This is a genomic window from Pseudoalteromonas obscura, from assembly GCF_030135505.1.
Classification (GTDB): domain Bacteria; phylum Pseudomonadota; class Gammaproteobacteria; order Enterobacterales; family Alteromonadaceae; genus Pseudoalteromonas; species Pseudoalteromonas obscura.
Map to the genome: position 1 here is coordinate 57,672 of NZ_JASJUT010000010.1, position 209,501 is coordinate 267,172.

Consider the following 209,501-nt stretch of genomic DNA (forward strand, 5'->3'; position numbering starts at 1 on the left):
GTGGGGCCGCAGTTCTGGGTTCTGTGCAACCTCAACCCTTGGAAAATCTGCCCAATGGAGAAATCTGTTTAGAGAAGGTTGTTGCGGCGATTAAACCAAACGATTTCCACTTTGCGAGAACTAAAATGTTGAGTTTGGAAAACACCATTGGCGGTAAGGTGTTGAGTTTAGCATACTTAAGTGAAGCTCGTTCTTTGACTAAAAAGTATGGGCTTCAGCATCATTTAGACGGGGCGCGCGTGTACAATGCTGCTGTTGCTTTGGGTGTTGATATCAAAGAGATCAGCCAACACTTTGACTCAATGACTGTGTGCTTGTCTAAAGGTTTGGGAGCGCCTGTTGGCTCGTTACTAATGGGCAGCTTCGAATTCATCGAAAAGGCGAGGCGGCTTAGGAAAATGCTTGGTGGCGGCATGCGTCAAGCGGGTATTCTCGCCGCAGGTGGTTTGTACGCACTTAAGAATAATGTTGAACGGTTGGAGCAAGACCATGAGCATGCTCGCTATTTGGCCAGCAGGATTAATGAACTACCAGGGTTTGATAGCACGCCATATGAAGTGCAAACCAACTTGGTGTTTTTGAATGTCGATAGCAGCATTGATATACAAGCATTTACCAAAGCTATGTATGACAAAGGCATAAATATGACGCCAGGATATCAGGGAATGCGGTTAGTGACGCATTCAGGTATTGATAAAAGTGATATTGACAATTTTATTGATGTTGCAAAAGCAAATTTAGCTTAATTGAAAAGCCATTATTTTTTGATTGAAAAGGCATTGCCTAGGGTAATTGAGGGCCGTGTATCTAATACAAGGCCCATTTTCTATAAACCAAGCTGTGTGTTAGCATATTTCCTTTTATTCCAAGCTTGAGCAACTCACATTACAGTTTAAACCTGCCAAGCTCTTCGGTGAGTTGATGGCTATCTTTGTTTACTGTTTCTAACATGCGTATGACTTTGTCCAATTCCGCAATTGAGTCGCCTGCCAAGTCTCGAAGTCGTATGATATTTGAGTCCATCTCTAACGAAGCGTCAGACTGCTGGACCATAGCTTGAGCAATATTATCGACCGCTGCGTTTGCATCGTGCTCCAGTTCCATAGCCTTGTTTAATTGCTCTGATACATCTCTGATTTCATCTCGGGTTTCATCGGTCAACTTATTGCCATTTTCGACTTTTTCGACTGCTTCACTACCGATACGTTGTAGCGCATTAACTGTCCCTTGAATTTGGTCTATGGACTGTTGAGTTCTGTGAGCCAAAGCCCTTACTTCGTCAGCTACAACAGCAAAGCCTCTGCCTTGTTCACCGGCCCTTGCAGCCTCAATTGCTGCATTTAACGCCAAAAGATTAGTTTGTTCGGCGATTGATTTAATCACGTCTAATACGACCCCTATTTCCTTACTCTCTGAACTTAGGCTTGTAATAACACTGACTAGTTCTGACATCTCACTTGATAAAGAGTCAATGTTTTCTACTGAGTGCCGCATTTGCTCACTGGCAGATACCAAATTTTTATCCGTTTCATTGGTACTTTGTGCAGCATGATCTGCATTGCTAGAAATGTCTTTGATACTGACAGTAACTTGATTTATGGCCGAAGCAATCGACTGCGTTTGTAGCTCCTGCTCTTGTATTTTTGAATGTATATTGCTTGTCGCGTTTCTAACATTATTGACAGACACTTCAAGGTGATTTGCTGTTTGCACGATAGACTCAATCAAGGACTTAAACTTCCCTTGAAAGTGATTAAATTGAATGGCAACACTGCCGATCTCATCGTCATCATCAACTTCTATAAATTTGGTTAAATCACTTTGACCAGATGCCAAGTTGGCAAGTGAATCTTCTAGCTTTTTGGTTCGACGCAGTACAAATCGCTCAAACATCATAACCAAAGTGACGATGAGCAGTATTAAAACCAAAAGGGAACCCAACAAAATATAATTTCGAATATTCGAAGTTAGAGCAGTTACATTTTCCAATGGTTTGGTTACTTCGAGGGCGCCTCTCACATCTCCTTGTTTCCAGCCAACTTTTGGTGTCAAAGGGTGCGTATTGTGGCAATTTACGCAGGCTTGTGCTTGCATGGTGTCCGCCACAGCAATCCGTAAGTATTGATTGTTATTTGACTCAATTATTTTTGAATAAACTTCTTTAGGGTTGGAGGTAAGGTAGTTCCATGCCTCTTTTTGAAACTCGTCAAGTTGCCTGTGTTTACGATTTGGAAATGGGTATTCACTATAAAGCTGTATTTTGGTGCCTGACCGAGATAGGAGCTCACTCAACTCATGGATGAGCGTTGCAGGCAGCGGAATCGCATTATTGTCATTGCGGTGTTCAAAATGTGGTGACATACCAAATGCTTTTGCTTTTGAGATCACATTTTTGGTGTAATAACCTCTTAGAGTTTTAAACTGATTAACAGTTACAATTGCGTCGTCCGAGGTGATCTGTAACATGGTTGATTTTATAATAGCGGGGAGTGTAGTTGCGACTAGGATGGCGACAGCGACCATCATTAACCCGAGCGGGAGAACAAACCGTCGTGTCATGGACTGACTGCTCATGGCTATGTTCACTTCCTTTAAAAATACTTTGTTTAAGCATAGTACAAATGACGTAAATGCAAGGCCTTAAGGCGTGTATATTTTGATTGCACAGTCCCTGATGCACTCTGTTGTTTCACGCGACATTAAAATGCAACTTTTCGGTTTAAACCATGCTGATGTATGCAAATGTACATTTGTTTAGGCGAGTACAATCAAATAACATTTATTGCGGCCTAAGTGTGCTTTAAGGGCTGACTTCCTTGCTCGGTGAAACAGACATAACCAGTCGTACATCACTCTTTTGCGTGCTTTGTTCATGTTACAAGGTACACAACTTTCTGACACAGAAAAATCATATTTCCTTGATACTTAAAGTTATTATTTTTTTCACTCAAAGTCTTGCGTGTTATTTTCACTTATTACTGTAAATGGATGTAAACATGTGGTCCGGATTTTACTCATATTTGACTGATATTTACTATGTCATTGAACACATTCATACGGATTTAGCTTAACCCTGTCACTAGTATTATCTGCATGACATTCTTGGAGGTACTTTTGATGAAAAAACAACTATTAACGGCCGCATTGGCCTTATGTGCAACGCAAGCGCAAGCTGCTAATTTAAGTAAATCTTACTTAGAGATTGGGTATTCAACAACAGAATTCACAGATAATACTTACTTTGACAACAAAACAGATTTGGATTTGATTGGCCATCAAATGAGCTTAAGTTATGAGTTTGAAAATGGCTTTTATAGTGGTTTACATATTAAACGACATAGGGATACATTCATAATATATTTAATTGATCAAGATGTTGATTATGATGAAAACCTCTTTGAATTAGGGTATGTCCTAAATCAAACTGAAAAGGGGCGGCTTTCTATAGGTGCTTATATCGGTGAAATGGAAATCGCTGTTAAAGATAATAATAGTGATGCAAATATATATCGATTGTACACTGAGTATGACCATGGCTTTAATAAATACTTTTCTGCTTTTGCGAAGGCCGGATACGAGTCTATCGACGGAGATAACTCAACGAAAGAGGATGGCTTTTGGGCGCAAGCCGGTATTCGTTTGCATTTGGGATCATCTAGCTTTTCGTGGCGGATTTCTAGAGGGGAAGTGGCGGAACAATTAGCATTTGCATATCGATACTCCTTTTAAGACCTAATCAACTCGCAGGTCAACCTTTGGACCTGCGTTTTTTCTGCTACTCCCTTTTTACTTTAAAAATTAAGTTACCTCGCCAATCAAACCAGAAATACAATAAAAGTAACTAGTATTTGCTACCACTAGATAAAGATTGCTGCATATTGAGACACTTTGATACAGACCTCTTTTTTTGACTCATGTACCATTTTTTCATCAGTTAAATTAAAGGTTTAAGAAATGAAAAACAAAATGCTTTTTATCGTATTAACGGCGATTGGCTTTAATGTGCAAGCGACAGATTTAAATAAAACATATTTTGAGTTTGGCTATTCACAAAGTGATATGGGAAATAGAAATAGCCCGCAGCCAAGTGGTATTCAGTTTGGCTTTGGGTACGAGTTTGAAAATGGGCTTTATGCTGGATTTAATGCCAAAAGACAAGGAGATACTATAGAGCGACCCAATTATCAACTAGATGTGGATTTGGACGAAAACATGTTGGAGCTCGGTTATATTGCCTATGAAACACAAAACGGGCGATTTTCTGTTGGTGGCGCCTTGGGAGAAATGAGCTTCACCCTTGAAGACCGAACAAGAGATGGTGAGTTTTATCGGTTCTACACCGAGTATGAACATAGTTTCAATCAATACTTTTCTGCATTTGCTAGGCTTGGTTATGAATATTTTGACCCAGAGCAGGCTAAAAATGATGATGGAGCTTGGGCTGAGCTGGGTTTAACGGCGCATTTGGGCGTATCGAGTTTGACATGGAAATACCATAATGGACAAGGTATCGACCGCTTAGGCTTAGTTTACCGTTATCACTTTTAAAGTCGTATTTGAAGAAAACAGATTATGATTGGGCTTGAGCCATGAAAATACTTGAGCCCTAGTACCAATAGTACAAAGTTTAGGCTCTTTACGCTGATAAATCTGATGGAGCTATAAAGTAATAGGCTTTGGAATATCGTATTTTTAGTTATACATAGCCATTTACTTTTGTTTCTCATCTTCGGAACATTGGGTGCTTAGCCATCATACCGCTTAATGTAGTTCATTCATGTGTAGTGTAGAAAGTTTAAATCAAGATGTATTGATGCGTATTACTATACCGTGACGTGTATAAATTATGATTGTAGTGATTTGGTTTTAATCCAACGGTGCATTAGTGAATCGACAGTTTTTGCTTGTCTAATATCTAGTTAAAATAATCGCATATCATCCCAATATTTATTATGGTATTACTACTTTTGTCGGTTATCAGAACAGTATTAATAGTGTCGTACTAAGGAATCAAATATGAAAACGATAGGTCTACTTGGTGGAATGAGTTGGGAGTCTACTGCAAATTACTATAAGCATATTAATCAGGGGGTTAAGGATTGTTTAGGTGGGTTGCACTCAGCAAAAATCATGATGAAAAGTATAGATTTTGCTCCTATTGCCCAACTTCAAAAGGCGCAACAATGGGAGACTATGGCTCAAATGCTCTGCCAAGATCTCAAAGATATTGAACGAGCTGGTGCTGATTTTATTCTGATTTGCACCAACACCATGCATTTGGTGTTTGATGAAGTGCAAGCTGCGGTAAACGTGCCTTTAATCCATATTGCCGACCCGACTGGTGAGCAAATCGTTAAAGATGGAAAAAAGAAAGTTGGCTTGCTGGGTACTCAATTCACTATGGCAGAGTCATTTTATAAAGATAGGCTTAAAAATAAATTTGATATTGACGTAATTGTACCCGATGAAAATGCTCAGAAAGTGGTCCACGACATTATTTATAATGAATTGTGTTTAGGTCAAATAAAAAGGGAGTCAAAGCAAGCCTACCTAAACATTATCGAGCAGTTGCAAGCAAAAGGTGCCGAAGCGATAATTTTGGGCTGTACTGAAATTGCCTTGTTGGTAAATGAAGATGATTCATCGGTTGCACTTTATGACACCGCAATTTTGCACGCAAAAAGCGCCGTAACTGCCTCAGTAAATAACTGATTAAAGAGTTCCAACTTGGTAATTCGAGGGAATGCTTTATGTTATTATTTTGACTTAAAGTAATAAAAAATTCATAAAATAGAGCTTTTATTTTAATTTTGTGTAAAAATTTACTCGTTTTAAAAGGAGTAATTATGAAATTAAAATATCTTTCATGTGTTGTAGCTGCAGTGGTTACAAGTTCATCAGCAATGGCATTTACGCAATTAGGCGGGGCTGGTGTAATGCCAATTGGTCATGAGTGGCTTACACGAACGGCAGCGCTTGAGCTAATGGGGCAAGATACTCGGGTCAGTGATCCACAAGATCCAAGACTTACTTGGCAAAATGGCCTAGCGAAGTCCACAGAACTCAATGTAGCTCAACACGAAGTGGAAAGGATCTTATCAAAAGCAAACGAAGATGGGACCTATTGGTCAGAATATGACGCAGTCTTTGCAGCCATTGTTGGTGAAAGGTGGGTGGATATTGCCGGGTTCAATGTCACTTCGGCGAGCACCGATCCGACAGGTCCTAACTGTTTCAATGCTGTGGCGCAGGAGCCAGCAGATTTGCAGCAAGATCACTTTATGCGTCGCTATGATGATATTGGTGGAATAGGAGGTGTGAATGCTGCAAAACGCGCACAACAGCGCTTCATTTCTCACTTTGTAAACGCTGCCATTGCAGAGTCAAAAAAGATCAAAGTTTGGGATGGGGGAGGGTATGCCAAAGCGGTTGAGGTCGATCACAACTATTTTTTATTTGGTAGGGCCGTTCACTTATTTCAAGATTCATTCAGCCCAGAACATACTGTGCGCCTAGCTGCCGACAACTACGAAAAAATCTGGCAGGTAAAAGCGTATTTATGTTCAGAAGGTGCAGAGCAACATACGCATGATACAAAAGAAGCCATTAACTTCCAAAGTGGAGATGTAATTTGGAAGCCCGAGTCTCGGGGACAAAGTGGCTGGCAAGCCTACAAACCGAGCAATATAAAACCTGTTGCATTAGTTTCTCTCGAAGCCAGTAAAGATCTGTGGGCTGCTTTTATTCGCACCATGGCTTTGCCTGTAGAGGAGCGTAAATTGAAAGCGGAGCAGGAGGCAAGGCAATTGGTTGATAATTGGTTGTCTTTTGATGAGCAAGCTATGCTGAGCTGGTACAACGACGAAGAAAAACGTGATCATACCTATGTATTGGCCCCAGGGGAGCGTGGAAAAGGAAAATCATTATTGCAATGCATGGCTGAGTTAAATGTCGGTACAACCGATCAGCTTGAGCGAGTTGCACAATTAGAAGAAGAGCGCCGGCATTGTTTGTACAATATCGAAGCAGAAACAGGGTATAGCGATGTAAATGATCCCCTTATCAATATGCCATACAACTGGAAGTGGAAGTCATTAACATGGAAAACACCACCAGAACAGTGGCAGCCGCAGCAACGTGATGCGGACACAGGAGAGGCTGTTCATATTCATAATGTGGCGACTGGTAAGGCGCTAGGCGCTCAATCTGGCGAAGAAAAAAATGCATTGTTAAATGCCAATGGCGTCAAAGCTGTTGAGTTTTTATTAATCAATGGCGGTGGCGAAGAGGTTTATTTTAGAACCAGAAATAACGCGGAGCTGTTCTTAAGCTATAAAAACAACTTTACTGGAGACGCTATGTTGTGGTCAACGCCAGACAAAGCGTCATTTAACATCGAGCCATACGGCACAAATTTCAATCTCAAAAACAGCTATTGGCAACAATATGTTTGGGCCGATGTTAGCACGGGACAAGTGCATTTATCTCGAAAAGGCGAAGCACATAACAAAAATGCGCAGTGGCAGATAATCAAGCCGTAAGAGTGAATAAGCCCAAAGCATGTAGTTGCTTTGGGCGCTAGCTAGTAATAGAGAAATGAGTCACAGTGACATTGTGGATCTGCTTTAAGTAAGTCTGCATGTAAATCTATCTTCCGTTGACTTTTTTCGTCCCAAACTGTGACAACTTGATTGCGTCTATCTACGATTAAAACCTCAACTGGATGGTCTTGGTATTCAAGCCATTCGCCTTTTTGAATTTCTTCAATGTTCATTATTTCACTCCAGCACCTGCGCAGCTTACGTATTCAGCAACTTTGTATTATCGCTAACAAGTGAAAAGTCATTAATATTTGCAAAGAGTATCATTCGAAACGACTCACCAGCTTTGTTACATTTTAAAAAGCGAGATTATGTAAAAAAGATGATGAAGTCCTTTTAAAGTGTAGAAGGACACAGAAAAAAGCCCAACATATAAGGTGATCCTCGTTGGGCTTTGGTCGTTAGTTTTCATGATGCCCAAAATGTGTGGGCTAAATTTGGGATTAGAAGCTATATGCCACGCTAAATTTAACGCTTCGAGGCAAGATATAGCGTCCGTTGGCTGCTGCTGGGTTACGTGGGTCGCCTTCTGTTAAACCTTGCTCATCTGTTAGATTGTCAATGGCAATTTGCAATTGTACTTGCTCAGAAGGCTCCAAAGTGAGGCCAATATCAACTTTTTCGTAGCCATCAAGCACCGCACTCGGGGTGTTTTGAATGTCGCTGAAACGAGAATCTACCGCAGAGAAAGTACCGTAGACTGTTGCGAACATATCACCTAACTCAAATTCATAGCTTGGTGTGATACGTAGCTGCCAGTCTGGGATACGTTGTGATTTATTACCAGTTAAGCTGGCATCAGGGCTTTGAGCCACTTCACTGTTTTGTAATGTACCGTTGAGGTTCACACTAAAACCTGATTCGTGGTTGTAGTTGAAATCAACCTCAATACCCTGTGCTTCGGTTGTGAAACGCTGAGCAGGTAAATCAGGGCGAACAGAGAATGATTCACCTTTTACTTCGTTGGCAAAAATGGTTGCGAAAAAGTCCATGTTTTCTCCCATGAACTTGTAACCAACTTCGCTTTGAGCCACTTCCTTAATTAACTGATCTCCCGCCGAATATGCATCAAAGTTATCTCTAAAATCGTCAAAGTAAGGCATTTTAAAGCCTTTGTTAAAGCGCACAAATACGCCGCTTTGTTGATCTAGTTTATAATCTGCACCTAGGGTCCAAGAAGTTTTACGAGCGCTAAAATCGACGGATTTAGTGATGATACCATCGAGTCCCTCATCGACTGAGTAGTCAACTTCATGACGTTCACTACGAAGGCCTAAATCTAACGTCAGGCTGTCAGTTGCTTGGTAACTGTGAGTGGTGTAAAACGCAAGTGTTGTGGCGTCACCGTTGCTATTAATATCATAGTTAAAGCCGCAGCCCTCAATTGAATCATTACATGCGATACCGGTCAGCATTTCACCGCCTTGAGCTAAAACGTGATATGCGGTATTCCCTAAGCTCCACCAATCTTTAGCAGATGTCGTTGCTGTATAAACACCAAATGCGCTGTTGATAGTGCCAAAGTCTTTACTGACAGCGAGATCATTCGTAAATGCTTCAATATCTTTGTGTACAACCCAACGGCCATAATCCTGTACACGTGTATCGGCATCATACTCTTTTCCAGTAACTGCACCTGTTGCACTAATGCCATTGTCCGCTACTTCTGACAAATTAACGGCATTGCCAGCAGGTACCAAGCCATATGTGTTTGCGTTACCCTGAGTTAAGCTAAAACGATCGATAAAGTGCCATCCATTAGCCAGTTCTAATGAGATACTTCCCCCTGAGACATGGCCATCCCAGCCGCGCCCTTCTGCTAGGTCAATATCAACTTTACCGTTACCTGCATGTATGGTTGCTTGGCGGTTTAAAGTACCTAGTTGCGTAAACTCAGCATCTACACCGGTCTCATTGAGTGGTGTAGGTAAATACCAAGCGCCAGTGTCATCTGTTTGGCGTGTATAAACATTGATTTCGCCATTTTCCAGTTCTTTGGTCAACTTAATCGTAAATTGATGACCTTTTTCAGATGTAAAACCAGCATCTCGGATCCCTGATGAACGTTTAATATACCCGCCCACCATGTAATAGAGGTCTTCACTGAGCTCACCGCTTAAGACGCCATCTACACGCTGCAGGCCGTAGTCTGAAGTCGTATATTTGAATGTGCCTTCAGTGTCTTCTTGGCCTCTTTTTAATCTAAAGTTGGTTGTCAGCCCAGGCTGGCCATTAGACAACACTGGGTTAGGGCCGCCTCTAAGGCCTTCCATCATTGAGATGGTTTCATCAAGGCGAAAAATTGACGAGTTTTCTAAAAATGAGAGTGTAGGAGCTGGGTAGACTGGTGAACCATCTAGGCTGACGGTTAAAAATGGTGCGTCGCCACTTGATGTAAACCCTCTAACATTGATATTGGCGCCAGATTCGCCCCCTGAGCTTTCTACCCAAACTCCAGGAATGGCCTTGAATAAGTCGGCTGTGCTTTTAGGTGCGAGTCGTTCAATTAAGGATTCGTCAACATTTGTAACGGCATAGGCGGCATCCACTTTTCGGATCCCCATACCGCCTGGAGTACCAGAAATTACAATGGTTTCTAGTTTTTCTTTGGCGTTATTTTTTTGCTCAGCATTGGCCACGTTAGAATAAGTTATCGCGGTCATAACCGCTGCTGCAAGTGCAGAATACTTCTTGCCTAAGTTCACAGGAGCTGCTCCCTTGGTTGTGTCATATGTGTTGTCATAATGACCGACTTGCACGTCGGCATCGCTTATCGCCTCAACTCTGAGTTATTTTAATTTGCTAACTCTGCATAATTTTAGTTGGATTGCACTGGGCGTTATTTTAAAATAGAACTTTATGCAAACGTTTGCAATAGGCGTTTGCGATATTTTTTTACTTTGGATTTACCTATTACGGCAAGTGCATGCTTTTTGATAACTTAGCTTGTGGTATGGGAATAATAAAAACAAAGAGTTAATAAAGTAGCGCTTAATTGGCATTACAAAGGTATAGAGGGTAATTCAGTGTGGATGAATTATCTTGAGTAGTTTAATCTAGTGGCTCAAATTTAGGGGGAGTGTAACCCTTTGAGTGATGCCCAAACATCATAGATGTTTTCTGATGCAGTGAATGAGCAATGCCACATAAAAAATTGAAATTGGCAGATTTAGCCAAATTGGCGGGCGTATCAACATCGACAGCTTCTCGAGCTTTGAATGATAACCCATTGATAAAGAAAGAAACTCGAGAGCGAGTTCAAAAGTTAGCTAAAGAACATAACTTTAGCCTCAATGCTGCCGCGAGCCGTTTGCGTTTGCAGAAAACCAAAGTAATAGCGGTGCTCATTAATCTTGACTCAGAAACAGAGCAGTCTATTGATGATCCATTTTTACTGAAAGTTGTCAGCGATATTAACCTTGCTGTGAATCGGCAAGGTTATGAGTTACTGCTATCCAACTCTTTTATGGCTGGAACTGATTGGTATGGATACTTTATCGATGGACGCCGAGCTGATGGTGTGATTGTAGTGGGTCAAGGTAAGCAACAAGCGCTGATAGATAAAGCCGCAAAAGCAGGCATGCCTCTTGTAGTTTGGGGCGATCCAAAGACCGATGCCGATTACGTCGTGGTTGGAAGTGATAATTTCTTAGGTGGTGAACTCGCAGCAGAGCACCTGATTGATAAAGGGTCTAAAAACCCTATGTTTTTGGGAGATCCTGCGCATGCTGAACTCTCAGAGCGCTATGGTGGGTTTTGTGCTGGCGCTGAGCGAGCAGGCGTAACTGCGACACAGCTTTTAAAAATTGATATTACAAGCCAAGCTGCTTACGACGCGATCAATCACAAGTTACGTAACGATGGCCTCGATTTTGATGGTATTTTTGCGTGTAGTGATATGGTCGCACTCGGCGCAATGAAGGCGTTAAAAGAACGTTATGTCAGTATTCCGAACGATGTTCACGTGGTTGGATTCGACGATATTGCAATGGCCGATATCAGCTTCCCTTCGTTGACTACAATAAGGCAAGATACTAGACAGGCGGGAGAATTGCTGGTGAAAAAGCTCTTGGCTCAACTCAGTGGTCAAAAAGTATCGTCTAGCCAACTAGAGATTGCCTTAATTGAGCGCCAATCGAGCTAATAGAGGAGGTAGCAGCAGCTACCAATTCTGAATGATGTAGCTATAGCCGATAGCCGTGTTAATGTCTGTTATTAAAATCTTAAATGCAAACGTTTGCAAAATTAACTTTGGAGCGCTAGACTGAATTACACTTACAGTATTTACGAGTCTTTCAATGCACAATATGCGAACCATTTTGGCCATGGGGGCCTGTTACTTTTTATTTGCCATATTGCTCAATAGTGTTGGTACAGTTATTTTGCAAGCGATCAATACATTTGGTGTTTCTAAAGCGCAAGCGGCAAGTCTAGAGGGGTTTAAAGATATACCCATTGCTATAGTTTCTTTCTTGGTCGCCACTTTCATTCCTAGAATAGGATACAAAATTGCCTTACTTGGTGGCCTTTCCTTAGTCACTATTATGTGCCTAGTCACTCCATTGGTCGGCAATTTTTGGGCCCTCAAAGCACTTTTTGCTGCGGTTGGTTGTGCGTTTGCAATTGTTAAAGTCTCAGTTTATGCCCTCATAGGTCAAGTTACGGATTCAACGAAATCTCACTCTAGTTTATTGAACACTATTGAAGGGATATTTATGGTTGGGGTATTGAGTGGCTACTGGGTGTTTTCTGCATTTTTAAGTGAGGATATTTCGTCAAATAACTGGCTAAACGTCTATTACTTATTGGCTGGGTTCTCCGTGGTTACGCTGTTTTTAGTTTGGTTTGCGAAAATCGAAAAAAGCACGTCAACAACGCCGAGCTCAAATAGTGCCAGCGGCGATTTTATTGCTATGCTGCGTTTAACCTATCAACCATTAGTACTGGTGTTTATTATCAGTGCATTTTTATATGTTCTCATTGAACAAGGCGTTGGTACGTGGCTGCCGACGTTTAATAATCAGGTGCTCAATTTACCCGTCGATGTCAGTGTTCAGCTCAGCAGTATTTTTGCAGCGAGCTTGGCGCTTGGCAGATTGGCAGCAGGGCAAATTCTCAAAAAAGTCGACTGGTATATATTCTTAAATGTCTGCCTTTTCGGTATGGCTATTTTGGTTTTACTCACTCTCCCGATGACTAAAAATATACCCCAAAACGCGGTAACTAGCGTATTCAATGCACCATTGGCTGCCTATTTGATGCCATTGATTGGGTTACTTATGGCACCAATTTATCCAGTAATTAATTCGATTATGTTAAGTAGCTTGGAGAAGCACCGCCACGCGGCAATGACAGGACTTATTGTTGTCTTTTCTGCTTTAGGTGGAACAACAGGATCTTTGATCACAGGATTTGTATTTGAGTATATGAGCGGCCAACACGCATTTTATATGTCACTGGTCCCGATGGGGGTTATCGTAGTTACCTTATTTCTATTTAAAAAGCGTGCTCAACAAGTAGCGTGCTCGTCAGCAGTATAAGTCGAGGATTAATAATGAAGTTTGAGCACAGTCGCTTATTTAAGGATGTTCAGTTGTCAGGGATGTTCTCTGATAGCAAAGTTTTTTCTGATGCTATTCCAAAACAGTCGTGGCCAGTAGCATGCGCCGAATATGACAAAACACAACCGGCCGACTTAGAAACCTTTGTTGCAACACATTTCGAATTTGCAGAAGCCCCTGAATTACAAGCGCTGAATGATGTCAGAACTGTTCCTGATTACATCGAACGACTTTGGGATCGGCTGGCAAGGCAAGGAAGTGAGCAAAACACCAGCTCTTTATTAGCATTGCCTAAGCCATACATTGTCCCAGGCGGTAGATTTAATGAGATTTATTATTGGGATAGTTATTTTACGGCGCTAGGTTTGATGGACTCAGGTCGTGGAAAGCTCGTGGAAGACATGTTAGAAAACTTTTGTAGTCTAATTGAGTCGCTAGGACATGTGCCTAATGGAAATCGAAGCTATTATGCAACGCGTTCCCAACCCCCAGTTACTGCAATGATGGTCGACTTGCTTTGGGAAACAAAAAAAGATGATGAAAATTGGCTTACAAGAGTTACATCATCATTGCAAAGAGAGTACGACTTTTGGATGAAAGGCAGCGACAAGCTTAGCTCTGATCTTTTACACTTTGACCGTGTGGTAATGATGCCCTGTGGCGGTATATTAAATCGATATTGGGATAACGACCCGTCGCCTAGACCTGAGTCTTATAAAGAAGATATTGAAGATGCAGAACATTTCACTAACGATGAGAAAGCGCATTTTTACAGAAACATTCGTGCAGCATGCGAATCTGGCTGGGATTTTAGTAGCCGCTGGCTGCAAGAACCGGATAATTTAAAAACTATTATGACAACGCATATAGCGCCAGTTGATTTAAATGCGCTACTTTATTTTTTGGAAACCCAGTTGTCTCGCTGCTACCAAGCTACCAGTAACAGCAAAGAGTCACATAGAATGGAAAGGGCCGCAAAACGACGCGCAGCTTTGATCAATCAATATATGTGGGACGAACAAGCCAATTGGTATGTCGATTTTGACATTGAACTCAACTGCAAACGCAATATCGTAACTATGGCAGGGGCAACGGCGTTGTTTTTCAACTTAGTGGAAGATTGTGCTCGTGCACATCAGGTGTCACAAAAAATGATGTCCGATTTTTGTAAAGCGGGTGGGCTTGTAACCACACTGGCAGCAACCCCCCAGCAATGGGATAGTCCTAACGGCTGGGCCCCTTTACAGTGGTTTGGTGTTAAAGGTTTATTGAACTATGGCTTTACGCAAGAAGCTAAAGAGGTCGCAAGCAAATGGTTAAAAACACTTGAATCTAGCTTTGAGGTCAACCAGTGCCTTTTGGAGAAATACAATGTCATTGAGCCAAATAAAAAGGCCGAGGGTGGTGAGTATATTGTGCAGCAAGGGTTTGGTTGGACAAATGGTGTGGCAAGTCGCTTTTATACTTTGTTTGGCAAAAGTGAGTAAACTGGGGTAGTAAAAATGAAAAAAGTGCCTTAAAAAAGGCACTTTGGCTCACAATCAAGAGACATACACGTGATACCCGGGAGTATTAATGTGCGTGTTCGCCTCCTTTTTCAATACCTAACCAAACTAGTCTGTCTGGTGTGAAATCTAGTTCAATTTCAACCTTTACTTCAGCGGTTTCAAGGTCATAACCCAATACGTGTTTTGCGTCCGAGTCTGTAACGTAGACGATGTTTTCTGCACCAGAGAAGGCGAGCCTAAAAGTAACATTTTCAGGCAAAGCAGTTAGTTCATGGTCATGAACTTTCACAGTGTGTGCGACTTCCCAGTGATGCTCATCACCTTCGGCATGTTGTTCAAAGATGGTTAGAACACCAGCTGAGTCTAATACAGCAGCGTGAGAGCCATCATAGTTAAAGTCACCACCTGCAATGCTATGGTCTTTTGTGATGGTCCACTCAATTTTTTCAATTTCGTCGTGCTCAGCGTCCACTACAACCAGTTCAGTGCCGGCAATACCGATGAATTGGTGGCTATTTTCGTGACCTCTTAACACGCCGATACGTTGCTTTTCAGCAAAGCTTTCTGGATTTGCGATTTTCTTCGCTGTGAATTCACCGTTTTCTTCTGTGATGATCACAACACCATCACCACATGCAAAAGAAATGTGCTCATGGTTTTGAGCGCTTCCGTGAAGGGCTGGACAGCTCTGTTCAAACACTTTGTCTTGGTCAAAGTGGTCACCATGTTTATGGAACAACCCGATTTGAGTAGGTAATGTAGAAGCCGTCTCAGGGTCGCGAATGGTACTTAAAGTGTATTCACCACGAGATTGTGCTGCACCGTGCATGTTGGTGTCATAGTGGATCTCTGCTAGTTTGTCTTTTTCGCCACCAAGGTAAGCTTCAGAGAAAACGGCCACTTGAGCATTGATTGCATCTTCACCGTTGCCATCAAAGAAGATCGCTGTGTTATTCTCGCCATTTGTAACGTGCGCTGGTTTTACATGGTCAAAAGAAACGTCACTTAATTTTGGCGTCTCTTGATAAGGGTGCATATGATCGCCATGATCTTCTTGCCAAATGCCACCATCAACAAACTCTACTCGCCCGTTGTCAGATTGAACAAGTACGGCATAACGGCTGTGCTCAGTTGCATATACTCTACTCGCATAGTTACTTGAAGCCAGCTCTGCGGCAACTTCTTTATGTTCAATGTCTAATAGGTGGATTGAGTTAGACTCAGGAGAAGTCACCAATAGACGACCAGCTTCACTCACCGAACCATGGTCATGATCATGCTCGTCATGTCCATCTTCCTTTTTAACAGGCTCAACGACTGGTGCATGTTCAACAATGGTAGTTTTAGTATCACCACAAGCCGTTAGTAATGCTGTTGCAACTGCAACGGAGAGTAATTTGTATGCGTGTTTCATATTTCTTTCAATTATTAGAGTAATAAATATGCAGGTGTAATTCCGAAGACACCTTGCATTTGAGATGTTATAAAATAACAATTTGAAAATATGTTATACTATAACGTGTCCGTGGTGCAAGCAGCAATTTAAACAATTATGCAATTTTGTACCCCAAGGGGGTCATGACGTTGTTCACATGGGATTGGACAGAAAAGTCTCAGTTGAGCCAATTTTTAACAGTTGACTGTTAGTGGCTTGGGTCGGTGAGCAATGGTGCTCTTAGTATGCTGAAGGAAAGCCGGAAATGACTAACGTTTTACTCGGATAAAAATATAACTCTAATTGCAATAGCTGCGAAGACGATGAGGAGTAGAATCACTTCGACCCTGTGTACAAGAGATTTTGTTTTTTTGTGTTTTTTTTGGTCCTTAAAAGGCATTTTAAACTCCTCATTTGGATGGCGCTTTTCATAAGCTGCATTGGCTTTTTTAGCAAATGCAGAACGTTTTTCCGGACTTAAATTTTGATTCATCGAATCATGATAATCGACGACTTTTCCTTTCGCTGCTCTTGCTTTAGGTGCGCTACACATTACAACCTCTAACTACAAGTCACTAAAAAGAACGAATAACTCCGCTTAACCGACGCAAATCCCATGCTTTTGCTAAGTGTTTTACGCCCGCTACTATGCGAATATTATAGTACTTTAAGGTTGAGTTGTCGTTTAATTTTCTAAATAAATAAGATTATTATCCGATAAAGTAAGGGTGTAGAATAAAAAACAAACAAAACGTGAATTGTCGAGGTTAATGCAAAAAGGAGTGCGGTATTCGGAGAGCATCAAATGTGTAGATACGTGATTAAATTATTGACGAGCTGCTTGTTCGCGTTGACTATAACCAGTTGCGGGGATGTGGCTAAAAACCCACAGACTGCGTTTTATCGGCTGAGTAAAACACCCATTGAGTTTGGCGTATTTTCCTCTGACGCAACGCTGGCAACATTCTTATCGCAGGGAATGCTAACCGTAAGCAAAGCTGATGGCACCGGTATTCTTCACCAATTTGAAATCGGTGGCAGTAAGGTTACGGGCCTTGCAATTTCACAAGACAGTACGCTACTTGCGGTTAGTTTTGAAAAGTTCATTGTAGTGTGGAATTTAATTAGCGGCGCAGAGTTAGGCAAGTTTAACGTGGTTGGCAGTTCTGAATTCGCGAAGATTTCACACATTGCGCTTTATGCAAAACCTCTTAAGTTATTGGTTGGCATGACTGATGGTACGTTGAACCTACTGGATTTTGAAAATAGTTTGACTAAGCAAGTTAAGTATCATGACGCACGAATAAGTTTTCTTGCACTTGGTTCACATCGACAGCTCATTATAAGTGCCGGTCACGATGGGTTGGTTAGTTTGCATGATGCCAATACATTGGCATCGACCTATCAGTATCGCATGTCAAAAAGGGTAACCAGCCTAGCGCATAATTTTCAGCACAATGTGTTGTTTATATCTGATGCATTAAATGATCAGATTTTGATAAATCCGTTTGCCGCTGAGCTAGCAGTAACAAAGTTAAAATATAAAGAGCGCTTCAGATGGTTTCGGGCCGCAGCAATCAGTCCTGACGGTCAGTATCTAGCGACGGGCTCTAGTAAATTTTGGTGGACATTGTGGCATGCCAGCAATGGGCAAGAAATTGGCGCTTTTGCCATAAAAGCGGCAAGTACAACGGCGTTAATTTTGGATATGCATATAAACAAGCAAAATATATTGACTACTTTGAATAGCGACGGAATTGTTGAACATTGGGATATCAACGCCTTATTAAAAATGAACCGCTAATGGCGCAAACTTTGCTTATTTTGCGTACTTACGGTGCAGTAGGTGGGGCTGCATCAATAACAGGTAATAATGCGCTGTACAAAACGTTAAAAGACTATACTATGTGCATCGCTTATTTATTGCCCTTTAATTTAGAGATCTTGAATCATGTTGTACAGACTATTTCCAATTATTATCGTGCTGATTTTAGCTGGCTGTGAAGACGATATCTCGTTGAGCAATGGCACGGTTACTCAATTGGGCGACAAGGGCATTCTGATAGGTCATTTTTCACAAGATGGCACTAAGCTGGTCACTGTAGATAGTTCAAATTCTCTCTCTGTATGGAATAGTGATACACGGGCACCAGAATTTACTGTGCCTCAAGATAAAATGCCAGATATGGTTAGAGAGGTTGTACTGTCTAAAGACAACAATATGTTAATAGTTGTCGGTGATAATCAACTCAGGTTTTGGTCATTAACAAGCAAAAAACTGGTAACTAAAGTCAATTTTACTGGAGTCAGTGGATACGGATATATTTCTTCCGTGGCGTTATCTCCGGCGATGGACAAGATTGTTGTCGCTATGTCGGACGGTACAGTGAATATGGCGCATTTGCATACTCAAGTGAACAACCAGTTTGCGCCGCATAGCAGACCTGTTATGCACGTTGAGTGGGATGACAAGGGGGAGCTTTTTCTAACTGCGGCGCAAGATGGGAAGCTGGCGTTATGGCGATTTGGCTCGCCAGAGCCTGTATTCACAAAAGAGTTTAATCATAGAGTGACAAGTTTGGCGGTCAGAAACGATTTTTCAGAGTTTTTTGTATCTGATGCGCTTGATAACCAGGTTATCGCTTCACTTATAGATGGTGCAGATAAAAGTGAGCTTAAATATATGGCGCGTTTCAAAGTGTTTAGAAAAGCGCTGTTTATTGAGCAAAGTAGATTGTTGGCTACGTCTTCATCTAAATCTCAGTTGACTATATGGGATACCAAAAGTGGCAATGAGCTAGGTACTTGGCAAATTAATACGGTGAATTCAGGTGCAACCATAGTTGATATGTATGCGCCAAGCAAAGAAAAGCTAGTAACGCTAAGTAGTGATGGGCTACTAGAAGAGTGGGCATTAAATATGTTGGCCAATCGACGGTAACGCAGTGGTGTACCTAGCCAGCAGATTAATAAGGTTATAGGTAATGTACAATGAACAGATGGATTTTGTTTTTACTCCTTTTTGTGGGCACAAGCTCGGCTGAATCAGTGCAGCTCGACGTGTATCAATGTGATAGGTACGCGGCCGAATTGGTCTTTTTGCAGCAAAACACTGAGATGAAGCGATCGGATCAAGCTCGTATAACACGCTTGATTGAACGAATAGAGCACTATTGCGAATCTCCAACGGTGGCAAGAAAGCCCCCAGTTGAAGCACGTGAACGGCAAAGTGTTTTTGGCCATGCGCACTATAGTGACCCTGAAATTTACGCTCAGTGGCAAGCTTTTTTCCAAAAACCTGCAATCTGCCACCATGGAGAGCAAAACTTTCAAAGCGCAGTAAAGTGTGCAGAAATGGTTGCAAAACAAAGACAAGCATTCGAAAGCCGCCTTGATGAACAAAAAGAAGCCAAGGAACGCAATAGGCGTTCTGAGCTAGAGCGTATAAGCATTGAGACATCTAAAGAAACAACGACTGCTTCTAGTGTCTCGCCTGAGCGAGATGATACGTCTTTTCAATTCAATACCGACATTGCCCTAAAGAAAAGCGATGGCCACTTTTCTCGATTTGGTTTTTGGTTGGGCATTGTACTGTGTGGCTATCTCTTCATAGAACTTGTCAAGCGTATGAGTCGCAGTAACAGTACAGTAAACGATAATAAAAGAAGCTTTAAAGCAGCATATCATGCATTGACCAGCAAATTGGACAACAAAAAGTATATTGTTGTGCATCGCAGTATGAGCCCGCTGCTTGAAGAGCTTGATATTGATGGCGTTGCATTGTCTCCTTTTGGGTTATTCGTTTTTGTCTCGTGTCCTTATACTGGAGAGATTGAAGCAAACTTGGATAGTGAAATGTGGCATGTAACACGCGAAGGCGGCGCTCAGTATTTTTTAAACCCATTAAATGCCGTGAAAATACGAGCGAGTAAGCTTGCCGAGTGTGTTGGAGCGAAAAGTGGCGTCAAATACCTTGTCACATTTAATAACGGATGCCAATTTTATCCAGGCAAGCCCGTCAACTGCTTTGAAATTGAACAAGTAGCGTTTGAAGTTATGCGGTACACACAGTTTATTTTTAGCTATGAGCAGTTACGCTACTTCGAGCAGCGATTGTACTCGCAAAGTCATGCACTAGAGGCATCTCATCAAATTGCGAGTTAAGAGTTCCTAAGGCGTGGGCAAAAGATTCTATTTATTTGCTAAATATTGTTATTTTTGATGCGTCTGAAATGAAATAAGGTTACAATCACCGTCCTTTATCACAAGGCACCCTCTAATTTATAGTTACAAAGGTTTCTCAAGTTTCGAATGACCGATCTTACAACTCATGAGGCTTCTCGGAAGCGCTTACTCATTGCGCTTGCATTAACGTGCACGTTTATGGTTATACAGGTTATTGGCGCTTACTTTGCCAATTCTTTAGCTGTACTAGCCGACGCAGGGCATTTATTTGTTCACAATAGCTCTTTGCTCATCGCTCTAATCGCTTCAACTATTGCAGTCAAATTAGCGAATAGCTTTAATGAAGGTTATAAGAAAGCCGAATATACAGGTGGATTGATCAATGGTGTTTTATACGTTTCTATCGCAATTGTTATTTTACTAGAAGCCACCGAGCGGATTGAACTGCACTCTCAGGGGCATACTCATGAAGTGAATACATTTGTGATGTCAACGATTGCTGGAGTTGGCTTTTTGTTTCACGGCGTTGCGGCCTGGGTGTTGTATAAAGGACGAAAAGATAGCATTAATGTTTATGCGGTATTTCTGCATTCGTTTTTTGATCTTCTATCAACGATTTCAACGTTCATTGCAGGTGTCCTGATCCACTTAACGGGCTGGAATATCATTGATGTACTGTCAAGTATGCTGATTTCAAGCTTTGTTTTGTTTACCGGTTTTAAGGTCATTAAAACGTGTTTATCAGGCTTGCTTGATAAAGGGCTTTCTTTGCCTGATGTGGAGGGCGTTGAGCAAGCAATAATCGCAACAGAGCATGTTGAAAGTGTTCACAATGTCACTGTGTCAAATTCGGATAATATCTTGATTGTTGGCGCGCACATTGTGCTAAAGCACCATTGTACAATTGAAATGCATGATGATGCCTGTCGATTCCAAGTCGAAGCGCGACTAAAACAGCTTTTTTCCGTCGAAAAGTGTGTTCTACAAATAGAAAGTCACGATTGTCCCCACCATTAAACTTGGCAAATTACCAGCTTTCCTTTATTTTTTAATAGAATATAAAGAGGAGCTGGTGTTGCTAAATCAATTCGTTAAATTACCCAAAGTAATTATTGCACTTTTTTTAGGCGTGGTTGGCGGGATAGCGAACTTACTCCCTATTTGGTTCTTGGACAGTTCTGAATTCTTGTTTGGGCAGCTGTTTGTGATTTTATGTCTGCTCGCGTTAGGCTGGCGATATGCGATTATCGCGGTTGGTGTTGGTGCGCTGTTTTTACTTTACCGCTGGGGTCATTGTTGGGCTTCACTGGTATTTTTGTTTGAGATCCTCTGGCTGCAATTGTTCTGTATTCGGGCCAACAAACCTCTATTCATAAGAGGACTCGGGTTTTGGGTGTTATTCGGCGTTCCCATTTTGTTTATCGTTGGAAAATTTGTACTTGGCTTAACTTTGCTGGTTATCTTTACTGCATTGGCTAAGTATATGATTAATGCAGCGGTATACTTAGCAATTGTTGATTTGATTTCTCTGTTTTTGTTCAAGCGGGTGTGGCAAGCAAAGTCACTTTATCAAATACTGAATTACATGATTAGCCAGTTGATTATTCTGGTTGTATTGATCACAACTATTGTATTAACAAATAGTCATTACAAGCGCATTGAATACGAGGTAACGGCACAATTACAAGATGCATCAAATAGCGCTCTCAAGCAAATAGATGACTTTCTGCAAAGCTATCGAAGGGCTATTATGGTCGCAGCCCAAGACATTCAATCAGGTGTGAAAAAGCAACAGGTAATTAAACGCCTTGTCGAAACTTACCCAAACTTCCGCACGTCAATAGTGGCAGATCAGGGTGCGTTGGTTACGCATTATTACCCAAAAGCTCTCAAAGTGAGTTTAATTGGTGAAGTTCCCTCCGTGGCTGATCGCGAATATTTCATTCAAGCGCCATATTATCCTAACGGTTACGTGTCGGGTATTTTTCAAGGAAGAGGGTTTGGAAATGACCCAGTTGTGGCTATTTCGGCCCCTCTATACGATGATGGTGAGTTTAAAGGCATTGTGGAGAGCTCCCTATTTTTCGAATCGTTTGAGCAATTTATTCCAAAAGTATTGGCTCAAAAAGGGCATTTGTTGATTTTAGATCATGAGAACAACATTGTTTATAGCTCTCTCAAGTCCGATTTTAATATTTTGGATAATGTTGCCGATCTGCAGTTGAAAGAGCTCACAGAGTCAACCGATCAAATTTATATTAGTAATAACCGTGATGTTTATTACAAACAGAGTGTACAGTCAGATATATTTCAGTGGCGTGTTATCAGTTTAATTGAACGTAAACATGTCAATTTGGCCGTAGCCTCCGCTTGGATCCAGTCATTTATATTGGCACTGTTTATCATTGCAATTAGTAGCTTCTTGGTTAATAGAATGACAAGAGTGTTCACTAAGCCAATTGTCGACCTGAGTCATAGCATTAACTCTTTTGATCCGAGCAAAAAAATGTCAGAAGTGAACAACACCACGGAAGGCAGTTGTTTGGAAGTGATCATTCTACAACAGCAGTTTTCTCAATTGGCATTCAAATTATCAATGAGTTTCACCAAGCTAAATACTGCAAATGATGAAAATGAACAACTCAATCGAAAACTACAAGACTTCAATAAAACCTTAGAGTTAGAAGTTCGGCAAAAAACGGAAGAGCTGATAGGTGCACTTGAAAGTGCCAACAGAGCAAGCTCCGCTAAAAGTCAGTTTTTGGCAAATATGAGTCATGAAATTCGAACACCGTTGAACGGTATCATAGGGATGTCTGAAGCGCTTATTCAGGCTGAACCAGACATTAAAACCAAGGAGCAACTAGATATTATTTATCAATCAGCCCATAAACTGTTGCTGATTTTGAATGATATTTTGGATTACTCTAAAATCGAAGCTGGCGCCTTGCAACTTTCAGTTCAAGACACGGATGTTAAGAAATTCGTGATATCGCTGTCGAGGGCGTTTGAAAAGTCGATCCAAAAGCCAGCGGTGAATTTTACATTTAATCTTGCAGACGATGTCCCTGAAGTGCTGGAGTTAGATGATCTAAGGGTAGGACAAGTTATAAATAACTTGTTGAGCAATGCAGGAAAGTTCACAGAACGGGGAGAAATACAATTTGATATCTATTATCAAAATGAGCAACTAAAGTTCGTAATAAAAGATACCGGAGTGGGTATATCAGAGCTCGCGCAAAAGGACTTATTTGATGAATTTACTCAAGCCGATTTATCAACAACACGAAAATTCGGCGGTACAGGTTTAGGTCTCACAATTTGTAAGAGGTTGGTATCTTTGATGGAAGGGGAGCTTACATTCACGTCTCAAGAGCATGTTGGCAGCGAGTTCGTGGTTAAAATCCCTGCGAAGGTTGGCGGTCGAGTTGTGGTGCCCCAAGCGCGTGTTGGTATTCCAAATTTGCAGCACTGTAAGCTACTTCTGGTAGAAGATAACCCAATAAATCAAATTGTAGCAATGCAGATATTAGCTAAAACAGGTGGAGAAATAAGTAAAGCTAATGATGGATTACAGGCGCTAGATGCGCTGAAGACACAGCAATATGATATCGTTCTAATGGATTGTCAGATGCCTAATATGGATGGCTTTGAATGCACTAGGTCGATTAGGCGCCACCCGGAAGAATATGGGCGACCATATATAATGGCGATCACCGCCAATGCCTTTAGTGAAGATCGTGCTAAATGTCTCCAAGCAGGAATGGACGACTTTATCGCAAAACCCATAGAGTCCGCAGAGTTGTTTGAACGTTTAACACGATGGCATGAGTTGCACTTTGCGCAACAGAATGGAAAAACAAAGTAGGTAAAGTCATTTATAAGGTGAATGGGAGCGAGTACCCAAAAAATAAAATTCTTTATCTATCAATGTTATTAGTAACTATTCGCATTTTTATGTGTAAGTTAGTTGATAACTATTTTTGTTTAGATTAAACTACTCTCAGTTGATGTAATTGAGATTGGTTTTCATTCATGTATATTTGTATCTGCCATGGAATAACAGATAAAAAAATAGCGCAGACGATAGATGACGGTGCAAGATCTATGAGAGATCTAAGTAAAGAGCTGGGTGTAGGCACTCAATGCGGTAAATGCTGTAACTGCACCAAAAAAATATTAAACGAAAAGCTAATCGACATCGTTGATGTGACTGAACAAGTTGCATAGCTAATCAAGGTTTGTAAAAAAGGGCGTCTTATAAACGCCCTTTTTTAATGGATGAAATCACATCTGTGATTGAAGATAGTTTTCTTGACCCATGGTTTTGAGCAACTGCTGCTGAGTTTCTAGCCAGTCAATTTGTTCTTCTTGCTCGTTTTGGATGTTATCAAGCGCCTCACGGCTAATGTAATCTTGTTTTTGCTCGCATAAAGCAATTGCGTTTTGTAGATCTTGCAATGATGTTTGCTCGAATGTCATATTTGCGGCAATCATTTCAGCTACGTTTTCACCTATGTTTAAACGACCTAGATCTTGTAAGTTTGGCAGCCCTTCTAAAAATAAAATGCGCTCGATAAGCCTGTCCGCGTTCTTCATTTTTTGAATAGACACTTTATAATCTGCTTTATCTAGTTTCATAAAACCAAAATCCTTGAACATGCGAGCATGCAAAAAATACTGGTTTATCCCAACTAGCTCGTTAGCAAGTACCTTATTCAAGGCTACGATAACTTCTCTATTACCTTTCATATGCTTCTAATCCTATGCCAGTTGCGATTGTAGATAGTTTTGAATACCAATCTTTTCAATAAGACCAATTTGTTGCTCTAACCAATAAACGTGATCTTCTTCTGTATCGAACAATAACTTTTCTAATACTGCACGAGATTGGTAGTCCTGCTCTTCTTCACAGGCTTTGATTGCGTCTTTTACGCATGCAACAACTTCAAGCTCTAATGTCAGGTCATTTTCCATCATTGATTTCACATCTTGACCGATCAGCAGGTCACGACGTTTGGTCATATTCGGCACGCCTTCTAGGAATAAAATGCGTTTAATAAGCCAATCTGCATGGGTCGTTTCTTCTTCCATTTCATGGTTGAGACGCTCATATAGCTTTGTTAAACCCATGTCTTCATACATGCGAGAGTGGATGAAATACTGATCGATTGCAGCAAGTTCATTTGCCAGCAGCGCATTAAATGCATCAATGATTTTTTGTTTACCTTTCATAGGAGGTTCCTCAAACTCTGACTTTAGAAGGTATTCTATCTTTAGGAAAAAGATTGTCAATAAAAATCCTTTAAAATCAGTGGTTTAACAATTGATTCTTATTCTCATTATCGTTGTCTTTTATGCTTTTAGCACTGCTTGAATTTTGTTCTCTATGTTCTACTGAGCAATTCAAGATTGGGATTTCATATGTAATCCATAGTAATAATTACAATAATGCAAATAAAAACAATTTGCATTAAGGTGTTTGTTTTGTTTATAGTTGTCGGGTGTAAAGCAATCTAAGGGGAGCGTAATGGCCCTAGTAGAACAACCGGAAACTTCAGTGGATACTCCTTTAGAGTACGCCCTAGCACCATGGCAATACGCAATAAAAACAGGTAATCATGCATTTCAGAGTGGTAAGTTTGATTCAGCCCGTGACAAGTATCAAAGTGCATTAAATTTAGCAGGTCATTTGTTAGAGCAATTTGTAAAAAGCAAACCTTGCGATGAACAGCTAACAGCAATTGAGCATTGCTGTCCTGCTTTGGTGGTTGCTGCGCACAATTTGGCTGATTGTTTTCTTGCTTTGTCTAACCCTGAGCGTGCTTGTAGGCAGTTAATAGAAGTGCATTTGGTTATTCTTAACTTGGTCGAAAACGCATCTATTGAAATTGTGGAGATTGCTTGTCACCACTTACACAAAACGAGGCAGGAGTTGATTAATTTTGCTTCATGCCACCCCCATCTTCCTGAGCTGATAGAGAAAGTCAACGCCGCGATGGAGGGGGGATTTACCCGTCCACATATCGTCCATTAAAGTAAATGAGGAAAGACCATGGCTTTTACATTGCCACAACTACCGTACGCTTATGATGCTCTAGAGCCACATATTGATACTAGAACAATGGAGATCCACCATACTCTTCACCACCAAACATATGTTAGTAAGGCAAATGCTGCGCTAGAGGGAACTGAGTTTGCAGATCGCGGTGTCGAAGAGCTACTTGCAAATATTGAGTCACTACCAGATAGTCTTAAAGGCGCGGTTAGAGATCACGTAGGTGGCCACCACAATCACAGTCTGTTTTGGACTATCATGTCGTCTGACGGTGGTAATCTACATGACGGTGAGCTTGCAAAAGCAATTACTAATACTTTTGGCAGCTTTGACGCTTTCAAAGAGCAGTTTACCGCAGCGGCAGTTAGTCGTTTCGGAAGTGGCTGGGCTTGGCTAGTGGTTGATGCTGAAGGCGAGTTGAAAGTAACAAGCTCGTTAAATCAAGACAGCCCTTTGATGAATAACCAAACACCAATTCTAGGATTAGATGTTTGGGAGCACGCGTATTATCTTAAATATCAAAACCGTCGTCCTGAATATATTGCTGCATTTTATAACGTAATCAACTGGACTGAGGTTGAACGACGTTATCTAGAAGCAAAATAACCTTAATCTAGGTTTAAGTACCTTATATACTTATGAGGTACTTTAGGTACCAAAAGCACCAAAATCGTCTCTCTTTCAGTAATACCCCGTAAAAACTCGTTTCCAAGGACATTCGTTCAGCTGTAAGCTATAGTATATTTATAGCCAAGCATTTAACATCAATGCGCACTCTTAATCTTGTTGTGAACTATATGCGTCTATTAGCATTTTTACTGATAATATTGTGGTCATCCATGGCCTGTGCCACCACTTATATGACTTTGTGCTATGAAGACAAAAATATTCCGCCATTTTTTCTCGGAAATGGCTTCGAAGTACCTGATAAGCGCCCTGGTGCGACAATCGAAATTTTACGTAAGCTACAAAGTAATGTACGTACGGTACGGTTTAAATTTGTTCGCAAGCCTTGGCAGAGGTGTTTAAACGATATTCAAAAAAACAAGGTTGACGCAGTCATCGCTTCATACCGTTCTGAAAGAGATAAGTTTTTAAACTTTCCAAGAAATGCTCAAGGGAGTGTCGATGAAAGTTTAGCAATTAGTATGCTAGGGACATGCTTAGTTGGGCAACAAGGGTTAGGGCAAGACGTTGCAAATAACAACTACCCATTAAGCTTGGCCATCCCAAGGGGATACTCTGTTTTACATGTGCTTCAACAAGACTTATACCGTGTCATTCAAACTGATTCGCAAGATGATGCTTACCAACTCGTGTTGAAGGGGTTAGTTGATGGCTCACTTGGTTTGTGCCAAGTGTACGATGAGCAAGTTGCGGGGTTTCCATATAGTGAAACGCTCGATCCTATTTTCCCCCCGATAGATATAAGCTATGGTTATTTGGCCTTATCAGAGGCTTTTTTGCAGCAAAATCCTGAAGTAGCACAAACTTTGTGGCGAGGGTTGGGTTCTATGCCATTGCATGAATATTACTTAGATTACATCAAAAACCCTGTTGAACATAAAATTCCCAGATATTGAATATGGTCAGTATGCAGAAGTTTCTGTAGACTAGCGTGCACTCTAGAATATCCTATCGTTATTATGGCACAACTTTATTTTTACTATTCGGCGATGAACGCTGGTAAATCCACGACCTTACTTCAGTCCGCGTTTAATTATCGAGAACGAGGTATGACCCCATTTATTTTAACCGCTGCTATAGATAACCGCTCAGGTGTTGGCAAAGTTGCGTCACGAATAGGTCTCGAGGCCGATGCGAGTACGTTTGAACCTACAACCAATGTGTTTCAATTGGTTCAGGATGAACATAATCGACACAAGTTAGATTGTATTTTAGTGGATGAAAGTCAATTTTTATCAAAGGATCAAGTTTCTCAATTAACGGATGTTGTCGATTCACTCGGTATTCCCGTTTTGTGTTATGGCCTTAGAACAGACTTTAGAGGCGAGTTGTTTGAGGGGGCGCAATACCTACTGGCATGGGCCGACAAACTGATTGAATTGAAAACAGTTTGCCATTGTGGTCGTAAAGCCAACCATGTCTTGAGATTGGATGAGCAGGGTAATGCCATCGCCGATGGCGATCAAGTGGAAATCGGTGGTAATGACCGCTACGTTTCAGTATGCAGAAAACACTATAAAACAGAACTTAATAGGTTGTAATTTTAACATTTTTTGCCATGCTTAAGGCTATCATTAGACAAATTTGGTAGCCATGCCTAACTCACCTTTTTCTTTTCTTGCAAGTGAATCTTCACAAAATGTGGAGAAGCCGAAGTTGTCTCCATGGAAGGTTTTAATTGTGGATGATGAGCCTGAGATTCACAATGTCACCAAAATGGCGTTATCTAGGTTTGCCTATGAAGATAGGGAGCTGTCATTCATTCATGCCTACTCGAAATCAGAAGCTATTAAATACATGCTTGATGAGCAAGATATTTGTGTTGTGTTACTCGATGTTATTATGGAAACAGATAATGCTGGGTTGGAGTGCGTTCATCAAATACGACAAGAACTCAAAAACCATGATGTGAGGATTATTTTAAGAACAGGGCAACCGAGTACGATCCCAGAACATGAAGTCATGTTGAAGTACGATATCAATGACTATAAAAACAAAGTTGATCTAACTAAATCGAAGTTATACATCACCATGACAAGTGCGTTAAGGGCATATTGTGATATTAAAAAGCAGTCTAAGCTGGCCTCAGAGTTGAAGGATCTCAACGACAATCTTGAAGCCAAAGTTGCACTAAGGACCGCCGAGTTAACACAGCTGAATCAATCTCTTATTGCTGCAAATGAAAAAATCTTAGAGCAGCAAAATTCACTACTTCAATCGGAGAAAATGGCATCTGTTGGTTATTTGGCGTCGGGTATGGCGCATGAAATTAATAACCCGCTGGGTGCAATGAAATGTAACTTTACGGTCCTAAAGGATTATATTAAAGGTCTCAGCCACCATATTAGTGTGCTAAACAATGAGTCACTTAACGGTGATTTAATAGATATATTTGAGCTGCTTGAAGACAATGAAATTGACTTAAATAGAATTGAGCAAATAGTAGCTGCATTGTCCGTATTTAATGGAGTATCAGATGAACGGGCGCAGTTGCATAATTTAACAGAAATATTCACATGTTTTGTCAGTAATCTTAGTACACAAATCGTTTTTGATCATGAGCCTAATAGTGACATCACGCTACTTTGCTGTAGAGAGCAGCTTTTAAAAGTCTTTGATATTTTACATACCAATGCAATTGAATCTGGCGCTCTGCCACGTGATATTTCAGTAAAAGTACGCTTGGGTAGGGGAAACGTGTCTATCTCTTTTAAAGATCAAGGGATTGGTATAGAGCCTACAAAATTGAGCCACATTTTCGATCCCTTTTATTCAAGTAAGCCCGTGGGGCAGAACGTTGGCTTAGGACTTACCATTGCCTTGATGCTAATTAAAAATCATCATGGAGAGTTAATCGCGACGTCTGAGTTGGGTAAAGGGAGTTGTTTTGAAATCCGTATTCCAGTAAAAACAAGCTGAAAAGCTCTTAATAAATCATTGATTCGAAGCTAACTCTCTGCATTACTGGGCGTTTTTCAATTGGCCTCGAGCCATTTTTATTTCATTGCGGAAGATCATATTCTATATTCAATTAGGCAAGCTAAAATGGTTAACTCTGTTGAGCACAGGAAGTCATAATGTCACAAAACAGCAGCACCGACTTAGAAAGCGAAAATAAGAAATTAAAATTAGCGCTTGAAAAGGTCACATCTGAAAGAGACAAATACAAAAACCTCTTTGATGCATCGGGGGATGCATTATCCATTATCGATCTAAAGTCCGGAAAGTTTATCGAATGCAATGCGGCAGCAGTTGAAATGCACGGTGTTCAGAATAAGGACAAGTTCTTACAGCTTGGTCCTGCAGATATTTCGCCTAAGTATCAACCTTGTGGCCAGCTATCAGAATCCTTGGCTAAAGGGTTTATTACAAAAGCGCGTGATGAAGGAGCGCAGCTATTTCAATGGACACATAATCGCCTCGATGGGTCGACTTTTCCTTGTTTAGTGTCACTTACGGCGATTCAATCGCATGGCGAGGATTTGATCTTGGCAATAGGCCGAGATATCACCGAAATTGTCAGAACTCAGAAGCAGCTAGATGAAGCCCACTCAGATTTGAAACGCTATAAAAAAGCATATCAAAGGGAAAAAGAAAAGTTTGAGCATTTTGTTAATCTAGCGCCAGTGGGAATAGCTATTAATTATATGAAGGACGGCAGCTTTCAATACGTTAATCATGAGTTTAGCAATATGACAGGGTATTCAGTAGAAGAGCTGAATAATATGGATTATTGGCAGCTAACTCCGCGTAAATATGAAGAGCAAGAGCACAAGCAACTGGATGACTTAAAACAACAAGGCCGATATGGTCCGTACGCCAAAGAGTACATACATAAAGCGGGGAGTACTTTTCCCGTTTTACTGTCAGGAATAAAAATCACAGACAGTGATGGCGAGGACTTTATATGGTCCGTGGTACAAGACACGACACAACAAAAAGCGATTGAAGCACAAATACAAAAAGCAAAAGAAGCTGCGGATTCTTTTGCGATTCGTATGCAATTAGCGAATGACTCTGCGGAGATCGGTGTATGGGAGTGGGATCTTGTTTCAAATGAGTTAATTTGGGATGACTGGATGTTTAAGCTGTATGGCGTAACTAAAGGTCAATTCTCTGGTGTCTATGAAGCATGGGTTAATAGCGTTCACCCTGATGACATTGGTTTCGCGAGTGCGAAGTTGGAAGCAGCTGTGAAAGGAGAGGGCGTGTACGAACCTGAATTTAGAGTTGTGCACCCTAATGGCGTGGTTCGGACAATGAAAGCAAGTGCCGAAGTTATAAAAGATGAAATAGGTAGAGCAATCAAGGTTATCGGGGTTAACTATGATGTTACTGATAAAGTCAATGTGATAGAAAAGCTGGCCGCGGCAAAAACTGAAGCAGAGAATTCTGCCAAAGCCAAAAGCGATTTTGTCGCAAATATGAGCCACGAAATACGCACCCCTATGAATGCCATATTGGGCGGACTACAGTTGCTTGAAACCGCTGAATTAAGTAAAGATTTTAGACAAATACTGTCAAACGCATCTTTTTCCGCGCAAAGTTTACTCACAATCATTAATGATATTTTGGATTATTCCAAAATAGAGTCAAATAAACTGGAGCTAGAAAAAGCGCCACTATCTTTCAAAGAAATAATAGAGTCTGTTAAGTATGACTTAGACTCAGTCATTAGTAATAAAGGAATTGGGTTTATTGTCACGATAGAGGACAGCTTCGACGACAGGTGGCTTGGTGATTTAGTTAGAGTAAAGCAGATCTTATTAAACCTTACCTCAAATGCGGTAAAGTTTACCGACAAAGGCTCAGTAAAAATAACGGTCAGATCTGGTAATTTTTTTGAAAAAGAAGCTGTTAATTTACAGATTACAGACACTGGTATAGGTATGAGTGAAGAGGCTCAAAAGTGTATATTCGACCGGTTTTCCCAAGCTGACACTTCAACTACCAGAAAATATGGAGGTACAGGCTTAGGTATGTCTATTACGGCAAGTTTAGTGCAGCTAATGAAAGGGAAAATTGAACTAACGAGCCAACAAGGGAAAGGTACAAGCATCGACCTTTGGCTACCATTGGATAAGTCATCTCAAGAATCTAATCTCAAACAGTGCAGATCTTTATCACCACCAAATCTAGCAGGGAAAAAAATACTGATTGCGGAAGATAATAAAATAAATCAAATTTTGATAAAAACAATGCTCAAAGATACTTATGCTGAGTTGACGCTCGTAGAAAATGGCGTAGAAGCTGTTAAAGCTTGTCAAAATGATCTTTATGACTTGGTTTTAATGGATATTCATATGCCAGAAATGGATGGCATAGAAGCGCAAAAAAGAATCAACAAACATTATGCAAGTATGCCAGTTATTGCGCTGACTGCCAATGTCATGACAGGTGACGTGAAAAAGTATTTAGCTCAGGGGTTTGTCGCTCATATCGGCAAACCCGTAGATTTGAGAAATTTATATGGTGTGTTAAAAAACTACGCAGATTAGCTCAATAGCAGGTTGATTAGTCAAAGCGCCAAGCAATAAAGCGGCTTTGTTTGTTGCCCTGTAACATTTTTACGACCTTATGTTGCTTAACACCGATTTTCGATAGGCATTTGGTCAAAGCCGGCAAATTATCTTTTTTGGAGACTAAGCTTGTAAACCAGCCTACTTGGTCTCTAAATTGTGCACTTTCATTAATCATGCCCCGAATAAATGCCAGCTCGCCGCCTTTACACCAAAGTTCGGGCGCGTGGCCGCCAAAATTAAGGTGCTGTGATGTTTTGGCAACACCTAGGTTTTTCCACTTTCTGTCAGTGCCTTTTTTTGCTTCTTGCTCACTTGCGTGGAATGGCGGATTACACATGGTGATATCAAAATAGTCGCTTTTACCAATGATCCCTGTAAAAAATGCATCGCTATTAGGTTGATGCTTTACTTTTATAGGCAGCTTATTCGCTTTGACGATACTTTGACTAACTTTTACTGCAATTGGGTTTATATCACTCCCTACAAACTGCCATTTGTATTCAGATTGACCTATGATCGGGTAAATCAAATTGGCGCCTGTGCCAATATCTAGGCACTTTACCTTTTTACCTGTAGGTACAATGTCATTGTGTTCTTCGGCAAGTAGGTCGGCAAGTGCATGAATGTAATCAGCTCTGCCGGGAACTGGGGGACACAAAAATTGGTCAGGCAAATCCCAAAAAGCAATACCGTAATGTTTAAAAAGTAATGCTTTGTTAAGGAGTATCACCGCCTTAGGATCAGAGAAGTCGACAGTATCTTCACCGTTTTGTTTTGTAACTAGATAATTTGCAAGTTCAGGAACTACTTTTGTTAGTCCAGGAAGATCATAACCTGAGGCGTGTTTGTTTCTAGGGTGCATGTTTGAAATTGTGTCTCACAGAATGACTAGTAAGAATTATACCCTAAATTCAATGTCTTCACTATTGGGGTTACTTTTTTAACTCGCAACTGGTACGATGAGTAAAAAGCCTTGGATATACAATGATAAATCAAGAATCAATGCAAGTGCCGTTATCTGATGCAGGAACATCTTTGCACTTGAGGTATATACACAACACCGAGAAGACGGGACCGATTGTTTTGCTTCTACATGGTGCGGTGGAGAATGGTAAGATTTTTTATACTCACAATAATAAGGGGCTGGCGCCATTTTTAGCGACTCATGGCTACAGGTGCTTTGTATTAGACTTACGTGGAAGAGGGGAAAGCGTACCGCCAATCTCCAGAGGCCATGATTATGGTCAAACTGAGTCCATTGTTGAAGATGTGCCTACTGCCGTAGAGTTTATTTCAAATCAGCTCGGTGAGCGCCCCCAATTCTGGGTTGCACACTCGTGGGGGGGCGTAATTATGAATAGTGTATTTGCGCGTTTTCCGGAAGAAATAAAATACGTTGATGCATGTGCATACTTTGGCTCAAAACGCAGTCTATACAACAATCATCCGGAAAAGCTGCTAAAGGCTAATGTAATGTGGTATCGGCTTGCGTACTACTACACAAAAAAGCATGGTTATTTACCAGCTAAAAAGCTGCGTTGGGGTTCCGATAGTGAAACCGCAAAATCACATAGGCAAAGCGCTGAGTGGGCAAAAATAAGCCCTTGGGTAGATAGTGATGATGCTTTTGATTACGCCTATGAATTAAGTGACAAAAAGCTGCCGCCGACTTTACACATTGCAGGAGTGAACGATAAAGCTCTGGCCCAACCAATTGATATAAAAATGTTTATGAAAGAATCTGGTATAGGCACTCAAGCGCTAAATATATATGGTAAAAAGTATGGCCATACACATAATTATGGCCATATTGATATGTTAACGCACCCAAACGCGGTAACAGAGCAATTCCAAGACGTGCTAAATTGGTTTCGGGATCATCAACGCTGATTTAATAACGTTAATTTTTCTTGGGGGTGAGTTGCCCCAACTCTTTTTCAATGTATGTTTCAAAAGCTTGCCAGCGTGTTAGGGAACGGCTGTGGATAGGTTGCCGCACTTGAGTTTTACTCAACGTGGAAACTTTGCTTCGGCTTTTGTAAAAGTCCATGCATTCAGGTTCATATTTCAAATAAATAAAGTTTAAAAGCTTTTGGATTGTACGCTCTGGGTCATCGATCAAGGTCTCATAACTAACATGAAAAATGCTTTTGTTAAGATGAGAAGAAAAATGCTCCATAACTTGCTGCTCAATGTCTGCATAGAGCTGGAATTCAGTTAACGAACAAAAGTAAGGTTCATTTTCTGCGAAATGATTGCTGTACACAGACCACGCATTAGCTCTAAAGTCGCGTGTTAAGTGTATGAATCGCGCATTTGGGAATATTTTGTATATTAGCCCTATATTTTGAAAATTGGCTGGTAGCTTGTTTATTACTGCCTCTTCTTGCACTCTGTTTTTTTTCACTTCATCTACATATACACTGCGACAATAGTCCAGCATAGATGTTGTTGTTTCATATATACATTCAGGAAAATCACGCTCAGTTCGCATTTCAAGGTAGGGGACTATCTTGTCGCTGATTATGATACTTTCTCCTATTGAGCCTACTTGAGAGTGCTGTGTAAGTATTTGTTCAAGTAGTGTTGACCCCGTCCTAGGCAGTCCAACGATGAAGACAGGCGTAAACGTCGATTTCACTTTGTCTATTGGCTTGTCAAAAAAGTCGCTGTTACAAGTTTCAAGTAGACGATTGAAAAAAGGCACCATATCTGCTGTTTTAAATTCACACTGTTCGAGTTGCAGTTTGTTAGCCTTATCGTAAAACTCAAATGCTTCTTTATATTCTCCCAACGCTTGGTGTGCGGTGGCAAAAGCATGATAAGCGATAATTTGAAATTTAGGGTGTTCGTATTTTCCCTCAAATTCAGTTAGCTTTTCCATTAATGCTGGGATTTCGTTGGTTGGTGCCAACTGCATCAGCTCGAATATAATGAATATAGAAACCCCAGAAGAAGGGCATTCTAATCCTTTTTGAAAAACCTGATACGCATTGTCGATAAAGCCATGGTCTAAATAAAATTGTCCTAAGTGGTAATGAATTTGCGCATTGTGTCTGGCTACGCTGAGCGCATATTCTAATACAGTCTTGGCATCTACTGGGGAGCCTACAGCAATAAAAGCATCAGCCAAAGCATACAGTGGGTCGAGCATTTTTGGCAGGTGTTCACATGCTCTTTTTAAGTAATATATGGCATTGTCGTACTGCTCTAAGCGCATACATATGCGCCCTAAGCCAAATAAAGCTTTGCCATTTTTAGGGTTTTGTTTAAGCACTTGCTTGAACATAAACTCAGCTTCTCTAAGCCTATTTTCTAAGAGTAGCTCTGTGGCGCGGTCTAAAAGTAACATGGTATTAAGCTGTTTATTTTCATGATAAAAATAAAAAGAGGAAAAAGCCATCGCTAATTCCTCTTTTGCTTCTGGGTTACAGATAAAGTTTAGAACGTATATGTTGCTTTGACGTAGTAGAATCCACCATTAATACCAAATGGCGATGTCTCATAATATACCCCGCCCCAATTGTTAGAAGGCGTTAACTCTGTTGCACCGTCTTCAGCAAAGTTGATAACTTTTTCAGCATCTTGGTCGAAGATGTTGTTAGCGCCCGCTGTGAGACTGATATTTTCAGTCGCATAGTAGGTTAGCTCGGCATCAATTGTGAATGTTGGGTCAGCCATGATTGCAGTAGCATCATAGTCGACGTGCACACCTTGATACTCTCCGAAGTAGTTGTAGCGGATAAAGCCTGAGAAGTCTTCCCACTGTTGAGTCCAAGTGTAAGTTGCGCGATGTTGAGGTAAATCATTTTCTAAACGTTTTACCTTAAATTCGCCAGTGATTGCAGAGAACTTATCAACTTCGGTCTCATTCCAGTTGTATGCCATGCTAAACGTGGCAAATCCACCAAGTAAATCCATTGAGTAGTTTGCAACTACATCCACACCTTGTGTTGTGGTATCAAAGTCATTGGTAAAGAACGACACTTGAGCAATGCTATCCACATTAGGCACACCATCAGCTTTGAGAGCTTCTTTTTGTGCTGGTGTCAGATTGATTTTTTCAGATTGACTAAGTCTGTCTTCTACTTGGATGTTGTAGTAGTCGATCGTTAAGAATAAATCTCCGGTCTGATAAACAAAACCTAATGTGTAACTTTCTGATTCTTCAGGCTGTAATTCTGTACCACCAAGTATTTCTGAAACTGGGTTTGTCGGTGGTAATAATGCCGAGTCAACTAGTACGCCACTACTTAAGTTTGTTTGAACATTACTCACATTTGCTTGACCAACTGTTGGAGCTCTGAAACCTGTACTGACAGAGCCTCGCACTGATAAGTCGTCGGTCAGTTGATATTGACCCATAATCTTAAAGTTGGTTGTAGAACCAAATGAGTCATAATCCTCAAACCTAAGTGCCCAACCCATTAAAAAATCATCGGTGAATGGCGTCTCGATATCAATGTATGCAGCGTAGTTACGACGAGAATATTCACCTGCGGCTGAAGGTTGGAAACCTGGGAAGCCATTAGAGCCAATACCAAAGCCTTGTTGAGTCAATGGACCTGCAATAAAGGAGGCTTCGTCACCGGCTATAACTTCAAATGTTTCTTCATGCCATTCAAGGCCTGTAGCAACGTTCACATCGTATGCGAGGCCAAAATCGAATCCTTTAGAAACATCTAAGTTAAAGTTTTTCTCTAATTGAATGTATTTACCAGGACTAAACTCCATTGGTGTTTCAGCACCAAGTGATGCGTTCACTGTGTTAGTGATGAAGTAGCGTGATTCGTTACGTCCTACAGAGCCACTGATGTCATAAAAACCGCCTTCCATGAAGCCTTCAGTGAAGTCACCTCTGGTACCTATGGTTAAAGACGTGTCAGTGATATTGCCGCCAAAGTTGGGAGTAAAACCACCTGGCAGTATCTCGTTAAAGGCAAAACAGTTACGGCCTAGTTCCGTATCCGCTGCAATTTGTTGATATGCAGCAATGGTTGCAACATTTTGAATGCGATTGCCATCAGAGTCTTTAAGGTTAATAGTTGGACAGCCTATGCCTGTACCTACGCCATCTAAGTCAGCTACAAGCAGCGTATTACCGCCGTCATTGGAATAAACTTGAGGACGAGTTTGAGGGTTACGATAATAGAAACCACCCTTTACATCTCTTTCTGAGTAGTTACCAAACATGTAAAACTCAGAACTATTGCTGAGCTCAAGGCCGACATTACCAAACAGCGTAATGTCGTCTTTAATTTCTGGAGCACCCCAAATTTGTGCAGGGTCTCTAATACCTTCTACATTGGCATCTGCATATGCTTGAGCATCTGGTCGTTGGACACTTCTACTAGTGGCATCTGCTTCTTTGTATTGGAAACTTAAATTAGCAAACCCTTGATCGGTAAATGGTAAACCAACATTACCTTCAAAGGTGGTGGTATCACCATCACCTTCGTAATACTCACCCTGTTTGACAGAGAAGCTTCCGCCTTCTGACGCGTCTTTCAATACAAAGTTCAAAACACCAGCAATGGCGTCAGAACCATATTGCGCTGCTGCACCGTCACGAAGTACTTCTACCTGTTTTAATGCAACGCTTGGAATAACTGAAATATCGGGCCCTTGTGCACCATCGTTAATACCACCACCTAAAAACGCAATGACAGAAGAACGGTGTCTGCGCTTACCGTTGAGCAGTATTAAAGTTGAATCTGCTGGCAGACCCCTTAAGTTGGCTGGCCTAACTAAGCTAGCAGCATCACTGATAGGGTTTGCATGGACGTTGAGCGATGGCACAGAGCCTTTCAACAGCTCAAGCATATCGTCACCGCCAGCTTTGCTCAGTTCATCACCGCCAATGATATCAATCGGGACTGGTGATTCACCGACGGATCTCGGTGCGGCCCTAGAACCTACCACGGCTATTTTTTCAATGTCTTTGTTAGCTCCTTCTTCTCTGGCATCTGCTTGAACGCCAAATGCAAGTAAAGCTGTGGTTGCTGCAGTTGTAGAAATCGCAAATCGAATTGCATTTCTTAGTTTGCATCTCTGTAGTTTCATCCTGTTTCCCCAGTTTTTCTAAACTTTTTTTGTAAACTAAATTGCAATATGCAATAACGTGCTTTCTCAAGAACTTATTCAAATGATTAACACATTTATAAAAATAGCAGCCAATTTGCTAAGTTCAATCTTTTGTTTGATTTAATTGCATTTATTTCTGATTTGTGACGATTTTAGGTCTTTTTAGCCTGTAAATTGAGCGGTGTTGTTTCTTTGATGGGTATATTTTGTAATTTTTGTTAAATGTGAGGCGGGGAGGCTGTCTGAACATTCAATATAAATATTGATTATAGCGGGATTTTATAACACAAAAAGGCCGGAATATAATTAATTTGATAATGTAATGTAAATGGTTTTGTGGGGTATGTTTGAGCGGTATTTTGGACCAAATATCAACACGCTTTTTATATAGAACTTTGCTAGAATGACAAAAAATAAGTTAATTTCGGATATCGATGCGATTAATAAAAGTCGTTCACAAAGCGCCAATTCGAGTTGCACGGATTAGCAGAAGAAAGCAGAGGCTTAAAATAAGGCGTACGCTGATTGCTTTAAAAGAGGCGCTTGCTCAAGAGAAGCAAGAGACAGAGGAAATGCTTGATATCTATAAAAGGTACACGCTAGGGAATGCGTCTAAATCAGAGTTAAAAATTGCCAACAAGCAATTTGTAGATGTGCTCAAAGGTTTGGGTTTAGGGGTTTTTGCTATATTACCTTTTGCCCCTATTACGATCCCGCTAATTATCGCACTAGGTAACAAGTTTGGTGTTGAGGTTTTACCGAGTTCATTTACTGATAAAAAAGAGTCTCGAAAGAAATAGTACAACCCTTGCTTAGTCCCATTAAGTGCTTTGCTATCAGGCAGTTAATTTTTGACATTACGTTTACAAAAATACAGAAAAAACTTACCCTTATGACAGTGAATTGTGCGCGCGTTATTGTTATCCTTGAGGCAATACAACTTAGAACAAGAGGCACGTATGAGTACTTTACTCGTTCACTCCCAAGAAGGAACACCAATTCATTTAACCACTGAACCGCAACTAGATGGTTGGCTGTCGGAAAATGCACAAACAACGAAGAGCTTTGTGTTAGCGACACGCCAAGAAGGTCAAAATGTGTTGTTGATACCGGACTTGACCAGTGGAGCGCTATCAAGTGTTGTCTGTGTAGTTGATTCGCTTGATGATCAATGGCTAGCTGGTGATTTAGCCAAGCAGCTACCACAAGGAGTGTATCAATTTATCGGCGACGAAGCATTGATTGAAAGGGCTGCGACTAGTTATATCCTTGGCGCATATAAGTATAGCGCTTACAAAAAGACAGCGCCCATTCAAGCTAAATTAGCCATTTCTGCTCCAAAGTTATATAAAAAAGTTTCAGATATAACCGCTGGTATTTACCTAGTTCGAGACTTGGTAAATACGCCCGCGGCTGACATGATGCCGCAACATTTGGCGGAAACATTTATTGAACTTAGTGAACAGTTTGGTGGTGAGTTTAAGCAATTTATCGGTGATGAGTTACTTGAGCATAATTACCCGACGATCCATATGGTTGGACGAGCAAGTGACAATAAGCCTAGGCTGTTAGACCTAACTTGGGGTGATGAAAATGCGCCTAAATTAACATTGGTCGGTAAAGGTGTATGTTTCGATTCGGGCGGCTTGGACCTAAAACCAGCTGCTGGGATGCGTAATATGAAAAAAGACATGGGTGGTGCGGCACATGTGCTTGGTCTTGCGCATATGATCATGGCGGCAAATTTACCTGTTAGATTACGTGTATTGGTTCCGGCTGTTGAAAATGCGGTGTCAAAAAATGCCTTTAGACCTGGCGATGTGATTGTAACGCGCAAAGGTATTACAGTAGAAATCGACAACACTGATGCTGAAGGACGTTTAGTTTTATGTGATGCATTGGCCGAAGCTCAAGCAGAGCAGCCAGATTTATTGATTGACTTTGCAACCTTGACGGGTGCTTGTCGTATTGCACTAGGTACTGAATTGCCAGGTTTTTATAGTACTGACCAGCAAATTGCCAGTGACATCATTGCTGAAGGTCTCGAGCTCAATGACCCTGTTTGGCAATTACCATTGTTTGACCAGTACAAAGCGCTGTTTAAAAGCGATATTGCTGATATCGCAAATTGCGGTTCGACACCTTTTGGCGGTTCAATCACCGCAGCCTTGTATTTAAAAGAGTTTGTAGAACCAGAAACAACACCTTGGCTTCACTTTGATGTGATGGCTTGGAATGTTCGCCATTTGCCGGGCAGACCAGTAGGTGGTGAAGGCCTTGGATTGAGAGCAACCTTCTCTTACTTGCAAAAACGATTTGGATAACTAAAAGCAAAAAACGGCTCTTTTAGAGCCGTTTTTTAATGTATTATTCAGCAGCTTTTAACGGAATATTTGACAGCAAGGCTTTCATTTGCTGCCAATATAAGCCAACTGACTCGATGTGTACCTTTTCATCTGGGGAATGAGGGAACTTAATTGTTGGGCCGAATGAAATCATATCCATTTCTGGATAAGGCTCTTTGAATAATCCACATTCTAACCCCGCATGGATCACCATGATATCCGGTTTCTTGCCATAAATCCCTTCATACATGTCTCTGAAGATATGTATTAGTTCCGATTCTGGCTCAGGTTTCCAGCCCGGGTACGCACCTGAAAATTCAATTTTAGCGCCAGCTAGCTCAGCTAGAGATGCTAAAGTTCCTTCGACGTCTTTTCTTCCTGAATCTATCAATGAGCGGATCAAACAGAGAACTTCAACACTGTCTTTGTCAGTGGTGATCACGCCTAGATTCAACGATGTTTCAACGACACCTTTAATATCATCGCTCATGCGAACCACACCGTTCGGGCAGGCATTAAGGAGTGAGAGTAGCTGTTGAGTACATGCAGATGTCAAAGGTGAAAGGGGGTGTTGAATTTGTGTTGTTGTAAATGTGAGGCCCGTTTCAATCGCGGATAGCTCTTGGCGCATAAGAGTCTGCACATGCTCGATACACTCAGCGACTTTATTAACATCAGCATCATTAATTGCAATAGTGGTATACGCCTCACGAGGAATTGCATTTCTCAATGAACCGCCTCTAAATTCAACAATTTGAAAGTCAATGCCATTGAGGTGGTGTTTTAAAGTACGAGCAAGCAGTTTGTTGGCATTTGCTCGCCCAGTGTGAATATCTACACCAGAGTGTCCACCTTTTAAGCCTTTTAAAGAGATCTCTAAATATACTTGTTCAGCCAATGCAGGCTGCCTTTGAATGTCTAGTGTAAGGCTAGCATCGATACCACCAGCGCAGCCCATGTAAATCTCACCTTCTTGCTCTGAATCTGTATTTAGCAGGATTTCTCCTTCCAACCATCCAGCTTCCAAACCAAAGGCACCTGTCATGCCAGCTTCTTCATCGACAGTTAATATGACTTCAAGTGGCCCATGAGCCACATCATTTGAAGCCAACACAGCTAGACAAGATGCCATACCAATTCCGTTGTCCGCACCCAGCGTTGTACCGTCAGCGGTTACCCACTCGCCGTCAACATATGGTTTGATAGGATCGGTGACGAAGTCATGGTCAGTATCGTCATTTTTCTGTGGCACCATGTCAATATGTGCTTGCAGTACTACTGGCTTTCTGTTTTCCATGCCAGATGTCGCTGGTTTTTTGATAAATACGTTACCTGTTTTATCCCTGCGTACTGCTAGATTTTGGGATGTTGCCCAGTTAACGATAAATTGTGCTAACGCTTCTTCATGCTTTGATGGGTGTGGAATTGAACAAATTTGATCAAAAAATTGCCATACGACTTGTGGTTCAAGTTGGCTTATCTCTGAATGAGGTTTAAACACCATATTCCCCTAATTAACTCGTTTGTTGTCAGTAATTTAATGTTGGTAGCAAATATCAGTTGCTTTGTCACAGCTGTGATCTTGAATGAGTCAAATGCATTTTACAATTGTTAAGACGAGTACTCATCTTTAAAATTAGTTAGATAGGCATTATTTCTGATGGTTTTCAGAGATCTGTGACATGTTTTTAACGAACACACATTTTTGCTGTATTCGTTGTATTTTAACAGCTATTTAGGGGTATATCGAGCAGCAACCCAGGGTTGCTGCTTATTAGGCTTGGTTAATCAATATTTTGGCAAGCTAGCACTGCGTCTTTGACTAGCTCGAGGCCGGTTTTCTCGCAGTTTGGAAAGGTATAGTCAGATGTTGCGATTGGTGTGACTCGCTCACCCCAGCGAATATAGCTGGCAGCCCAAGTAAGTCCAGCCCCAAACGCCGCAGACATAATATTTGCGTGTGGTTTTATCATACCTTGTTCCACTGCTTCACACAGGGCTATAGCAATAGTGGCTGCTGAAGTATTACCGTAGTGATTGATATTGACCATGACCCTTTCATCTTCAATATCCAGCTTTTTTTGAATCGCCTGAATGATTCTTAAGTTAGCTTGGTGCGGAATAAGCACGTCAATATCGTCAAGATTTAAATTTGCCTTCAGCATTACATCATCACAGGCAATGCTCATACCAGTGACAGCACGCTTGAATATTTCTCTACCTTCGAATAGCAGATCGGAAGGGCCAACTGCTTCATACTTATTTAAGTCGGTACCATAGTTGGTAATATGTAAAATATCTCGATCTTCAGTGTCACAGCCTGTTTTAGTGCCCATTAGACCGCTTGGCTCATCGCTCGCTTCTAAAATTACTGCGCCTGCGCCGTCGCCAAATAAAACGGCACTGTCTCGTTTTGCCCAATTTACATACCAAGTCATGCGCTCTGCTGCAACTACAACAGCTTTTTTGATCATGCCGGCTTGTATCTGCGCGGTCGCATTTTGTAATGCATAAAGGAAACCTGAACATGCTGCGTTGGTATCACAGGCTGCGGCTCCAGAAGCGCCAATATTCTTTTGCACTAATGATGCAGTATTTGCCACCATGGTTGAGGGGGTGCAAGTAGCAAGTAATACTAAATCAATGTCTTTTCCATCGACACCAGCACAGGCTAGCGCTTGTTTACTGGCTATGGTCGCAAGCTCGGCTGTACTAACATGGCTAACGCGACGGGACTTTATACCTGTCCTTGTAGTGATCCATTCGTCATTGGTATCAACAATGTTACTGATTTCGTCATTGCTGATAGAAGCAGGTGGTATCGCTTTTCCCCAACCTGTAATTTTTGCATATATCATAGTGTCTCTTTATCAAATCCGACCACTTGGTGAGTTGCATATTTATAACAAACTATTGATTTACACACAAAGAATACCTTGTTGATTTAGTGCAATTGACTAGAATTAAGTGAGAAACAGGTCAGATATCAGCTGTTTATGATTCGAAAAATCACTCAGGAACTACTTGATGAACTTATCGCGTTGGAGCGACTGCTGCTCGAGCCGCATGTGAGAGAGTCAAAAGAAAGGCTATCTATGTTGTTGGATGACGATTTTTACGAAATATCGGCTAATGGCTTACTGTTTGATAAGCGGCATGTTCTGTCTCGATTGCCCAGTGAAAAGGTACCGCAATTCTATAATCAGGACTTCCGCGGACAAATGCTCAGTGACACATTAGCTCAGTTAACCTATCAAGCTGCCTATAGAAGAAACGCCTATAGTAATTTGCAATTCTCATTGCGGATGTCTCTTTGGCGGCAAAATGTTTCTGGTTGGCAGTTACTATTTCATCAAGGGACACCTAGCCCTGAATTCGTGCTGAAATACGACTAAACATTGATTGATGTAAACGTTCTTTCAGTTGGTTCATCTATAGGGTAAAGTACGCATCATTTGTAATTAGGCTGACTCAATGGTTTTAGCGTTTTCTCCCCAATCGGCACTCGGCCAACTGTTGTTATTGCGCTCTATTGCGATAGTTTTACAACTCATTTTGGTACTAATTTCGATAGTTTTACTGGATAAGAATATCCCGCACCAACCCGTATTTACAATTATTGCTTTAGAATCATTGTTTCAGCTGTTCAGTATTATAATGTACCGCCGCAACAGAGAAATATCTGAGCGAGCAATGACTCTCCAGTTGGTGGCCGATATTGTCTTCTTATCATTATTGCTCTCCTTTTTAGGGGGGGCGAGTAATGCGTTTGTCTCATTGTTACTCCTGCCTTGTATAATCGCTGCGGTCACAGTGTCTATAGGTTATGTGCTGTTTGTATCTAGTAGTGCTTTATTGGCATACGGATATTTGTATGTGGCAGTGACTATGCCAATGCATCACCATGGTATGCACATGGGAGAGCATTTACTGGGTATGTTTGTGAACTTTGTATTCATGGTTGTGGTAACCGTTGGTGTTGTCGCTATCTTGGTCAAAAGGATACGAGAGCGAGAGGCTTTACTTGCAAAAACAAGAGAAAAGCAATTACAACAAGAGCAACTATTGGCGCTGGGCAGCGCTGCCGCTCAAGTAACACACCAGTTAGCGACGCCAATCGCGCATTTGAACTTACTTTTGGAAGAGCTTCAGGAAGATTTCCCTGAACACCCAGCTGTCGCAGAAATGAATTCACCAATATCCCAATGTCGGGTGCAGTTAGAGGGCTTTAGGGCACAGACTGAGTTGCTCAAGTTAAAACGTCAAGAGCAGTCTCAGTCGTCAAGTTATGTTTTGGAGCAACTAGAGGAGTTGATGACGCTGCAATACCCGGAGCAGTCACTCACGATTTCTGAACAAACCTCGCCAGTTGTTGTCAATGGCGATCCTATGCTTGTACCAGCTTTACTCAATCTTATTGTAAATGCAGCTAAAGCGAATGAACGAGCTGGCAAATGCAAAATTGAGCTAACAGCATATGCCCAGCGAGGAAATTGGCATTTGATGATTAAAGATCAAGGCAAAGGGATAGCTCAGCAAAAATTGGAAAACTTGGGAAAATTCGTGGTCGAGAGTGATACCGGATTTGGTATGGCATTATTGTTGACAAATGCAACCCTTGAAAGAGTAGATGGAGAGCTGCAATTAGAGAACTTAGATGAGGGGGGCGTTTTGTCTACCGTTGTATTACCAATAATAGGTGAACTATGAAATTATTGATCATTGAGGATGATGTGGCATTTTCGAATACGCTCGCTCGCCGTATGTCTAAAATGGGGTTCGAATGTCAATGTGTTAATCAAGAGCAGTCTATATTGGACACATGCAATGCGTTTTCACCTCAGTATGTATTGCTAGATATGAAGCTGGAGCACTCTTCGGGGTTGCAGCACATCAAACAAATAAGAGCGGCTTTGCCTAATTGTAAACTCGTGTTATTGACAGGCTTTGCCAGTATCGCGACAGCCGTTGAAGCAATCAAGCTTGGCGCGGATGACTATTTAACCAAACCCGCCGATACCAAGTTGATAGCGAAAAAACTACGCGGTGAAGATGTGGAACTGGAAAACGCGTTTGAGTCGACAATGTCTCCAGAGCGATTGGAGTGGGAGCATATTCAACAAACGCTTCAAGCTAATGACGGCAACGTCTCAGAGACCGCTCGTCAGCTCAATATGCACAGAAGAACGCTACAGCGAAAGTTGCAAAAACGACCTGTCTCAAAGTAGCGGGTGGGGCTAGACATTGCTCTATTGATAGATTTTAACTAAATTGAAATTAGTGGAACAATGGGACAACAGCTAATGTATGTATTCGAAGTCAACATAGTGGCAGTAGTGTTAGCTGCATTAAGCTCCTTTTTATTAGGAGGGTTGTGGTACTCGCCTTTGATGTTTCAACAGGCTTGGTTAGAAGGTGCTGGGCTAACTGAGCTCGATTTAAAAAGTGCGAATCATAAAGTCATTTTTTTTGGATCTTTCCTGCTTTGTATTGTTGCTTCTATAGGGATGGCTGTAGTGGTTGGGAAAGGCCCATCCGTGCTGGATACCATGGTGCTTGGATTATCAATAGGGGTTATATTTGTTGCAACCTCTTTTGGTATTAGCTATTTGTTTGAGCAAAGACCGCTTAAATTATTTATGGTGAATGCAGGGTATCACACGTTACAATTTACGCTAATTGGGTTTGTTATTGGGAGTTTAAACTAGGTGGCTAAGCCAAATAAGAAAGGGCCTACCAGAACCGTAGATATTTTCTGTGCGAAGTGTAAAGCGAAATTGTTTAAGTATAGAAAAGGAGGCAAAGGCAGTCTGATAAAGTGTTTTGTAGAGCGAATTAGCGTAGACCACACAACTAATCAAACCCATTGCCCTCAATGTGAGCAAGAATTTTCCAGAAAAACACTCATCAGAGGCGCACCAGCACTTAAAATTGTTGGCAATAAAGTAACCTTTAAATAGCGACTGCCAAACTAAGGACAATTATCCTGTAACCGCAAGCATGTTTTTAAGATAATTACAGGGTTTGTGCTGTTTCAACGATTGAAAGTCACCCTACCCATGGAAAAGGGCCAGCGTGTTTGGGTGAGTATCCACAAAATATATGGACAAAAACATGATTGATATTTTATTTGACGTAATTGGTATGACAGGTACTTTTCTTGTAGTTGGTGCATTTTTCTTACTGCAATTAGAAAAAGTCACACCAGATGGCCTCAAATATAACCTCATGAACCTTTCTGGTGCAATATTGTTACTTATAAGTTTATGCTACAACTTTAACTTGGCGAGCTTTGTGATCGAGCTATTCTGGATAGCGGCTTCCATGATTGGATTGTATAAGTATTTCAAGGCAAAGAAGTTACAGGCGGCATAAAACTTAAGTAAAAACTTGCACAGTTACATTTCATGCGTATTATTTAGTTGTATGAACGGTAACTGTGTAAGCAATATTTGGTGAATTAGTTCACTTAAATTGAGCTTGTTGCGGTATCAGTAGTCAGGCTCAATATGAAAAAAACAGTCCCGCTTATTTTTATCTCGTTTTACAGTTTAAATGCAATCGCTTCGCAAGAAGAGCTGTTTGAACTGAGCTTTGAAGAGCTACTGGATGTAAATATCACTCTCGCCACTAAAACCGTAGAAACACCCAACACAGTTCCCTCTAGTACGACCGTTTTTAATCGCCAACATATTCAATTGCTCGGTGTGGCAAACGTGTATGAATTAATGAATTTTGTACCTGGAATGCAGTCTACCCGTGGTGATTGGGTTGGTGCTGTGCCAAAAGAGCATGCGAGAGGCATATATTTAGATAGTGGTAATGTATTGGTCATGCTCAACGGCCAGAGACTCAATGACGCATCATTTGGTAAGGCTTCTGTTTACGCACCGTTTATTCCAATTGAAGTCGTAGATAGAGTGGAGTTTATTCGAGGTCCTGGTTCTGCGCTTTATGGCAGTAATGCATTTTTGGGCGTGATGAACATAGTAACCAAAAAAAATGACAATCAATTGATGGCGGCTGTGGGCAATAACAGCATGTATCAAGCAGCGTTAAGTGCGCATCATGTCTTTGAAAATGGTTTAACTTTGCAGGCAAATACGTCATTGTATCGAGATGACGGACAAAAGTATTTTGACAGTGAAATTCGAGACCCAATTGATGGCCGGTTTGTTGAAGTAGAGCTCAATTGGCGAAATTGGCGACTAGCTGTGCATAATACTGAGACTCGGTTGAATGAGTTTATTAACCTATCCGGTGAATCTAGCGATAATGAACACACGAGCAGAAACTTAGGTGTACAGTTGGAAGTTCACTCAACCTGGCAAGACTCGATAAAAAATACAACTCGACTCGATTTTATTAAACACGATATTAAAAATGCAGGCCTTATAGCCAGTGCAGAAGAGTTGCAATTAGCGCATGATTTTTTTGTTGGTCCGCGATGGCAATCAAGGGATATCACTCTAAATAGTGAAACAATTTATGAGTACAACGAAGCGCTAAACATTATTATTGGCGCAGAGTATTCATGGGAAGAGCAATCTCGTGCGGACGTCTATACCAACTACTATAATCCTCAAACCGGAGAGGTATTCGTAGATGAACCATATTATCTAGGTGGATTCCAAGTAATAAACGATTATCAGCCATTTAAATCACTTGAGGCTGATTTTGATTCATATGCAGTGTACACCCAAGTAAAATATACTCTATCTGAATCTATCACTATGTTTACTGGGTTGAGGTATGATGATGTAATTGACATCGATCGCAAACTTTCACCAAGGCTCGCGGTTATATATCAATTCAACCCGGTTCACACTTTTAAGTTACAGTACGGCGAAGCGTTTAGAGTACCGGTCAGTAATGAGCTCAACTCTAATGATGAAGTGACCTTGGGTAACCCCGAGTTGAAAGCTGAGTACTTAAAAACAACTGAATTAGTATGGCATGCAAAAGATGACAACTGGCAATTTGACTTAGTTATTTTTGACAATGAATTAGAAGATTTCATCAACCTTATTCCTGTTGATGAGGCGCAATCACGCTTTACGTTTGATAATGTTTTTGAAACAAGTATGCAAGGCTATGAATTCAGTGGCACTTTGCATATCAGTGAAACCGCATGGCTGTCGACTACATTTACGCAGTATATTGATCTACCTTTTAACCCGAGTTACAAAAAGTTTGGCTCTGTTGTGTTTAACTATACTCGAGGTGACATGCAGTACTCTCTAAACGGCGTATGGAGAGATGGCGTTGTAGTGGTACCGGAAGTTCTGCCAGATGATCCCGAGTTTTCGTCGTACAATCAGCCAAGTCATTGGTTGTTAGGTGCGACTATTAGCTGGAAAGTAGATAGTGAGCAAGGCGTCGCTCTACAGGTACAAAATATCTTTGACAAGTCTACTGATGCGTTTGACCCAAGGAGGTATGACGGCAGGGTACCCCAAAGAGGAAGGCAAATAAGACTGAGATATACTTACGAATTCTAACTTAGCGTTGTGCATGTTTTCATAACCTTCGTGTTGTAGTACGGAGTAGGTGTATATTTTGATTGACCTTCCGCCCAGACCTTGGACTTATACCAATTAGAGATATGTTCGATTATTCGAAAGCGGATGCACAAGTCTTGTTTTGAAGATTGTTGAGTATATCTCACCAAATTAAGTTGAAATATACGGCTCTCACTAAATAAAGGCTGCGAGTCTGACTGATATTTCAGGTAAGAAATCAACTCGTCCACAAGCAAATCTAGGAATTTCAAACTCATTTTACCTAGTTAATATTGCCCCCCACTATGTTTAAACGCGCATGTAAAATTGTCATCAACATTACGTAGCATGAAATTGCGCTAAGTTTATTTCTGACTTATTCCCTTATTTAGTTGGTTTTACTTTTTCTTTCGAAGGCAATTTGTACTCTAAACACTCACAAGGTTAACAATAATTTACTCTATCTGTAGTAATTTGTTTACATTTGAGGTGTATTCAAGCCGTGTAGCTAAATTGATTTTTTATAACCACCTGAAACTTTTGATTAAAAATTGAGTTGGCGCAAAGGTTTAATATATGTAAATTAATAGTTTATTTTTTGTTCCATTTGGCTAGGCTCAATTGTGCACTCATGAAATGGTGCACATTCGGACTAGTTCCGAATACAAAACACACACAATCAAGGAGCATAAAGTGAAACTACCTAAAATAACTAAATTAACTCTCGCCACATTGGCTGTATTAAGCTGTACAGCAGGCGCTGCGCAAAAGCAGTATTTAAATATTCAGAACAATTTGAATGTTATGTTGCAATCGGGCTCACCGAGCGTGTTGTCAACACCTGCTGCTCAATTGATAGGGCTCTCGGCAACTGACTCTCTAAAAGTACTAAAAACGTTTAAACACAAAAATGGGGCTGTTACACATCGTTATCAGCAAATGTATCAAGGACTCCCAGTCATTGGTGATACTGTGAGCTTGACGTTTGATGAGCAGGGATTGTTCAAGCATGCTCACGGTGCAGCGGTATATGGTATTGAAGGAGATTTGTCTTCTGTTAAGCCAAGCTTACAGCTAGCGCAAGCAAAAACAATGCTACATGCGAATCAATCAAGTACACAAGAAGCACTGCAAAAGTTCCACGAAGCAGACCAACTCGGAGTTTGGATAGACAAGAACAATCAGGCTCGATTAGTGTATGAGGTGTCTTATGTAACTTATGGGGAATCGCCTTCTAGACCGTATCAGATCATTGATGCTAATACGGGGGAGTTATTGGTTAGCTATGATAATATTCAGCATGCAAATGCAACAGGCCCTGGTGGAAACCAAAAAACTGGGCGATACAACTATGGCACAGACTACGGTCATTTAGACGTCAGTCAATCAGGCAATACCTGTACAATGAACAATGCCAACGTTAAGACTATTCACCTTAACCATGGTAGCAGTGGTTCTAGTGCTCACTCCTTTACTTGCCCAGAAAATACTGTGAAAGAAATTAATGGTGCATATTCGCCGCTTAATGATGCGCACTATTTTGGTAACGTCGTCTTCAATATGTACAACGATTGGCTAGGCACTGCGCCACTCTCATTTCAACTACAAATGCGAGTGCATTATAGCAATAATTACGAAAACGCATTTTGGGATGGGCGTTCGATGACGTTTGGTGATGGCAAGGATAGATTTTATCCTTTAGTCAGCCTTGATGTGTCGGCGCATGAGGTCAGTCACGGGTTCACGGAGCAGAATTCAGGCCTTGTATACCGCAATAAGTCTGGTGGACTGAATGAAGCCTTTTCAGATATGGCCGGTGAGGCCGCTGAATTTTACATGAAAGGCACTAATGACTGGCTAGTTGGGCAAGATATTTTCAAAGCGACTGGTGCGCTTAGGTATATGAACGACCCGACGAAAGATGGCCGTTCAATTGATCATCAAAACAACTTTACTTCAGGTATGGATGTACACCATTCGTCAGGTGTTTTTAATAAAGCTTTCTATCACTTAGCTACCACAACGGGTTGGGATACAAAGAAAGCATTTCTTGTAATGGCTAAGGCAAATCAGATGTATTGGACGGCGAGCACCGACTGGGATCTGGCTGGTAATGGGGTAATGGATGCTGCATGTGATTTAGGTTACAACCCTGACGACGTTAAAGCTGCTTTGGCACAAGTCGGTGTAAATTCTCAACTGAGTTCAGGCAGCAATTGTGGCACTCCCCCAACGGACGAGGAAATAAGCAATGGCGTACCTCGCACCGGCATCAGTGGGGCTGCGAAGGCACAGCAATTTTTTGTGCTGAATGTACCAGCTGATGCGACCAACTTAAAATTCGAAACTGCTGGTGGCACCGGTGATGCTGACTTATACGTCAAGTTTGGTAGCAGACCTACATTACAAAGCTTCGACTGTAAGAGTACTTCGTCAACGAGTAACGAGACTTGTGCCATTAATACAATTCAAGCTGGTACTTACTATGTGATGGTGGAAGCGTGGAACCAAATCTCTGGTGTGACGCTGACAGGTAGTTATTCAACAGGCGGCGGGTCAACGCCTCCAATTGATAGAACTGAAAGTAATATATCAGTTTCTAGTGGTCAGTGGGCAAGGTATACCCAATCTTTGAATGCGGGTTATTCAAATCTTACCGTTACAATTTCTGGTGGCAGCGGAGATGCAGATTTGTATGTTAACTTTGGCTCAGCCTCTTCCACTTCAACATATCAATGTCGCCCATACAAAAATGGCAACAGTGAGTCATGTTCATTTACTAACCCCCAGGCAGGGACTTGGCACATAGATTTACGTGGTTATACAAGCGCAAGCGGTGTAACTCTAAATATCAAAGCCAACTAGTTAGTTCTTAATGATAGGCGACCTCGTGTCGCCTTTTCTCGAAGTCATGTAAAGGAGACATTATGCGTACAAAAGCATTTATGTGTTTGTTGGCGTGCCTCTCACAGCCTAGTTTCTCAAGCGAACCATCTGAAAAAAAATGGATAACGTTAGGCGCACCAGCAAGTCAGCATTACCAATTAGAAAACTCTATTAAAGGGCGAGTATACCCACAGTCCACCACGAATAATGCCGAGGTGAACTTATTGCTACTTGATGAAGCAGAGCATGTTAATGTCAGTCATTTTATGCACGAAAACTATCATCGATGTGGTGGTTTTGTCGCTCATGAAAGTGAGCAAGAAGCCAAATCATACTTGAGCGCTTTGGCACATGCTCACGCAAATCAGCCTGAGCTAGCTTATACCATAGACAACCCACAAACCGTGCAAGCCCTGATGAGTAAGGTTTCATCAACTGGGCTGGATAGCACTGTAAGTGCAATGACGGCCTTTTATAACCGATATTACACTCAGCAGTCAGGTGTCGATGCCTCCAACTGGGTCAAACAGCATTGGACTGATTTGGCTCGTTCAAGGGCTGATATCACCGTAGAATCCTACGGGCATTCGTGGGCTCAGCCATCTGTTATTGTCACTATCCCTGGGAGTGAGTTAATTGATGAAATCGTGGTTATTGGCGGGCATTTAGATTCTATCAATGGATCTAATCCGAGTGGGGGGCGCGCGCCTGGTGCAGATGATAATGCGTCTGGTATAGCTGTACTAAGTGAGGTGCTCAAAGCAATAGTAGAGACCAACTATAAACCCAAGCGAACCGTGCAAATTATGGGGTACGCTGCGGAAGAAGTGGGATTGAGGGGGTCAAAAGCAATTGCACAGGATTACAAGTCATCAGGGAAAAATGTCGTTGGCATGGCACAATTTGATATGTCTGGCCACAAAGGTGGCCAATATGACATTGTACTCATCACTGACTATACCAACAGTGCCCAAAATACATTTATGAGCCAGCTAATAGATACATACTTGAGCACCATTAGCTATGGCTATGATAGGTGTGGCTATGGTTGCTCAGATCATGCATCTTGGTATCAACAAGGGTTTCCTGCGTCATTTCCTTTTGAGTCTCGAATGAGAGAGTCAAATCGTTTGATCCACTCTTCAAATGATACGGAATACAATGCGGAGCACTCTTTAAATTTTGCCAAGTTGGCCAGTGCCTATGTTGCTGAGCTGGCAAAAACGGCAGGTAGTACACCTCCTCCACCTACAGATCCAACACCAATACAAAAAACATTTACCGATGTGAGTGTTGAGTCTGGGCAATGGTGGCGTACTAATTTACCAATCGGTAGTGGCTACAAAGAGCTCAAAGTGACCATTTCAGGCGGTTCCGGCGATGCCGATCTGTATGTGAACTTTGGTAGTCAATCAACGACATCCCAATATCGCTGTCGTCCATATCGTTATGGAAACAATGAAGTTTGCACATTGTCATTGCCTGAAGCGGGGACCTGGTACTTTGACTTGCGTGGTTATACGCAGGCATCTGGCGTAACGCTTAATATTACTGCCAACTAAAAATGTAAGCCTAGGCCGCTGTATTCATAGAGTACAGCGGTCTATTTTTGATTACTGGTATAACTATATAGTGAGCAAAAGCTTGCTTTTATGTTGCCTAAGGCTTTTGGTGTCTTGTAGATTACAGCTTGCTCATTCATACTGCCTCCTTAATTAGCATTCATAATTACAAAAAATTGATAAATGACGGATACAATGGTTAAAGGCAGTTCCCTATACAATAAGTTGTGGCTATTTTTAGGCCCTTTTCTTTTTCTACTAACATGCTTTACTCAAAGCCCTGAAGGTTTGTCAGAACAAGGTTGGCGTACTGCTGGTCTTGCCATGTGGCTGGCGGTTTGGTGGGTGAGCGAAACGGTGCCAATTCCAGTAACTTCACTAGTGCCTCTACTAGCAGTGCCTTTGGCGGGTATCAACGATATAAAAAGTACCTCATCAGCGTATGCTCACCCGCTTATATTTCTGTTCTTAGGTGGCTTTCTAATTTCCATTGCGATGGAAAAGTCTCAGTTACATAAACGAATTGCACTGCAAACCATGTTGAAAAGTGGTACAAATCCCAAGTATCAAGTGCTCGCAATGATGTTAGTCAGTGGTTTTTTGTCTATGTGGATCAATAACACTGCCACAACTTTGATGTTGTTACCCATTGCATTATCTGTTATTCACGTTTTACAAAAAAATGGTGCGCACTGTGATAACTACGCAAAAGCTTTGCTATTGGCTATTGCTTATAGTGCCAGCCTAGGTGGGGTTGGAACTATTATAGGCACTGCGCCCAATGCGTTAATGGTTGCGTATTTATGGGACAACCATCAAATACAAATTGGCTTTGGTCAATGGATGATTGTGGCTGTGCCATTTACATTTGGGATGATTATCTTATGTTGGTTATGGCTTACAAAGTTTGCATTTAAACTTGCACCACAGCAAAACAATACTGAAATGACTGAGATATTCTCTGCTCAGTTGAGCGATCAAGGGTCGATGTCAATCGCTGAAAAGAATGTCATGTATGTATTTTTGTTTGCAGTATTTGGTTGGTTGTTAAGACCCTACTTGCAAACTTGGACTGGTTTAAATATCACAGATACCGGGATTGCGGTTGCTGCCTCAATCCTGTTGTTTGTGTTGCCAGCTGACAAACAAGGTGAGCAAAAGGTAATGGATTGGCCAGCCGCAAAAGAAGTACCTTGGGGGATCTTATTACTCTTTGGTGGCGGTCTAACCTTAGCCAGTCAAATTAAGGGCTCAGGGCTGGCTGAGTATATTGCCAATTTGCTTGCGGGTGCCAGCGCAATTCCACTGGTATTAAGTGTTATTGCGGTCGCTGCTCTAATCACTTTTTTAACTGAATTAACCAGTAATACAGCAACCGCGGCAGGCTTTTTACCATTGCTTGGTCCTGTTGCAGAGCAGGTTACCGGTACGCCTTTAATATGGATAATCCCTGCTGCTATGGCGGCCAGTTGTGCCTTTATGATGCCAGTTGCTACACCGCCTAATGCGATTGTTTTTGGTTCTGGAGAGATCAAAATTAAAGATATGATCAAAGCTGGATTTGTAATGAACCTTATAGCAATAGCAATACTGAGCATTCTGACATTAACCGTTGCTCGTTGGGTGTTTGTATTCTAGTTAACTAAATCATGTGCCAAGCTGTTCAGTTTTGGGGAGCTTGGCGTTTCTATTTAAATCATAAAACCCTCCATGTCCTTTTCCCATTGCGAAATGCATCAGCGAAGATTACCTGTTACCTGCCATAATAAATACCAAATTGCTTAATGTATCTTGGTTTGTACGACAACATTTTTGGGCGCTGTTGATACAGGCAAAGTCGTTAATTATTAGTCGAGCTATTTAATTGCGATAACAACAGTTGATATAGATGGACGTGATGTGCTCGATCTGCAAACCATAGTGGTGTTTAAAAATGGGGCTTCGGTAATAAAGCTTTGATAAATATCTCGTGAATATGGGGTTAATGAGGCCTGCTGATATAATTCTTTGGTCACATAATGCTACGCACAAGGAGGTGCCAGTCACTTGTAAGAGAGTTGCCTAATCACTAGGCAGCGCGAGTGGGATTGAATGCGCTATAAAAGATGAAAACGAGTTACATCTGTCACGCGAATTGTTAGTAATGTGAGCGGGTTCAAGAAGCTTTATTAGAAGGAGTGTATTTTGGTTATCGGCTTATTCTCAATACCAGCACATCGTATGTATCGTCGTTAGACATCAGCACTGAAATTATTCTCAAAAAAAGGGCTTGGTTAACACCAAGCCCTTTTTAAATACTTCAAATTTATTGAATTGGTAACTCTAGAGTGCCTGTGACCACATCTTTACTGTCTTTCAGCTGGTAGCTGTAGTTAATAGTAACTGTGTTCTTAAAGCCTTCTTTGTCGTCGTTTAAATATAGAGCTGCGTTGTTAGTGGTTATTGAGTGATAACCACTGTCTACAGCACTACCCGTAACGAAATTACCACTCCAGTTTTCATTACGTGCTATTTTTGCAAAGAAATCTGTAGAATAGTTATTCCAAGTATCGCCAATAACTATTCTCGTATTAGGATCGTTGATCACAGTTTCTTCATTGTTACGCGTATATTTAACAATTTCGAAGCTGAACTTTTCAACCAAGTGCATGTGTTTTGGTAAAATGAAACTAATGTAACCATCATGATCCCATGCCCAAGTATCGTCGACGCCAGCTGAGTTTTTAGCGACAATTGGCTGACCATTTGTAGTATGGTTAAGGTTATCAGCTGTAATTTCATTGATATCAAAAACAGCGTTGCTAACTGGTAAGTTATACTCTTTGTTGAAGCTTAGCTGCTCAGTTTCACCTGAGATAGTATTGACAACCTCATCGATAGAAACTCGGTATCTATAGTTTGTTGTCACTTCTGCTTTTGGTGCGACGGTGATACGAGTGTTGTCCAAATCTAGCGTAATGTCATGTTCAACATTAGTCTCAACAGTGTTCAATGTTGTAAAGCCATCTTTTGACTCTAAAACGTGATTTACAGCTACTGCTTGAACGTTGGCTGCTGCCACTTCAACTGGTACGTTTAAGTATAACTGTACGTCATTGTCAACAGTGTCTTTTGCATCAACAGTCGCAATGGTTGTTACTGTTGATTCATCTATTTCATTACTATGTAGATGAACAACTAGGTTTAAAGTGTTATTTGATAGTTCAACTGACGCGTTAACATTGCCATTATATACCCAATACGAAGATAGCGCCTTATTGTAGCTGATCTGTAAGTTAGCACTGTCATAAACTAAGTTATCTCTTTCAAAGCCAGGGATCATGAGATTAAAGTTATTGAAAAAGTTAGCATTGAGCTCATACTGTTTTGTTTCTTCGTTGTAAGTCGCGTACTTCTCACCACGTTCATTGTTATTTGCATAAACGCGATTCACTTCTACAGCATTACCTTCTTCATCAAGTATGGTAAGTGCAACAGTGAATTCATGTGTGGTCATTGGTTTTACATAGATTACATCCACAGAATCTAAATCTTGAGGCGCTACTGTTATTACGTCATTATGAGAAATACCATGATTAATTTCCGTCATCTCATAATCGTTAGAGCCGTCACCGTTTACATCCAGCTTAAAGACTACGTCATACGATAAATCTTTAGGTAACTGAATCTCGTAAACGCTTTTTTCTTCGTTAAAGACTGCTTTTGAAGTAAACTCATCGCTCACGAATTGATCAAAGTTGTCAGCACCCCAGAAACCAGAGCCCATTTTCCCATCTCTATTCCAAATGGTTAAGTTCTTAACTGTTTCATTTGTTTCAGCGTCAAGGATGTTAAGTTCTTTCGTATAACCTTGAGATACTTCAAGTCTAAACAGATCGTCAGTTTGAACACCATTGGCTACGTAGCCAGACGTTCTGTGAGTAAAGTAACGAGTCATAAATGCGTCACTTTCACTTGCAACTTTTACAACAATATCGCGTCTACTGGGTAGGTTTCCAATATTGAATGAGCCATCTTCAGCAACTGCGACAGCTTCCGTCCATGCATTATCAACAAAAACGCTTACTTGTGCGTCAGCAGCAGAAACGCCTTCAGATACAGATACCACTGTACCTTTAATTGCTGCTGGTGCCTTAGCGTTTTCTTGTTGCTCTGTTAACAAGTTAACTTGTGTTTGTAATAGCTCATTTTGACTATTCAGCTGGTCTGAAATTTCTTTGTTACCATCATCTTCAACTTTTAAACAGCCTGTTAGAGCGAAACAAGTAGCTAAGCCAAGTGCGACTTTTGAATATTTAAACATTAATATCTTCCTGTATTAATTTTATCACTTTGTTATCGGGCGAAATTAAAACATAAAAGAATAGGAAAATATTCATATCGGGTAAAATAACTGCTTGGATTTTGTTTGTTTAATATCCAAATTGTTATTTTTTCCTAATATAACAATGATTAAGTTAAGTGTTTTTTTTGTAAATGATAGTAAACAGGTGAGTGCGTCCGCTCTAATTTTGAGTGAAATATAGGCATTTATATCAGTGTGTTATGGTTTTTACTGTTTTTTTGAAACATGATTTATTTGTTTTTTAAAACTAAGGTGGTGGGTTTTAAATTGTTTCTGTCAATGAGTGCTGTATGATTAATTTATTTTATAATGGCGATCTGAAAATTGATACTGTTGGCTATTTAATGTAAATGATGTGTTATAGTTAATCGAAGTTTGATATTAATTATATTCAAAAGTCGTGGTTGGGGTTTCGGCTTGGTGTTGTTTTTTTAATTTATTTTTAACTAGTGGTTAAAAATACGTATAATGTGGTAATGGTCATTGCGAATAGTTAAGGAAGCAAATGTGACAGAAGCGCTCAATAGCTCCATTAGAGATAAACTTGCTACACTCAAGGCTGCATATTTGGCGACGCCATATCCGTCTAACGAGTTACGAAAACAGCAACTTAAAAAATTGAGTTCAGCAATTATTGAAAATAAATCACGCCTTGTAGACGCGGCTAAGGCTGACTTCAGTATGCGTTCTGATTATGATTCCCTAGTGGCTGATATCATACCAACTATTAGTCATATCAAGTATTTATCTAAGCACCTTGACTCATGGATGAAACCTCACAGCAGATCAGCGGGCTGGCAATTCTTACCTTCTAAAGTGTGGATAGAGTACGTGCCAAAAGGCGTTATTGGTGTTATCGCTCCTTGGAATTATCCTATACAGCTAGCGCTTGTTCCGCTCGCCACGGCAATTGCAGCTGGTAATAAAGTAATGCTTAAACTCAGTGAACTTACGCCGACTATCAATCAAGTAATTAAAGAAGTGTTGGAACCGCTGGAAGGAAACTGTGTGGTTATAGAAGGAGACGCGTATGTCGCGTCTGAATTCAGCCAACAAGCTTTTGATCACTTATTTTTCACCGGCTCAACTCATATTGGCAAACAGGTTTACGCAGCGGCTGCAAAAAATTTGGTCCCTGTAACGTTAGAGCTAGGTGGCAAATCACCCATGGTGGTGTTAGATGATGCTAATCAAGACAAAGCGATATTAGATATTATACATGCGAAAACAATGAATGCGGGGCAGATCTGTGTGGCACCAGATTATGTGCTTGTTACTGAGTCTATATTTGATGAGTTTATTGAAAAGCTTAAAAATAAGGTACGAGAAAGTAGCCATTCAAAAGGTCACACGGGTATTGTGAACCAGCATCATGCTCACAGATTAATGTCGCTGATAAGTGATGCACAAGGTCAGGGGACTGAAGTGTATTCCTCTAAGCCTCTAGAAAGTTCGACGGCCAAAGAGTTTGGGATTCACATAATCATCGAGCCCTCACTGAAAGCTCGCGTAATGCAAGAAGAAGTATTTGGACCTATTGTTACTGTATTAAAGGTCCAAGACCTTGAACATGCCAAGCGTGTAGTGCAATCTCTTGGTACACCTTTAGCGTGTTATTTATATACAAACAGTGAAAAGTCTGAGGCCGTGCTTCGTCGTAGTTTGCAAGCAGGATCATTGTGTATCAACGATATGTTGTTACACGTTGCCGTAGTTGATTTACCCTTTGGTGGTTTGGGTAGTTCGGGGATGGGGCAGTATCATGCAAAAGAAGGCTTTATTGCATTGAGCCACGGCAAGTCTATTTTCAAATCTAGCGATAAAATATGGCGTAGTCAGCTGTTTGACCGTTATAGCCATATCATAAAACATGTTTTGACATGGCTATATTTACGTTAGATTTGCTCAGCTATTCGGCAAATCCACTACCTGCGATATAGGTTTTGGCTTGAATTTTATGATAGATCTCATTTGCTATGCGTTGTCCACGCTCTAATTGCGAGCGAGACAGGCTTTGCTCATCAAGTTGTCTGCTTTCTGCGGCTTGTGCGTAACCGTTAAATTCAGCGAGTAAGTTCCAAATATATGAGCGTTCAACATTCTTTTGTACACCTAAACCTTGGTAGTACAATAACGCCAAGTTGTACATCGCAAGTGTGTAATTATTGGCAGCGGCGCGCTCATACCAAAAGCGTGCTTGGGAGTAGTCTTGTACAACACCATCTCCATTTGCATGCATAACACCTAGATTAAATTGGGCTGCTGGAAGACTCTTTTTTGCCGCTTGAGTGAAAAGATCCACAGCTTTTTGTTTATCTAGTTTCACACCTCTGCCATCTTGGTACAAAACGGCAAGTGCGAACATAGCATCAGCACTACCTAATTTTACTGCGCGTTGCAATAATTCAGCTGCTTTTCTAGGGTTTTTCGGGACGCCGTATCCACCTTCATGCATTTTTGCAAGCTCGTACATACCTGGGGCGAAACCCATATCGACTAAGTATTGAAACTCCTTTAGAGCAACATCAAACTGGCCAGCATTCGCAGCCGCGATGCCTTCTTCCAATCCTGCGATAGAGGGAGTTGAGTATGCTATGAGGCCCGATAATAGAAGTATTTGAGTTATTTTCCGCATTATTATTTCTCCTTATGTTACAGGGGAGTGTGTTTAGCTTAATGCACCTAGTTTAATAACGCAGTTTAGACTATAAGTTTATGAAGGGAAATAAAAAAAGCCCTTTCGGGCTTTTTAATTTTCATATCTACCGTCACCGATATGAGCAATGTAGCAAGTAAATGAGTGTGTGAAATTACTGGGTCGAGTAGTAATTCACTATATGAAGCGAGCATTCATTGTGCGTATAATCAACTAGTTCGCTTCATTGAGAATAATTATCAATTACTGTGGTGTGATTGTCAACTGCAAATGATAATTAATTGCGTTTGTGGTGGCTTTATGTCAAAAATAGTTACTGTCTTGTTGTTAATATTATCCTTAACTGCTTGTATGTATGAGACAATTTATAAAAATGCAGACAGGCTTGTACTCAATAAACTTGAAGATTTTGTTACATTAACTCGTTCTCAAGAAGAAGTGTTTTTAAAAGGCTTTCATCAGCTGCAGTTGCGGCATCAAGCTCACTATTTACCAATGTACTCTAGCTGGCTTAAAACCATTGAAGCTGACTGGTTAACGATGGATAAAAAGCAGATTTTCAAGCTCAGTCAGCAAGTGAGGGGGCATTGGTATGACTTGATACAAGACGCTGGGCCCGTACTTGTTCCTTTATTGGTTTCACTTGACCAAAAACAAAGAAAACAGCTTATATCAAATATCAAAGGTGAAATGGGAAAGTACAAAAGTCGAAATGAGCGAATCGAGAATTCGCTTGAGCGATTTGAAGACGCTTTAGGGAAACTAAATATCCAGCAGAAAGCAATGATCAGTCGCCATTACGATAACGTTGCGTTTTACAGAGAAGTGCAGGTACTACACAATCAAAAACGGCTTTCGAAAATAGAAGCACTGCTCCAAAGAAGACTGCTCACTGAGGCAGAAATGGAAGAACTGACAAGGTATATTGTTAACTCTCCAAATGATTTACCAGCGCACATTGAACAGCAAAGAGTTCAACGCATTGTGAATCAAATTGATTTGTTGATAAGTCTGAGAAGTACACTCTCTACCGATCAACAAGCCGCGTTTGTCGATTATCTAAAAGACTTGGAATATATACTGGCAGAGTTTAACGGCGCCAAACTGTAAAACACCTCAGCACCGTTTTTATGAACATTGAAGTTATACTTTCACCTTGCAGTATATTTGACCATCACGCTTTTGTTGTTGCGGGCTTGTTTGGTTTAGCGTATTCAAGCCTCGCTATCTTGCTTGTCGTGTGATAGCAATCTAAACCGGAGACGGCAATGGTATCAAGTTGTTCCAAGTTGATAAACCCATCTTCTGCAACAGCATTGTCGTCAACCTCTACATGCACAATTTTGCCAATGACAAGTACGGTTTTATTCAACTCAATGGTTTGATGCTGGCATAATTCCAGGCCTATTTTTAGTTGGCTTTGTGCAACAAATGGGGCACCAAAATTATCATGGTAATAGGGCGTTAGGCCCGTTGCGTCAAACTCTGATTGATGTTCATCGTATCGCGCAGAAGTCTGGTGGGCTTCTTTCCAAATTAAAGAGTTAACGTGATTGATTGTGTATGTTTTTGTTTGCAGTATATTTTCTAATGTATCTCGCCTGACACTATGCGGTCTAAAAATGACACCCATTAACGGCGGATGTGCGCCTAAATGGAATACCGAACTCACAATTGATAAGTTCTCTTCGCCATTTGGACTTCGTGTGCCAACAAGGTTTGCGCTCTTATAGCCAGACAGGCTATTAATAAAATGTGCGCGATACCTATCTGGAAAGTTAAGTAAATCTTGAGTATTAAATATCATGAGATCACCATTCTATGCTTTCGCCTTGCCAATCGATATAGTCAACATCACCATCAAACACCCGATTAGTTTGAAGCTCGTGTAGTTGCTGTGCGACAAATTCTGGTTTGAATAACTTGTCTATTGGAACATTATTTTGAAAAGGTTTTGACAGTGCGGAGTCGGTAGTACCTGGGTGGAAAAGCATTAACTTAACATTGCATCGACGCCTTTGCAGTTCAATACTGGCTGTTTTAAATAGCATGTTGAGCGCTGCTTTGGATGCCCTGTAGCTATACCAGCCACCGAGCTGATTATCAGAAATACTGCCAACGCGGGCACTCAATGCGGTGAACACACACGGTGTCTTGGTTGAGAGCAGGTGAGGCATAAATGCTTGCAGCCATAAAAAAGGCGTCATTGCATTGGCTTGCAAAAGCGCACTGAAATAAGCCTCGTCAAATGTTTCGATTTTCTTTTCGGGCATATTGTTTTTGGTGTGTAAAAGACCATTACACACCGTAATATATGCGGTACCAGGATATATTCGCGCTATACGATTAGACAGGTCCTGTATGTTGTCTCTTGAGTAATCAGTTATAAATTTGTTCAACATGGGATGCGCCACGTTTAACTTAACTGAGCTTATTGCAACGACCTGATAGTTTAGGCGCAAGTACTGATTGACAAGTGCTTTACCGATCGCGCCATTGGCACCGATCACCACGGCTGTTTTTTGCACCATAAAGACTTTTTGCTGTGAAAATAATTTAGATATATACGACACTGAGCGGAGTTTGGATCACCTCAATTTAAGGACATTTTGCTTTAAAATGACAAAAATGGACGAGGCTAAGATTAAAAAAGTGTAACGAAATGGTCTTTTCATTTATGTATGTTTAACAGTATATTGGTTTGGATAAATTGTATTCAAAGGAAAGTGTATGGACCAGCAATATACAAATCTACGTCGCAACGTAAGTCTTTTAGGTGAGTGTTTGGGGGCAACCATCGAGCATGCACTGGGTTCAGACCTACTTGAAAAAGTAGAGCAGATCAGACATCTTGCCAAAGCCTCTAGAAGCGGAGATCATCAAGCGAGAGAGGCCCTAATTAATACGCTAAAGGCACTTAGCAACGAAGAACTTTTGCCTGTCTGTAGAGCGTTTAACCACTTTCTGAATTTGGCAAACGTTGCAGAGCAGTATCATACGACTTCCAAAGCAGGCTCACCAGAGGGAGCCTTCGAAACGATTGAAAACACCATCAAAGATCTCGCCGATCGCGTTGCAAAAGAAGAGTGCTCTCAAGAGGATGCAATACAGGCGCTGTCCACTTTGCAAATAGAATTAGTGCTCACGGCACACCCAACGGAAGTAACTCGCCGCACAATAATCAGCAAACACGTTGAATTAAGTGATTGCCTTAAAGAACTAGAGAGCCTTGAGTGCACAGGCGTAGAAAGAGATACCATTTTAGCCCGGATAGCACAGCTGATTTGTCAGGCTTGGCATACCAATGAAATTAGAGATAAGCGACCGACACCTTTAGAAGAAGCAAAATGGGGATTTGCCGTGGTGGAAAACAGCTTGTGGCACGCAATTCCACAATTTGTTGGTGAACTAGGCAAGATGGCACAGCAGTATCTGGGTATTCAGCTACCTCAGAGCTTTTCACCAGTGAAGCTTGCCTCATGGATGGGCGGAGATAGAGATGGTAATCCCAATGTAACCGCAACGGTAACACAAAGCGTGCTCGATCACGGTCGTTGGATGGCGCTTGACTTGTATTACCGAGACCTGGATAAGTTAAGTGCAGAGTTATCTATGAGTGGTGCAAATAAGGTGTTATTAGCGCAAACAGGTGAAACGAGTGAGCCATATCGTGCTTTATTGAAAAACCTCAAACTAGAAGTGCGTGAAACCATTGACTTTTTGGAGAGTAAAATCAAAGGGACACCAACGTCTTGCCGCGATAAAATTAAATTCACAGCACAGCTACGAGAGCCTCTGTTAGTTTGCTTCAATTCTCTCAATGAGCTGGGGATGGAAGTTGTTGCCAATGGTTTGCTGCTAGATGTGCTTCGCCGCTTGAATTGTTTTGGCGTGAATTTATGCCAATTAGATATTCGTCAAGATTCTGCCCGCCATACAGAGGTGCTATCTGAGCTTACTCGATATCTGGGCGTCGGCGACTACGCTCAGTGGTCTGAGCAAGACAAACAGGCATTTTTATTGTCTGAGCTAAGCTCAAGGAGGCCGATTATACCAAAGCACTGGCGTCCAAACGAATCAGTAAAAGAGGTGATTGATACATTTGATGTGATTGCACAACAGGATAGCGCGGCTTTGGGGATTTATATTATATCTATGGCGCAGTATGCATCTGATGTATTGGCTGTTCAACTGTTGCTCAAAGAAAGTGGCGTTGGTTTTAATTTCCCTGTCGCACCATTATTCGAAACGCTCGACGATTTAAATCGAGCAGATAAAGTGATGACTGAACTTTTCAGCTCAAGTTGGTACAAAGGCCACTTGTCACATCAACAGTATGTCATGATTGGCTATTCAGACTCGGCAAAAGATGCGGGAATGATGGCGGCTGGTTGGGCGCAATACCGAGCCATGGAGTCTCTGATTGAATTAGGAGATAAACACGGAATTAAAATGAAGCTATTTCATGGTCGAGGTGGGACCATTGGTCGCGGTGGCGCTCCAGCGCGTCAAGCATTACGTTCGCAACCACCAGGTTCGCTTAAACACGGTTTACGTGTGACGGAGCAAGGGGAGATGATCCGATTTAAATTTGGACTTTCTCCGGTCGCAATTCAAAGCCTTTCGTTATACGCCAGTGCGATCATCGAGAATAATTTGTTCCCACCCCCTAAACCAAAGTCACAATGGCGTGAGGCTATGGATATGCTCAGTGAAGCATCATGTGAACGATATCGCCAATACGTCCGCAATACGCCAGATTTTGTTTCATACTTTAGAAGTGCAACACCAGAAATAGAGTTAGCTAAGTTGCCACTCGGATCTCGTCCAGCTAAGCGTAATCCAAAAGGGGGTATTGAAAGCTTACGCGCAATACCATGGATATTTGCGTGGAGTCAAAATCGCTTGATGCTGCCTGCTTGGCTTGGAGCCAATGAGGGGATTAAAGCCGTACTCAACTTAGGTGGCGAATCACTAATTGAAGAAATGAGCGAGCTGTGGCCTTTTTTTAGAACTAGAATTGAAATGCTAGAAATGGTGTTTTGCAAAGCTGATTTATGGCTAACGGAGTATTATGACGAACGCCTAGTGCCTAAAGAGCTTCAGATTATTGGGGAAAAACTCAGATCTGAGCTGAAAGAGACTATGGATGAAGTATTGCGACTTGCACCCAAGGGGAGTTTATTGTCTGCACAGCCCTGGATAAAAGAGTCAATTGCGTTACGTAACCCCTATACTGATCCTCTGAACCTATTGCAAGTAGAGCTATTAAAACGTACCCGTGCTTCAGATGATCAAAATCTAGATAGTGCACTGATGATCACTATGATGGGGATCGCCGCAGGTTTACGTAATACTGGCTAATACTTATGTGCTAAAATGTAATTTGAAAATACATTTTTATAACGCGATGAAATAAAAAACCAACCATAAAGGGTTGGTTTTTTATTTTTTACTCATTTTTAAATCCTATTTTGTTGACAGCGCCACGCTTTAAACTAAAATCCTTGCCCTCTTTATTAATTTCTATGTCGGTATCTTTTTAGAGTTCTATATGTCAGTACTATCAACCAGTATTACTTATGACCAAACAACGTCTTTAATTTTAATGACAGTGCGTGGTAAAGCCGGAGCAGAAGATGTGGTCAATGCGTATAAAGCAGCCAAGGCGTATTCAGAGCAACACGGTAGTAAAAAAGTGCTCATTGACGTATCGGAGTTAGAGCATAAATTTGCTGCCATTGATATTGTCAATGTAATGCCTAAGGTTGCTCATTACCTGACTAATATGCAAATCGCTCGTGTCGTTGGTTTTGAAGGTTATATGCACGACTTATTTTTACAAAAAGTAAAAAGATTTGGTATTCATGCGGAAAACTTTGAATGTTTTAAAACTGCAAAGGAATGGTTGAGTAACGCGTGAAACCTGCGTAAACTGGCATGCCATATTCTATAATAATTAAATTATGGTAATAATAGACAGCAAAATAGAAGAATATATTTACGATGTCGCTAAGCAAACACATGGTGTACTTAAGGCGAATGTCGTATCTGAACTTATCAGTCAACTCAATTGTGACAAAGAGCAACTTCAGCAGGCTTTGTTACCAATTGCAGCAAAATTTGCTCAAGCTCCTATCTCTTCCTTTTATGTTGGTGCTGTGGTTTTTGATAAAATTACGGGCTGCATGTATTTGGGCGCTAATTTAGAGTTTAAACGTCAGGCACTATCTTTGGTAGTTCATGCAGAGCAAGCTGCAATTAATAACGCATGGATAAATGGTGCGCAAGAAATCACTTCGATTGCCATTAACGCAGCACCCTGTGGATTTTGTCGTCAGTTTATGAATGAGCTGAGCTCGGCTGGTACTTTGTCAATACTACTACCAAATGGAAGATTTACCTTAACAGAGTTGTTGCCCTGTGACTTTGGTCCAAGTGATTTGGGTAATGGTGCGTCACTGATGTCAAATGAAGCGGCCGATGTTGATGTTAACTTACCTATATCCGATGCACTGAAGCAACACCTGCGTCATGCTTATGTGCCCTATACAAGCAATTTGAGTGCGGCAGAGCTGGTTTTGAAAGATGGGCGAGCTTTTTATGGCAGATACGCAGAAAATGCAGCTTACAGTCCTAGCCTATCACCCATGAGCAGCGTTTTAAGTCAATTGGCGCTATCTGGTATTGAGTTAGAAGATGCCAGCGTAGAGCGCATTACATTGGTAGAGAAAGCGGGTTTTGAAAATCAAAAATCCGTGGCACAAGCTGTATTGACCAACTTACAAGGCGCTGCGCCTTTGGAGTACCACGTATTTTAATCTAAAGTAGGCGCAAGCCTACTTTGATTGAGTAATAAGGATTTCGGCGGCTTTAATTACCACTGATACGGCACGCTTCTCAACCAGCTGATGGTCAACATCAGGAATTTCTTGCCTTGTTCTATTTACTAACACGCCGGCTACACAAGCTGCTTTTAGGCCTAGAGCTGCACACATAGTGAATAGAGTCGCTGACTCCATTTCATAGTTCATGACATTAAGCTTTTGCCATTCTTCGCATGACCCTTGGAATGCTTTGGATACATAACCGGAGAAAGTGTCGTAACGCTCTTGTCCTGGGTAGAATGTGTCACTCGAAGCTGTAATACCTGTGTGATAAGGCACCTTCTCAAATTCACAAGCTTGCACCATAGCTTGAGTACTATGAAAGTCCGAAACCGCCGGATACGCTAAAGGAGCAAAATGCTGGCTTGCGCCATCTAGTCTCACTGATGCTGTACTGACTAGAATATCACCTTCATCAATATGTGGTTGAATAGCCCCTGTGGTTCCAATTCTTAGAAATGTTTTAATCCCGAGTTGAGCGAGCTCTTCTACAGCGATTGAAGTAGACGGGCCACCAATTCCTGTAGAGCATACAACCACTGGTTGCTCTTTAATTGTGGCTAGGTAAACATGAAACTCTCTCGTTTGTGCCAGACAAATCGCATTGTCTAACTGCTGGGCGATTCGTTTGGAGCGTTCGGGATCGCCTGGAACGATCGCTAGCTTAGCACCTTGAAGATCTGCTTGAGTTAATCCCAAGTGAAATACCTTTTCCATAAAAAACCTTTTTATGTTCTAAAACGTAATGGTTAAAGTTAAAGAGGTTTAAGTACAGGACACATGTCCTCTGAGCTAAACCAAGCTAACTGACTGGTTACTTATAAAACGAGCATGGTTTGATTACGGGTAAAGTTGTAACACAAAACCAATTTTTAACGAATTTGAAAACAAATATAACAGTGTACTATTGCAATGCTTGCATGTTAGGCCCAGCTCATCTAAACCTTAATATAGCAATGTAGAGAGGACACCTTTATGCCAACATCTCACTCGGTAGATAAAACCCCAGAATTCGCACGGTGCTTGGAAAGCAATCAAATTAGTGCACTAGCCCCTTTTCACTGGTTATCATTAGCTTGCAAAGACATTGTAAGGGCACCAATCCTGAGTCTAATATACGGGTTAGTATTTAGTATTATCCCCGCTTTTATTATGTGGCTTGTTTTTCAGTCTGGCACACACCTCGTTATTTTACCTGCTTCAGTAGCATTCGCTTTAATCGGTCCCGCGTTCGCAGCAGGCTTGTATGATGTTGCTTGGGAGTTAGAAAAAGGTCACAAGCCAACATTAATGCACAGTTTGAAGTCTATGTTTAGAAACCCCGCAGGAGAATGGGGGTTTGCCATTCTACTAATGGTTATCATGATAGTGTGGATGCGACTAGCGGCATTGATACATGCATTGTATCCGAATGTGCCAAACCCCAACTTTGAACAGCTATCAGCATTTCTAACCCTCGGCTCCATTGTTGGTGGTGTATTGATGATGGCTGTTTTTGCAATCTCTGCATTTACGCCTCAAATTATGATGGAACGAAGAGTCGATATTATGACAGCGGTAGTGTCATCGATTCACGCGGTTGGTACTAATGTACCAGCCATGATCGTGTGGGGGTTGACCATAGTCACCATGGTGATAATAGGGTTTTTGACAGGCGCTGCTGGTTTCATCATTATTATGCCGCTACTTGCTTATGCCAGTTGGCATGGATATATCGCGATCATCAAGACCAAAAAGCCCAGAGGATACGAATAACTAGACATCTTCTGTGAATATTCAGCCGCTGGTGTATTTATGTGATTAGCATCCAGCGGTTGACTTATATTCCTACCATGTTATATCAGCGTTATTCTAATTGTAATTTTCTCGTAGGTCATTTTTACAATCAATTAAGTTATTGATTAAGCTAATTTTTGTTTGTAAGGGTTTTATTGTAATCAAACTCAAATTGGTCAAAAGTGAGCTGATTTCATTAGCGGGTTACGTTTTTGAAGTAGAGTTAATTTAGCATGATTATGCAAATTATTGAGGAGCACGCTATGAGCAACAGCAAATCACAATACCTTGAAAAACTAGAAAATTGTCTGTGCCCACCAGGTGATGGTGTATTCACTGTGAATACAGCTAAGGAGCGCAAAGAAGCACTGAGACAAAAGCTATATGGTCAAACTGAAGGCGTCGATGTCCTTTGGAAAGATTCATTGCAAAATATTGAAAACAGCGAACATAAAGCTGCTATTTTAGGTATTAGCTCTGATTGTGGCGGTGGTATTTTACGTGGCGCAAACTGGGGCCCACTATTTTTACGTAGCACACTAATTGAACAGCAGCCACAAACAGCGGCGTTTGATTTAGGAGATGTGCGTGTTATTCCTCATTTACTACATGACAAGTATTTAAATGAAGGGACTATCTCTAATTGTCAGAAGGCCCTTTATCAAGACGAGAATAGCGAATATTTTGTAGCGCCTTTGTCGATCACCGAAGATGTGTGTGATGGCTTCTACAAGCATTACCCTGATAAAGGTGTGTTTGGTATTGGTGGTGACCACTCTATTAGCTACCCACTAACAAAGGCATATTTAAAAGCGAAAAGAGCACAAGGCAAGCGCACTGCGATTATTCACTTTGATGCCCACACAGATTTGTTGGTTGAAAGACTAGGTATTGACCTATGTTTTGGCTCTTGGTGCACACATATTCTTGAGTTTTTACCAGCTCCTCATCACTTAATCCAATTTGGGATCCGCTCAAGCGGTAAAGCAAAGGAGCATTGGGAAGGTACGTTTGGCGTTAAACAACACTGGGCCCATGAAATTCGAGAGCAAGGTGCTGATGCTATCGTTGCTGGCGTAATTGAGCAGCTTAAAGCGGACAATGTCGATGAGTTATATGTAAGCTTTGATATTGATGCGCTGGATGAAGAATTTGCTGCGGCAACAGGCACGCCTGAAACAGGTGGATTAACACCTGAAGAGGCTTTGACAATCCTAAAAGCTCTTGCAAAAGAGTTCCCGATCACTGGCGCGGATATGATGGAAATTGCGCCATTTACCGATAGCTCTCTTGCTGGTCAATCAAGCTCAGAAACCACCTTGAGAGAAGGTGCGAAGATTTCAGCGTTCTTAATTGATGCGATGAATAAAGCATAACTGAGATATTAAGAGGGGCTAATCAGCCCCTTTTCACTTTTTATTTTAATCCATTCTTACTTTACAAAATGCCTTATAGGCGCTGCTGATCAGCTCTTCGTGTTGTAATTTCACAGACCTGCAATTGTTACCTATAGTTTGTATTACTAAATGTGAAATGTTAGGAGATAAGTATTGTATCGATGGATGCTTGGATGCTGTTTATTAGTAACATTGAGTTTTGCTCATGCAAGTTATACCTTACATATTGTTACGGAGAACTTCCCACAATTTCAGTATATTAATGGAGAAGGGGAGCTAGTAGGTACTGCCGTGGACAAAGTAAAAGCAGTGTTGGATAAGTCAAAGATCAATTATCGGATCTCGGTAGAAACTTGGACTACAGCCTACAATACAGCTGCTCGAGATGAGAATACTTGTATCTTTTCTATGGCTAAAAATGAGCAACGAGGCGAAAAGTTCAATTGGGTGTTTCCCATTAGTAAGTTTATCACCTCTTTTTACGCTTTAAAGTCGTCTCAGATCTCGATTGATTCAATAGAAGAAGCCAAGCAATACAAAGTTGCCGTTATCAAAGATAACTACAGCCATCAGTTTTTAGTGAAAAATGGCTTTATCGAGGGATATAATCTCGTGCTTATCAACTCATTTGAGCGTGTTTTTGAGTTACTAGCAACACGACGTAAATTTGTTGACCTTGTGATATTAAGCGATGATCAGTTTGAGTTTAAAAGAAAACACGAGCCCGTAAGTGAATTGCTTGAACCTGTTTTGACGCTGCGTAACTTGGATATGGAATTATACTTTGCGTGCAACAAAGACTTGTCACCTCATGTGACAAAAAAAATAGTTAACAGTTATAAGCAACTGGGGTTTAAATAAAAAACAGCAAGAGGAGCTTTTCCCCTTACCTTAATTATTACTTCTTAGATTGAGGGTTGGATGGCCAGGCAAACCCGTGAAATGTATCTAGGTACAACTGCTCTACCTTTTCTCTAGCCCAAGGTGTTTTTCGCAAAAATTTTAGACTGGACTTTACGGAAGGGTCTTTCTTGAAGCAATTAATATTGACGATTTGCGCCATTTCTTCCCAACCAAGCTCAGATTCAAGCTTTTCAACAATGTCTTGTAATTTAACACCGTGCAGTGGATTATTTGGTTGTTGTGTACTCATATTTAAAACCTAATTTTCGCGACGCGCTAGTGTACTCGTATCTTACCTCTAAGATCTAGCCTTTTCGGTTCTCCACTCTCATCAAGCTTTAACCATACGAGCTGGCTTTGTGGCTGGTTACCATATTTATGGCTACATACATATATGTGATTAAACTGCTTTATCAAAGCGCCTTCGCTATACTGAGATGAATTAAACCAACAAACTCGCTGCGGAGAATCAATGAACACTCTTGGAGAGTTTTCTTTTGCATTAATCGGCAGACAACATAAAAAAATTATTAAAAATGATAAAAAATTGATCTTATACATGGCATTACTCATAGTCTGGGCTAATGTTTATTAGGTCGAAGTACGTTTATCGGCACTAAAGGTAGTGTTTACCTTAGCTAGCTTAAACGGCTGTTCTAAAGGATTGTCAGCGGCAATACCGTCTGACCAGTATATTTAAATGTAAGCACAAGTCATGCCCAATTGGTAGCTTGATTGTAATTAGGGGGAAGTATGGCATTTGACACTCAGTTGATGGCGGAGTTGGAACTATTGGCAAAATTTCCAAGGAGTAGTTTGCACCAAGGCCTTAAAATACACAGCAATGCGGATCAAAGTATTTTAGCTGCGGCAGAGCGGTTGTTTGCCAAAGGGGTGATAGATAGGCCCGATGGCGGTTATTTAACAGATTTGGGACACGATTTACTGGCTCATATTGACCAAGTTCATGGGGCATTAAAATAATACCCCATACATAAATACGTATTTAAGCTGCATCCGGTTGATTTTCGGGTGCCGCTTTAATAAAGGCCTCTAGAGTATTACAGTGCTCATAAACGGCTGCAATTTTAGGGAATTGTGACATATCCACTTTGAAGCGCAACGCGTTAAATACTTGCGGAACCAAACACAAATCTGCCAGTGTAGGTTGGTCACCAAAACAGAAAGGACCGTCTGTGAGTGTTGGCTCTAATTTTTTGAACCCTTCAATGATCCAATGTTGATACCAAGTTGTCTTCTGTTCGTCAGTAACATTTAGCTCACTGCTTAAGTATTTAAGAACACGTAAGTTATCAATAGGGTGAATATCACAGGCAATGGCATAACTAAAGTTACGAACTTGCGCTTTTTGCCATGGATCAGAAGGTAGAAGAGGTGTTTCTGGATGCGTTTCTTCCAACCATTCCAAAATAGCCAAAGACTGTGCCAAAGTACCTTGTTCTGTCTCCATTGCTGGCAACAAGCCCTGCGGGTTTTTAGCTGTATATGGCGTCTGTTGCTGTTCCGACTTTAATAGGTTAACGGCTTCAAGCTGATGATCAATGCCTTTTAAATTAAGGGCAATTCTCACGCGGTACGCAGCAGATGAGCGAAAGTATGTATAAAGTTTCATGTTAAATCCTTATTCACGACAAAGGCCACAATAAAGTGGCCAATATAAAATATGATTGCTTAATGCATGTTATGCAATTATGCGCCCTTGAAATACTTCTTAATGCCTTTCCAGCAATCCGAGTAGTTAGGTTGGCGCTCTTTGCCTTCAAGTGCATATTTAGTTGGTGAAATTACATAGCGTGATTCAAACATAAAGGCCAATGTATTTTCATAGCGCTGTGGTTCAAGCTCTGCATTTGAGGCTTTTTCAAATACGTCAGCTTCTGGGCCGTGCGGAGACATACAGTTGTGCAAGCTCATACCGCCAGGCACAAAGCCGTGTTCTTTTGCGTCATATACACCCTCAATAAGACCCATAAACTCGCTCATAATATTACGGTGGTAATATGGTGGGCGGAACGTGTCTTCAGCAACCATCCATCGAGGAGGGAAAATCACAAAGTCGACATTTGCAACACCTTCTTGGCCTGATGGAGACGTTAATACTGTGAAGATTGATGGATCAGGGTGATCGAAGCTCACTGTATTTATTACATTAAAACGAGACAAGTCATATTTATATGGTGCGCTGTTACCTGTCCAAGCAACTACGTCTAGTGGTGAATGTCCGATATCGCAGCGGAATAGGTTACCATTAAATTTAGCTACAAGCTCAAAGTCGCCTTCAAGGTCTTCAAAAGCAGCTACTGGATACTGAAAATCGCGCTCGTTGGTGTAGCCATTGGCGCCGACAGGGCCGCGCTCAGGTAAAATATATGGATGACCGTAGTTTTCACAAATATATCCACGAACTTGTTCGCTGATTAGTTCAACACGGAACTTCAAACCTCGAGGAATAACAGCGATTTCGCCTGGTTTAATAGCAAGCTTGCCACACTCTGTGTGCAGTACAAGTTCGCCTTGTTGTGGGACGAACAATAACTCGCCGTCAGCGTTGTAGAAATATCTACCTTCCATCGATGCGTTTGCGACGTATACGTGAATGCCGATACCAACTTGGCCATTAGCACTACCATTGGCAGCCATAGTCACAAGGCCATCAATAAAGTCAGTTTTTTCTGCGGGTATTTCTACTGGGTTCCAACGCAGCATTGACGGTGGCGTTGGTACTTCAGTAATAGGACCTGTTCTTACCAGACCATTGTCCATTGGTTGGTATTCACCTTGTAATACAGATGGGCGTATACGGTAGAACCAGTTTCTGCGGTTTTCAGCACGCGGTGCTGTAAATGCAGTGGTATTGTATTGCTCCGCATATAGGTCGTATTTCACTTTTTGAGGTGAAAATTGTCCAACTGGTAATGCGCCGGGCAGGGCTTCGGTTTCAAATTCGTTACCAAATCCTGTTAAATAGTCGAATTCTGTACTCATTTTACGTAGACTCCATTGATGTTTCCTGTAAGATACTCTCATGTGAGAGTAATTGCAAACATCCTGATAAAGATGTACTGTAAATAAATAATTACAAAAGTGAGAGGTACTTTGCACCGTGAGTAAACCAACTATTTTAGATATTAGCCAGTTTTTACCTTATCAGTTGGTATCTTTATCCGCACAAGTGAGCGAAGACTTTGCTCAAGTTTATAATCAGGAAGCGGGACTCACACAAGCCCAATGGCGCGTACTGTCTCATGTACTTAATATAGAGTTTGCAACGGCTAGGCAGATTTGTGAGCTGGCAAATATGGACAAATCAACCGTATCGCGCGCGATAAAACAGCTTGAAGAAAAAGGGTTAATCGGGTTGAACAAACATCCTGATGACAAACGCGCAACCGTTTTGCAGGCTACACCAAGTGGCATCAATTTATACGAGATGTTGACACCAAAGGCGAAGGAGTGGGAGCAGGCTTTATTGTCAAACTTTAGTGAGAGTGAAAAGGTTACCTTTAAAACCTTGATCGAAAAGCTTTCTCTGTCCGTTGAAAGAAAAGCGACAGGCAGATAACGTATTTGCTTTTACAATCATCGTAATTGCTTCGAGATAAAATGAAGCGCGTTTTTATGACTCATGTTCATAAACGACCTCCGCAAAACCTGTGTTGGTTTAAACTGCTTTGTCTACCCTTGATGCCACCTGTCTCTTGATAGCGATAGTAAAGTCATTGACCAGAGTTAAGGTTCTACTGCTTTTTTAACAAACCTAATTTATTTGCTGTGTATGAATAACGTGTCTACACGGCCTTTTATAAAGTTCGTTTACTGGACGATTAGCTAAATCAGCCAACACTTTAAATATCTCGATGTTAGACTGAAGTCACACTAAAAGATGCTGCCGTCTTACTATGTGAGGCCTTAAATAGAGTCTGTAGAAAAGGATGATTAATCAGTACGTAGTCAATAAAAAAGGCCAACATAAAGTTGGCCTTGACATCTAATTACATGTTTAAGTTAGATATTAGAATGTGTAACGAACACCGATTTTAGCGCGCCAAGCTGACTTGTTTTCATCGATTTCGTTGTAGTTACGTACATCCGCACCGTTAAAGCGGTTATCTAGAATCAATCTACCTTCGTCATCCAAGCCGCCAAAGTCATAAACAGATTGGTTAGGGAATTGAAGACGACGCTCCTGACCCCAATCGCTGTTTAGCAAGTTAGCGAAGTTTTCGATCATCACGTAAAGCTGCGCTTTATGGTCAGCGTAGAAGCCAGGGATTTCTTGTTTGAAGCTGACGTCCATTGATGTAACCCAAGGCTGCTTATATGTATTACGGTCTAGGATTTGACCTCGCTCTGAAATACCCGCTCTGTTAAGTAGCGTCTCAAGCTCGCTCCAGCTGATGCTTGATTCATCCCAGTTTACAGCTGTATCATCAGCGCCGCTTGGAATGTAAGCAAGATAAGCGCTGTTACTATAGAAGTCACGTGTATCACCGTAGGCTCCATCTCGGAAGAAGCCCATTACGTAGCTGAATGGACGACCAGAGCGACGCTCGAAGAATACGTTGAATTGTGAGTCATAACCATCGAAGAACTGAGTACTATAGCTTAAATTAACTTTAAAGCTGTGCTCTATTTCGTAGTAACCAGTAGATACGTGGTCCACGTTTCTACTCTGGGTTACCGCATGCTTATAGTTACTTTGCGCACGTGATGAAGAACCAGGAGCTACGTCTTCAATATCTTGATGCGTATAACTAGCTGAGACGTATAGACCGTTATCAAACTCTTTCGCTAGTGACGTCGTGAAGATGATGGAGCGAACGTCTTCGTCAGAATTGGTCATCATGATGTCAAAGTTTTCAGCAGCGTCACCCTCATAACGAGACGTATAGATCTGACGACCATCTTTCGATGTAGACAGTTGACCCTCAGGAGGTGTGACAAGTGCAGTGTTATACCAAACAGCTTCATTTTCTTTCTTGTGGTAAGAAAGTTCAGCAGACCATTTAAATCCATCACCTAGCATTTCTGAATCGAACTCGTAGTCAAAGCCGATTTGAGCACGGACGCTTGAAGGTAATTCAAAGTTCGGATCTGTATAGTTTGTACTACCTGCACCTTGTAATAGAGCACCTTGTACAGAAGCTGGTACGTTACCAAAACCTGCTGCTGTGATCTTGTTGCTGCTGCCTGCTGCTAGTGCATTGTTAGCTTCAACATACGCATCAAGTGCACTTTGTGGTGCTGATACGTAAGTAATACCGTCATTTTGGTATGGGTTGTTATACCAAACGTTAGGAATACCACCTTGGAATCGACCTATACCACCGTTGATAGTCAATGCTTCAGTAGCATAATACTTGAAGCCGATACGAGGTAGGATAATATCTAGGCCATCTAGGTTTTCTTGGTTCGAGAACTTGTAAGTGTTAACGAATGATTGGTTTAGCGTTGGTTTATCACTTGAAGACAAACGCTCATAACGTAAACCTACATTTAACTCTAAGTCGTCCGTAGGGTAGAACTTGTCTTCTACATAAATAGCGAACTGTTTACGCGTTGCATCATATGCTAAGTCGTCAGCGTTATTTGTGTATGCATTTCGGTAAGTAAACTCGTCAATAGTACCAGCGGCGAAATCTTCTAAGCTGTTAAATTTCCATGAACCCTTGGTGTTTGCCGCAAATAGGTTGTATAGGCGTAAGCTTTCTAAATGTGCACCAAAGTTGATTTCGTGGTCACCGTAAAAATAAGTACCATCAAACGTTAGAGCTGTGGTCTCTGTTTCAGATATATTTGCGTGACGGAATTCATCGCGACCAAATTCAAAACCAGGGCCTCGTCCACCTTCAACATTTACAGAAACAGTTCCTAAATCAGAATTGTTTGCACTTTCACTGCTTACGTCTTTATATGCAAGACCGATCTCAGTTGAAAAGCTGTCTGTCCAATCAGAGTAGATTTTTGTAGCGAAGTTATTGAATGTTTTTTCTTCAGTAAAGCGACGTGAGGCTAAACGAACTTCATCTTCGCCATCTGAATATTCTCGGTCTTGGTTGTCGTCTTGCCACTGGTAAGTAAAGTCAGCACGATGTGCGTCGCTGATGTTCCAACTTAACTTAACAAGAAGTGTATCGTTGGTGTTTTCTGGGTCGCCACCAAGATCGTCTGTAAGACCGTAAGTATCGCTAAGGATATTGATAAAACGATTGTACTCGTCAGCACTCACAGTATGTTCGTGAGTAGCATCAGAACCAGCCCAACCATAATTTAGCTCTTCTGTTTGTCTCCATGCATTATAGTTTACAAAGTAGAACAACTCGTCCTTAACGATTGCACCACCTGTGCTGAAGCCAAAACGTTTTTCATTTAAGATTGAAGCGTTAGTATCAGTGTCTATTTGCACGTGACCGTCTTTATCAAAGTCGCGTTCCGTTCTAACGCTACCGTCATCACGTTTGACCTCTTTCGTTCTATATGAAAGGCTATCTAAATCACCTGCTAAGCTCGGGTTAGAGAACTCGTAAAAGCCAGTGAATGTGTAGTCGTTTGAACCTGATTTTGTAACCGCGTTAATTTGGCCACCACCGAAGTTACCTTTTTTAGCAGAAAACGGTGCTGCGTCGACAGAAACTTGCTCAATTGCGTCTAGTGCAACAGGTGGCTGTTGAGTAGGGTAGCCACCAGAGCTTAGGCCGAAGTCATCATTTTGACCAATACCGTCAACAGTGAAGCTATTTGTTTTTGGGTTGTTACCAGCAATGGTCAATTCACCAGCGCCGTTTACAGAAGCTAGCGGGTTTAAACGAGCTACGTCTTTCAGGTCGTTGTTGAAACTAGGCATGTTTCTTAGTGTTTCTTCACCAAATACGCTTGAAGAACCACCGGCTTGCTGAACAATTTTGTAACCTGAAATTGAGATAGTCTCAATTTTTTTTGGTTCTAACTGAGAAGTTACACGGCGAGTTTGGCCTAAGTCTAAGTAAATGTTGTTTAGCTCAGAGTCGCGGTAAGCGTCAGAGTCAAGGATAACCTTGTATGGACCGCCTACACGAAGACCTTTAGCAATGAATGCACCAGAGTCGTTAGTAACAAACTGGCTAACAGTACCAGTTGGTTCGTGAATGACAGTTACTTTAACGTTTGCGGCGGCATTGCCTTCAGGAGTAGTTACTTTACCTCGCATCGATGAAGATGTTTCAGAAGCAAAAGCTGAAGCAGACACGCCTAGGGCTAAGACTAAAGCACCAGCTACTTTAGTTAAGCGAACGTTTTTCATTATGTTGTTTCCCGTGTTATTAGGTTTATCAGTTAGTTTAAATATCATTTTTCAAAGCTTTTATTTATTAGCAAGCGCATTAACTAAAGGCTTTGAGTTTTTGTCAAAAATTTGATTTAGCAAACCAGCCAATCTATATCCACCTTGTTGGAGGCGTATTTTAATTGTCGGTGTGTGTTTATATATATAACCCCAACTTATTTCAGTTTCATTGCTTTCGTATATGTCCTCAGCAATTTTATTGGATTCCAATAACCAATCAGAAGGTGTGCTGTTTAAATAGTTAGCGATTAACTGTTTGTCTGAGGTAGTAATGAAGCGAGTAAATTCTGTGAAAGATAACTTTTGGTATTCCACTAGCTCCGTGTCAAAAACTTTATGAAGATTAGTAGACTTTCCAAAAAATTCTACATCAATTTTATTTCCGCCTAAATCTTCGGCTCGTCCAGCATGAAAAGGTTGGTGTGCGTCTCCAACTAAATGTACAAGGAACTTTAAAGCAAATTGTTTGTCTTTTATATCTGAGGAAGAGTTTTTAAGTACATTGGTGGTGAAATTGATACCATCAAGAATGTGTTTTACTTCTTCTTTGTTTGAGATAGCTGGGTTGCTGTGGCGATGCATATGCTCAGGTTTATCAATATTGATGTAATGCCATTTACCTGATTGCTTTTTCCAAAAGTGTGCGGAGTCAGAGCGCATTTCATCTGGCCAAGTGGATACTTCAGCCAATGTGTCGTCACCAAGGATCAATTGAATATGGGATGAAGTAGCTGGCGTTAAATAACCCTGAGCTAACTCACCGATCACTCTGTGCCCATTTTGACCCCACGCAATAGTGGAACTACTCACCAAGCCAAGAGAGAGTGCAAAAACTTTAATTGAACCTCTAAACATCACTTACTCGCCTAAATGTAAATCAGATAATTACCAAGTATTCTAATGAGGTCAATTGTCCGGGTTTTTAGCGAAAATAAAAGGAGTCAAGAGTATTCATAATTTCCTATTAATAAAGCTTTAAAATCAATTGTTTACGGTCTATTGGTAAAATTACCTATTGCAATAAGTAAAGAAAGTTGATCTAATAAGCCTGTAGGAAATAAAAGAATCTAATTGATGTGAAATACAATCTTAAATTAAGCAATAATACAACCATTGTTACAGTTTTGTTTCTATCTGTTTTGGCATGTTTTTACTTGGCAAAGGCGCTCAATAGCCCTTCTGTGGTAGTGCTTCCCAATTTGCTTGAAAAACATATTCAATGTCAAACTCGCTCTGTATCAAATACACAGTCATTCAATGTGCATGTCCCGGTAAAAAAGTTAGCAGAAGCGCTAGCTCAAAAGCTATGCTCAGATCCTGTGCTAGCAAAACAGTTTGGTTTGGTTAATGTTTATTGGAGTGGCAACCTAGCGGAGCAAATAGATTTTATTGCCAAAGGCCTAGCAGACTTGACGTTATCAAAAGACAACGTGATGAAGGCTCTAATGGCAGAATCCACATACAGTTATAAGGCAGTTATTGGCTACCCCGAGTACACTTCGTTTTTTATATCTAATAGAGAAAAGCCTAAGCTGGAGAAAGCGTACTTTTTAGATAAAAAAATTGGGCTATTAGACTATCCGACTAGTCGTTCTGGCCATATTATGCCAAAGCAGACCTTCAAAGCTCTAGACATAGATATTGACGCGCTAAACATACAGTATGTGACTTCTCATAAAATTTTGCGCGATAAGCTTTCATCGGGAGAGTTAGATATTATAGCGACATATTGGAATGAAGACGACGAAGTCCATTTCTCAAAAAATTATATAACTCCAACAGGGAGTAATATCAGCGGTAGTAAATGGTATTTAAAAATGGTTAGTGACAACACTGAGCTTGCTTGTTCATTGCAAAGTCTATTGCATCATGTAGCCCAGGAGACTGGCTCAAGCTACTTTGATAGTGTTAATGAGTATTGGCAGTGTAATACGTTTCCTTATGAGTTTTTAGGAGAACGCGAATGAAGGAATTGAAAAAAGCGTTAGTGTTCTCTGTATATCTAATATTCTTTCTATTTGTTTTTATTACAATGTCCAAATATACAATTGATGATGTTGTATATCATGACCTGCAAGAGATTAAACTGAGAGTTTCGCTAGATAGGCACAAGCTACCATTAGCCGATCCTATGTTGAATTACTCAGGAGATCCAGAAGCACTCGAGGCATATATTGAGGGTGTGAACCACTATTTATTGCAGCAAAATAGCCGAGTAACGCTTGTTGCCATCTCGAATAAACCGATATCGCCAGCGAAAGGGGAGAGTGTTGAGCAGCTTGTAGCGCCTGGGAGTCGAACGTACTTATTATTAAAGGCGGACTACAGTCACAATTACGCTTTGCTTATCTTTCCGCTGATATTTGCAATGTTTAATTTTGCACTCCTAAAAAATATTTCGAGAATAAAGTATAAACAGCAGGTCCATGAAGATAAAAAGGTTATTTTACCTACTCTGGAAATTCTTAAAATTGATTTATACTCCAAAACATTACACCTTACCTCTAATACAGAACTAAAGGTGCAGTTAGCAAATAAACCCCTGTGCTTTTACCTAGCACTGCTCGAGTATTGTAAGACGTATCCTGAAGCGTCACTAAATCAAAACAAAGACTTGCCGGAAGAGTTATTGGACTTGGCAGACAAATATTTTCACCGTTTAGTTTCACTCGGACACACAATTAGAAAAAGACCTAACTTTTCGAATAGTCTCGAAAAAACGCTCAGTGAAATACGGGCTGCGCTTGATGAGCTGTTATCTGCAACTCCAGAATTAAAAGCTAAGTATTATCCACCTAAAGCACATGGTGAAGGGTCTCGCTCAAAACTCCATAGTTATGCTCTGACGAAAATAAATGAAGAAGACATAGAAATAATAGGTAAGTAAAGAGGGAGCATTCAGCTAGTCGCTTTATGCCCTCATCTTATATTCAAGTTTCAGGTTAAAGGTTACTTGTCTTTATTGGCGAATATTTTTCGATATAGGCTCTTAAGACTTGTGCGTCCGTACTGTCGGTATTTTGATAGCTTTCTTTTTCGGTAATAATCGGATAGCCATCGCCTCCTGCGGCATTGTAACTATTGATGCTCATTCTATAAATGCCATTGATATCAAATGGCTTACCATTAATTGTCTTAATATTGGCAAGGCCATTTTCAATACTAAAGTCGATTTTATGATACTGTAGGTAAGCACCTGCATCCGCTGGAAAGCTTCCTACGACACTAATGTAGTCCACTAATTCCGGCCCTTGCCAATCTATATATGCAACGCGATTTCTAAACGGGTGGACTTTTAAAATGTCTTTGTAGTTTACATCGCCTTTTTCTATGCTAGCGCGAATACCACCCCCACTGATGATGCCAAAGTCTGCTCCAACAGCTTCCGTTTGTGCATTGATGATAAGATCTGCCAACTTACTCTGGGTAAATCTAACTGTGTCTCTGCGGCCATCGAGGAAGTCATCTACATTACCGACCGCCCCTGCGAGTTTTTCTGCACCTTTTTCTTGGTAGGGAAGTAAGAAATTATATAGGCTTGTATCTTTTGTTATTTCGTTTGTGATGAAATTGCCTTGTTCATCTTTTAAGTTGACGGGAACTAGCTCGTAACTTAGTAGCTCTTTAATACCATTCTCAATCTTAAAGACTGCTTTTCCCACATATTTTCCCCACTCATGAGCTTGCATAATCCAAGTGCCATTTTGTCTGTCTGGCCAGCAAGCTTTACCTGGTGAAAATGAAGGATCTTGCTTACCAGTTTCATCTACGCAGATCGGTTCTTGAGAGTGACCACCAATAATCATATCTAAAGAGTTCGGGCTAAGATCCCTTGCCAAAGTAACGTCGCCTGGAGCATTTATTCCATGCTTGGCATCGTGGTAGTGGCCCATGTGCGTCACAGCAACGACTACATCAGGTTGATACGTTGATTTGATCATATCTACCAGAGGCTGTGTGGCGACTGCTGGCGTGATAAAATCCAAATGGCCGATATACTGTGGATTGGCGATTTTTGCGGTGTCGACTGTAGTCAACCCAATAACGGCTATTTTTAGTTGCCCTTTTTCGAGAATAGTGTACGCCTGATAAGCTGGCTTATTGGTTTCTTTGTCAATAATGTTGGCAGAGAGCAAAGGGAAATTAGACCACTTTATTTGCTTGTCTAGAACGCTCAATGGGTTGTCAAACTCGTGATTACCAATGGCCATTGCATCGTAACCAATAATACTCATCCCTTTAAAGTCGGGTTCAGCTACTTGTAAATCCGACTCGGGAACTCCCGTGTTTATATCCCCACCTGATAGCAAAATAACACTATGGCCTTGTTCTAAAGCGTCATTGCGTAATTGGTCGATAAGGGTTTTCCGTGCAGCCATACCATATTCACCATTCTCATTGTGCCAAAATCGACCATGGTTATCATTGGTATGTAGGACTGTTAAATATTGTGCATCGTCTTTTACTGACAGTAATTGGCATGCTGCTAAAAAACAAAGCAAAAACAAAGAAATAATTATGCGCATAAATTATTATAAAAATCTGAACTTATTTATGCGCGTAGTTTAAAGCAATTGCACGAAAATGACATTACAAAGTTGTGTGGTTTGCGGTATTGCGAGAACTTAGCACTGCCTCTTCTCTTCTGTTGAGTTCGTTTTTAGCAAAGCTCCGTTTTTTATGGTTAGTTTCAACCATCCAATTTAAAAAGCATGCGGGCAGTTTGCTATATGGTTCGCCTGCATGAATTCCAAAATCACAAATTTGCTCTTCATTCATTTTTTAGCCCCTGTTGATTTTTATATACTTGCCTTGTAACGCCAGTTTGAGAACTGAGCGATTTGCACGCAGTGTAGAATGTTTTTGACTTAAAAAAAACATTTTTAATCATAAAAATTAACTTTTCTGCTCATTGATTGGACTGGTTTTTTAAGTGGTGATAAAAAGATTCTTAGTTAAGAACTTTTGATAGCGTTACCTTGTCTATATTTAACAATCAGTTACACTTTTTTTTGGCTTGTGCTTGTACATATCGGACATTACTATCAGTATATGACAGTACATTCAAAGAGATAATCAAAGGCTATTTGCCTTGAGTATTGTTACTCGGCAAATACGCCCTTTATATTGGGAACTTTATGAAAAAACTAATGGCACTAGGCGCTATCTCGCTTGGCATTTTGACTGCGTGCTCGACGACGAGTTTCAACAACCAACCCGTACAACTTATTTCTGACCAGCTTGTGGTGAGTCCCAATGACGACCGCGCATACAAAGTACTGACCCTTGAAAATGGCATAGATGTTGTACTTGTTTCTGATCCTAGCGCTGAAAAATCAGCTGCTGCCCTTAGCGTTGGTGTTGGTTTGCTTCATGACCCTATGTCCCAGCAAGGAATGGCACACTACTTAGAGCATATGTTGTTTTTAGGTACTGAAAAATTTCCAGATCCAGATGGGTATGCGGAATTTGTGCAAAATAATGGCGGAGCCAATAACGCGTATACTTGGTTAGATGTGACCAACTATATGGTTAAAATAAATAATGATGCTTACGACGAGGCATTAGACCGTTTTTCAGACTTTTTTAAATCAGCAAAACTCTACCCTGAATATACCGACAAAGAGAAAAATGCTGTAAATGCAGAATGGTCGATGCGCAGAGAGATGGATTTTTTTGGGCAGTTCAAGTTGGCTAGGCAACTTTTAGGTGACCATCCGTCTAATCGGTTTTTGATAGGTAATTTGGAAACGCTCGGTGACAAGAAGGATAGTAATCTACATCAAGAAACAGTCGCTTTCTATAATAAATACTATTCATCGAACATTATGAAGCTTGCGATGGTTTCAAATATGCCATTGGCAGAGATGGAACAAAAAGCGATAAAGCATTTTAGTACAATCAAAAATAAAAATATCGCCGAACCAGAAGTAACTAAAACCATAGACTTTAGTGAAGTAGGCAAAAAACGTATTCATTATCGACCGAATCAAGATGTTAAAGCGCTTAATGTCGAGTTTATAATTGAAAATAATATGTCTGATTTTGCTGTCAAACCTAACTATTTTGTAAGCTACTTGCTGAGCAATGAGATGCAGGGTAGTCCAGCACAAGTGTTGAAAGAGCAAGGGTTAATTTCTTCGTTGACAGCAAACGCGTCGCCAAATCACTACGGTAATTACGGTGCATTGACAATTGATGTTCAATTAACTGATCAGGGTATGCAACAACGTGAAACCATAGTTGCAACAATTATGCAGTACATAAACCTCATTAAAGAGCAGGGGGTTGATAGTAAGTACTTCGAAGAGATAAGAACATCATTAAATAACCAATTTAGGTTCTTGGAGAAGAGTGATGAGTTCTCATATGTAAGTACATTGGCTGCTAATATGCAGGACTATCCATTAACACACGCTATTAATGCAAACTATCATTTTGCACAGTTTGACCCGAATGCAGTCGACAGAGTCCTACAACAGCTTAACTCGAATACAATGCGTGTTTGGTACATAAGTAAAGATGAACCTGTAGATAGCAACCTTCACTTTTATGATGGAAAATATAAGGTTGAGCCTATCGGAGCAAGTGAAATAGAGTCTTGGTCTAAGCCAAGTCAGTTTGCTTTATCGTTACCGAGTGTCAATCGACTGCTTCCGGAAAACTTTGAGCTAAAAAGCTCGGAATCTAAAGTGGTTGAAAAGGTATATGAAGGCAAGCGTATACATGCGTGGCTTAAACCGAGCAAGCGTTTTGGTGAGCAACCAAAAGGGAAGTTAGAAATAGTTTTAAACAGCGCGTTGCCACTTAACGACATCAATACGCAGGTCGCCGCTAATCTTTGGGCTGATCTCTATGAAATTGAAAAAGCGAAGTTGATCACTGAAGCACACGTTGCAGGAATGGGCTTGGAGCTTAGTTACGCTAATGGTTTGGTAATGTCTGTTTCTGGTTTTACGGACAAGCAGCCAGTGTTAATAGAAAAAGCGCTTGAAGGGTTAGCTGTAACTCCAAACGAAAAACAGCTAGAGCAAGCAATTGATCGATATGTTCGCACACTACAAAATAAAGCAAAACAGATCCCATATTATCAAGTTTTTGGCGCATATAGACAGGTTACTCGAGAGGGGAGTTTTGACTCAGAGGCCTTGATTAAAGCAGCTAAAAGCATGACTACCAATGACTTTAAAAAAGCGCAAGGTGAATTGCTCAGTAATAACTTAGTGCGTGTATTTGGATACGGTAACTACAATAAGCAAGACATAACTAATGTTGTATCTCGTTTAGAGACTCATATAGGAAGCGAGGCAAGCCAAGTAAATTATGTTAGGGCTGGCTTTTGGCAGCCAAAACAAGGCGAAGTGATTGTCTTACAAAAAGATACTGACGTAGCTGACGTTGCTGTTATTGATGTTGTGGTACACCCGGAGCCTGGGTATGCACAGAAAGCAGCCGCATTGATCTTGAAGTCGCACTTACGGCAAAAAGCTTTCAATATACTGCGTACTGAAGAGCAGTTGGCTTATGCTGTAGGAGCTATAGCGACCAGTATTGATGAACACTCAGCAATAGCACTATTTATTCAAACACCAGTCAAAGACGTGAAGTCTATGCAAGCACGTTTTGACGCATTTAAGTTGGAATATGCAAAAGAGCTGGAAAATTTAACCGCAGCAGAGTTTGAGCAAATCAAAGCGTCGGCACTTGCGAACCTAAGGGAAGAGCCAAAGAACTTGGCAGAGGAAGCGCAGCCTATTCTGACGGACTGGTATAAAAATGAATTGTCATTTGACTCAAAAGAGCAATTAATTGCTGCGGCTGAACGGATCACAATGCAAGATATTAAATCTTATCTACATCACACACTGTTAAATGAGAGCGCCCCTAGGTTAAATATTCAATTGAGAGGCAATAAGTTTTCCGATAAACCATTTGCAGACTTACCTAATCAAAAGAAGATTAGCTCTCTAGAAGACTTGTATAAAAAAGTCAGTTACGAGTAAGCTCCAGTATTTGCTACTACGACATCTTCGATGTTGTGGTAGCAAAATTAATATAAAGCTAGGGTCTACAACAGAGGTTACAGCTTTGCAATGGAATAACAATATGTGTCAGGGGAGTTTATGATGCCTGGAAATATAATTACAGTGTCTGAAAGGTGTGAAATTAGAAAAGCGACGCTTGATAATGCTGATTTTATAATAAAGTTGCTCAATCAACAGAGCTTTATTGAGTATATTGGTGATAAGAAAGTAAACAACCACCAGACTGCGATTGAATATATCGAACGCTCTTTTTTATCTCCTTATAAAGAAGGTCTCAGTGCCCCATATATTATTTATTTACAATCTGGGCAGGCCATTGGTGTTGCGGGGTTTTACCAGCGTCCTTATCTACAAGAGCCTGATTTAGGTTATGCGTTTTTAGATGAGTTTACAGGTCAAGGGTTAGCTTTTGAGACCTGTGAACAGCTTGTCGCTATGGCGCGCAAACATCTAAACATAACCAAGCTACATGCGATAACAGATGTCCAAAATCACAACAGCAAAAAGTTATTAAATAGGCTCGGCTTTGAAGGCAACGGAAAGATTTATAGCCAGTCACCTACCAAAGCTGATTGTCTGTTTACTTATTATTTTGCCTGAGTTGGCCAGTAAGTATTTGCTCAACATCATTTAACAGTAGTAGCCAGTTGCTTTTATGAGCTGCTACTAAAGCATCGAAACCATCGTCCTGCAGTTGGTTTTCAAATGAAAATCGTTTTGTTTGAACTAAATGTGTATTGCCGTTTTGCAACTGGTAAAAATACAGATTACCACTGAGAATAGCACCTTTTTCATAGTGGCCTGCGTACTCATCTACTACAAGTTTTAAACTGTAACGAGTTGTATTTAAATCGCCTGCTAACGTCCTAGGAATTACCGTCAAGCCTCGATTATTTAAATAACTAAGAGTTAGCTGTGTCAGCATGCTTTCTGGATGTTCTGCCCAGAAGTGGAAGCTCGCAATATTAACAGTATTTGGTTGAGTAAACTGTACAAATGCCTGCTGGTTAGAAACGCCTAAAATAGATACCTGATCTAAGTAAATAGGTGTTTCTGGCGCACGAATTTGTTTTTCTATTGCCTCTGTCTGATCAGAGAATTTATAGTATTTGTGGCCACTTGAGTTACTGCTGCAGCCCATTATTAGCATTGCTAAAAGGCAAATTTGCAATGACGATTTCATTAACGCTTCCTCGGCACAGGATCTTCGGACGCGTTTTTATCGAAAATCAGCATGTTAGGCTGCTCATTTAGCCCTTTAGTTACTGGCTTTAATGTGTTGGACAAGCTTTCTAGCTCACTCAGTGTATCGGTCAACTGATCCATCACGCCAGAGCCTTGCTGATAGGTTGACAGGGTTTTTTCAAATTGCTTTAAGCTTGATGTTAGCTGAGTCAACGTGCCCTGTAATTGAGTTAAATTCTTTTCCACTTTTTCTGGTACTTTTTTGTTGTTTAAATCTTTTATAAGCTGCTCAGTTTCAGCACCCAATTGCTTGTATGCAGTGAGCATGTCTGTGGCTTCAACTAAAGCTGCATCTAATGGCAAACCATTTAGTTTATTAAGCAGTGCCATAACCTGTTCAGATAAAGCCGTAAATCCACTCGGTACACTAGGTAATACAGGATAGACTGAGTGTTTGGCAATAGACTCCGGCTTGGCTGCACTATAAAAATCTAATTCTATATATACCGCACCGGTTAATAAATTACCACTTTTTAGCGATGCACGCAGCCCGTTTTCAATCCATTTTTCTATGTTTCCTTGCCAGTACTGTTTGGCCTGCTCATCTACTTCATAAATTCTGCCGTATTCTACCTTTATTAACACAGGAATCGATGTATTATTTTGCTGGAAGTATAAAGGTTGCCCATCTCGAACAAGCTGCGCAGGTACTTGCTCGACAGTGCCGATTCGCATTCCTCGATATTCGACAGGCGCGCCTGGCTTCAAGCCTTTAATGGATTGTTCAAATTCAACAAGGTAAAGATCAAATAAGTCAAATCGCCTTTCCAATGCAACAGCAAAGTTTTTATGTAATTTATACTGAGTGTACTGCTGTGCGATAGAGTCTGCGACAGAGTTGGGCGGGTAATCCACAGAGATCCCACCTTTGATCAATTTTGACAATGAACCAGTTGAAACTTTGATCCCTTCGGTGGACAAGTCGACTTCTACGCCTGAGTTAACCCAAAAAATCACATTGTTAGAGATGAGCTCGTCATAAGGGGAGTTAATAAAAACCCCGTAGTCCATTTCTAGTGTTTTTTCATTAAAACTGGCGGTTTCAACTTGCCCAATTTTGTAATTTCTAAAAAAGATGCCAGTACCAACGTCCAGCACTTCGGCGTTTGCCGCTTTTAATTTGTATCTAACACCTTCAATATCGGGGGCAATGAGTGCTGGCTGGTCTTGCATGGTAAAAAGATTAGCTAAGTTGCCTTGCTCACCAGGTAAAAGCTCTATGTAAACACCTGAAAGCAAAGTGTTTAATCCAGAGATCCCGGTTTCATCTACCCGTGGTTTTACGGTCCAAAATTTGGCGTCTTCAGTGAGCAAAGTATCATAGTCTTTAAATATGCGAATGGTCGCAATAACTGCGTTTTGCTCTATCTGTAATTTAAGAGACTCAACAATGCCAACTTGTACACTTCTGACTTTGACCTCAGTTTTTCCTGCAATGATGCCGTCGGCATTATCCATTTTTAGGAAAATAGTGTGGCCTTTATTAGATTGGTGTTGATAGAGCATCCATCCGGTTATTAAAACAGCGATAATAGGAACAATCCAAATGACAGAAAATTTAGGTTTGGATTCTATATAAGCTTTCTCATTCATGTTTATTTAAGTTATCCCACAATAGCCTAGGGTCGAAATGATTTACAGAGATTATTTGGCATAATACCATAGCGGTGAAAAACACAATACCTGATTGGGGTTCAACACTTAACACAGTACCAAGTTGTACCAGAGAAACCAATAAAATAACGACGAACACATCGATCATCGACCATTTTCCCATAAATTCAAGTGCTCTATACAGCTTGCTTGCCAATTTAGGCTGAGTGCATGCTTTTACTTGGTAAAGTAAATAAAAGAGGGCGATCCCTTTGATAATGGGAATACAAATACTGGCGACAAAGATAAGTATTGCAACAGGGTAGGAGCCAGCATGCCACATAACTTCAACACCACTGTAGATCGTTGCTTTGGTATGGAGTCCGAGGTTGATGGTGTCCATAATTGGAAGCGCCAAAGCAGGGATCAATAAAACCATGGCAGTTAACATCCATGCCGCGCTTTTTTCTAGCGAGTTGGTTTTGCGGAATTTTAACTTTGATGTGCATCGAGGGCAACGTGCCGCATTACTGAGTTGACCACAAACATGGCATTTCTTTAAGGACTGCTGTTGTGCTCTGGGCGCACAAGTTTGTTCATCTGGACAATAAGTTATTTGCTCTCTTTCCCAAAGCTGTTCTTTACTCAGCAAGGATAACGTTTCAATAAAGCATAAAACGAAGAGAATATAAGACCAAAAACCAAGCCCAACTTCTATTTCTGCAAACTCAGTCAATTTGAAAGCACTGATCAGCACAGCAACAAGAAAAATATCAGCAAGGTTAAGTGGCTTTAGTAGCATCAAAAGCCGTACTATGACGCGTGCATTGTGTGGGTTTAGGTGTTTCCATAGCGGAGAATGAGCCAACATAATAAGCACTAATGCAAGTAAAGGCATCAGCAAGATAGTAAAAGCGAGTAATCCGGCCAGTAGAGTACTAAAGTTGGTGGCGAGGAGTGAGATTGCTTCGATCAAGCTAATAGATTGTTTTAAACCATGTTGTGCATAAGAAATAAAATGAGGGTGCAAGCTCACTATCAAAAAAAGAATAGATGATAAACCAAACGCATTTATGCTCTGGTTATAGTTGACCTGACAGTGAGCCAAGGTGTTTCCACAATGCGGACATATGGCTCTTTGATGCTTGTCCATGTGTGCGATAGACACTAAATAATCACAATGTTGGCAAGCAGTTATCACAATATAAAATCACAATAGAGATATATACCTCTATTGTGTTCCAGCATTCAAAGAATATCAACTATCAAATACCGCGACAGTTTGCCGGCTCAGTGCAACTAGCTCTCCACTGCTGGAGAAAATTTTTGCATCTTCAATACCGTATCCGCTATTTGCTTGATGTGTAATTGCCTCATAACCGAACCAATCAGATAGGTTCAAATCTAAGGGTTGAAGAAACTCTACGTACCAAGAAACGCTACTTGCAGGAGACGGTTTATCGCATAGTTGCAATAAGGTCGGTGGCCATGCGTCTGCCAATGCTAAGATACTTAATTCAGGACACAAGTTCTTCGCAGGGTGTTTAAATTTCATCCAACCATGAATTTCTGTTGAGTCAGAACCACTAAAGGGCATTGCTCCGGCTTGAATATTGAGTTCGATATTTTGAATAAACGCAGGAAACAAACCTTCAACATATTTGAGAGTTTGACTGCTTTTTCGCTCTTGTTTAAGTATGCGGGGTTGCTGATTTGAATCTACTTGTATTTTAGATTGCCTTTGTGTGCCGAAACAGGCAAGAGCTATGAGGCATATAGTGTCATTTTGCGTAATTCGAGTTTCAATCTGAGTAACGTTTTTGCCATGCCTTAATATCGTGGTGTTAATCGTAAATGGAGTGTCAGTTATTAGTGGCGCGACGAAATTACAATTGAAAGAAAGCAGTTTTCTCGTGACGTCATCGAGTTTCAAATACATTTGCTTTAGCATCAGCGCAGCACTCAATCCACCAAAAACGGTTCGGCCTTGGCTCCAAGTGTTTGGGACGCTTAACGTGCTTTCTTGTGCCTGTAGTTGAGAAGACGAAATTAAGGTATCAAAGTCCATAGTGGGTCCATGTGTTATTTTTACCCAATTAGAATATATGCTCTAAATGGATAAATACAGATTTTTTGCCTGCTTTTTGCTCTGTTCATCCTAAAAATAAAAAAAATTGAAAAAAAATGAAATTTTTTTCCACTTTAAGGTTGAATTAGAATTTGCCGCCCCTATTTATCAAGTCATCTAACAGAACAACGAATTTTTTGAGGTCGGAGAAGATTCACATGGGTAAAATTATTGGAATCGATTTAGGTACTACTAACTCTTGTGTAGCAGTTTTAGATGGTGAGAATACGCGCGTTATTGAAAACGCTGAAGGCGATCGCACTACCCCGTCGATTATTGCATTTACAGAAGAAGGCGAAACGCTAGTAGGTCAACCGGCAAAGCGTCAGGCAGTTACTAACCCTACAAATACGCTATATGCAATTAAGCGACTAATTGGCCGTCGCTTTGAAGATGAAGAAGTACAACGTGATATCAGCATCATGCCATTCAACATTGTAAAAGCTGACAATGGTGACGCATGGGTTGAAGTACGCGGTGAAAAACGTGCTGCACCACAGATTTCTGCAGAAGTTCTTAAGAAAATGAAAAAGACAGCAGAAGACTTCCTAGGTGAAGAAGTTACTGAAGCGGTAATTACAGTTCCTGCATACTTTAACGATTCACAGCGTCAAGCAACTAAAGATGCGGGTCGTATCGCGGGTCTAGACGTTAAACGTATCATCAACGAGCCAACAGCAGCTGCACTTGCTTACGGTATGGACAAAAAACAAGGTGACAACGTTGTTGCGGTATATGACCTTGGTGGTGGTACATTTGATATTTCAATCATTGAAATTGACGAAGTAGACGGCGAGCACACATTTGAAGTACTAGCGACAAACGGTGACACGCACTTAGGTGGTGAAGACTTTGATAACCGTGTTATCAACTACCTAGTTGAAGAGTTCAAAAAAGAGCAAGGCATCGACCTAAAAGCAGATCCGCTAGCGATGCAACGTGTTAAAGAAGCGGCTGAAAAGGCGAAAATCGAACTTTCTTCTGCACAGCAAACAGAAGTTAACCTTCCATACGTAACTGCTGATGCAACTGGTCCTAAGCACATGAACGTTAAACTAACGCGTGCTAAGCTTGAGTCTTTGGTTGAAGACTTAGTAAATCAGTCAATTGAGCCGCTAAAGCGTGCACTTGCTGATGCAGACCTTTCTGTAAGCGACGTAAATGATATCATCCTAGTTGGTGGTCAAACACGTATGCCACTAGTTCAGTCTAAAGTTGCTGAATTCTTTGGTAAAGAAGCGCGTAAGGACGTTAACCCTGATGAAGCGGTAGCACTAGGTGCAGCTGTTCAAGGTGGTGTACTTTCTGGTGACGTTAAAGACGTACTTCTTCTAGACGTTATTCCATTATCTCTAGGTATTGAGACAATGGGCCAAGTAATGACGGCGCTTATCGAGAAAAACACAACTATCCCGACTAAGAAGTCACAGGTGTTCTCAACAGCTGAAGACAACCAGTCTGCGGTAACTATTCATGTACTGCAAGGTGAGCGTAAGCGTTCAACTGATAACAAATCACTTGGTCAGTTCAACCTTGAAGGTATTCGCCCAGCTCAACGTGGTGCACCACAAATCGAAGTTACTTTCGATGTTGATGCGGACGGTATCTTACACGTATCTGCTAAAGACAAGGATACGGGTAAAGAACAGAAAATCACTATCCAAGCTTCTTCTGGTCTAAGTGACGATGAAGTAGAAAAAATGGTACGTGATGCAGAAGCAAATGCGGAAGAAGACAAAAAGTTCGAAGAGCTAGTTGGCGCACGTAACCAAGCTGATGCACTTGTTCACGCTACTCGTAAGCAAGTTGAAGAAGCGGGTGACACACTTCCAGCTGAAGACAAGACTGCAATTGAAGGTGCTTTAACTGAACTTGAAGCAGCTATCAAAGGCGACAGCAAAGAAGACATCGATGCGAAGACTCAGGCGCTTGCAGAGAAATCTCAAAAGCTAATGGAAATCGCACAAGCAAATGCACAGGCACAGCAACCAGGTCCTGATGCAGGTGCACAACAAAGTTCAGCGAAAGCAGACGATGATGTTGTTGATGCTGAGTTTGAAGAAGTTAAAGACAACAAGTAATTGTTGACTGTTAAGGGCGCGCGGCGACTTCGCTTGACGCGCCCTTCGTGTTTTTAAATTTTGGCTCACAACCGAACGTAGGTTTCGGAGAGTTGTCTTGTAAGAGTAGTGTGATAACTATGTCCAAACGTGATTATTACGAAGTATTAGGTGTAACAAAAGACGCCGGTGAACGTGATATAAAAAAGGCCTATAAGCGCCTAGCAATGAAGTATCACCCAGATCGTACAGCGGGTGATGAAGCTTTAGAAGCTAAGTTCAAAGAAGTAAAAGAAGCGTACGAGGTCCTAACGGATAGTCAGAAACGCCAGATGTATGATCAATACGGCCATGCAGCGTTTGAACAAAACGGTGGTGGAGGCCATGGCGGATTCGGAGGCGGAGCCGACTTTGGCGATATTTTCGGGGACGTATTCGGTGATATTTTTGGTGGCGGTGGTGGCCGTCGTCAATCGAGACAGCAACGTGGAGCGGATTTACGCTACAGCTTAGACTTAACGCTTGAAGAGGCTGTTAAGGGTAAAGACGTAGAAATTAAAGTGCCTACTTGGGTAAGTTGTAAACCATGTGATGGCAGTGGTGCTAAAGCTGGTTCTAAACCTAAGACATGTTCGACATGTCACGGTGCGGGGCAAGTTCAAATGCGTCAAGGTTTCTTCGCTGTGCAGCAGACGTGTCCAACTTGTCAGGGTACAGGTCAGGTTATTTCTGACCCATGTGACAGCTGTCATGGTCAAGGTCGTGTAGAGAAGACCAAAACGCTGTCGGTTAAAATTCCGGCGGGTGTTGACACTGGCGATCGTATTCGATTATCTGGTGAAGGTGAAGCCGGTATGCATGGCGCGCCAGCAGGCGACTTGTATGTTCAGGTAACCGTGAGAGAACACCCAATCTTTGTTCGTGATGGTAACAATCTATACTGTGAAGTACCTATTAGTTTCACTACCGCGGCGCTAGGCGGCGAGATTGAAGTTCCGACTTTAGATGGCAGAGCAAATCTTAAAATCCCTTCAGAGAGCCAAACTGGAAAGATGTTCCGTATGCGCGGCAAAGGCGTGAAGTCAGTACGCAGTGGCTCTGTTGGCGATTTAATCTGTAAGGTTGTAATTGAAACGCCTGTTAATCTTAATGAGCGTCAAAAAGAGCTATTGAAAGAGCTTGAAGAAAGCATGAGCGGAGACAGTAAAAACCGTCCTAAAGCGCAAGGTTTCTTTGATGGCGTAAAGAAGTTTTTTGATGATTTGACCAAATAGTTTGGTTAACCTGTCAGAATAAATCAAAACGGCGCCAATGGCGCCGTTTTACTCTCAGTCTAATATTACGAGATAATCCATATCATCGTTGCACCGACAAACTAAATCCGGTCGGCTTTCTCCTGAAATCAGTGTTCCTGAATGACACCCTAATAGCTCGCACTTTTCATTACACGCTAGCTTGTCTGACCAAGCATTGTATTCACTGTGTAAAACAAAAATGACGGTCAAAATACTCAAAGTTACACCGATACCTTGCGCTAAGCTTGTATACATGCGACGCACCTACTAATAAATGGCACAACTCAACATCGCTGTTACAGCAAGTTTTCGCTTCTAACTACCAACGCAGATTGAATCTGCTGGTATATACTACTTTAGTCGACAATTCAGTATTGTCGAGCATAATTTAGTACAATTTATAGTAAAAATATCTTGGATAATAAATTGCGAATAACGTGTCGTTGTTTTAGTACTTAAGCTCTATTGAAAGCACGTTATTTTTTTTGTAAAGCCATAATTAGTAAGGATTTAATATGACACCTGCAATTAACTTATTGACCAAAAGTAAAGTCCAGTTTGAAGTCTTAAAGTTTAAGCATGATCCAAAATCGCCAAACTATGCACAAGAAGCTGCAAGCAAATTAAATCTTGAAGAGTGTAAAGTATTTAAAACCTTGGTGATTGAGGTAGATGGTGACTTATTTATTGGTATAACCCCAGCGACACAGCAGGTAGATCTGAAGTCTTTTGCGAAATCTGTGTCTGGTAAAAAAGCGCAAATGGCTGACAAAAACAGGGCGCAAAGTGCAACTGGGTATTTGCTTGGTGGGATCAGCCCATTTGCTCATAAGCGTAAAATCCCGGTTATATTGCATGAAAGTGCGAAGCAGCATCAGCAAATTTATGTCAGTGGTGGTAAAAGAGGACTAGAAATCTCGATTTGTCCCCAAACACTTATGACTATAACGCAGGCAAGTTTTGGCTCTTTTTAGTCTCGACATTTCTACATCTCAAATTTTATCTTCCTAGAGACAAAAAAAATTATTTCAGCGCACACGTGTAAGCTATTAATTATCAGTCGCTTTTAAGCAAAAAACTCTTTGGGCAGTAAAAATATCGTTAATTTTTTCATTTGAGCAATTGATCTAAATTGATTTTTATGACGTAATGTAGGTATATCTATCTGGTCGGATGAGTTAATTATGAGTTTAAGAACACAACTAAGAAAAATTTTGCCAAGCATTTCAGTTACAGAGCAAGAAGCTTTAGATGCGGGGGATGTATGGTTAGAAGGCTCTATCTATCAAGGAAAACCAGATTTTTCCGCTTTACGTGCTGTGACCGAAGCGAAATTGTCGGCTGACGAACAGGCGTTTTTAGACGGTCCTGTTAAAGAACTAATGGCGATGATTGATGAAAATCATATCCAAAATTCTAAGCACTTACCTGAACATATCTTAGAGTTTTTGAAGAAAGAGCGCTTTTTCTCTCTTATTATTCCAAAGCAGTATGGCGGCCTGGAGTTTAGCCCGTACGCCAACTCAACCATTGTTGGTACGATCGCAACCAAATCTTCTGCGGTCGCTGTGACAGTGATGGTACCAAATTCACTCGGTCCGGGTGAGTTGTTGCTGCACTATGGAACGGCTGAGCAGCAGGCGCATTATTTACCACGACTTGCCAATGGCCGTGACATTCCATGTTTTGCTTTGACTAGTCCAGAAGCAGGTTCTGATGCGGGTGGCATTCCTGATCAGGGTATTGTTACAAAGGGTATGTTTGAAGGCAAAGAGGTACTTGGTCTAGAAGTAACTTGGGACAAGCGATATATCACACTCGCGCCGATAGCTACGGTACTTGGTCTAGCCTTTAAAGTGTTTGATCCAAATGGCTTACTTGGAGGCAAGGAATCCTTGGGCATCACCTGTGCTTTAATCCCTAAATCTCACCCGGGTGTAGAGCTTGGCAATCGACACGATCCTATGGGTATTCGATTCTACAACGGTACAACGCGTGGTAACAAAGTATTTATTCCGATGGATTTCATCATTGGTGGACAAGAGAATATCGGCCGTGGTTGGCAAATGCTAGTAAGTTGTTTAGGAGCTGGTCGCGGTATTTCGTTGCCTGCACTAGGTGTCTCGACGAGCCAAGTGGCATTGAAGTCGGCATCTGAGTATGCTGCGGTACGTGAGCAATTCGGATTGGCAATTGGTCAGTTTGAAGGGATCCAAGAGAAGTTAGCAGATATTGCTGGTAAGGCTTTTTTACAAGAATCAATGCGAGTTTTAACAACTGAAGGCTTAGGCATGGGTCTAAAACCGTCTGTCGTAACAGCTATTGCCAAGTATCATATGACGGAGTTGGGTCGTGATGTGCTTGATTCTGCTATGGATATCCTTGCAGGTAAGGCAATTCAAACGGGACCACAAAATACTTTGGCAAGCGGTTATGTTGCACAGCCTATCGCGATTACAGTCGAAGGCGCGAACATTTTGACTCGTAACTTGATGATATTTGGCCAAGGTGTGATGCGGTGCCACCCTTATTTGCAAACAATGGTTGAGTCTATCCACAGTGAAGAGGCAAATGCAGACAAAGAATTCAATAAAATTTTAAGAAAAACGGTTGGCTACAGTATCGGCAATGGGTTTCGTGCATTCAAACTTGGCGCGTTTCCATTTATGGCGTCAGGTTCATCTTCTTTACCGGAAGTTGTTCAATATGAAAAAGCAGCACAGCAGTTGGCGTCCAAACTTGCTGTTTATGCAGATTTCTCGTTGCTCGTTCTAGGTGGTAAGTTAAAGCAAGCCGAATTACTATCAGCAAGACTTGGCGATGTGATGAGCTTTGTTTACGCTGCAATGGCTTCAATTCGATACTATGAGCAAAAAGTGTCACAGCAAGATAGGGCGCAAGCTGCACCTTATTTTCACTATGCGACACGGTATGCATTGATGGAAGCGGAAAAGGCACTTCATAAGTTCTTGGATAACTTCCCGAGCAAAGCTGCAAGACGTTTTATGCGTATTGCGACCATGAACTTTTCGCACCGTATGCCAAAAATTAGCGACGATATGATCAGAGAGCTAGCAAAAGCCGCACAATTAGACACTGATTTTAAACAGCAACTAACGCATTTGGTTAAGCCAACTGAAGGTGACGGACACGATATCAATGAACAGGCTTATAAAGCAAAGATGGGGTGTTTGGAGTCGCTAGCTAAAGTGAAGAAGTCACTTAAAAAACGTGAAATAAAGGCGGGTGTTAGTTTCGGTGATACATTAAACAATGCCTTTGTTGCGAATATTATCAATGAGCAAGAATATGTGAAGTTGGTAGATTATAATCGCAAGCGTGAAAAAGCGATTCGAGTGGATGAGTTTGATTTTGACTTAAATTTAATCCAAGACTCAAAGGAAGTAGACTCTGTTAAATCTGTCGTTAATCAATAAACGATAAGAACATACGCCCAAATTATTTATATAATTGGGCGTATCATATAAACTGCATAAAAAAGCGAACGGTTTTTTTATGCAGCATTCTCTTTACTCACACTACCTTAACTCTCTCCAAACACATGAACAAAGTGCTCAGGCCTTATGGAATGGCTGTGGATTCTTGGATAAATTCCAAATTGGTTCTTGTAAATATGCGGTTAAGCTGAGCAAGGTACCTGATGATCTCAAACATGTAAATATTCGACAGACTCCCTTTTCGTTGCAAAGAAAAGTACGGAGTTATGTTAAAGAGCAGTATTTTTACACGCATTATGTCGAAAGCTTGCCTATGACGTGTCACACACCGAAGGTAATTGAGCTACATGAATTTGATGGGACTTTTGTCACGATATTGGAAGATTTTGAGCAACGAGGTTTTCATAATAAGGCTGATGCAGATAGTGGTGATATTGAGCGTACTCTAAAATGGCTAGCGGGGTTTCATGCAAATTGGCTACGTGTTGGAGGAGGTGAGTCTTCATTTGGTTTATTGGGTTATGGTAATTACTGGCATTTAAAAACTCGACCTGACGAATTTGAAAAGATGCCAGCTTCGTCATTAAAGAGTGCGGCCCATGCAATCAATGAAAAGCTCGATGCGGTGACATTTAAAACGCTGATCCATGGCGACGCTAAACTGGCAAACTTTGCGTTCAATGATACGTCAGTGATCGGTTACGATTTTCAACATACAGGTATTGGATTAGGCCTCTCTGATGTGATGTTGTTATTTACAACTGTGTTAGATTCAGAGCAACTCAGCTCTTGTGCATCAAATCTTTTAGATATCTACTTTACAGAGTTAAGAGAGCAGATTAAAAATCAAAACGTGACAATTGAGGTTGATCTTTTGGAAAATGAGTGGCGAGAAAGTTGGTGTTTTATATGGGCCGATTTTCATCGTTTTTTGGCAGGTTGGAAGCCTGAACACCCTAAGATCAATCAATATATGAAAACCCAAACGCAACTCGCGCTTTGCAAATTATAAGTTAGTCACAAGTATGGAGTTTGCCCTATTAAGTGCCTTATGCTGGGTTGGATTTGACTATGTCAGAAAACGATTGTCCGCATTCTTTTCTGCTCCAGCAATGTCGGTTGTATTTAGCGCGACCGTGTTACCTGCATACCTTGTTTATTGGTTGTCTTTCAGCCGAACACTGCCACAGTTTGACTACTTCTATCCGGCAACAATCAGCGGTGTATTGGCTGGCGTGGGAAGTGTGTGTTTTATCCGGGCTTTGGCGCTAGGTAAGGTGGCTGTTATGCTACCTATGTTATGTTTGACGCCTGTGATCGCAGGCTCTGCGGCTTGGGTTTGGATGGGAGAAGCGTTAAGTCTAACAGAAACGGTTGCGGTCGCAGTATTGGTACTAGCGTCATTCATCTTGCAAGGAGGAAGGTTGTCGGTTCAAGAACCTGGCGCCGGATATATCTTGGTAACGTCGTTTTGTTGGGGCCTATGTATCGTTTTTGATAAGCAAGCTTTGCAACATAGCCCGGTGGATTTTCATATTCTCTATGTCACGTTTATCGTGTTAGTACTCAATTCTATTTTGTTTAGACCGTCATTGTCACTTGATAAACTTAGCAAGCACAAAGCAATGTGGGTATTAGCCGCTTTGTGTTTCTCATTAGCTGTTACATTGCAGTTCATTGCTTTGCAATCCATTCAACCTGGCATTTTAGAAGCGCTTAAAAGAGCAATTGGCATAATCGGGGCTGGTTTAATCGGAGTTTATGTATTCAAAGAAAAGCTAACCCCAACTCAGTGGACCTGTGTTGGGGTTATATTGTGTACGAGTGTTTTATTCTCGCAATAGGTTATGAATTAATTACATTTACCTACTTTGTTCCAAACATTGCTGAAGATGTCTGGTTGAGCACCACGTGACCACCAAGTTGACTTGTACTCATAACCTTTATACGACACTCGGTCACCGACACGGTAGAACGTTGATGCACTCCAAGCACTTAAGCCAGAACATCCTGGAGGTGTTACTGCATCTTCAACTGTTACTTGCTTAACAACTGTATCAAAGTCACCAGCAGAGTTAGTAACTTTAAGTGTTACGTCATACGAACCTGCTTGAGCATAAGTGTGGCTTAGTGAGCTCTGTGAGCTTGAATTGCCGTCACCAAATGTCCAGTTGTACGTGCCTGCGGTTGAGCCATTTGTGAATGTTGCAGTTAGGCCCGAAGTTGAGAATGTAAAGTTTGCAACAGGTGCAGGATCAACGCCACCACCACAGCTTTGTGCTAGATAATCATACGCAGCTTTTGCTTGAACGATACCGTGACCGTATGATGTATCACGACCTGCAGCGCCTTTGTCTTTAGCTGTTGCATTTAAAGCTGCACGAATTTGAGCGTTAGAACACTGTGGGAAGTTACTCCAAACGAGTGCTGCAACACCTGATACGTGTGGCGTAGCCATTGATGTACCACTAATGCTTCTGTAGCCACCATTGTTCCATGTTGAGTTTACGCCAACACCTGGGCCTGCGATTTCAACTTGGCTGTTATATTGCGAGAAAGACGCTTTGTTTTCTGAGCTGTCAACAGCTGCAACAGAAACCACGTTGTCATAGGACGCTGGGTAGCTCAGAGCACTGTTACCACCATTGCCTGCTGCTGCAATGTGTAGCATGCCGCGCTGGTAGCTTTGGTCAAACGCATTTCTTTCAGCCGTTGAGCTGCCGCTTCCGCCAAGGCTCATGCTTGTAACGTTGGCACCAGCTGCTTCACACTGATTAATTGCTTCAATGAGGTCTGAACCATAAGCCCAACGACCTGAATCATTGAAAACTTTAACAATATGTAGTTTTAGGTTGCCAGATGCATTCACACCTACAACACCAGTACCATTGCCGCCTAGTGCTGCAATAGTACCTGCAACGTGAGTACCGTGACCGTGTCCATCATTGTGCCAAAGGCCTGTATCATTTGAACCATAGCCGTCATCACCCGTCACACCAACACTGACAAGGTCTTCATGGTCACGGTGGTAACCTGTGTCCATGATACATACTTTACGGTTAGCTGCTGCAGCATCGCTGACTAATTGAGCTTGAACCATTGTAATACCGTAAGGTGTTGACTCAGCAAAAGGTGCAATGCTCGCGTCAATCGCTTCAGGAACGAAACGCTTAGGGTCAACTTCTACAGTGGCCACATTACCATCAGCCTCTAGTTGTTTAAGCTGTTCAGGAGTCAATTCCATAACAACAGCGTTGATGTTAGGTAGTGTTTTAATCGCTTGTGCATTGATGTCATTTGCGAAAAGTTCAAGAGACTGAGATTTAAAGTCAGCCATCTCAGCTTGTGATAACGCAACTGGTAGTGCGTTTGCCATCGATTCTTGTTTTAATGTGACAATCATACGTTCAGATGCTGCTGCATGTGCAGTTGTAGCACCAAGCGCAGACGCAACGCCAAGGGCAAGTAATGTGTGTTTCGTGCTTGTTAGAATGTTATGTTTCATTTTGTTTGTCCTAGTTACATGTTGTTAACCAATTTAACTAAAACAGGTATTTGGGAGGCTGTCAACAGTGCAAAAAATACGCTAAAAACAGAAGGGGTTAATAAATTTATAATAAAATCTTAATTTAGATTATGAATTTCATTTATTGCTTTGTGGTATTTAAATAATTCATTTTTTGGTTAAAAATCGGTCAAAAATTTAATTCTTTGTTTAAGGTCATAATAGTGTAACTTTTCTTTCCGTCAACGAATTGTGAAAAGTCTATTTGATTTAAGTTATCTTCATGTATAGCTTTGTAAACTGGTTCGAAAGTACTGCTATAGGGGCGAAATATAGCTACTTTTTGGGTACCGATGTACTTCACTAACCCACGCTGGTATTTTTTAAGCTCAATAAGCAGATAGCCTCCTAGGAAGACGTGACCACCAATGGATACATCTAATTTATTCTCGTGCCCACTGTCCCAATTGACTCCGCCAATTTTTATTTTATCCCTGACGCCAAGCTCAATTGCTGCTTGGTTAACACCAAACGCAATTGCATCATTCGCGCACCAAATAAGTTCCACATTCCTATGTCGCCGTAACAGCCCTCTGGCTAGTTGATGGGCTCTTTGCTTAGACCAATGGGCATCAACTTTATCTACAACCTTTACATTTGAAATACGATTTGTGTAACTCAGTAGTCCTTGCTCTCTCTCTAAGGCTGCGTTTGTTGCGATATCGCCGAGAAACGCCAGCATAGAAAACGACTCATCGGCTGATAAATCTGTTTGCACCTTTTTTACTAGCTCTCGTGCAAGTTCTTTTCCAGCTTGATAATTGTCAGGTAAGATGGCTGCTTTTATGCCAAAACCTTTTGCGCTCAGTCTGTTTATTTCGAGTTGATTAGGACTGTTCAATAAAAATAAAATATTTGGGTGGACTTTGGGTGAGTTGAGCAAGGCTTCTGTAATAACACGTTTTTCATCAACCAAAATAAGGTAATCAGCATCAGACTCTAGCGCTTGCTTAGTGAGCTCTTTCATCAAAATATGATTTCGCTCGGCGTATAAAATAGTGAGTTCAATATTGGTATCTTGTGCAACGGCATTCATTACTTTGGAGACGTTAAGCCAAAAGTTACCTGTCGGGTTTAAACCACTTGAGCCTGGGTTTACAAATGTCACTTTTAAGGGTAGTGAGTCTTGAGCCGCGACAGCACTGATTGGATTTAGGTAGCTTACGCAAAATAAAGTAATGAATACAAATACTTCTCGACAGCTTACAGTCAATTTTCCCATTACGTATATTTGGTCTTGTTTGCAAAGTTTATTTATATATACTAGCGCAAACTTTAAGGGGGCGTCATGAAGTTTGTTTTGGTTATAGCTGTGTTTTTGGGCTTTTCAGTATATGCAGAGTCGAGCGATCTCAACCAGATCATGAAAAAAATGGGTCACGAGTATAAACTGGCGATAAAGTCTGAGAATAGAGAACAAATGATTAGTCATTTGGAACGCTTTATTCTGTTGATCGAGCAGGCAAAAAACGCGGGGTTTCAAGCAGATAAAAAAGCCCAATCAATTGAAGGCCTGAATAAATCTATAGCTGTCGCTAAGAGCGCGATTGTGATGGCTAACAAAGGTCAATCAGAGCGAGCACGCAAAGCACTTAAAGAAATTAATTCACTTCGCGAGGAATACCATCAGTTACATGAGCCTCCGAGTGTTTGGGAACTGCTATTTGGTAAATAGAGTATATTGTCTGGTTATAAAACTCACAGAAACAGAAGTAATTCTCCCAGCTAGAGTGAGCCATTAAACTTGTGGTTCAGTCATCGCAGTATGTCAATGCTGCTATATCTTCATCTTCAAACTTTTGTTTTTTTTCACCTCTCTTAAAAAACTTTTTATGTTTAATGTGCGTTTGTTACTACACTCTAGTCGGATACCTATCTAAAAGAGAACGATGTTAAGTGTTGAGATAACAAAGCGTACTCTGCGCGTGCTAGGGTGAAGCGCTTGGTGCGTTGTCATTCAAATTGTCTGTAGTCATATTTAAGAAGTCTCGACTCCAAGGTTGATAGGCACTCTAAACATTAAAAAGTGAAAAGGGATAAACCAATGAGACTTCTCCACCCTGTGAGTATTGCTGTCGCCATTGCGCTTGGTGGTGCATCATACGTTGCGCTGCAAGATCAAGCTTTGACACCTTATGAGCGTAAAGCTGAGTTTTTAGAAAAGAAAGCACAGAAAAAGTCGCAATCGCCAAAGCGCTACGACAAACCGAAAGAGGCACAAGAATTTTACGTTCAACAAAGGCTGCCAGTAGGTGCCACCTCGCTGCCTGTTGAAAAGTATTCTGACGCATTAAAGCACATTAAACAGATGCCGCAGTTTTCAATAGCAAATAATGCATTGCTGTCAGAAATTCAGCCCAACTTAAATGCACCTGACGGGCAAAATCAAGAGCTTGGTCAGTGGCAGGAATTAGGTCCGGGAAATATTGGCGGTCGAACTCGGACTCTCATCATTCACCCTACAAATCACGATATTATGTATACAGCAGGTGTCGCTGGTGGGGTATGGAAAACAACCGATGCGGGTGCGTCGTGGCAGCCACTTAGCGATCTGGCGACAAACCTTGCAGTAACGACTTTAACGTTTGATCCAAGTAATGCAGATATTCTCTACGCTGGTACTGGTGAAGGCCTGTTTAATTTCGACGCATTGCGCGGTGACGGTTTATTTAAATCAGAAGATGCGGGGATGACTTGGACACAGATTTCGAGCACTGCAAGCAATGCTAATTTTCAATATGTAAATAAGATTAAGTTCAGTCAAAATGAGTCGAATACGATTTACGCCGCAACGAGAACGGGTGTGCATAAGTCGACAGATGGTGGTACTTCTTGGGAAACCAAATTTGTGCCTCAAGGTACCTCAGTAGGCTGTACTGATTTAACTGTGTTATCCCAGTCAGGTACGGATGTACTTTTGACGGCTTGTGGTTCTTTTAATGCTGGCGGAGTTCATCGCAGCTCTGATGCCGCAGAGACTTGGTCTCAAGTCATTGCTGGCACCGAACAAGGCCGAACTACTATTGCTGTTGCGCCATCAGATAACAATATTATTTATGCGCTGGCTGCCAATCGCAATGATCATGGGATGGACTCTGTTTACAAGTCCACAGATATGGGGGTGAATTGGACCCAAACAGTGACCAAAGATACTGCCGATTCGTTTACTCGCTTGTTGCTCAGCAATACGTATTTTGGATTGTTAGATCAATGTACCGGTGGTACGCCGCAGTTTTTCAATCAGGGTTGGTATGACAATATTATCGCGGTTGATCCTCTTAACCCAGACGTAGTGTGGACAGGTGGTATAGATGTCTTTCGCTCTGACGATGGTGCCCAAACATTCGTACCGACCAGTATTTGGTGGCTAAACCCCACAAGCCCACAGTATGCACATGCGGATCAACATGAAATTGTTTTTCATCCAGATTATAACGGTACAACGAATACCACCATGTTTGTTGCCAATGATGGCGGAATCCAAAAAACAGACAGTGCGTTGTCTGGTCGACTAACGGTAAGCGAAGTGTGCGGTAATTCAACGGCAGATCCAACACAAAGAGTAAGCTGGTCAACGCTTAACAATGGATATGCAGTTACTCAGTTTTATCATGGTACGGTCAAGCCCAATGGCACAAGTTACTTCGGCGGAACTCAAGATAACGGTACTTTGGTCGGAGTGGACAATGGTTTTAATGGCTGGGTAGAAATTCTTGGTGGTGATGGTGGATGGACGGCCATCGATCCGACCAATCCTGATATTATGTTTGGCGAATTTACGCGCCTATCATTAAGAAAGTCTACAGATGGCGGACAAAGCTTTACCAGTGCTGTCAATGGTATTACTGGTGATAATGGTTTTCCATTTATAACCCGTTTTGAAATGGCGCCATCAAACCCACAAGTCTTATGGATAGGCGGTAGTCAATTATGGAGAACAGATGACCAAGCAGCGAATTGGTCAGCTGCATCTGCGGCATTAGATGGCTCTGTATATTCAATTGGGATCGCACCAAATACAGAAACCGCGGTTGCAGCGGGAACAAATAATGGCGCTATCTACGTATCATATCAAGCAGATCAAGCTACAACAGCTTCGAATTGGACAACCGCAACCGTTCAGTCAGGGGTAACGATAAGCTCTGTTGCATTTGACCCTACAGACAATCAAATTATTTATGCAACCGTCTCCAATTTTGATGCGACACACGTATGGAAAACAACGGATGGTGGGCAAAACTGGCAAGCCAGTGACACCGGTCTTCCAAATATTCCTGCGATGACAATTGCAGTAGATCCGAACAATACCCAGAGGTTATTTGTCGGAACAGATCTCGGGGTGTTTGTATCAACTGACGGTGGCCAAAATTGGATGGCTGATGGTCTAGGGTTGGCGAATACAAATATCGCTAAGCTTGCGATTAAAGGGAACGAGCTGTTTGCCTTTACTCATGGGCGCAGTGCTTACAAAGTGGCAATTTCAACGCAATCAGACCGAGAATTTACTACTGACGAAGACATGAAAGTGGCAGTTGGTTCTGCCTTTGCAGACAATTTGTCTAATGCGTTTGATTCAGTTGAAATAATTCAGGTTCCAAACAATGGTATGTTGCTTAATGGTGAGAACACATTGGAGCAGGGGACTGAAGTATTAGCGCAAGACTTTGCAAATGTGATGTACATGCCAAACGAAAACTACGTTGGCGAAGATAACTTTGTATTCCAGGGCATGACTGATAGTCAAACAGCACCAAACAATGACCCACTGCCGGATGGGCAATTTGCTGTAACAATTACTATCAATGCAGTTAATGATGCGCCCGTGATTGCACCTATTGAAGACGTAGGGTTATTCATAGGTGAGCTGACTGTTTTAGACTTTAACGATAAGGTAGAAGATATTGAAGGAAGTGAACTTACCCTAAGTTTAGAGCCTTCGGTGCCGGGCATGTCGTTTATTGATGGCGTGCTATCAGGAAGGCCTTATACGTCATTTGATGACGAGATGACTTTGACAGTAAGTGATGGCGAACTTGAAAGTCAACAAATGTTTAATATGACTATTTCAGTTCCACCTGATAGAGATCCAGTGATTGATCAGGGCCAATCATTTGAAGTAATGGAAAATAATGAAGCTGGCGCGTCTATCGGGATGTTAATGTTTACTGATCCGGATCCGGATGTATCACCTGTGGAAAGCTTTATGATCTTAGATGAAGTGCCATTTATGATTAATCCTACAGGTGAAATTATTGTCACTACTGAGCTGGATTTTGAAATGCAAAGTGAATACAGCTTCTTTGTACGCGCAATGGACTCAATGGGCAATACATCTGATTATACTGAAGTAAATGTCGAGGTATTGGATGAGCTGGGTGATGACGATGTCGCACCTGTCATTAAAGACGAGCAGAGCTTTGAAGTTAGCGAAAACTCGGAAGTCGGTACGATTGTTGGCATGCTCGAGTTTGAAGACCCAGATCCGGATGAGTCTCCGGTAGAATCATTCACAATTTTGGGAGATGTTCCATTTGAGATTGATGCTGATGGCAGTATTAAGGTCACTGGCTTAGTCGATTACGAAGTTCATCAAGCGTTTGTTTTTGTCGTCAAAGCCGTTGATTCAGATGGGAATGAATCTAACTTTGTCGAAGTGAAAATTGATGTTGTGGATGACCCCAATGACGAAGATGTCCCTGACCGAACACCTAATATCCCCAGTGGTCAGATTTTTGAAGTGAGAGAGAATGCAGCGCTTGGAACCATAATTGGCCGCCTAGAATTTATGGACCCGGATGCTGATACTTCACCAGTTGACGCCTTTATGGTGATAGGTAGTGCGCCGTTCAGCATAGCTGGTAATGGCGATATTATTGTTCAAGGTGAGCTGGATTACGAGTTCCAAAATGTGATTCGATTTGGTGTACGGGCTCAGGATACATTCGGCAATGTCTCTGAATATACAGAGGTGAGAGTTAACCTCATTGATGTCAGGGGAGATGACGACGATGACCAAGATGGTGATTCAGGTTCATTTGGCTGGCTGACTTTACTGAGTGCACCGCTTGCACTCCTTAGAAGGCGTAAGCGCTAAAGTAAAATACAATTATAAAAAGCGGCGAGAGTCGCTTTTTTTATGCAACTGTGGCTCAATCAATTAAGTAATCGGGATTAGAGGGGGGTAAGAGGTGAAATAGTGATGAGTACTTTTCGCGCAAAGCACTCATAAATACTTTGTAGCGATTAACGCTTTTTCTTTTTGCCTTGAACAGCTTTAAATCTTGGGTTTGTTTTACAGATAACGTAAACACGTCCACGGCGCTTAACTACTTGACAACCAGGTCTATTCTTCGCGCTCTTTAATGAACTTAGAACTTTCAACTTATGCTCCTTAATATGTTTAAACACCTTTTGGGTGAGTTTACATCGCTACACAAAGTTGCGATGTAAACTAATAACCAATACTTACTTAGTTGTAGCAGAAAGGTTTTTGAAACGGCGGTTGAACTTAGCAACACGGCCATCGCTTGCAACGATTTTCTGCTTACCTGTATAGAATGGGTGAGATGCACTTGAAACATCAATTGGCACGTATGGGTACTCAACACCATCGATTTCAACGGTTCTGTCAGACTTGATTGTTGAGCCAACGATGAAGTATTTGTCTACTGCCGTGTCATGAAATGCAACAGCTTGATAATCCGGGTGGATATTTGCTTTCATAGTAAAATTAAACCTTACGAAATGTGATAACGTCACAAATACTATTCTATTTGAGAATGGTTTTCAATTGCTTGTCTGAAATTTTTTTACACTTTTGTCTAATGATTATACGAATAAGCAAATTGTTACTGGATCTTCAATATCAGACTGTTATAACTAGAGTCGAGATTGAGAAAGAGGACAACACTGTGAGCGAAGAATCACAACAATTAGACAACAGTGTCATTGCACAGCTGCAAAACGAGGATCATTCGTCGCTAGCTCAGCAGTTGGATGAGCTAACTTGCGAACACAGTGACATTGTAGAACTGCTGGCCCAATATCAGGTTTTAAGTGAGCAAGATGATGACGAAAAATTTGATTCTTGGTATGACGGCTTGTGCGAAGATAAACTAAGAGTGTTAAAAGGGTTTGAAATATTTAGAGCACATTTTGAACGGTTAGTATCTGCTGAAAATGGTGAAGTCAATTAGGCAAAACCCGTATTAAAAAACTCATTTCATAAAAGCCACTTAATGTGAATTTAGGTGGCTTTTATCTATCTGGGTAAATATTTAGCTGAGCAGCCTGTAAAAAATAGATTAGATACAATGAGGCTAGCGTGTGGATAAGTCATATTTTTGCATTACACTTTCGATGTATTGATACCTAAGCGAATTATGTTTCTCGTGAGATGCATTATGACTCAAAGCTCTATTCAATAATTTAAGTGCTTCATGTAACAAAGCTCTATCTTCAGGAGGCACACTGTTGCTCGTCCTATCTTCTGTTAGTGCATCTACCAAAGAGCGTCCGAGGTCTATATACACAACCTCTTCAACTGCGCCATTTTGACTTATTACGCCATATTTGCTGCATAAATACTGCTGCCAAACCTGTTGGATATGTTCAATTAAATCATCACCAAATTTATCATCATCACTTACAATGCCTCTGTCTGCACAGGCTTTTAAAGTAGTAATGTATTTATTTTGAAATAATTCATATGCATGACTAGAGTGCTGCACCTCATGTTTTATCAGCATTTGTCCCCAGTCTAGGGCAGCTCTGGGGTAATAATCTGTTACTTCAACACATTCATATAATCCAAGGTAAGAGCTGCACTTGATTAGGTTATCAATGCTGTAACTGGCGTTAGGGAAGATGCTACTTTCTTGCCACAGCTGTAGCTGCTCAAGTGAGATCTTCAGCAAACTACAAAGCTCATGGGCGTCATAAAAGTTAGATTTTAGATAATCAGTTAATCTCATTTTTGATACTGGTTATTTATACAGTTATTTTGAGTTTGTATGATTTTTGGTTTATAAGCAAGAAATTTTATAAAACTGAGCTTTTTACCCTCGGCATACAAGGTCAATTGTGTTAAAACATGTCGTATATAAACAACTAGCTAGAAATTGCATGCGAAGTATACAAACAATAAAACAAGCCAGCTTAATCACGGCGATCAAAACTCCATATCAAATGTCAGGTGAAATTGATCTTTTGGCATATGATGCTTTAGTAGAAACCCAAATCGCAGCAGGTGTTGATGGTATCATCGTTGGCGGCACAACGGGTGAAGGTCAGTTAATGACTTGGGAAGAGCATTTAATGTTGATCGCCCACAGCGTTAACAAATTTTCAGACAAGCTTATTATTGTTGGTAATACCGGAAGTAACAATACGAGGGAAGCTATCAAAGCGACTGAATATGGTTTCGCGTCAGGTATGGATGCTGCGCTACAGATCAACCCATATTATGGCCGTACATCGGATGCTGGTGTGGTCGAACACTTTGAACGTGTTTTAGAAATAGGACCTGCGTTTATTTACAATGTACCCGGTAGAACTGGGCAAGATATAACGCCAGATATTATGGAGCCTTTGGCTAAACATAAGCACTTTATCGGTGTTAAGGAATGTGCGGGTAATGAGCGCATAGCCCATTATGAAGCGCAGGGAATTGCCTGTTGGTCGGGAAATGATGATGAAGCTCATGACGGTCGCCATAAGTTTCAATCTCATGGAGTGATCTCTGTCACGTCAAACATAGTACCTCGACTGTTTAGACAGCTAATGGATAGTCCTAATGAATCGCTCAACAAAGAATTGCAACCGCTTATGAGTTGGCTGTTTTGCGAACCAAACCCAATTGCAATTAACACTGCACTTATTATGACAGGCGCAGTTAACCCCGTATTTAGGCTGCCTTATGTACCATTGACTAAAGCACAGCAAATTGAGGGGCAACAGCTAATTAATGCACTCGATGAGCAATATATTGTTGGTGGAAAAGCTAATTTAGTCGATGAGACACTACTTAAGCTTTGTTAATGCTGAGAATTGGCGTATAATCTGCGGCCCTTCAGTATTGGTCGCAGGTTTGTCGTTATGAATTTTAAATCTTTTAGTTTTCCAGAGCCGTTGTTAAAAGCCTTGGATGAGATTGGCTTTGAAGAGCTCACTCCGATCCAACAGGCGGCCATCCCTGTGATCAGAAAAGGTCATGATGTGCTGGCAACTGCACAAACTGGTACAGGAAAAACCGCAGCGTTTGCCTTGCCTGTTATACATAACCTGTTAAAAGGCACACCATCTAAATCACCTCGTGCTCTATTTCTAGCACCTACCAGAGAGCTTGCAGAGCAAATTGCTAACAATTGCGAGTCGTTTACAAAGCACACCGAGCTGCGCACTGTCGCTGTATTTGGTGGTGTAAATGTTGAAGGGCAATCGCAACGTTTATCCCAAGGCGCTGATATTATTGCCGCCACTCCTGGGAGATTACTTGATCTGGTCAGGCTGGGTAGTGTTGATTTAGCGAATATTGAACACCTGGTACTGGATGAAGCCGATCGTATGCTAGATATGGGCTTTATTGATGAGATGCAGCGTGTTATATCTCTCGCGAAGGAAGATAAACAGTTGTTGCTGTTCTCTGCTACTTTTCCATCGGCAGTAAAACAGTTCGCTAAAAAGGTTTTAAAAGAACCTAAACTTGTTCAAACCACACCTGAAAATACGACAGCAGAAACGGTTCGTCATGTTGTTTATCCGGTTGAACAACAGCGTAAAAAAGAGCTGTTATCAGAGTTGATAGGCAAGAAAAATTGGCAACAAGTCCTTGTATTTGTAAACATGAAAGATGACGCTGACACTATTGTCGAAGAGTTAGAGCTTGACGGTATTGCTGCGACTGTTTGTCATGGAGATAAAAAGCAAGGTGCAAGGCGTCGTGCTCTTCGAGAGTTTAAGGAAGGCAAAGTACGTGTGCTTGTTGCAACCGAAGTTGCTGCACGTGGTATTGATATCGAGGGGCTCCCTCGAGTTGTAAACTATGACCTGCCTTATTTACCAGAAGATTATGTTCATAGGATTGGTCGTACAGGCCGCGCTGGTAATACGGGCCAGGCAATATCGTTCGTAAGCCGAGAAGAAGAGCAGTTTTTACTGCATATCGAAGCGTTAATTGGTCAAAAGATTAAGCGTTACTATTTACCAGGTTACGAAGTTGCAAGTCGAGACAACTTGATTGATAACCTGAGTAAAAAACCAAGCCATCAAAGACGTAAAGCCCGTACCAATAGGCCTAGCAACCAAGCGAGCGGTGAAGCACGAGTAAAAAACCGCAGCAAAATTAGCTCAGTTAGAAGCCGCTTAAAAGGCGTTAAACTTAAGTTAGACAAGTAATTTCGAACTGACTGAGATATTTACCTTGAAGCGAGCTGATTAGCTCGCTTTTTGTTTTTAGAAGGCGTTTAAGCTTACGCCCAAATTTAAAACAGTTTCGTACCTTATTGAATGCTAAATTAATCTAGTGCATGCACAATTATGTTGTTTATCCAGCTTATCTGCGCAAGATAGTACCAGCAAACCAATTTTATAAATTACGCCCCTTAATTTGGTAGATTTGGTTTAGTGAAAGAGGCTGGGGGAGGATGCAAAAATCGTATTGCTGATACGATTGATCTAAAAAGCAGCCAACAGAAAACATGTGGCTGCTTGTTGGGAGAATAAGCAGGTAGTACTACTTAAAACTGAATAGTGTAATCAGCAAAGAGCGTTCTACCATATATGTTGTGGTTGGTGGTGTTAAATCCAACAAATCTTTCAAGCCTTACTTCAGGTACTCTGTCAAAGATATTACGCGCACCGATTGTGAAGCTACCGTAGCTGTCAGTTTGATAGTTAAAACCAAGGTCCACTTCTGTCGCCGAAGCGTAGTCGTCATACTCTCGGCCTGCCACTTCATCTTCATTGGTCACGCCTTTAAAACGGTCAAGATATCTGAGGGCAATATTTGCACTGAACTCGTCAAGAATATAGGTAACTTGAGAATTAACACGGTATTGTGCTCTACTGACATAGCCGACACGATCGTACTCTGGTTGATTTGGGTTAGCTCGGCTATCGTAGTTAAAGGTATAACTACCATCTAAGGTGTATCTGATCTCACCCATATCTTCGAAGTCGAAACGTGTATTGAATGCAATATCAATACCCGAAGTTTCTGCACCAACCATGTTGATGTAACCATAACCCACAGAGGTAAGTTTCCCATCTGCATCTCGATTCACATATATCTGCTCAGGGTTGTAACCATCGAGTGCATTAGCATGGCTTAAATCGATTACATCTTGTGGCTCAATTCTAGAAATCTGATCTGTGATTTCAATATTCCAATAGTCGACAGTGACCGCGGTATACTGAGCAATATTCCAGACTGCACCGACAGAAAATTGCTCTGAAGTCTCGGGTTTTAGGTTTGGCGTACCGATTGCTGTCGCTGGGATATTTTGTGTATCACATGTCGAGTCAGGACAGTCCGTCAAGTTATAATAACCAGTCGCTGCATCTCCGACCAAGCGGTTCAAACCCGCCACGCGGAAGCCTTGGCTGAAACCGCCACGTAAAACAAGATCGTCTGACGCTTCATAACGCACATTGATGCTGCTCGATAGCTCGCCTGCATCAGGTAAGCTATATTCATCATAACGGCTAGCGACTTTAACAACGAGTTCTTCAAGCACAGGTAATTCGACTTCGACATACGCAGCTTTATAGTCTCGTTCACCGATTACGTCACCACCAAATGAACTGACAACATTTCCATTTTCGAGGCCTGCGTTAGACTGGGCATCCATTTCATCAGCCAACTCGGTTTTTCTGTATTCGGCACCAATTGCATAGCCAATTTCACCACCAGCTAATTCCATGCCTGACAAGCCCGCCCAGCTAATAGATAGACCGTTTGACGTTGTTTCACCGCTGCGATAAGCAGTGTGACGAATGTTATCTAATGTTTGGCGTGTTGCATTGCCACCTGGAACTAACGGGTTGTATTCACCTTCATTTACCGCGTCCTGGAACCGGTCTTTGAAAGCGTAATGCTTTGTTACTTGGTGGAATTTTTCACGGCTTAGTCCAATGTTTACGGCCAATGCGCCAGCATCCGTTACCCATTCAAAACCGGTATTAAAGTCGATGAGTGTCGTATCAAATTGCACGGCACGGTCTGCATCACCAACCATGCGGTGTGTTACTTGGATATCTTTAGCATTACCAGTGCCAAAAGTAGGGTTGTTTGGGTTGTCTGCCGCCATGTCAGCAGTCATCCAAATTGAACTCGCTGCTGTGTCTGTGACATCACGTAAGATTAAAGATTGCGCGTACCATTCCAACTCATCAGAGATATTGTACGTAAAATTGGTAAAAATTGAGTCCTTTTTACGCTCTGGGTAATACAATTTGCCTTCGTAAAAGTCGAACGTACAGCGTTTTCCATCCCCGCCTTCATCTCTAATATTTTCTTGAGGGCATTCCTTCCCTGGATTCCATGGTCCAAACTCTCCATCAGCCTCATGGGTACGCCAGTTACCCCATGGGGTCGTTGTTGATATTCTTCTTGGGTTTACTTTTCCGTCAATATGGTCACGCTCACCACCTTTTAAACCTTCTTGATATTGGTGTTCGTATATAAGTGTGACGGAAGATTTGTCGGTCACTTGACCAAAGCTCATTGAAAAACCGTTTTCGCTACCACCACCACGCGAAGTATCAGCACCATGCAATTTAAACCCTAAACCATCGTAATCTTTTTTCAAGATGATATTCACGACCCCTGCGATTGCATTGGAACCATAAATTGCTGAAGCCCCATCGCGTAAGATCTCAATTCGCTCTACTGCTTCAATTGGGATCATATTTAAGTTTGTGCTACTTCCGTATAAAGCGGACGACGGTGCCACTTGACGGCCATTAATCAGGGTCAATGTTCTGTTGGCGCCAAGGCCACGTAACCCAGAGCCAGAGTGGTTTGCATCTGTTGAGTTACCTGTATTGATATTGCTACCCGCGCTATTGAAGACGCTTTGTCGCAAAACACCTGCGATATCATTTAAGCCTGTTTTGGCTATGTCGACAGAGGAGATAACAGTAACGGGAAGCGCGCTTTCCAAATCGGTACGTTGGATACGCGAACCTGTAATTTGAACGCGTTCAATCTCATCGGCTGACTCATCCGCCGCGATTGCAGCAGAAGGAACCAGTGGCAATACAGAGCTAACACTTAATGCAATGAATGATTTTTTAAACTGATTTAGTTTGAACTTAGAGAGGTCCATAGTTTTCCTTATTGATGCTGATTTATTGTTGTTTTTTCAATTAGCAATAGACACCTTAGGCGAGTTATCACCTCTATTTCAGACGGTGTGTCATCGATAATTCATGTATAACATATATTGTATACAATAGTTTGTCCATATTTTATCTACGGAACTTGATAAGATAGATAAAAATTGCTGTATTTATGGGTTGAAAGGGTTGCGACTGTAGCTTTTGTTAATGATTTAGTGTTGTATTTTATGTGGGTGACTTGAGGAGTGTGTAACCAAAACCCGCTTTTGGCAAAAAACTGTATTCGTTGCACCAATGAGGACTAATAGCCCGCTATCAAAAAGTAGATAGCGAAAGTGCGCAAAGTACCGTTGTCGCTGAACAGTCGCCTGGATTTAACAGCAAAGTTAGTTGTTTGATGGCAATTGCCATGATTGCATTTCAGCTAATCGACTTCGGGTACGCTCAAATTCGAAATCGAGTAGCTCTCCTGCATAAAGGGCATGCAATGAAAAGCTTGATGAAATAACGACCAACTTTCTTCGATCATAAAATTCATCTACGAGAGCGATAAAACGTCTCGCTTCGTCATCTAGGTTGCGAGATTCAAGTAGGGGTTTTGCTCTTATATAGCCTTCCTCGATACCCTGAGTAACGCTCTGAAGAACAGGAGAAGAGCCCATTTTAGGAATGTCCTGAACGAAAATTGCGTCATAGTCGGTGGCGAGCTCAATGTAGTCTGAAGTTGCTCTGGGTGAGGTACATAAAGACATAAAATCAATGAGCAATGCATTGCATGCTTGCCCCAGAATATTGACAGGCCTATTCAATATGTCTATTTCTGTGGGGTTGTAAGATCCGCCTAAAGTGTTAAACAGAGATTGAAAGCCTGCAATGTTATTTTCGAAGTAAAACTGGGCTGAAAATCCATTGCTAAATCTGTGATCGTGTTCGCCACACACACTTACAACATGGCAATTAGCCAACAGCAGCTCTATGGTTGGTTCGAAGCGGTTTCTTTGTAACCCATTTTTGTATAGCTCGGTTGGGTGAGAATTCGATGTTGTAACAAAAATAATACCTGCTTTAAAAAATGCATCTAAAAGACCCGCTAATATCATCGCATCACCAATGTCTTTTACGAAGAACTCGTCAAAACATAGCACCTTTGTATGTTTTGCCCACTGTTTTGCTATAACCTTTAATGGGTCTTTTTTTCCTTGAATATCAGCCAGCTGCTGGTGGATTTTGTGCATGAAATGATGAAAATGCAACCTTTGCTTTGTATCTATGGTGAGGGATTCGTAAAACATATCCATCAACATTGACTTACCACGGCCAACAGGGCCAAATAAGTAGATCCCTTTGGCTTTGCCACTTAAACGAATTTGCTCTGACAATCTATCCAACTCGCCAATGGCGTCTTGTTGTTTGGGGTCGTAGGATAAAGCGTTGCTTTTAATAAGCTGGTTATATTGTTCTAAAAGGTGATGCATAAAGGGGACGGTAGGTAAAGTTAGTGGATATAATACGGGTTGTTAGGTCAGAGATAAAGCGTGTTGCTTACAGAGCCATTGAATTATTCGTAAAGTTATGTCTTTCACATGCGTGGTATTTAAAGCCAATTACAAATAAACATATATTATGTAAAATTGGCTTTAGTATTGTATTGTCCCAATCTACTCTTACTTGAGTTTTAAAATTTAAACCTTATTTGTATGGGCTCAAGTCTGTTTGCTCGGCTTCGCAGACTTTTTTTATAACAGGGTGTTTTGCCATCCCGCGTAGGTATTTTGCTAAGTGTTCAAATTGTAATGGTGGTGTGTTTAATTCATCCGCCCATATACACAACATAAATAAGTAACAGTCACATATTGTAAATTGTTCATTGACGACATAGCTTTTTCCCGATAAATGACGGTTTACAATAGCAAACATGTCAGCTAAGCGAGTTTGTTGTGTTTTAATGATATCGTCATACATGAGTGCACTTTGGGTATGGCGCTCAGGATAGAAGTAAATCATTAACTCGGCCTGTATCGTCGTCGTGAAGTACATTAGCCATTGATAGAAAACACCTTTTTGAACTGGGTCCGATGGAATTAATTGCCCTTCAGGGTGCTTTTCAGCAAGGTAAAGACAAATAGCGCCACTTTCAAACAACACAAATTCGTCATCGACCAGTGTGGGGATCCTTCCAGTTGGGTTTAGACTTAAATATTGCGCTGATTTTTGTGCATTTTTCTTACGGTCGACAATTTCTAATTGATATGGAACTTTTAGTGCTTCTAAAACAAAATGTGGAGCGAGACTGGCATTGCGAGGGTAATAAAACAAAGTGTACATAACTGGCCTTATCATCAAGTTTTTTATTGGTGAGAAAGCTCCTTTTACGGTTATTCCTTTAGGACTTTAGGACAGCATTTGAATAATAACAAATAGCATGACGTATTTTTATTCAAAAATTTAAATTGTCTAAAGCAAGTTAACAGGATTAACCTTGGATTTCTCTGCCGTTAATGATTTTACCTTAATTAGGAAATGCAGTGCACGACTTTAAAAGCATTTTATAGAAATAATGAATAAAGTAATTAATGAGGTAGGTTTGAATTGATATAGAGAGGTGAGCATTTTTGACTAACAAAAATGCTCACAATTATTTTTTTAAGGCGTGTAATATATTGGAGAGTTCGGCCCTACAGGAAGACCAAAACCAAATACCCAAATATAAAACAGAGCAACCCAACCGACAAAGAAGAACATGCTGTAAGGCAACATAGTTGCGACTAAGGTACCTATACCCATATCTTTTTTGTATTTAGTTGCGACGGCCAAAATAAGGCCAAAGTAACTCATCATAGGCGTGATAAGGTTAGTGACTGAATCACCAATACGGTATGCTGCTTGGATTGTTTCCGGTGCATAGCCAACCAGCATAAGCATAGGTACGAATATAGGTGCGGTTACAGCCCATTGTGCAGACGAAGAACCAAGACATAGGTTAACCATTGCACACATCATGATGAACAGAATGAAAACTTCAGGTCCTGTTAAATTAAGCGCTTGCAATAGAGCGGCACCGTTGATCGCCAGAATAGTACCTAGGTTGGTCCATTTGAAGAAGGCAACAAATTGCGCAGCGAAAAATACAAGTACGATATACATACCCATAGAGCTCATGCTTTTGCTCATGGCATCAATCACATCGCGGTCTGATTTCATCGTACCAACAACGCGGCCGTATACAAAGCCTGGGATAGCAAAAGTAACGAAAATTAGAACAACAATGCCTTTTAGGAATGGAGATCCCGCAACAGCACCAGTCTCAGGGTGACGCAGAATACCGTCTTCAGGAACAATGGTTAAAGCTAAAATACTGCAAACCACAAGCAGTGACACACCCGCCCATTTTAAGCCTTTTTTCTCAAGCGCAGTTAAGTGCTCAATGTTGTTCTCAGATAGGTCAATACTTGCTTCATCTGGGTTGTATTTACCAAGTCTAGGTTCAACAATCTTTTCTGTAACGAGAGTACCAACAATGGCAATCAAGAAAACAGAAATCATCATGAAATACCAGTTTGCTTCAGGGCCAACGTGGTAGGTTGGATCGATCATTTGCGCAGCAGGTGTTGTGATACCAGCAAGTAGAGGGTCGATTGTCCCTAGTAATAGGTTGGCACTGTATCCGCCAGAAACCCCTGCAAACGCCGCTGCTAAACCTGCTAGCGGGTGTCTACCTAGGCTGTGGAAGATCATTGCAGCAAGCGGTATCAGTACAACATATCCCAGCTCTGAAGCAGTGTTTGACAGAATAGCTGCAAACACAACCATAAATGTCACTAGTCGTTTTGATGCACCCATGACCATTCCACGCATAGCAGCGGAAAGCATACCCGAGTGCTCGGCAACACTTACACCTAATAAGGCAACAAGTACCGTACCAAGAGGTGCGAATCCAGTGAAGTTAGTGACAAGGCCGGTCATGATTCTTTGTAAGCCTTCAGCGCTTAATAAGCTTACGACTTCAATGACACCATCAGCGTCACGCCCTTTAGCTCCCTCTGGACGAGGGTCAATTGCGCTCAAACCCATCCAATCAGCGATACCACTGAATACTACGATTACAATACATAGCATGGCAAAAAGAGTGATTGGGTGGGGAAGCATATTCCCTAAAAACTCAACCGTTGCCAAAAAGCGATTAAATAGGCCGCTTTGTTGTTCTGGCGATTGAGAGCTTTTATTCGCTTTAGTCTCTACTGCATTCGACATAGCAAGTTTTCTCGGTTCCAAAAAATGCGGCATACCATATCACTTTTTCATTCAGTGGTCATTTATAAAAGTTAACTCAAGGTGAAAATGAGATAAAATTACAAGTATTACTGATGAAGGACAATGTACGTATATATAGTTAGTAAGTACTTGGTTTTGGTTGCACAAATATCGAACTATTCATTTCTTAATGGGGATGACGAATGATTTATTTGTTTTTGCCAGTAAGAATTACACCTTTGAATAGTAAGGGGTATTGTCTAAATTTCATGCCAATATGGTCATCTGCCATAATTTGCTGACAAATACGCGTAATATCGTCATCAGCAGCGAGCACCCACTCCAGATGCTCTATCGCACGTTTCAGCCCTTTTTTTAAAAACTGTTGCTGTTGATAATAGTTGCAATTGGCCTTAACGATTTCGAGTAATGCGGGGTCTTGCAGCAGAGAGGTGACGACTTGCTCCATGTACTCTTGTGATGATTGGCTATTTATTCGTTTTCTAGTTCTAGTCATTAAGCATTGCCGCGATGTAATGTAACTTTTTCATAAAGTCGGCTTTTTGCGACTCTTTATCATAGTCAAACTGATAGGTATTGTGAAAGCCAAAGCGCAAGAGTACGCCGCTGCCTTGAAGATAAATAGTATAACCATCGGGATCTGAGAAAGCTGTGAGCCCCTCACATTGTTTTCCCTGCTCATAATCTTCTCCATGTTGTTGGATATACTCATATACTTTTAGGACAAGGTTACTACTTAGCTCATTTTTCATATCGCACCGAATTATTGGGTCTATTGCTTAATGTTACTCGCAGAACATACTAACGGATCAGTTTCGAAACTGCCTTAAACTGCGGGTGTTTTGCATCTTTCATGATATCAAATAGTAAGGTTTCTAAACTCATGATGACGGCGCCTTGATATCTGAGCTGCTCAATCGCCCACTGTTTGTGTTGTGTATTTCTTGAGCCTACTGCATCGGCGATAACAATAACCGGTTGGGCCAGCGTCAACAAATCACGTACTGTTTGGTATACGCAAACGTGTGACTCAAGTCCTATAACAACCTTAGTCACATTTGGGTCCATATTGATGGCTGGGTTAGGTGAAGAACTCCCAACGGCACTAAATGTCGTTTTTTCATATCGGTCTAAATTGAATTGCAGTAGTGAACTATCTGTATGGCCAAGTCCTTTTGGGTACTGTTCAAAAACAACAGCTGGAATTAACAACAGCTCAGCAGCGCTGAGTAATTTGTGCGCAGTATCAACAATATGTTGATACTGCGAGATATGAGGCTGAAAACTCTCTTGTATATCAACGACAAGAATTTGAAAAACGGGTTGTTCGGACATGGTTTATTCCTTTAGCTATTGTCTAACATCACTTAAACTAGTTGCTGTAGTATTTATCATTATGGATATTAGCTTGTTATGCAATTGGAGTTTTTGGGGACGTCTTCAGGCAGTCCGACTACGTATCGCAATGTTTCAGCTACGGCCGTCAAATTTGAGAAGTCAAAACAGTGGCTGCTCGTTGATTGTGGAGAGGGCACGCAGCATCAAATCTTGAGATCAAAGCTTACTCTTTATCAACTCGGTGTCATTTGTATTAGTCATGTGCACGGCGATCACTGCTATGGGTTACCTGGTTTACTCGCGTCTATGGCAATGTCAGGCAGGAGAGACGCTGTGTATTTGGTCGCACCCAAGAAAGTCATTGAATTTTTGCATGCAACATTTTCCTTAACCGATTTGACCTTACCGTTTGACTTTAAAACCATTGCGATAGAAGAAGCTTGCTCGGTGTTAAAATTCAGCTATTGCGAAATTGAGGTGATGGAATTGAAGCATCGAGTGCCGAGTTATGGGTTTAAAGTGACGGAAACACAGATCCCCAATAAGCTAAGAATCAAATTGCTGCAACAGCACGGGATCGCCACTGGCAAGCACTTCAATCAATTACAAAAAGGGCTTGACGTTGAATATCAGGGAAGGGTGTTACAGTCGCAGCGCTATGCATTTCCAAGTTGGCAGCCTCGGAAAATAATTGTATGTGGAGATAACGAAAAACCAAGCTTGTTGAAACCTTATGTCGAGGGGGTTGATGCGATTGTCCATGAAGCAACGTTCACGCACAAAGACTTAAAAAAAGTGGGCCATCATACCGGCCATAGCGATGCGAAACGGATAGCTGAATTTGCAGAGCACGTACAAATCCCATTACTTGTTTTGACTCATTTTAGTGTGCGCTACCATGGTCCTGGTTTACTTGAAAACCTAGAAAATGAAGCGCACTCCTATTACAAAGGCTCATTGGTCCTTGCGAATGATGGGCTGATATTAGATATCCCCAAACAGTTACTGTCTGAGTGATTTGAATAAACCCCAGTCTTGGTTAACTTGGTCGGCATACAGGTTTGCTTGTTCTATTAGCGCCTCAAGTAGATCAGGGAGTACTTCTACGCAACTCTGTTGAAAGCTGGTTGAGCGTCTATCGCCTCTCATATGTGCATAAGCCAGCACTTGTGCGCAGCTTTGTGCATATTGCGCAAAGCCGCCTTTGTGGGCAGCGCGCTTTCCTATAGTAATATGCTCAGGGTCAATGCCAACGCGAGCGTGATGACGAGATCTGACTAGCCAATGCAGACCCTGCCAAAGCGCATCATCGATAATTAAGTCTGGTCGACGCTGCATTTTTCTTTGGCAATTGACCGTCAAATGGGCGTGATTCAGGCGATTCACGGGGCTTAAATCTTTGAAGTAGTGTAAAGGCGCAGCTAAGGCTTGTTGTTTGACTTCGACAATATGATAAAGCTCGGGTTGATAAAGCTCGGGGGCTTGCTGGGTACTTGGCCCTACCAGTAAATAGTAACGTTTTAAATGGTTGCTACCTGTACCCGCATCTAATCTTTCAACACAGTCGATAATGTCGTCATCAACGTAAGGTCTAAACTGCGCAATCAGGTTGGTTTTGATATCAGTGTGAATCGCTTCAAACTTCATGGGATCGGGTTTAAATTGCAAAGGTGTTGAGGCCAAATCAACATCTTTTGCCAAACTGCTTTTCACATTGAAAGCGGAACCGCCAACAAGTCGTTGCAGTCCTTTTTGCCAGCGTTTGTGCAGGATATGGTCTTTATCGAACTCGGTTAACGCACTTTGACTATTGTTTTCGCCTCGCAGCGACGCTTCACATGTGGCAACATAGTGTTGTAAAAAGTCTAGTTGGGCTTGTGGCACCTCTTGTGCGGACACTGCCGGTTTTTGTTTTTCATTGAGCGAAACAGCCAATTCCTTTGTCGCAAAGCCAGCCTGTTGCGCCAAGTTTAGGCTCACCAAGTAACGAAATAGATCCCAAACAGCATGGCCGATACAAGCATCGTCAAAATCATTAGGTGTGAATACGAGTGTCTCCCCGTGGGAGCCTTCTTCGCTGAGAAAGCCAAAGTTACTTGTATGGCAATCTCCCATAATACTCGTAACGGGAACATCGTAAGCTGATTTTGGAAAAGTAATTGCTCCGTCAAAAATGTCGCTATACATCAGCGGGGCTGAACCTCGAAAAAAGTGAAAAGCACTGGTGGACATTTTTTCATGTTTGTTCAAGTCAATGGACGGTGCAGTACCGTCGTGGCGCTCAAAGTAGTTTATGAGCTGTTTTTCGCGATTCATTGTTATGTCCTCTGTTGCTTTATTCCGAGTTGTTGCTCAGCAAGCTGCGTAATTTTTGGGTTGAGCGCTGGTGGCTCAACCTGTACATTCGCGGTGAGTGCTGCAGTTATTTGTTTTAACACTTCTATCCGTGCGAACCATTTATGTTCACCAAGTACAAGTGACCATGGTGCGCATTGGGTATGTGTTTTGTTAAACATTTCTTCAATGGCTGTTTTATACTCACATCGTTTTTGTCTGTTTCTGATGTCTTCTTCGGTCAGTTTCCATTGTTTGTATGGATTGTTGAGTCGCTCAGAAAATCTTTTAAGTTGTTCATCACTACTTATATGTAAAAACAGTTTTATGACTTTAATATTATCGTCGCGTAAAAGTTGTTCAAATTCGTTAATTTCACGATATGCACGTTGCCATTGTTCAGTCGTAGCGAAACCCTCTATGCGCTCAACTAAAACTCTACCGTAATAGGAACGATCAAAAATGGTCAGTGTGCCGGGGCTGGGCAGTTTATTGAAAAAGCGATAGAGGTAATGCTTCCCTTGTTCATCTTCAGTAGGGGCGGCGATAGGATAAACTTGATAGCCTCTGGGGTCTAACTTTTCAGTCACCCTGCGGATTGCGCCCCCTTTTCCTGCTGCATCCCAACCTTCTAATACAATAACGGCTCTACGCCCCTGATGATAGTATGCTTGTTGAACGTGGAGGAGCTGCGTCTGCCAGTATTTTAATGCTTGTTTATAAATTTTTTTATCGTCAATGGCGGGGTATTCATGGATGCCTTGCAAAGAAGGAGGCGGGCTGATTTGCAGATTGTTGATGGAATTTGGTTTCAAATTCAGGTCCTCTTTCTGTACTGTTTAGGTGTTATATTCATAACTTTTTTAAATTGCCGAATGAAATGTGACTGGTCGGCATACTCAAGTTGATGTGCAATCTCGGTGAGAGGGGTCGATGGATTTGCCTTTATCAGATCTCTTGCCCGTGATACCTCTATCAGCGTTGCAAATTCTTTAGCGCTGATCCCCATTGTTTGGCTAAAAGCTCTCTCAACACGTCGACTGTTTATGTTTAGAGTGTCATAAAGCTCAGAGAGTTTTATTGATCTTGGTGACAAATTGATGTGTTTGTTCACTTTTAAAAACGCATCGGGAAGGTAATGCGTACCAGATTGTAATTGTGTCTCTAGCCATTGTAATAAGACCCTAATTTTGTCATTGATAGGACTGCTTTGGCTTATTAAATCGTGGATCACATGTTTACATGCTGGAACTGCGTCTTGGAGCTCAATGCATTGATTCTTTAGCTCATTTAGGGGGATTTTCGTGAAGTTTCTTGCGCCCAAAGGGGTTAACCTCACTCCGAGAAGGTACTGGCATTGTGATGAAAAATACCACCTTAAAGATTTTGTGTGTGGCCCAACTAGGTAGCCAGAGTTGCTCAGCGTCGTATTATCAATGGCGGAGTTACCAATGATGACAAACAAAATAGAGATACACCCGTCACTATGAAGCGTTTGAGTGCCCAAATTTTGTGAATAGGAATGCCAAAAATTAAGAACGTAGGGGGCCAGTGAAGGGGGTGGGGGGATAATTGTGTACACGTTTACCTCACTCCTTGTAGGCGTAACTGATGCCTGTTTATTCTTCAAATTTTGTTTGGACTTTGATGTTCAATTTATCTTCATTCTATACTTTGAGCAAGAAAAAAGCAGCGAAGAGCTGCTTTGGGTGTTTAAGTTAGTTTTACTTCTTTTAGTATCAACGCAAATAGGATTATCTTGCGTTAGTACTTTCGAAGATTTTATCTGCTGAAGCAGCGACGAATCCTGTATACAACTCACCATCCGGCTTGTTATAACGAAGCGCAAATTCATAGAAACAGCTAGGAATTTCAAACTTGCCGTCAGAAAACTCAACTGGGTGGTGATCTGCCAGTGTAGAAGATTGCTCCAACAATACTTCTGGAGAACCTTTTACTTCTCCGCCTGAAGTGTTAAGAGGGAAACCAGCATCTTTCAGCGCTTGATTTACTGCTTCAATCGTTTCAAAGTTAGCAAGGTAATTGATGCTCACTGTAAAGTGGTTTGCGCGATAGCCCCAAGCAGACATCCATGCGGCATATTCGCTTTCTTCAAGTAGCTTCTTGTATGTTTCATGGCTTACTTGCCAATGTGTACCAGAATATAAGAAGTTTTCAGCAGTAACTGCACTTTCATCGATTCCATCAATCATTTTTGCAACGATTGCTTGTAATTCCTCAGAACACTTTTCAAGTAATAGCTCAGAGATAAATACCTTCGGCTTACTTGGATCGCTGTGCTCATAGTGCTTTGCGTATAGTTTTTTCGCTTCGAAGTGGTATTCACCACACTCTTTATACCCAACTGCTTTAAAATGCGCAGCTAGTTTTTCGAGACCAATTTTTTCATGATTGAATGTACGTAGCGCGATATGATCATTGATGACATCATCTTGCTGCGTTGAACCCAATAGCTCGTGTACTTTTACAGCTGATGGAGTCACTTCTAAATAGTTGCTCCATAATTGTTCGAATAAGCTATCTACATTGTTGTGCATAATGGCAATTCCTTAATATAGCGGCTTGGCCGCGTGTTAATGTTACGACAAAGCACGACGTAATTAATTGTTATAAAACAAACCCACTGACTTTATCACCCTCTTTTAACTGCAGTGCATGTGCAGTTTTTGGGGCAACAGTGAATGTTTTTGATTGTTCATTCCATACTACTGATGTAGTAAAAGTGGCTCTAAATGCTTCTAAGCGTCCGTTTGACAGTGCCCAAGTGCTTTCTCCCTCAGTAACTTGCTCTGATATAATCAAAGTGCCATTTTGGGTTTCACGCACTGTACGAATATTTTCCAGTCGCGCTTCTACAGTGGGGCCTGCATCGAATAAGTCAACATAGCCTCTGTGTTCAAAGCCTTCTTTTTCAAGTAAGCGTAGCGCGGGTTTGGTTTTTTCGTGTACATGGCCAATAACAGCTTGCGCTTCGGGGCTGAGCAGATTAGCGTAAATCGGGTATTTAGGCATTAACTCTGAAATGAACACTTTGTCTCCTAGGCCGACTAAGTGGTCAGCTTGTGGAAATTCAATACTGAAAAAGTGTTCTTGCAGCCACTGCCAGAAAGGGCTGTGGCCATGTTCATCACTCACACCACGCATTTCAGCAATGATGCGATCGCTGAATCGTTCAGTATGCTCTGCCATAAATAAAAAGCGGATCCGAGACAAGAAACGGCCGGCGAGTCCTCTTCTGAATTGCTCCCGCAAAAATAGGGTGCATATCTCTGAACTACCAGTATAGTCATTGCACATTGATAAAATATCAACGGTATTGTATACCTTCAGAGTACTTGAGTGGTGGACTGTTTTACCTTGGTGGTAATGGTACAAAGGTACTTGCATTCCTACAGCAGCTTCAATCGCCGTAGTACCACTTATTTCACCTGTTTCAAGGTCTTCAAGAACAAAAAGGTAACCCTCATCAGATGGTGCACTCAATGTTTTATCGAAGCTTTCTTGAGAGCGCTGGATTTTACTCGCTAATAGCTCGTCATCAACGGGCAACGAGGTAAACCCGTGCCCAGATTCCACTGCGATGGTTTTTAAAGCAGCAAAGTCATTGCTGCTGATCGGTCTAAGTACTTGCATAAAAATATCTTCGAGGGCGACATGTCGCCCAAACGGTTAAGCGTTTACCACGTCTGCCACAGCAAGTTCAAAGCGTGCTAGTCCCGCTTTGATTTCTTCTTCAGTGATCACAAGTGAAGGTGTAAATCTCACCACGTTTGTACCAGCAACAAGTGTCATAAGACCGTGCTTCGCACTTGCCACTAAAAAGTCGCGCGCTTTGCCTTCGTAATCACCTTTTAACACGCCGCCTAGCAATAAGCCTTTACCGCGAACTTCACTGAATACATTGTATTTTTCGTTGATAGCATTCAATCCGTCACGGAACATTTGCTCTCTTTCTTTAACGCCGTTCAATACTTCAGGAGTATTTACTGTGTCAAAAGCTGCTTCTGCAACAGCACATGCCAACGGGTTACCGCCGTATGTAGAGCCGTGAGTACCAATTTTCAGATGTTTGGCAATTTCTGTTGTCGTGATCATAGCACCGATAGGGAAGCCGCCACCGAGCGCTTTTGCGGTTGTCAGGATATCAGGTGTTACATTTAAACCTTGGTAGGCGTATAAATCACCTGTACGACCCACACCTGTTTGAACTTCATCAAATATCAACAGTGCATTGTGCTTATCACACAGTTCTCTTACGCCCTGAACAAATTCAACAGTTGGAGAAATAATCCCGCCTTCACCTTGTAAAGGCTCCATCATAACTGCACAGGTTTTGTCAGAAATAACTTTTGCGAAAGTTTCTAAGTCGTTGTAGTCAATATGTGTAATATCTTGCGGCTTAGGACCGAAGCCATCAGAATAGGCTGCTTGTCCGCCTACTGTCACAGTGAAGAAGGTGCGACCATGGAAGCCTTTGTTGAAGGCAATGATTTGTGTCTTCTCTTCGTTGTAGTTATCCAATGCAAAACGACGCGCTAATTTCAAAGCAGCCTCATTTGCTTCCGCGCCTGAGTTTGCAAAATAAACCTTGTCAGCAAATGTTGCATCAGTCAGCTTTTTCGCTAAACGTAGTGCCGGTTCATTAGTCATGACATTTGACAAGTGCCAGATCTTTTCGCCTTGCTCTTTTAATGCACCAACAAGTGCAGGGTGACTGTGACCCAAGCAATTTACAGCAATACCGCCTGCGAAGTCGATGTATTCATCACCATTTTGGTCCCAAACTCGAGCACCCTTACCTTTAACAGGTATAACTGCTGATGGGTTGTAGTTAGGTACCATTACTTCATCAAATAATTCGCGATTCACTTGCATGACTTCGTCCTCTTATAACTTCAACTTCAAGTGCACATTTGACTGTGCCTATTTTTATTCTGACATTATTGCGTGATGTGATGACAATTTGCAGTGTAATTTTATTTAAAATGAGTAAAATGTTCGTCAAAATGACATGGGGTTTTGACAAAATGATAAGTAAACAAGATGAGAGACTGATTTCTGTACTACGCAGTAATGCACGGGCAAGTATTTCTGAGCTAGCAAGAATTCTAGACATGTCACGGACTACAGTTCAGTCAAGGCTACAAAAGCTAGAGCAAAGTGGTGTTATACAAGGCTACAAAGTGGACTTTGGGCAGGACTATTTAGGTAACCTTGTTTCTGCACATGTCTCCATTAAAGTAAAACAAAAATTGACAGCGAAAACTAACATTGCACTGAAACAACTTTCAAATATCGCAGCCTTATATGCAATCAGTGGCGAGTATGACATGATCGCAATCGTAGAGGCGCAGAGCCTAGAGCAGCTTAGTCAGCTACTCGATGAAATAGGCAATTTAGACGGGGTTGAGAGAACCAATTCTGCTGTAATTTTGGAAACTAAGTTCCAGCGATAGTGCCGTATCTAGTTTGCTTTTGGTAACCAAACACTGGTGCCAGTAGAGGCTATGTGGTTGACATTGCCTTTGAGCACTTTATCACCGACATTACGTGATGTTTCTGGGCGGCTAACTAGATAACCTTGCACACAGCAAATTCCCATATTCTTTACCAGCTCAAACTGGTCGAGTTGTTCTACGCCTTCTGCGACGATTTTTAGCCCGAGTTGTGCACCGAGTTCGCTGATTGAGTTGAGTATCTTGAAGTATTTCGGGTTATCTTTTGCCTGTGAGATAAATAGCTTATCTATTTTAATTACGTCAATCGGTAAATCAGCCAGAGTACTTAAGGAGCTAAAGCCGGTGCCAAAGTCGTCAATCGCAATCGTAATTCCTGCGCTTCTACAGCGTTCCAATTGTGCAATGATCTCATCACTGGCAGTGATAAGCGTCGACTCTGTGATTTCAATCATGAGCGAAGTAGCTGGCAGTCCAGACTTTTCTAACGCTTCTAGTATCCAATCGTAAACTGGTCGATGCTTGAGTTGGATCCCCGACACGTTGACGGATATTTTGACCTTTTTCATACCGGCGTTGTGCCATGCAGACATTTGTCGACAGGACTCTAAAAGGATCCAGTCACCAAGCTCTAAGATTAGATTAGACTCTTCAGCGATAGGGATAAACTCGGATGGTGGAATAACCCCCTCAATCGGATGGTGCCACCTTGTTAACGCTTCAAAATAGTCTATTGAACAATCTTCAACGTGCACAATTGGTTGAAAAGACAATTGAAAATTTTGAGAGGCTATAGCAAGTCTCAACTCTTCTAGCAGGTAGTGATAGCGCCTGATCTTATTGCCCATTTCCGGGGAGTATACTCGGAAAATACCGCGGCCATCTGTTTTTGCACGATACATAGCGACATCAGACATTTGCAAAAGTGCGTTCGGTGTTGAAGCACTATCAGGAAACACTGCGATACCGATACTTGCACTAATTTTGACAAGCTTGTTACCAAGCACAAAATCGCGCTCAACCTCGCTCAGTATCATCTGAGCTACTTCGGTGCAAAAGCTGGTGTCTCTTAAATTCGGGATAAAAATGGAAAACTCGTCACCGCCTAGTCGAGATAGATTCTGATCGAGCCCGTGAACCGGGTGTGCATCGTTAAGTTTAAATTGTCTGACCACTTGCTCTAAACGGCCTGAAACTTGAATTAATATTTCATCACCGAAGCTGTGCCCAAAAGAGTCATTGACTTGTTTAAAGCCATCTAAATCGATAAATAACAAGCCGCATTTAGATTTATTTTGGTCAGCGATAGTTAGTTGTTCACTGATATGTTCAATATAGGCATGTCTATCTATGAGCTTGGTTAATTTATCTTGGTAAACGTGACTGTCAGATTGGATTTTAATTCGCTGGAGGTTGTCACTGAGCGATTGAACGGCATAGCAAATTTGTGCAACAGGTCCACCAGAATGGAGTTCTTTATGCTTAATATCCAAACCTTTCAATAATGCATTTAGATCATTATTGATTGCTTTGAGCGCTTCATGTTGTACTTTTTCTCTGCGGTTGCCTTTTGCTTGGGCAATGACCAACAAAATGGCAAGTACTAGAATCATTAGTAAAGTCGGCGAGGACCACACCAATTTAAAGACGCGAGAGCTGGGTACTATTGTGTAATTGGCCTTTTGTTTTGCGATAACAACGAATGTCTGGCTTTCTAAATTAACAAACTCTTGGTCGTAGTAGATAAATTGATACCAAGGCGCGGTTGCTTCAATTTTATTGGCGTCAGTGATTTGCGTTTGTAGGGATAACAATCCAGATTGTGCATTCAGGACGTGTTTAGCAAAAGTCAGATTTGCAGCAATTCCCATTACTACAAAACCCACTACTGCATAAGCTAAATTTTTAAATACATTCTGCATGACTTAGACAATCCACAATTAACCGAAAAACGGATCCTTCATGTCCCTGTAGTATACATCAAATTGACGCCAGGGATGACAACCTTTTACACACTTTTGTTTACAAGTGCAATTATCAAAATTATTTCAATTTAATTTAGGGACAATAAGTTAACTTTCACTGAGTAAGATCAATTATCAATATATTTCACTTTACACGATAATGATTCTTATCTACTTTTTTAAGTCATTGGCCTAATCTTTGCTCAGTCCTATTGGGCAATAAAAAGAAACGGGCTTTCTGTCCAAAAATGTATTTTTCTGGTGCAAAAGTTTGCTGTATTGCACTGTTGTGAGGCGTACAAGATTATTTTATGTACTAAACTATTCTCACAAAATGTGTACGTGTAGCGATATATTATACGACATAGTTTTGTGGCAAGGAACACCAACCAAGTTAGGTTTTTGGAGCCAAAAATGTTAACAAAACGTTTTTTCAAAACGAAAAACGAAGCCGAAATCACATTTGAATTCTCTCACCCTGAAGCGAAAAAAGTTGAACTAGTTGCCGAATTTAACGATTGGCAACCTATTAGTATGAGGTTCAATAAGAAAGAGAAGCGCTTTAAACTCAAACACAGACTACCAACCGATCGAAAATATCATTTTAGATATTTGATAGACGGAAATTTATGGGACAACGATAACTGTGCTGATGGATATGCTGCCAACGGTTTTGGCAGTGAAAACAGCATCGTTGACACACAAAAATTGGCATAGATGTCAATGACGGGCTTACAACAGTTATATTACCTCCATGGAGTTGGTTTTGATTTCGTTAAATACGATGGTTCTTACGTAGTTTTTGATGAAGTAACAAGACAAACGGCCATAGAGTGCTGCGGCGTCGACCCGCAAAATCTTCACGAGGTCGAAAAAATCAACTTTGAATTGGATATTGCGCCATGGACTAGAGTCGTTGAAGAGGTGACGTTAGGCAATAGCGAACACGGAAAGTTTGTGATCAAAGTTCATGAGTCACATAAATACACAGGAATGAGTATCAAAATTCCTGAAATAGGTATTGATACAACTGTACGACTTAATGAGTACCCGGAAGTCGGTGATTACGTTCATGACAATAATCGGTATATAGCGATAGAAATAGACCTTGGCGCTATGCCTATAGGCTATTTTAACTTCAGCTTAGAGGGCGCGTTTGGACAGGTGTCTTCAGAGTTGTGGTCGGTACCGAAAAGATGCTTTAACCCCTATGATGATAATACCGACAAAAAACCACTGGGTATCTCACTGCAACTCTATACACTCAAGAGTGATCGCAATTATGGGGTAGGTGACTTTACCGATTTAAAGCACTTAATTGAATTATTTGCGCAACAGGGTGGTGATTTTGTGCTGTTAAACCCTTTGCATTTGCTTTTTGCCGAGCATCCTGAGGAAGCGAGTCCTTACAGCCCTTCACACCGCTGTTTAATCAATCCTTTGTATATTGCGCTTGATGATATTGAGCAATGGGTTGGAAGCGATTGTGTGCAACGATTTGCGTTGATAGCTGATGTACAGTCAGAAATATCGATGTCAGAAACTTTTATAGATTACACAAAAACGTCGCATGTGAAATATAAACTGTTCAGGCATCTATATGAATGTTGGCGGCAAAAACCTTATCAAGAATCCCTCTTGCAAGACTTTATCGACGACAAAAAAGCGGCTCTTGGCGAGATTATACTCAGCCAGTTTGATTGGTTTTTACAGTGGCTGGCGTTCGAACAAATAGCGAGCTGCCAAGCGCTGTGTATTGCTAAAGGTATGGAAATAGGTTTAGTGAATGACTTAGCAGTGGGGTGCACTGAAAGCGGACTTGAATACAACAGCTACCAGTCAAGCTTTAGTCAGAATGCAAATATTGGCGCGCCGCCAGATCCATGGGCGGAGCAAGGGCAAAATTGGGGTATGCCAGCGCTTAACCCTGTTAAGGTGAAACAAGATCAATTTAGATATTTCAGATCATTGGTGAAATCAAATTTGAGTCAGGTCGGAGCGTTGCGTATCGATCACGTGATGTCCCTAAGGCGTCTCTGGTGGTGCTTCACCAAAGATGAACAGGATTTAGGTTGCTATGTTTATTATCCATTTGAATATTTATTGGCAGTGCTAAAAATTGAATCACATTTGCATAGCGCCATAGTGATTGGTGAAGATCTAGGGGTTGTGCCTCCAGAAGTGACGCGTGCGTTAGAAGACTCGGCAATATTTGGCAATACACTTTTCTATTTTGAAAAAACAGACAACGGTGATTTTAAGCCCAGTGAGCAGCTGAGAAAGAATGCGCTAATTATGGTTGCTAATCATGATGTGCCGCCGTTTCATGGCTGGTGGAATGGAAAAGATTTGGATATCAAGCTGAGTTACAAGCTCATTGATACGCCTCAATATGAGCACTTAAAGTGCGTCAGAGACACAGAAAAAGAACGCCTGATCAATTGGGTGTCCCAACATCAGGTTTCGAACATTGACCTTAACTCTCCAAGCCAAGACGTCTATCAAGCCGTTATGTTTATACTTGCCAAGAGCGGAAGTCGGTTATTGGCAATACAATTGGATGATTTGGACCTACAAGAATTTCCAGTAAACATTCCGGGCACAAATAAAGAGTACCCCAACTGGCGCCGTAAACTAAATCATGAGTTGTCTGAACTTTTCACTTTTAATCAAAACTTTATTCAGCAACTTAATGCTATCAGGAAGCAATCATGAACACCGTGAATAAGAATGTAGAGAACATCGAAGACTATACCGAACAGGTGGCGGCTTTGTCTGTGGGGTCGTTTTCAGATCCTTTCAGCTTTTTAGGTCCGCATTCAGTTAAATTTGGACCAAAGCGCTATACGGTGTTACGCGTTTATATTCCTAGCGCCCTTTCTGTCACTGTTATTTTTAAAAATACCGCAAAGGAAATGGAGCGTTACTCGGGTAGCGACCTATTTACGCTCCAGCTTGATGCTGAGCTAGATGTTAAAAGTTACAGATTAAAAGTCACTTTTGAAAATACAGAGTTTTACTTTGACGACGTGTATCGATTTTCCAGCGCATTAGATGAACAAGCGATGTACTTGTTTAATGAAGGTACATTGGAGCATGGCTACGAGCATTTTGGGGCGAGGTTTATTAATCATGAAGGTGTGCAAGGTGTTCAATTTAGTGTTTGGGCACCAAATGCGAAAAGTGTCTCCGTTATTGGAGAGTTTAACTATTGGCAGCCAAGCCAGCATTTTATGAGGTTTCATCCTGCAAGTGGAGTTTGGGATTTATTTGTTCCAGGGCTATCACCTGATACGTGCTATAAATTTGCCATCACGACTGTAAATGGAGAAATGTTAGAAAAGTCAGATCCTTATGCCAAGAAAATGCAGCAGGCACCAGGTACTGCCAGCATTTTGCAAAGTAATTATCGTACGAATCCAATAGAGAGTAATGAATCGACTGCACGGATGTTGCGCAATCACGTCGAGGCGGCGATTTCAATATATGAAGTACATTTGGGGTCGTGGAAAAGGCGGGATGAGCAGGGGGGGCGTTATTTAACTTACCGAGAACTTGCGGATGATTTAGTGCCCTACGTCAAAAAGTTAGGCTTCTCACATATTCAGCTTATGCCCATTAGTGAGTTTCCTTTTGATGGCTCTTGGGGTTACCAGCCAGTAGGCCTTTTTGCTCCTTCTAGTCGCTTTGGCTCAGTGGCTGACTTTTTGCATTTCAGCGAAACCTGTAGACGCTTGGAGATTGGTTTATTGTTGGACTGGGTGCCCGGCCATTTTCCAACAGATCCTCACGGGCTCAACCGCTTTGATGGAACGCATCTATATGAGCATGCTGATAAACGTCAAGGGTTTCACCCAGACTGGAATACGTGTGTATTCAATTACGATAGGCCTGAAGTTAAAAGCTATTTGCTTTCAAACGCTAATTATTGGATTTCCGAGTTTCAGTTAGATGGGTTGAGAGTTGATGCTGTTGCGTCCATGTTATATTTGGATTATTCACGTAATGATGGTGAGTGGATCGCAAATCAATATGGTGGTCGAGAGAACTTAGGGGCGATAGATTGTTTACAGCAGAGTAATGCAAGCTGTTATAAAAATAATGCACACGCCATGATGGTCGCAGAAGAGTCAACTGCTTGGCCGGGTGTCACCCAAAGCGTAGAAAATGGCGGACTTGGATTTGGCTATAAATGGAACATGGGCTGGATGAATGACAGCTTAGGCTATATGCAACGTGATCCAATTCATAGAAAGTTTCATCATCATGAAATGACTTTCTCAATGGCTTATGCATTTTCTGAGAATTATATACTGCCATTGAGCCATGACGAAGTTGTGCACGGAAAAGGGTCTCTATTGAGTAAAATGCCTGGCGATGATTGGCAGCAATTTGCAAACCTTCGCGCATATTATGGTTTTATGTTTGCACACCCTGGTAAAAAACTACTCTTTATGGGAAGTGAGTTAGCGCCAAGAGATGAGTGGGACCATAATCGACAGCTAGATTGGTCGCTCTTGCAAAGCGAAGCACATAAAGGAATTTTTGACTCAGTCAAATCGTTGAATCAGGTCTATCATTCTACTCCTGCGCTTTATGAGGTTGACGGTTCTCCTGCTGGTTTTAGATGGATAGACTGTGATAACAATGAGCAATCCATATTGAGCTTTGTAAGATACGGTAAACAACATTCAGAGCTTGTTGTAGTTGTATGTCATTTTACGCCACAAGTGTTCCACCATTTCCGCTTAGGTGTGCCAAAAGGCGGTGTTTATCAAGTTATCTTTAACTCAGATGATGAACAATTTTATGGAAGTGGTGTGAAGGTCGTTGCCCATAAACAGCAGCTGGTGCAAAGTAAAGAGATTACTAGTCACGGCCTAGATCATAGTATCGAAATCACAGTGCCACCTCTGAGCACCGTGTATTTGAAATATATTTCGGCATAAGTATGTTAAGTTTTCAAAAAGGCTCAGTGCTGCCATTGGGCAGCACTGTGAGCGACACCGGTGTTAACTTTGCTGTGTATGCACCATATGCACGATGTGTATTGTTGTGTTTGTTTGATGACGCGGGTCGATGTGAGCAGCATCGTGTCGAAATGTATAGCCACGAGGGTGGTGTGTGGAGCATTTTTGTTGAGTCTTTGGTTGAAGGTGCTTTATATGGGTATAGGACTGACGGAGAGTATGATTTGTCGTCTGGTCTTTTTTTCAACATAAATAAGCTTTTGCTTGATCCATATGCGAAAGACTTTAGTGGCGATTTTACATGGAGTGAACGCCATTATTGCCACCTCCCGGTAGGCGAGTTCAATACCTTAGACAATGCCATTGATATGCCTAAGAGCAAGGTGGTTAAAACAACTCCATTCGGTGGCAAAAAACCGCATACACCTTGGCAAAATTCGTTTATTTACGAGTGTCATGTCAAAGGCACGACACAACTTCACCCTACAATGGATAACACCAAAAAAGGTAAATTTGCCGCGTTAGTTGAGCCTCAGTTTTTACAACATTTAAAGCATTTAGGTGTTACCGCCATTGAACTGTTGCCCGTCCATGCTTTTGTCAGTGAACAGTTCCTAACAACTAAAGGGCTTCAAAATTATTGGGGCTACAATACGCTAAGCTTTTTTGTTCCTCACAAAGCGTATTGCGTAGATGGCAGTGTTACCGAATTTAGAGACATGGTTCAACAATTCCATGACAACAATATTGAGGTGATCATTGACGTAGTATATAACCACACTGCAGAGGGTGGAGTGGACGGTCCGATGCTTTCTTTTAAAGGGCTTCATAATAATGGTTACTATCGAACTTTAAGCTCGCCAGAATCTGTTTATATTAATGATACTGGGTGTGGGAATACCGTTAATATTGATGATCCGATCACCTTAAAGCTCGTAATGGATAGCCTGAGGTATTGGGTTGAAGTTATGGGGGTAGATGGGTTTAGATTTGATTTGGCAACGATACTTGGGCGCACCGCGGATGGTTTTTCAAGTCGCCACTCGTTTTTTCAAGCAATTCACCAAGATCCAGTTCTCTCTACAGTGAAGCTAATAGCAGAGCCGTGGGATGTTGGCCCAGGAGGGTATCAACTAGGTGCATTTCCCGCCCCTTGGCGTGAATGGAATGATAAATACAGAGATGTTGTTAGGCGCTTCTGGCGTGGAGATAGTGGAACACTCCCTGAGCTCGCAAAACGGATACATGGCTCCAATGATTTATTTGAGCACAATCAACGTGGGCCGCTCAATTCGATTAATTTCCTGACTAGCCATGATGGATACAGTCTAGCTGACTGGGTAAGTTATGAGCACAAACATAATGAAGCTAATGGTGAGGGTAATCGCGACGGCCACAGTGAAAATTACTCGTTTAACTGTGGACAGGAGGGCGAGACTGTCGACCCTGAAATATTAGCTTCACGTTATAAGATGCAAGTTAATGCGCTTGTCACCTTAGTTATGTCAAAAGGGGTTCCAATGATTGCGGCGGGGACCGAGTTGAATCATAGTCAGCAGGGAAACAATAACGCCTATTGCCAAGATAATGAGGTGAGTTGGTTGAACTGGTCTAATACAGGTAGCCAGCAGACACTAATAGAACCAATAGCTCAATTGATCAGGCTAAGAAATAATCTGAGCGTTTTTGAGCACCCGTTTTTTGTGCATGCGGAAGATGAACGATTTTCAGTCCAATGGCTCAATAAAGAATCGCAAGATATGAGTGAAAGTGATTGGCATGATGAAGACAACAAAACGCTGATGTATGTGCTTGCCGACAAGCTCAAGTCAAATGCAGTGATGGTGATTTTAAATGCAGATACTGAGCAATTCACCATTACGCTTCCACCTCCACCTTTTTCTAGTTGCTGGGAATGTGTTTTTTCGTCAGAGTCGCAGTCAGAGCGAAATGTGCTTCCTATCTCCATTTGTCTCACAGGACAAAGTGCTTGGGTACTTGTGTCAAACTTAGAGGAAAACACGAATGACTGATAAAAAGTCTAATGTGTGTATTGTTAAACACTGGCAGGATGCGCCAAAACTCAATGAGAGTGCATTGGCGGATGATTTAAATCGACACTTCTACTATACCCTCGGTCGAGATCGAGTCGGGAAATCAAAGCATTATCTGTTTCAAGCGCTGGCGTTGACGATTAGAGACAGGCTGGTTGCTCGTTGCAGAGCTACAAATCAGCATTTATCACAACAAAAAACTAAAAAAGCAGCCTATCTGTCGCTAGAGTTTTTGATGGGACGGGCGTTGGGCAACGCAATTTTAAATTTAGACCTAGAAGAACAGGTTCAATCGGCTTTGCAAGAATATGGCACGCAGCTCGAAGAGTTAGAATCAGCTGAGCATGATGCGGGGCTTGGTAATGGAGGTCTAGGGCGTTTAGCTGCATGCTTTTTAGATAGTTGTGCATCGTTGGCGTTGCCGGTTGTTGGATATGGTATTCGCTATGAGTACGGCATGTTTAACCAGTCGATAGACCAAGGTGTGCAGATTGAGCAACCCGATAACTGGCTACGTGAAGGTCATCCATGGGAGCTTAGTGCCCCGGAGCAAGCAAAAGTAGTTAAGTTTTTTGGTAACGTAGAAATCCATACAGACAAACATGGCCGCACCCATCACCAATGGGTCAACTCTCAGGATGTATTGGCCGTACCGTTTGATGTGCCAATTCCAGGCTATCGCAATGGCGTGGTTAACACGCTTAGATTGTGGAAATCAGAGGCCACAGATGAATTCAACCTGAAAGAGTTCAATGCGGGCAGTTATTCAGAGGCTGTTGCAAAGAAAAACTTAGCCGAGCAAATTACTATGGTGCTTTACCCCAATGATGCCAGCGAAAATGGCAAGGAGTTGAGGTTACGTCAGCAGTACTTCTTATCCAGTGCGAGTTTACAGGATATTTTGCACCAGTGGACGGAGCAGCATGGTCCCAATTTTAGTGATTTTGCACAATACCATGTGTTTCAGCTCAATGATACACACCCCAGTGTTGCAGTAGCAGAGTTAATGCGTTTGTTGCTTGATGAATATGAGCTCGAGTGGGATCAAGCATGGGAAATAACAACGACGACGATGGCGTATACCAATCATACTCTATTGCCAGAGGCACTAGAGAAGTGGTCGGTGTCTTTATTTAGTCGTTTATTGCCTCGGGTATTGGAAATCATTTATGAAATCAATGCCCGTTTCTTGGCTGAAGTTGCACTTAAGTGGCCAGGTGACGTTGAAAAACAAAGACAGTTATCGTTGATTGAAGAAGGGCCAGAGCCACAAATTAGGATGGCTTATTTAGCGATTGTTGGCAGTTTTTCAGTCAATGGCGTTGCAGCACTGCATACTGAACTGTTGAAATCAGGTTTGTTCAATACCTTTTACAATTTGTGGCCGAAAAAGTTCAACAACAAAACCAATGGCGTGACGCCTAGGCGTTGGTTGGCACATTGCAACCCTAACCTTGCAAACTTAATTTCAGAAAAAATAGGTGACGGATGGCAAGCAGATTTTTCTGGTATAAGCGCAATTAGACGTTTTTATGACAAACCAGCATTTCATAAACAGTGGCAAAATGTAAAACAAGACAATAAAGCCAAGTTAGCTGAGCTTGTCAAAGCAAGATGCGATGTGGAGTTTGACACCAGCATGTTGTTTGATGTTCAAGTCAAACGCATTCATGAATATAAGCGCCAGCTACTCAACATACTTCATGTTATTGCGCTGTATGACCAAATCCGTCGAGGTGACGTCAAAAACATTGTGCCAAGATGTGTTTTGTTTGGTGGTAAGGCTGCACCCGGGTATTACATGGCTAAGTTAGTCATTAAGCTTATTAATAATGTCGCAAATGTTGTCAACAAAGACAGCGCAGCCAAACCATATCTGAGGGTTGCATTTTTACCGAATTACAATGTAACCGCGATGGAGACCATTTGCGCTGCGACGGATCTTTCACAACAAATATCTACAGCAGGTAAAGAAGCGAGCGGTACCGGAAACATGAAATTTATGATGAATGGTGCCATAACTATTGGGACTTTGGATGGTGCCAATATTGAGATACGCGAACAGGTTGGCGATGATAACTTCTTTTTGTTTGGTGTTACCGCTGAGCAGGCTCACCAAGTAAGGCAGCACTACGACCCTAAAGCTATTATAGATGGGTTTGAACCACTCAAAAATACAATGAAGTTACTTGAAAGTGGCTATTTTAATTTATTTGAGCCTAATATTTTCAACGATATTATCGCTTCAATTACCTGTCCAAATGATCCTTGGTTGGTCGCTCAAGACTTTGAAAGCTATTTCGAAGCACAGCAGCGAGCAGCGCAAAGTTATACAAATAAAACACTGTGGAATCGTATGAGTATTCTAAATACAGCAGCTAGTGGGACATTCTCTAGCGACCGTACTATTTCTCAATACAGCGAAGAGATTTGGCGATTAAAACCAATGCAGTAGCCGCCATGAACATAAATATGGAGATAAGAAATGCCGAGTTATGCAAACCGTTATATAAGTAACCTGACAAGAGATACGTATGCTCTGATCCTTGCGGGTGGGCGTGGCAGTCGGTTGCACGAATTAACCGACTGGCGTGCTAAGCCAGCGGTATACTTTGGTGGTAAGCACAGAATAATTGATTTTCCTTTGTCTAATTGTATCAACTCTGGGATCCGCCGAGTGGGTATTGCTACACAATACAAGTCGCATTCATTGATCAGGCATGTAAATAGAGCGTGGGGACACTTTAAGAAAGAACTAGGAGAATCCGTTGAAATTCTGCCAGCTTCTCAACGCTATGGTGATGAGTGGTATTGTGGGACGGCTGATGCCGTGTTTCAAAACATGGACATAATACGTCATGAACTGCCGAAATATGTGATGATCTTATCAGGCGACCATGTTTATCGGATGGATTATGGTGCGCTAATCGCAAAACATGTTGAAACGGGTGCTGATATGACGGTGTGCTGCATCGAAGTAGATTGTGATGAAGCGGCAAACACGTTTGGCGTTATGACTGTTGACGAGGGAAAAAGAGTTCGTCGTTTTGACGAAAAGCCCGCGGAGCCAACTTCTATTCCTGGTAAACCAGGTACCTGTTTAGCGTCGATGGGTAATTATGTATTCAACACTGAGTTTTTGTTTGAACAATTGAAAAGAGATGCGCAGAGGGAAGGATCAGGAAGAGATTTTGGACACGATATCATTCCGTCTATAATTGAAGAGCACAATGTATATGCGTTTCCATTTAGGGATCCCAGTCACCCAGGCCAGCCATATTGGCGAGATGTGGGAACCATAGATTCGTTTTGGGAAGCCAATATGGAACTTGTGTCGGTTCAGCCTCAGCTTGATCTTTATGATCCGTCTTGGCCAATTTGGACGTATCAAGAGCAGCTTCCTCCTGCAAAGTTTATTTTTGATGATGAAAATAGACGTGGTATGGCGGTTGACTCTACAGTATCAGGAGGATGTATAATTTCAGGCTCGGTTGTACGTAAATCTCTATTATTTTCAAATGTTCATGTCCACTCTTATTGTGAAATTGAAGGCGCGGTTGTGCTCCCAGGTGTTAAAATAAATCGCCATTGTAGAATTAAAAATGCGATCATAGATCGAAGCTGTGAAATACCAACAGGGATGAGGATAGGTTTTGATCCTGAGGAAGACCGCAGTAATGGCTTTAGAGTTTCTAACAAGGGCATTGTACTTGTAACAAGAGATATGCTTGTAGCTTTGCAAGCAAGTCAAAAGCCAAAAGAATCGAGTTTGCAAAGCGCTTAAGGTTGAGTTATGCATGTAGTGATGGTAGCAGCTGAAAATGACAAGCTGCCAAATTGCAAGGTCGGGGGGGTCGCAGATGTCATTCGCGACGTTCCCTACGCTTTGTCACGTATTAATATAAATACGTCCGTTATAGTGCCAGATTATGGTCAAGCCGCTATGGATCGCCAATTTGTTGCAGACATTGCGGTGCCTTTTAAACAGCATCTTGAAACGGCTGTTTTGTGGCAAGTAGAAAAGAGTGGTGGGGTTACGCAGTACGTTATCTCACATTCTCTTTTCTCGGAGCATGGTGGGGCTATCTATTGTAATGATAGAGATAGGCCGTTTTTCACAGACGCAAATAAATTTGCATTTTTTAGTGCAGCTGTGTGTGAAGTGATTGAGCATGGGTTTATTGGTGATGTAGATGTCTTACATTTGCATGATTGGCACGCTGCTTGTGTTGCTGTATTACGTCAATTTAGTCCCAGGTTTAACCTCCTCAAACAGATTAGAACTGTTTTTACGGTGCATAATCTCGCTCTACAGGGAGTAAGGCCTTTTAATGGAGATGAGTCGAGTCTAGAAGCTTGGTTCCCAACAATGAGTTATGACGGCCAGCAAATTTGCGACCATCTTTACCCCCACTGTTTTAACCCAATGAGGGCTGCGATTAACCTTGTTGATAAAGTGCATCTAGTTTCACCGACTTACCGTGAGGAAGTACAGAAAAGCAGTGATCATCAGGCTGGCTTTTTTGGAGGAGAAGGCCTAGAGCATGATATGCAAATTGCTGCTAGTCAAAATAAACTGTTCGGAATTTTAAACGGTTGTGAGTACGAACACACACCAATAGAACCAAGTTGGGACGACTTGATGAACAGTGCCGAGGCAAATGTTTTCAACTGGATGGCAAAAACATCTGAATTGAAAAGTGTCTACTATATTGCTCATCAACGGATCCTCGCGTGGCGAAACAACCCCTGTAGTGGCCCACTAGTTACCAGTATAGGGCGACTAACGGATCAGAAAGTGTTATTGCTAAAGCAAATGATTGGCAGTGAAATGGCGCTGGATCGGATTGCAAGGTCGCTACACGACCAACAGGGTCGAATAATCATTCTTGGCTCTGGAGATCATGAGTTGGAATATTTATTTTCTCAAGTTATGGCTCGCAATGAAAATGTGCTTTACTTAAACGGGTATGGGCATGATGTTGGCGATTTGATGTATGAGTTGGGTGATCTATTCTTAATGCCAAGTTCGTTTGAGCCCTGTGGTATTAGCCAAATGTTGGCTATGAGAGCCGGGCAACCTTGCCTAGTAAATGCAGTCGGAGGCCTTGCTGATACTGTGTCAGACAATGAAAGCGGCTTTGTATTTTGTGGAGAAAATATCCAACAGCAGGTTGATAATCTAGTAAATAGATTTAAAGCTTGTGTTGATGTATTTATTCACCATAGAGATGAGTATAATAGGATTGCTACATGCGCATCTCAAAGAAGGTTTACATGGGATCAAAGCGCAATTCAGTACAAGGAAAATTTATATGAGTAGGGTAACCTACTCATCCTAGTGTTGTGATCTAGTACTTTAATGTTTTAGTTTTATTTTATTTATCAGAATTTCGGGTTAAAATAATTAAAAAGAATAGAACAAAAGTGCTGTTAATTTAACAGTATAGCTAGGAGCGATGATTTGAAAGTGTTTGTGGCCCGACAGGCCATTTTTAATCGCAAAAAGCACGTAGTAGCTTATGAGCTATTGTTTCGTGATGGCACCAAAAACAGCTTTCCTAATGTCGCTGAAAACGCTGCTACAGCAAAGTTAATTATGGATAACCAACTAAACCTGGGTACTCGTTATCTGACATCTGGAAAAAAAGCACTCATAAATATAGGTGAAGACTCTTTAAATCAAGAGCTTGCGCAGTTTTTACCCGCTGATGATGTTATCTTAGAGCTATTGGAAACTATCCCTCCTACTAGCGCCAATTATGAAAAAGTTAGACAACTTTTTCATAGCAACTACCGTTTAGCATTGGATGACTTCAACTATTCAAAAGAGTGGGAGCCATTCTTGAAATTGGCTAGGCTGGTTAAGTTTGATTTGGTTGAAACACCCTTAGATCAAATTGAGCCCTTGGTAAATCAGCTTAAAAAGCGAAAAAACTTGAAGCTGTTGGCTGAAAAAGTAGAGACCGAAGAAGAGTTTATAACTGCCCGTAACATGGGTTTTAGCTTTTTTCAGGGATACTTTTTCGCAAAGCCGACGATGATTGCGCAAAATGACATCGAAATAAACTATGCGATAGTCATGCTTATTTACGCAGAAGCATTAAAACCCAATATGAATATACCCAAAATTGCAGAGCTGTTTGCACAAGATACTGCGTTAGCCTACAAATTGCTCAGGCTAATTAATTCGGGTGTATTTCCAATTAAAAACCGCATTGAATCTTTAAAGCAGGCGCTAGTATACCTAGGTCATGAGCGTATTATTAAATTTGTGAATTTAATAATGACAGCGCATGTCGCGGAGACAAAACCGACGGAGCTGACACGATTGAGCATTGTTCGTTCACGGTTTTGTGAATTATTGAGTCGGCAGGTAGCACCTTCTCTTACAAGTATGAGCTTTTTAACCGGGTTGTTTTCGTTGCTTGATGCGATTCTAGATAAACCAATGGATGTCGTAGTTGAACGTTTACCCTTTCCTGAACTACTGAGAGATGCACTAGTTGGTGAACCTAATACACTGTTTTATATATTGAATATAGTAAAAGCATATGAGAGTGGGAGCTGGTGGGCGATGCAAGAAGCTTGTACTATGCTGAATATATCTGATGAAAACTTACCTGAATTTCATGCTCAGGCTGTGAATTGGGCAGACATGTACCGTGAACATGTCTATTGATGAGTAGAGTAAAGTCAATTGATGTCTTAAGAGGTCTGGCTTTATTAGGCTTGCCTCTTACAAATTTGATGTATATGGCTAATTTTACTTCTGGCTCTGTAGTAGATAGCAGTGACAAAATAGGGGCCAGTTTAAGCTTTGCAGCTGATGTTTTGGCACACGGTCGATTTAGAACTATTTTTAGTATTCTTTTTGGGTTGTCGCTGTGCTTATTTTACGAAAAGTACGGCCCTCATTGCATATCAAAAATGAGAAATAGGTTATTGGTTTTAGGGGCATTTGGGTGTGTTCATGGGTTTGTCCTTTGGCCAGGTGATATCCTACTTAACTATTCAATATCAGGTTTATTACTTTTATATGTATTGCGGCTAGACAGCGCCACACTGTTAAAGCTTGCTATTTGCGCCGTATTTATACCAATCTTTATTCTTATGTTGCTTATCTATCAAAGTGGTGGCGCCGACTTTACTCAACCACCTCAGGTTGATATGGCACCATTCAGTGTCTTTGAATTACTGGTATTCAATTTTTATAATTACATAGGCATGTTGGCGCTGTTACCCACCGTCACTGTGTGGTATATATTTGGTTTAATGGTGATAGGTGTGCTAGTTTACCGTGCTTATTGGTTAGAGAATATTGGCTTTTCGACACCTTTTAGCCTCTTGGTGCTCATACCATTCTCAATTCTTGGCTCTGCTTGGGCTCGTTTGACATTTACAGAAAGCAAAATCCTAATTTTTGACTTATTTAATTGGCTGTTTGCCATCCCATTTAGTATTGCTCTTGTATGTATTGGTCTGAACCACGCTGAACAAATTTCAAAGTGGCGCTCTATGTTATCGGCTGTAGGTCGATACACGCTATCCCTGTATTTATTGCAGTCAGTGATAGGGGTTTGGCTGTTCCAATTTGCATACCCCATGTGGAGAGCTAATTTTACCCAAACAGACTATTTTTTGCTTTTTATTGGTTTGACTATTCTACAATTAGCATTAGTGTGGTGGTTTCGAAGAAACGCCATCAGAGGGCCAGCTGAGATAGTGTTTGCCAGTTGCCAGGATTATTTAAATAAAAGAGAGTCATAAATGTCGCCGATTAAAGTCGTGTTTCTGTTACTTGTGATGACCTTGTCTTGGGCTCCTATGGCCAAGAGCAATTTTTCAGTGTTGTTTGTTAACCCATCCCTAGAAGGAGAACCCTTTTGGGGAAAAGTGCAAAAAATAACGGAAGAGGCGGCAGCGCAGCTAGACATCAATATTGACGTAATTTATGGAGATGGTAACCGGCATATACAGCTGGCAGAGCTAAAGAAGTATTTAGATTACCGAGCAAGTCCTGACTACGTCATTTTGATGCTTTACCCTGGTGGAGCCGAACAAACTTTGAGTATGCTCAACAATTACGGGATCAAGTTCATCACCCTTGAGCAAACAATAACCGGATTAGAAAAAGAAGAAATAGGTATTCCCAAAAAGCGATTTGAACACTGGCTGGGTGAAGTGTATTTTGATAACTATCAAGCCGGTTATGACCTCGCTCGCGCACTGCACCTCAGTGTTGTCGCTAGTGGTCACAAAGGCCAAGTCAATGGATTAGCGATAAATGGCCACTATGGCAGTGAATCAGATAAGCGAAATCAGGGGGCGGCTGCTTACTTTCGAGAACATAAAATCAATTTGCAACAAACGGTGCACGCCAGCTGGTCAAAAGAACAAGCTTATTCGAAAACGAAGCGATTATTCAAACGCTATCCCGACACCCATTTAATATGGAGTGCATCAGATTTAATGGCAATGGGTGCACAAACGGCGGTTAGGCAGCTGGTAAAAGATCGCTCTAAAAAGGTGGCTATTGGCGGTTTTGATTGGTTATCTGATAGTTTGTCGTTAATTGATGAGGATATTTTGAGTGCCTCTGTCGGGGGGCATTTTATGATGGGCGGTTGGGCACTCGTCTCGTTATTTGACTTTCACCACGGCGTCCCGTATTGGCTTACAAACAGTGCAATTACCTTTAACTTATCATCTATTACCAAAGACAATGTGAACGAGTATTTGTGGATATCCACAACCCCAGATTGGTCAAAAGTAAACTATAGAGGTTTAAGTATTTTAGATACGAAGATTAAAGAGTATGATTTTTCACCAAATCAATTGCGCCAAAGAGCGGAAACAATCAAATAGTGCTTGGATACTTGCCGTAAAGGTGTTTCAAGTGCAGCACGTCTGAGCTATGTGATTCATTTTATGCTTGAATCGTTATACAATTATGTTTTTTAGAACATTGAGAATGGCGTGGATACACCAAAACGATTAAACAAGTATATCAGTGAGACCGGATTTTGCAGCCGAAGAGAAGCCGACACACTTATCAGTGATGGCAGGGTTTCTGTCAATGGGCAGGTTGCTGAAATGGGGTTGAAAGTATCTGATTCCGATAACATTTTGGTTGACAACAAGCCGTTAAAATCCAAGCCAAAGCGTGTCTATATCGCCTACAATAAGCCCGTTGGTGTGACATGTACGACTGAGCGCAAGATAAAAAGCAACATCGTTAGTGCGATAAACTACCCAGAGCGAATTTTTCCAATAGGCCGATTAGATAGGCCTTCAGAAGGATTGATCTTTCTTACCAATGAGGGAGATATCGTTAACAAAATATTGCGCGCAGGAAATAACCATGAGAAAGAGTATATTGTCACGGTTGATAAAGCCATCGACGATAAGTTTATAAATGGCATGCGTTCAGGAGTGCCTATACTTGGTACCGTAACTAAAAAATGCTTTGTTAAAAAAACAGGGGCCAAGAAGTTCACCATTACGTTAACGCAAGGGCTGAACAGACAAATCCGTCGCATGTGTGAATATTTTGGCTATGAAGTGCAAACACTTAAACGTGTTCGCATCATGAATGTCAACCTGAACGGACTAAGGGCTGGCGAATGGCGGCATTTAAGTGAGGCTGAAATGGCTGAAATTAATGCGTCTATTGAAGGCTCATCAAAAACAGAAGAAGCGTCCGTAGATGATAAAAAAAGAGCTGGCTCCAAAGAAAAGCTCTCTCCAAAACGCAATTCATCAGACAGCCAACGAACGAAAGATAAAAGTAGGCAAGCTCGACCTGAGAAAGGAAAGCGTAAGCCGGGGAAAAAGCCTGAACGAATGAAAGGGACACTGTCTCTAAACAAAAAAAATGGCCGCTAATGCGGCCATTTTATTAGTTCGGTTATGCAGCTTTAGGCGCTTTGATTTTAAATACTAAGCAATAAACTACAGGGATAACGATGAGCGTTAAAATTGTCGCAAACCCTAATCCAAACATGATGGTTACGGCCATAGACTTAAAGAACACATCGAATAGCAATGGGATCATACCAAGTATCGTGGTGATAGCAGCCATTGAAACAGGCCTTACACGGCTAACGCCAGAGTCAAAGACTGCCTGATATGGCGCTTTTCCACTATCTACTTCAAGGTTGATTTGATCCATTAAAACAATCCCGTTTTTAATTAACATACCTGACAGGCTCAGCAATCCCAATAGAGCCATAAAGCTAAATGGGGCTTGGAATACCACTAACCCAGCGGTTACACCAATAATAGCCAGCGGCACCGTGCTCCATATTACCAGAGGCTTTTTGATTGAATTGAATAGTAATACGGTGATCATAAACATACTTAGATAGCCAAGAGGTAACGAACCAAATATTGCAGTCTGAGCTTTTGAAGAAGACTCATACTCGCCACCCCATTCCATTTTATAGCCGACGGGTAGCTCAATTGCTTCAATATCCCCTTTGATGCGTGCAAAGAGCTTGGCAGGTGTTTCATTGCCAATAACATCGTGATCTGCCATAACAGTAATGGTGCGTTTTCTATCCCGGCGCATGATTAAACTGTCTTCCCACACAACTTCAAATTTGTCGACAATTTGGCTTACAGGTACATACACGTTTAATACTGGGCTAAACACCTGTAAATCTTGCAAGCTTTCAACACTGTATCGCTCCGCTTCTGGTGAGCGAGCAACAATTGGTAGCATTTGCGTACCGTCTCTGTATAAGCCAACCTGCTTGCCAGAGACACTTGTGAGCAGAAGCTGATCTAAATCAGACTTGCTGATCCCTAATCGACGTGCTTTTTGCTCATTGAAAACAGGTTGTAATACCTTGCTACGTTGTCGCCAGTCGTCCTTAATGCTATGTGCACCAGCGTCTTGCGCTAAAATTGATTTCGCTTCATTGGCCAATTGACGCAATACGACAGGGTCCGGTCCAGAAAATCTAGCTTCGATTTTGGCATCGGTAGATGGTCCAATCTCCATGCGTTTAATTTTTAATTGACCATCTAACTCATTTTCAGCACTAAAGCGGCGGACTTTAGCAATCATGTCAGTAACGTCTTCGCGAGTCTTTACGCGAATAATGAGCTGACCGTAAGCGTCATATTGCTTTTCAGGACTGTATGTCAGCATAAACCTTGGTGCACCTTGGCCAACAGTTGCTGTAACATCGGTAACGGCGTCATGCTGCTTTAAGAAGGCTTCTAGTTTCTTCACATTTTCAGATGTTGAACGAATATCGGCGCCTTGGTAATTCCAGTAGTCGACATAAAACATGGGCGTATTCGATGCTGGGAAAAACGATTGTTTAACCGACTTGAATCCGACAACCGAACTACCTAATAAAGCAACCATGAAGATAACAGTGGTCCACCTGTAACGCAGACTGAAGCCCAACAAGGCTTTGTAGGCTGTAAATATCGCACCTTGGTATGGATCGCTTTGTTGAGTACTTTCGCCTGTTTTGATTTCTTCTTTGAACAACATATTCGCAAAAAATGGTGTAAGCGTGATGGCTGTTACCCAACTTAAAAGCAGTGAAATAAAGAGAACCCAAAACAGAGAGCCTGCAAACTCACCACTGGCATCGGAGCTTAACCCTATCGGCGCAAACGCGGTGATGCCAATTACCGTAGCCCCTAGCAGTGGCCACTTGGTTTGCTCAACAATATTCACTGCCGCTTTAATTTTTGTTTGACCTCGCTTGAGGTTGATCAGGATACCTTCGGTGATCACGATAGCATTATCGACTAGCATGCCAAGGGCGATAATAAGTGCGCCAAGTGAGATACGTTGCAAATCAATTGCAAACAATTTCATAAAGATAAATGTGCCAAGCACGGTCAGCAGTAAAATACCACCAATTAAAATACCACTTTTAACGCCCATAAAAATAAGCAGCACAATAATAACAATCGCGACCGCTTCCAGTAAGCTGACGATAAACCCATCTACTGATTTTTTAACTTCTGCTGGTTGGTTATAAACGCTATTGATTTCGATACCATATGGCTTTTGGTATTCAAGCTCTGCTAACCTTTTATTAATAGCTATGCCGACATCAACCACGTTTACACCTGATGTAAATGAAATGCCAACCAACAGGGCTCTGTTATTGTTAAAGCGGGTAATATGATTTGGTACTTCTTGATACTCTCTTGAAACAGTTGCGACATCACCTAGATAGATTAGCTCTCTTGCACCCGGTTGAGAAATAAGCAGGTTTTCAAGCTCAGATACATCAGAAAACTCACCTGTTGGGTGTAGGCGTATAGATTCGTTACCAACGCGAATTTTTCCTGCGTTGGACACGGTGTTCTGAGTTTGTAGCAGGGAAAAAATATGATTAGGTGATATGCCTAGTTGTGACATTTTCTGTGTTGATATTTCAACGATAACTTGTGCCTGTTGCTCACCTGCGACTGTGACCTTGCTAACACCGTCTACTAAAACTAATTCGCGGCGTAAAAAATCTACATAATCTTTTAGCTCGTCATAGGTATAGCCTGCCCCTGTTACGCCATACAACATGCCATATACATCGGCAAAATCATCCATGATTGTCGGGGGCTGAACACCCGCCGGCAAACGCGGGCTGAGGTCATTAATTTTTCGTCTCAGCTCATCCCATATTTGTTTGAGGTCTTCCTTTCGATAAGTACTTTTCATCTCAACAGAAATTTGCGACTTTCCCGGAGATGAAATAGATGTTACGTAATCGACATATGGCAGGCTTTGTATTGCATTTTCAATGGGGTATGTAACTTCTTCTTCGACTTGCTGTGGTGATGCACCGGGGTAGACGGTTATCACCATTGCTTTTTTAAGTGTAAATTCAGGGTCTTCTAATTGTCCAAGACCAAAGTAAGACACTGCACCTGCTGCAAATAGCAGTACAGCGAACATCGCACTGATGACCTTATTTTCGATTGACCAACTTGCTAAGCTCATAATTATAAGCCTCGCTCTTTAGTCCAAGGTCTCACTTTCAGGTTTTCTTTAAGGTAATGTACGCCAGCTGCAACGACAATTTCGCCTGCCTCTAGACCGGACACAACTTCAATGCTGGATTCTCTCATTTCACCCAGCGTGATATGGCGTTTTGTGACAGTGCTTGTCTCAGAGTTGTAGACCCAAACATAATGGTTGTTGTCGATCTTTTCATTTTGAACAGAAAACACCGCTTCATTGGGAATTAACAGCGTTTTCTTTTGGAGGTTCATCACTTTGCTTGGGTCAATATATACGTGGCCTGTCATGCCTGCAAACAGGTTAAAGTCTTCTGGGATCGGTAAAGAAAATACGACCTTATAAGTCAAAGTAACTGGATCCGCTTGTGTATCCCACTCTTTGATTGTGAGTGTATATGACTTGTCAGGAAATCCGTCAAATACAACGGTTGGATGATAGTCGAGATCTTTGTTTACACGGGCAACAAGTTTCTCAGGTACTTGAATCACGACATCCATGCGGTCACGGGTTTCAAGTCTCAAGATGTTTTGCTTGGCGACAATATTTTCAAAGTTTTTTACAAATACTTTTGCGACCGTGCCATCAAAAGGGGCTCGAAGTTCGCTATTTTCTAAATTGGTTTGCGCTATTCGGTATGCTGATTCAGTTACTTGTTTATTTGCAAGGGCCTGATCATATTCAGCTTTACTTGCAGTCGATTTGTTAAATAATGATTCAATTCTGTTTAATTGCAGTGCTGCAAGTTCGTATTGTGCTTTGCGTTGTTGGAACTGTAACTCAAAATCTTCGGGATCTAATTTAGCCAGTAATTGCCCTTTTTTAACTTCTTGCCCAGCTAAGATTGGGAAGTCGATCAGTTCGCCATTAACGCGAAAAGCAAGGTATGACCCTTGGTTGGCAACGACTTCAGCAGGAAAGTGCCTGAGAGTTGCGGCAGCTGGATCACTCACAGTATGCAACTTTACAGGTCTAACCAAGTCTTCAGTAGGTGATTGGATAACTTCATCTTGGCAGGCACCAAGGAAAAGTGCGGATGATAATACGAGTACGCGTTTAAACACTTAAGTTACTCCGAAATGTATGACTCCTAAGATAATGTAGTGCAGGATATATAAAATAGTACTAAAATAAAAATTATAAATAATTAAGGTTTTAATAAATAAAGTTTATGAAGTTGTCGGATTTAGAAGTACTTCACGTTGTGGCGCATTCTCAAAGTCTCAATGATGCCGCCAAACGACTGTTCAAAACACAGCCAGCTGTCACTCAGGCACTAAAAAGGTTGAGCGCAGAACTGGGCTTTCCTTTGGTTACGAGAGAAGAGTACCGGATTAAGTTAACGGAGCAGGGAGCGCGATTTTATAAGGAGGCTGTTAAATTAATTGAACATCATGAGAACCTCAAAGCAATGGCTGCGGACTTTGCGCAAGGCAATGAACCTAAATTTAATATATGTTATGAGGCAATGAGTTATGATTATAATTGCAATGAACTGATAAAAAAAACATTCAGGCAGTTTCCTTCAACAGCGTTTGAGATCACCAGTGGAAAGCGTTTTGTCGCCTTAGATAGAGTAAATCAAGGGATATCCGATATTGGAGTTGGCCCATGGTTTAATCTATTCCATGCAACGGGAGATTTGGAGTCGGTTGCAATTGGTGAAGTCACTCTTGGATTAGTCGCTAAAAAGGGTTTGATACCAAACAAGCTAACATTTGATGAGTTAAACCAATATCCCTGTTTGGCGATGACTGAGAGTGGCTTTGAATTTGATAGCGATCGTCTAGAGTATTCTAAAAGCCGCAGCGTGATGAAGTTAGACGATATTGCAACTATTAAAATGTTTCTTTTACAGGGCATGGGTTTTGCGATAGTGACGCTTAATCACTGCGAAAAAGAGCTCCAGCAAGGGCTTTTGGAACAAATTAGGGTGACTGATAAGCAAGACCAGTTTACCGTTGATATTCATGCTTTCAGACGGCATTTACCACATCAAGGTTCGGTGGCTCAATATCTATGGGCTGGGTTTAAAGAGTTAGGTAAGCAATACAGTGAACGATGAATTTAAACAAAATGTATATACATTAATAGGTGCAATTCCCCAGGGACATGTAGCAACTTACGGACAAATCGCAAAGCTGGCAGGTGCACCTAAACATGCGAGGGCTGTTGGCTATTTACTGAAAAAGTTGCCAAAGGACAGCTCTCTCCCTTGGCATAGAGTGATAAATAGCCAAGGAAAGATCTCATTTCCTCTTGATAGTGACAAGTTTCAGGCTCAGAGTCGAAAACTACAAGCTGAGGGCGTCACGATAAATTCAGGACGTGTAGCACTTAAAAAATACCTTTGGCGCTGACGTTTACCTTTAAAAGATACATATGGCGGGGAATTTCAAACTTTGAGTTGATCGGATTTTAGCTGTGAGGCGTAAACATACTTAGAAATTAACACAACTAAGTCAATATGAAACGAGCACTTTTCCCTTTATCTATATATATTTTGCCGCAAGGATACACGCGACTACGTATTTTTGAGCCGCGCTATCTTCATATGGTGAAGGTAGCGATGAAAGAGAAGAACGGCTTTGTGCTTTGCCATAGTGATAAAACGCGCCCTTCTAAAGTGTCTGCTGAAGGTGTCTATGTAGAAATTGTCGACTTTTCACAAGACCAAGGTGGGCAGCTATTAATTGATGTGTACGCAAGGTGTAGGGTGAATATTTTAGATACTGATGTCGATGATTTAAACTTGAAACATGCTTGGTGTGAGCCAATAAATGAACCGCTGTGGGATTTGCAAGACGGCAACTTTATTTACCATGAGCGTCTTGCTGATCTATTAAGAGATCTATTTGTTATCAATACCGAGTTGAACGACTTGTACAAGAAAAAGAACTATGCCGACCCAATTTGGGTAGCAGCGCGCTGGTTAGAGTTGTTACCGCTGACCCTAAAGCAAAAGCAAAAAATACAGAGCTGCCAATCTTATCAAGCTGTTGCCAACGTTCTTTTTGAGATTTTTGATGAACCAGCGTGATCTAAATGTCAAACCTACCCGTATAGACTACTATGTTACTGACTCAGAGCGTTAAATTATGGTTAGTTTAGAGCAATCAAGTGATTGCCGTACAATAAAAGGTAAAAACGTAGGGATGCAAGAAACCCCTTCAGAGCAGCTAACGGCAGCATTAGTGAACGTAGCAAAAAACGCAGACAAAAAAGCGTACGCCTACCTGTTTTCATACTTCGCGCCGAAAATAAAGCGTTTCGGCATAAAGCAGTTTGGATCAGAGGCGATGGCGATGGAACTCGTTCAAGACACCATGACATCGGTGTGGAGAAAAGCGAAACTTTATCATCAAGACAAAGGCGCGGCTACCACGTGGGTGTACACGATAATGAGAAACGCATCCTTTGACGCTTTGAGAAAAGTGAAAAGCAATAAAGAAGATAATCTCAGTGAAGAGATTTGGCCTCTGTTTCACGATGAGCAAGTTTGTGAGAAAAGCTTTAAAGATCATTTACAAACAAACCAACTTAAAGAAAAAATTAAGAGTTTGCCCGCAGCGCAGCGCGATGTTGTAGTTGGCGTATATTTTGAGGATATGACACAAGAACAGCTGGCACAGCATTTAGGTATACCTGTTGGAACAGTCAAATCACGATTACGCTTGGCACTTAAAAAGTTGAAAGTCGAGTTGGGAGAGCAGCATGATTAAATATCACCCTTCAAAACAGTTGATGCAAAAACACGTTGCTGGTGAGCTACCCGTTGGTTTGAGTGTAGCGATTGCTGCACACATAGAGTTGTGTGGCGCATGCAAACTGGAACTCGACGCGTTGGAATCAAAGCAAGCTGAAGCTGCATTTACGAATAGCGGCAGCTATTCAGAAGAAGCAGCGGAATCAAGCACAGAAGAAGACTTGGCATTTGAAGCTATGATGAACGATATCACCCAGCTCGACATGAGTAGCGAAATGGTGCCTCGAGTTCCTCAAATGTTTGACTATCAGGACAAATCCGTTCAGTTGCCCAGAGCAATTGCAGCCCTAAAGCTAGGCAGTTTTATCAATGCAGGAAAGGTGTCTCGTGCTCGTTTTGAGTTGGACGAAGGCCCATTGCGGAGCAGCCTATTACATATAAAACCAGGCGGAGAGATCCCCGAACATACACATACTGGGTTTGAATTGACGCTACTGCTGGATGGGTCTTTCGAAGACGAGAGCGGCTCATATGTGCCTGGCGACTTTATTATGTTAGACGGCAGGCATAACCACACACCAAAAACAGAAGAAGGTTGTTTGTGCTTTACTTTAGTAGACAGTGCATTGCACTTTAATAAAGGCCTTAGCAAGTTGCTAAACCCAATTGGTAATCTTATCTATTAATATGGGAGTCGAGTATGCAATTTAAATCACCGATACAAATCGGATTAAGTGCTTGTCTTGGCGGGGACAAGGTTCGTTTTGATAAGGGTCATAAGCGCTCAAATTTTTGTATGGACGAATTCAGTAAATATGTCGAATTCGTTAAATTCTGTCCAGAAGTTGCGATTGGCATGCCGATACCACGTGAAACGATAAGGCAAGTGCGTTACGGTGACACCATAAAAGTATGCCGCCCAGATGGGTCTCAAGATGTTGGTCCTAGGCTAACTGAGTACGGCAAAAAGATTGCTCAAACAAAAGCGAAAGAGCTATCTGGTTTTGTATTTTGCGCAAAGAGTCCTAGCTGCGGTATGGAGCGTGTTAAAGTTTATAACGACGCAGGTACAGGCGCGACAGCTGAGGGGGTCGGAGCATTTGCAGCAGAGATCATGCGTCACAATCCATTATTGCCATGCGAAGAAAACGGTCGTTTGAACGATGTGCATCTGCGGGAAAACTTCGTAATGCGGGTGTTTGTTTATAAATCCTGGCAGGAGTTAACAGAACAAAAGCTGAGCAAGCATAAACTGACCGAGTTTCACGCTAAGCATAAATACTTGCTTATGAGTCATAACTATGAAGCTTATCGCAAGCTTGGTAGGTTGCTTGCTGAGGTAGAGGCCAACACGATAGAACAGGGGGCTGAAGAGTATATACTAGGCCTTATGGAAGCGCTGAAGAAGCCAGCTAGTCGCAAGGCGCAAGCAAATACGTTAGCGCACCTTCAAGGCTACTTCAAAAACGAATTGTCTCAAGTCGAAAAAGCAGAAATGGTGGAGGCGATTGATGAATATCGAACGGGCTTGGTACCGTTAAATGTGCCTTTGACGCTTTTGAAACACCACTTGCGAGTGCACCCCAAAGCCTATTTAGAGCAGCAAGTATATTTCGACCCATATCCTCATGATTTAAAACTAAGGTTTGCAATTTGAGCAAAGTACTATTTTGGTTTAGGCGCGATCTTAGGTTAGCGAGTAACCAAGCACTTCAAGATGCAGTGAACAACGGCGCCAGCGAGGCGCTGTTTTTTGTCTGTGAAAAACAGTGGCAAATTCACAAAACCAGTGAAATCCAAATTGATTTGTTGAAGAGGCGAATTGACTATTTGGGCGGAAAGTTGGCGGAACTTGGTATCAAACTGCATGTTGTAGATGCGGTCGACTTCAAACAATTGCCACTCAAATTCAATGAGTTCATTACATTGCACGGATTTACGCACGTATACGCTAATAGGGAGTATGAAGTTAATGAACTAAATCGAGATGCTCAGTGCTCTGAGTTTGACGCTGAATTGCGCCTGTATGATGGAGATGTTTTATGTCAGCCAGGGAGTGTAGTGACTAAAAGCGGTGAGATGTTTAAAGTATTTACCCCGTTTAAAAAAGCTTGGCTATCAGAGTTTTCACAGCGCACCTTCCCTCTGGGTAAGTATCTACATACAAGCTTTACACCCACAAAGTGGCAATCACCCGATATTTTAAAATCTGATGGGCAATCAGAAAAGTGGCCTGTGGATGACAATACACTGTCACAAGTTGTAGAGCTATTTTTAGAGAGTAAATTAAACGATTATAGTGAATATAGAGATATTCCAAGTATTAAAGGAACTTCGGGGTTAAGTCCATACTTAGCTCTAGGGTTCATTTGTGCCACAGATTTGATTGCTAGAATACAACAACGCATTCCGGACATATTATTAAGGACAAAAACTTCGGCATTTGTATATATCAATGAATTACTTTGGAGAGAGTTTTACCGCCACTTAATGTATGTTTTTCCTAAACTGTGCAAGGGAAAAAACTTTAATGAGAAGTACGATGCGGTTATTTGGTTAGATGACGAAACTGCTTTTACAGCTTGGTGTGAGGGTAACACAGGGTATCCCATAGTTGATGCGGCAATGCGGCAACTAAATCAAACAGGGTGGATGCATAATCGACTTCGAATGATCGTGGCAAGCTTTTTGACAAAACACTTATTAATCGATTGGCGTAAAGGAGAAGCTTATTTTATGAATAAGCTTATTGACGGCGATTTGGCAGCCAATAATGGCGGTTGGCAGTGGGCGGCCAGCACTGGGTGTGATGCACAGCCGTACTTCAGAATTTTCAACCCGATAACACAGAGCGAAAAATTTGATCCTGATGGTACTTTTATTCGTAAATATGTACATGAATTAGAATGGGTGCCAGCTAAATATATTCACTTCCCTCATGACTATATAAGAGCTGTGGGGAAACAGTGCTACATTTTGCCCATCGTTGAACATAAAGAAGCAAGAGCAAGAGCACTTGATGCATTTAAGGTATAGGAATGGAACAGCACCTTAGCAATTTTGTTGATATATATAATCAACTCTCGGACAAAAACTTAAATCTATTACGAAGCATTTATGACGATAGCATCGTTTTTTCTGATCCACTACATAAAGTCGAAGGCATTGAGGATTTAACAAAGTATTTTGAAAATATGTACGCCAATGTTAACTCCATCTCGTTTGATATCAAAGAGCACTACGTAATAGACGACAAGGGGTTTTTATATTGGGATATGCACTTTTCTCATAATAAGCTCAATAATAGGAAAAGCATTACTGTAGCAGGACATAGCCAACTTACCTTTAAAGGTGAAAAAGTGATTAATCACCGAGACTATTTTGATGTGGGCGCTTTATTATATCGAAATATTCCACTGCTTGGCAGTGTTATTAAAACACTTGAAAAGCGAGCTGTATCATGACTGTTGAGACAAAGCATGTAGTCATAACTGGCGCAACTTCGGGTATCGGTGAAGCGTTGGTAAAACGCTATTCGTTATCTCATAATGTAATCGCATGTGGCCGAAATGAGTCAAAGCTCGCTTCATTCGCAACACAAGGCATTGAAACTTTGAAGTTTGATATAACGTCAAAGCAGCAAGTTTTTGACGCAGCAAACAGCATTGATAACGTAGATATTGTAATTTTAAACGCTGGTGTATGTGAATATATAGATGACGCAAATCAATTTGATTCAGCGTTATTTGAACGGGTTATCCATGCCAACTTGATTTCCACTGGGTACTGTCTAGAAGCATTTATACCCAAGATTAAAAAAGGTGGGCAACTTGTTGTAGTCAGTTCTAGCGCGAGCTTTTTGCCGCTGCCAAGGGCGCAAGCCTATGGCGCATCTAAGGCGGCATTAAGCTATTTAACGCGTGTCATGCAAGTAGAGCTGCAAGATATACATGTCACACTGGTAAACCCCGGCTTTGTAGAGACACCTCTAACTGATAAAAATGATTTCCCTATGCCTTGTTTAGTTAGCTGCGAACAGGCCTCAGAACGTATTTATAACGGGGTTTTCAATCGCTGTGATGAAATCCATTTTCCAAAGCGCTTTACTTTGTTTTTAAAGCTTTTCTCTCTTCTTCCATTCAAACTTTGGTCGCCAATAGCTAAAAGGATAAAACGTTGAAAAATATTGCAATAATTGGGTCTGGTATCTCAGGATTAAGTGCGGCTTACTTGCTTAACAACAAACATAATATCACCGTATTTGAAAAAGAAGATAGGCTTGGCGGTCATACAGCTACTATTGATGTTGATACACCAGAAGGTCTAAAGGGTATTGATACTGGCTTTATTGTTTTTAACGACCGCACTTATCCTTTATTCGAAAAATTGTTGGATCAAATAGGGGTTGGCCGCCAGCCGACACAAATGAGCTTTAGCGTTAAAACGGCAGGCCGAGATTTCGAATATAATGGTCACACGCTTTTTTCACTGTTTGCTCAAAAACGCAATATATTGTCGCCAAAATTTTGGGGCTTTCTTTACAGTATTATTAAGTTTAATCGACTTTCTAAAGCACTATACCATAGCGGTGATTATTCAAAGCATACGAATTTAGGCGACTTTCTAGATGCACATGGCTTCGATGAATTTTTTAAAAAGCACTATATTTTACCTATGGGGGCAGCGATATGGTCGACCAGCTTAAAAGGCATGCTAGATTTTGAAATTCAGTTCTTCATTCAGTTTTTCTACAATCATGGTTTATTAGACGTTGCAGGCAGACCTCAGTGGTATGTTATCCCTGGCGGGTCAAAACAATATATTGCGCCTTTGACTGAGTCATTTAAAGATAAAATACGCTTAAACGCTCATATTAAGTCGGTTGCGCGTTTTGATGAGCACGTTGAGGTAACATTTGACGATGGAAGCGTAGAGTATTTTGATGAAATTGTCTTTGCTTGTCATTCTGACCAAGCTTTGACTTTGTTGAAAGATGCATCCGATGTTGAACTGGACGTACTGGGGTCTATTCCTTATACACCAAATAGCGTTGTACTTCACACAGATATATCGTTACTGCCAAAGCGCAAGGCTGCTTGGGCGAGTTGGAATTATGCGTTAGATGAGAGTCAAACAAGGCCTGCAAGTGTAACATATCAAATGAATATACTTCAGGGAATTTCATCTGCACAGCAATATTGTGTGACATTAAATAATGATGGTCAGATAGATAAGGAAAAAATAATTAATCAGTTTACTTATTATCACCCCGTATTTAACACGCAAAGTATCCGAGCACAAAAAAGAAAGTCGGAAATAGATGGCGTTAACCGCACTTATTTTTGTGGGGCTTATTGGTTCAACGGTTTTCATGAAGACGGAGTCAAAAGCGCAGTAGACGTTGCTAAACAGCTCGGAGTTGAGTTTTGAATAGTGCCATCTATTTAGGTGATGTCAGGCACCGCCGCTATGCCGTCGCAGAACATCATTTTAAATATCCAATGTACATGATGTGTATTGATTTGGACGAGCTGCACCTACTGGATGATATTCATCCAATGTTTGGCACCAGAGGCAAAAAATTACTTCGGTTTGAACAGGCCGATTATTTAGTTGGAACTGAGGAGCCTTTAAAGCAACGAGCGTTAAATAAAAGCCTTGAATTGGGTGTCGATGCGTCAGGTAGCAAAGTATATTTAATGGGACAAATGCGCTGCATAGGCTATTATTTTAGCCCTGTTAATTTTTATTTTTTTTCCAAGGAAGACGACGAATATACGCATATGCTTGCTGAGGTTAGTAATACACCATGGAACGAGCGACATTATTATCTTGTTCCACTTGGAAAAAAAGTGAACTTTGAAAAGACTTTTCACGTATCACCTTTTATGAATTTAGATATGGAATATCATTGGCATATAAAAGCACCTAAGCAACATGCCTTTGTCCATATCGAGAATAAAAAAGAGCGTGAACTCTTATTTGACGCCACATTAAGACTGCAGCGAGTACCACTAGAAAGACACGCTGTCAGTAATTTGTTGAAGCAGTTTCCAGCGATGACTTTTTCAATTTTGAAAGGCATTTACTGGCACGCGTTAAAGCTTTTTATTAAGCGAGTTCCTTTTATCAGTCATCCCGGAAGTTTGTAAGATGGAAAAAACGACACAATCATTTAGCAGTGAGAACAGCGACGGCTTTTTAGTAAAGGTGTGCAAGACATTAGTTATAAAAGCGCTAGCACAAATTACATGGGGTCATATAAGGCTAATTGACGCGGATCAAGAGTTTTCATTTGGAAACGAAAAAAGCGCAGACAAAACGACAATACACGTTCAGTCTGGACAAATGTATGCCAAATTTGCGCTTGGTGGCAGCGTTGGGGCGGGTGAATCATATATCTTAGGACATTGGACTTGTTCAGATTTAACCAAGCTCATAGAGATATTTGTCGTAAACCAAGACGTGTTAGACCAATTCGAGAAAAAGTTTGCGCTTATCTCTGGACTGTTTAACAAAGTAACGCACTTTAAAAATCGCAATACTAAAGCCGGTTCAAAGAAAAACATTGTTGCTCACTACGATTTGGGTAATGACTTGTATAGTGCATTTTTGAGCGAGGAAATGCTTTATTCTAGCGCTGTTTATCCAACACACAACGCAACGCTTGAAGCCGCTCAACAGCACAAACTAAAACAAATATGTGAGCAAGTAGACCTAAATAAATCAGATCATGTAATTGAGATTGGCACTGGATGGGGCGCTTTTGCGATATATGCTGCGCAAAACTATGGGTGCAAGGTCACCACAACGACAATCTCCGAAGAGCAATACGCCTATGTGAGTCAAAGAATAAATGAACTTGGTTTACAAGAACAGATCACACTGTTGAAGGACGATTACAGAGAGCTTGGTGGTAAGTTTGATAAGCTAGTCTCAATCGAAATGATAGAGGCGGTAGGACATGATTATTTGGCTGGTTTTTTCGAAAAATGCAGCGCGCTGTTAAAGCCGGATGGTGTTATGTTGATCCAAGCAATTACTATTGCATGCCAAAGATACCATCATTACTTAAAAAACTCTGATTTTATTCAACAATATATTTTTCCAGGTGGGTGTCTGCCTTCGATTACAGAAATGAGCAAGCAGATCTGCAACAGCACAGATTTAGTTGTTCACTCGGTTAAAGATATCGGCTTGCATTATGCAAAAACTCTGTACGATTGGCGCGAGAGGTTCGATAAAGCTTGGCCGTCACTGGATAATAAGAAATTTGACCAGCAATTCTATCGTCTTTGGGAGTTTTATCTTTGTTATTGTGAAGGCGGGTTTAAGCAAAGAGCAACGAGCGCAGTGCACCTAGTTGCCAGAAAGCCTAGGCATTTTAGTGATGATGAAAAAGCATTCTGTCATTATTAACTTTGCGCTATTCCAGTTTGCTTGGTTTTCCGTGTTTTTCTTGCAGTCTGATGCGCTATTGCCAGTTGGCATTGCAATAGCGCTAATGTTCTGTTTGAGCCCTTATAAATCGCAAGATACAAAGTTTGTGCTTATAGGGCTGTGGGTTGGTTTGTCTATTGAGTTAGTTGCGGTGAGTGTCAATGTTATTGACTATGGAGATGACATGCTCCCGGTTTGGCTAGTCTTGCTGTGGTTAGCGTTACTATTTTCGTTTAGAGAGTCACTAAGCAAACTTTTTCATCTCCCCATAAAGTACAGAGCGCCCATTGTTTGGTTATGTACACCGGCCAGTTATTATGCTGGTTCGAAAGCCGGGATATTATCTACATTAGAACCTTTATGGTTATTTTGGGTTATCTACGGTGCTATATGGCTTATTGGTTTTGAGGTGCTGAGGTGGCTTGACGCACACGCCTTTGTAAGAAGGAATGATGAGGTATTGAGCTAAATCGTTCCTCTTTTAGCTAAATATATGCGATACAAGCACAATTTGTCAGATTAATTTCGAATATAGTTGAATTTTGGCTTGCACTCATGCTTAAAATGAATAAACATAGAATTTGCTCCGGCAGAAAATAAAAAAATATAGGAATTTTTAAAATGAACAAAGCTCAACTAGTTGAAAAGATCGCGAACGACGCTGATATCTCTAAGACGGCAGCTGGCCGTGCATTAGACGCTTTAACTAGTGCTGTAACTGAAGCTCTAAAAGAAGGTGACTCAGTAGCACTAGTTGGTTTTGGTACTTTCTCTGTAAAAGAGCGCGCAGCACGTACAGGCCGTAACCCTCAAACTGGTGCTGAAATCCAAATTCCAGCAGCAAATATTCCAAGCTTCAAAGCTGGTAAAGGCTTAAAGGATCAAGTAAACCTTTAATTCAATGACGAATATAATTGACTGTGAGATTTATCTCGTGGACATAAACTAGAAAAAGAGCCAAAAGGCTCTTTTTTATTTGTATAAAAACTTGAATATATAAATAACAGTAGGGTGATTATAATTAATGGGCACTAAGGCCCAAATCATTAATCTAGTGTATTTAACTCTTGAGTGCTTTATCACCCCGGCCTATACCAACAGCTCCTGAGCGAACGAGTTCAATCAAGTCACTTTCGTGGCGCAGCATATCCAAAAAGCTCTCAATTTTATCTGTACTGCTGGCTAACTGAAGTGTGTAGCTTTGTTTTCCCATGTCAACAATGGCTGCACCAAATACATCGCTTACTCTGGTAACCGCCGCTCTCATCGCTTCATTTCGAGTAAACACCTTGACCATTAATAGTTCTCTTTCTATGTGATTGATTTCCGTTAAGTCAAATACTTTCAACACATCGACGAGTTTGTTAACTTGCTTTGTGATCTGCTCAACGACTCTATCATCTCCGTGGGTAGTAATAGTAATACGAGAAAGAGTTTTATCGTCAGTCGTACCTACAGTTAAGCTATCTATGTTGTAGGCCCTTTGAGAGAAAAGCCCAACAATTCGTGACAGTGAACCTGGTTCATTTTCTAATAGAATTGCTAATATACGGCGCATTATACCTTTACTCCTTTTTTCAACCACATTTCGTCAATGGCACCATGTTTAATTTGCATCGGGTATACATGTTCGCTCTCATCAACTCGGATATCTAAAAACACTAAACGATCTTGTATTGAAAACGCTTTTTCTAGGGCTGACTCTAGCTCGTTAGGGTGATCTACTCTGATCCCAACATGGCCATAACTTTCAGCTAATGCGACGAAATCAGGTAAGGACTCCATATAGGAGCTAGAGTGACGGCCGTCATAAAGCATATCTTGCCACTGCCTAACCATGCCAAGTGAGCGGTTATTTAATGATACCACTTTTACATTTAAACCATACTGTAGGCAGGTTGACAGCTCTTGAATATTCATTTGAATAGAACCATCTCCTGTTACACACACGACTTCTTCTTGTGGGTAAGCAACTTTTACGCCCATAGCTGCTGGCAATCCAAACCCCATGGTGCCAAGTCCGCCAGAGTTTATCCACTGACGAGGTTTTTTAAATGGGTAGTATTGTGCTGCAAACATTTGGTGTTGCCCCACATCGGAGGAAACATATGCGTTGCCCTGAGTAATGTCGTAGAGCTTTTTAATTACAGTCTGTGGTTTGATCTTTTCTCCAGTGGTTTCAAAGTCCAAGCATTTCTTTTCTCGCCATTGAGTAATGTCTTTCCACCAAGCTTCCTGTGCACTGCGGTCAATGGCGATATTGCTGTTATCAATACCCTCTAATAGCTGTGTAAGTACTGTATCTAAACAGCCAACTACAGGGATATGAGCCTGAATTGTTTTTGAGATGGAAGTTGGGTCTACATCTACATGAACGATTTTAGCATTGGGACAAAATTTCTTAACATTATTTGTCACTCGGTCATCAAATCTGGCTCCCAGTGCTAAAATAGTATCGGCGTTAGCCATCGCTTTATTGGCTTCAAGGGAGCCATGCATTCCCAGCATGCCGATAAAATTAGGATGGTTTCCGCTGATCCCGCCAAGACCCATTAACGTGTTCGTAATTGGCGCATTGAGCTTTTCAACTAGCTCAGTAAGCTTGTCAGAGGTATTCGACAGAACGATTCCACCCCCTGAATAAATGACCAGCTTCTTAGCTTGTAAAATAGCCTCTACCGCCTTTTTGATTTGCTTCGAATGGCCTTTAGTACTTGGGTTATATGTCCGCATATCTAGTTGCGGAGGCATAATATAATTGAATTTAGTTTGTGGAATTAAGACGTCTTTTGGCAATTCAACAACGACCGGCCCTGGTCTTCCTGAACTTGCTAGGTAAAAAGCCTTAGCCAAAATAGCTGGGATATCTTCTGCATTTCGGCAATTAAAGCTATGTTTGACAATTGGCCTTGAGCAGCCAACGATGTCAGTCTCTTGAAATGCGTCATCACCAATCAAATTTGAAGGCACTTGCCCAGAAAGCACAACCATTGGAATAGAGTCCATGTAAGCCGTTGCTATACCCGTAATGCAATTAGTTGCGCCAGGGCCAGAAGTGGCGAGCACCACGCCTGTTTGGCCTGTAGCCCGAGCATATCCATCAGCCATATGAGTTGCAGCTTGTTCGTGTCGGACGAGAATGTGTTCTATATCACTTTGCTCAAAAAGAGCATCGTACAAATCCAAAACAGATCCGCCTGGATAGCCAAAAATGTATTGTACTTGTAAATCTTTTAGCGCCTTTACAACTAACTCGGAGCCATTAAATTGCTCATTCATTACCTCATTCCTCAGCCAAGTTAAATCTTGGCATAAAAAAACCCCGCATTTTGCGGGGTCGATGAAAGCGTATACTCACACAGGCCCCTATGGACTTAATACTAAGACCACCACGAGAACCAATTTTGCAAGCTTAACTAAATTCATTTCAAATCTACTAAATTATTTAAACAGTTTTAATTTAAAGGGCAATCGATGTTTCTGTCAAGAAGCTAGGCTCTAGATATGCATAATATAACCCTTTTTGGCGTTGATAAATTTGAAATGTAATGTTTCAATTTATAAAAATAGGGCTCTATGCATAAATGTATCGGGAAAATACTCACAAAGCCAAAATAGTGAATAGGTTTATAGCGTGATAGGGGCTGTCAATTGCAAAGCTATCAATAGAAGTTAAAAGTCTGAAATATAAAAACTTTGTAAGTGGAGGAGACAGAGGGGATGTCGCGTAGAGATTTAGATGAAGAATAAAGATAGCGCAATTTGCGCTATCTTTCTGCGTACCAATTATAGACGTTCGATCACTGCTTGTGTGAAGTCTGTGGTGCCATGGTTGCCACCTAGGTCACGAGTAGTACGATCACCAGACTTGATTACATCAGCAACAGCGCTGCGGATACGCTCAGCAGTTTCACCCATATCTAGGTATTCAAGCATTTGAATAGATGCAAGAATAACAGAAGTAGGGTTTGCTAGATTTTTACCTGCAATGTCAGGCGCACTACCATGTACAGCTTCGAAAATCGCTGCATTTTCACCGATGTTTGCGCCAGGAGCCATACCCAAACCACCAACTAAGCCAGCACACAGATCAGAAATGATGTCACCAAATAGGTTAGTTGTTACTACGACATCGAACTCATCCGGGTTCATAACTAATTTCATACAAGTCGCATCTACAATCATTTCAGCTGACTCGATATCAGGGAAACGCTCACCTACTTCACGAGCCACTTTCAAAAATAGACCTGAAGTTGACTTTAGGATGTTCGCTTTGTGAACCGCTGTTACCTTCTTACGGCCTTCACGCTGTGCAAGCTCATAAGCGAAAGTCACGATCTTCTCTGCGCCTTCACGAGTGATCTTTGACATTGCTTCAGCTTCTGTACCGTCTTCAGACGTTACTTGACCAAGACCAGAGTACATGCCCTGTGTATTTTCACGTACAGTAATGATATCAATGTTGTCGTAGCGTGCTTGAGTACCTTCGAAAGACTTAACTGGGCGCACGTTTGCATATAGGCCAAACTGTTTACGCAAAGTAACGTTGATAGATGTAAAACCTTCACCTACAGGTGTTGTTAAAGGGCCTTTCAGGGTAAGCTTATTACGCTCGATAGCTTCTAATGTCTCAGGTGGAAGCAGTTCGCCAGTTTTTTCTAACGCTGCAAGACCTGCGTCAACATACTCGTATTCAAAATCACAGCCCGCTGCGTTTAAAATCTCAATTGCAGAGTCAATGATGCTTGGACCAATACCATCGCCGCGAATAACGGTAACTGTTTGCTTAGCCATTTAGTTTTCCTTTATCAAAATAAATTGTACACACATAAAAGAAGGATCTATTTATTGTAGTCAATCAAATAAAAAGTGTGTGTTCGCTTGAAAAATTAAGCGCGTTTTATAGCAATTTATTCATAGATATTCCAGCAAGGAATGATAAAAGGGCATAAATTTAGTTTATGTTTGTTATATCCTGCATTTATAGAATAAATATTATTCAATCATACTGTGTAAGGATAATGCTAAGATAGCGTCATTCAGTTGCGTTTCGCTATCCCAGCCAAATTTCTTTATTTGGTTTTGCAAAACATGGTGTTGCCAAGCTGTAGGTGTAAAGTGGGCGCTGCTCCATTGCATTGCCAGAACTTTAATGGCAACAAAGGTTTTGGCCTCTTCGCTCAATGAATCGTCTTTTTCCTTTTCGGATTGCATGAAAGCAGTGTGCGGAGGGCTGTTATCGAAGTGGTGGGAAAAATAGTCATTTAGCAGTGTTGTATTGAATTCCATAAAGCCAAATAATCTTGCAAGAGAATAAGGTGTTGATGAATCCGCTTGTTCACTGACACAAGTGAAGCGTTTAATATCAATATCATGATGCTTTAGCATAAAGGCAACGACTGCACTGATTGGAGAAAGAATGCTCTCGTACTCTTGCCCATAAGCTTGTTTGGTTAAAGTTGCTAAGATCTGTGCAAGCTGCTGGTACTTATGCCAAATATTAAGGGCGAATGGGTGACGCAATTGAGAAATCACCTGTTCAACAAGCACTCTCTGACAGAGCAAGCTTGCTGTGTTTAATCCGACCATAGTCAAACAGTGTCGAATATTTGCACCTTTTTGAGCTTCTCTATTGTATTGCTTCGCGGCTTGCTGAAGCGCTTGCTCTATGTACGGAAACGGCTCAATTGTTTTTTCAATAGCTCTAAAGCTAGCAAAACTATTTCTGCTCAATTTTTCTATTACAGTGTAAGTCGCTTCAAACGAGTCTTCCGTGGGGGCGATTTCTTGCGCTTCTATGTGTCCCCATACTTTGAAAAGTAGGTGTTTGTCTGCTGTGGAGATAGATCTATACTCAAACTCAAACGAGCTCTGTGTCTTGACTAGTCGATCAACCTTATTATCTTCAAATGTACAAATCACTTGGCTTTTCTCGTTTCTTTGCAAAAGAAGCGCTTTTTGACCGCGATATACAGTTACACAACCAACAGCAAAGTGACTGAATTGTAGTGACAGCTTGTTTAAGGTGTCTCGAGTAAACTCATCATAACTAGATAAGTAGAGCTTTTTCACAACAGAAGCCAAAGTATTAGACTTAGTCGGAGTTTTGACCAAAGCCATTGCAATGATCTGTGCAATGGCCACAACCAAAGTGGTATTGTCGTATAGTGGAGCTACTCGCTTACTCTTTAAGGTCTCACAGTATGGTTGAAGTCGAGACATCATACGCGTTGCCTGTTTATTAACGGAGCCACCGTGTTCGAGTACCTTAACAGCGAGTTGATACCTGATTTTCCATATTTTTTTACCTTGTTCAGTCAGGGGTTGTGCTTTAATTAACTTGTCACTTTCTTTTTTTACGCACAAAAAACTGGCCAAACAAGCGACGAGTAACTCTTGACGAATATTATTCGAATAGCCATGACCCTCTGAAATAATACATACCAAAATGCATTTCTTAACGACCAAGTTTGTCGTGGGGGAGAGTTGTTGAAAGTTAAAGTTTAGGTAGCTATGCAGTGCATTTGGGGCGCTTTGATAGGTGTGCGTGTATAACTGAGCAAGCTCCGCGAGGGTTGGAAAGATACTAGGCCATTTTTGTTTGTTGTAATAGAGCCTAAGTGTCTGCTCGGTTTTATTTACCAGTTCGAAGAGTTGCTTTGATATGTCTTTATTCGTCATTATTTAGCGCTTTCTCATAGGCCACAACTGCACCAGCCCCCCACAAAATTAGCTGACCATTTTTGAATAACAAACCAGTACACTCATCTTGTGTTGTTATGCCGTCTGGTTTCATCAATTGCGTGCGGTAAAAGACAATTTGAAAGACTGTATCATCATTTGATTTCACATAGGTGAGATCTGGACTACCTAAATTGTCGAGCACTGAATCTAAATCCATTCTTGTATCTGGCTTGAGCTTACTAATAAACCTTTTGTTAAAAGCTTCCCTGTCTTTCCAGAGCATTGCTCTGGGGTCGTCTTTATAAAAGTTGATCACAAGATAGACAATCCCGGCGTAAACCGCGAGGCCCAGAAATATATATTGTAGAACTTTTTTTATCATTTAAGTCACCTAAATACAGCTCGGTAAGACTATCTGAAGCGTGTATCCATAACAAGTAATTTGTGATTAATGCAATGATCAGAGACGCAGCTCTTTTAGAGTAAAACCAACTTCAATGTCTGTTCTAAGGGCTACTAGTGCTTTGCTCAAAATAAAGTTATCAATATCAGTTTCTATTTTTTTTCTAATTGTTCCATGAAGGCTAGGGCTGTTCAGTGCATTTTCTACTGAGCTGAATTGGCTCAATACATCAACCGCGGTTTTTTTCCCAACTCCCTTTACACCCGGAATGTCATTGGTTTTGTCACCCATTAATCCCCAGAAATCATGAAGCTGATTTTTATCTAAGGAAAATTTCGACTTTACGTCATCTGATGATATAACTTGTTGTTTAAAATAGTCGTAGACATTAATGTGTTCGCCAATTAATGGCAAGAAACCCTTGTCGGTAGATACAATCGTAGACGCAACACCGTGATTTGACGCTTTATATGCGAGCGTTGCCAATATATCATCTGCTTCATCTTGAACTGGAAAATATGCTTTTACATTTTGCTCAGTAAAGCCTCGGGCAACAATTTCAAGGTTATCTTTTAACTGCTGTGGCATTGGTTTTCTGGTGGCTTTGTATTGCGCGTAAAGGTGATAACGCCAGCTTTTGTCCCCGTCAAATACTGCAATTGCGTGACTTGCTTGGGATGTTTTAAGTAGTTTTCGGGTTGCGTTCTTTACGCGTTGATAACAGCTTTGAATGATTTGCTCATCAGTCAACCCTGATTGTTCACAATCAACAGCGTATATACGACGAATTAAGTTAAGTGCGTCAATCAGCAGTAATTGGGCCATAAATGTATATAAAACAAATTTTTGTTGGTACTTTCGAGGATTATAACAGAGGGGCGATGAGAGTTCATCGCCCCTAAAAGCATTTGTTTTAATTAAATAACTATCTAAGTTATACGGTCGTAGTTTGCTTTATGACTGAATTTTGTAGCAGGGCTCATATTTACTGCCAGGTAACTTCATACGACCTTGGCTAACAAAAGCTTGCAATAGTTTGTCCATATCTGACATGAGTGATTTATCGCCAGAAAGCACGTACGGACCATGTTGTTTAATTGCTTTAACGCCATTGTCTTTGACATTACCTGCCACAATCCCTGAAAAAGCGCGCCGTAAATTTGCTGCCAGTATTTCTTTAGGTTGACTTAAGTGTAAATCAAGAGACGACATATTCTCGTGGGTCGGCTCAAATGGTTGCTGGAATGGCTCTTCGATTTTTAGCGTCCAGTTGAAGTAATAAGCGTCTCCCTCAGACTTTCTGTACTCTCGCACCTTTGGCATTGCGGATTTAATGGTTTTTGCGACGCGTTCAGGATCATCGATGATCACTTCAAATTTGTTAAGCGCTTCGCTACCAAGTGTTTTTTCAACAAACTTGGATATTTCATCAAAGTAAGCTGCGCTAGACTCTGGTCCGGTTAATATGACGGGTAGCACTTGTTTTTCATTTTCTGGGTGGAGCAAAATACCAAGTAGATAAAGCAATTCTTCTGAAGTGCCTGCACCACCGGGAAAGATTATAATGGCGTGGGCGGTTCTAACAAACGCTTCGAGGCGTTTTTCAATGTCAGGCAAGATCACCAGTTCATTGACAATAGGGTTTGGTGGCTCTGCGGCGATAATGCTTGGCTCTGTCAGGCCCAAATATCGATTGTTAGTGATACGCTGTTTGGCATGGCCTATGGTTGCGCCTTTCATTGGTCCTTTCATCGCTCCAGGACCACATCCTGTACAAATGTTTAACCCTCTAAGACCGAGCTGATAGCCTACTTCCTTAGTATACTTATATTCTTGCTCATTGATGGAGTGGCCCCCCCAGCAAACGACCATATTGGGGTCGGTATTTACTTCAAGAGCGCCTGCGTTTCGCAGCATATCGAAAACCATGTGTGTAATTTCTTTAGGCTCGATCAGCGTATCTTGATGCCGTTGACAAATAAACAAAATATCCCGGATGACTGAGAAGATATGTTCGTGAATACCATTGATAATTGTGCCGTCAACAAATGCAGATTCAGGCGGATTGGTCAGTTCAATTTTTATGCCGCGTTCTCTTGCGACCAGAGAAACATTAAAATCCTCGAACTTTCGGTAGATCTCATAACTTGAATCTGTGTGGCTACCTACGTTCAGAACAGCCAACACACAGTTTCGGAATAATTGATATCTTTCGAAAGTTGAAGACTGTTGTAACAAGTCGACTTCTAATTGTGATAATAAATTAAGAACTCCAGTTGGGTTTAGCTGTACATGCATAGGCATTCTCCTTGTTATTCTCTAATGCAAAGTTTGTCTCTGCCTGAGTTTTTAGCGTCATACAGCGCATTATCAGCACGATCAAATGCTGTAAGCGGTGTATCGCCCTTTTTAAGCTGTGTTGCACCTAATGAAATTGTAATTTGTACTTCTTTTTCTTTAAATCTAAACGGTATTGCTTTTACGGTATTGCGTATTTTTTCAAGTGGGCTCTGCGCTGAGCTCAGTGGCATACCCGGCATAAGCAGCACGAACTCTTCACCACCATATCGAGCGATAAAGTCAGCTTTTCTAATTGACTTTTTAAGTGCTCTGGCAATTACCTGCAGTGTTTTATCACCGGCACTGTGCCCGTATTTATCATTAATTGATTTAAAGTGGTCAACATCAATAACGACGAGTGTGACATCACTGTTGTGAACTTCAAACAGATGAAATTCTTGGTTGTACCTATCATCAAAAGCGGCTCGATTAGGCAATTTAGTTAGGCCGTCTAGCAGGCTTTTGAATTTTTGCTCGTTTAAGCGTTTTTTATAATTTGTTACTTTGGTTTCGAGTAAATTGATACGGTCATTAATCTTGTCAAAGCTTTGAAGCAGAACCTCTTTGTCTCGGCGTTCAATGTTTTCGCGTTCAATCAAGTCTTTACTAAGCTCTTTCAGTTCATTGTCTACGAGCTGCTTTAACTCAGTGATAGAAGTTGCTTGTTGTGTTTGATGATTCAGCGTTGAGATCTTTTCTTCAATACGCTTGTTTAGTGCTGAGACTTCGTGATTGACCGACTTGGACTGATTTGTGGTTTCGACAATCGATTTGTGAAGCTCTTCAAGTGTTTGGTTCAAAGAGACTAAAAAGCCTTGAGCAGACTGACGCTCACGGGCGATAGATTTGGCGAATATACGAATAATGCTGACTGAATTATCCAGCAATGAATCAACCGAATCATCAGCGGACAAGCTCTGTTTGATTTGCTTGATTTGCTCTGAAACGTCCTCTTCAAAAACCAGCTCGTTTGTTAAAGATAACAGTTCAATGGCCAGTTCTGGATTGCGAGTCGAAGAGCTAAACTCTGGCGCTGCTTTTGCTTGCAGTGTTTGCATATAAAACTGCAAAATCTTTTCGAGTAAAGGAACAAATTCCGAAACAGCTTTGATATCACCAAGTTCATGATCAAGCACATGTCTCAGTTTGCGTCTGGTATCATCTGGTAAACCTTTTAGTTTTTGTAATTGTTTTCCAGCAGACTGAATATGGGTTGTTAAAGCTCGTTCATTAGCTTCATAAACGGCTTCTTGCTGTTTTAATTGAGCTATCGTGGTCTCAATCAACGGAGTAAGTTGCTCTATTTCCATGCCCTTGTTAAGTGCACTTCGAAACTTCGCAAGTTGATTATCTAGGGCTACATCTTGTCCTCTACAGCTAAAAGACAATCTTGTCGCAAAGTCAGACAGCATCGAGACTTGCGTCTTTTTTGCTTCTTCAAGAGTTTTTCTTGCTGAAATAGCTTGAGAGAGTTTTTTTTCCAAGAGTACGGTTTTATCAGTCACAAAAATCCAACATCTTTTTTTACTATATCCAATTGCAAGTTTACATCAAATTACTGAAAAATGTGGGAGAATTTAATTATCAACTTGGCTTTTTATCATGTAGGTTCAACGAATTTATTAACTCAAGTGTAAGGAATTTTGCTAATTTTAAGAAAACTCTTTAATTTTTTATAGTATGAAAAAAAATCTCTCACTGATCTCTTTGGCACTTTTAAGTCAATTTTCCTTCGCTGATGTCGAGTACAAACTCTCAATTACACAACCACAACACCATTTGGGTAATGTAGAAATTACTTTTCCGAAATCTGCGCAATCTTATGTTGATATTCAATTACCTGACTGGCGTACCGGCCGCTATGAGATACTGGATATGGCCAATGGCATTCGCTTTTTTGCTGCAAGCAGTGAAAGCGGGAAGCAGTTAAAATGGCAGAAAACAGATAAAAATACCTGGCGAGTCCATTTAAATGAACCCACCGAATTATCTATATCTTATCAAGTGTATGCCAATGAATTAGCCCTTAGATCAAGACATATTGATGATAGCCATGCGTTTATCGATGCTTCTGGTTTTTTTATGTTCAGTGATTCATTTCGACAAGAACCAGTAACAGTAAGCTTAGACGTCCCGGATAATTGGCGCTCGGTATCGGGTATGGACTTTGCCAATTCCAAACATAGTTTTAAAGCGGCGAACTATGACGTATTGCTAGACTCCCCAATTGAAACCGGTATCAATGAATTGCACAAGTTTACGGTTGATGGCCGAGACTATGAGTTGGTGATTTGGGGAGAGGGAAATTACGACGTTGACTTAATGCTACGAGATTTAAAAAAGCTTGTTAAAACAGGGAGCTTGATCTGGCATGATTATCCATATGATAGATATGTATTTATGGTACATGCGACCAGTGGAGCAAGAGGGGCAACTGAGCATTTAAACTCCACTATTATTCAAAGGCACCGAGATAAATTTGCTTCCAGAGATGATTATATTGGTTTTATCTCCACCGCTGCACATGAATTCATACATACATGGAATGTAAAAAACTACCGCCCGGATGGGTTAGTTCCATACGACTACGTTGATATTAATTACAGCGATTTGCTGTGGCTAGTAGAGGGCTCAACCAGCTATTTGGAAGACTATCTTTTACTTAGTGCAGGGATCACGACCAACAAAGAGTTTTATAAATCGTTGACCAGAACACTTAATCGCCATTTGCAAACGCCTGGTAGGGAAGTGCAATCAGTAGCAGATACCAGTTTTGATAAATGGATAAACCAAGGTGGAGATCACGGCAAGAATTACAGCACCAATATCTATTCAGAGGGAGCGTTAGTCTCTATGGCATTGGATATCGATCTGATAGATATAAGTGAAGGTAAAGTTAGCTATAGAGATGTGCATAGCGAGCTGTATAAACAACATAAGTTACCCAACTCATTTAACAGTGCCGATGTAAAACGGATCCTAAAGCAGATTAGCGGCAACGATTATTCAAAATGGTGGCAAACCTATGTTGATAATCCTGCGATCATTGATTTTGATGGCTTGTTTGAAAAAGTTGGGTTGGAACATGTTTATCCATCAGGCACAGTGAAAGTGGCAAGTATTGATGGCAGCACTCAAAATGCAGGCCAACTGCTTGAATTGACCCATGTAGCAAGAGGCGGTAATGCTTGGCAAGCCGGTTTAACTGCGGGTGATAAAATCGTTGCGCTCAACAAACATCACGTTCGCAAAGATTTACCAAGTACCTTAGCTTTGTTTAATCCGGGTGAAATCGTAGAAGTAAACTTTATTCGACGACATAAATTAATGACAGTGCAATTGCAACTGGGCGAGAAAGCAAATAGAAGCAAAGTTATCCGAGCAATATCATCTCCTTCAAGCCGCCAAGCTAATCTGTATAAAGCATGGCTTGGAGTTGAACACCCTAATAGTCAATAACCAATAAAAAAGGGGAGCTGGTTAGCTCCCTTTTTTATATATTCATCAAATGGATATTACATGATGCGAGAGAAAAAACGCGAACTCTTAGCGCCTGATCTATTTCTACGCATTGAAGAGCGAATTTGTGCTCGAGTGCTTGCCAGCCAACTTTCTCTATTTACTTTTGCATGTTCTCCGCGTCTGGCTTCTTCTGTTGCTCTAAAGCCGCAAAACTCTCGATATGCTTTAAGGTCTAATGACAGATCTTGCAATACAAGTTCAATCATAATTGCATCATCAATGTATCCAAGTACTGGGACATTGTCTGGAACAATATCTTCTGGTTCACCGAAGTATGCCAAAGAAAGCATGATTTCTTTCTTTTCGTCTTCTGGCATTTGCCACTCGTCATCTTGAACCGCGTCGATCAGTGCTGACAATGACATCATACGTGTTCTAACAAACTCAGGGACGTTTGTGCCTTCCATTTGTTGCACAAGCTCGCGAGCTTTGCTGATAATGTCTTCTTCACTTAAATGGCTGCTGCGCTCAATTGCAGATTGCATCATTGTGCGGAAATGTTCTAAATCGATATCAGTGAGTTCAAAATTTACTTGGATGGACATTATTTCTCCCTTACGCTCTTTGTTTATTTTTATATCCGTCAGGTATTTCAAAGAATGTAAATACCCACTTTGGTAACGACACTATGCCATTAAATCTTCACTAACTTAAGCTCAAATTAACAATAATTGAAAAAAAGTCAAAGATTGGTGATGTTGTGTTCAACCACATAAATATCTTAGTAAAAAATTAAATTTTTGGAGGGATATTTTTACTATTTCTCATTTTTTTAGACCTTTTTGTAAAACTACAAATCTCAATTTGGTGGATTTACAAGCAGTTGAACTGTTATTTTGCTGTGCTTAAATCGAGGTAACATGATGTTGTCTAGTACATATTTCGCAGCTACTCGGAACGCACAAAAGGTGCTTAAATTTTAATAGCGTGGAACTCAACAGCACGTCTTTTTTATTTCTAATTTACTTGCCGATTACTTTGCATAAATTTTTTTGGAGGCTGGCGCTAAGTGGCTTGACTTTAGGTACATTGCTGGGCGCTATATTACATGTTGATTGATCAACTCTATATTGAAGAGATAATGGCTTTATTTTGTGCTGTATGCATGATCTAGAAGAGGCTGACGTTATTTAATTTTAAATAAAAGGAGGGTTAACCTCCTTCAATTAGTAACATGTTTATCGTTTGATAAAATTAGCAAAGTTGAGTGTCAGTACATAGACCAGTAGTCCAACACCATGAACGGCTAGTTGTTACACCACCAGCAATAAATGGCGTCATCTTGTTATCTAATTGCTGTTTGTCGTCTGTTAAGTTTTTTAGTTTTTTCTTATTTAATTTCAGCATAGCTATTTCCTTTTTAGAGTTAATTTTAACAAGTAAAACCTACAAAAGATGTACATACAAATGGGTGGGTAAGCTCTGGTTTACCACCAGCAACAAGAGGCGTCATTTGCTTATCTAGTTGCTGTGAAGCATTATTAGTACTTAGAGACTTCAGGTTATGTTTTTTCATTTTTAGTTTCATTGCTTTTTTCCTTAAAACGAGTAGTGCAAACCCAACTTAACACTTGTGTACATATTTTCAACAAAAGGTTTATTCTAAATTGTTATAGGTTTATCTTAAGTATCCAATATGGGTACTTGAAGGTTGGTGCGATAAAGGGGATAGTTATATATTGAACAGAGAATGTAAAAGCTCATATTAAATAGGAATTACATTGAATATAGAGGCTTCTTTCTTTTGAAGCTTTTCAGTTCTAGCTGCTCGCTAAATCTAAACTATGTGGTCTCCGTAATTTGAAACAGTCGTAATTAGATTTGTAGATTACAGGTATTATTTATTGCACCGTATGGGGTGGGTAGTGATGGTTAGGTATCAGTTGATATGGGGTTTTAGGTAGGGTTAGAGCTTATATCTAATATTTGAATGCGCAAATATTTAATGTTTGACCGAGATTAATGCAAGACAAAAATAGAAGTAACCCCTCATAAAAGAGGAGTTACGATGATTAAAAAATACAGTTTATATATTAAGATAATCTGTTTAATGCTTTTGTTAAAAACTGTCCAGATTGAACATCAGCTTTAACACGTTGAACATTTTGCTTCATTTGCTCAATTTGAGCCGGTGTAAGTTCAGCCAAACGATCTTTTATATCTCGCAAAGAGCTGATGCTAAATCCAATACCTTCTTTCTCAACTAAGTCAGCCATAGCAGCCTTGTCCCAGATGATGATCGGCATATCGCACAGCAAGTACAGAGATAGCTTGTGTGGGTTGTTGAACATTAAATACTTACCAGTAACACCGTCACACGAATCTAGTGTATTGCCATACCAAACAAGACCAAAGTCACCATCAATATGGTCAATGACTTCGTTTGATGGAAAGCAGCCTTTGTAATCTAAAATGGTGTTGTTTATGTCTTTGACTTTTTTTGCATCATATCCAACACCGTATAAATCAAACTTAAAGTTGCCGCGCTCAAGGCCATCAAGTTCATAGACAAACGGACCCATATTACCGGCAAACACAACGCGAATATTTTCATAGTCTGTTTGAGTACGTTTTGCATTTGGGTTATCAGTATGTAAATAGTCAAATGCTTCTATGTTTGTAATTTCAGAGTTAAAGTTTTGCTCATGAAACCACGCCGCCATTTTGTCGTTGTGAACAATTAGCTGATCAGACTGTTTCAGTAGTTTAACTTCTTTATCGGAGTGACCGTATTTACCTTTTAAGCTCTTTAAATCGTGAACAAGCGTAAGTACTTTACTATTTTTAAGTTTGGCACCCCACAAGCAATAGCCATAAAACTTATTGAATGGATACTGTAAACAAACGGTGCTTCCAGATTTCAGCCTTAAAATAGCCCAAGTGACGCCTAGGGCACTTATCAAAGTGCCCAAAATAGAGTTGGCAATCCAAGTTTGCTTAAACCCAATATTTTTCCAACCGTTGTTTTCTAATATGGTTTCACAATCCATTTTAGCTTTTCCTGCGGCATCAAATTTTGAGCGGTAGTTTCGAGCAATATAAACTTTGTTACTCATAATTTATGCTAATTCCTTATCGGTTAGTGCTAGAGCAGCTTCTATTGTGTCGTCCATATCGTAGTATTTATAGTTTGCAAGGCGGCCACCAAAAATGAACTTATTGGCATATGGCTCCGTTTTAGCAAGTTCTTGATAACGGGCTAATAATGCGTTGTTCGTTTCATCATTAATTGGGTAGTAAGGTTCGTTGTCCTTACTAAATTCGTGTGGATACTCTTTGGTCACTACCGTTTTTTCTTGAGTACCGAACTCAAAATGCTTGTGCTCTAAAATACGAGTGTAAGGTACTTCACGTTCCGTATAGTTTACTACTGCATTGCCTTGGTAATTATCTTGTTCGAGTACTTCAGTTTCGAAATGCAAACTTCTATATTCCAACTTGCCGAACTGACAATCGAAAAACTCGTCGATTTTACCTGTGTAAAGCACTTTATCAGCTAATTGATTGTATTCATCACTATTGTCGAAATAGTTTACACCAGTGCGCACTTCTACACCTTCAAGTAATGCGTCGGTCAATGCATTGTAGCCACCTATTGGTATACCTTGATAAAGATCATTGAAGTAATTGTTATCAAAGGTAAATCTAAATGGCAGTCTTCTAATTATAAACGAAGGGATTTGCGTAGCAGGGCGTCCCCATTGCTTTTCTGTATACCCTTTGATGAGCTTTTCATAAAGATCGCGACCGCCTAAGAACAAAGCCTGCTCTTCAAGGTTTTGAGGATCAATATCAGCATAAGGCGCTCTTTCCTGCGCGATTTTATCTTTTGCTTCTTGAGGTGTAGTCACTCCCCACAACTGATAAAACGTATTCATATTAAAAGGTAGGTTATAAAGCTTGTCTTGATATCGAGCAACAGGCGAGTTGACATAGTGGTTAAATGATACAAAACGATTTACATAATCCCACACTTCTTGATTGCTGGTATGGAAAATATGTGCGCCATATTTATGAACGTTGACTCCTTCAATGTTTTCACAATAAATATTGCCACCGGTATGGTCACGTTTGTCTATGACTAAAACTTTCTTGCCTTGATCCGTAGCTTCTCGGGCAAACACAGCACCAAATAAACCAGCACCGACGATTAGATAGTCGTATTGAGCGTTTTTCATTCGAAGTTGCCTTCTATAATCGTTTTCACAAATTTAAGTGCCGAATGATATCAAAATTGGACTTAAAAAAAATGAGTTTTAGCAAAAGTATTTGTAAGAGATACCTTGTCCATCAAATGCATACACTCTGATGGCTATTATCCTCCCTTCAACATCTGCGCTATTGATTATTTTTGAACTAGTAGTCGCAAAGTGGTACAGAGAATGAACTGAAGGCTTATAGAATTAATTTGGCAGTATGTGGGGAGAACAACTTTAATTGCTATTTAGGCACGCTTGATGAAAGGGCTGTTTAATATAATTGATACGACACTTTATCGCTTGATTGGTTTCTATTTTAGCTAAAAGTAGATAGATCAAATCTTACTATAAGAGAACTATCTACTCTCACCGCTAAACCAACACAATTCTATGATCGTTTATTTGACAATTTCCAAACTGACGGCCCATGGTTTTTGTTTGTCTAAGGTAGTACCAAAATTCACAGCTACTTTCGTATCTGATAGGTCACTGGTAAATGTTGAACGGCTACTTTCTTTGCCAAAATGCTGTTTTTCTTCCCAATCTGGGCTTAGGCATGTTTTTAGCTTTTCGTTTACTTGTTCAAATCTAACTAAAGCAGCAGTTTTCCCTGAAAACGCTTTATTGCACTCATACGCAGTATTACCGCTCGTATATAAGTTGATCTGGCAGCTATCTTCAATTAAATGGGCTTTAGGTTGCCAGCTTTTCATTAGCTTGCCGTTTATTTCGCTACCTTTTAGTATTGAAAAGCCGTCACCAGCCCCTGTGATCAGTGCATTAACTTTTTCACAGTCAGTCATGTTTTCAACTTTTTTCTCTACGTCACTGGGGAGTGTATTGCACCCAACTAGCGTTATTAACCCGATAGAATATAATAGGTGGCGAACAACCATGGCAGCTTCCTTTTTAAATTTTTCCTAAGCATACCATGGTCATTTCGGATGAGATAGTTTAGCGGTGCCTTTTGGCTAATGTCTCTACAACTTGCGGTAAACTGAGCTCACTTCGTTGTAAAAGTACTAACAGGTGGTAAATTAAATCAGCAGATTCGTTAAGTAATTCCTCTTTATCTTGTTTCATGGCTGCAAGAGCGACTTCAACGCCTTCCTCACCGACTTTTTGACAGCTCCGGCTTAAGTCTTTGGCAAATAATGACGCTGTATAGCTGGATTTTGGATCTGCATTTTTTCGCTCACTGATGACTTTTTCTAAAGTACCTAAAAAAGCAAGCTCTGGTTTTGCATCTTCGAAGCAGCTCTCAGTCCCTAAATGGCAAGTCGGTCCAGCGGGCGTTGCTAAAATTAAGATGCTGTCTTTATCACAGTCAGTGTGCGCTTCAACGAGCGTAAGCACATTGTTTGATGACTCGCCTTTAGTCCACAGTCTAGATTTAGATCTTGAGTAAAATGTGACGAGCTTTTTTTCGAAAGTCACCTGCAGTGCTTCAAGGTTCATAAATCCTTGCATCAAGATCACACCTGTCGCGTAGTCTTGCACAATGGCTGGGATCAACTCTGATTTACCAAAGTCGACAGTGCTGAGGTTTTCTGGTGTTAATTGCATAATCTTGTCGCTACCTTATTATCTTTTAAGTATTGTTTTAGCTTTGGTATCTCAATGACTTGTTTATGGAAGACACTTGCCGCTAAGGCGCCATCGACATTGGCTTGATTAAATACATCGACAAAATCTTGTTCTTTACCAGCACCGCCAGACGCTATTAGGGGGATGTCACACAGTGCCCTCATTTGCTTCAGTTGTGATAAATCATAGCCTTTGCGTACACCATCTTGGTTCATACAGTTTAAAACAATTTCACCAGCACCTAAATCTTGTACTCGCTGGATCCATTCTTGAGTTTTGTATCTAGTTTGACTCGCTGCGTTAGGGTCACCAGTTAACTGATACACTAAGTACTCCCCACTGTGTTCATCGTAGAAGCTGTCAATGCCTACCACAACACACTGCTTGCCAAACTCGTCATGTAATTCCTTGATCAACTCAGGCCTGGCGATTGCAGGGCTGTTGATAGATATTTTGTCAGCGCCTTGTTCTAGTACTTTAGCAGCATCATCAACCGACTTTATCCCACCGGCTACACAAAAAGGGATGTCGATATTTTTGGCGATATCTCTGACCCAGTTTAAGTCGAGCAATCGTTTCTCAACACTGGCACTAATTTCATAAAATACCAATTCATCGGCACCTTGTTCGCTGTATAACTTAGCAAGATCGATGATGTCACCAACGACTTCATGTTGTTTAAATTTCACCCCTTTGACGACTTGGCCGTTTTTGACATCGAGGCATGGAATTATGCGTTTCGATAACATGCGATAGCCTCCTCAACTGTAAATGCGTCATCTAATAATGACTTACCAAGGATTATGCCGCTTACGCCGATCTTGATGAGTTGTTTTATATCTTCCAAAGAGCTGACGCCACCAGAAGCTTGTACTTTTGCCGCTGGACTGTGTGCAACTATTTGTTGATACAGTTCAAAAGAGGGGCCCGTCATAGTGCCATCTTTACTTATATCCGTACACAAAAAGTCGTATACACCAAGGTTCAAATAGAAATCAATGAGCTCAAATAAGGAAACGCTAGAGTCACTTAGCCAACCGTGAGTCGCTACAGACCAACCGTCGGCACTTTTATTCACATCTAATGCGATGACAAAACGTTCGGCACCAAATTCTTGGATCCACTCGGCCAATTGCTCTTTTTGGTCCACGGCCAAAGACCCTATTACCACTTGGTTTGCTCCAGCTTTGAGCCATTGCTTAATGTCTTCGTATGCACGGATCCCCCCGCCAACTTGATAGGGAGTGTCTAATTCACTGGTAGCGTTTTGAATTTGTTGCCACTGTTTTTTATTTGGATCTCGTGCCCCCTCTAAATCAACTAGGTGCAATTTTATGGCGCCGGCATCTTGATATTGATGAAGGCGAGACTGCAAGTCAAAAGGGTAAAATTGAGCCGTATCATATTTGCCCTGATAAAGGCGAACAATTTGGCTATCTAAAACATCGAGTGCAGGGATTATCATGTTCGTTCCTTATTAAACTTGCCATTGCATAAAATTAGTTAAAAGTTGTGCACCGACTTTGGCGCTTTTTTCAGGGTGAAACTGCATGCCAGCGTAATTGTCTTTAGCGATAATTGCTGAAAAGGGTTGGCCATATTCGCAGCTTGCCAACGTCGTACTATTTACCTCATGGGCAAAGCTGTGTACGAAGTAAACTTGATCGTCACTTGTAATACCCTTTGTCAAAGGATGTTCTTTGCTGACTTTGATGTTGTTCCACCCCATATGTGGGCTCGTTAAATTACCTGTTTGCAACGTCTTGATGCTGCCGTCAATAATTCCAAGTCCTTTGACATTACCTTCCTCGCTGTCATCACATAGCATCTGCATACCGAGACAAATGCCCAGCAGAGGTTTGTTATATTCATTAATAGCTTGCTGCCATCCTTGCTCAATTAGGCGTTTCATTGCGACGTTGGCATGACCAACACCCGGCAGTACAGCGCGATCAAATTTATTTAACTGACTTGGGTCTGATAGCACTTCGGGAGTGACGCCGAGGCGTTCAAACGCAAAACGAACGGAATTGATATTGGCGCAACCAGTATTAATTATGGCGATCATAAACACCCCTTTGAACTAGCTGTGAGTTGAGACAGATCTTTAGCTATTGCCATGCGTAATGCACGAGCAAATGCTTTGAATAGCCCTTCAACTTGGTGGTGACAGTTGCCATCAGATACGCTTAAAATCAGGCTTATTTGCGCATTGTCTGACAAAGATTTAAAAAAGTGCTCGACCATTTGCACATCTAAATCACCTACGCTATCTCGACTAAAGTTGGCGTTGAGCACAAAAGACGCGCGACCAGATAAATCAATTTGGCACTCTGCTTTACACTCGTCCATTGGTAGGGCGAAACCATAACGTGCAATTTGGGACTTTGTGCCCAAGGCCTCACGAAGTACTTGACCAAGCGCGATACCCACATCCTCTACCAAGTGGTGTTCGTCAATGTGCAGGTCACCTTTTGCTGTTATTTCCAAGCCAATATTTGCGTGAGTGCGGATTTGGTCTAGCATGTGGTCAAAAAAGCCTAGGCCTGTATTGATTTCGCCGTTAGCTGTTTGATCTAAGTTAGCTGCGACTGCGATTTGTGTTTCTTTGGTGTTTCTTATTACACTTGCCTGACGATTTTGTGTCGTTAGCTCAGTGACAATTTTGTTCCAATCACCATCATAAAGAATGCCTTGAATACACAAGTTTTCAGCGAGCTGAATATCTGTATGACGGTCACCAATGACATAAGAGCGAGATAAGTCTACTTTTCCGGAGCGCATAATTGACGTCAGCAGGCCAGTTTTTGGTTTACGGCAATTACAGTTATCTTCGTCGAAGTGCGGGCAAATTAATACTTCGTCAAACTTGATCCCCTGTGATGAAAAGATCTCCATCATTTTATTGTGCGGGGCGGCAAAGTCTGCCTCGGGAAAGCTATCAGTGCCTAATCCATCTTGATTAGACACCATAACCAGACGGTATCCTGCACTTTGCAACGCCAGCATAGCTGGAATAACATTGGGTAGTAGTGCTAGCTTTTCTAGGCTATCTACTTGTTTATCTGTCACTGGTTCTTCTATTAATGTGCCATCGCGGTCGATGAATAGATATGGCGTACTCATTTTACTTCCTTACTCGCTTTGCTCTAACCAAAGTTTGACTTGTTCTAACTCTTGCTCGCTGCCGATAGATATTCTCAGCCAGTTGTCTTCACCAAATAGCGTAAATGGTCGCATGATGGTGCCAGCTTTCATTGCGTTACTAATCAGTGTCTTGTCGCTCAGTTGCAAAGTGATAAAATTGCCCTCACCAGATAATAATTGAGTGACAAGGGGAGATTTGCTTAGCCATGCTTCCAGTTTGGATTTGTTGCTGTTTAAAATGCTTACCTGACGGCGCATTTGTGTGACCGCATCTGGCGTCAATGCTTGCTCTGCGATTTTCGCAACCGCAGTTGAAACAGGGTAGGGGGCAATGACTTTTCTCACAGGATTTAATACTGCGTCATTGGCAAGTAAAAACCCCGTACGTAGACCTGCTAGTGCAAATGCTTTAGACAGAGTTCTAAGGACTACGACATTATTAAAGTCTTGCAGCAAAGACACGGCACTTTGTTCCGGCGCAAATTCAATATACGCTTCGTCCACAACAATCAACGCTGAGTTCTCGAGTGCTTTTGCCAGAGAGGCTACTTTGTCTACAGGTGTTAAACTTCCTGTTGGGTTATTTGGGTTGCAAATAAAAACTAACTTAGCGCTGCCAATACGCTCGCTCAATTCACTGATTTGATCTCGTTGCAGTTGTGCTTGTGAAAGTTCGTTAATAGCGATATTTTGCGTATCAGCAGATACCTTGTACATTCCATAGGTTGGCGTGAAAATGGCGATGCTGTCTTTTGCAGGTTCACAAAATGTGCGCATTAACAGTTCAATGCCTTCGTCTGCACCTCGGGTCATCAGAACCTGTGTTGGAGCAAGTTGTGCATAATTACTGTACGCATCTATCACGGCTTCAGGTTGTGGCTTTGGATATCGATTTAACTCATCGAGTGACAGTTCAACGGCTTTATTAAACGGGCTTTCATTGGCGTTAAGCCAAGTGCTGCCTGTGAGCTTCTCACTTTTTGCAGAGCTATATGCTTTTAAGCTCGCAATATTTTGCGGTAGTAATGAATTAGACATTGTTATTTCCCACCATTTATTCTGATTGCAACGGCGTTGGCGTGCGCATCCAGCCCTTCAGCCTCAGCCAAAGGTAAAATCGCTTTGCTCAAATTAAGTAAACCTTGTTTAGTAATGGATTGAACTGTGTAGGTTCTAAAAAAGTCCATTAAATTTAAACTGGAATAGGTTTTACTGTAACCATACGTTGGTAGTACGTGGTTAGTTCCCGATGCGTAGTCGCCTGCTGATTCTGGTGTATAGTCGCCGACAAATACTGAGCCTGCATTTTTGACTAAATCAATTCGGGATTGCGCATCTCGTATTTGCAGTATTAAATGTTCTGGGCCATATTCAGCCGAAAGTTCAAACGCTTGCTCTATTGATTCAACAAGTATTAGCGCGCTATTTTCCATTGCTTTTTTGGCAATGTCTGCCCTTGATAGTACTGCCAACTGCCTAGTGATCTCGGCTTCAACTTCATTAATAAATGATGCGCTATCGCAGAGGAGCAATACTTGAGAATCTGCACCATGTTCTGCTTGAGATAATAAATCGGCTGCCGCAAAAGCTGGGTTGGCATGTTCATCGGCAATAACAAGCACCTCGGAAGGACCGGCTGGCATGTCGATAGCGAATCCTGGCACAGACTGCGACAGTAACTGTTTTGCCATGGTGACAAATGCGTTACCTGGACCAAAAACTTTATCTACTTTTGGGACGCTTTCTGTTCCCAGTGCCATCGCGGCGATAACGCCTGCACCACCACTTTCAACGATGATGTTGATATCGCACTTTTTAGCTGCATATAAAATAGCAGGGTGGATTCGCTCATCCCCTTTAACCGGTGTTGCGAGCACGACTGTTTTTGCACCACTCAACTGCGCACATACACCCTGCATTAGCACAGAAGAGGGCAGTGGCGCACTTCCGCCTGGTACATAAATTCCAACAGCATCAATGGCTTGGTATTTTAATTCGCATACAACACCAGACTGTGTCTCAAGCATTTTTGATTCAGGCAGTTGCAGCTCGTGGAAGGCACGAATATTGTTGTACGCTTGGTCAATTGCATTTTTTAGCTCGCTGCTGAGTTGAAGTTCGCTTTGCGCGATTTCGTCTTCAGTTACACGCAATCTATCCGATTGACGATTATCAAACTGCTCAGCCATTTCAAATAGAGCTTTATCGCCTTTTTGGCGCACTTCCTCAATGATACCTTCAACAGCAATTTGCACTCCCGCCCCTGCGCTAACCGCAGGGCGAGTGAGCAATTTGAGCTGTGCTTGTTGGTCTAGTTGATTCCAAACGAGCATGGTTTACTCCATCATTTTTTCTATTGGCATGACGAGTATTGAGTTGGCCCCTAAGGCTTTTAACTCTTCCATGGTTTCCCAAAATAGCGTTTCACTGCTTACCATGTGTAGCGCCACGTAGTCTTCACTGCCAGCAAGAGAGAGCAAAGTAGGTTGCCCAGTGCCTGGAAGCAGCGCGCAGACCTCTTCGAGTTTTGCTTTAGGGGCGTGTAACATGATGTATTTACTTTCTTTCGCTTGTCTAACGCCTTTCAAACGCGGGAGTAACTTGTTGATCAGAGAAAGCTTGTTGTCATCGTTGAGATTAGCATTTTGGATTAAGCAAGCATTAGACTCCAAAATGGTGTCACCTTGCATTAAGCCGTTGGCTTCTAAAGTTGCGCCAGTAGAAACTAGGTCGCAAATTGCATCAGCAAGGCCTGCACGTGGTGCGACTTCAACGGAGCCCGTTAACATGACAACACTTGCGTCAATATTTTCGTCAGCAAGGTACTGTTTTAATATTTCAGGATAGGTTGTAGCGATGCGCTTGCCGTTAAACCAATCTTTGGATTGTTGACCTAGCTCCTGTGGCCATGCAAGTGCGAGCCTACAATAGCCAAAATCTAGTTTAGAAAGCTTCTTTACGGCGTTGGCTTGACCAACTCGCTCGCGCTCAGCTTGTGTTTCGACAAGTACATTTTCACCAACAATTCCTAAATCACATACGCCATCCATTACCAATCCCGGAATATCGTCATCGCGCACTCGTAGTACGTCGATTGGCATGTTGGTTGAGTGAGCGATGAGGCGTTGCTCACGTAGATTGAGCTTGACGCCCAGTTGTTTTAACAAGGATTGGCAGTCTTTTGATAGTCTGCCTGACTTTTGGATTGCGATACGTAAGCGATTAGTTGTATTCATAATTTATTTCCTAATATTCAAAAACGAAAAACCCCGAGGGAACCTCGGGGCGAAATAAATTTTAAATACGTTGAGTGATTCGCCGGAGGTTCCTTTTAGGAATAACCCACCAGCGAAATACCTGACAGGCTATCCCGATGTATGATGGTGATGATGTACTGCTGTCAGATTTAAAAACATGTTCTTACCTGTAATGTAAAATTTTTTGTAATTCGATTAACTTTTTATAGATAATCATGAAATTACCAAAGCTGGCAAGTACTTTTTAAAAATAAATAAAGAATAATTTATATCAGCCGATAATAAGTATGTAGGTCAGTAGTTTACTTTGGAGGAGGTGTGTATATGGATGTATTTAAACCTTTCATGGCTCCGATTGTTCGCTTGAAAATTGCGCACAATGGTCCATTTAAGATTGTAGGTGTATTGGATAACAAAGCTGAGAAAATAAAGGGCAAGTCTCAAGCGAATAATGTCGATAGTGAACTTAAACATCAACGGGATTTACCTGAAGATGAAGACAAGGAAGATGTTAAAAGTGAAGAAGACGAATCTCATTTGGATACTTGGGCATGAATAAGGCAGCTTTGAGTCAGTTAAGCTCAATATATATAGGGTGTTTACGGGGTTAACTAGGCATAAAATACGGAACAGTGTGCAGGGTTGGCTTGCTCTCATTTAGATTTGAAATTAGAATTGCCTGACTTATTTAGTCAGGTAATATTTTTCTTTGTCTATAGAACCGTACTTTTCGTCCTCCGGCCCGCTTGCACGCCATTTTTCCGGTTACCAGCCAAGACGGCCGCAAATTGAAATGGCTATTGCAATTGATGAAATTGTCAAAAATGGCGGTCAGTGTGTGGTTGAGGCGGGTACAGGCACGGGTAAGACGTTTGCTTACCTTGTTCCAGCACTTATAAACCAGAAAAAAGTGATCATTTCTACAGGCTCAAAAGCACTTCAAGAGCAACTGTATCACCGTGATTTACCAAATCTTGTAAAAGCACTCGAAAAAGGGCGCAAAACTGCGTTGCTCAAAGGGCGTGCTAACTATCTATGTACATATCGACTTAATCAGCATGTTGCGCACGTTCCAACGGACGATCCTGATGTGATGCACCAGCTTGCTATGGTTGCAAAATTTGCAACTGAAACTCAAACTGGCGATCTGGCTGATTGTGTTGGTATAGAAGAAGATGCCAAAGTACTGCCCTATGTTAGTTCCACAGCTGATAATTGCTTAGGGAAAGAGTGTCCAGATTTTGCCGAATGCTATATACGCAAAGCAAGACTTAAAGCAATGGATGCGGATTTGGTTGTGATTAATCATCATTTGTTTTTTGCGGATATGGCAGTAAAAGACTCTGGTTTTGCCGAGTTAATGCCTACCGCAGATACTTATGTCTTTGATGAGGCACATCAAGTTAATGAAATTGCAAGTGACTACTTTGGTGAGTCCATCAGCACAAAACAACTTAATGATTTGGTGAATGACATCCGAGTGATCTATCTAAGTGATATGCCCGACATGCTGCAGCTGGGCAAGACGCTCAATAAGTTAGCAACCAGTATTGCAGATCTGCGATTGGTCTTTGGTGGGGATGGCGCGCGCGGAGATTGGCGAGAAGCACTTAAAGACAAGGTTATTTGTGAGGCACTTCACAGAGTTATTGGTAATTTAGACTTTTTATATAAAGTATTGAAACTTTGCCTTGATAGAAGTGACAAAATTGAACATCCATTTGAGCGCGTTATGGCATTTAAAGGCCTGATGGAACGGGCGTTTGATGTAGCGCAGACAGGATACAGCTATTGGTTTGAAACAACACGTCGTTTTGTCACAATTCATATTACGCCGCTGGATGTGTCGAACCGATTTCGAGAAATAATCAAGAAAACAGAAGCTGGTTTTGTGTTTACTTCGGCTACTTTGTCAGTTGATAATCGCTTAGAACACTTTAATTCTAGTCTGGGCTTAGAGCCTGATTTTCACAAAATCGTCGACAGCCCGTTTGACTACCAAAAACAAGCGCTGCTCTGCCTTCCAAGATACTTGCCCGAAACCAAAGACGAGTTGATGCCGCATTCACTGGTAAAGGTTGCAAAATCTGTAATAAATGCAGCCCAAGGGCGCACGTTTTTGCTGTTCACCAGTTACCGTGTTATGCATCTAGTGTATGAAGGGATCAGCACTGCGACCGAGTACCCTGTATTTATGCAAGGGCAGTCGTCGAAACGTATTATATTGGAGCAGTTTATTCGTCATGGTAATGCGGTGTTACTTGGTACAGCCTCTTTCTGGGAAGGTGTTGATGTCCGAGGTGATGCGCTGAGTTGTGTTGTGATAGATAAATTACCGTTTACTTCACCAGACGATCCGCTGCTACAAGCCAAAATGAAAGACGCTGAATTGAGCGGAAAAGAGCCTTTTGATGATATTCAGCTACCTCAAGCCGTGATTGCCCTGAAGCAAGGGGTCGGGCGATTAATTCGTGATAGAGCCGACAAAGGTGTGCTAATTATTTGCGATAATCGCTTAGTTACGAGAAAATACGGTGAAACGTTTATTAAAAGCTTACCACCAATGACTCGCACAAGAGACTTGGAGAAGGCATTGAAATTTTTAGAGAACATCGATAAACATGAAACATAATTTGCTAGCAATAGACGCTTCTACTGAAGCCTTAAGTCTTGCCCTATATTTCGAAGGCAACACGTTTACTCATTTTGAAGTGTGTCCCCAACAGCATAGTCAGAAAATTCTTCCGCTTGTCGATGCGCTTTTGTCTAAAGCAAATTGTACGCTTCAACAGTTAGATGGGATCGTATATGGTCGTGGACCAGGCAGCTTTACTGGTGTTCGGATTGGTGTTGCTGTTGCTCAAGGATTAGCATATTCAGCGGGTTTAAAACTCTCTGGTATATCTACGCTTCAAGCCATGGCACATGAGGCCATCAAGGAAAAAGGGTGTAATGAAGTGATCAGCGCAATTGATGCGCGTATGGGTGAAATTTACTTGGGGCACTTTATCAAAGACGCGCAAGGTAATGCCGTAGCGAAACAAAATGAAATAGTCATTAAGCCTGATACAATAACAGGAGACTTTAATGGAGTCTCAGGGGTTGGAACTGGTTGGCAAACTTATTCTGATGATGCAAAGCGACTTAATGTGTCTACCATTGACTCAATCTCTTTGCCAAATGCAGCCTATATGTTAGAACTTGGCGATATCGCTTTTGCCACTGGTGATACAGTCTCGGCTCAAGATGCACAACCACACTATGTGAGAGACACAGTAACGTGGAAAAAGTTGCCTGGTAGAGAATAGAAAGCTATCCTTAAATTAGGCACAATGATGGGCGCGTGTGATGCAAATTAATCAAGTTGTTCAAAATAGAGATACTTACCAGCTTAGATCTCAGGTTTTAAAAACTCAAAACGACTCGCGCCCAACCGAAAACAATCAGAAAGTCAGTGATATAAAGTTCAGCTCGCAAGGTGTCAAACTAGCAGAGCAGTTTCGACAAGATAAAAATTCGGTTATTTACGATCAACCTTCCTTCAACTCAAATAAAGCTGTTCAAGCCTATTCAGCCTTGCAAAATGACAGCCGCCGCTCGGAAATCCAGTCTTTAATAGGTGTTGATATATACGCCTGATCAGGTTGAATTATTTTCAGTAAAAAATTGCAATAAGCGATTGTATTCTAATTTTATTGGGGTAATGTAAAAAGAAAAACTGAGTTGTGACAAGAACGTTGCTGAATAAATTTAACCAATATGCATTTAAAATTTCCTCTAACACTGTGATTCTTTCGCTGCGTGAGGGCTATATTGCGTTAATTCCTTTCTTCATAGTTGCTTCTGTTATCACACTAATCAATCAGTGGCTCAATATCTCCATGAAAGGCGTTGAGCATCAATTTTTAGAGGACTTCAACACGCTAGTATGGGGAATTTTCCCTGTACTCACCTTGATGTCCTTTAGTTACTACCTATCAAAAAACCTCAAAGTTCATACTATTGCTAGCCCTATTTTAGTTTTCACTTGTTTTACGGCTACAACGGGTTACATTACAATTTCTGGTAGTGACTTAGCAATTAATCACCGAATGGGTGCCTTGTATTCTCTGCTAATGCCAGTGGTGTGTTGTTACTCTTTATCTTATTTAGAGCGCTTAAAAGTTTTCCGCCTAGTAGGCGTAAGCTCAATCAGCTTATTTTTACGTAAACATTTAAATCTAATTTTACCCTACTTAATTGTGACCAGTGTGGTGCTGCTGTTATTCCCCTATATTGATTTGGCCGCTGAAACCATAGTTGAAGGGCTGAGATCTCTAAACCCACACTGGAATGTATTTGAAAAGCTCTCCATGCAGTTATTGATATCTCACTTGCTGTGGTTTATCGGTGTTCATGGGGATAATACTTACCATATTCTGGTGTCGAGTGAATTAACTAGTTATTACGTACTTCCGGACTTAATCAGCTACAACTTTTTTACTGGGTTTGTTATTTTGGGTGGCACTGGTTGCATTTGGGGCTTAATCGTTGCTGCTTTGTTTTTAAAAAAAGGGCAACATGAAAAGCGTATAGCAATTATTTCCTCACCTTTGGCTATGTTTAACATTAGTGAGGTCATGATTTATGCATTACCAATTGTATTTAACCCTTACATCTTATTGCCATTTTTATTATGCCCTTTAGTGAATGCATCGATTGCATATTTTGCTTTTTATAGTGGCTTTATTTCTATTCAATATATTGAAGAAATACCTTGGTTTACGCCCATATTTATTAATGGTTGGCTGTTAACTGAAAGCGTAAAAGGAGTTTTTTTACAAGTTGCACTGGTTTTGATTAACGCCCTAATATATTTTCCGTTCTTGAAGGCTAACCGAGACAATAATTTATCTGGAAAAGCGCTAGATGTACTAATGAAGCGTTATACAGCTGGCCGTATGATTGAGGAAGGAGCAGAGGGCTCTTTTAGTGCAACACAAAGAAAAGAGCAAATTAATGCACATAGCTTAAAGGAAGTAACTGAGGCGCTTAATCAAGGTGCATTGACACTGTTTTATCAACCCAAAATTAACCCGTATAACAAACAAGTAGTTGGCTTTGAAGCCTTATTAAGGCTAACCAATAAAGATGGCACTGTATCCGGGCCTTGGTTCTTAGAAACTCTTGAGCAACATAACCTATTACATATCATTGATAATTATGTGATTGACCAATTGGAAATAGATCTGGAGCAATTTTCAAAGCATGGGTTAAAACCAAAAATTAGCTTTAATATTTCACCGCAAAACCTCCTTACTGGAGGCTATAGACGAATTATCAAAGCATTTGCCAAATTTCCTGGTCAAGTAGAAGTTGAGCTATTGGAGTCTAGTTATATAGAAGACTTTAATAAGACAGTGACGATTGTTGATGCGCTCAAGAAGAATAAAATTGATTGTGCAATGGATGACTTTGGTACTGGCTACTCTTGTTTGTCTGTTTTATCAAAGCTTAATATTGAAACTATAAAGCTTGATCGAAGTCTATTACCTGATCAATTAAATAGTAAATCTATTTCTCTATATACGAATTTATCTGAAATGATTTCTAAGCTGGGGTTCAAGCTGGTGGCAGAGGGAGTGGAAACTACAGACGAAGAACAAGTTGTAAAACAATCTCATATCGAGTGTGTGCAGGGTTTTCTATACTTTAAAGCGATGCCTGTTGAAGAGGCAATTTATTTGTTCATGACTAAAGGCGCTACACAGCAGGCAGAGGACGCAACAAAAACCAAAGAGACGGAAGAATAAAACAGCTGATGTACTCACCCACCAAAACTGCCTGCATTTTATAGCCATTAACTTTTTCTATTGCCTGAGCTTTGGATAGAGAAGTTCTGTGTAATTTATTAACGTAGGGGGTTACTCTGCGCTGTCTTTAACAATACCGCTAGGTTGTTTTATAAAAATCGAGTCTTGTGGAATGTGATTGTGCGAGCGAAAGGCGCAAGCCTATTTGCTGTAATATCAACGAGATAGCAGAAATGCAAATACAAGGCTAATACAGCAGGAAAAGTGAAACCCACTGGATCACCTCTTAAAGCCTCAACTAGTTCACTGCTATGACAAATGACGAATTAGCAAGTTACTTGAAACTTTATAAATTTACAATTCCTTAATTATTTTATAACTTAATGATGATGTAGTAATCATATCTTTTGTTGATGGCCTTAAAAGTCAGACAGTAATGTTTGCACCCATCACGAAAGAGCAAGTCGACTCTGTTAATTAATTGAACTTTATTTAGATCAGTAATTTATAGAAAAATTAATTTTTGGATTAAAGGGAAAAAGTATGAAAAGGTTAGCTGCAATCTCACTGGTAGTTGCTTCACTGGCTTCACTAAACGCAAATGCAGGGCCCATTTCTACTGTTGAAGTAGAGGCTGCACAAAAAGGTTGGGGTGAAGGGATTGTTAAAATTGGCCAATCAAAAGACCCAAGAAAAGCTGCTATTCAACATTTGGAAAGGTTTTATGCGTTTGATTATGGACAAGTGTTGTTTAAACCAACTTTAGCATCGGTAGACCAATTCAGAGGCACTAAAAAAGAAGCGTTGTCTTACTTTGTGGGTCAAGATTTGGCTGAAGATAAAGGCTTTGCTCTAGCGCCTTACGTCAAGGTGCGTTGGGAAAATGAAGGGATCATCACGGATGGTGATTCGGCTATATCTATGGGTAACTACTATTTCACTAATAAAAAGGGTGAAGAAATTAAAGTAGAGTATTCATTTGCTTATATCAAAGATAAAGAAGGTAACGTCAAAATAAACCTACACCATTCGTCATTGCCATTTAAGCTTTAAGTACCCCTATATTGTCAACTGCCCAGATGTATGTTTTGAGCTGCTGGGTAGTTGATTTTTTAATCTGCCATTTACTTTATATTTTATCGATCACTCATCACTATACTTTCATTTTTCGTACACTCTGTTAGCTTATTGTTTCCAATTGGTGCTGATGTACATGGTATGACATTATACATCTGAATAAGGAGTATACGATGACGCCAGAAGAAGTGGATATAGAAAAGGCTCAAATTGAGGCCGAAATAAAGCGCTACGAAATACGGGCAGGGGTTTGGAAAGTAGCTCTTGGAACCGCGCTCGTAGGGATTGCTGCTGCATTTTTTCCTTTCGCACAACAATACGCAACGGTGTATTTTTCGGTAAAAATTGAAACGATGAAACAACAAGCCGCTTTAGACACAGCGCTGCGCGAGGCGCAGTTAACGGGCACTACCTTAAATCGTAAGTTTCTTGATTCAATAGCGGAAGAAGGTCGAAGTTCAAATCTCGATGAGCGAATTGTATTGGCTGAATATTACGCATATCTCTCAGATCAGGGAGAAGAACGCATTCGCTGGGAAGGCTTTTTGAAACATTTATACGATTTGCGAGAACAAAAGAGAGCAGCAGTGGTTGATGCGATCACAAAGGCAACCAACGAAAAAAGTACTGCGACCGAAATTGCTGTTGCGCAGGCACAAGCGAGGCTGCTTGTTGAAAGCGCTGCGTCAGTGCAGTCAGCTCCTTACTCTATGTCTACCCTTGATATTCAGAGCTTAATTAATTTATTAGATGATGACAGCGACGCCATTCGTCAAAGAGCGCAGAAAGCTCTGGGCGATAGGGGGCTTGTTATTGTGCGTCCTGTCATGGCTGAGTTAAGAACAGGCTCCCATAGTAAAGCAAAACGATTAGGTTTGTTGATTGCACTTACTGAGATGATGCGAAAAAACAAAAGTAACCGTCGGCAAATTAGCAGCTTGTTGACCATTGATGATCTAGAGGTTTTATTAGAGTACGCAATTGACCAAAATAGAATGGTCCATATACATGCTGCAGAATTTTTATATGATTTAGGCGATCCTGAAATATTTAACGCGACATTAGCGCTGTGGAATGACTCAACAACAGACTCGGGAAAGTTCAATCTGGCTTTGGTATTGAAAGGCCTTGCTCCGTTTGTGCCAGGTAACAAACAAAGAGAGTTTCAAAGCAAGCTAACGTCATTGCTTGGAAGTGTCGGCCCTAAAACAGATAAGTTGTTAAAAGATGCGATTTCACTCATGAATTAACTATGGCAAATTTTAAGTGGCCTCAGTAAGGCATTGCTTTAAGATGTATTTATTAGTGAAGCTGTAGTTGATAGATTTAATATTATTTTAAGAAAGCGCGTTTATGCCAACGAGGTCAATTGCCCCATTTGTTAGATAGGATAACTAGGAGTGAGAAGCACTAAGGAAAAGCGATGAGGAACAGCGATAGAGTTATATCAACCCACCCAGATAGTGCCTACAAAGGCACCGTTGTTTGGAGCCCAATAAAGTCAATTTGGTTTATATGCAACTTATGCCTGGCGCTATTTGTCGCGCCGTTTTACTTTTCGTGGTCTGCGATGGCTGTTTTTCTTGTATTAACTGCTGTTACATTGTGCTTTGGCCATTCATTGGGCATGCATAGGTTGCTGATTCATCGCTCTTATCAATGTCCAAAGTGGATGGAGTACACTTTTGTTTATCTAGGAGTCTTGGTTGGGATGGCTGGTCCCGTCGGTATGCTTAAGCAGCATGACCTGCGTGATTGGGCGCAAAGGCAAAATCGGTGTCATGATTTTTTACTGCACGGATCAAAAATTCTAAAAGATGGGTGGTGGCAATTAAATTGTGATTTGAGACTGGATCACCCGCCAATTTTTAATATTGAGTCGCGTGTCGTGGGTAACCGTTTTTATCAATTTATGGAATCTAGTTGGCTTTGCCAACAATTAGTCTTAGCAATACCGCTATTTTGGTTTGGCGGGTTGAGTTGGGTGCTGTATGGCGTTTCACTACGCGTAGTTGTTTCGATTGGCGGTCATTGGTTAATTGGCTACTTTGCTCACAATCACGGTGAGCGGACATGGAAAGTCGAAGGCGCTGCGGTGCAAGGGCATAATATCCGTTTAGCCGGATTTCTTTCCATGGGGGAGGCTTGGCACAATAATCACCATGCATTTCCCGGTTCAGCTATGCTAGGTCTATACAAAGACGAGCCAGATCCCGGGTGGTGGGTTTTAAATGCGCTGAGCAACTTAGGAGTTGTCACTCATATCAAGTTACCAGAACATTTGCCAAGGAGGCCTGAGCTAGTAGCAGAGTTTTCAGGCAAGGATGAGCGTCAAAAACGCGTACCTGAAAAGTGTGAAATCGCAAATTTGATAAATAGATCAGGCTAATGTGGGAACCAAATTGATACTCTTTGTAATTAATTTATATGCTCCACCAGTGAAATCAATAACGTGTGTGGTTAAGGCTTGGTTTTAATAAAAGGTGTTTGTTAGTGAAGCAATATATTAGCGCCCTAGTAATGTTCATTTTGTTTTGTAGTTCGATTAGTCCAGCGCTTGCTTGTCGCCCAGACATTGAAGGGATCCTAAAGGAGTCGAAGAATGAAATCGTGAAAATATTGAAACCCATGCATGCTATAGAGCCAAATGACATTGCTGATATTTATCAACTAGATGTCAATATGAAGTGGATAAACACAGACTCTGGACGAGATTGTCCAGACCAATATGTACTCCAGTTTCAAGTACTTTTAAAAGATAGTAGGGTGTTTGGTATCACACATTTCACTGGTATAGATAATGAAATCAAAGTAATTGAATTGAAATAAATGCCAAAACTCGCCATGTGACTATGTCAAATTACATGTAATAGTTTGGCTACAGTTGCGTTTATAGAAACACGGGTATTTAGTGGCTAGGATTAATGTACTAGCCACCCACACAATTAACTTGCGTTACCGCCAGTGATAACTTCAAACAGTAAAATCTGACTTAATTGCTTTCCGTGCACATTAAAATTGTTGTCAGACACCATCAACAGACTTTGATTGCCGTTTTCTAAAACGGGTCCAAAAGTAATGCCTTCGAGATTATCAATATGCTTGGAGCCAATTTGTTGCTTTATTGTCTCCATATCTAACAGTAAGGTCTTGTTGGCTGGACGGAATTGTTGTTTATTTAGAGACGCGAGATTTTTGATATCTGTTGCTTCTTTCATGTCTACAAGGTAAATACTGACGCTATTACCGCCATCAGAGATCCCAGCAGTGAATGAGCGCTCCATTGTTAAGAATTGGTGTTCATTGATTTGCAGTATTTCAACTAGGCCGGTGGTACGAAATGCATCTGGTTTGGCTTCGGTGCGATTGACAAGCGGTTCGAGGTAATATGCAAATTGGTACTGCATCTGTTTAGAGGCGAAGTCAAAGTATGAAATGCGCACCATACTACCATGCTGTACCGTGGCTTTTTTACCATCTTGCTTTAAGGGCCCTTCCATTGATACCCAGACACCTTTTCCCGAAGGAGTGACGGTGATACCTTCAAAAACGGCATTGTGTCTTGGACCAGAATTGTCTTGGATCTCAAACATTTTAGGGAGTGTAAATGGTGCCAGACCTTGCTCGTTTTGCAGGAATATTGCCGGTGGGTGTTTATATCTAACACTGCCTTCACTGCACCAAACCAAACTATTAGTCTTTGGTAATACTCTTAAACTCTCAGGATCTACAACACCGGCCTTTGAGCCTTTTTTAACAAGCGCTGTCGACTTGTTAAAACGCACATGTTCAATTTTTTTACCTTTAATATTGATGGTGGCGTCAAGGTATCGCGGATTTTTGGCATCATCAACAATCAGTAAATATTGGTCACCTGTATACTCAATGCTCGACAGGCCTCCTACTTTATCACCATTTACACGTAGATCAGCAGGCACAACAAACTCATCCAAAAACGCTAGTTTCATTGGCGTCGAATACGCGAAAAAAGGGGCCAAGATGGCTAAGAATAAATAAGTACGCATAAATCATTTAATACAAAATAAATAGAACTGAGCAATATACGCGGGTAACGTTAAATTTGCATCACAAAAGGCTGAAAATGACATAATTAATTTTAAAGTGTTGTTTTCAAAGAATTAGAAAAGTTTGAAAAGCAGACACTTGTTAAAAGTCGGTGCCCAGTTTTATGCATAACCTAGTGTCTAGTGTTATTCCAAACGCTGAGTTAACGCAAGGTTATGCATAAATCTATGAAACCCATTCGCGGTGATCCTGCATGTTATCGCAGCTAGCTACAATCACGAACTGACTTGACGAATGGGTCATGAAATACTGCCATCGCAAATTAATTACTTAGGGATAAACCAGTAATGCTTAAATTGAATCATTTTTAGGTTTGTGTATTGCGGCAGACTTAAACCACTGAATAGTATGATTAAGCGCTTTATCTTTATAGCCAATTATATCGTGTCCACCATCTGGAAAAATAATTGCTTTGTGGGGGCGGTCATGCTGTTTTAGTTTTTCAACCATTTGCAATGAGTGTTTCACACTCACTTTAGTGTCGTCTTTACTGTGCATTAATAATACTGGCACATTTGGCAATTCATCTACCCACTGAACAGGCGATAATTTATTGTGGATAGCTTTGGCATTTTTTGTATATCCATCTATCAAAGAAATATTGTTTCGTATGCCTGCTCGGTTTTGAGCCCAAAGCTCACTATTCATTACTCCGGCAACAGAAACGATTGAAGCAATTTTATTAGGCCTTTCCCGAGCCAATTGCATAGATGTAAGACCACCCCTGCTAGCGCCATAGACGTTGACCTTATTCGACTCTAATTGAGGGATGTTTTCAACAATGTCGATTAGACGAGTGACTTCATCAATGTTATCTGCGCCATATTGCTCGTCCTTTCTGTAGTTACTTGCGATGACTGCATACCCTTGCATTGCAACAGGGAACAGTGAGTAAACGACATGGCCAAATACTAAGTCGCCATAATTTCTTGTGCCGCCCCGGTTATATAAAACAACTGGTACTTTTGACTGGGTTGATGTCATTTTTTTTGGTGCTATAAGTAGGCCATCAACTTCTTGGCCATTCACGCTATATGTAAATCGTTGGCAGTCCAAAGCTTTTTTTGCAGCATCAAAATCAGTTTTGGGAAACATGGTATTAAACCGTTTTTCAAACTGTTTAAGGGGCTTCGAGTAGTCTTTGATGCCTCTGCGTTTGAAGTTGGATTCATTTTTTGCATAAACAAATTTGAACCAAGAGTCATAATCTGAAAAGACATCATGAAAGCAGGAGTGCTGGTTCTTTATTCCCATAGACGTTGGTAGTTCTATATTAGAAGCGTTTGCATTATTGCTGATCAACACCCCACATAATACAAATAGTTTGAGTAAAAGCCCAATACGCATATAACACATCCTTTGTATATTTAATTAAATAGGTTACTTTCTATTTTGTAGCACGATATTAGGAACAAAAACAAACCCTATTAGAGGTAGAAGTGTTTATTGATATCTCTCATATGCATTGGCGCAATTGCCCACTTCATTAATTGGTAGGCTGTAGTACTGGACCAGATTAATTGTATTTAGTATTAATCGGCACATTCTACGAAGCTGAATTGCTTCATTGTTTTATCAAAAAAGTACTATTAAATGCTTTAAGCCCTTTGCTGGTAAAAGTAATCGAACGTGCATCTAAATCTTGTTTTGCCCATTTTTGCTCAAAGATATAATTGAGTATCCAGCTTCCTAAGTGGCCCGCGATATGGTTCCGGCGCTCGCTCCAATCTAAGCATGATTTACATACGGGGCGGCTGTTTTTATTAAACTGTTGAAAGTCTACCCCAAGGCTCATAAAGTAGGTTTTTCCTTTTTCAGTCAGGCGCGTTAGTTCGCCAAAATCTTCAAGCATATTTGCACTGACCAACGCGTCGTATAACTGAACCCCCAGCTCCCCGGCCAAATGATCGTAACACACCCTCGCATGTTTCAAGCGTGGATCTTTGGGGCCTGTAGAGGTTTTAGGAGTCGATAATGCGGTAAGCACCAATAATTGCTCCAGAACCGCGGCGACATGTGGACCCTTTAACTGAAAGTACTTATGCCGTCCTTGTTTTCTGACTTGTAGTAGCTCCCCTTCGAGTAATTTAGCCAAGTGGCTGCTAGCGGTTTGTGGCGTGACATCAGCTTCTATAGATAACTCTGTGGCCGTAAGGGCCTTACCACCCATAAGTGCAGTCAGTATTTTGGAGCGAGCAGAGTCGGCTATTAGCCCCGCTACCGTTGAGATATCAGGTTCCATAATTTCCATTTAGTTCGATGTACATCGAAGCATCATTTTATTAGCGCGATAGACTGCCTCAAAACAAAAAAGGAAGCAAATCGAATGAACATGACATGTTTTATCGAATATGAACTTGATCCAACAAAGCTGGTGCAGTTCAATCAATATGCCAAAAATTGGGGCGCTATTATCCCGCGTCTTGGCGGAGAGTTAATTGGGTATTTTACGCCGTATGAAGGTGACAATAAACGTGCCTATGGGCTGATTGCTTTTAACAGCCTTGCCGATTATGAAGCTTACCGCATTAGGCTAAAAGCAGACATGCAAGCTCAAGCAAACTTCGAATTTGCGCAGGAAGAAAAATTCATTTTGCATGAAAAACGCTACTTTTTAAACGGTGTAGTTGAAACACTCAAGCTTACAGAGGTTTTATAAATGATAGCGGTTATCTTTGAAGTTACTTTGAAACCACAGGGGAAAGACACATACCTAGATATCGCAGCGAGTTTAAAAACTCTGTTGGCTAAGCAACCGGGTTTTATCTCTATTGAACGGTTTGTTAGCGTTTCAAATCCATGCTACTTCTTGTCACTGTCCTTTTGGCAAGATGAACAAGCTATTTTACGGTGGCGTGAGCAATTAGAGCACAAACAGGCACAGGAAAAAGGCAAATCAGAGTTGTTTGAAGATTTTCGTTTACGTGTGGCTCATGTGTCCAGAGATTACGGAATGAGTCTAGGAAGGGAGAGTTATGACTCAGCAGATTGATAAAGGTGGCTTTAGCATGGCGCTAATCACCTACTTAAGTGGGCACTTTTACACTCAAAACCAGCTTATACGCAGCAGCGATACATCAGCCATACAACTTAGAGATTTCCAATCTAGAAAAATGATGCCAATGCCTGCCTATAAACTTGATATATCGCTAGCGAGCACCTCATATTTTGGCAAATTCGAAGAACGAGAATTAATAGAGTTTTACCCGAAAGCGTATACGGATTGGCTCAAACAGTGTTGTTTGTTCAAAGAGGAAAAAGAAGCATTTAAATCATTTTCGAGACAATTTTATATTGTGAAAGAGGCGCTGTTAGCAAAGAGTTTTTGGAGCACAGATACACAGTTTAACGCAAACTTTGATAATTTCATTGAATCTCAGTGGCATCACTTTTTAGCTGGTACATTTGGTGTTTGTACAAAAACAGGCATGCCACGGGAAATTCTAATCAAAGAGTTAGCTGTTTATATTCTCAGTGAAATCTTAAGCAATGGCATTTATTCAGAAAATAACAGTCATGCAGTGCTGGTCGCACTAAAACATTTGAAAACTGCGAGCTCTACACTTGCACCTCACGAGCAGGAAAAAGGCACGTTGTATCGTTTAATAAAAGAGCTTAAATCTATGGGTTACATAAGTTCAAATGGAATTGAAAAAGTTACGTAAAGCTGCGCTTATTACAACGCTTTCAAAGTAACCTGTTAGACATTTTCATGTTTAACAGGTTTCTCATAAGGCGTTATCTGATGATATGCCACTGTGTTTGTCTACCAGCTAGATACCATACGTTTTTACCATCAAATACTGCATCCTGTTCTAATTTTATTTGAATCCATTGATTGTCCCACTCAGGCAGCTGAGTCTTGATATTGCCTTCAATGGCATAGACCGTATTGGGGAAAAGTTTCCAGTCACCTTGGATGGGGGTAGGCCCCTGATTATCCCACATTCCAATGGTAGGGCCTGAAGCATGGCCAACAAACCCGAGCGGGTGAGTGTAGGTGCTACTAATGATATTGGCGGCTTTACTTTGTCTTATTGTGTTGGCCAAGATTTGATTGCCAGTTAAACCAGATTTAAAGTTGCTGGTTAAAATATCTTGCCACTGGTTACCAATGGCCAGTGCTTTTTGTAGTCCTGTGGGAACCTCTTTTTCATTCGTTTTTAATACATAGCCCATCTCTTGTGTGTCAGTACAAAGGCTGAGGTAACAGATCCCGACATCTGTGTGAATGATGTCACCAGGTAGAATGACTCGGTTGTATTTACCCATGAAGACTTCATCCTTTGCAGGATTGTCGCCACGGCGTTGAATATTGACATAAGGTTGAAACCAAGGGCGCAATTGCAATGCTTCGAAACGTTCTCTCAGATACCATTCAACATCGGTAGTCGTTGTAACACCTGGTGTAATGACTTTATTGGAAAAGGCTTCTGCAATAACTCGTCTAGCAATCGTGACTACTTGAGGGTATACATTAAGCTCTTTTTCGCTTCTAGTCTCTAGCCAACGGAGCACCAAGTTTTCAGCGCTCACTAATCGATTTTGATATTTATTGGGTAAATACTTGCGTAGTTGTTTGTGTAGTCCAACGCTTAAACCATCGGCGAGGGCCCAATTTTCACTCATGTTTATCCCAATGCGCTTTGGATCACGTTTTGTAATGACTTCAGCTAGCCTTTGCCATTGTTGCTCGTTACTACCACCTTTCCATACTGTTGGGTAAAGTTTTCCTATTGGGTAGCGGCTAACACTAAAGCGCTCAACACTGCCATCTGAGTTTTTAGAAAACACCAGTAAAGTAGTACGTCTCGCTGCAAAGGTGGGTTGAGGGACCAGAGTGTAAAAAAGTTTATCTTCACCATACTCCCTGTTTATCACTAGCCACATGTCTAAATCAGCTTCTTGCATCAGTTTTGGCAGGAGATTATCGAGTCTATCTGCAACCATATTATTAACTGGTTTGACACGTTCTTTGAAGGTAAGCACCGCTGGCATTTCGGTAATTTGGCGTCCTTGCGCAAACTCTTTAGCTTCTAGCACTGAGCTTAAACTACACAATGCCACGAGTAGCCCAAATAATTTATACATGATTGTCCTACTTTTTATTTAGTTGATAAGGAATTTACAGCCATTAGCTTTGGAACGGCTGTAAACTGTCGTTTTTATTTTTAGTAAGAGAGCGTTAATCATATTTCACTGTGGCAAACTCAGCAATTAATATACTACAGGTGGCCAGAGGATATTTATTGACTACCAAAATTACGAGTCGCTTGAAACCATTTTTATGGTGAATTGAATGCCGACTTTTTGAATCTGTTTTTTGTTATTGAATTTGGTCCCCAAGTATAGTTGTGACATTAATACTTGATTTTGAGGTGCTTTGATAAGCTTGTCTGCGGTTTCTACCCTCTATTTATTAACTTAGGCGCAAACCCTATGATCGATGTTCAGTCACTAGTTCGTATGTCTGATTTTTACAAGCAGTAGCTTGTTTGCCCAAACGATGAGAAAGAGGTCACTGTTTAAATTAATTTTTCTCTATCAAATAACACTATCAGTACAGGTTTTGGCGATATCATGATCATTTGTAAGTTCCAAATATCGAGGAGGTTCAATCTAAACGGATTTATTATTCTTATAAGCCCCGTGTATCACTGCAAAATTGAACTATCTGGCACGCACTCTAAGTTTATTTTGAGATAGAAATGGATGTTATTAAGGGGCTCAGGAGACAAAACCTCGAGGTAGCAATGATCCAGCGATAGCGCTATCTATATTGTTAGCCCGCTAAAGCTGGTGAGAGTTAAAAATTATATGAATACCTATTTTTCATTTAGTCTTTTGCTAGGCCATATTGTGTATGGCCTATTCCCAAGAGGTCTATGTCTAAGTGATAATGACGAGCCAAGTATGTACTTGACTCAACAACGAACAGTACTATCAGGGGGGCATAGGTTTGTATGTCAATCGAAGCGTAGACTATTTACTAGCCAATTCTATAATCTGCTTGTCCGCCTTCTTTGGAAATGAAGCTGCCGGTTTTACCAATTAAATTTGCGTCAAAATTACATTCAATAACTTCGAACTGGGCAGATGCAGAACCGCCTTCGAATTTACCTTGGTGTTGTAAAATGATCTTTTTGCTAAGGTCTTCAGACAGAGAGATCACTTCATAGCCTGTAAACAGCGCATTGCCTTCGCTATTATAATAAAGTTGGTAGTGTATCTGACTAGTGCCGACCAAATCTCCATCATAACTTTGTGCAACAGCGGCGCTGCTAATTTTGCAGTTATTTTCCATGTTGGTGGTTACGTTTTCTTGCCAATTATTAATTTGAAAAGTGCCTGTGATCGCCATGTTTTTTCTCTTTTTATTGTGAAACTTCCCATACACTATCATCTCTTTATACAATTGATATTGTATAAACGCGCCAATTTGTAAAAAGGAAAGCTGCTATTGAAAGAAAATACAAATGCGATCTCGGGTGTTTTACACCATACAAAGAGTAAGCAAAACTATGATTTGAGGAGGTACTTTCCTGAGCCATATTTTGCCGACTTAATTGAACAATTTTGGATAGTTGACTGGGACTTGTGCAATCTGGCAACACACACTCAACAAAACTTACCTGATCCAAACTTTCATTTGATCATCGAAAAGGAAGGGGTCAAGGTACTTGGGCCTGTCAGTAAAGTATATACCTATACTATGCGAGGCAAGGGGCGGATAATTGGCACAAAATTTAACATTGGCATGCTTGCTCCACTGCTTAAAAACCCTCCTGATTATTATATAGATAAAGAATGCACATTGACTGAGGTGTTTAGTACTGGACTTGATAATGAGTTGCAGGCACTGTCCTTCATGCACAATGATGCGGATATTGTGGATGCTTTACATACGTTTTTTCGTGATTATGTAATGCCAGTCTCTAGAACGCAAATCCAAGTACTTGAAATATATAATCTAATTAAGAGTGATGGCACTATATTCTCTGTTGAACAGTTGTCCTCTAAAGCAAACCTCTCAAAGCGCTCTATTCAACGCCTTTTTGGCAAGTATATAGGCTTAAGTCCTAAATGGTTAATTAGAAAGTATCGCTTACATCATGTTTTGCAGGTACTAGAAAATAAAGAAGCTGATATTCAAGACATTGTCACACTGCTCGATTATACGGATCAATCCCATTTGATCCGTGATTTCAAAGAAATCATCGGGACGACACCTGGTAAGTACATGAAGTAATAGCACTCGTTAGTCTATATGTACGTACAAGGTCAAATACCACATAGTATTAGTGAACAAGTGTGTAGGTTAAAGCAATACTATTTATTTTTGACATCAATCAGGTTTTTATGAGTCAACTTATTAAATTTAACATTTTGATTTATATGCTTATATTATGGATTTTATGACTTTTAGCTGACAAATTTTCCCTCCTATATCTTTGCCAATAATTTTAGATGTATAGTTTTCCAAACAAAAATTGTGTGATAGCTGAAGTTGATGTCAATTTAGCACAAAAAGTCGATTCGTTGGTTTAGCTTTATTTAAATACTAGAGGTTAGGAAGCAAAATGAAGATAGCATACACGTTACTAATTTTAATAAGTTTTTTCTTTATATCAGCCAAAGCTACAGAAGCTGAAACTTTGACGGCAAGTGAGTTAAAAAAAGCTGTCAACTTCATAAATGAACTACAAAATAAAATCTTGATGGCGGGCTCACAGGTCAGTGATGTCGACACTCTTTTTTCCCACTACACAGAAGATTTTGTGTATATCCATGAAGTATATGGCGGAACATATACGCGCAAACACCTTTACAATAATTATGTCAAATTCCTTAAAGCAGGTAACTATCAGCGTAAAAATGATCGATATAAGGTTACAGCTGTGATTGTCGGACACAATGCTGTTTCTGTAGAAAGGCAAGAAATATTTGAAGGGGAAATAGTAAAGCACTTATCAGTATTCGAATTTAAGGGTCACAAAGTGTCAAAAATAATCGAGTACTGGAAGTAATCAAAGCAGCAAAAGCAGTGCGGTATTTACTTATGACATGGCAGGGTTAAGCCGCCATGTTTATTGCTGCGGATGTAAACGATCATCAGATGATGAAATCACTAATATGTGAACATTTAAAGTTAAAACGACAAGCCAACTTTGCGCAGTGTAGTGAACTGCTTGCTTCGTCAGTAAGGCGCACTAAAAATCCAGTATCAAGGTGTCTTTAAAGTTATTAGGTTAATCATGTCTAAAATCCTTCCGTAAGCGCAAATATGAGAAAATTTCCTGCGTAGAGAATTAAAATCGGGGTTATTGATCCGTGTGTTTCTGTTCTGAAGCTAATCAAATCAGCGCGAAGAGGACAAACGGTGGCAGCACTGACTATCAACGCGATGTGGTGTACTCTGCACGTAATAAGGCAACGCACATTACGGTCAATGGCGAGTTGGTTCAATTTAGTTACGATACCAATAACCGACGCTTTAAACGTGTTGAACGCAATAAAACCATTTTCTATGTGGGTGCACTTGAGATAGTTAAAGAAAGTGGCTCAGAGGCCTTATCTGCTCAAACTTACATTCGTCGAAATATTGGCAACGATGCGGTAAAAACTTACCATGAGAATGGTCAAGAGAGCATACAGTGGTTGTTTACAGACCATCAAGGCTCAGTTGTTGCTGTGGTTAACCATAGTGGTAAGCTCTTAAAGCGCTTTAGCTATGACGTATTTGGCAAGCAATCAGAAGTCTTGATGCCAAACAATGACATAGACAAACTAAATTGGGCGCTTGAAACAGGACTCTTTTGGACTGTTGCAAGTAACCAAAGAGCGTACACAGGCCACGAACCCGTTAAATTTGGTGATGATACGCGCATCATTCATATGAATGGTCGGATTTACGATGCAGATACTGGTAGGTTTATGCAAACCGACCCATTTGTACAAGCGACGGGGAATTTGCAGAACTATAACCGCTATAGTTATGTGCTGAATAATCCGCTGAGTTATACGGATCCGAGTGGGTATTTGTTTAAAAGCCTTAAGAAACTTAATCGAAAGTTGATTAGATCAACTGCAAAAGTGTTTGGTGCAGAGTTTGTAAACATCGTAGGAAATATTGCGTCAGCATTCTGTGGGCCAGCCGTTTTTGCCTGCGCAACGGCATGGAACTATGACTTCACGCGCGCTATGGGGGGAAGTTCAACTCAGGCACTTAGGGCTGGAGTTACTGGTGGTTTATCGGCTCAAGCGTTTTCCATTATAGGGCAATATTTTAATGGCTTAGGAGCGGACAATCTAAAACAGTTTGGTAGTGTAGAGGGAGCAAAGGCTGCGGGACTTATCGAATTTGGTGATAATATGTTAACTGGAGGACAAGTAGCGGCACAAATTGGCGTTCATGCAGTAGTTGGAGGTGTTTCAACAGAGATGAGTGGCGGTAAATTTGGCCATGGCTTTGTAAGTGCAGGTATAACTAAAGGAGCAGGCGGCGTATTTTTACCTGGAGGTGGTGACTTAGAGTTCAGCCAGATTGCAAAAGGAGCGGTTATTTCAGCGATAATTGGTGGTACAGTATCGGAGATAACTGGCGGAAAGTTTTCCAATGGTGCTCGTACTGGGGCAATGCAGTATGTGTTGAATCAGGCGGGTGAGAGCATCAAAAGTTTCGTGAATCGCAAACAAGCTGAGGTTTTAATTCACGAGCCTTCTGGGTGGGGGAGATCTTCATTTGGGCATGTTGCAATAAGAATAGGTGATAAAGTGTATTCATTTGGTCCAGGAGGTATGGATAATCTAGATGTAGAAGATTATATGGCTTTAAATGACTTTCGTTCAGCTGTGGGAAGTGAGCTTGCATTAAGTCAAAGTCAAATTAGCAATTTGGAAAATTATTTAAATAATTATAACTTCGAATACAATTATATTCAAAATTGTGGCTCACCAGTAACTTTGGGCTTGCGAAGCATAGGAGTTGATATTGGTATTAACATACTTCCAGTTAATTTAGGTAACGCAATTTTGAACTCTGGTATTGTAAGCGGTTCTAATTTCTACCCGCAAACAGCACCAAGGATAACTCCATGGTATTACCCAACAGAAAATGGACCGCAGGTAAAATAATGTCGAAATTTATAACTCTATTTATAATTTCACTGGTTTTCCTTGGGGGTTGTAACCGTAGCTTTTATGTAATGGTCGTGAAGACTACAAATGTTTATAAAAGTGCGCCAATTGACGTTAACCCAAAATCTCTTGTGGTTTTAGGTGTGTTGAGGCCGGGTCAAAAAGTAATGGTTATTGATGTTATTAATAACAAGGACTCAAAAGTTTATAAGGTGTCATTAGAAGAAACTGATATACCAGAGAAAATTGGTTACATTTATCATGATGGTAGAAAGTTAAGATTCGACTGATTACGTAGTTGCAAAGACACCCATTCCAAACTGGCGCTCTTTGAGCGCCTTTTTTCTGTGCAATTGCGCCAGCGCAGTGTGCAGAAACCAAATAGGTGGAACCAAATAGGACAGGTACAAATTCTTTGCATAAATTACGTTGCTTGACTACTGTTTAAATATCCAGCTTTATTTGAGTTGAATAGATATGACAAGAGCAAGGAAAGCACTGATAGATCTGTCGTCGACGTCTTATTATCACTTGATAGCACGGTGTGTGCGCCGTGCTTTTTTGTGCGGAGAGGATAAGTATACAGGCAAAAACTTTGACCATAGACGGACATGGTTAGTCGAGAGAGTAAAACTGCTAAGTCGTGTATTTGCGATTGAAATAGCAGCATATGCCATCATGAGTAATCACTATCATTTGGTGGTTAACGTGAATAGGCAGCAAGCGCTTAGTTGGTCAGATAACGAGGTA

The 209,501-nt window shown here is 41.1% G+C and carries 180 protein-coding genes (1 of these 180 only partly in view); 102 read left to right on the forward strand and 78 right to left on the reverse strand.

Annotation, left to right across the window (positions count from 1 at the left end; all coding sequences use genetic code 11):
• Positions 1-746 carry the 3' portion of a low-specificity L-threonine aldolase gene (ltaE, locus tag QNM18_RS19690; RefSeq protein ID WP_284138211.1) on the forward strand. The gene continues 268 nt to the left of window position 1, outside the view, so only the last 746 of its 1,014 coding nucleotides appear in the window; its start codon lies beyond the left edge, outside the window; its stop codon occupies positions 744-746.
• 139 nt (positions 747-885) lie between these two features.
• Here the strand turns inward: ltaE and QNM18_RS19695 are convergent, their stop codons facing one another.
• Positions 886-2,574 carry a methyl-accepting chemotaxis protein gene (locus QNM18_RS19695; RefSeq protein WP_284138212.1) on the reverse strand — a complete coding sequence of 563 codons (1,689 nt, stop codon included), beginning with the start codon at positions 2,572-2,574 and terminating at the stop codon, positions 886-888.
• 543 nt (positions 2,575-3,117) lie between these two features.
• On the opposite strand from QNM18_RS19695, the gene QNM18_RS19700 reads away from it, so the two are divergent.
• From QNM18_RS19700 to QNM18_RS19715, 4 genes are all read left to right on the forward strand, one after another.
• Positions 3,118-3,729 carry a hypothetical protein gene (locus tag QNM18_RS19700; RefSeq protein WP_211008571.1) on the forward strand — a complete coding sequence of 204 codons (612 nt, stop codon included), beginning with the start codon at positions 3,118-3,120 and terminating at the stop codon, positions 3,727-3,729.
• A 225-nt stretch (positions 3,730-3,954) separates the two neighbouring features.
• The gene (locus QNM18_RS19705; protein WP_211008572.1) at positions 3,955-4,548 is read left to right on the forward strand and encodes a hypothetical protein; all 594 of its coding nucleotides are present in this window, start codon (positions 3,955-3,957) and stop codon (positions 4,546-4,548) included.
• Between the two features lie 468 nt (positions 4,549-5,016).
• Positions 5,017-5,712: an aspartate/glutamate racemase family protein gene (locus QNM18_RS19710; protein WP_284138213.1), complete on the forward strand. Its 696-nt coding sequence runs from the start codon at positions 5,017-5,019 to the stop codon at positions 5,710-5,712.
• A gap of 134 nt (positions 5,713-5,846) precedes the next feature.
• Positions 5,847-7,541, forward strand: a complete 1,695-nt coding sequence (locus QNM18_RS19715) for a phospholipase C/P1 nuclease family protein (RefSeq protein WP_284138214.1) — start codon at positions 5,847-5,849, stop codon at positions 7,539-7,541.
• A 41-nt stretch (positions 7,542-7,582) separates the two neighbouring features.
• Here QNM18_RS19715 and QNM18_RS19720 read toward each other — a convergent pair whose 3' ends face one another.
• Positions 7,583-7,774, reverse strand: coding sequence for a hypothetical protein (locus QNM18_RS19720; protein WP_023397928.1), 192 nt, complete (start codon positions 7,772-7,774; stop codon positions 7,583-7,585).
• A gap of 270 nt (positions 7,775-8,044) precedes the next feature.
• Positions 8,045-10,264 (reverse strand): TonB-dependent receptor, encoded by a 2,220-nt coding sequence (locus QNM18_RS19725; protein WP_284138307.1) that lies wholly within the window; start codon positions 10,262-10,264, stop codon positions 8,045-8,047.
• A 476-nt stretch (positions 10,265-10,740) separates the two neighbouring features.
• Between QNM18_RS19725 and QNM18_RS19730 the strand changes: the two genes are divergently transcribed.
• From QNM18_RS19730 to QNM18_RS19740, 3 genes are all read left to right on the forward strand, one after another.
• Positions 10,741-11,745: a LacI family DNA-binding transcriptional regulator gene (locus QNM18_RS19730; protein WP_284138215.1), complete on the forward strand. Its 1,005-nt coding sequence runs from the start codon at positions 10,741-10,743 to the stop codon at positions 11,743-11,745.
• 154 nt (positions 11,746-11,899) lie between these two features.
• The gene (locus QNM18_RS19735) at positions 11,900-13,141 is read left to right on the forward strand and encodes an MFS transporter (protein WP_284138216.1); all 1,242 of its coding nucleotides are present in this window, start codon (positions 11,900-11,902) and stop codon (positions 13,139-13,141) included.
• 14 nt (positions 13,142-13,155) lie between these two features.
• Positions 13,156-14,649, forward strand: a complete 1,494-nt coding sequence (locus tag QNM18_RS19740; protein WP_284138217.1) for a trehalase family glycosidase — start codon at positions 13,156-13,158, stop codon at positions 14,647-14,649.
• An 85-nt stretch (positions 14,650-14,734) separates the two neighbouring features.
• Here QNM18_RS19740 and QNM18_RS19745 read toward each other — a convergent pair whose 3' ends face one another.
• Positions 14,735-16,084 carry a hypothetical protein gene (locus tag QNM18_RS19745; RefSeq protein WP_284138218.1) on the reverse strand — a complete coding sequence of 450 codons (1,350 nt, stop codon included), beginning with the start codon at positions 16,082-16,084 and terminating at the stop codon, positions 14,735-14,737.
• 298 nt (positions 16,085-16,382) lie between these two features.
• Positions 16,383-16,658, reverse strand: coding sequence for a hypothetical protein (locus tag QNM18_RS19750; protein WP_211008579.1), 276 nt, complete (start codon positions 16,656-16,658; stop codon positions 16,383-16,385).
• 321 nt (positions 16,659-16,979) lie between these two features.
• On the opposite strand from QNM18_RS19750, the gene QNM18_RS19755 reads away from it, so the two are divergent.
• The 6 genes from QNM18_RS19755 to QNM18_RS19780 all read left to right on the forward strand — a co-directional run bounded on the left by QNM18_RS19755 (position 16,980) and on the right by QNM18_RS19780 (position 24,520).
• Positions 16,980-17,909 (forward strand): WD40 repeat domain-containing protein, encoded by a 930-nt coding sequence (locus QNM18_RS19755; RefSeq protein WP_284138219.1) that lies wholly within the window; start codon positions 16,980-16,982, stop codon positions 17,907-17,909.
• 147 nt (positions 17,910-18,056) lie between these two features.
• Positions 18,057-19,046 (forward strand): WD40 repeat domain-containing protein, encoded by a 990-nt coding sequence (locus QNM18_RS19760; RefSeq protein WP_284138220.1) that lies wholly within the window; start codon positions 18,057-18,059, stop codon positions 19,044-19,046.
• 50 nt (positions 19,047-19,096) lie between these two features.
• Positions 19,097-20,269, forward strand: coding sequence for an NERD domain-containing protein (locus QNM18_RS19765; protein ID WP_284138221.1), 1,173 nt, complete (start codon positions 19,097-19,099; stop codon positions 20,267-20,269).
• Positions 20,270-20,416: 147 nt separating this feature from the next.
• Positions 20,417-21,307, forward strand: a complete 891-nt coding sequence (locus QNM18_RS19770) for a cation diffusion facilitator family transporter (protein WP_211008583.1) — start codon at positions 20,417-20,419, stop codon at positions 21,305-21,307.
• A gap of 58 nt (positions 21,308-21,365) precedes the next feature.
• Entirely contained in the window at positions 21,366-24,158 is a 2,793-nt protein-coding gene (locus QNM18_RS19775; RefSeq protein ID WP_211008584.1) for a response regulator, read from the forward strand.
• A 167-nt stretch (positions 24,159-24,325) separates the two neighbouring features.
• Positions 24,326-24,520, forward strand: coding sequence for a (2Fe-2S)-binding protein (locus QNM18_RS19780; RefSeq protein WP_023397915.1), 195 nt, complete (start codon positions 24,326-24,328; stop codon positions 24,518-24,520).
• Positions 24,521-24,577: 57 nt separating this feature from the next.
• Here QNM18_RS19780 and bfr (QNM18_RS19785) read toward each other — a convergent pair whose 3' ends face one another.
• A complete protein-coding gene (gene bfr / locus QNM18_RS19785; protein WP_211008585.1) occupies positions 24,578-25,042 on the reverse strand; it encodes a bacterioferritin in 465 nt (154 codons plus the stop codon).
• 12 nt (positions 25,043-25,054) lie between these two features.
• A complete protein-coding gene (gene bfr, locus QNM18_RS19790) occupies positions 25,055-25,525 on the reverse strand; it encodes a bacterioferritin (RefSeq protein WP_036975144.1) in 471 nt (156 codons plus the stop codon).
• A 295-nt stretch (positions 25,526-25,820) separates the two neighbouring features.
• On the opposite strand from bfr (QNM18_RS19790), the gene QNM18_RS19795 reads away from it, so the two are divergent.
• The 6 genes from QNM18_RS19795 to QNM18_RS19820 all read left to right on the forward strand — a co-directional run bounded on the left by QNM18_RS19795 (position 25,821) and on the right by QNM18_RS19820 (position 32,533).
• Positions 25,821-26,327, forward strand: coding sequence for a hypothetical protein (locus QNM18_RS19795; protein WP_211008586.1), 507 nt, complete (start codon positions 25,821-25,823; stop codon positions 26,325-26,327).
• 18 nt (positions 26,328-26,345) lie between these two features.
• Positions 26,346-26,954, forward strand: a complete 609-nt coding sequence (locus tag QNM18_RS19800) for a superoxide dismutase (RefSeq protein ID WP_211008587.1) — start codon at positions 26,346-26,348, stop codon at positions 26,952-26,954.
• A 161-nt stretch (positions 26,955-27,115) separates the two neighbouring features.
• Entirely contained in the window at positions 27,116-27,931 is an 816-nt protein-coding gene (locus QNM18_RS19805; RefSeq protein WP_284138222.1) for a type 2 periplasmic-binding domain-containing protein, read from the forward strand.
• Between the two features lie 63 nt (positions 27,932-27,994).
• Positions 27,995-28,576, forward strand: coding sequence for a thymidine kinase (locus QNM18_RS19810; protein WP_211008589.1), 582 nt, complete (start codon positions 27,995-27,997; stop codon positions 28,574-28,576).
• Positions 28,577-28,628: 52 nt separating this feature from the next.
• Complete coding sequence (locus QNM18_RS19815) at positions 28,629-29,954, forward strand: ATP-binding protein (RefSeq protein WP_284138223.1); 1,326 nt, start codon at positions 28,629-28,631, stop codon at positions 29,952-29,954.
• 158 nt (positions 29,955-30,112) lie between these two features.
• A complete protein-coding gene (locus tag QNM18_RS19820) occupies positions 30,113-32,533 on the forward strand; it encodes a PAS domain-containing hybrid sensor histidine kinase/response regulator (RefSeq protein WP_284138224.1) in 2,421 nt (806 codons plus the stop codon).
• 16 nt (positions 32,534-32,549) lie between these two features.
• Here QNM18_RS19820 and rlmF read toward each other — a convergent pair whose 3' ends face one another.
• Positions 32,550-33,419, reverse strand: a complete 870-nt coding sequence (rlmF, locus tag QNM18_RS19825) for a 23S rRNA (adenine(1618)-N(6))-methyltransferase RlmF (protein WP_284138225.1) — start codon at positions 33,417-33,419, stop codon at positions 32,550-32,552.
• Between the two features lie 122 nt (positions 33,420-33,541).
• Here rlmF and QNM18_RS19830 point away from each other — a divergent pair, with 122 nt between their 5' ends.
• Complete coding sequence (locus QNM18_RS19830; protein WP_284138226.1) at positions 33,542-34,447, forward strand: alpha/beta fold hydrolase; 906 nt, start codon at positions 33,542-33,544, stop codon at positions 34,445-34,447.
• A gap of 10 nt (positions 34,448-34,457) precedes the next feature.
• On the opposite strand, the gene QNM18_RS19835 is transcribed toward QNM18_RS19830, so the two are convergent.
• On the reverse strand, positions 34,458-35,960 hold the full coding sequence (locus QNM18_RS19835) for a tetratricopeptide repeat-containing sulfotransferase family protein (RefSeq protein ID WP_284138227.1): 1,503 nt from the start codon (positions 35,958-35,960) through the stop codon (positions 34,458-34,460).
• A gap of 38 nt (positions 35,961-35,998) precedes the next feature.
• Positions 35,999-38,620 carry a TonB-dependent receptor plug domain-containing protein gene (locus QNM18_RS19840; protein ID WP_284138228.1) on the reverse strand — a complete coding sequence of 874 codons (2,622 nt, stop codon included), beginning with the start codon at positions 38,618-38,620 and terminating at the stop codon, positions 35,999-36,001.
• A 455-nt stretch (positions 38,621-39,075) separates the two neighbouring features.
• Between QNM18_RS19840 and QNM18_RS19845 the strand changes: the two genes are divergently transcribed.
• Complete coding sequence (locus tag QNM18_RS19845; protein ID WP_284138229.1) at positions 39,076-39,441, forward strand: hypothetical protein; 366 nt, start codon at positions 39,076-39,078, stop codon at positions 39,439-39,441.
• Positions 39,442-39,600: 159 nt separating this feature from the next.
• Positions 39,601-40,965 (forward strand): leucyl aminopeptidase family protein, encoded by a 1,365-nt coding sequence (locus QNM18_RS19850; protein ID WP_211008596.1) that lies wholly within the window; start codon positions 39,601-39,603, stop codon positions 40,963-40,965.
• Between the two features lie 43 nt (positions 40,966-41,008).
• Here the strand turns inward: QNM18_RS19850 and QNM18_RS19855 are convergent, their stop codons facing one another.
• Both QNM18_RS19855 and QNM18_RS19860 read right to left on the reverse strand, forming a co-directional pair.
• Positions 41,009-42,487, reverse strand: coding sequence for an aminoacyl-histidine dipeptidase (locus QNM18_RS19855; protein WP_284138308.1), 1,479 nt, complete (start codon positions 42,485-42,487; stop codon positions 41,009-41,011).
• Positions 42,488-42,770: 283 nt separating this feature from the next.
• Positions 42,771-43,844 (reverse strand): ketoacyl-ACP synthase III, encoded by a 1,074-nt coding sequence (locus QNM18_RS19860; protein WP_284138230.1) that lies wholly within the window; start codon positions 43,842-43,844, stop codon positions 42,771-42,773.
• 138 nt (positions 43,845-43,982) lie between these two features.
• Between QNM18_RS19860 and QNM18_RS19865 the strand changes: the two genes are divergently transcribed.
• The 10 genes from QNM18_RS19865 (at position 43,983) to QNM18_RS19910 (ending at position 55,573) form a co-directional block, all read left to right on the forward strand.
• On the forward strand, positions 43,983-44,381 hold the full coding sequence (locus QNM18_RS19865) for a nuclear transport factor 2 family protein (protein WP_211008598.1): 399 nt from the start codon (positions 43,983-43,985) through the stop codon (positions 44,379-44,381).
• A 79-nt stretch (positions 44,382-44,460) separates the two neighbouring features.
• Positions 44,461-45,696, forward strand: a complete 1,236-nt coding sequence (locus QNM18_RS19870) for a sensor histidine kinase (protein ID WP_284138231.1) — start codon at positions 44,461-44,463, stop codon at positions 45,694-45,696.
• Positions 45,693-46,214 carry a response regulator transcription factor gene (locus QNM18_RS19875; protein WP_284138232.1) on the forward strand — a complete coding sequence of 174 codons (522 nt, stop codon included), beginning with the start codon at positions 45,693-45,695 and terminating at the stop codon, positions 46,212-46,214. The genes QNM18_RS19870 and QNM18_RS19875 overlap by 4 nt, the downstream gene beginning before the upstream one ends.
• A 60-nt stretch (positions 46,215-46,274) precedes the next feature.
• Positions 46,275-46,694: a DUF1761 domain-containing protein gene (locus QNM18_RS19880; protein WP_247687178.1), complete on the forward strand. Its 420-nt coding sequence runs from the start codon at positions 46,275-46,277 to the stop codon at positions 46,692-46,694.
• On the forward strand, positions 46,695-46,946 hold the full coding sequence (locus QNM18_RS19885) for a hypothetical protein (protein ID WP_284138233.1): 252 nt from the start codon (positions 46,695-46,697) through the stop codon (positions 46,944-46,946). It begins immediately after the preceding gene.
• 154 nt (positions 46,947-47,100) lie between these two features.
• Positions 47,101-47,361: a CBU_0592 family membrane protein gene (locus QNM18_RS19890; RefSeq protein WP_023397893.1), complete on the forward strand. Its 261-nt coding sequence runs from the start codon at positions 47,101-47,103 to the stop codon at positions 47,359-47,361.
• Between the two features lie 134 nt (positions 47,362-47,495).
• Positions 47,496-49,487 carry a TonB-dependent receptor plug domain-containing protein gene (locus QNM18_RS19895; RefSeq protein WP_284138234.1) on the forward strand — a complete coding sequence of 664 codons (1,992 nt, stop codon included), beginning with the start codon at positions 47,496-47,498 and terminating at the stop codon, positions 49,485-49,487.
• A gap of 693 nt (positions 49,488-50,180) precedes the next feature.
• Positions 50,181-52,352: a M4 family metallopeptidase gene (locus tag QNM18_RS19900; protein WP_284138235.1), complete on the forward strand. Its 2,172-nt coding sequence runs from the start codon at positions 50,181-50,183 to the stop codon at positions 52,350-52,352.
• Between the two features lie 62 nt (positions 52,353-52,414).
• Positions 52,415-53,935, forward strand: a complete 1,521-nt coding sequence (locus QNM18_RS19905; protein WP_211008603.1) for a M28 family metallopeptidase — start codon at positions 52,415-52,417, stop codon at positions 53,933-53,935.
• A gap of 183 nt (positions 53,936-54,118) precedes the next feature.
• Positions 54,119-55,573: an SLC13 family permease gene (locus tag QNM18_RS19910; RefSeq protein ID WP_023397888.1), complete on the forward strand. Its 1,455-nt coding sequence runs from the start codon at positions 54,119-54,121 to the stop codon at positions 55,571-55,573.
• A gap of 667 nt (positions 55,574-56,240) precedes the next feature.
• Here the strand turns inward: QNM18_RS19910 and QNM18_RS19915 are convergent.
• Positions 56,241-58,238, reverse strand: coding sequence for a hypothetical protein (locus QNM18_RS19915; RefSeq protein WP_284138236.1), 1,998 nt, complete (start codon positions 58,236-58,238; stop codon positions 56,241-56,243).
• Between the two features lie 549 nt (positions 58,239-58,787).
• Between QNM18_RS19915 and QNM18_RS19920 the strand changes: the two genes are divergently transcribed.
• On the forward strand, positions 58,788-60,179 hold the full coding sequence (locus QNM18_RS19920) for an aldehyde dehydrogenase family protein (RefSeq protein ID WP_284138237.1): 1,392 nt from the start codon (positions 58,788-58,790) through the stop codon (positions 60,177-60,179).
• Positions 60,180-60,189: 10 nt separating this feature from the next.
• Here the strand turns inward: QNM18_RS19920 and QNM18_RS19925 are convergent, their stop codons facing one another.
• Positions 60,190-60,915: a tetratricopeptide repeat protein gene (locus tag QNM18_RS19925; RefSeq protein ID WP_211008606.1), complete on the reverse strand. Its 726-nt coding sequence runs from the start codon at positions 60,913-60,915 to the stop codon at positions 60,190-60,192.
• Between the two features lie 372 nt (positions 60,916-61,287).
• On the opposite strand from QNM18_RS19925, the gene QNM18_RS19930 reads away from it, so the two are divergent.
• A complete protein-coding gene (locus QNM18_RS19930; RefSeq protein WP_284138238.1) occupies positions 61,288-62,046 on the forward strand; it encodes a DUF6279 family lipoprotein in 759 nt (252 codons plus the stop codon).
• Positions 62,047-62,110: 64 nt separating this feature from the next.
• Here QNM18_RS19930 and QNM18_RS19935 read toward each other — a convergent pair whose 3' ends face one another.
• On the reverse strand, positions 62,111-62,743 hold the full coding sequence (locus QNM18_RS19935; protein ID WP_211008608.1) for a flavin reductase family protein: 633 nt from the start codon (positions 62,741-62,743) through the stop codon (positions 62,111-62,113).
• Between the two features lie 4 nt (positions 62,744-62,747).
• Positions 62,748-63,467 (reverse strand): SDR family NAD(P)-dependent oxidoreductase, encoded by a 720-nt coding sequence (locus QNM18_RS19940; RefSeq protein WP_211008609.1) that lies wholly within the window; start codon positions 63,465-63,467, stop codon positions 62,748-62,750.
• Between the two features lie 199 nt (positions 63,468-63,666).
• Between QNM18_RS19940 and ppc the strand changes: the two genes are divergently transcribed.
• The 3 genes from ppc (at position 63,667) to cdd (ending at position 67,757) form a co-directional block, all read left to right on the forward strand.
• Complete coding sequence (gene ppc / locus QNM18_RS19945) at positions 63,667-66,300, forward strand: phosphoenolpyruvate carboxylase (protein ID WP_284138239.1); 2,634 nt, start codon at positions 63,667-63,669, stop codon at positions 66,298-66,300.
• Between the two features lie 190 nt (positions 66,301-66,490).
• A complete protein-coding gene (locus QNM18_RS19950; protein ID WP_211008611.1) occupies positions 66,491-66,859 on the forward strand; it encodes a hypothetical protein in 369 nt (122 codons plus the stop codon).
• 43 nt (positions 66,860-66,902) lie between these two features.
• Positions 66,903-67,757 (forward strand): cytidine deaminase, encoded by an 855-nt coding sequence (cdd, locus tag QNM18_RS19955; RefSeq protein ID WP_284138240.1) that lies wholly within the window; start codon positions 66,903-66,905, stop codon positions 67,755-67,757.
• Positions 67,758-67,775: 18 nt separating this feature from the next.
• On the opposite strand, the gene udp is transcribed toward cdd, so the two are convergent.
• Positions 67,776-68,540: a uridine phosphorylase gene (gene udp, locus QNM18_RS19960; RefSeq protein WP_211008613.1), complete on the reverse strand. Its 765-nt coding sequence runs from the start codon at positions 68,538-68,540 to the stop codon at positions 67,776-67,778.
• Positions 68,541-68,798: 258 nt separating this feature from the next.
• On the opposite strand from udp, the gene QNM18_RS19965 reads away from it, so the two are divergent.
• The 3 genes from QNM18_RS19965 to QNM18_RS19975 all read left to right on the forward strand — a co-directional run bounded on the left by QNM18_RS19965 (position 68,799) and on the right by QNM18_RS19975 (position 71,857).
• The gene (locus tag QNM18_RS19965) at positions 68,799-69,578 is read left to right on the forward strand and encodes a DUF2189 domain-containing protein (RefSeq protein ID WP_023397877.1); all 780 of its coding nucleotides are present in this window, start codon (positions 68,799-68,801) and stop codon (positions 69,576-69,578) included.
• Positions 69,579-69,862: 284 nt separating this feature from the next.
• A complete protein-coding gene (locus QNM18_RS19970; RefSeq protein WP_284138241.1) occupies positions 69,863-70,975 on the forward strand; it encodes an arginase family protein in 1,113 nt (370 codons plus the stop codon).
• 174 nt (positions 70,976-71,149) lie between these two features.
• Entirely contained in the window at positions 71,150-71,857 is a 708-nt protein-coding gene (locus QNM18_RS19975; protein WP_247687179.1) for a transporter substrate-binding domain-containing protein, read from the forward strand.
• A 37-nt stretch (positions 71,858-71,894) separates the two neighbouring features.
• Here QNM18_RS19975 and QNM18_RS19980 read toward each other — a convergent pair whose 3' ends face one another.
• A complete protein-coding gene (locus QNM18_RS19980) occupies positions 71,895-72,149 on the reverse strand; it encodes a VF530 family protein (protein WP_211008615.1) in 255 nt (84 codons plus the stop codon).
• Between the two features lie 26 nt (positions 72,150-72,175).
• Entirely contained in the window at positions 72,176-72,472 is a 297-nt protein-coding gene (locus QNM18_RS27335) for a DUF1496 domain-containing protein (protein WP_417714844.1), read from the reverse strand.
• Between the two features lie 180 nt (positions 72,473-72,652).
• Between QNM18_RS27335 and QNM18_RS19985 the strand changes: the two genes are divergently transcribed.
• The gene (locus QNM18_RS19985; RefSeq protein WP_211008617.1) at positions 72,653-72,883 is read left to right on the forward strand and encodes a TIGR02647 family protein; all 231 of its coding nucleotides are present in this window, start codon (positions 72,653-72,655) and stop codon (positions 72,881-72,883) included.
• A gap of 22 nt (positions 72,884-72,905) precedes the next feature.
• Here the strand turns inward: QNM18_RS19985 and maiA are convergent, their stop codons facing one another.
• Positions 72,906-73,532: a maleylacetoacetate isomerase gene (gene maiA, locus QNM18_RS19990; RefSeq protein WP_284138242.1), complete on the reverse strand. Its 627-nt coding sequence runs from the start codon at positions 73,530-73,532 to the stop codon at positions 72,906-72,908.
• Between the two features lie 77 nt (positions 73,533-73,609).
• Positions 73,610-74,905, reverse strand: a complete 1,296-nt coding sequence (hmgA, locus tag QNM18_RS19995) for a homogentisate 1,2-dioxygenase (RefSeq protein WP_211008619.1) — start codon at positions 74,903-74,905, stop codon at positions 73,610-73,612.
• Positions 74,906-75,023: 118 nt separating this feature from the next.
• Here hmgA and QNM18_RS20000 point away from each other — a divergent pair, with 118 nt between their 5' ends.
• Complete coding sequence (locus tag QNM18_RS20000; RefSeq protein WP_284138243.1) at positions 75,024-75,482, forward strand: MarR family winged helix-turn-helix transcriptional regulator; 459 nt, start codon at positions 75,024-75,026, stop codon at positions 75,480-75,482.
• Positions 75,483-75,932: 450 nt separating this feature from the next.
• Here the strand turns inward: QNM18_RS20000 and QNM18_RS20005 are convergent, their stop codons facing one another.
• Together QNM18_RS20005 and QNM18_RS20010 are read right to left on the reverse strand one after the other, a co-directional pair.
• A complete protein-coding gene (locus QNM18_RS20005; protein ID WP_284138244.1) occupies positions 75,933-79,199 on the reverse strand; it encodes a TonB-dependent receptor in 3,267 nt (1,088 codons plus the stop codon).
• A 60-nt stretch (positions 79,200-79,259) separates the two neighbouring features.
• Entirely contained in the window at positions 79,260-80,096 is an 837-nt protein-coding gene (locus QNM18_RS20010; RefSeq protein WP_284138245.1) for a S1/P1 nuclease, read from the reverse strand.
• Between the two features lie 221 nt (positions 80,097-80,317).
• Here QNM18_RS20010 and QNM18_RS20015 point away from each other — a divergent pair, with 221 nt between their 5' ends.
• Together QNM18_RS20015 and QNM18_RS20020 are read left to right on the forward strand one after the other, a co-directional pair.
• A complete protein-coding gene (locus tag QNM18_RS20015) occupies positions 80,318-81,208 on the forward strand; it encodes a type 2 periplasmic-binding domain-containing protein (RefSeq protein WP_284138246.1) in 891 nt (296 codons plus the stop codon).
• On the forward strand, positions 81,205-82,128 hold the full coding sequence (locus QNM18_RS20020; RefSeq protein WP_211008623.1) for a hypothetical protein: 924 nt from the start codon (positions 81,205-81,207) through the stop codon (positions 82,126-82,128). The genes QNM18_RS20015 and QNM18_RS20020 overlap by 4 nt, the downstream gene beginning before the upstream one ends.
• Before the next feature lie 55 nt (positions 82,129-82,183).
• Here the strand turns inward: QNM18_RS20020 and ushA are convergent, their stop codons facing one another.
• Positions 82,184-83,767, reverse strand: a complete 1,584-nt coding sequence (ushA, locus tag QNM18_RS20025; protein ID WP_284138247.1) for a bifunctional UDP-sugar hydrolase/5'-nucleotidase UshA — start codon at positions 83,765-83,767, stop codon at positions 82,184-82,186.
• Positions 83,768-83,831: 64 nt separating this feature from the next.
• Positions 83,832-84,020 (reverse strand): hypothetical protein, encoded by a 189-nt coding sequence (locus tag QNM18_RS20030; protein ID WP_211008625.1) that lies wholly within the window; start codon positions 84,018-84,020, stop codon positions 83,832-83,834.
• A gap of 359 nt (positions 84,021-84,379) precedes the next feature.
• On the opposite strand from QNM18_RS20030, the gene QNM18_RS20035 reads away from it, so the two are divergent.
• Together QNM18_RS20035 and QNM18_RS20040 are read left to right on the forward strand one after the other, a co-directional pair.
• Positions 84,380-87,244, forward strand: a complete 2,865-nt coding sequence (locus QNM18_RS20035) for an insulinase family protein (protein ID WP_284138248.1) — start codon at positions 84,380-84,382, stop codon at positions 87,242-87,244.
• Positions 87,245-87,364: 120 nt separating this feature from the next.
• Positions 87,365-87,886 (forward strand): GNAT family N-acetyltransferase, encoded by a 522-nt coding sequence (locus QNM18_RS20040; RefSeq protein ID WP_284138249.1) that lies wholly within the window; start codon positions 87,365-87,367, stop codon positions 87,884-87,886.
• Here QNM18_RS20040 and QNM18_RS20045 read toward each other — a convergent pair.
• Genes QNM18_RS20045 through QNM18_RS20060 form a run of 4 tightly spaced genes read right to left on the reverse strand, consistent with a single transcriptional unit; the run spans position 87,867 to position 92,192 of the window.
• Positions 87,867-88,469 carry a PqiC family protein gene (locus QNM18_RS20045; RefSeq protein ID WP_284138250.1) on the reverse strand — a complete coding sequence of 201 codons (603 nt, stop codon included), beginning with the start codon at positions 88,467-88,469 and terminating at the stop codon, positions 87,867-87,869. The two genes, QNM18_RS20040 and QNM18_RS20045, sit on opposite strands and share 20 nt — an antisense overlap.
• Positions 88,469-90,124, reverse strand: a complete 1,656-nt coding sequence (gene pqiB / locus QNM18_RS20050; protein WP_211008629.1) for an intermembrane transport protein PqiB — start codon at positions 90,122-90,124, stop codon at positions 88,469-88,471. The genes QNM18_RS20045 and pqiB overlap by 1 nt, the downstream gene beginning before the upstream one ends.
• Positions 90,117-91,325 (reverse strand): paraquat-inducible protein A, encoded by a 1,209-nt coding sequence (locus QNM18_RS20055; protein WP_211008630.1) that lies wholly within the window; start codon positions 91,323-91,325, stop codon positions 90,117-90,119. The genes pqiB and QNM18_RS20055 overlap by 8 nt, the downstream gene beginning before the upstream one ends.
• Before the next feature lie 57 nt (positions 91,326-91,382).
• Positions 91,383-92,192: an acyl-CoA thioesterase gene (locus QNM18_RS20060; RefSeq protein ID WP_284138251.1), complete on the reverse strand. Its 810-nt coding sequence runs from the start codon at positions 92,190-92,192 to the stop codon at positions 91,383-91,385.
• A 218-nt stretch (positions 92,193-92,410) separates the two neighbouring features.
• Between QNM18_RS20060 and dnaK the strand changes: the two genes are divergently transcribed.
• Positions 92,411-94,333 (forward strand): molecular chaperone DnaK, encoded by a 1,923-nt coding sequence (gene dnaK / locus QNM18_RS20065; RefSeq protein WP_284138252.1) that lies wholly within the window; start codon positions 92,411-92,413, stop codon positions 94,331-94,333.
• Positions 94,334-94,452: 119 nt separating this feature from the next.
• A complete protein-coding gene (gene dnaJ / locus QNM18_RS20070; protein ID WP_211008633.1) occupies positions 94,453-95,586 on the forward strand; it encodes a molecular chaperone DnaJ in 1,134 nt (377 codons plus the stop codon).
• Between the two features lie 54 nt (positions 95,587-95,640).
• Here dnaJ and QNM18_RS20075 read toward each other — a convergent pair whose 3' ends face one another.
• On the reverse strand, positions 95,641-95,862 hold the full coding sequence (locus tag QNM18_RS20075) for a hypothetical protein (protein WP_211008634.1): 222 nt from the start codon (positions 95,860-95,862) through the stop codon (positions 95,641-95,643).
• A 260-nt stretch (positions 95,863-96,122) separates the two neighbouring features.
• On the opposite strand from QNM18_RS20075, the gene ybaK reads away from it, so the two are divergent.
• The 4 genes from ybaK to QNM18_RS20095 all read left to right on the forward strand — a co-directional run bounded on the left by ybaK (position 96,123) and on the right by QNM18_RS20095 (position 100,909).
• Positions 96,123-96,581, forward strand: a complete 459-nt coding sequence (ybaK, locus tag QNM18_RS20080) for a Cys-tRNA(Pro) deacylase (RefSeq protein WP_211008635.1) — start codon at positions 96,123-96,125, stop codon at positions 96,579-96,581.
• Between the two features lie 210 nt (positions 96,582-96,791).
• A complete protein-coding gene (locus tag QNM18_RS20085) occupies positions 96,792-99,044 on the forward strand; it encodes an acyl-CoA dehydrogenase (protein WP_284138253.1) in 2,253 nt (750 codons plus the stop codon).
• Between the two features lie 79 nt (positions 99,045-99,123).
• Positions 99,124-100,077, forward strand: a complete 954-nt coding sequence (locus QNM18_RS20090; RefSeq protein ID WP_284138254.1) for a phosphotransferase — start codon at positions 99,124-99,126, stop codon at positions 100,075-100,077.
• 13 nt (positions 100,078-100,090) lie between these two features.
• Entirely contained in the window at positions 100,091-100,909 is an 819-nt protein-coding gene (locus tag QNM18_RS20095) for an EamA family transporter (protein WP_284138255.1), read from the forward strand.
• An 8-nt stretch (positions 100,910-100,917) separates the two neighbouring features.
• Here the strand turns inward: QNM18_RS20095 and QNM18_RS20100 are convergent, their stop codons facing one another.
• Together QNM18_RS20100 and QNM18_RS20105 are read right to left on the reverse strand one after the other, a co-directional pair.
• A complete protein-coding gene (locus tag QNM18_RS20100) occupies positions 100,918-102,570 on the reverse strand; it encodes a S8 family serine peptidase (protein WP_284138256.1) in 1,653 nt (550 codons plus the stop codon).
• A gap of 190 nt (positions 102,571-102,760) precedes the next feature.
• Positions 102,761-103,852, reverse strand: a complete 1,092-nt coding sequence (locus tag QNM18_RS20105) for an ABC transporter substrate-binding protein (RefSeq protein WP_211008640.1) — start codon at positions 103,850-103,852, stop codon at positions 102,761-102,763.
• A 66-nt stretch (positions 103,853-103,918) separates the two neighbouring features.
• Between QNM18_RS20105 and QNM18_RS20110 the strand changes: the two genes are divergently transcribed.
• Positions 103,919-104,305, forward strand: coding sequence for a cytochrome b562 (locus tag QNM18_RS20110; protein WP_284138257.1), 387 nt, complete (start codon positions 103,919-103,921; stop codon positions 104,303-104,305).
• Positions 104,306-104,674: 369 nt separating this feature from the next.
• Positions 104,675-108,724 (forward strand): rhombosortase-dependent cadherin domain-containing protein, encoded by a 4,050-nt coding sequence (locus QNM18_RS20115; RefSeq protein ID WP_284138258.1) that lies wholly within the window; start codon positions 104,675-104,677, stop codon positions 108,722-108,724.
• Between the two features lie 149 nt (positions 108,725-108,873).
• Here QNM18_RS20115 and ykgO read toward each other — a convergent pair whose 3' ends face one another.
• Complete coding sequence (gene ykgO, locus QNM18_RS20120) at positions 108,874-109,011, reverse strand: type B 50S ribosomal protein L36 (RefSeq protein ID WP_080672543.1); 138 nt, start codon at positions 109,009-109,011, stop codon at positions 108,874-108,876.
• 84 nt (positions 109,012-109,095) lie between these two features.
• Complete coding sequence (locus QNM18_RS20125; protein WP_023397844.1) at positions 109,096-109,353, reverse strand: type B 50S ribosomal protein L31; 258 nt, start codon at positions 109,351-109,353, stop codon at positions 109,096-109,098.
• Between the two features lie 188 nt (positions 109,354-109,541).
• On the opposite strand from QNM18_RS20125, the gene QNM18_RS20130 reads away from it, so the two are divergent.
• Positions 109,542-109,826: a hypothetical protein gene (locus tag QNM18_RS20130; protein ID WP_211008643.1), complete on the forward strand. Its 285-nt coding sequence runs from the start codon at positions 109,542-109,544 to the stop codon at positions 109,824-109,826.
• A gap of 123 nt (positions 109,827-109,949) precedes the next feature.
• Here the strand turns inward: QNM18_RS20130 and QNM18_RS20135 are convergent, their stop codons facing one another.
• Positions 109,950-110,603, reverse strand: a complete 654-nt coding sequence (locus QNM18_RS20135) for a DUF6058 family natural product biosynthesis protein (RefSeq protein ID WP_284138259.1) — start codon at positions 110,601-110,603, stop codon at positions 109,950-109,952.
• A gap of 151 nt (positions 110,604-110,754) precedes the next feature.
• Between QNM18_RS20135 and dapA the strand changes: the two genes are divergently transcribed.
• A complete protein-coding gene (gene dapA / locus QNM18_RS20140) occupies positions 110,755-111,669 on the forward strand; it encodes a 4-hydroxy-tetrahydrodipicolinate synthase (RefSeq protein WP_211008645.1) in 915 nt (304 codons plus the stop codon).
• Between the two features lie 57 nt (positions 111,670-111,726).
• The gene (locus QNM18_RS20145) at positions 111,727-113,025 is read left to right on the forward strand and encodes a DEAD/DEAH box helicase (protein ID WP_284138260.1); all 1,299 of its coding nucleotides are present in this window, start codon (positions 111,727-111,729) and stop codon (positions 113,023-113,025) included.
• A gap of 341 nt (positions 113,026-113,366) precedes the next feature.
• Here the strand turns inward: QNM18_RS20145 and QNM18_RS20150 are convergent, their stop codons facing one another.
• From QNM18_RS20150 to QNM18_RS20180, 7 genes are all read right to left on the reverse strand, one after another.
• A complete protein-coding gene (locus tag QNM18_RS20150) occupies positions 113,367-115,958 on the reverse strand; it encodes a TonB-dependent receptor plug domain-containing protein (RefSeq protein WP_284138261.1) in 2,592 nt (863 codons plus the stop codon).
• A gap of 399 nt (positions 115,959-116,357) precedes the next feature.
• Complete coding sequence (zapE, locus tag QNM18_RS20155; RefSeq protein WP_211008648.1) at positions 116,358-117,446, reverse strand: cell division protein ZapE; 1,089 nt, start codon at positions 117,444-117,446, stop codon at positions 116,358-116,360.
• Between the two features lie 214 nt (positions 117,447-117,660).
• Complete coding sequence (locus QNM18_RS20160) at positions 117,661-118,296, reverse strand: glutathione S-transferase family protein (protein WP_211008649.1); 636 nt, start codon at positions 118,294-118,296, stop codon at positions 117,661-117,663.
• A 318-nt stretch (positions 118,297-118,614) separates the two neighbouring features.
• A complete protein-coding gene (locus QNM18_RS20165; RefSeq protein ID WP_023397836.1) occupies positions 118,615-120,222 on the reverse strand; it encodes an AbgT family transporter in 1,608 nt (535 codons plus the stop codon).
• A 208-nt stretch (positions 120,223-120,430) separates the two neighbouring features.
• Positions 120,431-120,739 (reverse strand): hypothetical protein, encoded by a 309-nt coding sequence (locus QNM18_RS20170; RefSeq protein ID WP_284138262.1) that lies wholly within the window; start codon positions 120,737-120,739, stop codon positions 120,431-120,433.
• A complete protein-coding gene (locus tag QNM18_RS20175; RefSeq protein ID WP_211008651.1) occupies positions 120,732-120,995 on the reverse strand; it encodes a DUF3081 domain-containing protein in 264 nt (87 codons plus the stop codon). Before QNM18_RS20175 ends, QNM18_RS20170 begins: the two co-directional genes overlap by 8 nt.
• A gap of 49 nt (positions 120,996-121,044) precedes the next feature.
• Positions 121,045-121,578 (reverse strand): isochorismatase family protein, encoded by a 534-nt coding sequence (locus QNM18_RS20180; protein WP_211008652.1) that lies wholly within the window; start codon positions 121,576-121,578, stop codon positions 121,045-121,047.
• Between the two features lie 78 nt (positions 121,579-121,656).
• Between QNM18_RS20180 and QNM18_RS20185 the strand changes: the two genes are divergently transcribed.
• Positions 121,657-122,598, forward strand: a complete 942-nt coding sequence (locus tag QNM18_RS20185) for a ribonuclease Z (RefSeq protein WP_284138263.1) — start codon at positions 121,657-121,659, stop codon at positions 122,596-122,598.
• Here the strand turns inward: QNM18_RS20185 and QNM18_RS20190 are convergent.
• The 6 genes from QNM18_RS20190 to QNM18_RS20215 form a co-directional block, all read right to left on the reverse strand.
• Positions 122,584-123,897 (reverse strand): DUF2252 family protein, encoded by a 1,314-nt coding sequence (locus tag QNM18_RS20190; RefSeq protein ID WP_284138264.1) that lies wholly within the window; start codon positions 123,895-123,897, stop codon positions 122,584-122,586. The genes QNM18_RS20185 and QNM18_RS20190 overlap by 15 nt on opposite strands.
• A 2-nt stretch (positions 123,898-123,899) precedes the next feature.
• Positions 123,900-124,730, reverse strand: a complete 831-nt coding sequence (locus tag QNM18_RS20195; protein WP_417714846.1) for a polyphosphate kinase 2 family protein — start codon at positions 124,728-124,730, stop codon at positions 123,900-123,902.
• 2 nt (positions 124,731-124,732) lie between these two features.
• Complete coding sequence (locus QNM18_RS20200) at positions 124,733-125,497, reverse strand: AraC family transcriptional regulator (RefSeq protein WP_284138265.1); 765 nt, start codon at positions 125,495-125,497, stop codon at positions 124,733-124,735.
• Between the two features lie 172 nt (positions 125,498-125,669).
• Positions 125,670-126,473, reverse strand: a complete 804-nt coding sequence (locus QNM18_RS20205; RefSeq protein ID WP_211008656.1) for a DUF1338 domain-containing protein — start codon at positions 126,471-126,473, stop codon at positions 125,670-125,672.
• Between the two features lie 70 nt (positions 126,474-126,543).
• Entirely contained in the window at positions 126,544-127,569 is a 1,026-nt protein-coding gene (gene astA, locus QNM18_RS20210) for an arginine N-succinyltransferase (protein WP_284138266.1), read from the reverse strand.
• 36 nt (positions 127,570-127,605) lie between these two features.
• Positions 127,606-128,811, reverse strand: coding sequence for an aspartate aminotransferase family protein (locus QNM18_RS20215; RefSeq protein ID WP_284138267.1), 1,206 nt, complete (start codon positions 128,809-128,811; stop codon positions 127,606-127,608).
• 152 nt (positions 128,812-128,963) lie between these two features.
• Here QNM18_RS20215 and QNM18_RS20220 point away from each other — a divergent pair, with 152 nt between their 5' ends.
• Positions 128,964-129,392 (forward strand): Lrp/AsnC family transcriptional regulator, encoded by a 429-nt coding sequence (locus QNM18_RS20220; protein ID WP_284138268.1) that lies wholly within the window; start codon positions 128,964-128,966, stop codon positions 129,390-129,392.
• An 8-nt stretch (positions 129,393-129,400) separates the two neighbouring features.
• Here QNM18_RS20220 and QNM18_RS20225 read toward each other — a convergent pair whose 3' ends face one another.
• A complete protein-coding gene (locus QNM18_RS20225) occupies positions 129,401-131,314 on the reverse strand; it encodes a putative bifunctional diguanylate cyclase/phosphodiesterase (protein ID WP_284138269.1) in 1,914 nt (637 codons plus the stop codon).
• Positions 131,315-131,770: 456 nt separating this feature from the next.
• Here QNM18_RS20225 and QNM18_RS20230 point away from each other — a divergent pair, with 456 nt between their 5' ends.
• From QNM18_RS20230 to rluF, 11 genes are all read left to right on the forward strand, one after another.
• On the forward strand, positions 131,771-132,073 hold the full coding sequence (locus QNM18_RS20230; RefSeq protein ID WP_211008661.1) for an isoamylase early set domain-containing protein: 303 nt from the start codon (positions 131,771-131,773) through the stop codon (positions 132,071-132,073).
• Between the two features lie 6 nt (positions 132,074-132,079).
• Entirely contained in the window at positions 132,080-134,071 is a 1,992-nt protein-coding gene (gene malQ / locus QNM18_RS20235; protein WP_284138270.1) for a 4-alpha-glucanotransferase, read from the forward strand.
• The gene (glgB, locus tag QNM18_RS20240; RefSeq protein WP_284138271.1) at positions 134,068-136,305 is read left to right on the forward strand and encodes a 1,4-alpha-glucan branching protein GlgB; all 2,238 of its coding nucleotides are present in this window, start codon (positions 134,068-134,070) and stop codon (positions 136,303-136,305) included. Before malQ ends, glgB begins: the two co-directional genes overlap by 4 nt.
• Positions 136,306-136,307: 2 nt before the next feature.
• Complete coding sequence (gene glgX / locus QNM18_RS20245) at positions 136,308-138,359, forward strand: glycogen debranching protein GlgX (RefSeq protein WP_284138272.1); 2,052 nt, start codon at positions 136,308-136,310, stop codon at positions 138,357-138,359.
• Complete coding sequence (locus QNM18_RS20250) at positions 138,352-140,835, forward strand: glycogen/starch/alpha-glucan phosphorylase (protein WP_284138273.1); 2,484 nt, start codon at positions 138,352-138,354, stop codon at positions 140,833-140,835. Before glgX ends, QNM18_RS20250 begins: the two co-directional genes overlap by 8 nt.
• Positions 140,836-140,865: 30 nt before the next feature.
• Positions 140,866-142,164 carry a glucose-1-phosphate adenylyltransferase gene (gene glgC / locus QNM18_RS20255; RefSeq protein WP_023397818.1) on the forward strand — a complete coding sequence of 433 codons (1,299 nt, stop codon included), beginning with the start codon at positions 140,866-140,868 and terminating at the stop codon, positions 142,162-142,164.
• A gap of 9 nt (positions 142,165-142,173) precedes the next feature.
• Complete coding sequence (locus QNM18_RS20260) at positions 142,174-143,703, forward strand: glycogen synthase (RefSeq protein ID WP_211008666.1); 1,530 nt, start codon at positions 142,174-142,176, stop codon at positions 143,701-143,703.
• A 141-nt stretch (positions 143,704-143,844) separates the two neighbouring features.
• Positions 143,845-145,062 carry an EAL and HDOD domain-containing protein gene (locus QNM18_RS20265; RefSeq protein ID WP_211008667.1) on the forward strand — a complete coding sequence of 406 codons (1,218 nt, stop codon included), beginning with the start codon at positions 143,845-143,847 and terminating at the stop codon, positions 145,060-145,062.
• 74 nt (positions 145,063-145,136) lie between these two features.
• Positions 145,137-146,150, forward strand: a complete 1,014-nt coding sequence (locus tag QNM18_RS20270; RefSeq protein WP_284138274.1) for a DUF418 domain-containing protein — start codon at positions 145,137-145,139, stop codon at positions 146,148-146,150.
• A complete protein-coding gene (locus tag QNM18_RS20275) occupies positions 146,151-147,248 on the forward strand; it encodes an ABC transporter substrate-binding protein (RefSeq protein ID WP_284138275.1) in 1,098 nt (365 codons plus the stop codon).
• Positions 147,249-147,359: 111 nt separating this feature from the next.
• Entirely contained in the window at positions 147,360-148,268 is a 909-nt protein-coding gene (gene rluF, locus QNM18_RS20280) for a 23S rRNA pseudouridine(2604) synthase RluF (protein ID WP_284138276.1), read from the forward strand.
• 22 nt (positions 148,269-148,290) lie between these two features.
• Here the strand turns inward: rluF and QNM18_RS20285 are convergent, their stop codons facing one another.
• Complete coding sequence (locus QNM18_RS20285; protein WP_211008671.1) at positions 148,291-151,356, reverse strand: efflux RND transporter permease subunit; 3,066 nt, start codon at positions 151,354-151,356, stop codon at positions 148,291-148,293.
• Between the two features lie 2 nt (positions 151,357-151,358).
• Positions 151,359-152,438: an efflux RND transporter periplasmic adaptor subunit gene (locus QNM18_RS20290; protein ID WP_211008672.1), complete on the reverse strand. Its 1,080-nt coding sequence runs from the start codon at positions 152,436-152,438 to the stop codon at positions 151,359-151,361.
• A 107-nt stretch (positions 152,439-152,545) separates the two neighbouring features.
• On the opposite strand from QNM18_RS20290, the gene QNM18_RS20295 reads away from it, so the two are divergent.
• The 14 genes from QNM18_RS20295 to hupB all read left to right on the forward strand — a co-directional run bounded on the left by QNM18_RS20295 (position 152,546) and on the right by hupB (position 163,417).
• Complete coding sequence (locus tag QNM18_RS20295; RefSeq protein WP_211008673.1) at positions 152,546-153,439, forward strand: LysR family transcriptional regulator; 894 nt, start codon at positions 152,546-152,548, stop codon at positions 153,437-153,439.
• Positions 153,429-153,734, forward strand: a complete 306-nt coding sequence (locus QNM18_RS20300) for an MGMT family protein (protein ID WP_211008674.1) — start codon at positions 153,429-153,431, stop codon at positions 153,732-153,734. Before QNM18_RS20295 ends, QNM18_RS20300 begins: the two co-directional genes overlap by 11 nt.
• A 107-nt stretch (positions 153,735-153,841) precedes the next feature.
• Positions 153,842-154,414 carry an LON peptidase substrate-binding domain-containing protein gene (locus tag QNM18_RS20305; protein WP_284138277.1) on the forward strand — a complete coding sequence of 191 codons (573 nt, stop codon included), beginning with the start codon at positions 153,842-153,844 and terminating at the stop codon, positions 154,412-154,414.
• A 58-nt stretch (positions 154,415-154,472) separates the two neighbouring features.
• Positions 154,473-155,096, forward strand: a complete 624-nt coding sequence (locus tag QNM18_RS20310) for a sigma-70 family RNA polymerase sigma factor (RefSeq protein WP_284138278.1) — start codon at positions 154,473-154,475, stop codon at positions 155,094-155,096.
• On the forward strand, positions 155,089-155,766 hold the full coding sequence (locus QNM18_RS20315; protein ID WP_211008677.1) for a ChrR family anti-sigma-E factor: 678 nt from the start codon (positions 155,089-155,091) through the stop codon (positions 155,764-155,766). Before QNM18_RS20310 ends, QNM18_RS20315 begins: the two co-directional genes overlap by 8 nt.
• Before the next feature lie 14 nt (positions 155,767-155,780).
• The gene (locus tag QNM18_RS20320; RefSeq protein ID WP_211008678.1) at positions 155,781-156,737 is read left to right on the forward strand and encodes a YbgA family protein; all 957 of its coding nucleotides are present in this window, start codon (positions 155,781-155,783) and stop codon (positions 156,735-156,737) included.
• On the forward strand, positions 156,734-158,116 hold the full coding sequence (gene phrB, locus QNM18_RS20325) for a deoxyribodipyrimidine photo-lyase (protein WP_284138279.1): 1,383 nt from the start codon (positions 156,734-156,736) through the stop codon (positions 158,114-158,116). The genes QNM18_RS20320 and phrB overlap by 4 nt, the downstream gene beginning before the upstream one ends.
• Positions 158,117-158,118: 2 nt before the next feature.
• Entirely contained in the window at positions 158,119-158,544 is a 426-nt protein-coding gene (locus QNM18_RS20330; protein WP_211008680.1) for a nuclear transport factor 2 family protein, read from the forward strand.
• The gene (locus tag QNM18_RS20335) at positions 158,541-159,260 is read left to right on the forward strand and encodes an SDR family NAD(P)-dependent oxidoreductase (RefSeq protein ID WP_284138280.1); all 720 of its coding nucleotides are present in this window, start codon (positions 158,541-158,543) and stop codon (positions 159,258-159,260) included. Before QNM18_RS20330 ends, QNM18_RS20335 begins: the two co-directional genes overlap by 4 nt.
• Entirely contained in the window at positions 159,257-160,510 is a 1,254-nt protein-coding gene (locus QNM18_RS20340; protein ID WP_284138281.1) for an NAD(P)/FAD-dependent oxidoreductase, read from the forward strand. Before QNM18_RS20335 ends, QNM18_RS20340 begins: the two co-directional genes overlap by 4 nt.
• Complete coding sequence (locus tag QNM18_RS20345; protein WP_211008683.1) at positions 160,507-161,232, forward strand: DUF1365 domain-containing protein; 726 nt, start codon at positions 160,507-160,509, stop codon at positions 161,230-161,232. Before QNM18_RS20340 ends, QNM18_RS20345 begins: the two co-directional genes overlap by 4 nt.
• Before the next feature lies 1 nt (position 161,233).
• Positions 161,234-162,499 (forward strand): SAM-dependent methyltransferase, encoded by a 1,266-nt coding sequence (locus QNM18_RS20350; RefSeq protein ID WP_284138282.1) that lies wholly within the window; start codon positions 161,234-161,236, stop codon positions 162,497-162,499.
• Complete coding sequence (locus QNM18_RS20355) at positions 162,471-162,989, forward strand: DUF2878 family protein (protein WP_284138283.1); 519 nt, start codon at positions 162,471-162,473, stop codon at positions 162,987-162,989. The genes QNM18_RS20350 and QNM18_RS20355 overlap by 29 nt, the downstream gene beginning before the upstream one ends.
• 152 nt (positions 162,990-163,141) lie before the next feature.
• On the forward strand, positions 163,142-163,417 hold the full coding sequence (hupB, locus tag QNM18_RS20360) for a nucleoid-associated protein HU-beta (protein WP_023397797.1): 276 nt from the start codon (positions 163,142-163,144) through the stop codon (positions 163,415-163,417).
• Positions 163,418-163,580: 163 nt separating this feature from the next.
• Here the strand turns inward: hupB and ilvN are convergent, their stop codons facing one another.
• The 8 genes from ilvN to QNM18_RS20400 form a co-directional block, all read right to left on the reverse strand.
• The gene (ilvN, locus tag QNM18_RS20365; protein ID WP_023397796.1) at positions 163,581-164,078 is read right to left on the reverse strand and encodes an acetolactate synthase small subunit; all 498 of its coding nucleotides are present in this window, start codon (positions 164,076-164,078) and stop codon (positions 163,581-163,583) included.
• Positions 164,078-165,799 (reverse strand): acetolactate synthase 3 large subunit, encoded by a 1,722-nt coding sequence (locus QNM18_RS20370; RefSeq protein ID WP_211008686.1) that lies wholly within the window; start codon positions 165,797-165,799, stop codon positions 164,078-164,080. Before QNM18_RS20370 ends, ilvN begins: the two co-directional genes overlap by 1 nt.
• Before the next feature lie 507 nt (positions 165,800-166,306).
• Complete coding sequence (locus QNM18_RS20375; RefSeq protein ID WP_211008687.1) at positions 166,307-167,314, reverse strand: isocitrate dehydrogenase; 1,008 nt, start codon at positions 167,312-167,314, stop codon at positions 166,307-166,309.
• 201 nt (positions 167,315-167,515) lie between these two features.
• Positions 167,516-169,201 (reverse strand): hypothetical protein, encoded by a 1,686-nt coding sequence (locus QNM18_RS20380; RefSeq protein WP_284138284.1) that lies wholly within the window; start codon positions 169,199-169,201, stop codon positions 167,516-167,518.
• Positions 169,191-169,586, reverse strand: coding sequence for a DUF3192 domain-containing protein (locus tag QNM18_RS20385; RefSeq protein ID WP_211008689.1), 396 nt, complete (start codon positions 169,584-169,586; stop codon positions 169,191-169,193). Before QNM18_RS20385 ends, QNM18_RS20380 begins: the two co-directional genes overlap by 11 nt.
• Positions 169,587-169,664: 78 nt before the next feature.
• Positions 169,665-170,432 (reverse strand): flap endonuclease Xni, encoded by a 768-nt coding sequence (gene xni, locus QNM18_RS20390; RefSeq protein ID WP_211008690.1) that lies wholly within the window; start codon positions 170,430-170,432, stop codon positions 169,665-169,667.
• A gap of 129 nt (positions 170,433-170,561) precedes the next feature.
• On the reverse strand, positions 170,562-171,905 hold the full coding sequence (gene ppnN / locus QNM18_RS20395; RefSeq protein ID WP_211008691.1) for a nucleotide 5'-monophosphate nucleosidase PpnN: 1,344 nt from the start codon (positions 171,903-171,905) through the stop codon (positions 170,562-170,564).
• Between the two features lie 14 nt (positions 171,906-171,919).
• Positions 171,920-173,452 carry a GGDEF domain-containing protein gene (locus tag QNM18_RS20400; RefSeq protein ID WP_211008692.1) on the reverse strand — a complete coding sequence of 511 codons (1,533 nt, stop codon included), beginning with the start codon at positions 173,450-173,452 and terminating at the stop codon, positions 171,920-171,922.
• 175 nt (positions 173,453-173,627) lie between these two features.
• On the opposite strand from QNM18_RS20400, the gene QNM18_RS20405 reads away from it, so the two are divergent.
• Complete coding sequence (locus QNM18_RS20405) at positions 173,628-175,406, forward strand: M61 family metallopeptidase (protein WP_284138285.1); 1,779 nt, start codon at positions 173,628-173,630, stop codon at positions 175,404-175,406.
• A 56-nt stretch (positions 175,407-175,462) separates the two neighbouring features.
• Here the strand turns inward: QNM18_RS20405 and QNM18_RS20410 are convergent, their stop codons facing one another.
• The 14 genes from QNM18_RS20410 to hisG form a co-directional block, all read right to left on the reverse strand.
• The gene (locus QNM18_RS20410; RefSeq protein WP_023397787.1) at positions 175,463-176,014 is read right to left on the reverse strand and encodes a YkvA family protein; all 552 of its coding nucleotides are present in this window, start codon (positions 176,012-176,014) and stop codon (positions 175,463-175,465) included.
• A 649-nt stretch (positions 176,015-176,663) separates the two neighbouring features.
• The gene (locus tag QNM18_RS20415) at positions 176,664-176,816 is read right to left on the reverse strand and encodes a hypothetical protein (protein ID WP_211008694.1); all 153 of its coding nucleotides are present in this window, start codon (positions 176,814-176,816) and stop codon (positions 176,664-176,666) included.
• A 25-nt stretch (positions 176,817-176,841) separates the two neighbouring features.
• Complete coding sequence (locus QNM18_RS20420) at positions 176,842-176,997, reverse strand: hypothetical protein (protein ID WP_211008695.1); 156 nt, start codon at positions 176,995-176,997, stop codon at positions 176,842-176,844.
• A gap of 505 nt (positions 176,998-177,502) precedes the next feature.
• Positions 177,503-178,525, reverse strand: coding sequence for a glycosyltransferase (locus tag QNM18_RS20425; RefSeq protein ID WP_211008696.1), 1,023 nt, complete (start codon positions 178,523-178,525; stop codon positions 177,503-177,505).
• Positions 178,526-178,528: 3 nt separating this feature from the next.
• Complete coding sequence (gene glf / locus QNM18_RS20430; RefSeq protein ID WP_284138286.1) at positions 178,529-179,647, reverse strand: UDP-galactopyranose mutase; 1,119 nt, start codon at positions 179,645-179,647, stop codon at positions 178,529-178,531.
• Between the two features lie 419 nt (positions 179,648-180,066).
• Positions 180,067-180,564 carry a hypothetical protein gene (locus tag QNM18_RS20435; RefSeq protein WP_284138287.1) on the reverse strand — a complete coding sequence of 166 codons (498 nt, stop codon included), beginning with the start codon at positions 180,562-180,564 and terminating at the stop codon, positions 180,067-180,069.
• A 58-nt stretch (positions 180,565-180,622) separates the two neighbouring features.
• Positions 180,623-181,234, reverse strand: a complete 612-nt coding sequence (gene hisIE, locus QNM18_RS20440; RefSeq protein ID WP_284138288.1) for a bifunctional phosphoribosyl-AMP cyclohydrolase/phosphoribosyl-ATP diphosphatase HisIE — start codon at positions 181,232-181,234, stop codon at positions 180,623-180,625.
• Complete coding sequence (hisF, locus tag QNM18_RS20445) at positions 181,225-182,004, reverse strand: imidazole glycerol phosphate synthase subunit HisF (protein ID WP_211008699.1); 780 nt, start codon at positions 182,002-182,004, stop codon at positions 181,225-181,227. The genes hisIE and hisF overlap by 10 nt, the downstream gene beginning before the upstream one ends.
• Complete coding sequence (hisA, locus tag QNM18_RS20450) at positions 181,986-182,720, reverse strand: 1-(5-phosphoribosyl)-5-[(5-phosphoribosylamino)methylideneamino]imidazole-4-carboxamide isomerase (protein WP_211008700.1); 735 nt, start codon at positions 182,718-182,720, stop codon at positions 181,986-181,988. The genes hisF and hisA overlap by 19 nt, the downstream gene beginning before the upstream one ends.
• A 12-nt stretch (positions 182,721-182,732) precedes the next feature.
• Positions 182,733-183,323, reverse strand: coding sequence for an imidazole glycerol phosphate synthase subunit HisH (hisH, locus tag QNM18_RS20455; RefSeq protein ID WP_284138289.1), 591 nt, complete (start codon positions 183,321-183,323; stop codon positions 182,733-182,735).
• A complete protein-coding gene (gene hisB / locus QNM18_RS20460; protein WP_211008702.1) occupies positions 183,320-184,381 on the reverse strand; it encodes a bifunctional histidinol-phosphatase/imidazoleglycerol-phosphate dehydratase HisB in 1,062 nt (353 codons plus the stop codon). The genes hisH and hisB overlap by 4 nt, the downstream gene beginning before the upstream one ends.
• Before the next feature lie 9 nt (positions 184,382-184,390).
• Positions 184,391-185,440, reverse strand: coding sequence for a histidinol-phosphate transaminase (hisC, locus tag QNM18_RS20465; RefSeq protein WP_284138290.1), 1,050 nt, complete (start codon positions 185,438-185,440; stop codon positions 184,391-184,393).
• A gap of 2 nt (positions 185,441-185,442) precedes the next feature.
• The gene (gene hisD / locus QNM18_RS20470) at positions 185,443-186,735 is read right to left on the reverse strand and encodes a histidinol dehydrogenase (RefSeq protein WP_284138291.1); all 1,293 of its coding nucleotides are present in this window, start codon (positions 186,733-186,735) and stop codon (positions 185,443-185,445) included.
• A gap of 3 nt (positions 186,736-186,738) precedes the next feature.
• Positions 186,739-187,638 carry an ATP phosphoribosyltransferase gene (gene hisG / locus QNM18_RS20475; RefSeq protein ID WP_023397774.1) on the reverse strand — a complete coding sequence of 300 codons (900 nt, stop codon included), beginning with the start codon at positions 187,636-187,638 and terminating at the stop codon, positions 186,739-186,741.
• A 345-nt stretch (positions 187,639-187,983) separates the two neighbouring features.
• Between hisG and QNM18_RS20480 the strand changes: the two genes are divergently transcribed.
• The 9 genes from QNM18_RS20480 (at position 187,984) to QNM18_RS20520 (ending at position 197,357) form a co-directional block, all read left to right on the forward strand.
• On the forward strand, positions 187,984-188,214 hold the full coding sequence (locus QNM18_RS20480) for a hypothetical protein (RefSeq protein WP_211008705.1): 231 nt from the start codon (positions 187,984-187,986) through the stop codon (positions 188,212-188,214).
• Positions 188,215-188,452: 238 nt separating this feature from the next.
• Positions 188,453-190,291: an ATP-dependent DNA helicase gene (locus QNM18_RS20485; RefSeq protein WP_284138292.1), complete on the forward strand. Its 1,839-nt coding sequence runs from the start codon at positions 188,453-188,455 to the stop codon at positions 190,289-190,291.
• Positions 190,281-190,967, forward strand: a complete 687-nt coding sequence (gene tsaB, locus QNM18_RS20490) for a tRNA (adenosine(37)-N6)-threonylcarbamoyltransferase complex dimerization subunit type 1 TsaB (RefSeq protein WP_211008707.1) — start codon at positions 190,281-190,283, stop codon at positions 190,965-190,967. Before QNM18_RS20485 ends, tsaB begins: the two co-directional genes overlap by 11 nt.
• A 40-nt stretch (positions 190,968-191,007) precedes the next feature.
• Entirely contained in the window at positions 191,008-191,298 is a 291-nt protein-coding gene (locus QNM18_RS20495; RefSeq protein ID WP_211008708.1) for a hypothetical protein, read from the forward strand.
• Positions 191,299-191,384: 86 nt separating this feature from the next.
• Positions 191,385-193,451 carry an EAL domain-containing protein gene (locus QNM18_RS20500; RefSeq protein WP_284138293.1) on the forward strand — a complete coding sequence of 689 codons (2,067 nt, stop codon included), beginning with the start codon at positions 191,385-191,387 and terminating at the stop codon, positions 193,449-193,451.
• A gap of 543 nt (positions 193,452-193,994) precedes the next feature.
• On the forward strand, positions 193,995-194,504 hold the full coding sequence (locus tag QNM18_RS20505) for a phosphoribosyl-AMP cyclohydrolase (RefSeq protein ID WP_284138294.1): 510 nt from the start codon (positions 193,995-193,997) through the stop codon (positions 194,502-194,504).
• A gap of 197 nt (positions 194,505-194,701) precedes the next feature.
• Entirely contained in the window at positions 194,702-195,778 is a 1,077-nt protein-coding gene (locus QNM18_RS20510) for a HEAT repeat domain-containing protein (protein ID WP_284138295.1), read from the forward strand.
• Between the two features lie 173 nt (positions 195,779-195,951).
• On the forward strand, positions 195,952-196,917 hold the full coding sequence (locus tag QNM18_RS20515) for an acyl-CoA desaturase (RefSeq protein ID WP_284138296.1): 966 nt from the start codon (positions 195,952-195,954) through the stop codon (positions 196,915-196,917).
• A 104-nt stretch (positions 196,918-197,021) separates the two neighbouring features.
• Positions 197,022-197,357, forward strand: a complete 336-nt coding sequence (locus QNM18_RS20520) for a hypothetical protein (protein WP_211008712.1) — start codon at positions 197,022-197,024, stop codon at positions 197,355-197,357.
• 116 nt (positions 197,358-197,473) lie between these two features.
• Here QNM18_RS20520 and QNM18_RS20525 read toward each other — a convergent pair whose 3' ends face one another.
• From QNM18_RS20525 to QNM18_RS20535, 3 genes are all read right to left on the reverse strand, one after another.
• On the reverse strand, positions 197,474-198,553 hold the full coding sequence (locus QNM18_RS20525; protein ID WP_284138297.1) for an esterase-like activity of phytase family protein: 1,080 nt from the start codon (positions 198,551-198,553) through the stop codon (positions 197,474-197,476).
• 352 nt (positions 198,554-198,905) lie between these two features.
• The gene (locus QNM18_RS20530; protein ID WP_284138298.1) at positions 198,906-199,961 is read right to left on the reverse strand and encodes an alpha/beta hydrolase family protein; all 1,056 of its coding nucleotides are present in this window, start codon (positions 199,959-199,961) and stop codon (positions 198,906-198,908) included.
• Positions 199,962-200,178: 217 nt separating this feature from the next.
• On the reverse strand, positions 200,179-200,856 hold the full coding sequence (locus tag QNM18_RS20535) for an ArsR/SmtB family transcription factor (protein WP_284138299.1): 678 nt from the start codon (positions 200,854-200,856) through the stop codon (positions 200,179-200,181).
• 84 nt (positions 200,857-200,940) lie between these two features.
• Between QNM18_RS20535 and QNM18_RS20540 the strand changes: the two genes are divergently transcribed.
• From QNM18_RS20540 to QNM18_RS20550, 3 genes are read left to right on the forward strand one after another with little or no spacing between them, the layout of a single operon-like run.
• Complete coding sequence (locus QNM18_RS20540) at positions 200,941-201,273, forward strand: NIPSNAP family protein (protein WP_284138300.1); 333 nt, start codon at positions 200,941-200,943, stop codon at positions 201,271-201,273.
• Positions 201,274-201,606 (forward strand): antibiotic biosynthesis monooxygenase family protein, encoded by a 333-nt coding sequence (locus tag QNM18_RS20545; protein WP_284138301.1) that lies wholly within the window; start codon positions 201,274-201,276, stop codon positions 201,604-201,606. It abuts the gene before it with no gap.
• On the forward strand, positions 201,590-202,279 hold the full coding sequence (locus QNM18_RS20550) for a DUF6058 family natural product biosynthesis protein (protein WP_284138302.1): 690 nt from the start codon (positions 201,590-201,592) through the stop codon (positions 202,277-202,279). Before QNM18_RS20545 ends, QNM18_RS20550 begins: the two co-directional genes overlap by 17 nt.
• A 73-nt stretch (positions 202,280-202,352) precedes the next feature.
• Here QNM18_RS20550 and QNM18_RS20555 read toward each other — a convergent pair whose 3' ends face one another.
• Positions 202,353-203,705, reverse strand: coding sequence for a M24 family metallopeptidase (locus QNM18_RS20555; protein WP_284138303.1), 1,353 nt, complete (start codon positions 203,703-203,705; stop codon positions 202,353-202,355).
• 898 nt (positions 203,706-204,603) lie between these two features.
• Positions 204,604-204,975, reverse strand: a complete 372-nt coding sequence (locus QNM18_RS20560) for a DUF3224 domain-containing protein (protein ID WP_211008720.1) — start codon at positions 204,973-204,975, stop codon at positions 204,604-204,606.
• A 99-nt stretch (positions 204,976-205,074) separates the two neighbouring features.
• On the opposite strand from QNM18_RS20560, the gene QNM18_RS20565 reads away from it, so the two are divergent.
• The 4 genes from QNM18_RS20565 to QNM18_RS20580 form a co-directional block, all read left to right on the forward strand.
• Positions 205,075-205,863, forward strand: coding sequence for a response regulator transcription factor (locus QNM18_RS20565; RefSeq protein ID WP_284138304.1), 789 nt, complete (start codon positions 205,075-205,077; stop codon positions 205,861-205,863).
• Between the two features lie 331 nt (positions 205,864-206,194).
• Positions 206,195-206,641: a nuclear transport factor 2-like protein gene (locus QNM18_RS20570; protein WP_284138305.1), complete on the forward strand. Its 447-nt coding sequence runs from the start codon at positions 206,195-206,197 to the stop codon at positions 206,639-206,641.
• A gap of 304 nt (positions 206,642-206,945) precedes the next feature.
• Complete coding sequence (locus QNM18_RS20575) at positions 206,946-208,748, forward strand: RHS repeat domain-containing protein (protein WP_284138306.1); 1,803 nt, start codon at positions 206,946-206,948, stop codon at positions 208,746-208,748.
• Between the two features lie 480 nt (positions 208,749-209,228).
• The coding region (locus tag QNM18_RS20580; protein WP_349774896.1) for a transposase at positions 209,229-209,501 on the forward strand (273 nt) is incomplete at its 3' end.

What these genes read in the sequence shown, in the direction of transcription:
- QNM18_RS19695 (WP_284138212.1), bottom strand. Translation starts at nt 2,574, where the DNA reads ATGAGCAGTCAGTCCATGACACGACGGTTTGTTCTCCCGCTCGGGTTA.
- QNM18_RS19700 (WP_211008571.1), top strand. Translation starts at nt 3,118, where the DNA reads ATGAAAAAACAACTATTAACGGCCGCATTGGCCTTATGTGCAACGCAA.
- QNM18_RS19705 (WP_211008572.1), top strand. Translation starts at nt 3,955, where the DNA reads ATGAAAAACAAAATGCTTTTTATCGTATTAACGGCGATTGGCTTTAAT.
- QNM18_RS19710 (WP_284138213.1), top strand. Translation starts at nt 5,017, where the DNA reads ATGAAAACGATAGGTCTACTTGGTGGAATGAGTTGGGAGTCTACTGCA.
- QNM18_RS19715 (WP_284138214.1), top strand. Translation starts at nt 5,847, where the DNA reads ATGAAATTAAAATATCTTTCATGTGTTGTAGCTGCAGTGGTTACAAGT.
- QNM18_RS19720 (WP_023397928.1), bottom strand. Translation starts at nt 7,774, where the DNA reads ATGAACATTGAAGAAATTCAAAAAGGCGAATGGCTTGAATACCAAGAC.
- QNM18_RS19725 (WP_284138307.1), bottom strand. Translation starts at nt 10,264, where the DNA reads ATGACCGCGATAACTTATTCTAACGTGGCCAATGCTGAGCAAAAAAAT.
- QNM18_RS19730 (WP_284138215.1), top strand. Translation starts at nt 10,741, where the DNA reads ATGCCACATAAAAAATTGAAATTGGCAGATTTAGCCAAATTGGCGGGC.
- QNM18_RS19735 (WP_284138216.1), top strand. Translation starts at nt 11,900, where the DNA reads ATGCACAATATGCGAACCATTTTGGCCATGGGGGCCTGTTACTTTTTA.
- QNM18_RS19740 (WP_284138217.1), top strand. Translation starts at nt 13,156, where the DNA reads ATGAAGTTTGAGCACAGTCGCTTATTTAAGGATGTTCAGTTGTCAGGG.
- QNM18_RS19745 (WP_284138218.1), bottom strand. Translation starts at nt 16,084, where the DNA reads ATGAAACACGCATACAAATTACTCTCCGTTGCAGTTGCAACAGCATTA.
- QNM18_RS19750 (WP_211008579.1), bottom strand. Translation starts at nt 16,658, where the DNA reads ATGTGTAGCGCACCTAAAGCAAGAGCAGCGAAAGGAAAAGTCGTCGAT.
- QNM18_RS19760 (WP_284138220.1), top strand. Translation starts at nt 18,057, where the DNA reads ATGTTGTACAGACTATTTCCAATTATTATCGTGCTGATTTTAGCTGGC.
- QNM18_RS19765 (WP_284138221.1), top strand. Translation starts at nt 19,097, where the DNA reads ATGAACAGATGGATTTTGTTTTTACTCCTTTTTGTGGGCACAAGCTCG.
- QNM18_RS19770 (WP_211008583.1), top strand. Translation starts at nt 20,417, where the DNA reads ATGACCGATCTTACAACTCATGAGGCTTCTCGGAAGCGCTTACTCATT.
- QNM18_RS19780 (WP_023397915.1), top strand. Translation starts at nt 24,326, where the DNA reads ATGTATATTTGTATCTGCCATGGAATAACAGATAAAAAAATAGCGCAG.
- bfr (WP_211008585.1), bottom strand. Translation starts at nt 25,042, where the DNA reads ATGAAAGGTAATAGAGAAGTTATCGTAGCCTTGAATAAGGTACTTGCT.
- bfr (WP_036975144.1), bottom strand. Translation starts at nt 25,525, where the DNA reads ATGAAAGGTAAACAAAAAATCATTGATGCATTTAATGCGCTGCTGGCA.
- QNM18_RS19795 (WP_211008586.1), top strand. Translation starts at nt 25,821, where the DNA reads ATGGCCCTAGTAGAACAACCGGAAACTTCAGTGGATACTCCTTTAGAG.
- QNM18_RS19800 (WP_211008587.1), top strand. Translation starts at nt 26,346, where the DNA reads ATGGCTTTTACATTGCCACAACTACCGTACGCTTATGATGCTCTAGAG.
- QNM18_RS19805 (WP_284138222.1), top strand. Translation starts at nt 27,116, where the DNA reads ATGCGCACTCTTAATCTTGTTGTGAACTATATGCGTCTATTAGCATTT.
- QNM18_RS19810 (WP_211008589.1), top strand. Translation starts at nt 27,995, where the DNA reads ATGGCACAACTTTATTTTTACTATTCGGCGATGAACGCTGGTAAATCC.
- QNM18_RS19815 (WP_284138223.1), top strand. Translation starts at nt 28,629, where the DNA reads ATGCCTAACTCACCTTTTTCTTTTCTTGCAAGTGAATCTTCACAAAAT.
- QNM18_RS19820 (WP_284138224.1), top strand. Translation starts at nt 30,113, where the DNA reads ATGTCACAAAACAGCAGCACCGACTTAGAAAGCGAAAATAAGAAATTA.
- rlmF (WP_284138225.1), bottom strand. Translation starts at nt 33,419, where the DNA reads ATGCACCCTAGAAACAAACACGCCTCAGGTTATGATCTTCCTGGACTA.
- QNM18_RS19830 (WP_284138226.1), top strand. Translation starts at nt 33,542, where the DNA reads ATGATAAATCAAGAATCAATGCAAGTGCCGTTATCTGATGCAGGAACA.
- QNM18_RS19835 (WP_284138227.1), bottom strand. Translation starts at nt 35,960, where the DNA reads ATGGCTTTTTCCTCTTTTTATTTTTATCATGAAAATAAACAGCTTAAT.
- QNM18_RS19840 (WP_284138228.1), bottom strand. Translation starts at nt 38,620, where the DNA reads ATGAAACTACAGAGATGCAAACTAAGAAATGCAATTCGATTTGCGATT.
- QNM18_RS19845 (WP_284138229.1), top strand. Translation starts at nt 39,076, where the DNA reads ATGCGATTAATAAAAGTCGTTCACAAAGCGCCAATTCGAGTTGCACGG.
- QNM18_RS19850 (WP_211008596.1), top strand. Translation starts at nt 39,601, where the DNA reads ATGAGTACTTTACTCGTTCACTCCCAAGAAGGAACACCAATTCATTTA.
- QNM18_RS19860 (WP_284138230.1), bottom strand. Translation starts at nt 43,844, where the DNA reads ATGATATATGCAAAAATTACAGGTTGGGGAAAAGCGATACCACCTGCT.
- QNM18_RS19865 (WP_211008598.1), top strand. Translation starts at nt 43,983, where the DNA reads ATGATTCGAAAAATCACTCAGGAACTACTTGATGAACTTATCGCGTTG.
- QNM18_RS19870 (WP_284138231.1), top strand. Translation starts at nt 44,461, where the DNA reads ATGGTTTTAGCGTTTTCTCCCCAATCGGCACTCGGCCAACTGTTGTTA.
- QNM18_RS19875 (WP_284138232.1), top strand. Translation starts at nt 45,693, where the DNA reads ATGAAATTATTGATCATTGAGGATGATGTGGCATTTTCGAATACGCTC.
- QNM18_RS19880 (WP_247687178.1), top strand. Translation starts at nt 46,275, where the DNA reads ATGGGACAACAGCTAATGTATGTATTCGAAGTCAACATAGTGGCAGTA.
- QNM18_RS19890 (WP_023397893.1), top strand. Translation starts at nt 47,101, where the DNA reads ATGATTGATATTTTATTTGACGTAATTGGTATGACAGGTACTTTTCTT.
- QNM18_RS19895 (WP_284138234.1), top strand. Translation starts at nt 47,496, where the DNA reads ATGAAAAAAACAGTCCCGCTTATTTTTATCTCGTTTTACAGTTTAAAT.
- QNM18_RS19905 (WP_211008603.1), top strand. Translation starts at nt 52,415, where the DNA reads ATGCGTACAAAAGCATTTATGTGTTTGTTGGCGTGCCTCTCACAGCCT.
- QNM18_RS19910 (WP_023397888.1), top strand. Translation starts at nt 54,119, where the DNA reads ATGACGGATACAATGGTTAAAGGCAGTTCCCTATACAATAAGTTGTGG.
- QNM18_RS19915 (WP_284138236.1), bottom strand. Translation starts at nt 58,238, where the DNA reads ATGTTTAAATATTCAAAAGTCGCACTTGGCTTAGCTACTTGTTTCGCT.
- QNM18_RS19925 (WP_211008606.1), bottom strand. Translation starts at nt 60,915, where the DNA reads ATGCGGAAAATAACTCAAATACTTCTATTATCGGGCCTCATAGCATAC.
- QNM18_RS19930 (WP_284138238.1), top strand. Translation starts at nt 61,288, where the DNA reads ATGTATGAGACAATTTATAAAAATGCAGACAGGCTTGTACTCAATAAA.
- QNM18_RS19935 (WP_211008608.1), bottom strand. Translation starts at nt 62,743, where the DNA reads ATGATATTTAATACTCAAGATTTACTTAACTTTCCAGATAGGTATCGC.
- QNM18_RS19940 (WP_211008609.1), bottom strand. Translation starts at nt 63,467, where the DNA reads ATGGTGCAAAAAACAGCCGTGGTGATCGGTGCCAATGGCGCGATCGGT.
- ppc (WP_284138239.1), top strand. Translation starts at nt 63,667, where the DNA reads ATGGACCAGCAATATACAAATCTACGTCGCAACGTAAGTCTTTTAGGT.
- QNM18_RS19950 (WP_211008611.1), top strand. Translation starts at nt 66,491, where the DNA reads ATGTCAGTACTATCAACCAGTATTACTTATGACCAAACAACGTCTTTA.
- cdd (WP_284138240.1), top strand. Translation starts at nt 66,903, where the DNA reads ATGGTAATAATAGACAGCAAAATAGAAGAATATATTTACGATGTCGCT.
- udp (WP_211008613.1), bottom strand. Translation starts at nt 68,540, where the DNA reads ATGGAAAAGGTATTTCACTTGGGATTAACTCAAGCAGATCTTCAAGGT.
- QNM18_RS19965 (WP_023397877.1), top strand. Translation starts at nt 68,799, where the DNA reads ATGCCAACATCTCACTCGGTAGATAAAACCCCAGAATTCGCACGGTGC.
- QNM18_RS19970 (WP_284138241.1), top strand. Translation starts at nt 69,863, where the DNA reads ATGAGCAACAGCAAATCACAATACCTTGAAAAACTAGAAAATTGTCTG.
- QNM18_RS19980 (WP_211008615.1), bottom strand. Translation starts at nt 72,149, where the DNA reads ATGAGTACACAACAACCAAATAATCCACTGCACGGTGTTAAATTACAA.
- QNM18_RS27335 (WP_417714844.1), bottom strand. Translation starts at nt 72,472, where the DNA reads ATGAGTAATGCCATGTATAAGATCAATTTTTTATCATTTTTAATAATT.
- QNM18_RS19985 (WP_211008617.1), top strand. Translation starts at nt 72,653, where the DNA reads ATGGCATTTGACACTCAGTTGATGGCGGAGTTGGAACTATTGGCAAAA.
- maiA (WP_284138242.1), bottom strand. Translation starts at nt 73,532, where the DNA reads ATGAAACTTTATACATACTTTCGCTCATCTGCTGCGTACCGCGTGAGA.
- hmgA (WP_211008619.1), bottom strand. Translation starts at nt 74,905, where the DNA reads ATGAGTACAGAATTCGACTATTTAACAGGATTTGGTAACGAATTTGAA.
- QNM18_RS20005 (WP_284138244.1), bottom strand. Translation starts at nt 79,199, where the DNA reads ATGAAAAACGTTCGCTTAACTAAAGTAGCTGGTGCTTTAGTCTTAGCC.
- QNM18_RS20010 (WP_284138245.1), bottom strand. Translation starts at nt 80,096, where the DNA reads ATGTTTAGAGGTTCAATTAAAGTTTTTGCACTCTCTCTTGGCTTGGTG.
- QNM18_RS20020 (WP_211008623.1), top strand. Translation starts at nt 81,205, where the DNA reads ATGAAGGAATTGAAAAAAGCGTTAGTGTTCTCTGTATATCTAATATTC.
- ushA (WP_284138247.1), bottom strand. Translation starts at nt 83,767, where the DNA reads ATGCGCATAATTATTTCTTTGTTTTTGCTTTGTTTTTTAGCAGCATGC.
- QNM18_RS20030 (WP_211008625.1), bottom strand. Translation starts at nt 84,020, where the DNA reads ATGAATGAAGAGCAAATTTGTGATTTTGGAATTCATGCAGGCGAACCA.
- QNM18_RS20035 (WP_284138248.1), top strand. Translation starts at nt 84,380, where the DNA reads ATGAAAAAACTAATGGCACTAGGCGCTATCTCGCTTGGCATTTTGACT.
- QNM18_RS20040 (WP_284138249.1), top strand. Translation starts at nt 87,365, where the DNA reads ATGATGCCTGGAAATATAATTACAGTGTCTGAAAGGTGTGAAATTAGA.
- QNM18_RS20045 (WP_284138250.1), bottom strand. Translation starts at nt 88,469, where the DNA reads ATGAAATCGTCATTGCAAATTTGCCTTTTAGCAATGCTAATAATGGGC.
- pqiB (WP_211008629.1), bottom strand. Translation starts at nt 90,124, where the DNA reads ATGAATGAGAAAGCTTATATAGAATCCAAACCTAAATTTTCTGTCATT.
- QNM18_RS20060 (WP_284138251.1), bottom strand. Translation starts at nt 92,192, where the DNA reads ATGGACTTTGATACCTTAATTTCGTCTTCTCAACTACAGGCACAAGAA.
- dnaK (WP_284138252.1), top strand. Translation starts at nt 92,411, where the DNA reads ATGGGTAAAATTATTGGAATCGATTTAGGTACTACTAACTCTTGTGTA.
- dnaJ (WP_211008633.1), top strand. Translation starts at nt 94,453, where the DNA reads ATGTCCAAACGTGATTATTACGAAGTATTAGGTGTAACAAAAGACGCC.
- QNM18_RS20075 (WP_211008634.1), bottom strand. Translation starts at nt 95,862, where the DNA reads ATGTATACAAGCTTAGCGCAAGGTATCGGTGTAACTTTGAGTATTTTG.
- ybaK (WP_211008635.1), top strand. Translation starts at nt 96,123, where the DNA reads ATGACACCTGCAATTAACTTATTGACCAAAAGTAAAGTCCAGTTTGAA.
- QNM18_RS20085 (WP_284138253.1), top strand. Translation starts at nt 96,792, where the DNA reads ATGAGTTTAAGAACACAACTAAGAAAAATTTTGCCAAGCATTTCAGTT.
- QNM18_RS20090 (WP_284138254.1), top strand. Translation starts at nt 99,124, where the DNA reads ATGCAGCATTCTCTTTACTCACACTACCTTAACTCTCTCCAAACACAT.
- QNM18_RS20095 (WP_284138255.1), top strand. Translation starts at nt 100,091, where the DNA reads ATGGAGTTTGCCCTATTAAGTGCCTTATGCTGGGTTGGATTTGACTAT.
- QNM18_RS20100 (WP_284138256.1), bottom strand. Translation starts at nt 102,570, where the DNA reads ATGAAACATAACATTCTAACAAGCACGAAACACACATTACTTGCCCTT.
- QNM18_RS20105 (WP_211008640.1), bottom strand. Translation starts at nt 103,852, where the DNA reads ATGGGAAAATTGACTGTAAGCTGTCGAGAAGTATTTGTATTCATTACT.
- QNM18_RS20110 (WP_284138257.1), top strand. Translation starts at nt 103,919, where the DNA reads ATGAAGTTTGTTTTGGTTATAGCTGTGTTTTTGGGCTTTTCAGTATAT.
- QNM18_RS20115 (WP_284138258.1), top strand. Translation starts at nt 104,675, where the DNA reads ATGAGACTTCTCCACCCTGTGAGTATTGCTGTCGCCATTGCGCTTGGT.
- QNM18_RS20125 (WP_023397844.1), bottom strand. Translation starts at nt 109,353, where the DNA reads ATGAAAGCAAATATCCACCCGGATTATCAAGCTGTTGCATTTCATGAC.
- QNM18_RS20135 (WP_284138259.1), bottom strand. Translation starts at nt 110,603, where the DNA reads ATGAGATTAACTGATTATCTAAAATCTAACTTTTATGACGCCCATGAG.
- dapA (WP_211008645.1), top strand. Translation starts at nt 110,755, where the DNA reads ATGCGAAGTATACAAACAATAAAACAAGCCAGCTTAATCACGGCGATC.
- QNM18_RS20145 (WP_284138260.1), top strand. Translation starts at nt 111,727, where the DNA reads ATGAATTTTAAATCTTTTAGTTTTCCAGAGCCGTTGTTAAAAGCCTTG.
- QNM18_RS20150 (WP_284138261.1), bottom strand. Translation starts at nt 115,958, where the DNA reads ATGGACCTCTCTAAGTTCAAACTAAATCAGTTTAAAAAATCATTCATT.
- zapE (WP_211008648.1), bottom strand. Translation starts at nt 117,446, where the DNA reads ATGCATCACCTTTTAGAACAATATAACCAGCTTATTAAAAGCAACGCT.
- QNM18_RS20160 (WP_211008649.1), bottom strand. Translation starts at nt 118,296, where the DNA reads ATGTACACTTTGTTTTATTACCCTCGCAATGCCAGTCTCGCTCCACAT.
- QNM18_RS20165 (WP_023397836.1), bottom strand. Translation starts at nt 120,222, where the DNA reads ATGTCGAATGCAGTAGAGACTAAAGCGAATAAAAGCTCTCAATCGCCA.
- QNM18_RS20170 (WP_284138262.1), bottom strand. Translation starts at nt 120,739, where the DNA reads ATGACTAGAACTAGAAAACGAATAAATAGCCAATCATCACAAGAGTAC.
- QNM18_RS20175 (WP_211008651.1), bottom strand. Translation starts at nt 120,995, where the DNA reads ATGAAAAATGAGCTAAGTAGTAACCTTGTCCTAAAAGTATATGAGTAT.
- QNM18_RS20180 (WP_211008652.1), bottom strand. Translation starts at nt 121,578, where the DNA reads ATGTCCGAACAACCCGTTTTTCAAATTCTTGTCGTTGATATACAAGAG.
- QNM18_RS20185 (WP_284138263.1), top strand. Translation starts at nt 121,657, where the DNA reads ATGCAATTGGAGTTTTTGGGGACGTCTTCAGGCAGTCCGACTACGTAT.
- QNM18_RS20190 (WP_284138264.1), bottom strand. Translation starts at nt 123,897, where the DNA reads ATGAATCGCGAAAAACAGCTCATAAACTACTTTGAGCGCCACGACGGT.
- QNM18_RS20205 (WP_211008656.1), bottom strand. Translation starts at nt 126,473, where the DNA reads ATGCACAACAATGTAGATAGCTTATTCGAACAATTATGGAGCAACTAT.
- astA (WP_284138266.1), bottom strand. Translation starts at nt 127,569, where the DNA reads ATGCAAGTACTTAGACCGATCAGCAGCAATGACTTTGCTGCTTTAAAA.
- QNM18_RS20215 (WP_284138267.1), bottom strand. Translation starts at nt 128,811, where the DNA reads ATGCAAGTGAATCGCGAATTATTTGATGAAGTAATGGTACCTAACTAC.
- QNM18_RS20220 (WP_284138268.1), top strand. Translation starts at nt 128,964, where the DNA reads ATGATAAGTAAACAAGATGAGAGACTGATTTCTGTACTACGCAGTAAT.
- QNM18_RS20225 (WP_284138269.1), bottom strand. Translation starts at nt 131,314, where the DNA reads ATGCAGAATGTATTTAAAAATTTAGCTTATGCAGTAGTGGGTTTTGTA.
- QNM18_RS20230 (WP_211008661.1), top strand. Translation starts at nt 131,771, where the DNA reads ATGTTAACAAAACGTTTTTTCAAAACGAAAAACGAAGCCGAAATCACA.
- malQ (WP_284138270.1), top strand. Translation starts at nt 132,080, where the DNA reads ATGACGGGCTTACAACAGTTATATTACCTCCATGGAGTTGGTTTTGAT.
- glgB (WP_284138271.1), top strand. Translation starts at nt 134,068, where the DNA reads ATGAACACCGTGAATAAGAATGTAGAGAACATCGAAGACTATACCGAA.
- glgX (WP_284138272.1), top strand. Translation starts at nt 136,308, where the DNA reads ATGTTAAGTTTTCAAAAAGGCTCAGTGCTGCCATTGGGCAGCACTGTG.
- QNM18_RS20250 (WP_284138273.1), top strand. Translation starts at nt 138,352, where the DNA reads ATGACTGATAAAAAGTCTAATGTGTGTATTGTTAAACACTGGCAGGAT.
- glgC (WP_023397818.1), top strand. Translation starts at nt 140,866, where the DNA reads ATGCCGAGTTATGCAAACCGTTATATAAGTAACCTGACAAGAGATACG.
- QNM18_RS20260 (WP_211008666.1), top strand. Translation starts at nt 142,174, where the DNA reads ATGCATGTAGTGATGGTAGCAGCTGAAAATGACAAGCTGCCAAATTGC.
- QNM18_RS20270 (WP_284138274.1), top strand. Translation starts at nt 145,137, where the DNA reads ATGGCTAATTTTACTTCTGGCTCTGTAGTAGATAGCAGTGACAAAATA.
- QNM18_RS20275 (WP_284138275.1), top strand. Translation starts at nt 146,151, where the DNA reads ATGTCGCCGATTAAAGTCGTGTTTCTGTTACTTGTGATGACCTTGTCT.
- QNM18_RS20285 (WP_211008671.1), bottom strand. Translation starts at nt 151,356, where the DNA reads ATGAGCTTAGCAAGTTGGTCAATCGAAAATAAGGTCATCAGTGCGATG.
- QNM18_RS20295 (WP_211008673.1), top strand. Translation starts at nt 152,546, where the DNA reads ATGAAGTTGTCGGATTTAGAAGTACTTCACGTTGTGGCGCATTCTCAA.
- QNM18_RS20305 (WP_284138277.1), top strand. Translation starts at nt 153,842, where the DNA reads ATGAAACGAGCACTTTTCCCTTTATCTATATATATTTTGCCGCAAGGA.
- QNM18_RS20310 (WP_284138278.1), top strand. Translation starts at nt 154,473, where the DNA reads ATGGTTAGTTTAGAGCAATCAAGTGATTGCCGTACAATAAAAGGTAAA.
- QNM18_RS20315 (WP_211008677.1), top strand. Translation starts at nt 155,089, where the DNA reads ATGATTAAATATCACCCTTCAAAACAGTTGATGCAAAAACACGTTGCT.
- QNM18_RS20320 (WP_211008678.1), top strand. Translation starts at nt 155,781, where the DNA reads ATGCAATTTAAATCACCGATACAAATCGGATTAAGTGCTTGTCTTGGC.
- QNM18_RS20330 (WP_211008680.1), top strand. Translation starts at nt 158,119, where the DNA reads ATGGAACAGCACCTTAGCAATTTTGTTGATATATATAATCAACTCTCG.
- QNM18_RS20335 (WP_284138280.1), top strand. Translation starts at nt 158,541, where the DNA reads ATGACTGTTGAGACAAAGCATGTAGTCATAACTGGCGCAACTTCGGGT.
- QNM18_RS20350 (WP_284138282.1), top strand. Translation starts at nt 161,234, where the DNA reads ATGGAAAAAACGACACAATCATTTAGCAGTGAGAACAGCGACGGCTTT.
- QNM18_RS20355 (WP_284138283.1), top strand. Translation starts at nt 162,471, where the DNA reads ATGATGAAAAAGCATTCTGTCATTATTAACTTTGCGCTATTCCAGTTT.
- hupB (WP_023397797.1), top strand. Translation starts at nt 163,142, where the DNA reads ATGAACAAAGCTCAACTAGTTGAAAAGATCGCGAACGACGCTGATATC.
- ilvN (WP_023397796.1), bottom strand. Translation starts at nt 164,078, where the DNA reads ATGCGCCGTATATTAGCAATTCTATTAGAAAATGAACCAGGTTCACTG.
- QNM18_RS20370 (WP_211008686.1), bottom strand. Translation starts at nt 165,799, where the DNA reads ATGAATGAGCAATTTAATGGCTCCGAGTTAGTTGTAAAGGCGCTAAAA.
- QNM18_RS20375 (WP_211008687.1), bottom strand. Translation starts at nt 167,314, where the DNA reads ATGGCTAAGCAAACAGTTACCGTTATTCGCGGCGATGGTATTGGTCCA.
- QNM18_RS20380 (WP_284138284.1), bottom strand. Translation starts at nt 169,201, where the DNA reads ATGACGAATAAAGACATATCAAAGCAACTCTTCGAACTGGTAAATAAA.
- QNM18_RS20385 (WP_211008689.1), bottom strand. Translation starts at nt 169,586, where the DNA reads ATGATAAAAAAAGTTCTACAATATATATTTCTGGGCCTCGCGGTTTAC.
- xni (WP_211008690.1), bottom strand. Translation starts at nt 170,432, where the DNA reads ATGGCCCAATTACTGCTGATTGACGCACTTAACTTAATTCGTCGTATA.
- ppnN (WP_211008691.1), bottom strand. Translation starts at nt 171,905, where the DNA reads ATGCATGTACAGCTAAACCCAACTGGAGTTCTTAATTTATTATCACAA.
- QNM18_RS20405 (WP_284138285.1), top strand. Translation starts at nt 173,628, where the DNA reads ATGAAAAAAAATCTCTCACTGATCTCTTTGGCACTTTTAAGTCAATTT.
- QNM18_RS20410 (WP_023397787.1), bottom strand. Translation starts at nt 176,014, where the DNA reads ATGTCCATCCAAGTAAATTTTGAACTCACTGATATCGATTTAGAACAT.
- QNM18_RS20415 (WP_211008694.1), bottom strand. Translation starts at nt 176,816, where the DNA reads ATGCTGAAATTAAATAAGAAAAAACTAAAAAACTTAACAGACGACAAA.
- QNM18_RS20420 (WP_211008695.1), bottom strand. Translation starts at nt 176,997, where the DNA reads ATGAAACTAAAAATGAAAAAACATAACCTGAAGTCTCTAAGTACTAAT.
- QNM18_RS20425 (WP_211008696.1), bottom strand. Translation starts at nt 178,525, where the DNA reads ATGAGTAACAAAGTTTATATTGCTCGAAACTACCGCTCAAAATTTGAT.
- glf (WP_284138286.1), bottom strand. Translation starts at nt 179,647, where the DNA reads ATGAAAAACGCTCAATACGACTATCTAATCGTCGGTGCTGGTTTATTT.
- QNM18_RS20435 (WP_284138287.1), bottom strand. Translation starts at nt 180,564, where the DNA reads ATGGTTGTTCGCCACCTATTATATTCTATCGGGTTAATAACGCTAGTT.
- hisIE (WP_284138288.1), bottom strand. Translation starts at nt 181,234, where the DNA reads ATGCAATTAACACCAGAAAACCTCAGCACTGTCGACTTTGGTAAATCA.
- hisF (WP_211008699.1), bottom strand. Translation starts at nt 182,004, where the DNA reads ATGTTATCGAAACGCATAATTCCATGCCTCGATGTCAAAAACGGCCAA.
- hisA (WP_211008700.1), bottom strand. Translation starts at nt 182,720, where the DNA reads ATGATAATCCCTGCACTCGATGTTTTAGATAGCCAAATTGTTCGCCTT.
- hisH (WP_284138289.1), bottom strand. Translation starts at nt 183,323, where the DNA reads ATGATCGCCATAATTAATACTGGTTGCGCCAATATCAATTCCGTTCGT.
- hisB (WP_211008702.1), bottom strand. Translation starts at nt 184,381, where the DNA reads ATGAGTACGCCATATCTATTCATCGACCGCGATGGCACATTAATAGAA.
- hisC (WP_284138290.1), bottom strand. Translation starts at nt 185,440, where the DNA reads ATGTCTAATTCATTACTACCGCAAAATATTGCGAGCTTAAAAGCATAT.
- hisD (WP_284138291.1), bottom strand. Translation starts at nt 186,735, where the DNA reads ATGCTCGTTTGGAATCAACTAGACCAACAAGCACAGCTCAAATTGCTC.
- hisG (WP_023397774.1), bottom strand. Translation starts at nt 187,638, where the DNA reads ATGAATACAACTAATCGCTTACGTATCGCAATCCAAAAGTCAGGCAGA.
- QNM18_RS20480 (WP_211008705.1), top strand. Translation starts at nt 187,984, where the DNA reads ATGGATGTATTTAAACCTTTCATGGCTCCGATTGTTCGCTTGAAAATT.
- QNM18_RS20485 (WP_284138292.1), top strand. Translation starts at nt 188,453, where the DNA reads ATGGCTATTGCAATTGATGAAATTGTCAAAAATGGCGGTCAGTGTGTG.
- tsaB (WP_211008707.1), top strand. Translation starts at nt 190,281, where the DNA reads ATGAAACATAATTTGCTAGCAATAGACGCTTCTACTGAAGCCTTAAGT.
- QNM18_RS20495 (WP_211008708.1), top strand. Translation starts at nt 191,008, where the DNA reads ATGCAAATTAATCAAGTTGTTCAAAATAGAGATACTTACCAGCTTAGA.
- QNM18_RS20505 (WP_284138294.1), top strand. Translation starts at nt 193,995, where the DNA reads ATGAAAAGGTTAGCTGCAATCTCACTGGTAGTTGCTTCACTGGCTTCA.
- QNM18_RS20510 (WP_284138295.1), top strand. Translation starts at nt 194,702, where the DNA reads ATGACGCCAGAAGAAGTGGATATAGAAAAGGCTCAAATTGAGGCCGAA.
- QNM18_RS20515 (WP_284138296.1), top strand. Translation starts at nt 195,952, where the DNA reads ATGAGGAACAGCGATAGAGTTATATCAACCCACCCAGATAGTGCCTAC.
- QNM18_RS20525 (WP_284138297.1), bottom strand. Translation starts at nt 198,553, where the DNA reads ATGCGTACTTATTTATTCTTAGCCATCTTGGCCCCTTTTTTCGCGTAT.
- QNM18_RS20530 (WP_284138298.1), bottom strand. Translation starts at nt 199,961, where the DNA reads ATGCGTATTGGGCTTTTACTCAAACTATTTGTATTATGTGGGGTGTTG.
- QNM18_RS20535 (WP_284138299.1), bottom strand. Translation starts at nt 200,856, where the DNA reads ATGGAACCTGATATCTCAACGGTAGCGGGGCTAATAGCCGACTCTGCT.
- QNM18_RS20540 (WP_284138300.1), top strand. Translation starts at nt 200,941, where the DNA reads ATGAACATGACATGTTTTATCGAATATGAACTTGATCCAACAAAGCTG.
- QNM18_RS20545 (WP_284138301.1), top strand. Translation starts at nt 201,274, where the DNA reads ATGATAGCGGTTATCTTTGAAGTTACTTTGAAACCACAGGGGAAAGAC.
- QNM18_RS20550 (WP_284138302.1), top strand. Translation starts at nt 201,590, where the DNA reads ATGACTCAGCAGATTGATAAAGGTGGCTTTAGCATGGCGCTAATCACC.
- QNM18_RS20555 (WP_284138303.1), bottom strand. Translation starts at nt 203,705, where the DNA reads ATGTATAAATTATTTGGGCTACTCGTGGCATTGTGTAGTTTAAGCTCA.
- QNM18_RS20560 (WP_211008720.1), bottom strand. Translation starts at nt 204,975, where the DNA reads ATGGCGATCACAGGCACTTTTCAAATTAATAATTGGCAAGAAAACGTA.
- QNM18_RS20570 (WP_284138305.1), top strand. Translation starts at nt 206,195, where the DNA reads ATGAAGATAGCATACACGTTACTAATTTTAATAAGTTTTTTCTTTATA.